Origin of the sequence: Acinetobacter sp. NIPH 542 (assembly GCF_000369825.1) — a bacterium.
GTDB lineage: Bacteria > Pseudomonadota > Gammaproteobacteria > Pseudomonadales > Moraxellaceae > Acinetobacter > Acinetobacter oleivorans.
Genome location: NZ_KB850206.1, coordinates 2,194,159 through 2,424,844 on the forward strand (window position 1 = coordinate 2,194,159; position 230,686 = coordinate 2,424,844).

A 230,686-nucleotide genomic window follows, 5' to 3' on the forward strand; every position below is an offset into this window, starting at 1 on the left:
GAGTCATTCATGACATTAATCGACAACAATTCATGATCTCTTAAATCATTAGGATGCACAATTGGACTAGACTGATTCAGATAACTAGGAGAAGCAATCAAAATTTGATCTACAAAAGCCATCGGAATGATCGAGCTGCTCTCTTCTACAGGAGTAGAGCTCATGCGAACCGCAATATCAATTCGCTCTTCAATTAAATCGATATAACGATGTCCAACTTCGAAATGCACAGATAAACCGCGATGAGCCGACATCCAGTGAGATAATGCAGGAATGAGGTGTTGAACTGCCAAATCAGGAGTTGTCGCAATACGCAAATCCCCGATTAAGTCATCCCTCAATTCATTAATTCTGATTTTTCCCCTTTCAGCCGCCGCCAACATCTCTTGACAGCTTGAAAAAAAAGCCTGTCCGGCTTCTGTCAAACTAAGTTTACGAGTGGAGCGATGTAATAGAGTTACATCCATTTCATGCTCAAGCGAGCGTATCTGCTGACTCACCGCACTTGTTGTAATTCCTAATTCACGTGCCGCACCACTAAATGAACTTTTTTCAACCACACAAGCGAAAACACCCATCGCACGAAGCTGATCTAACATAGGTTTCCTCGAATCTAATTTTAAATTTATAAAAAATGCTTATTGTTGTAATGAAAGCAACCAATTACATTATACGAGGAAACCTAAGTTTTTTGCATTAGCTATTTTGGTAAAAGATTTATAGGATTAATCGGTTTTCCATCCAAACGAATCTGGAACTCGAGCATGACTTGAGATGCACCAGTAGAGCCCATTTCGGCAATTTTTTGTCCAGCAGTTATATTGTCACCGCTTTTTACAAACATCTTGCTATTGTGGGCATACGCACTGATATATCCGTCAATATGCTTAATTAAAACCAGATTTCCGTATTCTTTTAAGCCATCAGCTGCATAGACAACTTGACCATCAGCTGCGGCATAAATAGGGTCACCCTGATTTCCACCATAACGGATTCCTTTGACATTATTTGCCAAATTAAACCCTTGAATCACTGGTCCATTGGTCGGTTTTATCCAACGTAAGCTCGAATTTGGTGCAACTGATGCCACTGTCGTATTCGTTGACGGTACAGTAGACGGCTGAGTTACCGGTGTAACTGGTTGTGTGGTTGGTAGAGCAATGGTTTGACGTTTGATTTGCTCAGGTTGTGCCATGACTTGCGTAGATACTGTTCTTGGTGAAGAACCTTTCTTCAAACGTAATGATTGATTGACATAAATACGATATGGCGCAGGAATATCATTCATTTCGGCAATACTGATATAGTCCAGACCATAACGCATTGCGATACCACTTAAAGTATCACCTGAACGAACTGTGTAATAGTTAGGAGCCATTGCATAGCGAGAACTATTATTAATTTGTGGTTTAGAAGCACAGCCTGCCATAGCTACGGTAAAACCTACAGCCACAGACAACAACATAATTTTCATTATTTTGTCTTTTTGGATATGCACTCTGTTTTGTTGCCCAATTAAATGCATTGATCTCCCTCACTAAATGCTACAAATCATTTCGGCTAAGAGTACCAAAAAAGTAAGAGGAAACACGTTCCTCTTTTTCTTTATTCACAAAGTTATAACATTCGAGCTCAATTATTGACTCAAACTGACCTGAAGGTCTTCTAAAACGGCGTAATTTGTAGCATCCATTTGAATAGGTGTAACACTGACATAACCGTTTGCTACCGCAAAGAAATCCGATTGAATCTGGCTTGAAACACGCTCCGGATCTGTAACCGCCTCGCCTGCTAATCCAATCCAGTAAACTTGGCGTCCTCTTGGGTCGACATGGCTGGTAATAGGTTTAGATTGAGCACGGCGTCCCTGATACGTAATTTGTGCTCCTTTTAACTTCGGTACATCAGGAATATTGATATTAAAGATGTGTCGCGGAGGCAAAGCTGGCAATCCGCTTGCAATAAAATCATGTACCCACTGTGCAGCCTGAGCATAATCTTCTTTAACATTATAAGCGCGTACATCAGGACCAGCTAAAGAAACAGCAATTGCAGGTTGCTTCATTAAACGTCCTTCAAATGCAGCACCGACTGTTCCAGAATATAAAACATCATCACCTAAATTAGCGCCACTATTGATTCCACTTACGACTAAGTCAAATTCGAAATCAAACAAACCATTCATAGACAAATACACACAATCTGCTGGCGTACCATTCACAGCCCATACATCTTCGGCAATTTGAATTGGGCGCAATGGTCGATCTAGTGTTAATGCACTTGAAAAACCACTTCTTTCACTTTCTGGTGCAACCACAACCACACGTCCAAGCGGTTTTAATGCTTCAGCTAAAGCCTGTATACCTGGCGCAAAAACACCGTCATCATTCGCTATCAAAATATTCACTAAAATCTTTCTCTACAAATAAACCTAAAGGTTTTCACAATTGAATTATTTGTTGAATTATATATATTTATGCCTCCATAGCATTATAAAATTGTGAAAAAATGAAAACTTTTGCTCCTTTTTTTCAGGTATTGGGGATCAGTATCACATTGTGTACGCAAGCGGTTTTTGCAGATGAGGATATCTCAACACAAGAAGCTGATAGCTTAATTAAAGATGATATTGCGGCAACGCAAGTCTTACAGGAAATTTGTCCAGCATTCGTAGGGACAAATAAAAAACTTGAGTCAAATACTCAAAAAATTATCACAACGTATCTTCAAGGGTATTCGAATAAATCAATTACCCTCTCTGCTCTACAAAATGATGCAGAGTTTAAAACCCTGTTAAATGAAGCACGTCAAGCTTCAAAACAAATGGACCATCATGAGCAACACGAACTCTGTGAAGAGATCGTCAACTATAAAGAATAGGTTTTTACTCGTTTAGGGTAGAAGTTTATTTACTGAGGTTTTCTGCTTGGTATTAAGCAGAAAACCAACATAACAATACATTTTTTCCATTTTTTTAACCTGTAAATTGGTTAAGCTATCGACATATTTAAAAATTTTATTTTGGGTTATCGATGTTTATGAAGAAAAGCTTAGTTCAATCGCTCTCTTTGGTTTTACTTATGAGCATGGCAACAGTTGGTTTTGCTGCTGATAAGAAGAAAACAGCTGAAAAGAAAACCGAAAATGAAAATGTTGTTGAAGTAACTCCACAGCAAACTATAACTCCTGAAGAATTAGCTGCAATTCAAGTACTTTCTGAAATTTGCCCAAGCCTTATTGGGAAAAAAGATGCTGATTTTGCTCAAGGTTATGAACGTTTAGTAAAAGACTATTTACCAAATGAAGCCGACCCAGTTGCAGCTTTAGAGAAACGTGCTAAAGACAAAAGCTTCAAGAAAGTCTTAAAAGAAGCGCGTAATGATGCAAAAGCTGCTGGTAACGAGCAAAACACATTAGTTTGTCAAGACGTGAAAGCTTATCAATCGCAAAACTAAATTAGTAAAAAACTCTTGAGTTACAATACTGTTTGAAAAAGCCGACTTCCCCCATAGAAGTCGGCTTTGCTTTATCCTAAAATGCTAGGTTCTTCTGCTTCATACAAGATATTGGAATTACCTAGAATGACTCGAAAAAGCGCTATTGCTGCACTCCTCCTCTTACCAAGTTTTTCTTATGCAGCAACTGTCTTATCAGCTCCGCCAGAATTAAATAATAAGTCTTATGTATTAATGGATTATGAGACAGGACAAATTCTCGCTTCTAAAAATGAAAACGAAAAGCTTGCACCTGCTTCAATGACAAAAATGATGACAAGCTACATCATTGAACAAAAATTATTAAAAGGTGAACTGACTGAAAATGAGCAGGTTCGTATGAACGAGTCTGCATGGTGTAAAGGAAGCAGCTCTGAATCATGTATGTATGTTCCTTTAAATGGCACAGCAACTGTTCTAGAAATGCTGCGCGGTATCATTATCCAGTCAGGTAATGATGCATCAAAAGCAATGGCTGAACATATTGCCGGAAATGAAGGCACGTTTGCTCACATGATGAATCAGGAAGCAAAACGTATCGGTATGACAAATACCCAGTTCATTAACTCAACTGGTTTACCGGCAGAAGGTCATTATTCAACAGCTAAAGATATGGCTGTTTTAGCGCAACATATTATTAAAGACAGCTCAAGATATTACCCAATCTACTCTGAAAAAGAATTTACGTTTAACGGCATTAAACAAGGTAACCGTAATGCCTTGCTTTACACAGACCCAAGCGTAGATGGTTTAAAAACAGGTCATACAGATGAAGCGGGTTACTGCTTAACAACTTCAAGCAAACGTGGTCCGATGCGTCTCATTTCCGTTATTTTCGGAACGGATAGCGTTAATGAACGTGCTAACCAAACGCGTACATTATTGTCTTGGGGCTTTGCAAACTTTGAAACTGCAAATATTCAACCAGCCAATCAAGTTCTTGCAAAAGCAAAAGTGTGGTTTGGTAAAGAAGACGAAGTTCAAATTGGTCTGGCTGAAAACTTTAGTGTGACTATGCCTAAAGGCAAAGCTAACGGCATTAAAACACAGTTAGTTGTTCAACCTAACTTAAATGCACCGCTTCAAAAAGGCCAAGTTGTGGGCAAACTTGTTGCTAGCCTTGACGGCAAAGTAATTGCTGAAAAGCCATTAGTTGCATTAAAACCAGTTGAAGAAGCAGGATTCTTTGCACGCTTAATCGACCACGTTAAACAATTCTTCAGCAACTTATTCTAATTTTTGAATAGTTGAATTAAGCACTCATGCTATTTAGCCTGAGTGCTTTTTTATTTTATAATTCATCTAAATTTTATTTTGATACTACTCATGGCAAAGAACATACGTCCTTATCTTGAACACCGTCCTCAAGTTGATCCAACATGTTATGTTGATGACATGGCCGTTGTAGTCGGTGAAGTCAGCTTAGCCGAAAATGTTTCTGTCTGGCCTTTTGCCGTCATTCGTGGTGACGTAAATAGTATTCAAATTGGTAAAAACAGTAATGTACAAGACCATTGTATGTTGCACGTTAGCCATAAAAATGATGCAAAACCTAATGGCTCACCTCTTATTATTGGTGAAGATGTGACGGTTGGACATCATGTGACTTTGCATGGCTGCACCATCGGCAACCGAGTTTTAATCGGAATCAATACTGTTATTTTAGATGATGTGATTATTGAAGATGATGTAATGATTGGTGCTGGAAGTTTGGTTCCACCGCGTAAAGTCTTAAAAAGTGGTTACCTATATGTAGGAAGCCCTGTACAACAAGTGCGACCACTAACCGAAAAAGAATTAGCATTTCTTCCTTATTCGGCAAGACATTATGTAAAAGTACAAAATAATCATAAAGCGGCTCAAGCCGAGCAAGATTAATTAGCTCTATGAAATATCAGCAATAAAATTCTGATTTTTTAAACGATATGGTTTTGTAGTATTGCTCATATCGTTTAGCAGATCACCATAGCCAAAAACCCCTAAATTTCGTATCATACGTCTTTTAAATCATGGTGCTTTTTTATGGCCGCATGGACTCCTCATGTCACTGTTGCTACAGTCGTAGAAAAAGACGGACGCTATCTTTTTGTAGAAGAACATAGCGAAGGTTTTGTACACACAGTATTTAACCAACCTGCTGGTCATGTGGAATGCGGTGAGTCATTAACTCAAGCAGCCATTCGAGAAACACTTGAAGAAACAGGTCATCATGTTGAAATTGATGCCTTGCTTGGTATTTATACTTATACCCCGCCTATGTTTCCGGATCGTACCTATTACCGCTTCTGTTTTCTAGCACATGTGACTCAAGTTGAAAATAATCCTCAACTCGATACAGGTATTGTAGCTGCTGTGTGGATGACACCAGATGAGCTCAAAGAATCTGCTCGTGCCCGTAGTCCACTCGTACTCAAAGCAGTTGAAGATGCCATGAAAGGTCACCATTATCCTTTATCGCTTATTTATGAGCACCCTTTCTCTCCCTCATTAACTTCTCATTTGGATGCCTAGTCCTATGCAACAACGTGTCATCGTCGGTATGTCTGGTGGTGTAGACTCTTCTGTTTCTGCAGCACTTTTACTTCAACAAGGATATCAAGTTGAAGGTCTTTTCATGAAGAACTGGGAGGAAGACGACGGCACGGAATACTGTACGGCAATGGAAGATTTAGCCGATGCTCAAGCAGTAGCAGATAAAATCGGCATTAAACTCCACACAGCAAACTTTGCTATGGAATATTGGGACCGCGTATTTGAACTTTTCTTAGCTGAATATGCAGCTGGACGCACCCCAAACCCTGACATTTTATGTAATAAAGAAATTAAGTTCCGTGCATTTTTAGATCATGCCATGACTTTAGGTGCAGACTTTATCGCGACTGGTCATTATGCTCGCCGTGGTGAAACTGCTTACAACTCGAAAGGCGAAGCATACGCACCGTTATTACGTGGTGTAGACAATAACAAAGACCAAACTTATTTCTTGCATGCTGTTCATGGTAAAGAAATTAACAAAACCCTATTTCCAGTAGGTGAGATTGAAAAGCCAGAAGTCCGCAGAATTGCTGAAGAACTTGATCTTGCTACAGCCAAGAAAAAAGACTCTACAGGAATCTGTTTTATTGGCGAACGTCGATTTAATGACTTCCTTAAACAATATTTGCCCGCTCAACCTGGAAAAATTGTGCTTGATACAGGTAAAGAAGTTGGTGAACATCACGGTCTGATGTACTATACGCTCGGTCAACGTGGCGGAATTGGTCTAGGTGGTTTGAAAGGTGCAGCTGAAGGTGCATGGTTCGTACTACATAAAGATATTGCCAATAATCGCCTCGTTATTGGTCAGGGACATGAACACCCTCTCATGCAAAGCACGCAGCTTTGGAGTGAGTCAATTGACTGGGTGGCTGGTGAACAGAATATTCCTGTTGAAGGTTTACGCTGTACAGCTAAAACACGCTATCGCCAACCTGATCAGGCATGTACAGTTTTTATTGATGAAAATAGTGAACACGGTGTACGAGTTGAGTTTGATGAACCTCAACGCGCTGTTACACCGGGTCAAAGCGTTGTATTTTATTCAGATGAAGTTTGCTTAGGCGGGGGTGTCATTCACCATACAAATGCCCCTACACCAAATTTTATTTAAGGGAATGAATGACATGGTGGAGTTACCATTTCAACAATCACAAGCCTTGAATGTTCGCCAAAACCGTGCCCTTGCCTTGGCTGGGGTATTTCAGGCTACCCAGCTCACACACATGACAGCTTTAACTGGTCAGCAGAGTATTGGTGAAAGTGGTAACTTCTATTTTGAGCTGTTAATCAAAGCGAGTTTAAATATTCGCCCTACAGTCAACAATGGTGTCCAAACATTAGATTTTTTTAATCAGTTGGCAGATATTTCTTTGGGGCTTAAAACCCTCGAAAATTGTATTACTCAACCTTTTACAAATATGCCCAAATCTCGCCTTCCAAAAATGGGCACTGCCAAGCTTCCAATGTCATATGCGATGTCCCTTTTGCAATTAGAAAAGAAGGTCTATAGCAACCCTGAATACGTCGCAATCATTGAAAAAGCTCAGCAAAAGATTTTAAAACAGCTTTCTTTTTTTGATAATAACTACTTACACCCAAGCATTTTAGCCAATTTGGCCCAAACTTATGTTGATACTGCTGGGCAGATTAACCCTCGCATTCTCGTTCGTGGTAATGCAGAAGCATTTAAAGATACCAACCATACTAACCGCATCCGTGCTTGTCTGTTTACTGGCTTGCAAATGGCCCATTTATGGCGACAACTCGGTGGTAGTTCGTGGAACATGATTTTTAGCAAACGTAAATTGCTACAGGATATTCAGGCACTTGCTCGTTTACAGTACCAAGTCATCTAAGGCTGTAAAGAGATTATTTTTTGTTTTATGTTTATTCCAACATTAAGGAATCGTTATGAACGCTTTAACCGCACTATCACCATTAGATGGACGTTATGCCAGCAAATGTGATGCGCTACGCCCTTTTCTTTCTGAGTTTGGTTTAATTCATGCTCGTGTCACTGTAGAAGTGCGTTGGTTACAAGCACTTTCTAACCGTCCAGAAATTGTTGAAGTTGCTCCTTTTTCAAATGAAACAAATGCAGCTTTAGATGCAATTGTTAGCAACTTTTCTGAAGAAGATGCTAACCGCATTAAAGAAATTGAGCGTACAACTAACCATGATGTAAAAGCTGTTGAATATTTCTTAAAAGAGAAAATCGCAGGTATCGCTGAATTACAAAATGCAGGTGAATTTATTCACTTTGCATGTACTTCAGAAGACATCAATAACTTGTCTCATGCACTTATGCTTAAAAACGGCCGCGAAGTTTTAGTATCAAGCATGAAGCAAATTTTAAATGCGATCTCTACTTTAGCAACAGCTCACGCTGAACAACCAATGTTGTCTCGTACACACGGTCAAACTGCAAGCCCAACAACTTTGGGTAAAGAAATGGCGAACGTTGCATACCGTTTAGCTCGCCAAATTAAACAATTTGAAAATGTTGAGCTACTAGGCAAAATCAATGGTGCTGTAGGTAACTACAATGCTCACCTTTCTGCTTACCCAGATGTTGACTGGGCTGCACATGCTCAAGCATTTGTTGAATCTTTAGGTTTAGCATTCAACCCGTACACGACACAAATCGAACCACATGACTACATGGCAGAGTTGTTTGATGCGTTACGTCGCTTTAATACGATTTTAATCGACTTTAACCGTGACGTATGGGGTTACATTTCTTTAGGTTACTTCAAACAAAGATTGAAAGATGGTGAAGTTGGTTCTTCAACTATGCCACACAAAGTTAACCCAATTGACTTTGAAAACTCTGAAGGTAACTTAGGTATTGCGAATGCTGTATTGGCACACTTAGGCGAAAAATTACCAATTTCTCGCTGGCAGCGTGACTTAACTGACTCAACTGTACTTCGTAATATGGGTGTTGGTTTTGCACAAAGTTTAATTGCTTTTGATGCGTGTTTAAAAGGTGTTGGTAAACTTGAGCTCAATGCAAACCGCTTACTTGAAGATCTTGATCAAGCTCAAGAAGTTTTAGCAGAGCCAATTCAAACTGTTATGCGTCGTTATAACGTTGAAAAACCATATGAAAAGTTAAAAGCATTAACTCGTGGTCAAGCAATGACTCGCGACATGATGGTTAACTTCGTAAATGGCGATGAACTTTCTCAAGTACCAAGCGAAGAGCGCGCACGTTTAGCTGAACTTACTCCTGCAACTTACACAGGTAATGCAGCTGAACAAGCTAAACAAATTAACGATTTAATTAGCAAAATCTAATTAAAAACTTCATAAAAAGCGGAGCTTCGGCTTCGCTTTTTTATTACACTAATATAAAGCACAATAAAGTTATATTTCTAAAATGATCGAAAAACAATTCAAACTTAAACACTATATTGCTCTTGGCATTATTTTTATTGCCATCATATTGTCTGGCATTCAGCCCCTTGAATTTGAAGCTTATTTACTTCATCAGGTGGGTACAATTTTTATGTTAGTCCTCTTATTTATTATTTTTAAAAAGATTGGTCTCGATTATTTAAGTTTTACTTTCTATTTAGGTTTTTTGCTCATCCATATTATCGGTGCACACTACCTGTACTCATATGTTCCGTACAATGACTGGATTCAACACATATTCAATTTTAATCTAGATCAATACATGGGGTGGTCCCGTAACATGTATGATCGTTTAGTTCATCTTGCCTATGGTGTTTTACTCTACCCCCTTATTTATCGAGTTTTTCAGGTTTGGTTACCGACAGCTCGACCTTTTACTCTGTTTTTACTTGTGATCCAATTCGTCATGGCCTCTAGTGTTTTTTATGAACTCATTGAATGGGTAATTGCGATTGGCTTATCGCCAGAGCAAGCTGAGAATTATAATGGTCAACAAGGCGACATGTGGGATGCCCATAAAGATATGTTATTAGCAACGATCGGTGCAATTCTCTATGGACTGGCAGCTCTTATAAAAACACCTAAAATAAATAATTCATAAATAAAAAAAGCGCTCAATGAGCGCTTTTTTAAGAGTTCTTTAGACGACTGAATAAGTTTGATCTAACAGATTTGATAAAGCCGAAGAAGTCGTATTTGGTAGAAGCTGTTCTAGATTCGTTGTGACATCACTCGCTGTATTATTTACTTCGCTCTGCTCATTCACTACAGGTTTAGAATCTGTTGCAGATAAAATTTTTGCGATTGGGTCAGAAGCATCCGTTGAAGAACTTTTCAATAAATCATCTAATGACACAGATTTTTGCTGCTGACTAGTCGTTTCATTGGTTGTAGTTTGCGCTAACTTTAATGTATTTAACCCAACGCTATCCGCAACCGAAGGAACAACTTCATTTACATCACTACTGACAACTTCACTCGTACTCGCCACTTTTGGTGCGACGACATAAAAGGTAAATGGTGAACTCACTTCACTCGTCAGCCCAGCTACATCTGTTTGCACGAAAGTAATCGTATGTTTACCAACGGCTAAATCTTTATCAAGCATAAATGACCAATATTTATTTGCATCTACTTGACCAACTTTAAGAATGGAAATTGCGACTCCATTATCATAAATAGTTAAGGTTGCGTTAGCTTCAACTTGAACAGTAAATTTTGGTTTAGCATCATCGGTTTCAGAACCTGCTGTAATTGCTCCTTTTAGAGGCCCTACATCATCATCTAAACCTCTTAACACAGGCTTAGCAGGTGGAATCGTATCTTTATCACTCCCAACAATTTCCAGCGCAGTAGATTTATTTCCAGAACTATCGGTTGCTATTACTGAACCTTTTAAGCTATCGGTTAAAGCAGGAGAAATCGCGATTGTAAATTTTCCATTCGCATCTGCTGTTCCAGTACCAATAACCTTATCTGCTGAGTTTTTGATTTCTATTTTTGCATTGGGTTCAGCTGTACCAGTAACTGAAGTTCCGTCTGCATTCACTTGAGCTGTAGGTTTATCTGGCGCTATGGTGTCATAGCCAGAAGTGACTTCTAAAGGCTTAGATTTATTCCCTGCTGCATCTTCAACAATGATTGTCGCCTTTTGTGATTCTTTTAAGGCAGAAGAAAGCGTAATTTGAAACTCACCTTGCGCATTTGCCGTACCAGTTCCAATGACTTTACCATCAGCATCTTTTATCTGAACTTTTGCATTAGCCTCTGTTTTTCCTTCAACCACTGTTCCTTCTTTATTTACTTCAATTAAAGGAGCTGCTGGCGGAATAGTATCTTTACCTGCAAAAATGGGTGTTGCTTCAGATTTATTTCCGGCAGCATCCTGAGCAATCACTTTACCACCAGCTTCACTCGTCAAAGGTGGAGTTAGCTTTAAAGAAAAGATTCCTTCTGAGTTTGCTTTTACAGTTCCTAATAATGTTCCGCTAGCATCATAGACATTTACAGTAGCATTCGCCTCAGTTTTACCATCTAAGATCGAACCATCTTCATTTAATTGAGCCTGAGGAGCATCTGGCGCAATTGTGTCTTTAGTACCAGTTACAAGACCTGGTTTAGAAATATTACCCGCAGCATCTTCAGCTAAAATATTTAATTTATTTCCATTTGCTAAAGGCTTATCGAGTTTAATTGTAAAATTACCACTTGCATCTGCAACACCCGTTGCGACCGTATTACCAGCAGCATCTTTAATATAAATTTTTGCATTTGCTTCTGCTTTACCAGTAACCGTAACGGTATCATCGGCAACAGTAGCAGTCGGTGCAGCAGGTGCCAAGATATCTACAGGTCCTGAAGAATCATCTTTGTCATCTTTATCAAAAGCCCACAAATATAAACCTTCAGCAGCTAAAACTGCTAAACCTGCTTTTAAAACATTGCCCATTGAAAAAGTTGGAGAATCATCAACCGCTATTGTTGAAGCTGGTTGACTAGTACTTGTATAGGCTAAATCTGTGACATGGTTTAGACCGGTGTAGTCGATCACCTTACCTTGTGCGTCGAATTGGGCTTCAACAAATTTTCCGTGTTCAGTCGGAAAAACAAGTGAATGGTCTGTTGTATTTGTTGCTTCATTAAAGAAATTTTCTAAAACAAGGGTTTCACCATTTTTTAAATGGATGATAAGACTTCCACCTTGCTTTTCCATCGATGCTATATCTTTTTGACTTACACCAATTTGAATGATTGCTGGTTGGTTTAAAACCACTTTATTGAGCTGACCATCTTGTAGAACGTCCAAACCCTCTTTGGATGCCACAATTATTCTTGTCATTATTTCCTATCCTGAATTTCAGTTATATTTTTAAATGTCTAACTTTTTAAATGATTCATCTAAAAGCTATTTTATTGCTGTTTAAAATATCAAAACCATGTGTTTATCACAATTCAAAAAGCATGTTTATCAATAATTATTTTTGACTTTTAATTAAAATATCTTTTTCTCATAAAACTCATATCAACCTTAAATATCGCCCTGTTCGAGTATTTACTAAAATTCTCATATATTAATTCCATCATTTACATTCGTAAGTAAAAGAAGCTAAAAGTGCCTATTACAATCAAAAGACATAAAGCAGCGAATTTAGTTATTTTCGCATCTGACAAGGTCATTTTTAGCATACTCCAGCCCTGAAAACGTTTTGCAAAAAAGCTATTTAGAATAAGAGTTGAAACATGCAATAAAACCAAAGCTAAAAATAAGTTTGCAAAAAATTCGTGTAGGTCTTTCAAAGAAAAATTAACATGCTCAGTCGCATACCCTAACCCCACCACAATTGGAATCACAAGAAATATAAGTACAATTGAAGTTTGAAAAAGTGCAATGCTGATTGAATGAATTGAATTTTTAGAAAAAATACTCTTAAAGTTTGAATGACTGAAGGATTTTTTGACCGCATTTATTGCTATGTTACTTCGCTTTTTAATACCGAACGGTGTTGTACTTGAAATACGTGGACTCAAAAAATGCCAGATCACTCGCGCAGTAATACTAATAAGAAGTACGTAACCAAACATCATATGGACTTGGTGTAGATCTTCATTATCTCCTGTGAAATAAGCACCAATAAAGCCAAGTATAATAAAGATATGTAAAATACGTATGAGAATATCAATGTGTGGCCATGTTTTTGACATCACAAAAACTCAGAAGTGAAAAGTTAACTATAACTTTTACAATTGAAACTTAAACAAATATTAATCAAATTTCTTTCATCACTCACATAAAAAAAGAGCACCCTTACAAGCACTCTCTATTTCAAAATTTAGCTTAATTAAAATCTAGTATCACGCATTTGTACTAAGGTTGAATTGGCTTTGGCCAACGTGTCTGCAACTTTATTCATTACAGCCGGAATCAAGCTATCTGCCATTTGAGCCGCTTGCAAACCTAACTTTTCACCTAATGTCGCTTTCTTACGTGTATTAATCACATAAACATCATGTTGTGGTAATAACGCCAATAGATACTCATCAGATGTTTGTAATTTATCAACAAGGTTTAGCTCTAGCGCATCTTCACCATACCAATGCTCACCTGTAGCGACTTTATCAACATTAAGTTGTGGACGGTACTTTTCTACAAAGTGTTTAAATAACACATGCGTTTGTTGAAGCTCTTCTTCGAACTTCGCTTTACCTTCTGGGGTATTTTCACCAAACATCGTGACAGTACGCTTATATTGCCCTGCTGTGTATAGCTCGAAATCCACATTGTGTTGTTTTAAAAGACGGTTAAAGTTTGGAACTTGAGCAACCACACCAATTGAACCAACAATAGCAAACGGCGCTGCAATAATTTCATTTGCAATACATGCCATCATATAGCCGCCACTTGCTGCTACTTTGTCTACGCAAATCGTCAAATGGAAGCCTGCATCGCGTAAGCGTACCAATTGAGCTGCTGCTAGACCATAACCATGTACCATGCCTCCTGGGCTTTCAAGGCGAACCACAACACGGTCACGACCTGCTTTAGCAGTTGCTAAAATGAGGGTTATTTCTTCTCGTATATTTTCAACTGCTGAAGCTTGAATATCACCTTTAAAATCTAAAACAAAGATTTTCTGGTTATTTTTGCGGCGAATTTTAGCTTCTTTAGCAAGTTGTTGAGCCAATTGTAAAAGTTCTAAACGGCTTGCAGTTGTTTGTGCAATTTTTTTTCGCTGTTCATTTACACGTGCATTTAAGTGACTCACACGTATTTCTGCAGGGAGTTTAGGCAAATGGAATAACATAAAATTCTAAGCTCATAAGTTATCTTTTATAGCCTTAAGATGTGGTCGTTTTGATTAAAATTCAATAGCGTTTTTGCAAAATAGAGTCATTTTCATTTATAAAATAAAAAAAGAGCACATGGCTCTTTTTTTATATGGATGACTAACTAACCGAATCGTCCAGTAATATAAGCTTCCGTCAACTGGTGGTCAGGTTGAGTAAAGACTTTTTCAGTTGAGTTAACTTCAATCAAATCACCTAAATGGAAATAAGCAGTACGATCAGACACGCGTGCCGCCTGTTGCATTGAGTGAGTCACAATAACAATTGTATATTGCGTTGATAATTCAGAAATTAATTCTTCGATTTTTGCTGTTGCGATTGGGTCAAGCGCAGAACATGGCTCATCCATCAAAATCACTTCAGGACTTACTGCAATCGTACGAGCAATACATAAACGTTGTTGCTGACCACCCGATAAACCAGTACCCGGTTGATTCAAACGGTCTTTCACTTCGTCCCATAGACCCGCTTTACGTAAGCTATTTTCAACAATTTCTTCAAGATCATATTTATCGCGCGCTAGACCGTGAAGTTTAGGGCCGTAAGCCACGTTATCAAAAATAGTTTTAGGGAACGGGTTTGGCTTTTGGAATACCATACCAACCTGAGCACGTAATAATACGACATCAAGGTTTGGATCATAAATATTGTGGTTATCGAGTGTAATTTTACCTGTCACACGGCAACCATCAATGGTGTCATTCATACGATTTATCGTACGAAGAAAGGTAGATTTACCACAACCTGACGGTCCAATAAAAGCAATAACTTCGTTCTTGTAAATATCGAGGTCAATACCTTTAATCGCTTCAAAATCACCATAATAAACATGGGCATCTTGTGCACTAATTTTGATTTCGGTTGAGTTCTGCTTTTTTGAAGTTTGTGGTTCAAAATGCGAAACATACGAAGTGCCATGATTCTGCGATTTATCTGTAAATTGAGATTGTTCAGTGTTCACTAACTTATCCTTTTCTAAGGAATTCGTAATATCAATAGTATTCATTATTTATCCTCTATTACCAACGCACTTCGAACTTTTTACGTAACCAAATTGCAAGACTGTTTAGACCAATCATTAATGCAAGTAGTACGATAATCGCAGCGGCAGTACGGCCTTCGAAGAAGTTACGCAACTCATTACCTTGCCATAAGTAAACTTGAACAGGTAATGCAGTTGATTGATCAAATGGTGTTGCTGGAATACTTGCAACGAATGCACTCATTCCAATTAAAAGTAAAGGTGCAGTTTCACCAAGCGCATGAGCAACACCAATAATTGAGCCGGTCATAATGCCTGGTAAAGCTAATGGTAAAACGTGGTGGAAAATGGTCTGGAACTTAGAAGCTCCTAACCCAAGTGCGGCTTGTCGAATAGAAGGTGGCACTGCTTTTAATGAAGCACGTGTAGTAATAATGACTGTTGGTAATGTCATCAAACTTAAAACTAAACCACCGACTAACGGAGCTGATAAAGGTAAATGCATCCAGCCAATAAAAATTGCTGCACCGAGTAAACCAAACACAATTGAAGGAACAGCAGCAAGGTTATTGATGTTAACTTCAATAATGTCTGTAACAATATTCTTTGGAGCAAATTCTTCAAGATAGATTGCGCTGGCAACACCAATTGGAATCGCAATAATGATTACAATCAGCATCATGAATAATGAACCCATAAATGCGCCAGCAAGACCACTAATTGCTGGTGAACTACGAGAGTCCGGATTCTTAAACAAGTTCAAATTGAACGTATTTTCAAGAACACCTTTTGCTTTTAGTTCATCCGCAAGTTTACGTACTTCTGGTTCAAGTTGTTGCTGATCATCTGGCAATGAACGGTCAATATTACCTTTTAACCAGACATCAACATTGGCATCGCCCAAGAAATTAATATTTTCTTTTTTACCAATGAGTGATGGGTCTGCAAAAACCATGTCACGTAAACGATAAGCCTCTGAACTTGCATAAAGACTACTTAAGTAATCACGTTCACTAGCAAGTGCAGGATCTTTGGCAATCATTCCATTTACAATAATGCCATCCCAATCCACCATACCCATTTTAGTTTGCCAATCGACATAACGCTCTTGGTAATGAGCAGGTGTTTCACCTTGAGTACGTACAGGTACTGGACCTGCATCAATTACTTTCGGATCGAAGTAAATTGGAACATTCATGCTCGTTTGCCAAAAAGCAGGTAAACCTTTTGCCAAAATACTGCTGAACAATAGCGCTACGAATGCAAGACCAATAACAACTGCCGATAAACCAGCAAAACGGAAAGCTTTTTCTTTACGGTGACGTTTAGCCAATGACTTTTCAATCACTTTTTTACGGCGATCACGTGCTTGAGCAGCAGCTTGTGGATCAAATACGTTCTGATCCATAGGAGACGATGTATTTGATGTACTCATTCGTATTGCTCACGGTATTTACGCACAATGTACAGTGCAACAATGTTTAAACATAAGGTAATCACAAAGAGTGTCAGACCTAACGCGAATGCAACCAAAGCTTGTGGGCTGGCAAAGTCAGTATCACCAGTTAACTGTTTTACGATCGTAACGGTCACTGTCGAAACAGCTTCAAATGGATTTGCATGTAAAAGTGGACTGTTCCCTGCTGCCAAAACCACAATCATGGTTTCCCCTACGGCACGAGAGACAGCTAATAAAAAGGCGCCAGTAATACCCGGTAACGCAGCAGGTAAAACGACTTGGCGAATTGTTTCTGACTTAGTTGCTCCAAGTCCTAAAGAACCGTCACGTAGTGCACGAGGTACTTGGGTAATAATGTCGTCTGATAAAGAAGAAACAAACGGAATAATCATAATCCCCATCACGAAACCAGCAGTTAAAGCACTGGTCGCGTTAATTTCAAGACCAACGTAAGCACCAGCTGTCTTGAAAAATGGTCCAATAATCATCATGGCAAACACACCATAAACAATTGTTGGAATACCCGCTAAAACTTCAATTGTTGGTTTTGCCCACGAGCGTAACCAAGGAGAAGCATATTCAGCTAAATAAATGGCAATCATTAATCCAATGGGTACGGCAACTAATAAAGCAATGCCGCTGACCATGAGTGTGCCCCAGAGTAACGGCAATAAACCATAACTACCTTCTGCATTACCCGAAGTACTAAAGCCTGGATTCCACTCTGTTCCGAAGAAGAAATCAAGCGGGCTTACAAAACGGAAGAAGTGCATTGCTTCGCCAAACATCGACATCACAATACCGATGGTTGTTAAAATCGCAACACCCGAACATAAAATCAAAGCAACATTAATGGCACGTTCAACTTGGTTACGTGCACGATATTGTTGATTAATCTTTTTCTTTGCCCACACTAAACCTAATAAAGCTGCACAAACTACAACAGCAAATTTGGCAAAAGAGCCAATGGTTTGAAATTTTGCAAACTGTTGTGCAGCAGCTAATTCATAAGCTGCTGGCTTATCACTTACCCCAAAACCTGAAGCAATCGCTTGAACACGATCAATCAAGACACTTCTGCCAGCTTCATCAAGTGATGCACTTACAGATGCAGGAATATTATTAAAGATAATGTGATTTAAAATACTTGGTTCAACCAAGCTCCAAATGATCAAAATTAAAAAAGCAGGGATACCGCACCAAAGACCAACCAGTGCACCATAATAACCAGGACGAGAATGTAATGTCGCCGAGTTGCTTCCCTTACCTGCTAGGCTACGGCTCTTTCTCAGCCCAAGTTGATATGCGATTGCCACAAGGGCTAACAACACACCGATAAGTAGCAGATTCATGTACTCTCCACTGTTTTCTCAATTGTCATAATTTGGAAAAACAAGTTAGACAAAAAGGCTGATGAACTCTCAAGATCACCAGCCCCTATTCAAACTAACTTATTTAACAGTTTTACCTGCTTTAAAGTCAGCCAATACTTTTGCACGTTCAGCATCAGACATTGCGATTAAGCCATCACGTTCAGCTTTAGAGCCTTTACCTGTTGCTTTTTTGCTTACGAAATATTCTACATATTGTGGTAAGCCTTTAACTGATTTTAAATGTTCGCCTTTCACGTAGAAGAATAATGGACGAGACACAGGATATGTACCGTTCAATACAGTTTTCTCAGATGGAAGAACGTTATTTACAGTTGCTACACGTAACTTGTCACGGTTCATATCATAGAAACTTAAACCAAACACGCCTACTGCACTTGGAGAAGTCTTTAAGCGAGCTAGAGTTTCTGTATAGTCACCAGCAATTTCAATTACACGGCCATCTTTACGGAAAGTAGAACATGCTTTCTTCTGAGCATCTTTATCTAAGCTCTTGAAGTATTCATACGCTTCACAACCAGCATCAACCATTTTCTCTTGGAAAACTTCACGAGTACCGTGGTTAGATGCAGGAATTACAAGAGTAATTGGTTCATTTGGAAGTGATTTATCAATCTGGTTCCAGTTTGTATATGGGTTTGGAACCAATTTACCATTTGAAGGTAATTGTGCAGCTAAAGCAGCAAACACATGGTAAGGTTTTAATTTATAAGCTGCTTTGTGTGAGTTAGACGCAAATACGATACCGTCGTAACCAATTTTGATTTCTTGAATTTGTTTTACACCAGCTTTGTTACAAGCTTCAATTTCAGTGCTTTTAATTTTACGAGAAGCATTAGCAACGTCGATTGTGTTATCGCCAACACCTTGACAGAATTGTTTCAAACCAGCAGAAGAACCGCCAGAACCAACTACAGGAGTTTTAAATTGAGGAAATGTATTACCAAACTCTTCAGCTACAACGCTGGCAAATGGTAGTACAGTTGAAGAACCAGCAATTTGAATCGTATCACGAGCTGCATTTGCAGTCGTTGTTACAGCTGCCCCAGTTACTGCTAACGCAATTGCGATTTGACGTGGATTTAAGCGCATTCTGTTCTCTCTCATTAATGCAATAGGTTGTACGTCACTTTTTGTTGAGTGCTTGTACGCTCTTCGATAGCTGCATTGTGAATAGAAAATATGACAATTAAGTTACAGTATGATGACGCTTTAATGATTTCGATATTGTTAATTGTCACATTATTATTTTTTATCTGTTATCAAATATTTAATTCAACTTAAGCAGATATTTTACTCTGTATATTCGTCTCTATTATGACACTGATTAAAAATATAGATTTTAAGTATTCATAAAATATAAAACCAAAAGATATTATAATTATTTTAAAAATCGATAATTTAACTGTATTTTTACTTTTACTACTAAAAATAATTTTATTACTAAAATTCTGATCAAAAATTGCGGTAGATAATAATTTCTTTGTAACATGAAAATAATATGACAAAAGATAAAGGGTTACCTACCGTATGTAAGGTAACCGCAATATCATTGTAAATTTAGTGGATTAATTCGATTGCACTTCTGGCATTGCGACCATTTTTCTGCGGTATTTGAAGAAATACATCAGCGCTAAAACAGCAAGCCAGATTGGACCCAAAATAACGGCCAATCTCATATCAGGCGTCATTGCCATAATAATAAGAATAAAGCATACAAAGCTAATGGTTAAGTAATTACTCCATGGACTCATAATACTTTGGAACTTAGTTTGACGCTTTTGCAATTTCATTGCTTTGGTAAATTTCAAATGCGTGACTGAAATCATAAGCCAGTTAATAACAAGTGCAGCCACAACAAGCATCATAAAGAGCTGAAAGGCTTGTCCAGGAATTAGGTAATTTACGACCACACATATTGCTGTGATTGATGCAGAAACAACCGCTGCTGGAACTGGAATACCACGGCTGTTTACTTTTTTCAAAATTGCAGGAGCATTGCCCTGCTCTGCTAAACCATGCAACATACGGCTATTACAATAGATACAGCTGTTATAAACCGAAATAGCAGCAATTAAAACTACAAAGTTAAGAACATTCGCAACGCCATTACTGTTTAATGACTGGAAAATCATAACAAATGGGCTACCGCCTTCTGCCACCATATTCCAAGGGTAAAGGCACAGTAAGATCCCAATAGCACCGATGTAAAAAATTAAAATACGATAAACAATTTGGTTCACTGCTTTTGGAATAGTGGTTTCAGGTTTTTTCGTTTCAGCAGCAGCAATACCAATAAGTTCTAGACCACCAAATGCAAACATAATAACGGCTAAAGCCATGACAAAACCGTGAATCCCATGCGGGAAGAAACCACCGTGTTGCCATAAATTTGCAATACCTGCTTGCGGACCAGCCGAACCTGTAAATAAGAGATAAGTACCAAAACCAATCATGCTTAAAATTGCAACAATCTTAATGCAGGAAAATAAGAATTCGGATTCCCCAAAAAAGCGGACATTCACCAAGTTAATGCCGTTAATTAAAATAAAGAAAAATAAAGCAGTCAGCCATGTCGGAATTTCAGGCCACCAAAACTGAATGAAGGTTCCAATTGCACTGAGTTCAGCCATACTTACCAGCACATACAACACCCAGTAATTCCAGCCAGACATAAAACCAGCCATTTTGCCCCAATACTTGTTCGCAAAATAACTAAAAGAACCACTTACTGGTTCCTCAACAACCATTTCACCTAAATGACGCATAATTAAGAAAGCGATAATTCCAGCAATTGCATATCCTAATAAAATTGAAGGACCTGCCAGTTTAATCGTTTGAGAAAGACCTAAGAATAACCCTGTTCCGATCGCACCTCCTAACGCGATGAGTTGAATATGCCGATTGGATAAGCCTTGTTTTAACTCGTGCTTATTGTTTGCATCCATAACATTATCTCCAATGTTGGTGTCACTTCCTGTACACCTTTATTCAGCACCATATCCGAAGGCCAGAAACCGACCTTCGGAAATACGTTTGCTTTAATATGAGTCCATTTAATTTTAAGAAGACTTGTCCTATCTTCTATTTAAAACGAGCTTGCATCCTTACATTTAATAGGCTGGGAACGCTCCTTTAAAATTTCGTAGCCACGATCGCCGTAATCAAAACGCGCGATGACTGAAGCAAATTTTTTCAAACTTACTGGCGCATCCATTGCTGGTAGTTTTAATTCAATAAAAGTTAACTGATCATTTAAATGAACATTCTCTAAAACACTTCTAAGCTGTCCGGCAGTTTCAACCACATAGGTGGTATGGCCTTTTTTACCGTTAAATACCGCAGGAATTTCGGTGTATTTCCAGTTTTGCACGTCGTTATAGGTTGCGTTTTCACCCATAATTAAGCGCTCAATGGTGTAGCCGCCATTGTTCAGTAAGAAAATAATAGGTTTTAAACCGTGACGAATAATTGTAGAAAGCTCTTGTACCGTAAGCTGGAAAGAACCATCGCCAATAAACAAAATTTGACGGCGTTCTGGAGCAGCCAACAAGCTACCAAGTAAAGCTGGCAAGGTATAACCGATTGAACCCCAAAGCGGCTGAGCAATATATTTAGCTGTAGCAGGAAGTTTTAAACCGGACAAAGCTGAGTTTGAAGTTCCTACCTCACCAATAATCACATCATCTTCTTTTAAGAAACCTGCAATATAGTTCCAAAGCACATCTTGGCTTAGCTTTTGTTGAGCTGGGGCTTCAATTATTTTCTGTGGCTGTTTTTCAAGAAGAGGCATTGACGATTTACGTGGTGCAACTTTTTTATTTAGCTCAACAAGTAACTGTCCAATTTCAATACCCGGAAAATCTTGCCCGAAAATGTTCAAACCATAAGATTTAATTTCGATGTAATTCTTGGTCTCAATTTGATGAGTAAATACAGCTGAACCAACATCTGTAAAACGTGCGCCAATACCAATCAGGCAGTCAGATTGCTCAATAATATTTTTCACATGCGGTTGGCTTGCCCCACCTACATAAGTTCCAATATAACGAGGTGAGCCTTCATCCATAATATTTTTTGCAGTATTCATACCCGCAAATGGAATTGAGCATTTTTGAGATAAATCATTTAAAAGCGAAGTTACACCAAAAACTGAAGCTTCATTATCAATAAGAAGTGCTGGGCTTTTTGCATTGTTCAAAATATCGCAAAGTTTGCTTACCACACTTTGCAATAAGTCTGGTTCAACAGATGGATAACTTAAATCAAGTGGGCGGTCAGTAACTTCAATTTTAACGTGAGTAATATCTCCCGCTAACTGGATGTGCACAGGACGGCGTTCAAGAAAACACTGACGTAATACACGATCAATTTCAAAAGCTGCATTTGCAGGAGTTAAACGTGTTTGAGCAACTGTGAACTCTTTCATACAGTTCATAATATTGTCGTAGTTACCATCGACAAGCGTATGGTGAATTAAAGTGCCCTTTTGAACTGCATGTAAAGGTGGAATACCTGAGATATGAATAAGAGGTACATTTTCTGCATATGCACCTGCAATGCCATTAATCGCGCTTAAATCACCTACACCATAAGTGGTTGCCAAGGCAGAAAAACCGTTAATTCGTGCATAACCATCAGCTGCATAGGCAGCATTTAATTCATTACAATTTCCGATAAATTCGAGTTCCGGATCTGCTTCAACTTGTTCGAGATATGAGAGGTTAAAATCACCAGGTACACCAAACAGATGTTGGATACCCATTTGTTTTAAACGAAGATTTAAAAAGTCACCGATTTCTATGAACATTGCTCTATATCCTTTGAGACCAATTTTTATTCCATAGAAAAATAATATTTCATCTACCTTTTAGATTTCGTGCATAATGAAAACGCATTTTAATAAAAATACATGATTTGTGTATCATAAAAGGATTTTATGCAATGGATAAGTTCGACTGGCAAATCATTCAGGCACTACAAAAGAATGGACGGCTCACCAATCAGGAAGTTGGAGATTTAATCGGTTTATCTGCTTCTCAATGTTCTAGAAGAAGACAGCTACTTGAGCAAAAAGGCATAATTTTAGGTTACACGGCCCGTATCCAGCAACAAGCGCTAGGACTGGAAGTTACAGCGATGATTCACATTAATTTAAGAACACATGAGGCAAAATCTCAGCAGGCTTTTCAAGAGTTAATTGAAGCAGAAGATAACATTCAAGATGCATTTTCAATTAGTGGCGATGCGGATTTTATTTTAAAAGTCGTTGCGGAAAACTTAGAACAGCTTTCTCAATTTGTAACCGAAAGATTGCTTTCTTATAATTTTATTGGCCACATAAAGTCTTACATTGTTCTGAAAAAAATTAAAGAACAGAATCATTTTTTAATCAAACCTAAAGGTCACGGTTACCATCACACGACTTAAGCAGGTTAGTATTTAATAAGATAATTTAAAATAAAAAGGCGGATCTATGATCCGCCTTAGAATTAATATTTAGACTTTACTGATATGAACCGTTTGCCCAATCGTATTTTCAAGTAAACCTTCTAAACCAAACTCTGCACCTAAGCCTGACATTTTCCAGCCACCAAAAGGGGCATGAGGTAGTACTTCTGCATGGGTATTAATCCAAACAGTACCGCATTGCAGCTGAGTCGCATAAGTTTGAGCAGCTTGAATATCAGAAGACCAGATTGAACCACCTAAACCAAATTCACTGTCATTGGCACGAGCAATTGCATCATTGATATCTGTGTATTTTAAAACAGGCAACACTGGACCAAATTGCTCTTCTTGAACCACGCGGCAAGAGTCAGAAACTTCAGTCAAAATAGTTGGCGCAATAAAGTAGCCTTGCTCTGGTAACGGCTGCTGACCAGAAAGCGCTTTTGCACCCTGCTCTATGGCTTCAGCAATAAGAGTTTTCACTTTGTTATATTGCATTTGGTTTTGTACCGGACCAAACGTTGTAGAAGACTCCATTCCACCACCCACAACTTGAGCGTTGGCAATGTCAGCTAACTTTTGAGATAAAGCCTCATATTGGCTTTCATGCACGTATAGACGCTTTAAGGCTGCACATGTTTGACCAGCGTTTAAGAACGCCATATTAAAAATCTTAGCTGCAATTTCATCTATATTTGCATCTGGCAATACAATACCCGCGTCATTACCGCCGAGCTCTAATGTTAAATGTTTTAATTGTTGAGCTGCACCAGCCATAATATGTTGACCAGTTCGAGTTGAACCCGTAAACACGACTTTTTGCACATCTGGATGAGAAGAGAGTGCTTCGCCAATCTCACCAGCACCTACCACAATTGAAATAACACCTGCTGGAACTTCTTGCTGAATGATTTCACATAGACGCAAAGTTGATAGCGGTGTGTATTCAGAAGGTTTACTAATCACAACGTTACCCGCGCGTAAAGCAGGCATGATATGCCAAACAGCAATCATGAGAGGCCAGTTCCACGGAGTAATTGAAGCCACTACACCTAATGGCTGACGATGACGCTCAATACGCTTGGTTTCACTGTCTTCAATCACTTCAACAGGTAAATCCATAGCAGCGGCATAGCGAGTCCAACCAATTGCACCCTGCACTTCCATTTGCGCAAGTGCTAGTGGTTTACCTTGTTCAAGCACAACCAGCTCTGCAAGCATTTCAGCGTGCTTTTCAATACCATCTGCAATTTTGTTTAAAATTGATTTACGTTCATCATGTGAAACTTGTTGCCAAGCTTTAGAGGCTTGTTTAGCTGCACTCACTGCTTGATTTACTTGCTCAACCGATGCTTTTGCACAACGCGCAGCTGTTAAACCTGTAGCAGGGTTAATAACTTCTAGTTCACCTTGTTCACCTGAACAAGATTGACCGTTAATAATCAGTTTAAATTCATTAAGCACATTAACTTGTTGCATTTCTTCTTCCTTGTCTTAATTGTAATTACAGCCACTTACTTTTTTCAGTTAAAACGGGATTATTTAAAGTAAGTACGATATTGATATATCAATGTGACCAAAAATATTGGGGACATACCAATACAATAAGAAATTTGCATAAGATAGATCATGCATAATTATTTTTGTTTTTGAAAAATATGCATGGTTTGTGCATATTTCTATTTACTCATACACATTTTGAATAAAAGAATCTGTAATAAAAAAGCCCAGCAAGAAGCCAGGCTTTTTTTGTTATCAACTCAATTAGTCGATTGGTGGTACATAGTTACCAGAAGCAATCGCATCTTTAATACGTTCAGCTTCAGCCAATACTTGACCTAAAAGGTTTTTAACATTTTCGAATGTCACAACAGGGCTTAATGTTGTCATCTTCAATGACTGTACATTACCAACTTTTGTTACACCGATATTTGCTTCACCACGTGCAAACAATTCGTCCGCTACGTTTTGGTTCAAGCTGTCGATAAACTCAACTGGGTAGCCTTGTGGCACAACACGGAACAATACTGAAGCAAATTGTGGTTCAACTAAAAGCTCTAGACCATCAGTTGCCTTGATGTAATCTGCAACTTCACGAGTAAGTTTTACACCATGGTCAATCATTGAACCGTAAAGATCTTCACCAAGCGACTCAATTGTCATCCACAATTTCAATGCATCAAAACGACGAGTCGTTTGTAATGACTTAGAAACAAGGTTTGGTACACCATGTTCTTCGTCATAAGCAGAGTTCAAGTATTCAGCTTCGTAGTGCATGAAACGGTAGTTCGCTTCGTCTTTTAACAAGAACGCGCCACAGCTAATGCTTTGGAAGTAATGCTTATGGAAGTCGAGGGTAATCGAGTCAGACAACTCAATACCATCAAGCATTGCACGGTAGTCATTTGACAGAATTAATGCACCGCCCCATGCCGCATCAATGTGCATCCATGAACCATATTTCGTCGTGATTTCACGAATTTTCTTCAATGGATCAATTGCACCAGCATCAGTTGTACCTGCTGTCGCAACAACACAAGCAACCACTTTGCCTTCTGATTGCAAATGCGCCATCGTTTTTTCGAGAGCATCTACATCCATCTGTGCATTTTCATTCACAGGAACAGTCACAACTGACTGGAAGCCCATGCCCATCATTGCCATGTTCTTTTGCACAGAGAAATGTGCATTTTCAGAACAAATAACTTTGACGTTTTTCATTGCTTCAGCTGGAATACCATCACGCTGTACAGACCACGGATTACCGTTTTCGTCTTTCCAGTTTTTCGAAATGCACCAGTCACGAGCAAGTAACACACCCATTAAGTTAGATTGAGTACCGCCAGAAGTGAAAACACCTGCCTGACCAGAACCATAACCAACTTTTTGACGCAACCAATCAATGAGCTGAACTTCCATTAATGAACCGGCTGGGCTTTGATCCCATGAGTCCATAGACTGGTTAGTTGCATTGATTAACACTTCCGCAATCTGGCTCATCACCATGGTTGGGCAGTGTAAATGTGCTAATGAATGTGGATGATGTACTTTTAAGCTTTTATTTAAGAAAAGCTCAATCATACGTTGAAGTGATTCTTGTACACCCATACCTTCTTTTGAAGGTTGGAAAGAAATTGCTGAACGCAATTCTTTAATGCTACCGCCTGTGTACATCTTTTCATTTTGCAACCATGCTGAAACGGCTTTTACCGCTTCGCCCATTGCTGACTCATAGTCAGCAATGGATTGTGCATCATTGCAGAGTAACGCTTTACGATGTTCTGCAAAATCCACCATACTTATGCGCCTCGTACTGCAACCAATGCTTCTGCAATTGCTTTCTTAAAGCGAGCAACTACTTCAACACACTCTTCTTGAGTGATGATAAGCGGGCAAAGTAAACGAATTACTGTACCGTTACGGCCGCCTTTTTCAAGCAATAGTTTATTGTTGAAACAAGCAGTTTGAATCGCAGCAGCTAATTGTGAATCAGCAGGATGTGAACCAATACGATCAGCTGGTTTACGCTCGTCAACAATCTCAACACCGATCATTAAACCGCGACCACGTACGTTACCGATACATGGGAATTCTTGAGCTAATTTTTTAAATTCAGCTTGTAGATAATCACCACGTTCTTGCGCATTTTGAGCAAGATTTTGTTCAGTAATCGTTTTTAATACGACAAGGCCTGTACCCATAGCAAGTTGGTTACCACGGAAAGTACCAGTGTGACCAGCAGGCTGCCAAGCATCAAATTTACGTTTAATACCTAATACTGCAAGTGGTAAACCACCACCTACTGCTTTAGACATTACAACAACATCAGGTTCAATACCTGCATGTTCAAATGCAAACATTTTGCCTGAACGTGCAAAGCCAGCTTGAACTTCGTCTAAAATTAAAACGATGTTGTGCTTTTCAGTCACTTCACGGATTTTTTGCAACCATTTTACTGGAGCTGTAACTACGCCGCCTTCACCTTGAATTGCTTCAAGAATAACAGCAGCCGGTTTTGTTACACCGCTTTCAACATCTTCGATAAAGTTTTCAAAGAAGTAAGTTAAAGCGTCAACACCAGCTTCACCACCTAAACCAAGTGGGCAGCGGTATTCATGCGGATATGGCATGAATTGCACGCCTGGCATTAAACCGTTAACTGCATTTTTTGCACTTAAGTTACCAGTCATAGCAAGTGCACCATGGGTCATACCATGATAACCGCCAGAGAAACTGATCACTGAACTACGGCCAGTGTAAGTCTTAGCAAGTTTAATTGCTGCTTCAGTTGCGTCTGCACCAGCAGGACCACAGAACTGCAAGCAGTATTCTTCTTTACCACCAGGTAAATATGCTAACAATGCTTCAGTGAATGCATCTTTTAAAGGTGTGGTTAAGTCTAAAGTATGCAATGGCAAACCACTTGCCAATGTATCTTGAATACTTTGAATCACCGCAGGATGATTATGACCTAAAGCCAATGTACCTGCCCCAGCTAAACAATCAAGGTACTCTGTACCTTCAACATCAGTAACCCAGCATCCTTGTGCTTTCGCTATCGCTAACGGTAATTTACGTGGATAGCTACGAACATTTGATTCCATTTGACTTTGGCGAGTCAAATAATATTCGTTAGTAGCATTAGTGGCAGGGTTAACGGAAGTAACGCTCATATCGGATTACCATCTCTGATAGGGGTAGAAAGAAATAAGTCTGGTGACTTTTGGTCCTTTGACTCGGTGCTTTATAGAACTAGTAAAGACACTTATTTTATATCTTGTAACTAGGAGCGCGATGATACCTAATTTTACAAGAAAAAAAACGTCTTTTATGTACTTTACTCATCTAATCTTATTGAAAAAATGTATCATCCCAATAGTTAAGATGAATTATCATCATACTATGTGACAACCTAAAGAAAATATTCTTTTTTTATATTACTTTGATTTTTTAAGTTACATTGACATACTTTATTTTTAAGTATTTATTTTTTAAAGATTTTATATTTACCAAAATTTAAAAAAACTGATCTAAATATTACAAATACGCCACAAAATCTGCAAAAGTTATGCATAACTTATGTTTAACATTTCTTAATGAAAAAAATTAAATTTATATTAATTTTTAAAGGAAAAAATTATGCGTACTTTAGCTGTCTCAACCTTTCTTTTAGGTTCTCTCCTCAGCCCTTTAGTTTTTGCTCAGGATGATAATGCTTTGAACTATAATATTGTGAATGTACAAGCTGAAGCTTCTCGTCAAGTTTCTAATGATGAAATGCATGCAACTTTATATATTGAAAAAAGTAACAAACAACCAGCCGAACTTTCAAATCAGATTAATCAATTGATGAATCAGGCACTCGCTGTTTCTCGTAAATATCCGCAAGTAAAAGTGGAAACTGGTGCTCAAAGCACTTACCCAATTTACGATAACGACAGTAATAAGCTAAAAGAATGGCGTGGCCGCGCTGAAATTCGTCTTGAAAGTAAAGACTTTAAAGCAGCAAGCCAGTTAGTCAATGAATTGCAACAAAGCTTCCAAACTCAATCGATTAATTTTACAGTTTCAGATGAGCAACGTAAAAAAGTTGAAAATGATTTGATGGTCGAAGCTTCTAAAAACTTTCAACAACGTGCTCAAATGTTGACTCAAGCGTGGAATAAAAGCCAATACACGCTCGTTAACTTAAACTTAAATACCAACAACTATTTCCCTCAGCCTGTAATGCGAGCGAGTATGGCTAAGTTTGCTATGGCCGAAGCTGCACCAGCTCAAGACATGGCGGCTGGTGAATCTAAAATTACTGTAAATGCAAACGGTTCAATTCAATTTAAATAATTTCTTGATCTAAAAAAGCCGCATGAAATATGCGGCTTTTTTTATTACTGATCAAAATATTCAACTCAAATTTTGCAAAGAATCCCAAGCAGCTTTCGCCAAAATATCTTTATAAATTTTAGGGTTGGAAGAAACACGTTGTGATAACCATGCACGGCAGTAATTTTCTGTAGATCCAATCACTAATGAGAGTAATAGCTCATGAGGTATAGATTTTAAAAACTCAGAATCTGCATAATTTGAAATTTCATTAAAGATCTTTTGATTTCTTAATTTATTTTTCTGAACAAGACGTTCTTGGTCTTCACCTTGCATCACATTAAAACGAGCAGATATTAAAAATTTAGCAAACTCTGGCTGTTCACTTACCCAATCAATGTAACTATGAATGAAAGCATATAAAACCTCTTGAAGGGATTCTGTGCCCTCCAGATAGTCATCTCTTCTTGCCGCTTGGTCATCTAAAGCTGCAAAAAATAAAGTCGCGACAATCCCTTCTTTATTTTTAAAGTGGTGATAAATAGCCCCTACACTGCTGTCCGATTTCGAACGAATCATTTCAATGCTTGTGGTTTCAATTCCATTTTCTAAGAAACAAGACAAGGCATCTAATAAAATTTGTCTTTTTAAAACGGCTCTTCTGCCTGGATATAAACGTTCTAATAGTTCTTGTGCAGACTTCATCGTTTGTTCCCTAACCAGTTATCGGAGATATTCTGAATGACTTGACTCACTTTTGTAAACAGAATTATATTCCTTAACAGAATAATATTCTGTTTTATTAATAATGGAGCTTTAAACTATGGCAACCACTTTAGAACTTTGGAACAAAATATCTGCTTTTCCTAAAGGAAAATGGACTTTCTCACGCATGCTATGTTTAAAAGCACCTTATTTCGGCAGTATTTCACCGCTCTTTATCGATTTAAAACCTAATTATTGTGAAATAGCGATTAAGAAAAAGCGTTCTGTTCTCAACCATATTGGAACAGTTCATGCGATTGCGATGTGTAATATGGCTGAACTCGCAGGTGGCACAATGACAGAAGTTACAGTGCCTTCCACACATCGCTGGATTCCCAAAGGTATGACTGTCGAATATTTAAAAAAGGCAGCAACAGACTTAATTGCAGTTGCAACGCCTGTAGAAAAAAATTATGACTGGGATAAAGCTGGCGAATATTTGGTAAATGTAGAAGTCTATGATTCTCAGAAAGAGAAAGTCTTCCAAGCTACGATTACCATGTGGATTTCTAAAAAGAAGTAATAAAAAAGCCCTGAACTGATCAGGGCTTTTTTTATTTATTTTTTAAATGGTAAGGCATATTTCAAGATACGACCTACCACCTGACCAAACTGTTTGGTCAAACTCGCGTTGTTATAGTTCAGACCATATTTTTTACATACAGCTTCAACTTTTGGAGCCATTTGGCGATAACGGCGCGCTGGAACATCAGGATATAAATGATGCTCAATCTGATGGCTCAAATGTCCACTTAAGATATGTAGTGCTTCTGAACCTTTTAAGTTTGAAGAACCACGAATCTGGCGCATATACCAGTGGCCACGGCTTTCGTCCTGTAAAACAGACTTTGGAAATACTTCTGCATCTTTTGTAAAGTGACCACAGAAAATAATCGTAAATGTCCAAATATTACGAAGACCATTCGCAACCAGATTTCCCGTAAATACAGGCAAAGCTGCTGGGCCTGCAATTAATGGGAAAAAAACGTAATCTTTGAAGAGCTGAGTACCAATCTTTTTATTCACTGGTTTTAACTCTTCCAAGAATTTTGCCATGCTTTTACGTTTATAAAGGACACGTCCAATTTCAAGGTTCTGAATGGCTACGCCCCATTGGAACAATAAGCAAAATGGAATGCTATAAACCGGTTGAAGCAAGAAACCTGGTTTCCAACGTTGCTCTGGGAATAAGCGAAGCAAACCATAACCAATATCATCATCTATACCTTTAATGTTGGTATAAGTGTGATGTTTATAGTTATGAGTTTGACGCCAGTTATCAGAAGTACCAACGGTATCCCATTCGTAAGTTTGACCATTAAATTTAGGGTCGTTCATCCAGTCGTATTGGCCATGCATAACGTTATGACCAAGTTCCATGTTTTCCATAATTTTAGAAAAGCCTAACAGACCTGTTCCTAAAACCCATGCTGGTGGGAACCAACCTGCAAACAAACATGCTCGGCCTAAAAAGCTACTGTAACGAATTGCAGCATAGACACGGCGGATATATTTAGCATCTTTCTCACCCAAATCATCCAATACTTCTTGCTTGATCTGATCGAGCTCTTTTGCAAATGCGTCAAGTTCTGCAGGCGTCAAATCTCGATTTTTAGGATTTTTAAAATATTCGACTTTCACTGGCATATTCATAAGAGTTCTCTCTTAAAGATCAATAACTAGATCGGATTGTGCTGAGTTCACACAAATTTTGAGTAATTGGCTTGGCTCTGTATTTTCACTACCATTGAGTAAGTTACGAGTAAAACCTTGAGCTTTGCTACAAACACACTTATTACAAATTCCCATACGGCAGCCATGTGTTGGCTTAAGGCCTTCATGTTCAAGACTGACCAAAATTGATTGGCCTTTTGGAATTGCAATGACCTTATTAGACTGGGTTAATGTGACATTTACATAACCAACTTCAGCCGTACTATCTTGAGTTAAGCTAAAAGCTTCTGTTAATACAGCGGGCGCTTTTTCAAAAAGTTGTTCCACTGTCGAAACAAAACCTGAAGGCCCACAAGCATATACGGTGCTGTTTTCTAAATCATCTACTAATGCCAAATGCTCTGCATTTAAACGCTCATCATTTGGTGTTTCTTGTGTATAAAAAATCTGATAACTAAAATTTGAAAATTGCTGTGCAACTTGTTCAAAATATTCAATAAAAGCTGCATCTGAGCGTTGCTTTACCCAATATAAAAGTTGTACTTGAACTTTATCTAACTGCTGGCTTTGTTTAATTGCAGTGATTAAGCTCAACATTGGGGTAATACCACTACCCGCAGCCAGCATAATTAATTTTGGCGTATTGATATTTTGTTGCATGTCTCCATAAGGTTGACCAAGCTCAAAAACATCGCCAATTTGGCTTTCAGTCATAAACCAGTTACTGACGATACCATCAGCCACTTTTTTAATCGTTAAACGTAAATGTTGTTCGTCAATTTGCGTCAAGCTATACGTACGTTCATAACGACGACCAGCAATTTCAACAATGACAGGATGATGCTGACCAGCAACACCTATTTTCACTAAACGGTTACATTTTAGTGTAAGACTCACCATGTCATGAGCGACAAATTCTTTTTTTACAATTTGAACAAGCCCATGTTTTACAGACCATAAAGGATTAACTTTTTGTAGCCAGAAGTTAGCCGTATCTCTATCAAAGATGGCTTGTGTCAATGAATTGAATAGAGAATTTCTCTTTTCGATTACTTGCATAGCTGGAGGCTCTGTCGCTCTTTTTTAATTATTATACACATGTATATATATTTGTATATACACCTGTACTTTTAATTACAATTTCACAAGTTCAGCTTCTAAGGCTATAATCCTGACAGTTTACAAATATATTGAACAGCATGACCCAATCTTCACTTTCTCAGAACCTGAATGACACGCCTCGACAACAAGATGTCATTGAAATTAAAACAGCTACGCGTTCTGTGGGAAGAAAAGCGACAATTACTAAAGAAGAACTTTTTCAGGCTGCTCTAAATCTGATTGGCCCACAAAAGAGTATTGCTTCATTAAGTTTACGTGAAGTAGCAAGAGAAGCTGGTATTGCGCCAAACAGTTTCTATCGACATTTTAAAGATATTGATGAGTTAGCGATTTCTTTAATTGACCGTGCTGGTATTGTCTTACGTAAAATTATTCGCCACGCTCGCCTACGCGCATCCTTACAAGAAAGTATTATTCGTAGTTCTGTCGATATTTTTCTTCAGCAGCTCGATGCTGATGAGGGTAACTTAAGTTTATTACTACGTGAAGGCTTTACAGGCTCTGCCTCTTATAAAGCCGCAGTTGAACGTCAATTAAATTTCTTTCAACAAGAGCTACAAGAAGATTTAATTCGGCTGGAGCGCTTAAATAACAATCACCTCTACCACCCTGAACTTGTTGCAAAAGCAATTACTCAACTTGTGTTTCACATGGGGGCAAAAGCGATTGACCTTCCTATTGAGCAAAGGTCAGAACTTGCCGAACAGACCATGATCATGATTCGAATGATTTTAGAGGGTGCACGTCATTTGGATGAAGCAAAAATTCGTTAAAATTATCTAAAGAATGGCTTGTTGATGAACAGGCCATTTTTACATCTAACTCCTCTATTTTCCAATAAAAATATAATTCATCGATTGAAGCGAATAGCTTGCGAGAGTATAAATAATTATTCCATTTGCTCTTTCTCCTATATTCCCAACGATCTCAGGGATCAACATGCAAAATTTGAATAATCGTCAAAGTCTGATTGCAAGCTACATTCTTATGGGCATCTTTTTGCTTTCGGTTATCCCATTACACCTATTAGCAAGTTTTTTTGCAGGCTTTCTTATTTATGAAATTATTATTAGCTTAAGCTCGGTTGTAGAACGTTATATTGATGGTCAAAGAGCCCGTATTTTTATTAGTATTTTACTAAGTATTGTCACTATTTCACTTATTGGTTTTTTCATTACGAGTCTGATTAGCTTTGTTGTATATGATTTAAAAGGCGTCGGATTACATAGTATTAATACAAAAGTTGATCAAACCCTACTGCATTTACAAGCTGAAATTAGCAAATATCTTCCAGGTTATATTCCCGATAGCGTGACAGATTTAAAAGACGAAATCTTTGCATTTATGAAGAACAACGTGACCACATTAAAAAATGCCAGTTCAGATATTTTGCATAACTTCGTGACTATGGTTATGGGCCTCATTATCGGTATTTTGGTCGCTATACATGGTTTTCACCACCGTAGGCCCCAGCCTGTTTTTAAATCTCTTCTGATTCAACGCATTCAAAAATTATCAATTTCATTTAAAAACGTTGTTTTTGCACAAATACAAATTTCAGCCATTAATACCCTGCTCTTTATTTTATTCGCTTTTATTTTATTACCGCTTTGGGGAGTCCATCTTCCTTTTGCCAAAACTCTCACTATTTTGACCTTTATGTTTGGACTGATTCCAATTTTAGGTAATCTTATTTCCAACACATTAACGTTCATTGCCGCTCTTACTGTTTCACTCGGACTAGCAGGAGCAGCATTACTTTATCTCGTTCTGGTTCATAAACTTGAATATTTTGTTAACGCTAAAATTATTGGCCATAAAATCAATGCAAATGCATGGGAAATTTTATTGGCAATGCTAGTATTTGAGTCAATTTTTGGCTTAGGTGGTTTAATCGCGGCTCCAATTTTTTATGCATATTTAAAATTAGAACTAAAAGATGCTGGTCTGATCTAATTCAAAATCGATCTATAAAAAAAGCGCCCTCTAGGCGCTTTTTTTACTTTGAGTTAATTATGGCTTAACCACAACTAATACTTGAATTGCTTCTGGTGTAACAGTTAAACCATCAAGCAAGCTCAAGCCTTCTTTTTGCAACTTTTGTAAGCGTTCAATTTCATCTTGACGAATACTTGGGTTGAACTGTTTTAAATAGGTTAAACGGTCAATTTCATATTGCCATTTATTACCATAGTGTTCTTTTGCTTGCTGCTGAAGCTGTGGCAAATCAACTTTCGCGATATCTAACGCTTGTTTATAACGTTCCTCAATGATATCACGGCGAGCTTTAACCACCTGACGACAGCTATTGCCATCTAAATGGTGTAAATATGGTTTTAAGATAGTCGGATCAATTTTCTCAGACAAATCTTGACCATTTTCGCTTAATAGCACACGAATTAATTGCTTAGGTAAGCTCGATGGTAGATTTAATGCCTTAGGTGCCACCACATCGACTTTAAACCACACTTCGATTAATACTGAACCCTGCTTTAACGCATTAGATTTGAGTACAGCAACATTAGTACTACCAAATGATTGTGTACGGATCATTTCCATTACACTTTCAATGAATGGATGCTCTAAAGTTAAATATTGGGCATCTTCACGAAGCTGTGCTTGATCGCGATAGAACGTTGCCGTCATGCCTTCTTCGTCTAACGCCAAACCTTGCACTTGCATCTGATCTGTTGGACGAATAATTACCGTACCGTTACTTTGCTCATCAAAGTCGATATTGGTTGATGACATGAAACGCTTCACAAACATTGGGAGCGTTGTGTTGTCATCATAATCTTCTAAGGCCTGAACAATCTCTTGCGCCACGATTGGACGACATGAGTTATATTCAAGTAAACGATCTCGGCCTGCTTGAAGTTCAGCTTCTAAAGCTTGACGTTGAACATTCACTTCTTCAAGCAAATCTTCAAATGTTTGACCTTGGTCTGCAAGCAAACAGTCTTTCAATTCAACAATAAAATTCTCTTGCAGCGTTTGCGCTGTTGGCGAAATATTGCTGAAAATATTAAGTGCTTCATTGTACCAACGGAACATACGCTCTTGAGCTGTTCCCACAAGATATGGCACATGAATCTGAATACGGTTTTCTTGGCCAATACGGTCTAGACGTCCGATACGTTGCTCTAAAACATCTGGATTAGCTGGCAGATCAAATAAAATTAGATCACTGGCAAATTGGAAGTTACGGCCTTCCGAACCAATTTCCGAACACAGTAAAATTTGTGCACCATAGCTTTCTTCAGCAAAATAAGCAGCCGCTTGGTCACGTTCAAGTAAGCTCATGCCTTCATGGAACATGGCAGTACGGATGCCTGCATGCAAACGCAACACATTTTCTAAAGCTTCAACAACTGGCCCACTACGCGCAATTAAAAGCACTTTTTTATGCTTGAGATCTTTGCGTAGAACTTCCATTACCCATAACACACGTGGGTCATTTTGCATCCATGAACCATCAATTTGTGCTTCTTCAGGCCACATCTGCTCACGCAGTTTTCCATCTTTTGACCAATCTTCTGGTGCTGGTAATGGTGCTGGCTGACAATCACGCCCAGGGAAGCCTTGAATTGCTTCACGTGTATTACGGAATAAAATACGACCTGTACCGTGACGGTCTAATAATTCGTGAATTGCTCTAAAGCGCTGTTCAGGCTGGTCTTCAATACTATGCCCTAACAAGCCCTCTAAAGCAGATAAATGCTCAGGAGCTAAAGGTTGATCAGACATCAGCACTTCAGCAATTTTTGCAGTCTGCTGGTACTGAGTTTCTTCATCTAAGAAGCGCTCTAAACTGCTAAAACGCTGCGGATCAAGTAAACGTAAACGTGCGAAATGACTTTCCACACCAAGCTGTTCAGGTGTTGCAGTAAGCAACAATACCCCAGCCGTATTTTCAGCTAGCTCTTCAATTAAATCGTAGCGATCATTACCGCCTTCTTCTTCGCTCCACATCAAATGATGTGCTTCATCGACCACGAGCAAATCAAACCCAGCTTCGATGGCTTGCTCACGCAAATCATCATGGTCAACCATTAAGTCAACACTCGCAATAATACATTGCTCAGTTAAGAATGGATTGAGTTCTGGGTCATGTTCTTTAATAGATGCGGTACGTGTTAAATCAAACAGAGAGAATTGCAAGTTAAAACGACGGCGCATTTCAATCATCCACTGATACTGTAGAGAATCAGGGACTAAAATAAGAATTCGTTCTGAGCGACCGGTTTTAAGCTGTTGGTGGATAATTAAGCCAGCTTCAATTGTTTTACCCAAGCCCACTTCATCGGCAAGTAAAACACGAGGTGCAAAACGCTTACCAACTTCGTGTGCAATATAAAGCTGATGCGGAATTAAACCAACTCGCGCACCAATCATACCGCGTAGAGGACTATTCTGCATTTGTGCTTGCATAAGCATCGCTTCAATACGCAGGTCATACCACTCTTTATAGTCGACCTGACTTGCAAGCAAACGATCTAAAGGTTTCGACAACTGAATTTGCGCACCGATACGTGTTTCGTTCAACGCTTTACGATCTTGCTCGCCATTTTCTAATGTACGAACAACGTTGTAACGCAAAACACCATGTCGGTCTTCAACAGATTCAACAATCCACTTCTTGCCTTCTTGATCTTGAACTTCATCATTTGTGTTAAAGATGATACGAGATAGTGGAGCGTTATTACGTGCATATACACGTGTCTCATCACTTTTGGGGAATAAAATGCTGACAGATCTTTCATCTACATCAATAAGTACACCTAAACCGAGCTCAGTCTCTGTGTCTGATAGCCAACGTTGACCAATAGCATACTGCTGCAATTTTTCCACCTTTCTCTCAAGTTCGCACTACATATTGTACGATGCAAATTAGCTTATTTTTGCATCTTTTTATGTAGTCTTTAAAGCAAAATTTTGAAGCAAAAACCAATTAAATCGTTTTGCTACAAAAAATCACGCATTAAAATTTTTACATTAAAACGGTACAGGACAGTCAAAAGTTAATGTTTCTGCTGTGACAGGATGATTAAAACTTAACTGTTTGGCATGCAAACACAAACGCGGAACAAGTTGCTGCTCCGGTGTTGCATACAGCGTGTCACCTACAATTGGATGCCCAAGATATTGCATGTGTACACGGAGTTGATGGGATCGACCCGTAATTGGTGTTAATTTCACACGCGTTACAGGCTGTCCCTGAATCTGAAAATGTTCTATTGCCTGCCAATGTGTTAAGGCAGGTTTGTTGTGAGAAGCGTCGACAATATGTAAAGGTGGTCGGCTTGGATCATAGATGACAGGAATATCTACAGTCCCTTCACCCTCTAAATGACCTGCGACAAGCGCTTCATATATTTTTGAAGTCTGACGATCTTGAAATTGACGCGCAATCGCACTTTGACCGCGCTTAGATAAACCAAATACCAAAATACCTGAAGTGTCTCGATCTAGACGGTGAATAAGCAAAGTTTTAGGCTCAATCGCAACCAACCTTGTCAAAACGCTATCATGTAAATCACCCTTACCCGGAACACTCAAGATGTCCGAAGGTTTATGAATCACCATAAAATCATCATCACGATAGATCAGATGTTCACTTAGAAAATCACTCAAAGTTGTATTCCCAAGGTAAGATGAAAAACAAGCGGGCAATAATAAAAAGCTTACGTCCGAATTACAATGCCGTTCGGGTAAATTAACAGCATAATTTGCAAATATTATGGCGCACGTTGGGTCTATGGTGAGTCAATGCTTCAATAACTGCATAATATGTTGCAAGGTAGGTGCTTGCATCACCTCTTCAGCGCTCAGGCTTGCACCGTTCGCACGCCAGAGGTCGACTAGATAATTCACAGCAGATTGATTTAATCCGTAGTTTCTTAGATCAATTTCAGGGTGAACTTCCATAGGATGTCGCCCAACCTGTTCAGCAATCGCCAATAAAATTCCTTTATCCGACAAGATATATTCAGACGGTGCACTTAAAGACCATAGGCGCATTAAGGTCTGTGTATTTAAATGTTTTATATGGTCAAAACTGAGCTTTTCAACCCATTGAATATGCTGCTCTAGATTAGCCGCCAAGATCGCATCATTTACAATAGCTACATAATCGGTAATAGATAAAACAAGCTGCATGACCTGTTTAAAAAGAGGTGATAAATCACCAGCCATCACAACTTGGGCTTTACTATTTGATGACAGTCGCTGACCAAGCTGCAACATGGTTTGCTGAAGCTGAGATGCATCAATAAAAATGACTGGAATTTCGAGCGCCTGCGCTCTTTTACTTAGCAATTCTAAATGATCGGCTAATGGTTGGTGCGCCCAGTCAGGTGCATTTTCCAGTTCATTTAGTCCAATCATGAGCAAAATACTTTGTGTAGACTCAATCGGCCAATTTGAAGTATTTGCTGCTAATTGGATTTTTCGAGGTAAAGGATAAAACATTGTTCTCTACAAATAAAAAAATAGCTCAAATTAAAAAGCCCGTTTTAAACGGGCCTTTTGCTTACTTCATTTCAGCGAATGTTTCTTTTGCAGCCTGAATCGTATATTCGATATCTTCATCAGAATGAGCAGATGAAATAAAGCCTGCTTCAAATGCTGACGGTGCCAAGTTTACCCCGCGCTTTAGCATGCCATGGAAGAACTTTTTGAAAGCTTCAATATCACATGCCAGCATAGAGTCGAAACTTGTAATGTCTTCTTGATCGGTAAAGTAAAGACCGAACATTGCACCAGCTTGCTGAGTTTTAAATGGAATCCCCGCTTCATCAGCCGCCGCTTGTAAACCTGCAAGTAACTTTTCAAGTTGAGCTGATAAGTTGCTGTAAAAGTCTGGTTGACGTAAATGTTTGAACATCTCGATACCAGCACGCATAGCGAGTGGATTCCCAGATAAAGTACCTGCTTGGTATACGCCACCTAAAGGTGCGATACATTCCATGATTTCACGCTTACCACCAAACGCACCAACGGGTAAGCCCGCACCAATAATTTTACCTAAGGTCGTTAAGTCTGGTTTAACGTTATAAACTGATTGAGCGCCACCTAATGCAACACGGAAACCTGTCATGACTTCATCAATAATAAAGACAGATTTATATTCATCACACACATCACGAATGGCTTGTAAGAAACCATCAATTGGTTTCACCATATTCATGTTACCTGCGACAGGTTCAATGATTACACCCGCAATCTCATGACCAAATTTAGCAAAACATTCTTTTAGTGCGGCAATATCGTTGTAAGGCAGCGTTAAAGTGTGTTTAGCAAAGTCAACTGGAACACCTTTTGAAGTTGGTTCACCTTCACCTAAAGTGAGTAAGCCCGAACCTGCTTTTACTAACAGCGAGTCAGAATGCCCATGGTAGCAACCTTCAAACTTCACAATTTTGTCACGGCCAGTATAACCACGCGCTAAACGAATAGCCGTCATGGTCGCTTCTGTGCCAGAGTTAGTCATACGTACCAATTCAATTGATGGCATGATTTCACAGATAATATCTGCCAAAGTCGTTTCGTGTACGGTTGGTGCACCAAAACTTAAACCATCTTCTGCTGCTGTTTGTACCGCTTTAATAATTTCTGGATGAGCATGACCCAAAATCATTGGTCCCCAAGAACCAACGTAGTCAACATAGCGCTTGCCATCGACATCCCACAAATAAGCACCTTTAGCTTTCTCAATGAAAACTGGTGTTCCTCCAACGCCATTAAAGGCACGTACCGGAGAGTTCACACCACCAGGAATGTGTTTGCTGGCTTGTTTAAATAACTGTTCTTGCTTTGGAGATAAACTCATGGAAATGCTCGTCTTAAATATCTAAAAAATAATTTTGAAAGCTTAAGAAAATAATTGTGCCCAGGCCTTTACACGGGCAGGAATTTCAGCAGTTGATCGGCCTAATATATCACTAATGACTGCACAGAGGTCAGCCCCAGCCTCAATCACAGGTTTTGAGTTTTCAACAGTTAAACCACCAATCGCACAAATGGGTAAATCATATTGAGCTGCTGCTTGCTTAATCACTTCGATGCCCACATTACCTGCTTCAGGTTTTGTAGAGGTCGCGTAGACTGCACCAAATGCAATATAAGTCGCGCCATCTGCAATTGCTTTTTGTGCAAGCTCTAATGAGTTTAGGCAAGTACGACCAATAATTACATTTTCTGGTAATTGCGATTTTGCATCGGTAATTTCACCGTCACTTTGCCCTAAATGCACACCTAATCCAAATTGAGCGGCCAGTTTTAGGTCATCATTAATTACAAATGGAACTTGATATTTTTCACACAATAGTTTGATTTGTTCGACTTCTGCGGGTTGGTCGACTTTTTCTACTTTCTTACGGCGGTACTGTAAAATTGCGACCTGACGAGTTGCGAGTGCGGCGTCTAGTTTTTCTAATAATAATTGGATTGGGTCATCATTGGTAATGAGATATAAACCGCGCATACTCTACTCTCGCTTTAAAAAACTTCGCTAGTATAACGGATTTATAGGACATCATAAGTACCGATTGATATAGGCTTACCAGTACCAATCGGTATATTTAGAATAGAAAGTAAAAATTAACTTGGTATTTTATCAAACTTGCGATCAGTCAAACTCAAACGACCACGTGCAACATCAGATAGCATTCGCCAATCAGAAATAAAGCTATAGAAAGGTTGTTTAAAACTGGCAGGCTTATTTTTTTCAAACACAAAATGTCCAACCCATGCGTTTGCGTAACCCACTACCAAACCATAAAGCACATATTTGGCTTGTTTCTTACGAATTGCTTTTGAAAAAAAGTATATGCCAATACTGCTACCCACCACATGCAAGCGTCTGCTCATGATGTTACGGTGTTCGGTTAAATAAAAACGATAAAATTCCTGATAGTTTTTAATCGGCAATTCAAACTCTGGCTGAGCTTCATGGCTAAAGTTTACTGGTGCATTCACGATCATCTTCCTGATTTTTATTTGATCAAAACGTCACCTGATTGTACACCTAAATAAAAGCCTAGCGTCATATGTTTGATTGTAACTTTCTCTATCAAAAGCATTACTTTTAGGACTAAGCTATTATACTTATTCAAGATAGTTTAAATACCTGATTCAGGGAGATATATTATGGTCGAAGTCGAACTAAAGTTTCAGTTACCTGAATCGAAGAAAAAAACTGTCCAGCAATACTTAAAAAAACATAAAGCGAAATATATTCACTTACAGGCAAAATATTACGATACCCCTGATCGATTACTCGCAAAAAATGGCATGGCCCTACGTTTACGTAAAGAAGATGATCAATGGGTACAAACATTTAAAGCCGCAGGTCAAAGCCACCTGCACCGTGTTGAAGAAGAAATTCATTTAGGTGCTTGTGACCAAGAACCGGACTTAAACCTTGAGTTATATCAAAATAATAAAGTCGTAACTGATTTAATTAACGCAGTTTTAGGAACGCAAGCTGAAAAACTAAGTTTGCAGTTTGAGACTGATGTACAGCGCACCTATCATGTGTTTGAAGCAGATAATACGGCTATTGAAGTTTGCTTAGATGATGGGGTCGTAAAAACAGCAGATACACAAAGTATAATTTGTGAAGTCGAATTTGAACTTAAGCAAGGCGCAGTAAAAACGCTAATTCAATTTGCACAGCAATGGATTAATCGTTATGCCCTTTGGCTTGATGTCAGAAGTAAAGCCGAGCGTGGGAATTTATTAGCACTGGGGCAAGCAGCCTCACCCGCTGTACATGCCAAAGCGCTGACATTAAATAAAGATATTACTGCTGAACAGGCTCTAAAAAAGATTATCGAAAACTGTTTAGGACAATTCTTACCCAATATGGCTGTAATTGCCGATGGAGTTGCCGAACCTGAGCATATTCATCAGGCACGTGTAAGTTTACGTCGTTTACGCAGTGCACTAAAACACTTCTCTGGCTGGTCAAGCGAGCTAAACCCTGTTTGGGAAGAACAAATTGCCGAGCTTTTCCGTAAGCTTGGAGACACTCGTGATGAAGATGCTATCCGTACCGAGGTGTTACCTGTCATTCAACAACATGGCTCACCAGAACTTTTACTACCTGTTTCAGTTCAGCCCTCAAAAGAACTCTCAACAATCTTTACCTCTGCGGACACGATTAAGCTATTACTCGATTTATTAGCATTTGCGTATTCAGAAGAAGATTCAAAGAACAAAACAGGTGGATTAAAAAAACATATTAAAAAGAGTTTAGATAAATTACATCATAAAGTGATTAGCAATGCTGAACACTTCTCTGAGCTTGAAGTTTCTGAACAGCACAAAATACGAAAGACAGCTAAGCAGTTACGTTATTGTGTTGAGTTTATTTCAAGTCTTTATCCTGACAAGAAAGTACAGCAATATTTAAAACATCTACAACCTGTACAAAACACCTTAGGTCAATATAACGACTTATTTATTGCGGAAGGTATTTTCAATAAAGTTGTCGAAAATGACTCATCTTTCTGGTTTGCCTTAGGCTGGGTAAAAGCCAAACAACCGCACCTACAAAAGCGCTCAGCAAAAACTTTACAAACTTTTAGCCAAGCTGAAACTTTCTGGTAATTTATAAAAAGTCGCTGTAAACAGGCAGCGACTTTTTATCGGTATTTACCAAATACTTTCCACACACCGTTATCTGCTAACGGGTCATTATAGCTATCACTACGTTGCTTTCTTGGCTTATCACGGGCATCGACCAATTTAAAATGTGGTTCTACCCCTAACACAATACCATTGGTATAAAACCGTGAACGGGTATATTCACTTTGTCCATGTTGAAATACATACGTTCTTAAATCGATAAATTCACGGTGAGCAACTAGAGCCGCAGTATCATCGCTTTGCAACCATTCTTGCATTGTAAAAATCTGATCAGTTTCGAACTGCCCGCATTTTTCAATAAGACTTGCCACACCACGGAAAGTTTTCGATTCTTTTGCGCGTGTTTTATTAATCCGAATTCGATCTACATGAAAAAAGAATAGCGGTAAATTTAAATGACTTGGCAAATGAATGGCATCTGGTAATTCATCTTCCATAAATGGCTGAAAAAGTTCTTGTGCCCTTTCAATTAGGTCCTGCCATTGGTGATAATAATTTTCGACTTCTTCTTGCAAGCCATAATAAATCGGCAGCCCTTCGACATGCTCTAAATATTGAGGTGGGAAAACATGCTGGCGCAATAAAGCAATATCTGTTTTTAAACTTTGAATAGCAATCGCATCTTGCATATTAAACTCTCCAACCAATACTTAGGCTATTTACAGACTAAGTCAAAGGTTTTGTTTCCGCAAGCGTTTGCCTATAATAAGCAGCTCTATTTTTGCGGGAATAAGTCATGTCTCAAAAGATTAATGCAACAGATATTACTGAAGAAGAAGCATTAAATGCTGTTTTCTTTGAGCGTGCGGATGAATTCATTAAACAAGCTAATGATTTTTGTCGCCCGCCAAAAGGTGAAAAGCCAGATCCAGCTGAACTACGTGGTCAAGTAAGTGCAGCAATGTTGTTTGCTAGTGCCCGTTTTAACACGTGGGTAGCAGCAAATAATTTTAAAGATGGCGAAGAAATGCGCGCTGCTAAAGATCAAGTGATGTCTTATCTTGTGCAACAATTTCAAATGATGCTTGAAGATAACTTTGATGAGTACTGCGAACAGTTCGAAAATTATTTACGTTTCCGTAAAAATGAAGATTTTCATGCGCATAAACATGACCATTAAGATGATTTAAACATCCAAATAAAAAGCCACAATTTAGTGGCTTTTTATTTGCGATAAGACTTTATTTTTTTGCTGCCTGTCCATATTGATCAGCCATTACTTCGACCAAATGCTCAGGTTTAATATACTTTTTAATTACTGCATTTACGTCTGCAACAGTCAGTTTAGTCAAGTTTTGATCATGTCGAATACGGTCTTGTAATGTTTTATCTGTTTCAAGCTGTAGATTTAACATCCCATGAATATTACGTTCATCTTCTAAGGCCGTAACGCGTTTCTTCATGATATCTGCTTTAGCAGCTTCAAGCTCTTGCTCAGTCACACCATTTTTCAACAAGTCATTCAACACTTTATGTATTGATGCAGACACTTGTGCTGAGCGACCAGAAGTATAATTTGCACTAATGCTTAAGGCCCCTACATTCGTATCACGGTCAAGTTGCAGCCCACTTCCAAAACCATAGACTAGCGCATTTTTCTCACGAAGCTCTTGAGCCAAACGTGATGAAATTTGAGACTCACCTAAAATATAGTTAAGTAAAATTAATGCAGATGCATCTGGATGGTTTTTCCCAACTGGAATTGAAAGCACACTTTGGTAACTACCAAATTCGCGCTGCTCAGATAAAACATGAACTTGCTGAGCTGGAAAATCAACATGATTAATCAAGATTTTTTGATAAGGCTGTTTACCATTCCAACGACCAAATTCCTGATTAAGTAATTTCTGCATTTTTTTCGCATCAAATTTACCCGTAATGGCAATTTGAGCATGGTTCATTGCAAAGAAACGCTCATACAACTCTTTCACTTGCTCTTGAGTTGCATTTTTCAATTGCTGTTTTGCCAGTTCAGGTTCAAAGTGATAACGCAAATCACCCGGTTGATATTCTTCGAGTAAACGTGAAAGTGTTAAGCCAGCTACTACATCTGGCTCGGTATAAGGACGATCAAGACTTGATAAACTTTGCGATTTAATTAAATCAAATTGAGATTGCTCAAATTTTGGATTTTTCATCACATCAAGAACAAACTCGAAAAACTCATCAAATTTTTCTGATTTAGACTGAATATTAATAGTCATGCCATTGCCGTCAGCACTTGCATAAGCCGCGCCGCCCGCATCAATCGATTTATCGGCAATATCTTGCAAACTGTATTTATCAGAACCACGAAGCAATAAGTATGAAGTTAAATCAACGACCGTACCTTTATTAAATAAAGATTTTTCTGTTCCGAAGTCCATCGTAATCGTTGCATAAGTACGATCATCACGTGTTTCAACTGGGAATAAAGCGTACTTCATTCCATTTTTCAGTTTTCCACGGATAATCTTTTTCTCATTGCTTTCAACATATTGCTTAGAAGTTTTTAAAAACTCCGCGACTTCTTGTTGATATACCTTCGGATCTTTTAAAGGCTCTGCCTTTGCTTCTACCTGATCTAGAGTTTTAGGTGCGTCTTTTGCATTTTGCTGTTGAGCTTTTTTCTGATCTTCAGGTGTTGGCAAAATATCACCGTCAATACGATGCTCTGCAACAAGGAATTGTTTTAAAGTTTGATTCACTTGGTCTAACTTAACGTTTTCTACTGAATCTAAATCTTTAAAATATTGATCCCATTGACCGCCAGCAACCGTGTAATCACTCAAACGTGACCCAAGTGCTACCGCATCTTTAGTAATTAAATCACCTTGAGTTTTCATTAAACTCTTAACACGATTTAATTCAACTTCAGTAAAAGGCTTTCCTTTCTCGATACCCGCTAGCAAAGAGCTTTCAACTTTTTTAGGGTCATTACTTGGTGCATAAATGGCACCCAGAAACACCACATTAAAATCTTGGTCTAACCACGTACTCGCATCAACATTTGTGGTAATGCCTGTTTCAACCATGTTCTGGTATAGGTGACCACTTGGCTGCATGGTATACAACAACGGCGCTAAAGCGAGCGTTGGCTGAATTTTGGTATTTTTACCATTCATATAGATATGGAATTTAGCGAGATCGCTCCCCTTTTTCACCACAAACTGACGATTTTTTATTTTTGTAGAGTCGAGCACAGGAATCTGTACAGGTTTAGGAACATCACGCGCCGCAATTGGGCTAAAGTATTGATCAATGGTTTTTAAGACATCTGTCTTATCGAACTTACCTGAAATTACCATGACTGCATTATTAGGCGCATACCAGCTACGATAGAACTGATTCAGTTCAGGCATTTTAATCGATTTAAGCTCAGGTAAATCGCCAATCGGTAAACGACCTAAATATTGGTTACCATAAGCTGACTTCCACATTTGATCCATCAGGACAGCAAAAGGCTGATCCATACGGACTTCACGTTCGCGTTTTACGATTTCAATTTCAGAAGGAACAAATTTTTCTTGTAGAACTAATTTATCCATACGTTCCGATTCAAGATATAGCACTTCATTGAGTGCAGTCTTTTCCGGACGAACGATATTGGTATATTTGGTCGAGTAATAATCTGTGCTGGCGTTCGTCATCAATGTATATTGATCTAGACGACGCTGGAATTCTTCCCCTTTAACATTTTTTGTCCCCTTAAAAGCCAAGTGTTCAAGCAAATGAGCTAAACCGCTTTTACCTTGCGGGTCGTTTAATGAACCAGTTAAATAAATGGTATTAATAAAGATTTTATTTTCTTTGTCGTTCGGTGCAAGTACAACCCGAAAACCATTATCTAATTTATATTCCTCAATATTTTGCTTGCTTTTTACTAGTGTGGTTTGTGCAAAAGACGCAGCACTTAAACCAAGAATACATAGGGAGAGAGTCAGTTGTTTAAACTGCATAAACATATAAATACCAATTAATTTGAATAATAAAAAATCAATAGTTCTGGGACTATAGTAGGAAATTTAAGCTGACATTAATAGTAAAGATTTGAAAAAAAAGCCGTTTATTTAAACGGCCTTATATTTTAAAGAAAAATTTCAGCTTGCATATAAAGTTTTCCATACCCTGAAATTTCAATACGCTCTTCAGACAGGATATTGCAATATAAAACGCCTCCACGGCTAGAAGCCTGATAAGCCAAAATATTATTTTTGCCCAGCTTTTCTGCCCATAACGGCGCTATTGCGGTGTGAACTGAACCTGTAACAGGGTCCTCATTAATACCCGCGACAGGTGCAAAATAACGCGATACACAATCGTATTGCTGGTCTGCTTTTGAGGTTATTGCAACATCCATGTCTTTTGCTGTAATAGCAGTACGTAACTTACCTAAAGTTTTGAGCAAACTCATATCAGGCTGCTCATCCAATACATCTTGCACTGACTCATATTCTACAATGTAAGCTTGAACATTTTGATAAACCGCTTTAAAGGGTTTGGTTAATGCCTCACGTAAAACCACTGGGTAATCTTCGACTTGATGAGCTTTACGAATTGGAAAATTCATTCTGATTTTACCATCATCATCTTGATGAACGATAAAAAGCCCTAAGTTTCGGACATGAAAATTAATGGTCTTCTTGTCAGTAAAATCTTTAAATAATACAAAAGCACTGGCAAGAGTGGCATGCCCACAAAAATCAGCTTCAACTGTTGGCGTAAACCAACGGATTTCATAATTTTCAGCGTCTATGATTTTTACAAAAGCAGTCTCAGATAAGTTATTTTCGAGTGCTATCTTTTGCATTAAATCTGCATCTAGCCATTCTTTTTCAACAATCACAGCAGCTGGATTGCCACGAAATAACTCTTTTGTAAAAGCATCGACTTGATACATTTTCATGATAGTGCTCTCTTTTGTAATAGGTTCATTTTCGAAAATTATTTAAAAGAAAAACAGATACAGTTTTTTAAAAATTAACATCACAGTGGCAATTTAAGCATATAAAAAAACGGCTCATCCAAAGTGGATGAGCCGTTTAATACTCATTCTTAATGATGTTGAGTTAACTCAATTTCATCTTCACTATTTAATATGTCTTTATCAGTCTGACCCATAAATTGGCTCGTAACTACACCCGCAGTCATTGAACCATTTACGTTTAATGCAGTACGTCCCATATCAATGAGTGGTTCAATTGAAATAAGAAGTGCAACTAAAGTCACAGGTAAACCCATAGCTGGAAGAACAATCAGTGCAGCAAAAGTCGCACCACCACCTACTCCGGCAACCCCAATTGAACTTAAAGTCACAATACCCACTAACGATGCAATCCACATTGGATCTAGCGTGTTAATTCCCATGGTTGGCGCAACCATGACTGCCAACATTGCTGGGTACAAACCCGCGCAACCATTTTGACCAATGGTCGCACCAAAAGAAGCAGAAAAACTTGCAATAGATTCAGGAATACCTAAACGGCGAGTTTGCGTCTCAATGCTCAGTGGAATACTGGCAGCACTTGAACGGCTGGTAAATGCGAAAGTCAGAACAGGAGCAACTTTTTTGAAGAACTTAACTGGAGAAACACCTGTCAGGGTCAAAATAATGGCATGCACGACAAACATGATGGCTAAACCTAAATAAGATGCCACCAAGAAACCGCCTAGATTTAAGATATCTGCCACATTCGAACTTGCCACAACTTTGGTCATGAGGGCAAAAACACCATACGGTGTAAGTGTCATCACTAAACGAACCAACTTCATTACCCAAGACTGTAAAGTCTGAATTGCAGTCAGAATACGCTGGCCTTTCTCTGCATCATCTTTCATTAGGTTAAGCGCAGCTATACCTAAAAAGACAGCAAAAATAACCACACTAATAATTGAAGTTGGGTTTGCACCAGTTAATTCAGCAAATGGATTACTTGGAATAAAGGAAAGAATAAATTGCGGTACACTTAAATCAGTAACTTTGCCTACATAATCTGTATTAATGGCAGTTAAGCGTGCAGTTTCAGCAGCACCTTGCACTAAACCTTTCGCCGTTAAGCCAAATAGGTTAGTAACAAATACACCTACGAGTGCAGCAATCAGCGTTGTAAAAAGTAAAGTGCCGATCGTATAAAAACTGATTTTGCCTAAAGATGAGGCTTGGTGTAATTTTGCAACCGCTCCCAAAATAGACACAAATACCAAAGGCATAACGACCATTTGTAAAAGTTTTACATAACCGTTTCCAACGATATTAAACCAGCTAATAGATTCAGCAAGAATCGGATGGCCACCGCCATAAATCAAATGTAGTCCTAAACCAAACACAACACCTAGAACTAAGCCAGCCAGAACTTTTTTCGATAAGCTCCAGTCTGTTTTACGTGTTTGGGCGAGTAAAAATATTAACCCGACAAAAACCACAATATTGATGATTAAGGGTATATTCATTCCCAAACTCCAAATTATTGCTTGTGTCATCTTTCAAGGGGGCATATTTGACCATAGCCGGCCTATATAAACTACCCTTTTCAACAATTTTATAGCATCAAGATGATTACAAACTTGCGTGAGAATATAAAATGACTTTTAAATACATATATATCACTTTTAATTTATAAATTAAGTGAGATATTTATGTATAAAAACCAGCCTCTACTTAAGCAACCTTTAATTCAAATTGCTGCTCAATAAAATGAATAAATTGCTTTAAATTGGTCCCCCATGTTTCCGGTAACTGGGCAACTAAATAGGTAGTGAAAAAAGCAGATTCTGTATTTAGTCCAAAACAATTAACTGAAACTTTATCTGCAACTTTTGTGAGATATGATTTCGGTAATAAAGCAAAACCAACACCCAACTCTACACAGCTCACGATTCCGTCAAGACTACCCATTTCCATAATTTGCGAAGGCGGAATACTAAAGTCATTCAAGAAAAGCTCTATGGCATGTCGATATGAACAACCTTGCCGAAATGCAATAAATCTGGTCTTTGCAAGGGTTGCCTTGTCTGGAAAACTCTGTTGTTGCTTAGGGCAAACCAAAACCAGCTCTTCATGCCACACAGGAAAACTATATAACTCAGGAATCGAATGTTTAGATGCCACAAAAGCACAGTCCAATTCCCCCTGATGTACCGCATTTAATAAATAACGGGTCGGATGAGTTTGAAGCTCAATAGGCAAAGTAGGATATTGCTGCATAGATTGATTGAGCAACTGTGGCAAACGTATTGCTGCGGTTGTTTCCATGCTGCCCAAGCGAATAGTTTCATTCGGGTCAATATCACCTTCTTGAAAGATCTTTTTAGCTTTATCGTGCAATGCAATCATTTGAACAGCGTAACTATGTAGCTGTTGTCCTGCATTCGTTAAAGTCACAGGATTATTACGATTGAATAAAATAACCCCTAACTCTTCTTCAAGTTTTTTTATATGGCTCGTGATATTCGATTGAACCGTATACATTTTTTGTGCAGCCAATGAAAAACTTCCACTCTCTGCAACCGCTAAAAAAAACTCTAAAGACTTAAGTAACATTTCACTATCTCAAAATAAGATAACTTCCATCATATTAAATCATTTTTAATGATTGATAAACTCGCTTTTAATAATAAAAAAATTGAGCGTCTTCTCATGTCTACATTTTATCGAATGAGCTTAATTGTCTTTTTGGCAACTTGTTTAGGAATTGGTGTTTTTAGATTTTCCTATACCGCACTCATGCCCATCATGATCGAGCAGTACCACTGGACTCATGATTTTGCCAGTTACCTAGGCAGCGCAAATTTATTGGGATATCTCATAGGTGCCTTATTAGCACTATTGAGTATTAAAGAAAAGTACGTCCCATCCATGATCGTACTTTCGACTATAGCTGGTAGCGTTAGCCTACTATGCTGTTCATTCATCGATATGCCTTTGGTGTGGTTCATTTTCTGGCGCACAATTTCAGGTATTGCTGGCGGCTTACTTATGATTTTGGCACCTAGCTTTGCAATGAAATACATTCCCACCACGCAAAGATTAAAAGTTAACTTTTTAGGATTTAGCGGGATTGGTGTAGGGGTTTTATCTGCCACGATTATTATTCCCCTACTTAAAAATATGCCCGTGCATTATGTTTGGGATATTTTTGCAGGTATTTCTTTATTAGGAAGCTTAACTCTTTATTGCTTATTAAGTAGCAATACTGCCCAGATGATTAAACCGCAATCTACTACTTTACAAGCCTCACAAAAATCACGTTTGGGTCTGGTCATTATTATTGCCTATATGTGTAGTGCCTTTGCCTATATTCCACATTCTTTGTTTTGGATGGATTATTTATCTGGAACTCTGCATTTTCCCCTACAGCAAAGGAATTTATTTTGGGTTCTCTATGGATTGGGAAGCTGCATTGGCGCATTTGTCGCTTATTGCTTAAGCCGACTGGTGGGATATATACAGGCCATTAAATGGCTCTATGGCATTTACTGCCTAGCCGTTGTTTTGCCTTTCCTTTCACAGACCACTTCTTTACTAGCTTTGTCTTCACTTCTTACAGGCTTATTGACTCCTGCAACCGTATTTATTAGTTCTTATAGTCTGCTACAGATTTATGAGCAACGTTATCAAAAACTTTGGAGCCTTGCCACTATTGGGTTTGCTAGCACTCAGCTTTTAGGTGGAGTTGTCATTAGTACTTTGCATCATTTGCATTGGTCTTATGCCCATCTCTTTCTTTTGGGTGGAATCGTTCTTCTTTTTGCGGTTTGCCTTTTATTTCCTATACGCCCTTCTTTCACCTCAACTCTCGGAGAAACAAAATCGTGAAAACTCTGCTCTTTCCTTTATTTCTAGTTGCTTTCGTTCTTGTTATCCAGGCCCTAGACCAGAGTTATCAAAAGAAAACTGGTTTTATTAAAACTCCGAAGCATCCCGAATTTATGCAATAAAAAAAGCCCTCAATCGAGGGCTTTCTTATGCAAAACTTATTTAATCTTCCATGTGTTTGATAATCGCATCACCAAATTCAGAACAACGTAATAAGGTTGCACCCGGCATTAGGCGTTCAAAATCGTAAGTTACGGTTTTAGCAGCAATCGCTCCAGCAATTCCTTTAATGATCAGGTCAGCTGCTTCTGTCCAGCCCATATCACGTAGCATCATTTCCGCGGAAAGAATAATAGAACCAGGGTTTACTTTATCCTGACCTGCATATTTAGGTGCAGTACCATGAGTTGCTTCATAAACTGCAATTGCACCACCAATATTCGCACCAGGTGCAATACCAATACCGCCTACTTCTGCTGCCAAAGCATCAGAAATATAATCACCATTTAAATTTAAAGTAGCAATAACAGAGTAATCTGCTGGACGCATGAGGATCTGTTGTAAAAATGCATCTGCAATGACATCTTTAATAATGATGTCTTTACCAGTTCTAGGATTTTTAATTTTAACCCATGGACCGCCATCAATTAGTTCTCCACCGAAACGATCTAGAGCCAATTCATAGCCCCACTCTTTAAATGCCCCTTCGGTGTATTTCATAATATTACCCTTGTGAACAAGGGTCACAGAAGGCTTGTCATTTTCAATTGCAAACTGAATGGCTTTACGGACTAAACGCTGTGAACCTTCTTTCGATACAGGTTTAATTCCAATCCCACATCCTTCAGGGAAACGGATTTTTGTGACACCCATTTCTTCTTGAAGAAACCTAATCACTTTTTTAGCTTCTTCAGAATCAGCTTTCCATTCAATACCTGCGTAAATATCTTCCGAGTTCTCACGGAAAATCACCATATCTGTTAATTCTGGGTGCTGAACAGGTGAAGGAACGCCTTCAAACCAACGTACTGGACGTACGCAAACATATAAATCCAATTCTTGGCGTAAGGCAACGTTGAGTGAACGAATACCACCACCCACCGGAGTCGTTAACGGACCTTTGATTGATACAACGAATTCTCGAAGTGCTTCAAAAGTTTCTTCTGGCATGTAGTTGCCATAAATTTTATTGGCTTTTTCACCGCAATACACTTCCATCCATTCGATTGAGCGCTTGCCACCGTAAGCTTTTAAAATAGCAGCATCTACAACTGTTTTCATGGTTGGCGTAATATCCACACCAATACCATCACCTTCAATGAAAGGAATAATTGGATGGTTTGGTACGTTCAGTGACAGGTCTGCATTTACTTTAATTTTGTCGCCGTCAGCAGGAACTACGATCTTCTGATAACCCATTGTGTAAATTCTCCCTTTTATAATACTTAATTAACTAAAAATAATTATCGATAAACAATACTTTCAACTTTTATTAACGCATAATAGCTTAATCGAATTTAATTCTTTTTGAGATTTATGTGGGAAATAAGCAAATTTCACACTTAAATATAGCTCAATGTTTTCTCTAGTTATTTGAAAGAAGAAGCCATTTTTTATGAAAATTGTCATTCTCAACAAGCCTTATGACGTTCTCTCCCAGTTTCGTAAAGACGAAGCGCATATGACCGTCTCGGACTTTGTTGATGACCCGACTTTGCGCTTGGCAGGCCGTCTTGACATGGACTCTGAGGGTTTAGTCTTTTTAACCGATCATGGTGGTCTTAACCAGTTCATTACCAATCCTGCAAATAAAAAATACAAAACGTATTTAGTTCAAGTTGATGGCGATGTAACTGAAGAAGCGCTTGAGCAGCTTCGTAAAGGTGTAGAACTTAATGATGGTATGACGCTTCCGGCTACTGCCATTAAAATAAGTGAACCTGAGTGGTTATGGGAGCGTAACCCACCTGTACGCTATCGTGCAAATATTCCAACATCTTGGATTGAAATCTCTATTTGTGAAGGTCGTAACCGTCAAGTTCGTCGTATGACTTCTGCGGTAGGTTTTCCAACTTTACGTTTAATTCGTACTAAAATTGGTTCAATTGATTTAGTTCAACTCGGTTTAAGACCTGGGGATGTGAAAGAAATCGAACCTTTGCTTTATCCTGACTTTAAAGATGTTCCTGCGGAAGAGCCTTATCGTTCACGTTCATATGTGAAAAAACCAGGTGGTACTGGCGGCAAACCGATGGTTCGTAAAAACAAAGATGGTTCTGCGAAAAAATCAGGTACAAAACGTATCTGGCAAATGGATGAAAGTGAAAAGCCACGTCGTAAGACCAATGGTACAACTCGTCCAAATACAAAAGCACCACGTGGTCGTGGACGTAATAGTCGTTAAGATCTAAATTTTCAAAGCTCACTTCGGTGGGCTTTTTTAATACCATTTATTTTTATAAAAATAAAAAAGCCGGTGTTTATCACCGGCTTTTGAGCTATTCACTAACGAGTTAGTAATTAAGCACCAACAGTTGCAAGAGCTGCATTAAATGTAGCACTTGGACGCATTACAGCATCTACTTTTGCTTTATCAATTGCATAGTAACCACCGATATCAGCTGGCTTACCTTGTACTTGAGCAAGTTCAGCAACAATCTTCGGTTCTTCTTCAGCTAATGTTTTTGCAAGTGAAGCAAATTTAGCTTTTAACTCAGCATCTTCGTTCTGTGCAGCAAGTGCTTCTGCCCAGTAAAGTGACAAGTAGAAATGGCTACCACGGTTGTCAATCTCACCTGTACGGCGTGATGGAGACTTACCATTATCAAGTAACTTGTCAGTCGCTTCATCAAGCGTCTTCGCAAGTAACTTAGCACGAGCATTATTTTCTTTAATGCCCATTTCTTCTAAAGAAGCTGCTAAAGCAAGGAACTCACCAAGCGAATCCCAACGTAAGTGGTTTTCTTCAACAAGCTGTTGTACGTGTTTTGGCGCTGAACCACCCGCACCAGTCTCGTACATACCACCACCCGCCATAAGCGGAACGATAGATAACATTTTCGCAGACGTACCAAGTTCCATAATTGGGAACAAGTCAGTTAAGTAGTCACGTAAGATGTTACCAGTCACAGAAATAGTATCTAGACCACGTACTACACGCTCAAGTGTGTAACGCATTGCACGAACTTGAGACATAATCTGGATATCAAGGCCAGTCGTGTCATGATCTTTTAAATACGTTTGTACTTTCTTGATCAATTCATTTTCGTGTGGACGGTACGGGTCAAGCCAGAAGATCGCAGGCATGCCTGAGTTACGTGCACGAGTTACTGCAAGTTTTACCCAGTCACGAATCGGAGCGTCTTTAACCTGACACATACGCCAGATATCGCCTTCTTCAACATTTTGAGTCAATAACACTTCACCAGTGTCAAGATCGGTAATGTTTGCAATACCAGCTTCTGAAATTTCAAAAGTCTTGTCGTGAGAACCGTATTCTTCAGCTTTTTGAGCCATCAAGCCAACGTTCGGAACAGTACCCATAGTCTTCGGATCGAAGTTACCATGCCACTTACAGAAGTTGATCATTTCTTGGTAAATACGGGCAAATGTTGATTCTGGCATAACAGCTTTAGCATCATATTGCTTACCATCAGCACCCCACATTTTACCACCGGCACGGATCATTGCTGGCATAGAAGCATCAACGATAATGTCGTTTGGTGAATGGAAGTTTGTGATGCCTTTTGCTGAGTCAACCATTGCAAGTGCAGGACGGTGTTCTTGACAAGCATGTAAGTCTTCAATGATTTCTTCACGTAATGAAGTAGGAAGAGTTTCGATTTTCTCGTATAACCCAGCCATACCGTTATTAACGTTAATGCCTAATTCGTCAAATAACTTACCGTGTTTTTCGAAAGCTTCTTTGTAATAAATTTTCACACAGTGACCGAAAACGATCGGGTGTGAAACTTTCATCATTGTCGCTTTTACGTGTAGAGAGAATAAAATTCCCGCTTCTTTACAATCATCAAGTTCTTTTTCATAGAAATCACAAAGTGCTTTCTTGCTCATGAACATTGAGTCAATGATTTCGCCTTCTTGAAGCGCAACTTTTGGCTTAAGAACAATGCTCTTACCACTGGTCGTGATAAGTTCCATTTTCACATTACGTGCGCGATCAAGTGTCATTGATTTTTCACCATGGTAGAAGTCACCTTCTTCCATATGTGAAACGTGAGTTTGTGACCACTGTTTCCACTCGCTCATTGAATGAGGGTGTTTTTTCGCATAGTTTTTAACTGCTGCTGGAGCACGGCGGTCAGAGTTACCTTCACGAAGGACAGGGTTTACTGCTGAACCAAGGCACTTACCATAACGAGCTTTGATTGATTTTTCTTCTTCGGTTGCAGGATTTTCCGGATAATCAGGAATTGCATAACCTTTTGATTGAAGCTCTTTGATACATGCAGTTAATTGCGCAACAGACGCACTAATGTTCGGGAGTTTGATAATGTTAGTATCTGGATCTTGTGTAAGACGACCAAGCTCTGCAAGGTTGTCGGATACCTTTTGCTCTTCACTTAGGTAATCAGCGAATTCTGCGAGCACACGTGCAGCTACAGAGATGTCACTTTTAATAATCTCGATGCCAGCTGGCTTAGTAAAGGTCTCAATGATCGGCAGTAGCGAATAGGTCGCCAATAGTGGCGCCTCGTCAGTCAGTGTGTAAATAATAGTTGACTTTTCACCAGCCATATATAGCCCCTTCCGTTTGATTGAGTGTTGAGGACCGAGCTTTTGGCCCAGTGCCTACGAACCGATATGCTTAAATAAAACCCTGAGAGTATCGGCTCTCATTGCCTTCCAGTCAACGAAATATCCAGTGATAACGACATTTCGCAGCGAAATAATACATAATTCAAATATATAGATAATTTTCTGATATCTAAGTCATTGCAATACGCACATTCAGATCACTTTTCAGGCATTAAACATCATTAAATTACATGAGATATCTTTCAGTGTTCTGACAATTATTATACTTTTCATTCAAAATAAACTCAAAGGTAAAACGGATTTCACCATTTGGGCGTACTTAAAAGTAAAAACCGATGTGCAAAACATCGGTTTTTTATAAACTATTTAGCTTTAATCTAAGCTTTTAACCATTTTTCAGCTTTAGCTTGATCTTCAACGATGAGTTCAACTTCGGTTAATTCAGATGTAGTGCAATCGACTTCAAAAGATATTAACTCATCACGACGGAAAGCAAAGACTCTATAAGCACCACCCTGCTTTGCATACTTCTCGACAAGCTTAGTGGAGGCTTTTAAACCGTCAATTGCAATAATCACATCATTGGCAGAAATACCTGCTTTCGCTGCTGCACTATCACGACGGGCACTTTGCACAAGCACACCTTCTGGCTTATCGACAAGTTTTAAGCCTAATGGCAAAGATTTATCGGTTTTAACTCTATAGCTTAAGCCAAACTCAGGAAACAATTGATCAAGCGGTAATTCATCAGTCGTGTTAATCAGATGATTAATTTGTTCAATCCAATTATCACCCGTCAGTTCTTTACATAAATCAAAAATGGTTCTTTCGTTTACTTGTATACCATTTTGAGTATTTTCATATAATCGACGCATTAAAGCATCAAGACTAGAACCACGTAGACGTAAACCTAAATCTAGGCACAACGCAACTAAAGCACCCTTATTGTAGTAACTAGTACCCGCGTTATTTGAGTTTTCATCTTGACGATAAAATTTAATCCACGCATCAAAACTTGATTCGGCCACTGTTTGAACAAAACGGCCTGGGTTTTGTAAATAGCGATCAATTTGTGCTTTGAGTAAATCAAGATAAGACTTCTGAGAAATTACGCCACTACGCAGTAAAATCAGATCGTCGTAATATGAAGTAAAGCCTTCAAATATCCAAAGTAAAGAGGTATAGCCTTCTTGGTGCAAATTATAATTTGCAAAGTTTTCTGGACGGATGAACTTTACTAACCATGAATGAAAATATTCGTGACTACATAAGCCTAAAAAGCGTTGATAGTCTTTAGAAGGTTCAGCAGGTTCATTTGATTTTGGCAAATCGTCACGCGGTGTAATCAAACTTGTGCTATTGCAATGTTCTAATCCGCCATAACTATTCCCTGTTGCCATCGTCATAAAGGTATAGTTTTTAAATGGCGCTGAACCGAACATATTTATTTCAGTTGCACAAATCTTTTCAATGTCAGCTTTTAAGCGATCAACATTGGCATTATGTGGGCCAGAAATTACAAACTCATGTTCAATATCATGTGTTTCAAAACTAAAACGTGTTTGATCAGCCAATTCAAACGGGCTATCAATCAATTGATCATAATGATCGGCTTTTAAAGTAAAGCGGCCTTTGACTAGACTTTTTGAAGCTAAGCCCGTTGCTAACTGAAAATGTTTTAACTCATCGGGTAAGAACACTTCGACTTCACAAGCAGACTGTTCTTGGCCTTCTAAAGCTAAACATACGCATGCTGGATTAATATATAAGCGTGTCTGATCGACATATGCACCACGTACAGACAAATCATATGCATAAACATCATATTCAATCGTCATTAACTCATGATCGGTATTAAATAAACGCCAACGATTCTTGCTCGTTTTTTTAATATCCAACAGACGTCCAGCTTCATCATAAGCTTTAACGGCTTCAATATGTTTTGAGAACTCTCGAATTAAATAACTACCTGGAATCCACGTTGGCAGCCAAAGTTCCTGATTCGGATTGGCTAAAAAACGAATTGTCACGTGAACAAGGTGTTGTTTGTAATCATCGAACTCAATTTGATAATGCAACATAAATTCTTCAATTTAAAAATAAGAACGGCTTCGCATTAGATTATCACTTTTTTGTATCGTCTTGCGTACATGTATTTTTTGGCAACAATTTCCACTAGCCTTCCATTAAAAAAAGGCATAGCATGCTGTGCATCTGTGTCCCGTATTTGCCAGTAAAAGTTAAGGTCATCCGTGAAATTTTTTCTATCTCTTTTTACCCTATTCAGTCTTTTCTGCACCACCCTAACCAATGCTGCGCTACTCAATATTGCACCTGAAAGTGTTGAAGCCGCCGCATGGACTATTGTAGATACTCAATCGGGTCAAATCATTGCCGAGCATAATAGCCACGTGCAACGTGCGCCAGCATCTTTAACCAAAATGATGGTTGCCTATATTGCTTTAAAAGAGATTAAAGCCGGAAAGCTGAAAAAAGAAGAAATCATTACTGCAACACCAGTGGTTGGTGTCGTGCAGTGGGATGAATCACAAATGTATCTTAAAGCTGGTGAACAAATTTCTGTTGATCAGTTATTGGCAGGTTTAATTGTTATGTCTGCGAATGATGCAGCCGTGACTCTAGCTGAAAAAATTTCTGGTGATGTTCCCCATTTTGTACAACGTATGAATCAGGAAGCTCAAGCTTTGGGTATGAAAGATACCCATTTCAGCAACCCTCCTGGAATTACGATGCCGGATCATTACACTACGGCACATGATTTAAGCTTATTAGGTCAGGCCGTAATTAAAGAAACGCCTGAATATTTGCATTATTCAAAAATGCCAAGCTTTAGCTTCAATCAACGTTTTCATCATGCGACTAACCTTGCTTTGAAATATGACCCATCTGTTGATGGTCTGAAAACTGGTTACACTAAAGCAGCGGGTTATAATTTGGCATTAACAGCTTCACGTCCTTCATTTTCATCAGACTTAGCTCAAAGACGTTTATTGGTCATCGTTTTAGGTACACCGAGTGCGGTGAAACGTGCTGAGATTGCAGATAAATTAATGAATCTTGCTTATACGTATACACGTGATGAAGTCATTATTCCTGAGCAAAAATTAATCGCAGAGCTACCTGTTGTAAAATCGACTTTAAAAATGTTTAAGGTAGCGACAAAGCAACCTACGATTGTAACGACTTCTTTATATGCTGACCCAGCACCAATTGACTTAAATAATTTTGATAATATCACTCAGCGCGTTCAAGTACTTGATAGTAACCTTCAGCCAAAGGTTATTGCTCCTCTCGAAACGACTCAAACACATGTAAACATTGAACTCAATGAAAAAAAATTAACTGCGCCTTTAATGAAAGTCATGAGTTTGGCAACAGTATCGATTTATCAAAATAATCAACTGATCCGTAGTCTTCAAATCGAAGATAATGTACATATTGAAGAAGCTAATATTTTCCAAAAAATTGCAATGTGGTTTTCTAGCCTCTTCTCTATTTTTTCATCAAGTGAACATAGTGCTGCAAAACTCTACCCTGTAGATTCGCACTAAAAACATCAAATTGTGCACAGACGCACAATAAATTTTATAAATAAAAGATGGCATAATTTAGCCATCTTTTTTTATAGAAAAATAATTAGGTGAAAAAAATGGCCCAAAATTTACATCATATTGTAATTGTTGGTGGTGGTGCTGGTGGCTTAGAACTGGCAACACAACTCGGTGAAACTTTTGGGAAAAATCGTAAAGCAAAGATTACATTGGTTGATCAAAACCTCACCCATATTTGGAAACCCCTGCTTCACGAAATCGCTGCTGGCTCTTTAAATCCACACGAAGAACAAACTAACTATTTCGCACACTCAGAAAAACATCATTATGAATTTGTGCTTGGAACATTAGTTGGGGTCAATAAAGATAAAAAATTAATTGAACTAATGCCCCCTCAAATGTCTAAGGATCAACAGAATCATCCGCAAGAGCTCAGTTATGACACACTTATTTTAGCGCTTGGCTCAGTATCAAATGACTTTAATACCACGGGTGTACGTGAAAACTGCCATTTCCTCGACAGCAGAAAACAAGCCGATGTTTTCCAGCAAGATTTATTACATCTTTATATTGAAGCTCAAAATCAACCTAATCAGCGAACTTTAAACATCGGAATCGTTGGTGCGGGGGCAACAGGTGTAGAGCTTGCAGCCGAGTTAATTGAAACAACCAAAAACTTTTATCGATATGGCTTAAAGAAAATTCACCCCAACCAAGTCAAAATTACACTCATTGAAGCCTCTGAGCGCATTTTACCTGCTCTGACGGATAAAACTGCTGAACACAGTGCCGAGCAACTCAGAAAAATGGGTGTTGAAATTTTAACTCAACACCGCGTTGAAAAAATTGATAAGCATTGCATCTACTTTAGTAATGGCAACCAACTCAAAAGTGATATTACCGTTTGGGCAGCAGGCGTAAAAGCACCTAAGGTATTAGAAAGTTTTACAGACTTTAAACGCGATAACATTAACCGCTTAATGGTCTATGCAACGTTGCAAACCTATTCTGACCCAAATGTATTTGCGTTTGGTGATTGTGCCCATTGCCAACTTGATGCACGAAACCCTCCTCTTGGACCACGTGCTCAAGTTGCCAGCCAGCAAGCAAGCTTTTTAGTCGATGCTATGGCTGCCAGACTTAATGGCCGTTCACAGCCAATGTTCACGTTTAACGACAAAGGTTCACTTGTGTCTTTAAGTCGTAATAAAGCCGTTGGAGAATTACTTGGCGATGTAAGTGTGCAAGGTTATATTGCAAAAACCATGTACGTATCTTTGTATCGTTTACATCAAGCAACGATTCATGGATACACTCAAGCTGGACTACTCACAATGAAAGATTTACTTACAAGACGTGTACGTCCAAAAATTAAGCTGTATTAAGTTGAATTTTTTAAGTTCGTCCCTATTTATATAAAAACGCATTAGAAAAAGTGCCAAAGATTAAGATTTTGTAGTCTACAAAATTTATTTTTCACTTTATGATGTACGCTTTAATTGATTGAATGGATCAAAAACATGACTGCTATTGCAAATAACCACGTGGTTTCATTCCACTACAAATTAACAAACGCTGAGGGTGAAACACTTGATCAATCTCAAGGCGAACCACTTGCCTATTTGCACGGTGCAGGCAATATCATTCCTGGTCTTGAAAATGCATTAGAAGGTAAAACTGTTGGTGACAAATTTACTGTTAATGTACCAGCAGCTGAAGGTTATGGCGAATACAACCCAGACCTAGTACAAGAAGTTCCAGCTCAAATGTTCCAAGGTGTTGAAAACATTCAACCTGGTATGCAGTTCCAAGCACAAACAGATGACGGCGTTCAGATCGTAACTGTTAAAGCTGTTGAAGGCGACAACGTTGTTGTAGATGCTAACTTCCCACTTGCTGGTCAAGATTTAACTTTTGAAGTTGAAATCGTAGAAATCCGTGAAGCTTCTGAAGAAGAATTAGATCACGGTCACGTACACGGTGCAGGTGGTCACCACCACTAATTCATCTTTAGATGAAGATAAAAGCAAAGCTTCGGCTTTGCTTTTTTTATGTATTTATTTTTATATAATATCTTGATAATAAACCTCTAACTCACTCAACTTTATAAGGGTATCTTTCATGTCAAACGTAAATCAGCTGATTTGGTTTCGTCAGGATTTGAGAGTTCGAGACCATGCTGCTTTATGGCATGCTTGCCAGCAAGGACCTTCAATTGGGTTAGTTATTTTGTCGCCTGAACAATGGAAAATACATCACGATGCACCTATAAAAATTAATTTCTATTTACGTCAGCTTCAACAACTTAAAAAAGAATTAGAGAAGCTTAATATCCCACTGATTATTCAAGTCATTCCCTACTGGAAAGATATTGCAGATTATATTTGCGAACTCACACATCAACTTCATATCGAAAATGTTTACTCAAATATAGAAGTAGGTGTGAATGAGTTAAAAAGAGATAAAACTGTACAGCAGGCTTTAAATCAACAAGGTAAAGAACTTTTTTTATTTCATGACCGTACGATTTTTCCTTTACGTTCTATTCGCAACCAGTCACAGCAACCATATCAAGTTTTCGGCGCATTTAAAAAAGCATGTTATTCGAAACTAGATATCAGTGGTTTGCCTCAGTGCTATCCAATTCCTGAAAAGCAAAAATCTATCCCAGAGTCTGATTCAAATATAAAAAGTTTAAGTCTAGAAGATATCGAAGCTTTTTTTGACTCATCTATTTCTAAAGACCAACAAAACTTGTGGCCGACTGGAGAAGATTTTGCTCTGGAGCAGCTCGACATATTTATTGAAGATCATTTATCTGATTATAAATTAGAACGTGACTTTCCAAATGTAAAAGGAACTAGCCAACTTTCCCCCTATTTAAATCTTGGAATTTTGTCTATTCGTCAATGTTTACAAACCCTTTTCCGAACTGAACATGGCAACTTCCATATTGCAAATGAAGGTCAGCAGACTTGGTTAGATGAACTGCTTTGGCGAGAGTTTTATCAGCATATTTTATTTGATTTTCCACATGTGTCTAAACATATTCCGTTTAAAAAAGATACTCAGAAAATTAAGTGGAATCATAATCCAGAGCACCTAACCGCATGGCAAACTGGCCAAACAGGTATACCAATTATTGATGCGGGCATGCGTCAACTTCTAAAAACGGGCTGGATGCATAATCGAGTCCGTATGATTACCGCTATGTTTTTATGTAAAAACCTACTCATCGATTGGCGAATCGGTGAACAATGGTTTATGGAACACTTAATTGATGGTGATTTAGCAGCGAATAATGGTGGTTGGCAATGGTGTGCATCAACCGGAACTGATGCAGTACCCTATTTCCGAATTTTTAACCCTATTGCTCAGTCTAAGAAGTTTGATCCAAACGGAGACTATATTCGTCAATGGGTGGATGAGTTAGCCCATCTAGACAATAAAGTGATTCATGAACCCTACTCAAGTAAGACTCCACTTCAATTGAATTATCCGAAACCAATTGTTGATTTGAAAGAAACTCGTATGAAAGCAATTGAAACTTTCAAGAGTATTTAGATAAGACTTGCGTCTTATCTGTTTATTTTTGATTAAAAAAATACGAGAAATTTGACTATATTGTGACTTTACTCTAAAAATAATACTAAAAGGATTTATAAAAGGACAAACACAACAATAAATTCAAAAAGCATCACAGCTCATTATAAAAGTATAAAAATTAACATTACAAAAAAGGTAGCCAGAGGTCGCATGCAGCAAAAGAACCCAGGAAGAACACTCGTCTTATGGATTATCGCAGCTCATCTATTTATGGGGATGGTGGCATATGAGTGGCTGCCTGTAAGTTTTAGAGGAAGTTGGATTTTTATTCTTATTCTTTTAATTTCTGGGGCTTTTTTAGAAGTCGGCGCATCTCTAATTGTTGGTTTACTCGCTTTTATTGGTGTTGCAGTATATTTTCTGCTTGACCTAGGCGCGCAAACACATATTGAACGTCAGCTCCTTTTACTTTTTATTATCCCTCTCATTCCTCTTTTTCTTAGTGCTGTACGCCATAATATTGAAATTAACGTCCAAAAATACCGTGATATACAAAGTTATGACCGAAATTATCGCCGTGATATTTTTCCGCTTAGCGCACTTAAATATTTTCAACGTAGTTTCTTTAAACTTCTTGATCATCACCACATACAAGATTATGAAGTCTTTGAAATCAGGATTCTCAACCGAAGCTTAATTAAAGAAATGTTAGGTGATGATGTATGGAAAACAACTCAAAATGAAATGATTAAAATTTTGAGCCAGCATCACCCACAAGAAATTGTTTTCCAGTTTGCTGATGATGATCTAGAAACGATATACAGTATTGTTATTCGTAAACAAAAAACAGAAGAAGAACCTGAATTTATTAAAAAGCTAAGAGAAATTATGACTTTGCGGCTTGAAGTCGAATATAAAGTTATTCAGATTCCACCTGAAGAGGAGATTACTTAATGTCTAATCTTCTTAATATTTGTGGAATTATTATCGCCTCTAGTCAATATCCAGATGGCACTTTGCAGCAGTTCTATCGTCAATATTATCATTGTGAGATTAAATCTGAACAAACAAAAACTGAAGTTCAGAGCATGAATGACCTTTCCATGTTTTTCCCATCACAGGACACATGGTGGCCTATTTTTACAATTGACCAAATCAGTTCCGATAGCTTTCAAGGTCTTATTCATAAAGGAATAAAGCCAGGCATCATATTACCAGATGAGGTTTTTAGCTTTTCTCACTACTTCTTATTAAAAGAAGCAGTGAGCCAAGGTGCTATTCCGATTGTACTTTTTAAATCTGAACAACCCCAATATTTTGCCGCCAAAGCTACATTTTCAACTGCAATTGGTTTACGGCCTATGGCTGCTTTTGTTTCAACAGGTTGGGATGAAAATTTAATTTCCCAGACGGCTGGCAGCTATATTGTTCAGTTTAATCCAAAGGAACTTCCGCTACCCTCCAGAGAGATTAAACAAAAGCAGCACTTATTTTATTCAGCCAAAAATTTTAATGGTCATGTTTCTGGTTATGAAATTATTATTAATCCTCCTGCCGATCTACCGACCACAAATATTCGATATCCTCAACTCGGCATTTCATGGAAATTTAATAATATTAAATACATAAGCACCCCAGAACATGTAAACACTAGTTTTATTGGGTATATTTTTATTGGTTTAAGCACAGTCGTAGTTCCACTCGATCTTATTTTAACCACAACCTATCCTGACCTACTTGGTACTTTCGGCAGCTATATTTCTTGGATCTCCTTGGTCGTCGGGGTGGTTTTATTGTTATTGCTGATCTCATCTATTATTAGGAGGGTTAAATCAAATGGCTCCCATTGATATTCTCTTCCTATTTGGTTTTTTAGGCATCTGGATTCCTCAAGCTTTTTGGGCATGGCTAAGTTATCAGGCTTGGAAATACTCAAAAACAGCAGAAAAAGAATTGCAGAACTTACCCGTACCCGATAGATGGCCCGTTTTGAGTGTTTTGATTCCTGCCTATAATGAAGGCGTAGTCATTGAAGATACTTTACATGCAATCGCGCAACAGGATTATCCAGCCGAAGCATACGAAGTTTTGCTGATTAATGACGGTTCTAAAGATAACACCCTAGAAATCGCCGAAAATCTAGCACAGATTTATCCTTGCATAAAAATTGTCAACGTTCCTAAAGGGATGGGAGGCAAAGGTAAATCTAGAACACTAAATAATGGCCTACCCCATGCCAAAGGTGAACTCATTGTTGTTTATGACGCAGATAGTACACCTGAACCTGACTGCGTAAGGTTATTAGCTCAAACACTACTTGCAGATAAAAAATTAGTAGCTGTAAATGGCAAAGTAAGAACCCGTAATTGGCAAGATAGTATTTTGACTCGATTTATTGCCATTGAATTCATCTTTTTCCAATGGATTTTCCAAGGCGGTCGTTGGCAACGTTTTGAGCTATCGACATTAATGGGTACCAACTACGTCATTTGGCGTGATGCATTAGAAACCTTAGGTGGTTTTGATGAGAAGTCATTGGTCGATGACACTGAAATGAGCTTCCGAATTTTTATCGGTCAAAAACGAATTAAATGGGTTCCCTACGCAATTGGTTGGCAACAAGATCCGCCATCATTAAGTGTGTTTGTTAAGCAGCGCTCACGTTGGACTCAGGGTAATTTTTATGTGACTCGTAAATATTTACCCGTAGCGTTAAGAACCCCATTTCCTATTGGAATTGAAATTCTAAATAACATTATGTGCTACATACTTTTCGTACCTGCTTTATTCTGGAGTCATATTACCTTGACGCTTGGGTTACTAGGTATCGCAGGCATTTCAGTTCCAGGCCCCTTTACATTACTGTGGGGCCTCTCGTTTTGCCTATATGTCGCACAAATGTGGTTTACCCTTTCACTCGAAAAAGTTAAACCAGAACTCTATTTTTACTCTGTTTTATCTTATGTAAGTTACTCACAAATATTTCTATTTATTGTTTTTAAAGCCGCATATGACATGCTTAAAAATAAAATACAGGGCAACTCCCTTCAATGGTACAAAACGGAACGTAGCAAGGAGAAAAAATAAATGAAAAAGACTTTTGATCTCTACAAAACAGCTCAAGTGCTCCTTGCCAGCACCAGTCTTATGCTCGCCATGTCTGCTCATGCGTACATATGGAAACTCGACGATATTAGTACTTCAACTAAATATACGGTCGAGCCTCATTTTTTCTATATTGGAAAAGGTGCCCAGTGGCAAAACATTCAATTTTCAAGTGATTATTCCACTGAAAGTGATACAACTTTACTCGTAAAATATGATGATAAACTCATTTATAACACTACGCTGAGTGGTGATGGTCAATTCAAATTTGATATCCCAGCAAGTCAGAGTGGCTTTCATCGTTTAGATTTTATTATTCAACAATATGCTAAGCCGACTACGTTGAATCAAACCAAAGAAACATTCTGTACAGAAGATATTGATCACTTAACTTATTTAAGCAATTCCCAACTCGACTTTACGCCTATCCGTAATATATACCGTTTAAAAGACTTGCCAGATGCTTTGGCTAATCCACAAGCGAGACGGCCTACTCCGTTTGTTGGTATTTTAAAATATAACCGTAAAGAGATTATAGAAGCTTCTATGCTCGCTAGATTAGCAAGCTCATGGACTTCAATCACACCAATTGAATGGGTTGATTCAGGACAAACTAACTTAAATGATGAAACAAATTTCATTATTGAAGTGATTCGCTCAGCTACGCCACTCAAAGGGGGTGCTTTAGTACAAATTGCAAAACCAGCAGATGGAGTGGCCACTCTTTCAATTACTTATCACACACCACAAGAACTTACTGCTGCCATAAATGGACTAATCAATCCCTCGTATGTAGAGCAACTTGATACAGGAAGCGCAGTTTTCCCTACAACGATCTCTACCCCAACTTGGGCACAGTTTAAAAAAATCAATACACTTGCAGACTTAGGCATTGAGGACTTCAGATTAAATCACGCGGAAAAGAACTTATTCCTTGATTTCCCAGCAGTATGGCAACCAACCGATATCTTGCAAGGGCAAATTGCACTACGTATTCAAAGTGGTTTATTGCAAGGTTCAAATATTACGGCTTGGATTGATGGTGGACTTGCAGGCAGCATGAAAACAGCCGACCTTGCTTCCGATCCCGTCAACCGACAATTTAACATTTTTGCAAAAGCTATTTCTAATACCACCAATTTTAATTTAAAGCTAGAAAACTCAGTCATTGCTAATTCACAGTGTCTACCCACTGCACATGGTTCGCTCTGGATTGATACAGCCAAATCTACCCTAAAGCTACCCCATAAACTCAAAAATGGTGTAGCCGCAATTTCAATGACTTTAGCAACGACTCCAACAATTGCAATTGATGACCAATCTGGTGCCTTAAATATCGCGATTGTATTAGGCCAAACTGCGAAAAAAATGCTTTTAACACAAGGACCAATGCCACTTAACCTAGTCCGTTATTCGCCAAGTGCTCCACAAGCAATAAATGTTCGTGTGAATAAAGATATTTATCAACAACAGGTATTAATGCATCAAGATATTATTTATGCGCCTGCTGCTGTTAATGGTTTTATTGTGAGTTATAACAATAATCGCTTTGATGTGATTACCGACTCACAAGGCGGTGCACAAGCTTTCATGCACCTTTGGGAAAAAATACAACATAAAATTCCAAATAACGTGACAAAAATGCTCGTTTCAGAAAATGGAAATATTTATGTTTTACAAAAACTTATTGTCGGAAATCAAAAAGCACCTTTAGTTCAACAATCTTCTTTCTTCTTATTAGTTGTGATTATCTCTGCAATCATGATAATAATTATCTTCTTGTGGTACTGGTTAAGACGAAATAATGAAAAAACAGATACCAATTAAAATAGCTGCTTTTATTATTTTAATTATTTGTAGTGTTATCGCTTATGCGGGGTTGTTCAAACATCAAGGACAAGCCCCACATATTGAAGGAATTTTCTGGCAGCCCGACAATAACACGACTCCACCAGAGGGAAACTGGCACTATTTAGGTGTTGATACATTTGTTCCCCAATGGTCTGTTGTTGAGTCTAAATCATGGTGGAAAGAATCAAATTTTCCTCAATGGGAAAAAGCAATTAATTTAGAAAAAATTAAACAAGAGCCTTGGGCTAAAAATCTAATATTGGGTTTAGCCGGCGAATATAATGAACCTAAAGCTCGGGCAAATGTCACTGAGTTAGGGGAAAAATCTGCTGAAATTATAAAAGAGCAAAAAACTGCACCTAAAGGTTATTATTTCCCAGTGGAAGCAGATCCGACTTGGTTAAGAGTAAGTGCTTTAGGTCAGGTTTTAACTAAACTTCCAGTACCAGTTTGGGTGAGTATTTATAGTGGTGAAACCGAACCCGAACATTACGATTTATGGGTTAAAAGCTGGTTACCAGAACATAACGGCGTTTTCTTCCAAGACGGAGTTGGCGTAGGTGTACGTTCTCCTCAGCAAGCTAAACATATTTTAGATCAACTTGAACAAAAGCTTGGAAAAGATAAAGTAATTATAGTACTCGAAGCCTTTAGAGTTAAAAAGAATGGGCAATTTAGAGCCGCATATCCTTGGGAAATTATTTCTCAGCTAAAAGCATATGAAGGAAAAACTGTCTATATTTTTGATGGTCCTCATTACATGAGCCGCTGGTGCGTCAATATAGTGAGCTTGTGGTATCGCCTCACTTATGGTGGTGTTAATAAAGCCATAAGTGAGAAGAAATTCTTAACTCATCATTATGCCAATTCATAAGATTTAGCAATTTGATCTAGAATACGTTGAGCTGCTTGCCCGTCACCAAATGGGTTTTCTACATGTGCCATTTTTTCATAGTGCTGTCGGTCGGTGAGTAACTTTTCAGCTTCTTCAATAATTTTTTGTTGATTCGTTCCCACCAAAACGCCTGCTCCCACTTCAACAACTTCAGGTCGTTCTGTGGTATCTCGTAAGATTAAAACTGGCTTATTAAATGATGGACTCTCTTCTTGTAAACCACCTGAGTCCGTCAAAATAAAAGTAGATCGGTCTATGACTGCCAATAAACTAGGATAGTCTAATGGTTTAACTAGATGGATTTGCGGATGGTCTTTAAACTTATCATGAACCACATCATGTACTGCTGGGTTTAAATGGACTGGCCAAATAAAATGTAAATCAGGATGGTCATGGGCTAAGTGCTCAACGGCATTACAAATATTTTGAATTCCCCCGCCAAAGTTTTCACGACGATGCGCAGTAATAAGCACAACTTTATCATCTTGCTTTAATTGAATTCCATAAGGTTCAAGCTGGTTCTTCAAATCAGATTTTTCAGAAATTAATTTACGTCCTAAATACACTGCATCAACAACTGTATTACCTGTAACTGTAATGAGTTCTAATGGAATTTGCTCATTGAGTAAATTTCTTTTTGATTGTTCTGTCGGAGCAAAATGCCATTTGGTAATACGTGACACTAACTGACGATTTCCCTCTTCTGGAAAAGGATGATCCAAATCATAAGAACGTAAACCAGCTTCGACATGTGCCACAGGAACTTTCATTGAAAACGCGACTAAGCCAGCTGCTAAAACAGTTGTTGTATCTCCTTGAATAACAATTGCATCTCTTTTTTGCCCATCAGTGTATACATTCTCGATTTGGCTCAAACCGTGTATGAGTAGCTGATTTAAACTTTGTCCCGCATTCATAATTTTAAGACGATGGTCAATTTCAACCCCAAAGAAATCTATCGCATCTCTTACTAATTCATCGTGTTGTCCAGTAAAAATCACCTCAACTTGAAAACGAGGATCTTGCTTTGCCAATAAAATAACAGGGGCAAGTTTGATTAATTCAGGACGAGTTCCAAATACAATAGATATAAAAATTTTCTTCATTTTAGAAATCCTTATAAAAGACGAGTTCCACTCGGGTATTGTTGTAATGATCTTTTGTATTTACTGGCACATCTTTAAAGTAATTGCCATATAGTCGTTCAACACGTAGTTTTATTGGTTGATAATTAAAAGGCTGCCATGAAATGCCGGGGCCATATTCAAATAAATTATTGTAATACTCATCTTTACTGTCAGCTAAGCCATGCAATTTCAAATAAGCTTGTACAGTTCCGTTTTCGTCTTTATAGACATTCAAACCCGTACGTAAGCGTAAATCGCCAATAACGTTATAATCTTCTCTAGAATAAGTCGCTGCATTGCCATATAAGTCAGTGAAGTAATCATTAAAGCAAAGTGAATGATTACAATTATTTTGAGAATACCATTCTTGATAACCTGTCACCCCACCGACAACACTTTCACGAAATTTATCTCTATTTCGATCAATCAGATCATAACTTCCCCCCACTTCTAAATACATGCGCACAGGTATAGATGTCCAAGGTTGGTAATTAGCGCCAACACCTAGAGTTACTGCATTTTCGTCAATAATTTCAGGTCGTACCCCGCCCTGAGATTGGGTATCACGGTTTAGGTTTAAAAAGCCATACACTTGTGCTCGACCATTATCAAGATTCTTACCATAGCGAGCTTTAAGTGGAAAAATCACATCGTCGTAACGTGACTCATATGAAGGTGCAAAATACACATCACGGAAATAAGTTTTGACTTCCCCTCCACTTAAATTCTTTACGGCCTGTGTCGCTTTATTGGCAATATCGGCATCTTTAGATTGTGTAAGCTCCTTAAAAACTACCAAAGCTTCTTTATTATTTTTTTGAGAGTTAAGCAGATAGGCTTCTTGGAGTTTTAAATTATCGTCTGCTGGATCTAATGCCTCTGCTTTTCTTAAACTTTGCAAAGCTGCTTCTTGTTTGCCTATTCTAATCTGCAAATAAGTTAAACTTTTCCATACTTTAATATCTTGAGGTGTCATTTCGCCGAGCTCTAATAATAACTTCTCGGCATTTTCAGGTTGAGTTTTCTCAATTTTATAAAATTGGTCCCATTTATCATAAATCGGATTACCTGGTTTATATTCTTGATTCACAATCTCTTGGGCGAATGTAGTCTCCATGCTTAAGAGGCCTAAAGCTGGACAGATCGAACCAATAACGATAAGGGAACGGGTTAGAGATTTTATTGTTTTGTTATTCATTGAGACCTCTAGAGTAAAGTGGATAGAATGTTTGCGTAGAAGTAAGATTAAAATTTAATCAATAAATATTATAATTAAACTTATAAATTACACTATTTGGTAAGTAGGCTAGGTTCCATAAATCGTTCATTTTATCTCCTTTTATATTATGTTTTGAAAAGTAGTTATCTGATTGTTTTTCCTATAATGACACATTTTTTAATCGTATTATTGTAAATAATCTTATAGGATAAGATAAAAATTTATAACTAAAAAAGGTAAAGTCATGTCCTTTTCCCAACATCCAGAACATCATTTTATTCACCGCTCAGGTTGGTTAAGGGCAGCCGTTTTAGGCGCTAATGACGGAATTATTTCTGTTACTAGTCTAATCATGGGAATGGCTGCAAGTGGAGCCACTGCTCATACGCTTCTTATTACCTGTATTGCTGGTTTAATTTCTGGCGCAACCTCTATGGCGGCCGGAGAGTATATTTCTGTAAAATCACAAGAAGATATTGAAAAAGCTGACTTAAAATTTGAAGCACAAGAACTCAAAAAGCATCCGCAACGTGAATTGGATGAGCTCACCCAAATTTATATAGCCAGAGGCTTAGCACCAGATTTAGCTCGACAAGTTGCGACTGAACTTACAAATCATGATGCCTTGGGTGCTCACGCACGTGATGAAATTGGTATTCATGAAAATACAGCAGCAAATCCTGTTCAAGCCGCATTAGCTTCAGCTGGCTCATTTTCATTTGGGGCATTGTTTCCTATGCTCGCTATTTTACTCAGTCCTGATATATGGATCGAAAAAACAGTTCTAATATTTGGCATTATTTCATTAGCTTTTTTAGGGGCACTATCAAGTCATTTCGCAGGTACTTCTAAGTTGAAAGGAAGTTTACGCATTACCTTGTGGGGAATTTTAGCGATGGCTTTTTCAAGCTGGATCGGATCTTTGTTTCATGTTACTCCACTTTAAAAAACCAGAACTTTTAACTATTTAAGAAATAAATATTTAAAAACTAAATGCCCAATATTATTTGCTCTTGGTTCTGATTTCACGTTATGGTGAAGAGAAAGAAATGAGGTGAATAAAATGACCCTGTTACAACAACTTGAAATTAAACATCCGATTTTTCTTGCCCCTATGGCGGGTGTGTCTACCCCTGAACTTGCTGCAGAAGTTTCTAATCAAGGGGGTCTTGGGTCATTAGGGCTCGGAGCAAATACGGCACAAAGTGCTCGAGAACAAATTTTAAAAACCCAAACACTTACAGAAAAATCATTTCAGGTTAATTTTTTCTGCCATCAGCCCGAACAACTTAATCCTCAAACCTCAGCACAATGGATTGAATATTTACGACCACAGTTTGAAAAGTTCGGAGAACAGCCTCCTCAAAACTTAAACTGTATTTATCCAAGTTTTCTTGATAACGATGATTTTCTAAATGTCGTATTAGAAACTAAACCTAAAGCTGTAAGTTTTCATTTTGGCATTCCCCATCCCCATCAAATTCAGGCATTAAAAGATGCCGGAATTATCACTATGGTTTCTGCTACTAATTTAGTTGAAGCACAAGCCATTGAAGCGGCTGGTATTGATATTATTATTGCTCAAGGGATTGAAGCAGGCGGACACCGAGGAATCTTTAATAAGACTTTTGATGCAGCAATTAAAACAAGTGATTTAGTACATCTTATTGTCAAACATTGCAAACGACCTGTGGTAGCCGCTGGTGGTATTATGAACGGTGCACAAGCACGACATATGTTGAGCTTGGGAGCTACAGCTGTTCAACTCGGAACTGCTTTCGTTCAATGTCCATCTTCAAATGCATCTGCCGAGTACCGTAAAGCTTTATTTAATGAGCCTGTGACGCAAATTAGTGCCAGTCTTTCTGGACGTCCGGCCCGTGGATTGCTCAACCATTGGCATACACAAATTGATTTACCTAATCGCCCTCCTCAACCAGAATATCCATATACTTATGATTTGGCTAAGCAACTCAATGCAATTGCAAGCAAAAATAAAGACTATGGCTTCGGTGCTTTTTGGGCGGGTAGTAATGTCTCACAAATACGTGAATTAGCTGCTGCCGATTTAGTTAATCAGTTAGTGGTAGAAATGCTAGAAGATGAGTAAATTTAAAAAAGCCAGTAAACATTTACTGGCTTTTTCTTTAATGAGTTTCTAATAAGTTAACCTGTTCAACTTGCACATCACTCATCAAATTGCCTTCAGCTAATAACTGATTAAAATAGTTTTCGACCACTAATGCTTGTTCAGCAGTACTTTCAACTTTATACATATTTTGGCGAAATTCGTTACTTGAGCGTAATCCTTTTGTGTACCAAGCAATATGTTTACGGGCAATACGACATCCAGAATATTCACCATAAAATTGATAAAGTTCTGATAAATGCCCAAGTAGCACATGCTGCACCTCTTCAATATTAGGTGCAGCTAAGTGCTCTCCAGTTTTTAAATAATGAGCAATTTCACGGAAAATCCATGGTCGACCTTGAGCAGCACGACCAATCATGATTGCATCAGCACCTGTATAATCGAGCACATATTTTGCCTTTTCAGGACTATCAATATCACCGTTTGCAATAAGTGGAATATTGATTAACTCTTTGACATGTTTGATCAAATCATAACGTGCTGTATTTAAATACATGTCTTCACGGGTGCGACCATGTAAAGCCAATGCAGCAATTCCCGCTTCTTCTGCTCTTTTTGCGACTCTTAAAATATTTTCTTGACCATTTAAAAAGCCCAAACGGGTTTTTAATGTCACAGGAACCTCAACAGCAGTAACCACTGCATCAAGAATTCGTGCCACTAAATCTTCATCTTGTAATAATGCTGAACCAGCAAGTTTGTTACATACTTTTTTGGCAGGACATCCCATATTGATATCAACAATTTGTGCGCCATTTGCCACTTGATAACGTGCAGCTTCTGCTAATTGCTCAGGATCAGAACCTGCAATTTGAGCAGAAATTGGAGCGAGTTCACCATCAAAATTTGCACGGTAGAGGCTCTTTTTGCTCATCCGCAAAGTCTTATCGGCAGTCATCATTTCACTGACTGCATGGCCTGCGCCAAAATACTTGCAGAGCGTTCTAAATGGACGGTCAGTGACCCCAGCCATAGGAGCAACGATTAAATTATTTGACAGTTGATAGGGACCAATATACATATATATTCATACAATTGATGATCAACATAGTATACTTCATCCGCTTAATCGGCTCATCTTTTTATGCAGGTGCTTTCCTCGCCATGAACAAACCGTTGTCTTCCCGTTTTTTATTAAAATCATTCGGTATGGTTGCCGTGTGCATGAGTTTAGCTGCTTGTGGTGATAAAGCTTGGTGGTCAAATAATGATGAGCCTGAATTAGAAAGCCAGCAAATTAAAAAGTTAATTCCATCGCGTGTGCATGATCGTGAATCATGGGCTAAAGATATTGACGACATTATGAAAGACTTGGATATTCCTAAAACCAAGAAAAATGTCTGTAGTATTGTAGCTGTAGTAGATCAAGAATCTAACTTTGTTGCCAACCCTCAAGTACCGGGATTAGGCCAAAAAGCAGTTGAAGAAGTTAGCACACGTTTAAATGAAAAGTTTGAAGATAAGCTTGGCAAAACCATTGGTGGAACAATTGCCGGTTATTTTGAAGAAGTGCTAAGAACTCAGCCTTCTCCCGATAACAACTATATGAGCCAAATGCGTAAGGTTAAAACCGAGAAAGACCTCGATTTACTTTACCGAGAAATTTTCGATTTTATGGCTAAGCATTACCATGTGAGTGCATTAACAGGTGCGGCCAAATTAGTTGGACAAGATATTGGTGAGAAAATGAACCCTATTACGACTTTGGGTTCTATGCAAGTTCATATTAACTATGCGAAAGCTAATAAACGCTCAAGCATGAATACTGCTGCACTTCGTGATGACTTATATACTGAATATGGCGGTTTATATTATGGTATTCATCGTTTAATGGTTTATCCAGCAAACTATGATAAAGCCATTTATCGATTTGCAGACTATAACTCAGGTATGTATTCTAGCCGTAATGCTGCTTTTCAAAGCATGTTAAATGACCTAACAGATACTGAAATCAGTCTTGATGGAGATCTGCTTCTTTACACAAAAGATGGTGATCCACGCCCGACTCAAAGCCAGTCAGAAAAAGAACTGATTACTGTATTTGCAAAAAATAATGTATTGGTTACCCCACGACAAATTCGTGATGATCTTAAATTAGAAAAAGAGAAAAAGTTTGAAAGTACTCAAACCTATATTGCTCTGACGAAACTTTATAAAGCAAAGACAGGTAAAGAACCTATCTATGCAATGATGCCACAAGTGGTCATTTCTGGGCCAAAATTAAGTCGTGACTATAATACCAACTGGTATGCAACCCGCGTAAACGGACGATATGAATCATGTATGCAACGAGCGAAACGCATAAGACTATAAAAAGTCTCGCCCTGTTCGATTTTGATGGAACCTTGTGTAGTAAAGATAGTTTTACAGGGTTCATCTTTTATGCTTTGTCTAAGCGCCATATTGTTAAACAAGGTTTGAAAATCCTGCCATGGATTCAAGCCTACTATCTTAACTTTTATCCAGCCCATGCTATGCGTGCCAAGTTATTTCGTAGCATGTTCAAAAATACCCCTGCAATTGAGCTGCAAAGATTAGGTGAAGAATATGCCCAAGAGTTAGTCTCTTCGCTTTCACCTGAACTTTTCGCACAGTTACAACATCATCAGTTACGTGGTGATCGAGTGGTACTGGTTTCCGCTTCAATTGATGTCTACCTTGCCCCACTTTGCAAACTACTGAATATCGAATTAATTTGTACTGAAACTCAAATTAAAAACGGCATGATGACAGGTTACTACTCCACCCCAGATTGTAGTAGTGAACAAAAGAAGTTAAGAATACATCAGCAATATACGCTCCAGCATTACCATCAAGTTTATGCGTATGGTAATAGCTCAGAAGACCTAGATATGCTCAGTCTCGCGACACATCCCTATATGGTGGGTGAAGACCGTGTACTACCTAATTTAACACCAGAAAAAAAGCTCGCATAAAGCGAGCTTTTTTATTTAGACATAACTTAATAAATTGCCATATGATCACGATGAATCATTTCAAGTGAACGAGCTTCACCTAACACTTGATAAACCTTATCTGAGGCTAAGCCTTTAATAATTTCAGCAGATCGTGAACTGAAATTCACTCGACCCACTGCAATACGTTTACCTTGTTTATCTACACATTCAACCACATCACCACGATCAAAATGTCCTTCAACAGTTTTAACCCCAACTGGGAGCAAACTGCGATGTTTTAATTTAATCGCTTCAACAGCACCATCATCAATTACAAGACGGCCTGCCGTTTGTAAATGAGCAGCGAGCCATTGTTGATGAGCAGTCATACGGTCTTTATCTGTAGTAAACAGCGTACCTAGCATTTCACCTGCCATGGCACGTGACAAGACATTATCACTTTCACCACTCGCAATGAGCGTTGGACAGCCCGACTTAGCAGCTAAACGTGCGGCACGAACCTTAGTCACCATACCACCTCTGCCGAGCACACCACCACCGCCAGCCATTTCGAATAAAACATCATCCATGGCACGAACAGTAGATAGTAATTTCGCATCGGGGTTGTGACGCGGATCTGAGTCAAACATACCCTGCTGATCAGTTAAAATGATCAACAATTCTGCATGAACCTGACCTGCAACCATCGCGGCTAAAGTATCGTTATCACCAAAGCGAATCTCGTCGGTAGATACCGTGTCATTTTCATTAATAACCGGAATCACACGCCAATCAATCAAGTTTTGCAAAGCATCACATGAATTTAAATAACGACGGCGGTCCGCTAGATCATCATGAGTGAGTAAAACCTGAGCAGTACGAATGCCATGTTCTTCAAGCACACTAGACCAAGTATGAATTAAACCCATCTGCCCAATCGCAGCACAGGCTTGTAGACTGGGTAGATCGGTGGGTCGACTTGCAAGCTTCATACGAACCATACCTTCAGCCACAGCTCCAGAAGACACTAAAATAATTTCGTGTCCGGCATTGTGTAGATCTGCAATCTGTTTCGCCCAATGCGAAATAGCATTCAAATCTAAACCTTGCCCATTGGCTGTGAGTAAAGATGATCCGATTTTAACAACGATTCGTTTACACTCACTGAGCTGACGTTGCCCATCGACCACTTCTATCATGTTTTCCTCGGTTTTTTAGTCACGAACGTAGATGCTTTCTACATCATTGTCGTCTTCATCATCGTCAAAATCATCGTCATCGCCCAACATGCCTTCAAGACGTTGTGCTCGACGCATAGCGCGATATGCTTCTTTTGCCGCAATGGTTTGTTCACGTGTTTCAACTTCTAGTTGTTCACGGAAAGCTCTTACTTCTGCTGCATATTCAGGATCTTCAACTTCGCGTTCACGTTGTTGTTCAATCTGATCCATGAGGTAATACACAACGTCTTTTGTACCTTCACTTAATAGACCTGATGTCTTAAAGACAGGCCCAGTCCACTCTAGTTCATCTAGAATATGCTGACACCACTCTTCACGACTTTCTTCAGCAATCTGATCAAGTTTATTCAGCACTAAAACAATCGGAAGTTTAGCCAAAGTAGGAGAAAACTTAGCTAACTCATTCATAATTGCTTTTGCATTATGCGCAGGATCCGAACCGTCAATTGGTTGCACATCAATAATGTGTAAAAGTATACGCGTACGTGCCAAATGTTTAAGGAAACGAATTCCCAAACCAGCACCTTCCGCTGCACCTTCAATCAAACCAGGAATATCGGCCATTACAAATGAACGATGACGGTCAGCATCTACAACGCCAAGGTTTGGAACCATGGTTGTAAATGGATAATCTGCTACTTTTGGTTTTGCAGCACTTACAGCACGAATAAAGGTTGATTTACCAGCATTTGGCATACCCAATAAACCAACATCTGCCAATACTTTTAATTCAAGACGAATTTCACGAAATTCACCTTTGATGCCTGTCGTACATTTACGCGGAGCACGGTTAGTTGACGATTTAAAGTGGGTATTCCCCAAACCACCGTCACCACCACCTGCAACCAGAATTCTTTGGCCATCTTCAACCAAATCGCCAATAATATCGCCTGAATCTGTATCAACAATTGTTGTACCAACGGGTACTTTTAAAACCACATCTTCACCACCACGTCCGGTACAGTTAGCGCCTGCACCATTCTTTCCGCGCTCAGCACGGAACTTACGTGTGTAACGGTAATCGACTAGCGTACTTGTATCATCATCAGCTTGAATATAGATACTTCCACCACGTCCGCCATCACCACCATCTGGGCCACCAAATGGTACAAATTTTTCACGGCGAAAACTGGCTACGCCATTGCCACCGTCGCCAGCCTCTACGGTAATGACTGCTTCATCAACAAAGCGCATCTGCCAATCCTCTAAAAACTCTAAAACCGCCTATTCTGCCATATTTTCATAAAATTCTCGAATAGAAAATGGGACAATTCCCATTTATAACGATCTGTTTTTATCTTTAAGTCATCAAAAGCAATTTAGATTTACAAATGCGGGCTTTACCCAACATAAAATGCAAAATGACTATTTAATTTTTAAGGATGCACATTGCGAAGCGGTAAGGTCATTTGCATATCAAGATTTGCTTTTGTTTTTGGAACCGAATTATACATGATGGCATTAAATGAAGAGACATTCCCCATTTCCATAGGGTCATTCACTTGTAGACTTGGGTTAAACCGATGCTTAACCGATAAATTTACTGGCTCATCAAATTCAAAATAAACAGGACCATCAAAAACAATTTTAACTGGAATGGTATAACTACGTTTTAAATTAAAAGGAACATCCAGCTTGATGGGAATATCGAGTTTAAGTGGAAATTTTGGCAAAAATTTACTTTGATAGACGAGGTCTGTCGTAGTTTCAAGAGGCATAACCTGATCAATTTTTAAAGTTGTCGAATAGTCAACGCTCACTGTAATTGGCGTCTCTACAGCAAAACTTAAATCTGCCAGATATTTCCCTTTTAAAGGTAAAGTTAGTTGGCGGTCTATATCTAATGTTGTATCAAGTTTACCAATAGATTGAACCTGTAAAGTATTGCCAACCTGAATCTTTGTTTCTAAAGAGTCAGGCAAACTAATATCGGCATTATGAGCCGAAACAACTAAATTAGCTTGAATATTGAGATATACCCAAAACATAACAGCAGCAAGGATCATCATTAAGAAAAAACTGATCAACATACTCTTGAGTGAACGAAACATTACTATTCACCCTATTGCTCAGTTGTTGTCTGCGATGTTTCTGAACCCACTACCCGATTTAATCGCATAGTGGACAGAGGAATTTTTAACTCACCATTTGCAATCTTCACAGGCAATGTGTTTTTCACATCGACCGAAGCATTTAGTGCTGTTTTAACAGGGACATTCAAATTACCCTCAATTGGAATATTAGTATCCAATCTTGCTTTTAGAGGAATATGTAAATTTTCTTTTAATACGGTCCGTACAGGCGCATCAAATTTCAAATGAACCTTTTGCTCAAGCGGAACATTAATATCAATCGGAACATCAAGTTTTAATGGAATTGTTCCTTTTAATGGTAACGTAATATCACGTCCCAAAACCCTCACCTGAACCTTCGTATCGATTGGTAAATTCTGCTCAACTTTTAATGTTTCTTTGACAGGAATTGTAGTGCTAATCGGCACCATATTATCGAAGTAAACACGTGGAGTTAATGTCTGTGTTAATGGAATATTCAGTTTCTCATCAATTGGAATACTGGCATTTACCCGCCCTTTTACATCCACGTTTAAAGCATCTTGTACTTTAACCTTAACTTGTAGAGGTTCTTGCAAGTCAATAGCAACTGCTTGATTCTTCAAAGGAATGTAAATATTAAAATGCTTAAACACCCATATTGCAATGAGTACACCACATAAATTGGCAATAATGATGAATATAAAAACGACCAACAAACGTTTAAACTGCGACAATTCCTATCCCTTACTATTTTCTTTTTTTCCTTAATTCCTATTCTCATTTATTTACAAAAAATAGTCAGCATATATTTTGTACGGTTGTAAAAAAACCCAGCCTAAACTGGGTCTTTTTGTGAAAATCTTTTATAGATCGTTAAATGATCTTAAGCATTCAATTCTGCTGGAATTTTTTTGTAGCTTACGCCGCACATTTGTTCAGCGATACGTAATACCTGACAGCTATAACCAACTTCGTTATCGTACCAAACATAAGCAGTTAAACGGTTACCAGAAGTAATCGTTGCTTGAGCATCATATACACCAGCAGTACGAGAACCGATAAAGTCACTCGATACAACTTCAGTCGAGTTGGTATAACCAATTTGACCTTGAAGACTAGAGTTAATCGAAATTTGACGAATGTATTCGTTCACTTCTTCACGATCAACTTCTTTATCAAGCGTCAAGTTCAAGATAGCAAGAGATACGTTTGGCGTAGGAACACGTACAGAGTTACCAGTTAACTTACCTTTCAATGCAGGTAATGCTTTAGCAACAGCTTTAGCAGCACCAGTTTCAGTAATAACCATGTTCAATGTAGCTGCACGACCACGACGATCTGCTTTATGGTAGTTATCAATTAAGTTCTGGTCATTTGTAAATGAGTGAACAGTTTCAACGTGACCGTTAAGAACTTTATATTTGTCATCCAATACTTTAAGAATTGGAGTAATTGCATTTGTTGTACAACTTGCAGCAGAGATGATTTTGTCTTCATCTAAGATGTCTGTGTTGTTTACACCAAATACAACGTTTTTCATTTCGCCTTTACTTGGTGCAGTCAATACAACACGTGCAACGCCTGGGCATTTCAAGTGTTGGCTTAGACCTTCAGCATCACGCCATTTACCAGTGTTATCGATTAAAAGCGCGTTTTGAATACCGTATTCAGTATAGTCAACTTCACTTGGGCTTGATGCATAAATCACTTTAATGAAGTTACCATTCGCAATGATTGCTTCGTTTTCTTCATCAACAGCGATTGTACCAGCGAAAGTGCCATGAATAGAGTCACGACGAAGTAAAGAAGCACGTTTTGCTAAATCGCCATCAGAAGATTTACGCACAACAATTGCTTTAAGGCTTAAGCCACGACCTAAACCTGATTGGCTAATGATTAAACGAGCTAAGATACGGCCAATACGACCAAAACCATAAAGAACTACATCTTTAGGTTGTTCAGAAGTTGCACTACCTTTAATTGACTCAACTGCTTGAGCAACAAAAGCGTCAACATCACCGCCTTTTTCTTTATATTCAACTGCAAGTTTACCGATATCAACTTCTGCAGAACCAATGTTTTCAACTTTTGCTAAAGCTTCTAAAATTGGAAATGTATTTACAACAGAAAGCTCAACATCTACAACACGTGTACGACGGTGAGTTTTCAAGATTTGAATAACAGAACGGTTAATTAAAGAGCGACCGTAAACAGATACGACAATATTTTTTTCACGGTATAATTGACCGATTACGGCAATCATACGTTCCGCGATTTCTTCACGGTTTTTCCAACGGCCTTGGTGTTCAGCATGCAGGGCGATGATAGTGTCTTTGCTCACAGATACGTCCTCTAATTAATTATATCTAGGCGTGATTTTTTAAACCCCGTAATTGTAATGGAATTATCGACAAGAATGAATCAAAAGCTGACGTTAGTGGCTAGATTTTCCTAAAATTCATCATAAATTCATAAAATACCTATAATTATTTTTTATTATCTTATTGTTTAAAGCAGCTAAATTTTTGCTTTTTCTTACTTTTTAGATTCTGATGCTCTAATCGTGAGCATCATTTTTTAATCTTTTTTGATATTTTGCGACGTTTAGCTGCAAATTTTTGGCTTTTTGACGTTGCTGATAAAGGTGAACCGCACCTTCTAAAACGAGTACAAATACTGCACACCAGATCGGAATATAAGTAAACCATTCTTCTTGGCCAATGCTCTCCCCTAAAACTAGAGAAGCTAAAGCAAGCAAAACTGGTTCCAAATACCCTAAAAGTCCAAACACAACTAAGGGTAAAAAGCGACTTGCCAGAATATAACTTCCTAAACCAATAGCACTTAAAATTCCAAGCCCAATAATGATCAAAGCAAGGCTCGGTTGATCTATAAATTTACTATAAGGGAGTAAACCTGTATGGGTTAAATAAATCGCAATCGGCAAAATAATGACTAAGTCCCACCAAAAGCCGCCTAAATTGTCTGTTTTAATTTTTTTACGCAATAAAAAGTAGGCAGAATAACCAACCGCAACTAATGCAGTTTCCCAAGCAATACTTCCTAAACGCCAGATTTCATGGCCCACGCCAATGACAGCAAGAATAATTGCGACCCATTGAAATTTTGATATTTTTTCGCCATATAGCACACTTCCAGCCAATACTAAAACAAGTGGCAACAGAAAATATCCTAAAGATACTTGTAGACCCCGCCCATGCATAGGTCCCCATAAAAACAGCCAAAGTTGGACTGAAGTTAAAACGGAGGTTGTGATTAACAACAATAATAAAGATGGCTTAGCCAAAATACGCTGGTAGATATTTTTGATATACGCTAAATCGCCACTCCACCACATAAACAAAGTTAGAAATGGGATTGTTGCAATAATCCGCCATCCGAAAGTTTGTTCACTATCAAGCTGGCCTAACAATTGAGTATAAAAATAAAGTACACCAAAAGTGACAGATGCCATGACAGACAAGCTCACGCCCTTAAACATCACCACCCTCTTAGACTTTAGTAAAAACAGCTCACCACAATACTTGATTTATCCACTATAAAAAAGAAAAAACCATGTGAAAACATGGTTTTTTCTTAATCAGACATTTACATTTATTCTTTATGTTCTGTACGGATAATATCGCGAATATCAAAACCCAATGTTTTTGCATAATTTAGATATTCATCCACCACTTCTTGTTCAGGATGAGGAGTTCTTGATAATACCCAAAGATATTTACGAGAAGGTTCTCCTACTAAAACAGTTTGATAGTCTTCATCTATTTTTAAAATCCAGTAATCTCCGCGAATAACTGGAATCCATCGCACAGCTTCCGGTAAGAAACTCACCTTCAATTTGCTGTTATATGGCGGGTTAACCACGAAGGCTTCACCAATAGATTGCTGTAATTGTTTTCTATTATCATAGCAACGATTATCTACAACCACATTTCCATTTTCATTTAAGGTGTAAGTTGCAGATACGTTATAAGCACATTTTTTTTGGAAAAATGCAGGCTTACGGGCGACTTCATACCAAACACCTAAATATCGGTCCAGTTCAACTTTATAAACAGTTTGCAAGGGTTTCGGCTGAGCATAGACATAGGTTCCAACAGCTAAACCAGCCAAAACGACACCGCCTAACGCAATTTTAGCCAAACGCCAACTGGCTTGCGGAACATTATTTCGAAATGCCATTGTTGCCCTCAACGATTAGTTGTGAATACAAAAGAACTCAAATATCTACAGTAGCTTGTTTTTTAAACACATTATGTAGCGTTATGTATTCATTTATTGCAACATCTGCGCTTTTAATCGAAGAATTTCATCACGTATCCGCGCTGCTTGCTCGAACTGTAAATCTTTCGAGGCCTTTAACATGTCTTTTTCAAGCTTAGTAATATGTTTACTAAACAATTTAGGGTCTGAAAGAATATGTCTTTCATCGGCACTCAATGCTTGTGCTTGTTCAAGTACTTTTTCATCAATCTCGTCGTCTGAAAGTACCTCACCCGAGTCAATTTCTTTGACAGCCTGACGAACCGCACTCCGTGGCGTAATACCATGCAACTCATTAAATTCAATTTGCTTGGCTCTACGACGATCAGTTTCATCTATTGCTTTTTGCATAGAGTCAGTAATTCGGTCAGCATATAAAATTGCTTTACCTTTTACATTACGCGCAGCACGACCAATTGTCTGAATAAGTGAACGTTCCGAACGTAAAAAGCCCTCTTTATCTGCATCTAAAATGGCAACCAAAGAAACTTCTGGCATATCCAGACCTTCACGTAACAGGTTGATACCAACTAAAACATCGAATACGCCTGTACGTAATTCATGAATAATTTTGACACGTTCAACCGTATCAATATCTGAGTGGAGATAAGCCACCTTAACACCATATTCTTTTAAGTAAGAAGTTAGGTCTTCTGCCATACGCTTTGTTAAAGTCGTAATTAATACCCTTTCATTCAAAGTCTTACGAATATTAATTTCAGAAAGAACATCATCCACTTGGGTTAAGACAGGACGAATCTCAATTTCAGGGTCGATGAGACCTGTTGGACGTACCACCTGTTCAACGATTTGGTCTGACTTTTCTAATTCATATTTAGCAGGTGTTGCACTTACAAAAATGGTGGTCGGTACAATACGTTCCCACTCTTCAAATTTCATAGGACGGTTATCAAGCGCACTTGGTAAACGGAAGCCATAGTTTACTAAGTTTTCTTTACGCGATCGGTCACCTTTATACATCGCTCCAATTTGTGGAACGGTAACGTGTGATTCATCAATAATCAGCAAAGCATCTTCTGGAATATAGTCGAATAAAGTCGGCGGAGCTTCACCAGATGGTCGGCCAGACAAATGACGTGAATAGTTTTCGATACCATTGGTATAACCCAACTGCTGCATCATTTCTAGATCGTAACGTGTCCGTTGCTCAATACGCTGTGCTTCGAGCAATTTGTCATGTTCACGGAAGAATTTAAGTTGATCTTGTAATTCATCCTTAATTGTATCGATAGCACGGGTTAAATGATCTTTTGGTGTTACATAGTGGCTTTTCGGATAGATCGTTACTCGAGAAACTTTACGAACCATTTTACCTGTTAGCGGGTCAAACCAACGGATTGAGTCGACCTCATCATCAAATAGTTCAATGCGAATAGCATGTTGATCAGATTCTGCTGGGAAAATATCAATAATTTCACCGCGAATTCGATATGTACCACGTAAAAATTCAAGTTCATTACGCGTATATTGCATTTCAACCAAACGACGGATGATTTCATCACGGCTTACTCGGTCACCCTCGACCACATGCAGCAACATTTGCATATAAGCATTTGGGTCGCCCAAACCATAAATTGCAGACACCGATGCCACAATAATTGCATCACGGCGTTCTAATAAAGCTCGTGTTGCAGATAATCGCATCTGGTCAATGTGATCATTAATGGCTGCATCTTTTTCGATGAACGTATCCGAAGATGGAACGTAAGCCTCTGGCTGGTAGTAATCGTAATAGCTTACAAAATATTCAACCGCATTATTAGGGAAGAAAGACTTAAACTCACCATAAAGTTGGGCTGCCAAAGTTTTGTTATGGGCCATCACAATTGTAGGGCGCTGTGTTTGAGCGATCACATTTGCCATGGTATAGGTCTTACCTGAGCCAGTTACCCCTAGCAATAACTGATTACGAAAACCATGCTCGATACCATTGACCAGCTTTTCAATTGCCTGTGGCTGATCACCTGCTGGCTGATAATGAGTGACCAAATCAAAAGGTTGATTTTCGTTCAAAGTTATCTCTCTTTATGAAAAAATTGAATTTAACGTCTCCCCTTTTAATGGGGATTTTTATCTTAATTTAAAGTGCAAATTGAGTTGGAAATTCAATGTAAAAGATTAAGCATCTTAACACTTGACCAATACTATAATCAGTTGCAACATGAAGCTATCCATTAAATAAAAAGCATAACCATGACCTATCAATATCATGATGAAAGTATTGTAACCGAACTTCCAGAAGATACAGTTTTTGTATTTGGTAGTAACCTTGCTGGACAGCATGGTAGCGGCGCAGCACGCGTTGCCAGTCAACACTTCGGAGCAGTTGAAGGTGTGGGGCGCGGCTGGGCTGGTCAAAGCTTTGCAATTCCAACTTTAAATGAACATATCCAACAAATGCCTCTTTCCCAAATTGAGCACTACGTTGAAGATTTTAAGATATATGCAAAAAATCATCCTAAAATGAAATATTTTGTCACTGCTTTAGGTTGTGGCATTGCAGGTTATAAAGTCTCTGAAATTGCACCACTCTTTAAAGATATTGATCACAACGTTATCTTTCCAGAATCTTTTAAACCCTATGTTGAAGATAATGCAGTTTCACAATTTCCAACATTAACTCAAAAGATGGTAAAAAGTTTCATTAATGATGAAGTAATTTTTTACTTTAATCATGGAAGTGAATCTTTTGAAGAAGCCTTAGATAAAACAGATTTATCAGCTGCTGAAAAAGCGATTGCTCTTATTGTTTTAAATGAAGAGCTCTACCCTCGGGATCGTTATGGCCGAGGCCGCGATCATGAGCTTAGTGATATTTTAGGTAAGCTCAATGGTAAAATTTTTGACCTGCACGGCAACTCTGAGGGTGCCATGATTTTTGTGAGCGCAGTCGTTGCACTCATGGAACTTTATGATTTTGACGAGCAAGACTTTATCAAATTATGGCGTGGTGAAAAGAATATTGACCACCCTATTAATCGTTAATTTCTCTAATAAACTTATGAGCTAAGCAGATAATATCTGCTTTCTCATTATTTTATTTTTACTTACATTTAATTTTCTTATTTTTAATTATTCTAATAAATTTAAGTCCTTTATATTCCCAAATCTTAATTTTTCTCATTATACTTTAAGGCGAACTGAATACTTAAAGAAACATATGGAAACTTTAGATTCTTCAATTTTTGACCTTAGCCCAATTCCAATGTGGATTGAGGATTTCAGTGAAGTTAAACAACAATTTGATCTATGGAGAAATCAAGGTATTGAAAACCTCCATGAATTTTTAAGCCAAAATAAAAATTTAATTATTGAATGTGCCCATAAAATTAAAATTGTTCGTGTGAATCAAAAAACCTTAGAACTTTTTGAAGCAAAAACTCACGAAGAGCTATATTCGAGTTTAAATCTCATTTTTAAAAAAGAGATGTTTGAATCACATATTAATGAATTGGAGGAACTATGGAATGGTAAAACCCATTTTTCAAGCACGACTGTAAATTACACTTTATCGGGCAAACGTATTGATGTTCAGTTAAGAGGATCAATTTTACCCGGTTCTGAATCGACTTTTGAACGTGTATTAATTACCACCGAAGACGTAACGCCTTATCAAAATGCGCTTCGTGAAGAAGAAAAAAATCGTCGCTTGGCTGAATCCATGTTTATCTACTCACCCACGTCTCTTTGGGTCGAAGATTTCAGCCGTATAAAAAATAGAATTGATCAACTTAGGCTATTGGGAATTGAAGATTTTAGAACTTTTCTAGATGTTCATCCTGAATTTGTCCGTCAGTGTGTAGAAGATATTCTGATTCTAGATGTCAATCAGGCAACTCTCGATTTATTTAAGGCTCCTGATAAATCCACACTTTTCAGAAATACACATAAGGTTTTTGCTGAAGAGATGATTGAAACCTTTCGGGAACAACTCATCGAATTATGGCAAGGTAATATTCATCATAAACGTGAAGCCATTAACTACGCTTTAGATGGCCAAATAAGAAATGTCTTGCTTCAATTTACCGTTTTTCCCGGATACGAAGAGACTTGGGGACTAGTACAGGTTGCACTTACCGATATTACCGCGCGAAAAAAAGCGGAAAACTACCTTGAATATTTAGGACAACATGATGTTCTTACCAAACTATATAACCGCGCTTTTTTTACAGAAGAACTGAATCGTTTAAACCGAAGCATTATTCGCCCTGTTTCTTCAATTTTCTTAGATATGAATGGATTAAAAGAAACCAATGATCAGTTTGGTCATGATATTGGGGATGGTTTATTGCGTCGCGTTGGAAATATTTTAAGTCAGGCCATTTTAAATACGCACTATACGGCTTCTAGAATAGGTGGCGATGAATTCGTAATTTTAATGCCGGGGGCAGATGAGGCGAATGTTCTTATTATGCTTCAAACCATTCAGGAGCTTTTTAATATCGACAATCAATATTATTCAAGTCACCCAATTAGCATCGCAATTGGACATGCAACCACTCAAACAAATGAACAAATTGAGGACATGTTAAAGCGAGCGGACCATCACATGTATCAAAAGAAAAAAAGTTATTATCAGGAAATTTTACTCAATCAATAAAAAACAGGCATATTGCCTGTTTTTCAAAATTAACGTTTTCCCATAGAACGACGCGTACCACGTGGAGGCATCCATGTTCTATCTGCGTATTGCTCTGGTTTCGGACGCACTTGGTTGTGTACCGCGTCGTCGGCTTGATTGCTTTCATTCGGCATTGGGAATGGCAATTTCACCAAAGCCTTTTTCTGTTTTGGCTGTTGCTCAGTCATGATTCATTCTCGAAATTTCGATTGCGACTTATTATAAATGATTTTTATCACTTCTTTCCAAAAAAGCTTCAATTGAATAAAACAGCGACAAGATCTTTCTTAAATCAAACTTTTTTACATCTAAAAATACCCACATCCGCAAATTACTTAATTTTTGCGATAAGATAGTATGCTTTTTATTTTTTAATCCCATAAGAGGAATATTGCCGTGGACGTACGTCTTTCTGATCGTGTCAATGCTATCAAACCGTCCCCTACACTTGCTGTAACCAACAAAGCTGCTGAACTTAAAGCTGCTGGCAAGAACGTGATTGGTTTAGGTGCTGGCGAACCAGACTTTGATACCCCGCAACACATCAAAGATGCTGCAATTGAAGCGATTAATAATGGTTTCACCAAATATACGGCTGTAGATGGTACTCCTGGATTAAAAAAAGCAATTATTGCTAAATTTAAGCGTGATAATAATCTTGATTATCAAGCAAATCAGATTTTGGTTTCATGTGGTGGTAAGCAAAGCTTCTTTAACTTGGCACTTGCTCTATTAAACAAAGGCGATGAAGTTATCATTCCAGCACCTTTCTGGGTAAGCTATCCAGATATGGTCATTATTGCTGAAGGTACTCCAGTCATTGTGAAATGTGGCGAAGACCAACGTTTCAAAATCACTCCTGAACAATTAGAAGCTGCTATTACACCTAACACTCGTTTAGTTGTATTAAACAGCCCATCTAACCCAACTGGTATGATTTATAGCAAAGCTGAATTAGAAGCTTTAGCTGAAGTTCTACGTCGCCACCCACAAGTATTTGTTGCATCTGATGATATGTATGAACCAATTCGTTGGGAAGATGAGTTCTACAACATCGCAACTGTTGCTCCAGATTTATATGACCGCACGATTGTTTTAAATGGTGTTTCTAAAGCATATGCAATGACTGGTTGGCGTATTGGCTATGCAGCCGGTCCAGCAAAAATCATTGGTGCAATGAAAAAGATCCAATCACAGTCAACTTCTAACCCAACTTCTATTTCGCAAGTTGCTGCTGAAGCTGCATTGAATGGTCCACAAGACGTTTTACAACCGATGATTGAAGCGTTTAAACGCCGTCATGACTTAGTTGTAAACGGCTTAAATGACATCAAAGGTATCTCTTGCTTACCTGCTGATGGCGCTTTCTATGCCTATGCAAACATTCGTCCTCTTATTCGTGCAAAAGGCTTAAAATCTTGCACAGAGTTCTCTGAATGGTTATTAGAAGAAACTGGCGTAGCAGTAGTACCTGGTGATGCATTTGGTTTAGGCGGTTTTATGCGTATTTCATATGCAACAGCTGACGAAGTACTTGTTGATGCGTTAGCACGTATCAAAAAAGCTGCTGACTCAATTGAAGGTGTAGATGCTGCTATCGCTTCAATCGAAGCTGAAAAAGCTGCGAAATAATCTGTAAAAATTAAAAGGGCCTCAAAATTGAGGCCCTTTTTTATAATTAAAATTATTATAGGTTAAATAACGCAGCAACCTGAGCCTCGGTCAATTTCTTTGTATCATTTTGAAAAGTATAAAAATCGGGTTTTGAATCAATAAAAATTTCCATATCCAAATTCAAGTCTTCTACTGGCTCATTTAAAGAAAATGCATTGATGTTGCAGTAGCTTTGATCTTTCGTTCTCCAAAAAATTGTTGTTCCACAAGCATTACAAAAACCTCGTTCTCCCCAGTCAGAAGAGTTAAATACACTAAGATGCTTTTGCTGAATAAACTTTAAACTACCTTTGACCACATCAATTGTCATAATGACACCACTGGTTTGTCTACGACACATCGAGCAATGGCAAGCATGTACATCATGATTTTTTAATTCAACTTCAAAAGTTGTTTCACCACATAAACACTGACCGTTCATTATTATTTTCCACACTAAGTTTATATTTTTAGAGTTATAAAATATTCTGCTCAACCAAAATTTACAAGTTTATAAACTATAAAGTGGCCTATATTTCTTGTACTTGACAATATGTATTTTAACGCCTAATTTAACATCAAGTTCTATTTTGGAACTTAAAGAATTAAAGGACTCAAAAAATGAAAAATCCGATGGAAATGACTGGTCTTGAATTTTTACAAGCCATGATAGAAGGCCATATTCCTCCTGCAAGCATTAGTAAAACGATACCTATGCAACCTACTGAAATCTCAGAAGGATCTGTTACTTTTAAAGCCCAAGCGGATCATAACCATCTAAATCCACTCGGTGGCGTGCATGGTGGTTTTGCTGCCACAGTCCTAGATTCGGTGACTGGCTGTGCAGTACATACGATGTTACCCGCGAGTGTAGGCTATGGCACAATCGACCTTAATGTAAAAATGTGCCGCCCGATTCCAAAGAACCATCCTTTAATTGCGACAGGCAAAGTCATTAATTTAAGTAAAAATTTAGGTATTTCCGAAGGAAAGATTATTGATGAGGAAGGTAAACTGTATGCCTATGCAACAGCAACCTGCATGATTATTCGTCCCTAATGATTAAAGGCAGCCTTAAACCGCTGCCTTTTTTATTGAGTAATCTTGATTATTTGGACGCTCACAAGTTTGCGCAATCACATAAGGTGCCCAAATATTTTTAAGTTGAAGTTCTATAATTTCTTGATGCTCAGTAGACCAAGCTAACACTTTATTTTTACCCAACAATAACTCCCCTTCTAATTGAAAAATATATAGAGATTTAGAGGAGTTTAACAATTTCGAGCTTTTTAAAATTTTAAGTGAATTATGCACATTCCATTTAGAGCTAAACCAAAGTTGCAGTAAATCACCTAAATATAAGTTCTGTTTTTTGAAAGGATAACCATCAATCCATGCATCTTCTACAGGTGTGTAATAAGATTCTGATTGAGTTAAGACATTAAGATAATTTTGTTGATAAAAATCAAAATTAGAAAAAATAGAAGCAATCGTAAGCGTTTTCATACTTATCTCCGATTTAGCCATTTTAGTGCTGGCAAGTTGGTTTAAATCCACACTGTTTGGATTTCTCCAAACGCTTGTTCTTTCTTGAATCTAGCAACTGACTTTTTAAAGTGCAAGTAATTTCTTAACGCAGCACCCAACTGATCAAATAAAAAGCATACAACACAAAAATGAAGTAAACATGACAATTTAGACTTGACCCTTCTCAAAATCTCCTTATAATCGCATGCAGATTCTCCCATAGCTCAGTCGGTAGAGCGACGGACTGTTAATCCGCAGGTCCCTGGTTCGAGCCCAGGTGGGAGAGCCAAATACTAAAAAGCCCGCAGCATTAAAGCGGGCTTTTTTTTGCCCTAATTTTATTAATAGCTATAAAAAATCCCCTATCAATATAGAGGATTTAATTTTCATGCTTAAACCATTTACTTAGCTTAATGATCTAATCTAAGTTTGAAAAAATATTCTTTTCTTAAATCATTATTCCATTTCAACCACTTTTAAAGGATTAAAAGACTGAGTGGTCGGCATCATTTCAATACGATTAATATTAATGTGCGGAGGTTGTGAAGCAACCCAAGCTACCGTATTTGCAATATCTTCAGGCAAGATTGGATTCTTTTTATCATAAAGACTGTTCACTTTCTCTTGGTCACCTTTAAAACGTACCAAAGAAAACTCTGTACCCCCACAAAGCCCCGGCTCAATGTTAGTTACTCGAATGCCGGTACCTGATAGATCAGCTCGAAGGTTTAAACTAAATTGCTCCACGAATGCTTTGGTGGCACCGTAAACATTACCACCCGGATATGGGTATGTACCTGCAATTGACCCCATATTAATAATTAAGCCGGACTTTTTCTTTACCATGCTTGGTAAAATTAGTCGGGTAACAGTAATAAGCCCCTTAACATTGGTATCAATCATAGTGTACCAATCATCTAAATCTGATTTATCTGCTGACTCCAACCCTAAGGCCAATCCAGCATTATTTACCAATAAATCAATTTGACTGATTTGAAATTCGGCTGGTAAATCAACTAGGGCCTTATTTATATTTTCTACGGTATCTGTCATGTCAAATACTAAGGGATAGAACTTTTCACCAAGTTCTTGCTGTAATTCTTTTAATTTTTCTGCCCGTCTTCCACAGCCAATAACTTTGTAACCTAACTCAATCAGTTTTTTTGAAATACTATAACCAAAGCCCGCAGAGGCACCTGTAACTAATGCTAACATTCTTATATCCTTAAAATATTCGACTAATTTAGTTGAACCGATTATGAACAAAACTATCTTTATATTTACATAATATTCGTTATTACTTTAAAAAATAAAAGTTTTTTAAAAAAATTTAAGAGAAATTAAAATTTATAAAAAATATATTTATTAAATAATTATATGCATAAAAAAACTAAAAGCAGAACATACCGACCGCCGAAGAAATAAAGCTCACCTAATAAAAAGTTTACCTTTTACGGTAAACTTTTTATTTAAAACTTCTAATATTATACAGGCACACCGCTATGAAAACGGAAGGTATCATCAGGCGTTAAAATCAGATTCTTTTCAACCTCACGAATATGCTCAATACGCTGCTGAATATCCTCTTTAGGATTTTTCATTTTTGCAGTTTTTGCAACATCAAGTGCAAGCGCCAAATAGTCTTCAAAATGACGAGACTCCGACTTAAGCAAATAGCGATAATAGCGTCCTAACTCATCATCTACACGTGGGGCAAGAGCATGAAAGCGTTCGCATGAGCGCGCCTCAACAAAAGCACCTACCACAAGTACATCAATTAAAGCCTCTGGCTCATAAGTACGAATCTCTTTACGGAGCCCACCAGCATAGCGCCCTGCACTTAAGCCATCCCATTTTTGGCCACGCTTGGCCATAAGCTCAAGCACTTGTTCATAATGAAGCATTTCTTCCCGTACCAGCTGTGCAAGCTTTACTTGCAAATCTGGGAAGAAGCTATAACGAAACATTAAGTTCATTGCTGTACTAGCTGCTTTTTTTTCACAATTAGCATGATCTTGCATCAAAATATCTAGATTATTGATTGCCTCATCTAACCATGCTTTTGGCGTTTGACAGCCTAAAAAAGCTAAAACAGGTTGCATTAATTCATCGTAATTGATACTCGACATAACCAATTAACCCGCCACCTGAATTGCTGCTTTCATATCTTTAACAGCTTGAACCAGACCTACAAAAACACTATCTGCAATAATTGAGTGCCCAATATTTAACTCGTGAATTTGTGAGATAGCAGCAATTGGAGCAATATTTTTAAGGTTAAGGCCATGACCAGCATTTACAACTAAACCTTTTGAAGCTGCATATTCAACACCTTTGATAATACGCGCCAGCTCAGCCTGTTGATCTTGCTCTGTTGCCGCATCTGCATATGCACCCGTGTGTAACTCAATCGTAGGTGCACCACATGCAACTGCTGCATCAATTTGAGCTAAATCAGCATCAATAAATAATGATACGTCGCAGCCAATAGCAGCTAAAGTCTGAGTTGCAGCTTTAACTTTTTCAAAGTTGCCTACTACATCTAAACCACCTTCGGTAGTTACTTCTTGGCGTCTTTCAGGAACAAAACAAACATGCTGTGGCTGAATTTCTTTCGCAAACTCGACCATTTCATCAGTAACAGCCAACTCAAGATTCATACGTGTTTTTAATAATGGACGCATGCGACGTACGTCATCATCTTGAATATGGCGACGGTCTTCACGCAAATGCAAAGTAATGCCCTCTGCACCAGCTTGTTCACAAATAAGAGCAGCTTCTACAGGATCTGGGTAAGTAGTACCGCGCGCCTGTCTCAAAGTAGCAACATGGTCTATGTTTACACCAAGCAATGCAGCCATAAATAAATCCTAATTACGATTGAGTTTGAGTGTTTTGAATCCACAATTGTCGACTTTTTAGGGGACGATCACCTAAAAGCGATGTAATCATTTGACGGTATAGTTTACCTAATAATTGCAGTTGTTCGAGAGAAAAATCCTGCCCTTGCTCATAATCCAACATAGACAAAATCGCTTTCCCTGACAAAGAAGAACGACTCGCCTGCACAACAGGAGCAAAACCCTCTGTCACTTGAAATTGATAAAACTGATGAGTCTGAATCGGCTGTTGTTGGGTATCGACTGAGAAATCAATCGCGTATCCAAGTTCAGGAAGTAAAATATGCTCGAACTGGCGCAAAATCTGCCGAAGAAAAAGGTCAGGATTTTCGTGGGATGATAATTGTTGTAATTGAAGTAACGTTAACTGATATTGCTCAAACGTTTGTGGCATTGTCTCTTCTAAGGGACAAAGTCTAAGAACAACTTCATTTAAATAAAATCCGGCAAAAAAAGCATCACCAAAAAAGAATACAGGCTGATTTAAGATTTCAAGCTTTGTAAAGTTTTTCAGCTCACTTTTACCCGTGGCTTGCAATCGAATAGGCTGATATTGAGGGGGCGGAGTCTGTCTTAAAATACCATCGACTCGCCCATACTCCTGAGTAAAAAGATGCACAATATGACTTTTTTCACGGTACTTACGGTGATGAATCATATATCCATGGAGGACTTCATTGCGCATCATAAAAAGAAACTATTCCTCAGATTCTTTTTCTTTTTTGTCATCCTCATCATCACCATCAGGAATTACCGCCCCTACAACAGCTGCTGTACCTTTAACAACACCTTTTGTAGTTTTATAGGCGATACCTACTGGTACGGTTACAAGCTTATATACACAACCTTGTAACATCAATGTACATCCAATTATAGCGACCAATGATGTAATTGTTTTCATACCAGCATCCTTATCCTTTAGATATCACTATATCCTAAACTTTTTAAAGCACGCTCATCATCAGACCAACCACCTTTAACTTTAACCCACAAGGTAAGCATGATCTTTTGCTCGAACATTTTTTCCATGTCTTTACGAGCATCCATACCGATTGTTTTAAGCTTGGCACCTTTTTCACCAATCACAATCGCTTTTTGGCCTGCACGATCTACAAAAATCGTTGCATCAATATAAGTACAGGCTGGCTTTAAACGACCAGTTTTTTCATTAACAGTCTCTTCTTCCGTTTTGAAAGATTCAATTTGTACTGTTAAATCATAAGGTAATTCTTCACCTAACTGACGCATGATTTTTTCGCGAATAATTTCGCTAGCTAAAAAGCGTTCAGAACGGTCAGTAATCTGATCAAATGAATACAAAGGCGCTTGGTAAGGAAGATACTTCTCAATCGTTTCGCTCAAGTGTTCCAAATTTGCTCCGCGTAATGCAGATACAGGAACGATCTCGGCAAAATTCATAAGTTTAGCGCGCTCTTGAATCAAAGGCAGAATATCTCTTTTATCTTCAAAAGTATCAGCTTTGTTAATCACCAAAATAACTGGCATTTCAGCATTCTTGAGTTTTTCAAGCACTAAGTCGTCATTTTGCGTCCACTTATAAGCATCAATAACAAATAAGACCAAATTGACGTCGCGCAATGCAGAATGAGCTGCACGATTCATCATTTTATTAATAGCGCGCACTTCTTTTTTATGCATACCTGGGGTATCTACATATACCGCCTGCATTTTTTCACGCGAATCAATACCAATAATTTTATGACGTGTTGTTTGAGGTTTACGCGAAGTAATAGAAAGCTTTTGACCTAACAAATGGTTCATGAGGGTAGATTTACCCACATTTGGACGTCCCACAATCGCCACAAATCCGCTCTTAAAATCCGAAGGAATTGTTACGCCTTTGGAACTAAAAAATTGATCAATCAGATTATTAGGATCTTGGTTCTCATTTGAATCTGGATTGATTTGATCAGAATGCATCGACATGCAGGTTATTGCTCCAATAACTTTAAAATTTCCGCCGCTGCTGCCTGCTCGGCAAAACGACGACTTGAACCCTCACCATGAATCTTTGATAAGCCATCTATCAAACATTCAACTTTAAAGTGCTGGTGAGGTGCATCACCCTGAATATCTACAACCTCGTAAACAGGGAGAGGTTTTTTACGTGCTTGTAGATACTCTTGTAAACGTGATTTAGGGTCTTTAAGTTGATCCGTAGGCTCAATATGGTCTAAATACGGTACATACCATTTTAGCACAATATCTGTAAGTAAGTTGAGATCACCACTATCAATATAAATTGCACCAATAATGGCTTCTACCGTGTCAGCCAATATTGACTCACGATGATGACCACCAGATTTCAATTCACCCGTACTTAATATTAAACACCGACTAAGTTGCAAATCGGTTGCAATCTTACCTAACGCTTCCTGACGTACTAAAGTCGCTCGCATACGCGTTAGGCGACCTTCGTTTTCATTTGGATAGGCATGATATAGATAATTGGCAATAATCATGCCTAATAATGAATCGCCTAAAAACTCCAAGCGCTCGTAATTGTATTTATGACTCACCGAACGATGAGTCAAAGCTAACTGTAACAATTCAAGCTGCTTGAATTGATATCCGATTCGACTCAATAAGCGAGGATCACTTAGTTTGAACTGATGTTTTATCAAAACTCTTCTCAAATGTTAAAACTAAATCAATATTTGATAAGAAGGGTTTTCTTACCTCATATTTCTTTTGGACTTTTAGACCAGACTCATTAAACACTTGCGCAATCTCTTTAAAATGAAGATCACGAATATTGTTCATTTCCAGTCGCTGATCCATTTGTGTCATAAACTTCTGTGGAGTGATGTCAGAAGAGCTTTCTTGTAAAAGCTCTTCTATTTGATTATTAATCAATCGATCATCCCAATATGCTGGCCAAACTGCAAGTACAGCTTTTACTGCAACCGCAAATATAACCACCCCAAATAAAATTGCTAAATACGAAGTACCTTGTTGTGCCTTACGCATTTCTTTTTTTCCTAATGGTTGTTTTTAATCTATTTTTCCATTTCGGCCAAAGTTAGGAAGATGTAAGCCCGGTTCTTTATGCATCCAGACATAGAATGCTCGTCCTGTTAAATTTTCTTCAGGAACAAAGCCCCAGAAACGACTGTCTGCACTTTGATCACGGTTATCCCCCATTGCAAAGTAATGTCCTTTTGGAACAGTCACTTCCCAATATAAACCGTCTTGGTTTGCATATTTACCATTTTCAACATAGTTGATAAACGGTGCTTGACGCGCCACATTTACGCCTTCAAGTTCACGCATTGTAAAGGTGTGCGTACCAATCGTCTCTTTATGATAAATAGACGTTGGTGTATCTAATACATCTTTTTCACGGCTAAACTGTGTTAATACTTTCGGTACTTTTTGTCCGTTAATAATCAATTGTCCATGATCATAAACAAGATGATCGCCTGGTAAACCGATTACACGTTTAATATAACTAATGGTAGGTTGAGGTGGATAACGGAATACAATCACATCACCACGCTTTGGTTCTCCCACATCAATAATTTTCTTATTAACGATAGGTAAACGCACACCATAATCAAATTTATTAACCAGAATAAAATCACCAGTTTCTAAAGTAGGTACCATAGAGTCTGATGGGATATTAAATGGTTCGTAAAGGAATGAACGAAGTACAAGTACTACAGCTAAAACTGGCCAAAAGTCATAAGCCCATGTAATAACAAAATTTTCGTTCCCGCGCCCTTTATTTGCACGCTGTTTGAATACAAGTTTATCTAACAACCACACTGCAAATAGAATCAGCGTAACTGGAACAAGAATTAAATTAAAATCAAAATCCACACGACCTCACTCGCAGCCTAGCTGCTTGTCTTAAAATAGGGAAAAGTGATGTCTTACTTCCCCTACCTTCATTTCTTATCTTTCTACTTTCAATACAGCCAAGAACGCTTCTTGTGGAATTTCAACACTTCCCACTTGTTTCATACGTTTCTTACCTTCTTTTTGTTTAGAAAGTAGTTTTTTCTTACGTGAAACGTCACCACCATAACATTTTGCCAATACGTTTTTACGCATCGCTTTTACAGTAGAACGGGCAATAATTTGCGCACCGATTGCTGCCTGAATAGCAACATCGAACATTTGGCGAGGAATCAAGTCTTTCATTTTCTCAACCAATGCAATACCACGATGGCGTGCATCATTACGGTGACAAATCATAGCCAAGGCATCAACCTTTTCGCTATTAATTAACACATCAACCTTAACTAAAGCTGAACTTTCAAAACGTACAAAGTTATAGTCTAGCGATGCAAAGCCACGAGAGCATGACTTTAATCTGTCAAAGAAATCCATAACGACTTCAGCCATCGGGATTTCAAAAGTAATAGAAACTTGGTTACCCAAGAATTTCATATCTTTTTGTACACCACGGCGTTCAATACAAAGGGTCATTACGTTCCCTAAGTATTCTTGAGGAACAAGGATATGACATTCAGCAATTGGTTCACGCAAATCTTCTACAGTCGATCCGTCTGGCATTTTTGATGGACTGTCGATATAAATCGTTTCGCCCTTCTTGGTTAATGCTTCATAAATTACGGTAGGCGCAGAACTGATGAGATCAAGATCGTACTCACGCTCTAAACGCTCTTGTACAATCTCCATGTGTAGCATCCCTAAGAAGCCACAACGGAAACCAAAACCCAATGCATCAGAGCTTTCTGGTTCAAAGAATAAAGCTGAGTCGTTAATTTGTAATTTTTGTAGCGCTTCACGGAATGGCTCAAAATCACTCGCATCAATCGGGAAAAGACCAGCATAAACCTGTGGTTTAACCTTTTTGAAACCCGGTAAAATCGCAACATCCGGGGTAGATGTAAGAGTAATCGTGTCACCTACTGGTGCACCAAAAATATCTTTAATACCCGCAATTACAAAACCTACTTCGCCAGCTTCAAGAATATCTGTTTCAGTATGCTTCGGATTAAATACACCCACTGAAGTTACTGGATGAGTTTGACCTGTCGATTTAACCAACATTTTGTCGCCCTTACGGATACGACCTTGTTTAATACGTACAAGAGAAACTACACCTAGGTAGTTATCAAACCATGAGTCGATAATTAATGCTTGTAAAGGTGCTTCACGATCGCCTTCAGGCGCTGGAATAACATCGACTAAACGCTCTAAAACACCTTCAACACCTAAACCAGTTTTTGCTGAACAGGTTGGTGCATCTGTCGCTTCAATCCCGATAATTTCTTCAATTTCATGAATTACACGTTCAGGTTCAGCCTGCGGTAAATCAATTTTATTTAAAATAGGAAGAACTTCGAGACCTTGTTCAATCGCGGTATAACAGTTTGCAACTGATTGTGCTTCTACACCTTGTGCAGCATCTACAACCAATAGTGCACCTTCACATGCAGCTAATGAACGAGAAACTTCATAAGAGAAGTCTACGTGTCCAGGAGTATCAATAAAGTTAAGTTGATATTCTTGACCATTAGGATGAGTATAATATAGCGTGACTGAAGCGGCTTTAATGGTAATCCCACGTTCGCGCTCAAGCTCCATTGAGTCCAAGACTTGAGCTTGCATTTCACGATCTTGTAGACCACCACACATCTGAATAAAACGGTCAGCCAATGTAGACTTACCATGGTCAATGTGGGCAATAATCGAGAAATTTCGTATATTTTTGATATCGACGGATTTTTTAGCTTGCGCCATGGGTTACCTTGAGAAAATATAGAGTGCTATGTAGCTTGTTTTAATACACAGCCAAAGCAGTTAAATAAATTGCGTGAGATTATAACAGATGGATATTTTAAAGTATCCAAAATAATCATGAGCTTTGTACTTATGTTTTAAAAATGACAATCAAAGTGAGCCCACTACTTCAGGTTATTGAGCATACGAAATAGTAAAATCATAAGGGTTTATGCTTGAATCAAGCGGCTTATATGCATGGGTAAAAGTTGGTGACATTCGTTTTGGACGTCCTGTAGCAATTTCAATACATGCCCATTTAGTATTTCCAACAAATAATACGGCCTGATCTGATGGACGGAAAAATACATATTGGCGGAACGAATAAAGAGCATTGATATCATCTAACCATGTGCGTAATACAATTTGTTCGCCTTCAAATGCAGCTTTACGATATTGCACATGATGTTCAACCGCGACCATTGCATGTTTTAGTTCAAGATATTTAGTTACCCCGACTCCTAAGGTCTCAACATGAGCAGCAGCTACATCTTGCATCCACTGTACATACATCACATTATTCACATGTCCTAAGGCATCAATATGATGTGGCTGCACCTGAATATGTAAATCAAAAATACTACTCACAAATGTTCACTCTTATTTATTAAATTTCAAACTGAAATAAGTGTAGGTAGATATCACTATACGCTCAAGATAAATAACAAAAAACCACCCATGTTTAGGGTGGTTCATTGTTTCTTTTTTAAGTTTACTGGATACGTAAACCAAGCATTGCGCGTTGTCCCTGGCGAATAATTGCAACACGCGCTACCGTATTTTTTTGCAAGTTAGAAACGACTTTTGCAAAATCCTGACTATTTAAAATCTGGTTATTGTTGACTTGAACAATCACATCACCCGGAATGATATTTGACAATGATGCTAGGCCACCACGGCGAACATCTTGTACATAGATACCACCTTTTACACTCAAAGCACTTTTTTCTGGCTCAGCTAAATCACGAATGCTCATTCCTAAAACTGGTCCTTTAGATACAGTACTTTGTGCACCTGTGGCAGGCGTTTCATCTGGAGCAGTCGTTAAAGTTGCTGAAATATTACGGGTTTTGTCATCACGTAATACTTCAAACTGGACAGTTTGATTCGGCTGTACTTTGTTTAATGCATAGAGTAATTCACTCGTGCGCGATACCGGATTACCGTTATATTTCAAAATCACGTCACCAGCTCGCAAGCCTGCTTTTTGTGCAGGTGAGTTCGGAGAAATTTGAGTAATTAAAGCACCTTCAGGTTTTGGTAACTTGTAAGCATCAGCAAGGTTGCGGTCAATGTCTTGCATCATCACACCAAGATAAGAGCGTGTTACCTTACCTTTAGTTTTAAGCTGTTCGGCTACATCCATCGCTACGTCAATCGGGATAGAGAAAGACAAGCCCATATAGCCGCCAGTACCACTAAATATTCGAGAGTTTACCCCGACTACTTCACCATTTTGGTTAAATAGTGGACCACCAGAGTTACCTGGGTTTAGCGCAACGTCAGTTTGAATAAATGGTACCGAAGTTTCACCACTCATATTTCGTGATTTAGCACTCACAATACCTGCCGACGCAGAGTAGTCAAAACCGAAAGGCGAACCAATTGCTAAAACTGGCTCTCCCACTCGCAAACGGTCAACATTTCCTACGCGTAAAGCTGGATAGCTATTTCCAGTCACCTTTAACAATGCAACGTCTGTACGCTCATCACTCCCAACCACAGTTGCATCAATTTCACGGCGGTCATTTAAAGTAATACTAATGCGTGAGGCATTTTCAATCACATGGTGGTTGGTGAGTAGGTAACCATCTTTACTAATAAAAAATGCACTACCGTATGCAGTTTTTTCTTGTGGACCCTGTTGCTGTGGAATGATGACCTGATTTCCAAAGAAACGTTTCAAAATTTCAGGGACTTGCTGCTGCAATAGTTCATCCTGAGTCATTTTTTTTACGACGTTTACACTCACCACTGCTGGACTAACTTGTTCAACGAGGTTTGAAAAATCAACAGCAGCATTTGCCTGAACAGCAGCAACTGTAAATACCGCTGCATACATTCCTTGTTGTAAATAGCGAGTTTTCATTCGGTGCTCACCCACAATTGGTCTACGAGAATAAGAATAAAAATGTTGTATCACAACGCTTTGGGGTTGTGCGTAACAATATGTTTATTTGTAAGGCATCCTTACATTCATTATTTTACGCATTGCAACTTTTTAAGCCAATTGCAATTTTTCTCTGAGTTAGAGCGCTTAAGCTCTTGCCTTTTTAGATAAAAAGGGGTGTCATTAGCGGACGTTTTAGATTGTTGCGAATGGACATGCCTAATTTACAGACAATTCACCACTTTGACGTGATTATTGTGGGCAGCGGCGGTGCTGGTTTAAGTCTGGCTTTATCGTTACCAAATCATTTTAATATTGCAGTTTTAGCCAAAGCTGCTTTAACCGAAGCAAGTACCTTCTATGCTCAAGGTGGTGTTGCTGCTGTTCTTGATGAGACTGACTCTATTCAACAGCACATTAATGACACTATGATTGCAGGCGCTCATTTATGTGAAATGGATGCGGTACAACATACCGTAGAAGGTGGTCGCCCTTCTGTTGATTTTCTTTTAAAGCAAGGCGTGCAATTTACTTTAGATGAAGATGAACAACTTCATTTAACGCGCGAAGGTGGTCATTCACAACGCCGTATTATCCATTCAGCTGATGCAACAGGTAAAGCTATTTCAACCACCTTGGTTGAACGTGCCCAAGAACGTAAAAATATTACTATTTTTGAAAACTACATTGCGATTGATTTAATTACATCGCATAAATTAGGTCATACCGATCAAGCGAATCGCGCTATTGGTTTGTATGCCTTAGATGAAAATACGGAAAAAGTTCATACCTTCCTTGCACCATTCACCGCACTGGCTTGCGGCGGTGCGATGAAAGCTTATCTGTACACATCTAATCCAGATATTGCTACAGGTGATGGTATTGCAATGGCCTTCCGTGCAGGTTGCCGTGTAGCCAATATGGAATTTAACCAATTCCACCCAACTTGCCTGTATCACCCTCAAGCTCGCTCTTTTTTAATTACCGAAGCCATGCGTGGTGAAGGTGCTTATTTGCGCTTACCTGATGGCGAGCGTTTTATGCTACGTTTTGATGATCGTGCAGAACTGGCTCCTCGCGATATTGTGGCACGTACCATTGACCATGAAATTAAACGCCTCGGTATTCGTCATGTGTGGTTGGACATTACACACAAATCACCAGAGTTTATCAAAGAGCACTTCCCTACACTTTATGCACGATTGCTTGAGTTAGGTATCGACATTACCAAAGACATGATTCCAGTGGTGCCAGCAGCTCACTATACATGTGGTGGTGTCGTGGTTGACTCAAATAGCCAAACGGATATTGAAGGTCTATATGCGATTGGTGAGACGTCTTATACGGGCTTACATGGTGCAAACCGTATGGCAAGTAACTCATTACTTGAGTGCTTCGTTTACGGAATGAGTGCAGCAAAAGATATCGAAAATAAATTTGATGAAAACTTCAAATTACCTGAAGTACCAACTTGGGATGACTCACAAGTAACCAATCCTGATGAAGATGTGGTGATTTTACAAAACTGGGATGAGTTACGTTCGACCATGTGGAACTATGTTGGTATTGTAAGAACTACAAAACGTTTAGAACGTGCTTTACACCGTATTGAAATGTTAAAGCGTGAAATCACTGAGTATTATCAAGACTACCGTGTTAGCAAAAACCTAATTGAGCTACGTAACCTTGTTTTAGTATCTGAGATGATCGTGCGCTGTGCTATGCAACGTAAAGAATCACGTGGTCTGCATTACACGCTTGATTATCCAAAAACTTCGAGTGAGATTCGTAAAACAGTTTTAACTCCTCCAAATTTTGCAGTAGAACAGCCATTAGTTAATACTGATATTTAAGCTGTTCTTCTACAAAAAAGCACAGTTCAGACTGTGCTTTTTATTTGGTTTAATATTTATGATCTAGGTGGAATTGAATAAGTCGCAGTCACATGTGCAACGGGTTCATCCAAACCGACCGAATAAATCCAGACCTCACCCACAACTAAACTCTTTCCTACTTTCATGAGCTTACACTCACTGCGTAAGTCTTGATCACCTGCGGGTTTTCTTAGAAAATTAATATTAAAATTGGTCGTTACAGCTAAACCGATAATTCCGATTTCACCTAATATTGCAATATATAAAGCAAAATCAGCCAAAGTCATCATGGTTGGGCCAGATATGGTGCCACCGGGCCGTTGATGTCTTTGATCGACATGATAATAAACGACAGCAGCTTTAGGCGTGACTGATTCAATCGTGCAATGTTCAAGACTTGGTGGAAATTCCTTTTCAAGAAATGCCACTATTTCTTCTTTTGAGCTTTTCATCCTTGTTATTCTTCAATCTATAAATCATATGTAAGATAGCATAAGAAAATAGCAGATATTTTCTATGACGTTTTAAATCAGAATTAACGTCATTTTTCACCACTCCCATAGTCTATAAGAGTGGCTCATCCAATTGCTTATCCTAAATATTGCAATGCCTGTTCGAATACCTGATCAGGACTTTGGGTTGCATCTATTCGCTTAATACGTTCAGGTTCAGCTTTCCATAAGGTTTCATAGCCTTCACGAACGTTAGTAAAGAAGCTTAACTTTTCTTGTTCAAAACGGTCTAAAGCTCCGCGTTCGCGTGCACGGTTCATACCGAGTTCAATCGGTGCATCTAACCAGAAAGTCACCTCAGGCATGCGTGAAACAAAGTTCTGATTTAAAAGCTGTAGTTTATCTTGGCTTAAACCACGACCAGAACATTGATAAGCAAAGCTTGCATCGGTAAAACGATCACTTAAAACAATTTTATTAGACTCTAGAGCCGGCAAAATAACTTGTTGTAAGTGTTGAGCACGTGCCGCATAAATGAGTAATAACTCGGTATCATGACTCATATTTTCATCATGATTCACCGCCAAAAGCATTGAACGTATTTGTTCTGCTAACGGCGTACCACCCGGTTCACGAGTTAAAACAACTTGTTTACCTTGCTCTTCAAAATGCTGATGAATTTTTCGAATGAGTGTAGTTTTACCTACCCCCTCCGTGCCTTCAAAGCTAATAAACATCTCTTTTCCTTATTTCTTCGATCTCAACACGGATAAGTACTCTTGCACCGCTTGATTATGCGCTTGCAAGCTTGCCGTAAATTTATGCCCACCATTGCCAGTCGCTACAAAATAGATGTTATTTGAATCATCTGGATGCAATGCAGCTTCAATTGCTTTTTGGCTTGGTAAAGCAATCGGCGTTGGCGGTAAGCCATTAATAGTATAAGTATTATATGCTGTTGGGGTACGGAGGTCTTCTCGAGTAATATTGCCTTTATAATTATTACCCATACCGTAAATAACGGTTGGATCCGTTTGTAAACGCATACCAATTTTTAAACGGCGAACAAAAACTCCTGAAACTTGTGTAAGTTCACTGTCTAAACTTGTTTCTTTCTCAACAATAGAAGCCATAATTAATGCTTCATATTTATCTTTATAAGGTAAATTCGGTGCACGATTTGCCCAAGCTGCATCTAGAGCTTTCATTTGACGGTGGTATAAATCGGTCAGAATTTTCTTATCTGTTTCACCTTTGGCAAAGAAATAAGTATTAGGTGCGAACAAGCCTTCAGGATGTCCGTAAGGAATCCCAAGCGCCTTCATCAGCTGATCATCTGGTAAATCTAATATTGTATTTTTTACATTTTTATCATTTTTGAGTGCAGTAATAAGCTGTTTAAAAGTTGTACCTTCAATGACCAAGACACGGTTCATCTGAGCATTATCTGCATCAGATAGCATTTCTAATACTTCTCTTACACTCATTCCCTGTTCAATTTCATACACGCCAGCTTTCATGCTGTCATGAATCATAAATTTCTGATAAAGCTTCAATACCACAGGAAAGCTAATTTTGCCTTCTTTCGCCAAACGATCAATAAAACCAGAATAGGTTTCACCAGATGTAATAGATAACATCTGTTTTTTGCCTTCAATAGGATAAGCTTTAAATAGACTCGACCATAAAATGGCAAAAGTAGAAATTAAAACAATAAAAAGGCCAATTAGAACCAATCGCTTAGAAAATTTTGGAGCTTGTTTTTTGTTATTTTTCTTGGCGTTTTTTGCTTTCGCATTCACAGGTGGCTTCGGCATATTAATGAATCTGATTTAAGTTAAGGATATGAAATAAATCTATGCATGCCTGTGTTTCTAGCGTTTTCTCACCTAAATGAGTGACCACTCGCATAGGGTTTAAAGCATTACAAAAGAATAGACTTTGTATTTCAGATACTTCATCTAACTCAATTACACGTACTTCACAGGCAATACCATGGTGCTGCATACGCGCCAGAATTTCTGCCCGCATTACACCGTGGACGCCATTATAACGAAGTTCCGGAGTAATCCATCTATCATTTAAGCGAATAAAACAATTACTACTAACCCCTTCAACAATATAACCTTGTACATCAGTAACTAATGCTTCAGCCCACCCTAGTTGATCTGCTTCTTTTTTTAGCAATACTTGTTCAAGACGGTTTAAAGATTTAAGCCCGACCAAGCTTGGCATGGTTAAACCTAAGGCCTGATTTAAAACACCACACTGCATAAAGTCTAGTTGAAATGGTTCTAAAGCTTTCGGATAAAACCAGATATAAATATCGGCGTCATGCTTTGGCAAACTATAGCCACGGTCGCCTATCCCACGACTAATCACAATTTTTAAAGTGCCGTTGAGTACAAGATTTTGCTTTTGTAATTGCTGTAAGCTCTGTTCGATGAGTTCAAAATCCGCAGTTAAAGACAGTTTTTGACATGCAAGTTTTAGTCGATTCCAATGCCTTTCTTTAAGTTCAATCTGATTTTGAAAAACACGAATTGTGGTAAAGCATCCATCTCCATAATGAAATGCTCGATCCAGTAAAGGAATGGTTTCAATAGGTTGCCCATTTTTAAAACACCACATGTTTAACCCATCCTATGTTTAAAACGACCCGACAATACAACACCTTTCATTTAAATATTAAATGACTGATTTTAAAAAATTATACCGATTTCGTATCTACTTTTGAAACTTGTTCTATATCAAGATTTAAGAATAACTTATCTATTTTTACTATTTCTATTTTTTTCATATTAAATTCGTTTTTTATTATTTTTTTAGAATAAAGACTAGCGCTATTCTGCGTTCATGTTTTGAACATTTCATATTTTTTGAGGACTTATCTCATGCGTTTTTCACAATTAAAAGTCGGGGTTATCGCTGCACTTCTGTCTGTTTCATCATTTGCAGCGCAAGAATTTTTAAACGTCTCTTACGATCCTACTCGTGAGTTATATACAGATTTCAATAAACAGTTCGGTACTTACTGGAAACAACGTACTGGTCAAGATATTGAGTTCAAACAATCACACGGCGGCTCTGGTAAACAGGCGCGTGCAGTGATTGATGGCTTAAATGCAGATGTAGTGACATTAGCACTTGCGGCAGATATCGATGAAATTGCGGAAAAAGCAAAATTACTTCCAGCTGACTGGCAGAAAAAGTTACCGCAGAACTCTACCCCATACACTTCAACAATTGTGTTTTTAGTGCGTAAAGGTAATCCAAAACAAATCAAAGACTGGGGTGATTTAATCAAACCAGGTGTAGAAATTATTACGCCAAACCCGAAAACTTCAGGTGGTGCTCGTTGGAATTATCTTGCAGCTTGGGCTTGGGCAAAACATCAACCAGGTGGTAACGATGCTAAAGCACAAGAGTATGTTCGCCAAATTTATAAACACACTAAAGTTCTAGATTCAGGTGCACGCGGTGCAACCACAACTTTTGCTGAACGTGGTATTGGTGATGTGTTACTCGCTTGGGAAAACGAAGCATATTTAGCTACTCGTGAACAGCCGGGCAAATTTGAAATTATTACCCCGTCTCTTTCGATTTTAGCTGAACCTCCAGTTGCTGTTGTTGAGAAAAATGCTGCGAAAAAAGGCAACTTAACGATTGCTAAGGGTTATCTCAACTACTTGTATTCGCCAGCCGGCCAAGAAATTGCAGCACGTAACTTCTACCGTCCACGCAACGCAGCCGTTCTTAAGAAATACAGCAACGTATTTAAGCCATTGAAGCTTGTAACCATCGATAAAGAGTTTGGTGGTTGGACGAAGGTACAAAAGAAACACTTCGACAATGGTGGTGTTTTCGATCAAATCGTGAAAATCAATAGTACAGAGAAGTAATTCTTTGTACTAAAGATAAGGAGAACAGACATGATTCATACTGTAATTGTTCCAGGTGTAGGTGGAAGTGAACATCAGCATTGGCAATCTTGGTTGCAGCGTAAACTCGTGTCTAGTTCTCGTGTTGAGCAAAAAAACTGGGATAGACCTGTACTAAGTGAATGGGTTGAGCAATTCGTTAAAACGGTTCAAGCAGCACCAGCTCCTGTACAAATTGTTGCTCATAGCTTTGGTTGCTTAACAAGTGTTGCTGCTTTAGCTGAGCATCCAGAGTTAAAAAACCGAGTTAAGAAACTTATTTTAGTCGCTCCGGCAAATCCAGCACGCTTTGGGGAAGCAGGGTTTGCTCGACATAGTTTGACCGACTACAAAGATTATTTTCATCAATTAAAAATTGATGTGCCTACAACACTACTCATTAGTGAAAATGATCCATGGCTTGGTTTTTTTGATGCATTACAACTTGCGAAATCATGGAAATTAAACCCGGTTAATCTTGGTGAAGTCGGCCATATTAATGTTGCTTCAGGTTTTGGCCCGTTTCCAGATTTGCTGAATTATTTGATTCCAGAAGATTCGATGTGTAGTCACTCATCTATCGACCCGGTAAAAACTCATTTCTCTTTGAAATTTGCTTAATACCCAGCTTTATATCGCACCGTTTATCTTTATTTATTCGCTTACTGGTTTCAGCAGGCTTTTCTCTTTGAGGAAATATCATGTCGCAGCGATCCCGAGTGCTGCCTGGGTTTGGTCTATCTTTGGGCTTCACCCTCGCCTACGTTTCTTTTATTGTGCTTATTCCATTAGCCGCAGTCTTTATCAAATCATTTGGAATTGGATGGGACGGATTATGGGAAATTTTAACCTCTGAGCGTATTTTAAAATCGCTTCAGCTCAGCTTTAGTTCAGCTTTAATCGCAGCCTTTATTAATGTTGTGTTTGGCTTACTTTTAGCTTGGTGCCTTGTCCGTTATAACTTTCCTGGGAAACGCTTGGTTGATGCATTAGTCGATTTACCTTTTGCTCTTCCAACTGCAGTTGCAGGTATTGCGCTTACCTCACTCTATGCACCCACTGGTTGGATCGGTCAGTATTTAGAACCACTCGGTATTCAAGTTGCATATACGCCAATCGGTATTACGTTGGCATTAATATTCATTGGTATTCCATTCATTGTAAGAACAGTTCAACCTGTACTCAGTGATATCGAAACTGAACTTGAAGAAGCAGCTTCGGCACTCGGCGCAAATCGCTGGCAGACAATTACTAAGATTATTTTACCGATATTACTACCAGCTCTATTCACAGGCTTTGCTTTAGCATTTGCTCGCGGTGTCGGTGAATATGGTTCAGTTATTTTTATTGCAGGTAACCAGCCGTTTAAAACAGAAATTGCTCCGCTCATGATCATTTCACGCCTTGAAGAATATGATTATGCAGGTGCAACAACAATTGCTGCGGTCATGTTAGTTCTCTCTTTCATCATCTTATTTGCCATTAATTTACTTCAAGCATGGGCAAACCGTCGTACAGGGAGAAATATCACATGAACCTACATACTGACAGCAATGCACTTGCGCTTAAATTGCAATCACGAGATGCAACACGCGAACCAACTTGGGTACGTTATACCTTAATTACAATTGCGCTGATTTTTTTCCTCAGTTGCCTCATGTTGCCACTCATTCTAGTTTTTGTAGAAGCATTTAAACAAGGACTTGAAGTCTATGTTCAGGCTTTGATTGATCCAGATACGTTATCAGCAGTGAAATTAACTTTATTAACCGCAGCAATTGCAGTGCCGATTAACGTGATATTTGGTGTTGCCGCAGCATGGGCTGTCTCTAAGTTCCAATTTAGAGGTAAGGCCGTTTTAACAACCATCATTGATATGCCTTTTTCGGTTTCACCTGTTATTGCAGGTTTAATGATTGTACTTATTTTTGGTGCTCAAGGTTGGTTTGGCGGCTGGTTAATGGACCATGACATTAAGATCTTGTATGCAGTACCTGGAATTGTTTTAGCAACCATCTTTATTACAGTACCTTTTGTAGCGCGTGAGTTAATTCCACTCATGGAGGCTCAAGGAACAGAGGAAGAAGAAGCAGCGATTGTATTGGGTGCTTCAGGCTGGCAAACCTTTTGGAAAGTGACATTACCTAACATTAAATGGGGTTTGATTTACGGCGTGATTCTGTGTAATGCCCGTGCAATGGGTGAGTTTGGTGCAGTATCGGTAGTTTCTGGCCATATTCGTGGTGAAACCAATACCCTGCCACTTCATGTCGAAATTTTATATAACGAGTACACCTTTAGCGCAGCATTTGCCGTGTCCTCATTGCTTGCTTTTTTAGCCCTATTAACGCTGGTATTGAAAACGTGGTTAGAACTACATCAAGACAAACCAGAACCACATTCAACTGATTCGTAAGGAATGAAATCATGAGTATTCAAGTTAAAAATATTGAAAAACACTTTGGTGCATTCCATGCGCTTAAAAATATTTCTCTAGATTTTCCGGAAGGTGAACTGGTTGCCCTACTCGGCCCATCTGGTTGCGGTAAAACAACCCTCCTTCGGATTATTGCAGGATTAGAATCAGCTGATGGTGGTCAAGTGCTACTTGAAGGTGAAGACGCGACCAATGTACACGTGCGTGAGCGTCAGGTTGGCTTTGTATTTCAGCACTATGCTTTATTCCGTCACATGACAGTATTTGACAATATTGCTTTTGGTTTACGTGTTCGTCCTCGTGCAACCCGTCCTTCGGAAGCTGAAATTAAAAAACGTGTTACTCGTTTACTTGATCTAGTTCAACTTGGATTTTTAGCAGATCGCTACCCTGCTCAGCTTTCTGGTGGACAACGTCAGCGTATTGCTTTAGCCCGTGCTTTGGCAGTAGAGCCACGAGTCTTACTGCTTGATGAACCATTTGGTGCTTTAGATGCTAAAGTCCGTAAGGAGTTACGTCGCTGGTTACGTAACTTGCATGATGAATTGCATATTACGTCAATCTTTGTAACCCACGATCAGGAAGAAGCACTCGAGGTTGCAGACCAAATTATTGTAATGAATAAGGGGAATGTCGAGCAGATCGGCTCACCTCGTGAAGTTTATGAAAAACCAGCAACGCCATTTGTATTTGATTTCTTGGGTCAAGCAAATCGTTTTGAAGGTGAACATGCCGGCGGTATTATTCGTATTGGCAATGACCGTATTGAATTACCAACGGCAGTTGAGGCACCTCAAGGAAAAGTGATTGCTTTTGCCCGTCCAGATGAGTTACATATTCACTCGCAACCGCAAGCGAATACGATTGAAGCGACTTTTGTACGTGAAATCTGGATTGCCGGAAAAGTTGTGGCGGAATTACAAGACCGTAATGGACGTTTAATTGAAATTGCTCTGAGCAGTGAAGCTGCAAAATTACATGCATTTAAACCAAATCAAACTGTTTGGGTGAGTGCATCTCAATTGCACTTATTTGCAGATCAAGTTGCTTAAGAAATATATTTGGTGAGGAAATATCTTGCGGAACTAAAGCAATTCCTCACCTCTTTTGAGGAAAAGTGTGAATGAACTTTCAACAATTAAGAATTATCCGAGAAACTGTACGCCAAAACTTTAACTTAACCGAAGCATCGGCTGCACTCTACACGTCTCAATCGGGTGTAAGTAAACATATTAAAGATCTAGAAGATGAGCTAGGTGTACAGCTTTTTATACGAAAAGGTAAACGTCTTCTAGGTTTAACAGAACCAGGACAATCTCTTCTTGGCATCGTTGAACGCATGTTGGTTGATGCTGAAAATATTAAACGCCTTGCAGAAGATTTTAATAAAGTTGATGAAGGCACATTAACGATCGCAACAACCCATACTCAAGCACGTTATGTGCTACCTCCAATCGTAAACCAATTTAAGAAGTTATTTCCTAAAGTTCATTTGATTTTACAACAAGCCAGCCCTGTTGAAATTTCAGAAATGCTCTTACAAGGTGAAGCGGATATTGGAATTGCTACAGAGTCTTTAACAACAGAAGAAAATCTGGCTAGTATTCCTTACTACCAATGGCAACACAGCATTATCACACCGCAAAATCATCCTTTAGTAAAGGCAGACAAGATTACGCTTGAACTTTTAGCGGACTACCCACTCATTACTTATCATGGCGGTTTTACAGGTCGCTCTAAAATTGACAAAGCTTTTGAAGAAGCTCACCTTGATGCAGATATCGTAATGTCTGCTCTTGATGCAGACGTTATTAAGACTTATGTCGAATTGGGCATGGGAGTCGGAATTGTCAATGACGTGGCCTATGACACAGAACGTGATCATCGCTTAAAACAAACTAAAACTGATATTTTTGGTGTCAATACGACATGGATTGCAGTTCGTAAAGGTCATCTACTACGCGGTTATGGTTACGAGTTTATTTCCTTATGCTCACCTGATGCAGATATTAAAGCACTTAAGAAAATTGCTTACCCAGATGAATAAAGATTCAAAAATAAATAAAAGAGCTTTTTAGCTCTTTTATTTTATTAGATGCAAAAAAAACGAGCCGTAGCTCGTTTTTTCTTTTAGATCTTACCAGTAGAAGTTCACACCAACTTTACCAACTGGTAACCATTGGTATTTATCGTCATTCGCGATTTTACGAGCTTCCGCATTTACTGCTTCTTCAAGTGATTGATCACCAGTAGTAGTCGCTGAACCTGTTGAAACAAGTTTAACTGTTGGGTTACCAGTGTAGTAAGCACCTACTTCACCAAATACGCCCCAGTTTTTATTAATTTTAGGTGCAAAACCAAAACCTAAATATGGAGCAATGTCATTTTTATAAGACATTTTACCATTAATTTTCACTCCGCCTTCATTAGCAAGGAAGTCTTGATTATTGACACGGAATGAACGAGTCGCATCAACATTACGAGATAAATCGTAATCATTATCAAGATATGCTGCACCAGCCGCTACATATAGACCTTGAGCCCAACGGTTAGTACTTGCACCCCATGGACGAATCTCGGCATTTAAATAGACATTGTTGTTGTCCATATCTAGATCATAAGTTGAGCCGTTGACTTTTACATCATCAGACCAAGAAATGTCACCACCGTTATAACCGAGTGCCAAACCTACATATGGGTTTGCTTGCCACAATAAAGCACCACCGTAACCAGTTGTACCTACCTCAGCACGCGCCCCCACAGGAATTAATTGGTTTTTGTCAAATGCGTAGCTGTCATGAACAACTGCCTCATCTGCCATTACAGCACCAGCAGCGAATAAAGCTGTTGTTGTTACTAAAACACGTAATGCTTTCATAGTTTTCTCCTCAAAAAGGCTCTGTTTTTAATTTATTCATCTTGTGACTGAAATCATAATAAAGAGAGCTTAGAGTCTTTTTTATACAAAAAGTGGTAGATTTCTGTTATTTTTTGATACAAATTGAGTTAAATTTTTATTTTCAAATCATTTTTGTGTAAAAAACACTTGATTATCTAATAAGCTTATTTTCATTTACCTCATTTATATCCTCGATTAAACGTAACACGTTTTTTCAAAGATTCTTGTCACAAATTAGTGTAAAATCTTTAAAATTTTTTATGGAAGGAAGATCATGTCTCAGCTTTCTACGATCATTGAGCAAGCATTTGAAGACCGCGCAAACTTTACTGCAGCAGATTGCTCAAGCGAAATCCGCCAAGCTGTTGAAGAAGCAATTGCTGGTTTAGATAACGGTACACTTCGAGTTGCTGAAAAGATCAATGGTGAATGGGTTGTTCACCAATGGTTAAAAAAAGCTGTTTTATTATCATTTAAATTAAATGACAATAAACCAATCGAGTCATGTGATCTTCGTTTCTACGACAAAGTTGAAACTAAATTCTCTGGTTGGACTGAAGAACAATTTAAAGCAGCAGGTGTTCGTGTTGTTCCTCCTGCTGTAGCACGTCGTGGTAGCTTCCAAGCTAAAAACGTAGTGTTAATGCCTTCTTATGTAAACATTGGTGCTTATGTAGATGAAGGCACAATGGTTGATACATGGGCAACTGTAGGTTCATGTGCTCAAATCGGTAAAAATGTTCACTTGTCTGGTGGTGTAGGTATCGGTGGTGTTTTAGAACCATTACAAGCTAACCCAACCATTATTGAAGACAACTGCTTTATCGGTGCGCGTTCAGAAATCGTTGAAGGCGTTATCGTTGAAGAAGGCTCAGTTATTTCAATGGGCGTTTTCATTGGTCAATCAACTAAAATTTATGACCGTGCAACTGGCGAAGTCCATTATGGTCGCGTTCCAGCAGGTTCAGTTGTTGTAGCAGGTAGCCTGCCGTCAGCTGATGGTAAATACAGCTTATATGCTGCAATTATTGTGAAAAAAGTTGATGCGCAAACACGTGCAAAAACAAGTTTGAACGATTTGTTACGCGCTGACTAATTTCAGTTTGATCAAACATCTCTACGGTCAACACTGATCGTAGAGATTTTATTTTTTATATAGTGTGGTATTTCTAGAATGGCTTCCTTACGTTCCTCTGCAATTCCTGTCTCAGACCCTGCGTCCGGTTTACGCATTACCGAGATTTTTTACTCGTTGCAGGGTGAAGCAAACGCCTCTGGCCTACCGACTGTATTTATCCGTCTAACGGGCTGTCCATTACGTTGTAGTTATTGTGATACCACTTATTCTTTTGAAGGCGGTGAACGTTTTTCACTTGAACATATCATTGAAACAGCTACCCAATATCAAACTCCTTATATTTGTGTAACTGGTGGTGAACCACTTGCACAGCCAAACTGTTTAATTTTATTACAACGTCTATGTGAAGCTGGCTTTGATGTTTCTTTAGAAACCAGTGGCGCGCTCGATGTCTCAAAAGTAGATTCGCGTGTTTCTAAAGTTCTTGATTTAAAAACTCCAACTTCTGGTGAGGAACATCGTAATCTCATCAGCAATCTTGATCATTTGACTGCGCACGATCAAATTAAATTCGTCATTTGTAATCGCGAAGATTATGAATGGTCAAAGCAGCAAGTTGAAAAATATCAACTGCATAAAAAAGTCAGTACCGTTTGGTTCTCCCCTGCCTTTGCAGTTGAAAAAGGTGCTGTTGGCCTGCCACGTCTAGCACGTGATCTGGCACAGTGGATACTTGATGATAAACTCCTCGTTCGCTTCCAACTTCAGTTACATAAACTGCTTTGGAACGATGAATCAGGCCGTTAATCACTCAACAAAATAAATCATTCCGAATATGGAGAAAAATATGCGCCCTCGTGCCATTGTTTTGCTTTCAGGCGGCTTAGACTCAACCACTTGCCTAGCTTGGGCACAAGCACGCTATGAATGTATTGCTATTAGTTTTATGTATGGCCAACGCTCAACGACTGAACTAGATGCAGCAAAAGCATTAGCTCAACGGGCAGGCGTTGAACATCGTGTAATTAATATCGATTTGGCTAATTTAGGTGGATCTGCACTTACAGACCACAACATTGCCGTACCAGAACAGTTACAAGAAGGTATTCCTGTAACTTATGTACCAGCGCGTAACACTATTTTCCTCTCTTATGCTCTAGCCGCAGCTGAAGTATTTAATGCTGAAGCGATTGTTATTGGTATCAATGCTGTTGATTATTCAGGATATCCTGATTGTCGTCCTGAATTTATTGATGCTTTTGCGAATATGGCACGCTTAGCAACTAAAGCTGGCGTAGAAGGAAAACCACTTAAGTTTGAAACACCACTGTTACATTTATCCAAAGCGAATATTATACGTTTAGGGATTGAACATGGCGTAGACTATAGTCAAACGGTATCTTGCTACCAAGCAGATGCTCAAGGACGTGCGTGTGGCAAATGTGACAGTTGCCGTTTGCGTAAAGAAGGCTTTATCGAGGCTGGTGTTGCCGACCCAACACGCTATATACCGTAATAAGTAGGTAAAATTTATGAAGTTGTTAAAATCAAATCTTATTCTTTCATCTTTGTTTTCAACAGTTGCTCTTATGGCTGGTGCAGCACATGCTGCCGAAAACCCAGTTCAAGCAGCATATAAAAGTACCAACGTTAAAGGTGCATTAGTTAACGTTTGTAAAGATCAAACAGCTAAAGGCGGCAAACTAAGTTCATCTGAAGTTAGCAAATTCTGTAGCTGCCAAGTTGAAGCACAAGGTAAAGTGACTGAAGCACAAAAATGGGAAATCCAAAGTGCAATCAATGCGAAGAAAAGCCCAAGCTCTCTAGGATTTGTACAACAACAAAACCGTGATCTTAAAGCATGTTTCGGTCCTCAGTTAACAACTAAACTTGAAAAATTAACTGAAGATGCAATGAAAGCTGCTCAACAACAAGCTCCTAAAAAATAAGCTTTTGTTATTCCAAATTAAGCCTGCATTTATGCAGGCTTTTTTGTAGCTCTGTTAAAATGACCTTATCGAACTTGAACAATTCATCTGAAATAAACCATGCAAGAACAATGGAAAACCAACGCAATAAATAAGACCTCTATTGTCTCATTCAGTGGTGGCAAAGACAGCTCCCTTGCACTCTACCATGCAATGCAAACTGGTACAGTTAATGGACTCATTGTCATGCTAGAAGAGCAAGGTCAGCGCTCTCGTTCGCATGCTATGCCACTTGATATTATTCAAGCTCAAGCTGAAGCAATTGGCCTACCCGTATTTATGGCTTCTTCAAGCTGGAATGACTATGAAGCTAAATTTATTGAATTACTCATTCAGGCAAAACAACAAGGTGCCGAGGTACTTGTTACAGGTGATCTAGATATGCCTGAACATGGCTGTTGGCATGATCGAATAACTCAACAGGTGGGACTTAAATTAGGAATGCCTCTTTGGCTTCGCCCACATCGTGAAGTTGTTGAAGAATTTATTAATCTTGGTTTCCGTAGTGTTCTTGTGACAGTGAACTTAAAACTAGGAATGACAATTGAAGATTTAGGAAAAACTTTAAACTTAGAATATATAAAAGAACTTGAAAACCGCGGTATTGATCCATGTGGTGAAGGTGGTGAATTTCATACGACTGTGATTGATGGCCCAATTTTTAACAAACCAATTCCTGTAAGAAAGCTCGATATTGTTTATCATGAAGAATATGCTTTTTTACCACTTGAATTAGATCAAATTTAGCTTTTTTGAAGGATGAGAAATGACTGACAATATCCAATTACCAAATCAGGTATTCCCAACAACACAAGGTGAAGTGAACTTGACTGAGGTCGAAAATGAATGGTTAATCATTTACTTCTACCCTAAAGATTCAACTCCAGGATGTACAACACAAGCAGTTGGTTTTTCTTGTTTAAAAGATCAGTTTGATGCTTTAGGTGCCAGTATTTTTGGTGTTTCGCGCGACTCAGTAAAAGCCCACCAAAATTTTACAGAAAAGCAGGCACTGACTATTGATCTGATTAGTGATAAAGAAGAAGTACTGTGTAAGCACTTCGATGTGATTAAAGAAAAAAATATGTATGGCAAAAAAGTAATGGGTATTGAACGCTCTACTTTCATTTTCCATAACAAAACTTTAGTTAAAAGCTACCGTAAAGTTAAAGCTGCTGGGCATGCGGAACAAGTTCTAGAAGACTTAAAAGCCCTTCAAACAGCTTAATAAAATTAACTAACAAAAAGCGAGTTTCACACTCGCTTTTTGTTTGCAAAGCATTACCCAATACTTTGACTTTGGCGTATCATAAAATATTAGAATAATTATTTTAAGGCAATGATATGAGTCTACTCAAAACCTGCTCTTTGCTGCCTATTACTCTTTTTATCGGTGCATGTAGTGCAAATACATTAGCAATACCCACTGACACGCCCACATCAATTGCTCAAATTCAAAACAATTCCAATGAAATAAGCTGCCAAGATTTACAAAACCCAGCCTACCAACAAGCTGTACTTAACACAATTAATCAGATCCGACAGCAATCACGTCAATGTGGTCAGCAGTATTTCCCAGCAACCAGACCTTTGAACTGGAGTAATAATTTATATAAAGGTGCACTTTCTCATAGTGAAGATATGGCTGCACACAACTTTCTCGGGCATGTTGGCTCAACGGGTCTGGACTTAAAATCACGTTTGAAAATTTACAATACCCTTGGTAAAGCCAATGGTGAAAATGTCGCTAGTGGCCAAAAAACTTTAGGGCAAGTTATGTCTAAATGGCTAACAAGTCCCTTGCATTGTAGTAATCTAATGAATCCGAAATTCACAACTTACGCAATCGCGTGTGCTTCTGATCAGTCTGTGAAGCAAAAGAGTTATTGGACTCAACAATTTGGTACGCGTTAAAAGGAAAAATGATGCAATCTGGTTCAATCACTCCAATTTTAAGAATTTTTGATGTTGATTTAGCTCAATCATTTTATCTTGAGTTCTTAGGTTTTCAACTTGATTGGCAACATCAATTTGAAGATAACTTTCCGTTATATTTACAAATTTCTAAAGATGATTGCGTTATTCATTTATCCGAGCATTTTGGTGATGCAAGTCCACATAGTGCAATCCGTATTTATTGGGAACATATTTATGAGCTGCACAGTGAACTAAGCAAAAAAGATTATAAATTTTCTAAGCCTCAGGTTGAAAAAACAGATTGGGAAACACTTGAACTCAGCATCACCGATCCTTTTTCCAACCGAATTATCTTTTGGGCAGATGCTTAATCATTCAGTCCGCTAAAATTTGATAATGGAATACTTTCGATATAATCCTCCATTTATCATCTTCAAACACAAATGTAAGTGCATCATAAAAATATTTAGGGTGGATAACGCATTCAACATGTACTAGCGCCAACCGTTCATTAATCAAATTGATTGAACTGATTTTATCCTGTCGTGTTTGTCGCATTGAAGCTGGAGAAATCCGACTCGCAACAATCGGAAAATATTCAGCCATGTTAATTCGTAGTACGGGCTGCTCGGTTACATTGATATATATAGCATCAGGATGAAAAACATTATTTAGAAGTTGCACATCACAAAAATACAAACCATCAAAATATTGCTCTAGTTGTTTCTGAATCTCAGTAATAGGATTATTTTGCATTTTAAGTACTCAAACTTTGTCTTTTTCGTATCGAAGAAATAGTTTCACCTGCAACACCCCAGTTATCAGTTTCAACTTCATCAATGACTACAAATGTAGTGGCAGGATCTTTATCAAGCAGACGAACCACAAGCTGAATTAATTTAGATTGGTTTTATCATCGATAAGATATTTGCGCTGGAGTTCAGCATAAACTTCAGTATTTTTAAATTCATCTAAAAATCGAATGGTTCCTACAGGGAAAAATTCCGTTTGGATTTCACCACGGTAATAAGCTTCACGCATTGGTGTTGCCGAAATTGAATCTTTTAAGCTATCAAGCTCAACCATAATCCATTCAGGAAACAGTCTCAAATAATAGGAAGACTCGTCTTTAAAATGTCCAATCAAACCAACTTTTGAGTTCGGTTCAATTACGCTATTCACTAAAGATTTGACTTGTTTTACCCACTTTTCGTCATTATAAACATCTACCACATGTACAAAACGGATACGTTTTTGTTCTTCTAGAGAAAAATTTGACAAGATCATTTGCTCACGCTCTATTGCTAAGAACGGATTTTTAATATTACGTTCCATTTGAGCAGAGCCTAGCGCCAAAACCACATAATGGCTTTGCTGTAAGGCAATTTCAATTGTCTGCATATGAGCCAAATGAAATGGTTGAAAACGCCCTATAAAAACGAGATAGTCAAATTTATACATAATTAGATTTTCACTTTTTATGAACTCATCAGTAACGCTCATTACAAAAAATATGCGCCATAATGAGAACCTAAAAATTAACAACGTGGTTTAAAGCAAGGATAGTACGATGACACTTAGCTGTATTCAACAACCTCATCAACATTTAAACGCAAATTTAGAAGGTGGCGTACTCACCTTAGCCATAAATCGCCCAGATGCAAAAAATGCACTCTATGGCGAACTTTATTTATGGATTGCCAAAGCATTGAATGAAGCCGACCTTAATAAAGATGTTCGAGTAGTTATTCTACGTGGTGTCGAGCAAGATTTTACCGCTGGCAATGACATGAAAGATTTTATGGGTTTTGTACAAAATCCAAACATGGGGCCAGCTGGAGAAGTTCCACCATTCGTTCTACTTAAAGCGGCTGCCAAATTATCAAAACCACTTCTTATTGCAGTAAAAGGTGTGGCAATTGGAATTGGCGTTACGATTTTATTACACGCAGATTTAGTTTTTGCTGACAACACGTCCCTATTCCAGATTCCATTTGTAAGTCTTGGCCTTTCTCCAGAAGGTGGTGCAAGTCAGTTACTCATTCAACAAGCGGGTTATCACAAAGCAGCTGAGCTTCTACTTACTGCAAAAAAATTCAATGCTGAAACTGCTGTACAAGCAGGCTTAGTTAATGAAGTAGTTGAAGATTCTTACGCATCTGCTCAGGCAACAGCTCAGCATTTAGCAGCTTTGCCTCTTGCATCATTAAAGCAGACAAAAGCGCTTATGAAGCATAATTTAGAGCAAATTATTGAATGTATTGATCATGAAGCCGAAATCTTTATGCAACGCGTTCACTCACCTGAAATGCTAGAAGCAGTACAAGCATTTATGCAAAAACGTAAACCAGATTTCTCTCAGTTTAATTAAAATCAACTTCTATGATTTGAATAAACTCAAAGGCAGGCTCTTCATAAGGATGGCTTGCCTTTAATGCTTTCGCTACGGTCTTGGCATTTTCTTCAATTACGATTGTTTCTACACGCCACTCATCAACTTGTTCGAGTTCACCTAGCTCTCCGATATAAGGATCGGCGCCTTTAACTGGCTTAAACTGCCCTATTCCTTTCACTTGCCATGCGCAGTGTTCATAATTACCGATACCACCTGCACCAGCAGAGAAAATGGCTTGTTTAGTCGACTCAAGATGTGACTCAGGTACGTAATAAATCAGCTTTAACATGGGCAAAATGACTCAAAACTAGCGAACTTGAAATCATACCGTTAAAAAAGCCTCAGAATAAAAGTCAGCTCATCATTACCAAATAATTTGCTCCAATAAAGAGTATTTGAATCGCAAGCGCTAAGCCAAATAAACGCCAGCCCATATCTTTTTTATAAAACGTTTTTATGTGATTTTCATTTTTCATCATTTTGATCTCCGATTTTTTATCGTTGTTACAGAGAAAGCAAAAATTGAACCAACCTCAAATAAAGCATAAGGGGTTAAATAGTAAGCTGTCTATACTCTTATACATTTTTTTTAAAATGCTTCAAGAGCTTCAACAATCCATATGCAGCTATTAGTTTGAAGAAATTTGAAAATTCAGTGATTTATCGTCATCCCTATAATTTTAAGCATCCGATTTCTTTAAATATCTATTCTCATATATTGTCATAGCGAAAGCCAAACCACACAAAATGACAAAACCACAAGTCATTGGAATTAATGTACCGTTATATAATTGCCCAATAATAGAGGCAAGAATAAGTGACAAGATAGAGGAAGCTGCACCAATAATAGCCGATGCCATTCCAGCGACATGCCCCATTGGTTCCATCGCAATCGCGTTTAAATTACCAAATAGAGTTCCGAATAATAAAAATAAAATGCAGGCATAAAGCATAAACATCCAGAATGATACAGCCACGCCTAAAAGCTGAATTCCCAAGAAAATTAAAGAAATTAAGCACAAGCCTAAAAAGCCATAAATACAGATTGGACGCATACCAAACTTCATAACAATTTTAGAGTTTGTAAATGAGGCGATTCCCATCACACCAGCAAGTACAGCAAAATAAGCACTAAATTCTTGTCCTGTTTTACCAAACTGTTGCATAAAAATTTGTTGAGAAGTTCCCAAATAACCAATGAAACCACCAAAGCAAAAGCCTGCACATAGCAAATAACTCATGGTAGTTTTATTACTTACAACTTCTTTAAAGCCCTCTTGAAATGCTTGCAACCGCATAGGTAAACGATTTTCAGGAAGTAATGTTTCTTCTAATCGTAAAGCAACCCATGCTCCAATCACTGTGGCATAGACCATATATAAAACAAAGATCTCACGCCAACCAAAGAAATGAATAATGAGTTGCCCTAAACTCGGTGCAACTGCTGGAGCCACCATAAATACCATCATGATTAAAGACATGATGCGAGCCATTTGAGCTCCGCTGTATTTATCTCTAACAATTGAAATCGTAGCAACATAAGGCCCTGAAACACCAATACCTTGAATAAAGCGCCCAACTAAAAACCACTCAAAACTTTGTGTTGTAAAGCACAATAAACTTCCCAGAAAATAAATAATAATTCCTGTGAATAAAATGCGTTTACGCCCAATCGCATCGGATAGAGGCCCCGCAATGAGCTGCCCAATGGTCATGCCAGAAAAGATACCAATGATGACCCATTGCGACTGATTATTATTTTTTAATTCAAAAACACGTCCAATCTCACCTAAAGCAGGTAAAACTGCATCTATCGAAAAAGAAACAATCGACATGAGCAATGCCATGAGCAATGCAAATTCACGGAAATGGATTTTTGATTTCATTTTTCTTCCAATTGCAGGGCAACATAAATTAAAGCAAAAAAGTTACATAGATCATTATGTATCATTTTTCATTTTTTTAGATAAGTACTTATCCAAGTAGTTTCGAGAAACAAACGATCGAGCTGACATTTCATCTGTCTGATGGCTATAGGGTTCTGGCATACGCATTTATAACAGCATTAAGTATAAAAAATAGTAGGCTAATATAAAAATAATTTAAGTTTAAAAAGTTATTTCTTTGTCTTTTATATACATAGACTGGGAACAATACAAACCACTCCCATGCAGGACAAAAGGCCTGCTTTTTCTTCAAAAACTGCCTATCTCGTATAAAAATAAAGATCTGTAAGAGAATCAATACCAGATTAAAAATATAAATCACTTCAAAGCCGAATTCTATCTTCACCAATACAAGGCTTCCAATAAAATTGATTAGTGGTAAGGAAATTAACAACTTGAAACTTAGGTTATTTAATTTCTCTAATTCTTTAAGATTATTCATTTTCATCTATTTCCTATCTACTTTTTCTTTTAATGAGTACTATGATTTTAGTCATATATGCAGATAAAGAAAATGCCACTCGAGAGTGGCATTTTCAACAATTTATATTTTAATTAACCAATAAACTTACGAGCATTACGGAACATACGTAACCATGCACCATCTTCAGTCCATTCTTCTGGACTCCAAGAGTGTTGAATTGCACGGAAAGTACGCTCAGGGTGCGGCATCATAATCGTTGCACGACCATCTTTAGAAGTAACACCAGTAATCGCTTCAGGTGAGCCGTTCGGGTTCAATGGATAATGTTGAGTCGGGTTACCGTGACTATCAACATAACGCAATGCAACTTGGTTAGCTGCGTTCAAGCTTGCAATGTTAGCTTCACTTGCAACAGTACGACCTTCACCATGTGCAACAGCAATCGGTAAGATTGAACCTTCCATACCATCAAGCAATACAGAAACAGATTTTTCAACACGAACGTTTACGCTACGAGCTTCAAAAACTTCTGACATATTGCGGTGGAAACGTGGCCAGTGCTCAGCACCCGGGATAAGCGGTGCCAATTGTGACAACATTTGGCAACCATTACAGATACCTAAACTGAATGTTTCTTCACGATGGAAGAACTGTTCAAACTGATCACGTAATTTAGCATTGAACAATACTGATTTTGCCCAACCACCACCTGCGCCCATTACGTCGCCGTAAGAGAAACCACCACAAGTCACTAAACCTTCGAAATCACTTAGGCTTACACGACCAGCAAGTAAATCGCTCATGTGTACATCAATCGTATTAAAGCCAACTTTGTCAAAAGCTGCTGCCATTTCAATATGACCATTTACACCTTGCTCACGCAAGATTGCCATATTAGGACGACGTGTATTAATGAACGGCGCTTCAATAGGTTCATTCAAGTCGAATGTTGGTTTAGCAATCAAACCTTGATGCGTATTGTCAGTAATTAATGAAAATTCCTGATCAGCAGTTTCTATGTTATCACGTAAACGTTGGATCTGATGAGATACCTCAGACCAAGCTTGTTGTAATTCAGCACGATCTAAAGTTAAACCATTTACAGATAATTGATCTGAATTATTTACACGACCAACTACAGCAATTGCATCTTTTAAGCTAGAAGCTGCGATTTCTGCTTGTAAAGCTTCCCAATCAGTTGCTTTAATTTGAAGTACTGCACCAATTTCTTCTGCAAATAAGCCCGCAGTAGTCTGGTTTTCTAACGCAACACCTAAACGTGCAGCAAACATCATTTCAGCTACAGAAGCTAATAAACCACCATCACCGATGTCATGGTAAGCTTGAATCAAACCACGATTGTTCCAGTCTTGGATTAAAGCGAAGAACGCTTTGAAATCATCAAAACTATCAACATCTGGAGTGATTGAACCGATTGCTTTATATACTTGAGCAAGAATCGAACCACCTAAACGGAACTGACCTTTAGACAAATCAATACGTACAAGTACTGAATCTTCTAAATTTTTAAGTTCAGGTGTTAAGGTCTTACGAACATCAGTTACTGGAGCAAATGCAGTAATTACACCCGTCATTGGAGAAGTTACAGCTTTATCTTCGCCGTTGTCATTCCAAGTCGTACGCATTGAAAGTGAGTCTTTACCTACAGGAATCGCAATTCCTAAAGCAGGACACATTTCCATACCAATTGCTTTCACGCCTTCAAACAATGCTTGATCTTCACCTTTTTGACCAGCAGCAGCCATCCAGTTTGCAGAAAGTTTGATATCACTAATTTGTTCAATGTTTGCACATGCAATATTGGTAATTGCTTCCGCAACTGCCAAACGAGCAGATGCGGCTGGGTTTAACAATGCAACTGGTGGACGTTCACCCATTGCCATTGCTTCACCAGTGAAACCTTGCAAACTTGTTGTTGTTACTGCGGCATCTGCAACAGGAACCTGCCAACGACCAACCATTTGATCACGTGCAACCATACCTGTAATTGAACGGTCACCAATGGTGATCAAGAATGACTTAGACGCAACTGTAGGGTTTTTCAATACGCGGAAAATCGCATCTTTCAAATCAACTTTTGAAGCGTCAAAATCATCGCCACTACGTTCAATAGTTTCATAAGAACGCTGCATGCGTGGCGTACCACCAAGCATCACCTGCATTGGCATATCAACAGCATCATTTTGGAATAATGGATCTTCAACTGTTAAGTGACGCGCTTCAGTTGCTTCACCCAACACAGCAAACGGACAACGCTCACGTGCACAGATTGCTTCGAACTGCTCTAAAGATTCTGGACGAATAGCAAGAACATAACGCTCTTGTGCTTCATTTGACCAGATTTCCATTGGACTCATGCCCGGCTCTAATGAAGGAATCTTACGAAGGTTAAGAACTGCACCTAACTCATGATCATTCACAAGTTCAGGCATAGCATTTGATAAACCACCCGCGCCAACGTCATGTACAGAAACGATTGGGTTGAAGTCTTCTAAACGCCAGCAAGTATCGATTACTTCTTGACAACGGCGCTCCATTTCTGGGTTTTCACGTTGTACAGAAGCGAAATCAAGGCTTTCACCCATTGTACCGCTATCTACAGAAGATGCTGCACCGCCACCAAGACCGATTAACATTGCAGGGCCACCCAATACAATGAGTAAATCACCTGGTTGAATCGCATCTTTTTCTACATGGTCAGGACGGATATTACCGTAACCACCAGCAATCATGATTGGCTTGTGGAAGCCTTTCACTTCACCATTTACATTCTGTTCGAAAGTACGGAAATAACCATTTAACGCAGGACGACCGAATTCATTGTTGAATGCCGCGCCGCCTAATGGACCTTCAATCATGATTTGTAATGGCGAAGCCATACGTGAAGGTTTACCGTAGTTTTCTTCCCAAGGTTGTTCAAAACCAGGAATGTTTAAGTTCGAAACTGTGAAACCTGTTAAACCAGCTTTTGGTTTACCACCACGACCTGTTGCACCTTCATCACGGATTTCACCGCCTGAACCAGTTGCAGCACCAGCAAATGGAGAAATTGCTGTTGGGTGGTTATGAGTTTCAACCTTCATTAAAATATGAGCAGCTTGGCTCTTATATTTATAAACAAAGTGACCATTTTCATCCGCTTTCGGATAAAAACGCATCGTGTCATAGCCCACAATTACTGAAGCATTATCTTTATATGCAGATAACACATCTGTTGGAGATTCTTTATAAGTGTTTTTAATCATCTGGAACAATGACAATGGTTGTTTTTCGCCATCAATTGTCCATTCTGATCCAAAGATTTTATGACGACAGTGCTCAGAGTTTGCCTGTGCAAACATCATCAACTCGATGTCATTTGGATTACGACCAAGCTTACCGAATGCTTCAGTTAAGTAATCAATTTCTTGTTCAGATAACGCAAAACCAAACTCATTGTTAGCTTTAACCAAAGCTTCTTTGCCTTGACCCAAGATATCAATTGAATTTAATGGTTTTGGAGCAGTTTCTGAAAATAATGCTTTTGCATCATCAATTTGAGCAAAAACTGTTTCTGTCATACGGTCATGAAGTACTTGTTTAACTTCATTCGTAATTTCAGTAACACCTTTTAGCGTGAATAAAAGACCACGTTCTAAACGGTGTACTGGTGTATTACAGTTTTTGAAAATATCAGTTGCTTTAGAAGACCAAGGTGAAATAGTACCCACACGTGGTGTAACTAAAATCTGAATCTCATCACTTGCAGATTGACGAAGTTCAAAAGACTCACCGTCATTCAATAATTGCAAAGCAGATTGATGTTGCTGCTCGTTGAGCGCTTGATCAAACAAATAGACCCATTGGCTGTCAAAAGATTGAACAGAACTAATTGACGATAAACGTGTTAATAGTTGAGCTTTCTTAAAAGAAGAATGTGCTGCTGCACCGGCCACGATAAACATGTTGATTTTGGCTCCACGGGCAGGTCTTGTGAACCTTACCGCAATGTGACTTTAGAGAGAGCGCATATTCTACTGCTTCTTGCTAAAATCAGCTAGATGTAGAATCAGTATTCTGTAACCTAATTCTGCAAGAAGTGAGTAGTTTTTTGTTCAAAATCATTTTTTTAGGCATTCTAGCTAAAAATAAATTGTTTCATGTTTATTCAATAACATAATAAAACCTGAACTAAGACAAACTATGTCGCACCAAGCTAGTGCTTTTAACTTTTTTTTGGCATGATCAGGTTTTACAGTTTTGAATAATGATAAATGGAACAAATGCGTTGGTTAGAGCTGCTTTCTGCAGTTCGTTTAGGTAGTAAAAAAAGCAGTACAGAACTGGCTCGTAGCCCATTCCATAAAGATTATGACCGTATTATATTTTCTCAAAGTTTTCGTCAGCTAAACCGTAAGACGCAAGTTCACCCACTCGCACAGCATGATGGCATTCATACCCGTTTAACTCACTCACTTGAAGTTTCCTGTATTGGCCGCTCAATGGGTATGCTTGCCGCAGAAAAAATAAAAAATGAATTACCCGTCTGGATTTCTCCTGCTGATGTCGGCGCAATTATTCAAGCAGCCTGTCTTGCCCACGACATTGGCAACCCACCTTTCGGACATGCAGGTGAATACGCGATTCGCGAATGGTTTGACGATGCTTCACATGATGATTTTTTGAAGAAATTAAGTCCCGAAGAAGAAGCCGATGTTCGCCAGTTTGAGGGTAATGCTCAAGGATTACGTTTATTAAGTCGCATTGACTATCATCCAAATGATGGAGGTATGCGCTTAACCTATGCAACTTTAGGGGCTTATTTAAAGTATCCATGGCTTTCAAAAACTATTGCGTCACAAGGTGATCGCCCTTCTCATCAACGAGCAAAGTTTGGTTGTTATCAATCTGAAAAAGAAATTTTAAAACAGATTGCCGAACAGCTCGGCCTTATTCAGTTAGGTGAATATCATTATTGCCGTCACCCACTGACTTATTTGTTAGAAGCTGCAGATGACATTTGCTATGCCTTAATTGACTTAGAAGATGGCATTATCTTAAATATGCTGAGTTACCAAGAAGTTGAGCCAATTTTCTTAAACCTTATTGCCGACTATGGTCAGCCTGAAGAATTGTCACATCCAAATAGTACTTGGCAACAAAAGATTTCGGCATTACGTGGTCGTGTTATGAAACGGCTTGTAGATGAAGTCACTACAGCCTTTGCTAAACATCATTATGAAATCATTACAGGTCAGCTTAAAGGTAACCTTTTACAATATTGCTCACCTGATATTGCAATTGGTATCGAAACAGCCAAAAATCTGGCACGTGATAAGATTTTTGAGCATCCACAAAAGTCTGGCTTAGAAATTATTGCGCATCAAAGTTTGCAAACAATTTTGGATGCATTTGTACCGCTGACCACACCACATAAATCTTTAAGCTTTAAAGAACAACGTTTAATGTCTATCCTTAATCTGTATGGTGCTAACTTTAGCAATAATCATTACAGCAATATTATGCAAGTACTCGATATTATCAGTAAGTTTTCAGATCATCAGGCTTATAGCTTGGCTCAAGAGCTACAAGGTAATAAAATTGGCTTGTTTTAAGCTGGCTTAATATAGAAAGAAATAAAACCAGTATCGTTTTTAATTAGTGTTAAAACGACCAGATTTACAGTTATGAATAAGTGAAACTAATCTATGATCGGATGTTTAATTGGCGAAGTGTTTGCCCTAGAAGCCCCTACTGTCTTACTGAATGTAAATGGTGTGGGTTATGAAATTGATACGCCACTTTCAACATTTTGCCAATTACAAAAAGGCCAAAAAGTTACGTTATGGACCCATTTAGTTGTTCGTGAAGATGCTCAACAACTCTACGGTTTTAGCGATGCTCAAGAGAAAACAATTTTCCGCACCTTATTAAAAGTAAATGGTGTCGGTCCGAAAATGGCTTTAGGTATTCTATCGACACTAAGCGTTGAGCTATTGGTTCACACAATTGAGCATGACGACATTAACACGTTAGTAAAAGTTCCGGGTGTTGGCAAAAAAACAGCTGAACGTTTAATGATTGAGCTTCGTGACCGTTTCAAAACATTAGCCCAAGGTACTTCTACTTCAGCTAGCCTGCCTCAAATTCAGTTTGCTGCAAACTCGCCTGTGGCAGAAGCAGAAGCCGCTTTGCAATCTTTAGGTTATAAGCCACTTGAAGCGCAAAAAGCTGTTGCTGCGGTTAAAGCCGATTACACAGAATCAGCCGATATTATTCGTGCTGCTCTTAAATCAATGATGAAGTAAAACAATTATGCAAGACCGTCTAATCAGTGGAGCGGAAAAGCCTGAAGATCATTTTGATCGGGCTATTCGACCAACTTCTCTTGCCGACTACATCGGACAGCCTGTAGTACGCGAGCAAATGGAAATTTTCATTGGCGCAGCTCGCGGTCGTGGTGAAGCACTCGACCACACGCTGATTTTTGGTCCACCGGGCTTAGGTAAAACCACCCTTGCCAACATTATTGCGCGTGAAATGGGCGGTAATCTTAAATCTACTTCAGGGCCAGTTTTAGAGCGTGCGGGCGACTTAGCTGCAATGCTGACCAACCTTGAAGAAGGCGACGTCTTGTTCATTGATGAAATTCACCGCCTTTCTCCAGTGATTGAAGAAATTCTTTATCCAGCGATGGAAGACTACCAATTAGATATTATGATTGGTGAAGGGCCTGCTGCTCGTTCAATTAAACTCGATTTACCCCCGTTTACACTGGTCGCGGCTACAACACGTGCAGGTTTGCTCACCTCACCTCTACGTGACCGTTTCGGTATTGTGCAACGTCTTGAGTTTTACTCTGTAGAAGACCTCACTCATATTGTGTCACGCTCTGCAAACTTGATGAATGTACCCATTACTGTTGAGGGCGCAGAAGAAGTTGCACGCCGTGCACGTGGTACACCACGTATTGCCAATCGTTTATTACGACGTGTTCGTGACTATGCCCAAGTAAAAGGCACAGGCGAAGTGACCCATGAAATGGCACAGCGTGCGCTTGATATGCTCAATGTTGATAAAGCTGGCTTAGACACCCTAGATCGCCGTTATTTGAGCATGCTGCTAGAGCGTTTTGATGGCGGCCCTGCTGGAGTCGAAGCGCTTGCAGCAGCAATGGCTGAAGATAGCGGCACACTTGAAGATGTGATTGAACCGTATTTAATTCAACAAGGTTATGTGATGCGTACCGCGCGAGGTCGCATTGCAACGAACCAATCTTATTTACAGTTTGGAATGACACCACCTGAGCCTAAAAACTAATCAAAGGAAGAGAATTTTCTCTTCCTTTTTTAAGTCCTCTATTCTTACAACTCAAATAAAAATTGTTTTATTAATAATTTAGCCACTCGATACCTTTTAAGTCTTTCTTTATACCTTATTGATTTTTTAATATTTTCAAAAACTGAATTATAAGAAATCTAGATATTAAATCTTATGAACAATAATATTTTTAGGATAAGGACATGTATAAGAAAGCCGCTTTACTTTTGCCACTCATCTTAATGAGTCAACTGAGCCTAGCAGATTGGGTTAACGATGCCGCTCAACAAAATGAAAATCAAGTCATTCAGCTAAGACAAAACATTCACCAACACCCTGAACTCGGCAATATGGAATTTAAAACGTCTGCCCTTGTTCAAAAAGAATTAAAATCTTATGGCATTCAAGTCAAAACAGGCTATGCGAAAACAGGTGTAATTGGCATCTTAAAAGGTAATAAACCCGGCCCTATTATTGCGCTTAGAGCGGATATGGATGCTTTACCTATGGAAGAAAAGAGTGGTGTTTCATTTGCCAGTAAACAAAAAGCAATTTATCAAGGTAAGGAAACCTATGTAATGCATGCATGTGGACATGATGCACACACTGCAATGTTATTAGGCGCAGCAAAAATTTTAGCTGCGAATAAAGATAAAATATCGGGCACAGTTATTTTTGTTTTCCAACCTGCTGAAGAAGGTGGTGCAGATATAGATAACTTTACTCAGGGTGATCAAATCGGTTCACGAAAAATGATTGCTGATGGTGCTTTTAAAGACTATAAACCAGAAGCTATTTTTGGAATGCATGTCATTGCAGGTATGAAAAGTGGTCATCTTTATTATAAAGATGGTGCCATTTTAAATAGTGCAGACCACTTACGTATTCAGGTCAACGGCAAGCAGGTTCATGGTTCGACGCCATGGTTAGGGAGAGATCCGATTTATGCATCGGCACAAATGATTAATAATTTACAAAGTCTTATTAGCCGAAGAACAGATCTAACCCAAGGTATGGGCGTAGTCAGTATTGGCAATATTCAAGGTGGTGTAGCAGGAAATGTGATTCCCGAACAGGTCAATATGATTGGTACTATTCGCTCTAATAACGAAGAAATAAGAAATAACATCTTAAAAAGTTTACCAGTCATGATAGAGCGCAATGCTCAAGCCAATGATGTAACAGCTAAAGTTGAAATTGCACCTTATGCACCAGTAACCATGAATGATAAAAACCTTACTCAACTTATTCAGCCAACATTAGCCAAAGTTGTAGGAGATTCAAAACTACATGTGCTTGATCACAATGCAAGCGCTAGTGAAGATTTTGCCTATTATGGCAAGTTAATGCCCTCATTTTTTGTTTTTTTAGGGGCGACACCAGAAAATCAAGACTTAACTCAGGCTGCACCGAATCATAATCCCTATTTTATTGTAGATGACAAAGCTCTAAAAACTGGAACCGAGCTACATGTAAGGTTCGTATTAGATTATCCGAATATATCAAAACAAGTCCAAACTTCATGGAAGCCCTCTTAACTTAAAAAGCTTGCTAGCCATAAGATGTAGCGTTTTTAGATTAGAAATTCAGCAATCGCAATTGAAAGGTTGTGCCATAGGACTTAGTATGCAATCTGCTAAACTGCCCCGTATTTAAAAGCAGATGTATGGCTTTTGAATGGAACTAATGTTTTATTCAAAGCCATATTTTAAATATAAAGCTCTATAGTGAACTAAAACGGAATCCTCTCATGGCGAATCATTTTGAATTCAACATTCGTGTTTATATTGAAGATACGGACGCAGGCGGTATTGTTTACCATGCCAACCACATTCGCTATATGGAACGTACCCGTACTGAATGGCTCCGTGCTTCTGGCGTTGATCATTACTGGCATCAAAAAGACTACAACTTTGTCGTACACAAAATTGACGTAAAATACATGCGTCCTATTTTAATGGATGATTTAATTACTGTTACAGCACGTGTAGTTTCATGTAAAGCTGCGTCATTTGTGTTGCAACAAAATATTTATCGTGGTGAAATCTTGCTTGCTTCTGGCGAGGTTGAGTTGGCATGTTTAAGCAAAGAACTTGTAGCTCGTCGTCTTCCAGAAGAAATACGTGATCTTATTCGTAAAGAATTGGAACAAGACTAAAAAAACAACCGGCATATGTAACTATGGCAACAAACATTGAATCAACCCTGCATATTTCTGACCTTATTTTACAGGCAAGTCCAGTCGTTCAGTTGGTCATGCTAATTTTATTGTTAGCATCAATCTTTAGTTGGTATCTGATTGCCAAGTTACATATGAGTTATAAAAAAGCACATCAAGAAGATGAACATTTCCAGAAAATGTTCTGGTCGGGTGCTGAACTCAATACGCTTTACAACAATGCTCAGCTCAACTCAAAACGCTCAGGTCTTGAAGATATTTTTTATCAAGGGTTGAGTGAATTTTTTAAACTTAAAAAACGTCAGGCCCCTGTTTCACAAACAATTGAAGGGACTGAACGTATTTTACGTGTAGGTTTGAGTCGTGATCAGAGCCATCTAGAATACGGCTTAGGTACTTTAGCAAGTATTGGCTCTGTAGCTCCTTACATCGGTCTATTCGGTACCGTTTGGGGGATTATGAATGCATTTATCGGTTTAGCTGCTGTTGATCAAGTCACTTTGGCAACTGTTGCACCTGGTATTGCCGAAGCACTTATTGCAACCGCAATTGGTTTATTTGCTGCAATTCCTGCTGTATTGGCTTTTAACCACTTCACTTCTAAAAGTGAAAGTGTTTACTCTGATCGTGCTTTATTTGCTGAAGAGATGATTGCCTTATTGCAACGTCAGTCTGTGGGTTCATCACAGGAAGATGCATAATGGCAATTCAGCGTTCAGGGCGCTTTGAGCGCATAAAAAAACCACTAAAAAGTGATATGAACGTCGTACCCTATATTGACGTTATGCTCGTACTTTTGGTTATTTTCATGGTGACTGCTCCCATGATTACTAGTGGTATTAAAGTCGATTTACCTCAAGCAAATAACCATCCAATCGAATCAAAAGATATGCCAGCCATGGTCACTATTGGTAAAGATGGCAATATTTATCTTCAGTATGAAGATTACAAAGATAGTGAACCATTGTCTCGTGAAAAACTTGAAGAAGTTTTAAGCGGTGCTCAAAAGCAAGCTGAACAAGAAAATAAACAACTCACAGTTTTAGTCAATGGTGATAAGTCTCGTCCTTATGGAGAAGTCGTATCATTGATGGCAAGTTTACAAGAAGCAGGTTTAACTCAAGTTGGCCTTCTGACAGAGCCTTTAAAATAAGCTATGAATAAAAATCAAAAGCCACACTTTAAACAAAATGCGATTGCATTGAGCTTCACACTAGGAGTTCATGCAATTGCCATTGTTGGCTTGCTTTTTTTAGGCTTGAGTAAACCACCTGAACAGCCAAAAAAGCTAACAACTATTTTAGTTAAGCCAGAAGATTTACCTCCTCCGTTAGCCAAAGAAGTTGAACAAGAGACTACAGCTACAAATGAAGCAAAAGAGGTGTTAACCCCTATTGTGGATGAAACGCTTCCTGAAAATCTTCCGGCTACGCCCCCTCCTCCGACCGCTCAACAACTTGCTGCTCAAAAGCAAAAGGTCGAACAGGCACAGCAAGCAAAATTAGCTGAACAAAAGCGTAAAGCTGAAGAAGCTGCAAAAGCTAAACAAGCAGCAGAACAGCAACGTATAGAGGAAATACAAAAGCAGCAAGCTGAAGCTAAACGCCAAGCTGAGGCTAAAATAAAATCCGAAGCCGAACAAAAACGTAAGGCTGAACAAAGTGCAAAAGCTGAAGCAGATGCCAAGGCAAGACAAAAAGTTGCTGAAGAAGCTAAACAAAAAGCAGAGACCGATGCAAAGCTAAAACGTGAGGCTCAAAAAGCCGAAAACGCTAAACTTCGAGCACAGCAAGAAGCTAAGCAAAAAGCTGAAGCAGATGCTAAAGCTAAACAGCAAAAAGCTAATGACGACGCTAAACGCAAAGCTGAAGCAGATGCTAAAGCTAAGCAGCAAAAAGCCAATGACGATGCTAAACGTAAAGCTGAAGCAGACGCTAAAGCTAAACAGCAAAAAGCTAATGATGATGCTAAACGTAAAGCTGAAGCAGATGCTAAAGCTAAGCAGCAAAAAGCCAATGACGATGCTAAACGTAAAGCTGAAGCAGACGCAAAAGCTAAACAGCAAAAAGCCAATGACGATGCTAAACGCAAAGCTGAAGCAGACGCAAAAGCTAAACAGCAAAAAGCCAATGACGATGCTAAACGCAAAGCTGAAGCAGACGCAAAAGCTAAACAGCAAAAAGCTGACGACGCTAAACGCAAAGCTGAAGCTGATGCAAAAGCTAAGCAGCAAAAAGCTGCTGATGATGCTAAACGTAAAGCTGAAGCTGAGGCCGAAGCAAAAGCTGCATCTGCTCAAAAAGCGCAAGAAGAAGCAGCTCAGAAGAAAGCTGAAGCCAAAAAAATTGCTTCTTCAGCTAGACGTGATTTTGAGCAAAAAATTCGACGCTCTTGGGATGTTCCGACTGGCAGTAGCGGTAAAACAGTTGGTGTCCGTTTTACCCTTTCAGACTCAGGTAGCGTTAATTCTATTGTGATCACACGTTCAAGTGGCGATGATGCTTTAGATGCAAGTATTAAGGCCGCAATTCAAGCATCTGCACCATATCCTATGCCATCAGACCCTGATGCAAGACGCGAAGCAAGAAGTGTTAACTCTACATTTAGAGCGCAATAATTTTGAAAGAGTTACATGCTTTAAATAGTTTAAGGCATGTAACTATGCTACAAAATCAACAGTCACAAAAATACCTGCTATGACTTTAAACTTATGAATACGAGCCGCAAACACCTGCTATCTTTAGCATTGATCACCGCCTTAAGCCCTATTGCTTCTACAACTGCTTTTGCCCAGTTATATCTGGAAATTGCCAAAGCACCAGATCAGGCACCAAAAATTGCTATTGTCCCGTTTAACAATGACAATGGGCTTTCTCCTATTGTTGAAACTGACTTAAACCGTTCTGGACGCTTTACAAGCTCATCTAAAAATTTGCCTGTCAATGCTGCAATTAATCAGATCCAAGCTTCTGACTGGCAAGCTGCCGGAATTCCATATGTAGTTACTGGACAAATTAAACAAACAGCTACAGGTTTTGAAGTTCATTACCAACTTTATGATGTACAAAAGCAACAATACATTTTAAATGAACTTTTAAATGTACCCGCTTCACGCATACGTCAAGCTGGCCATATGGTGAGTGATGCTATTTATCAGGCACTTACTGGTATTCCAGGTGATTTTAGCGGCCGTATTGCATATGTACTCAGAAACCCTGCCACCCCTGCAGAGCGTTATACTCTACAAATTGCAGATACCGATGGTGAACAGCCAAAAACTGTTTTGTCATCTCGTGACCCAATTCTTTCTCCGGCATGGACACCCGATGCCAAGAAAATTGCTTACGTTTCTTTTGAAACCAAACGTCCAGCAATTTATCTACAAGATTTATCTACTGGAACACGTGAAGTACTCACTAGCTTTAAAGGCCTAAATGGCGCACCGAGTTTTTCACCTGATGGTCAATCAATGCTATTTACAGCATCTATGAATGGCAATCCAGAAATCTATCAAATGGATTTATCAACTCGCCAAGTTAAACGTATGACAAACGACTCGGCAATTGATACAGAAGCACGTTATACACCAGATGGAAAATCGTTTATTTTCACTTCTGACCGTGGTGGTTCAGCCCAAATCTATCGTTATACCTTTGCTGATGGTTCTGTAAAACGTCTAACGTTTAAAGGTTCATTTAATGCACGCGGAACTTTGAGTGCAGATGGCAAAAAGATTGCTCTTGTTCATCGCCCAAGTGGCAGCAGTTATAAAGTTGCAATTCAGGACATTAATACTGGCATCACCAATATTCTTACTCCAACCAGTTTAGACGAATCACCAAGTTTCTCACCGAATGGGCAAATGGTGGTCTACGCGACTCGTGAAGGTAACCGTGGCTTGTTATCTATCATGTCTACTGATGGACGTTTCCGTATGAATTTACCAAGTGAACAAGGTGAAGTACGTGAACCAGCTTGGGCACCAAAATAACTTTTAATTCCATTGATGGAGAAGATCATGAAATCAATCAAATATTTAGCTTTACCCTTTCTTAGCGTAGCACTTGTAATGACGGGTTGTGCTAGCCGCAAACCAGCAGCAACTACTGCAACTGGCACGAATCCAAGTACAGTTAACACTTCTGGTTTAAGTGAAGATGCGGCATTAAATGCTCAAAATTTGGCTGGTGCTTCATCGAAAGGTGTAACTGAAGCAAATAAAGCTGCTTTGGCTAAACGCGTTGTTCATTTTGATTATGACAGCAGTGATTTATCTACTGAAGACTATCAAACGCTTCAAGCTCACGCTCAATTCCTTATGGCAAATGCAAATTCAAAAGTTGCATTAACTGGTCATACAGATGAACGTGGTACGCGTGAGTACAATATGGCTTTAGGTGAACGTCGTGCTAAAGCTGTACAAAGCTACTTAATTACCAATGGTGTGAACCCACAGCAACTTGAAGCTGTAAGTTATGGTAAAGAAGCTCCTGTGAATGCAGGACATGACGAATCTGCGTGGAAAGAAAATCGCCGCGTTGAAATTAATTACGAAGCAGTGCCTCCTTTATTAAAATAAGGCATATGCAAAAAAACGCTCATATTTTATGAGCGTTTTTTTATAACAACAAAACTTAAGAAGATTTCTTTTCTTCTTCAGAATGTTGCATAGATTCAATCAAATCATGCTTATTAAAATCTTTATATTCAGGCTTAGCCTCGTAGTCTTTCCAAGCTTCCTGAACATTTTCTTTCGAAATTTCATCTAGATTGATTGGTTCACCTGCTGTTGGGGTCGCATCAAACTTCTTTGTTGTCATTTCGATTCTCCTAAAAATATACAGTCCCTTGTCATATAATCAACATACCATTTAAAATGGGTGTTGTAAGCATAAATCCAACACAAATAAAGTAAGATAATTTTTATTTTGTGACATTCTCATCTAGAATATGCCACGTATTTATCTGACTCATTTTGATGCTTGAAGCACAGGAGCTTTTTTTATGTCCAACCTCACATTGTCCCAATTTTTACAACAACAAAAAGGGAATCTAACACCTGAGTTGGCTCAAGTCATCGACACTATCGCCACCACCTGTAAAACGATCGATCAAGCCTTACAAAAAGGTGCACTCGCTGGTATTTTGGGTAGTGCTGGTAATGAAAATGTTCAAGGTGAAACACAGAAAAAACTTGATGTGATTTCTAATGACTATTTAATTGATGCTTTAAAAGTTCATCCACAAGTGGGTGGCCTCGCTTCTGAAGAGCTTGATGAGTTCACACCTGCACAAGAAAATGGTAAATATCTGGTTTTATTTGATCCATTAGACGGCTCAAGTAACATCGACATCAATATGTGTGTAGGCACAATTTTCTCTATTCTGCCTGCAAAAAATGCGGTAACCCAAGCAGAAGATTTCATGCAAGCAGGTACACAGCAAGTTGCTGCTGGTTACGTACTTTATGGCCCATCAACCATGATGGCCTTAACTGTAGGAAATGGCGTAGTATTCTTTACTTTAGACCCAGAAACTCAAACATTCTTGCTTACTACTGACAATGTTCAAGTTTCAGCAGATACTCAAGAGTTTGCAATTAACGCATCTAACCAACGTCATTGGGAAGAACCTGTAAAACAATATATTGATGAATTACTTGCAGGTAAAACATCTGTACGTGAAAAAGATTTCAATATGCGCTGGGTAGCATGTATGGTGGGTGATATTCACCGTATTTTATGCCGCGGCGGTATTTTCCTTTATCCGTACGACTTAAAAGATCCGAAAAAAGCAGGTCGCTTACGTTTAATGTATGAAGCAAACCCAATGAGTATGCTGATTGAACAAGCTGGTGGCGCATCAACTACAGGTCGTGTTCGCATCTTAGATATTGAACCGACAGAACTTCACCAACGTGTTCCTGTAATTATTGGTTCTAAAAATGAAGTTGAGCGTGTAACAAGCTATCATTAATAATTTTAATTATTTAGGGCATCATAGTATCATGATGCCCTTTTGTTGGATATTTTCTCATGGCGGTTATTTTTTTAGAATCAAAAGACAATGCAAAAATTAAACATTTGCGTGGATTAATCGAACTTAATAGCGCCCGAAAAAAGCACCAACAAACAGTCCTTGAAGGTACCCATCTCTGCTTGACGTGGCTACAACAGCAAAAGAAGATTTTTTCTTTATTTACGACCGAACAAGCATTAGAACATACTGATTTAAAAAAAATAATTGAACTGCATCAAGGTCATATCTTTGTTATTAGTGAAGTTTTATATAGAGATTTGAGTACATTAGGTACAAGCTTACCTTGCTTAGCTATTATTGATTTACCTAAAACTGCATCAACAATTGACTATAAAGTAGATACTTTAATTCTGGAAAATATACAAGATCCAGGTAACGTAGGCACATTGTTACGTTCAGCAGCAGCGGCAAATATTAAACAAATTATTTGCACTCAAGGATCTGCATCACTTTGGTCACCACGAGTTTTAAGAGCAGGCATGGGAGCTCATTTTAGCTTACATTGTTTTGAAAACTTTCAACTCACAGATATTCTTCCAAAATTTCAAATTCCAGTTTTTGTTACAAGCTCTCATCGCTCAACCAGTCTTTATTCAAAAGATCTTTCAAAACCATGTGTCTGGATTTTAGGAAATGAAGGCCAAGGTGCAAGTGATTACGCCTTAGATCATGCAGAATCTGTAACTATTCCTCAGCCTGGTGGACAAGAGTCTTTAAATGTAGCAATTGCAGGATCAATTTGTTTTTTTGAGATGGTTCGTCAACGCCAATAAAACGTTAATTTATTTTACATCTCACATATTTGTGAAAAAAATCAATTACACTAGTAAAAAATAACCGATTGTTGTCAACCTCCCACCTCTTTTCAACGTTATATAAGAGATATATTGAAGATAAGGTGGGTATGTCCAATGACAGGATTTTCCATCTCCATGGATTTAGCACCGAAAAAGTCTCGATCGGAAACATCTAGTGCTCATGCAAGCACGGCTGAACAACGCCTGAAAGTTTTCATGCAAGATGTTACTGGTCGTGCTTTGGTGATGATGGAGAGTGCTACCCAAGGTCAACAAGGTATTGCAATGGATTTGGTTCAAGAAGCATTTATTGCTTTACACAAATCTTATGCCGATAAAAGTACTGAAGAATGGTATCCCCTGTTTTATACTATTTTAAACAACAAACTTCAGGACTGGCGCCGCAAAGAATCTCGTAGAGCAAACCCATTTTCATTCTTCAAAAAAGTTAGTCTAGATAGTGACGACGATGAAGTTATTGATGTAGTTGATGAAAAAGCCATTAATCCTGCGGATTTTCTTGATCAAGCAGTGACTATCGAAGAAATTCGAGAAGCAATTTCAAAGCTACCTGTTCGTCAACAACAGGCATTTATGTTACGTGCGTGGGAAGGTTTTGACACACACACAACAGCTCAGATCATGAACTGTACTGAAGGTAGTGTAAAAACCCATTATCACCGAGCAATTCAGGGACTTAGAGAGTACTTAGCCCATTTAAATCCCTTGGGAGGTTCTGATGAATCATGATGATTTCACTAAAAAGGTGACGTCTAAACTTGATAGTTTGGCACATCACCATAAAAATAAAACAGTGGTCATGAATCATGTGCTTGACCATATTCAACAAAAACCAGCCTCTTTTTATAGTGTCTGGAAAATGTCTGGTTTTGCACTTGCAGCTGCGATCACAGGTTTTGTAATTTTACCTAATTCAGCAGATATTGTTGATAAGCCGCAAAATCAAGTGATTGTAAATCCTAAATTATCTCCACAAATGGTGGAAGATTTAGAAATGCTAATGGTCTTGGGTGAGGATAAAGTACAACATGGCAGCTAAAAAATTAGCACTTATCCTTTGTTCATTAAGTTTCCTGCAAACGAGTTTTGCAGGTTTTGAACGATTTTGGATTTTTTCTAAGGATGCCAATACACAAGTTGATGACACATGGAATGCTCTTTCTGAAGAAGAACAACGTGCAGTTATTAAACGCTACCAGAGCTTAAAAGAGTTACCAGCAAATCAAAGTACGAACCTACAGCAACGTATGGACTGGTTTACTCAACTCCCCGATGCTGAAAAAGAAAAAATGCGTGAAGCGTGGCAAAAAATGAGTACACAAGAGCGTAATGATTTACGCCAGCGTATGCTTAAAGCGAATGGCGAAGAAAGAACAGCTATTCGTGAAGAGTATATGAACAAGTATTTAGAACATTAAATATAACTCAGTAAAATTCGTACACTGTGAATTTAATGTCTTAAATAATTTTCTATAAAAAAGCCTCCAATTGGAGGCTTTTTTATTTTATATCGTTTATTTACGGTAGCGTCTATAGACCACTAAACCAAGTAAAGATGCTAAAGATAAAATTCCGATGCTACCACCTCCGCCTCCACTACTATTTCCACCGGCAGCAGTATTACTGCTAACTAAACTCAGAGTACCAGCATTTGAAATTTTATTATCAGCGTCATATACGTAATAAGTTAACGTATCATTGAAGTTATTAAAACTGTTCTTAGCCTGAATATAAATATTGCCGCCATAACAAGTATTATCCTTATCATCGCCTGGGCAAGGGCCTTCTCTATCTGCCTTAACTACTGTAAAAATTCCATCTTTTGAGCTTTTACTTGGTAAATAGATAGGCAAGTCTGCAAACTGAGGTTTATTTGGCTTTGTAATAAGTGTATTAGCTGGACCATCCCCATCATCATTTGCATATTTAAGTAAATTCAAAGGAATCATTTCATTTGCTAAATATTGAAATACGACCTTATTATCACTTACTACTGGTGCAATGTTATCAAACTTGGCTTCTATCAAACCTGTTGACTGGATAGTTCCATCCTTAGTACTTACGGTATACTTACAATAATTATTGTCACCAGCTGTTGTAATTAAATCATCTAATCTATAAAAAATAATTTGTTGTAAAGCCGCATTCCACTCACATTTAAGTACTTTTTCTTCCTTATCTTTAATATTATATACTTTATCATCGATTAGCCCGGTCCCAATTGTCTCGACTTTAATATTGTAGTCTGTGCTATTAAAAAACTTTAGAAGATGGCTACTATCTTCATTTGGCAAAGGTAAACCATTTGCCTTCAAATCAACATAAATAGCTCGATATTTTGCATTTGCTTTAGTTTGATCAAGAAGATTTTTATAATTTGCCAAATCTTTTTTTAGAGCATCCCACAAATATGAATAAAGTGGGTTAGTGAGATTTTTTTCTGCAGTATCATATTGTGTTTGATAGCCCTCAAGTAAAGTCTTAAGAGATGTGTTACCTAATCCTCTTAAATCACCAGCAGTCAGCGTCATTAACTCTACTGAACCTATATCACAGCTATTACGAGGAATGTTACTTGGCTGATAATATAGCTTATTAGTTGCAAGTCGAGCTAAACCACGCTGATCTATCTTAGCACATTCAGTTTTACCCTCAGAATCTACATCTATCAGATCCTCTTTTTTAGATGGCAATAAAGGAGAATTATTCAATGGAAAATAAAGCGGTAAGAAGCCTGTTACTGCTGTAGCGTCATGACGCTCAAGTAAAGAATTAAATGGAACACCTGAAATATCAATTGTCTTATTGGCTGAAGAAAGTACTTCTGTTGGTAAATCACATTTATCAGTATTATTACTTAAATTTAGTGCATTAAAAGATAATCTAAGACCCGAGTTCTTCAAATCAGCTGCTGAGCCTGCCAAATATCGACATGCATAACCACTTGGATTATATCCAATTATATTAAATGTTAATTCTTTTCCACCTAAACTATCATAGAGAAAAGTAGTATTGGCACTGTTTTGGACAATAGTATTATTTTGTAATTTTAAACTACTCCCCCCACTTAAAATGGTTGACGGATTCGTTGTAGTACCAGGAATCGCATCTCCTGTAAACTTCAAAATCACCCCATTTACAGTACTTGCCATGTTTTGAGCAATCGTGTTAATAGTAAACTTAGCATTCGGTTCGCCACAAAATTCAAATGTACTCGTAGAATTATTTGCACCATTATTGATAATACTTGAAGATGTAAAAGTAACATCTCGTTTCGCATATTCAGTACCATTAAAACAACTCATTGCTAGCACACTACCAGTTGCTGCCTGATTGCCTTGTACCAAGGAATGACTTATCGATAGGTCTACCTCATTGCCACCAAGAAAGATCGCTCCACCTTTCGGTGCTTGCGAATTCAAAATTTGAGTATTTAATAAGGTAACATCACCACCCGCATAAATAGCTCCACCTTGATTTGAAGCTATACCATTTTCTAAAATAATATTTTGCAAAAATAATGCTTTTTGATTTTCTGCTGTATTAAATATACGTGACTTGCCTGCTGCATTAATACGAGTTTGAAGCTCACGTAAAGCAGGATAATCATTTGTTAATACATTCTTTTCTGACCAGTTCTTATCTTCATTACGTTCACCATACCCATAAATAGAAATATTAGCATTTGGGACTAATTCTTTATTTAAAGTATAAGTTCCTGCTTTTAGTTGAATTACTTGATCTGTGTTAAGATTATAAACAGTACATCCATATGCTGATTTACGGGTTTCAGCAACTTTAATAGCTTCTCTTAATGAACATGCATTTGCATTTTCACCATCTTCATCAGCAAAAGTTGTAACCTCAATTCTTTGATTTGTGGTATCAGCAAAAAGTGGCATATTTGCAAGCACAGCTAATGCTAAGAATGCTTTTTTATAATTTTTCATAGTCCTCATCCCTGATTATGACTTGAAACGGCGCAAAGCAATTAAACCTAATAAACTTAAAATAAAGCCGCCACCAACACTACCTCCTCCCCCAGTACTGACAGATTTGTCTTCAATTCCAGATACAGGGTCCTGAACAATTCTTGTTGGAATAGTAATATATTGAAACTCTACGCCTTCATTAAAACGAGAAACGCTCGTAACAACCTGTATGCTAAAAATATCTGCACCATGCCAATTACCGTTTGGCGTATAAATTACATTCCCATTTTGATCTAGACTTATAGTGCCTTTAGAGATTGGAGTATCCAAACTTTGTTTAATTCGAAGACATCCGGGTTGCCATTCTTTTCCATCAGCCCGCTCGCCGAACAACCGCTTACACGTAGCTGGAGTCACCAGATCTGCTTCACTTAGAGATCCCAGAATATTAAATTTTGCAATTTGACCATATCTAATATCTTGACCTACTGATGATATTTCTGTATCTAAAATATATTCGATTGCACCAAGATCACACAGTTCATCATAACCGCTACGTTTTTTCCCACGTTGATCAACGGTTTCACAGCTCGCTAATCCGACTGAAGTGCCGTCACTATATAAACGACCTTTATTAATAATTAAGGAGTCAGCTAAAGTTTTATAACTTTCTAATAGTCGAGGTTTAAAAAAACCTAAGAAGCTATCTTTAGGAATATTAAAAGGACAAAACAAACCTTCTTTTGCTGTTACATCACAGACACCTTCATCTGCGCTACCTGCTATTAATTTTTCATTAGCCGGATAAAGAATATTAGGGAGCTTAGATGTCGCATTCCTATTACATTCTGTTGTCACTAAATTACTTTGTATAATTGCTTTATCAGTAGTACTAGCCTGACAGTTGATCGTATTTCCAACTAAAACACTATTTGAGATAGAAGCGTTACCTTGTGGGGCATCAAGAAATAGCCCTTTATCATTTTTGATCATCGTAATGTTATTAACAAACATTCCATCTTGAACATTTGCAATAAAGCCTACTTTATTGTGGAAAAAAGTACTGTTACTCAGTCCAGTAGCGCGCTGAGTTAAGTATCCACCTGTACTTGCATCATCAAATTTACTTGCACTGAAGAAAAGTGATCCAGCAGCAGAACTAACCTCATTGTCTCGAATTACAGACTGCGTGACCAAATACAAAGGCTGTTCGCTATAAATTACTCCACCTTGTGTTGCTTTATTATTTTGTATAAGAGTATTGGTAATAGTGACGAAACCATAAGTCTGGCCACTTTTCGTGACCAATCCTCTATTATAAATTGCTCCCCCTTGAGCTGCATATCCATCGATTAAACGAGAGTTTTGGATCTTTAATATTTCATGATTATCGATCAACCCACCAGTGACAGCTTTAGATTTTAAACCTGCACCTTGTAAATTAAGATCAGTTAGAGAAACAGAGAGTGATGCTTTTTCAATACTTTCATCATCAATTATAAATAACTGATCAGTACCAACCATTTTTATTGTAGCGTTATGCGAACCTGGTTGATCGGTATCAACTAGCGTAGAATCATTTTTAATAGTACTAATCGTTAAAGGGGCTGTAATCTTTATTTTTTCATTAAGTGTGTACTCTTTATCTCTTTGCAAAATAATATTGCTTGAGTCACTACTAGCACAGCCCCGATAACCATCTTTTACAGAAGCAACAACAGTAGAATCACTTGAATTACGCTTATTTATCAGCTCTACAGCTTCACGTAATGAACAGACTGTATTATCAACGTCTTCATCAGTTGTAGTTGTGACTTGAATATCGGCAGAATAAGCGTGTCCAGCAGCAGCCAATAAAGCAAAAGCAATGCTCCGTTTGAGCATACCCATCTCCTTACATCTTTTTTCATTTTTCTTTGTCAATATTGCAAAATTTCCGCTTTTGCAATCGCATCCTTTGTGCGTACTTTGTCACAGCAAGTAGAATTTCTCAAGACATTTTGGTCGGTCTGTAGAGTCATTTTTGAACCAGCTTACAAAAAGCTTCATACATTTAAAAAACTTTTTTAAATACAAAAATGTGAATGCTTAAAAATTAGAAAGAGCTTTAAAAAGATATAGAGGTAAGTGCTCTTAAATTAGAAATCTTGTGTCCGAGACACTATTTTTAATAGTTTTTTATGTGCGCAGGTGAGGCAATAAGACAAGATTAAAGAATATCTATGGTTGATATTCATCAATCAAAGCATAAATTTGTCTTAAAGTTGCATTAGAAAGTTTTGTCTTTTCGCCTTTGAGAAGTTTTTCTAATTGAGCAACTGTCTGTAGTAAAAGAGAAGCTTGATGAGGGCCATGTAATAATAAGTAGTCAACAATTTGCTGATCAAAATGGATACCACGTCTAGACATTACAGATGTAACTAAAGAGTAGCGGTCCGCATATAAGCTTCCACTTGGCACTTTAACACTAACGGCTTGCGTAAGTCGTGACTGTAAGTCTGGCAATTCTAACTTTAATTCGATAGGCGCTACACGTGAAGAGAATACTAGCTGTCCTTCGTGATTATTCATTAAATGGAAGACAGCTTTTTGCCAATGAGGCACACCACTAATTGATTCAATATCATCCAAAGCGACAAGATCATAATGCTCTAAAGAAGTAATTGCTTCGATAGGAGCATCGAGGAGTTCAAGCAAAGAAACTTTAATTGCAGATTTGCCTATTTCTAAATAGGAGTCACAAATTGCGGAAAGTAAGTGACTCTTTCCTGTCCCTGCTCCACCGTAGATATAAAACCTACTCACCAGACCAGCATGTAGTTGACGCACAGCATCGACTACATTCCCCCAACTCGGTCCCGAAAAATCACTGATTCGGGCATCAAGTTGAGGTTCTATATCCAGTTGGAGTTGACGCATATATTGAATTAACCTTGAAATTATTTCTGGTTAGGGGATTTCAGTTCATCTGTATCTTGCTGTGTTTTAACTTCAAGATCAAGCTTAGTGCTTTCGGTTTCTACATGAATTTGCTCAATATCGCCATGTTGGATCACTAATGTAGAAGGTGGGGCATAAAGTGAGCTTCTTTCATAATTCTCTCTTAAATGCTTCAACAACACTACAATAACAGCAGCAACAGGCAATGCAATTAACATTCCCAAGAAACCTGCAAGCTGTGCACCTGCCAATACGGCAAAAACAACTGCCACAGGAGATAAACCAATTTTATCACCCAGTAGGAATGGCTGAAGAATATAGCCCTCTACCGCTTGGCCAATCATAAAAACTACACCAACCAGTAATAAATGCATCCAATCCAAACCGAACTGGAATAAGCTGGCAATAACAGCTGCAATAATACCTACGGCAAATCCTAAATAAGGAATAATACTGGCAAGACCAGCTACCATACCAATAATAAGACCAACTTCCAAACCAATGAGCTGTAAACCAACTGCATATACGACGCCTAGTAAGAGCATGACGAGAAACTGACCTTTAACAAACGCTCCTAAAACGCTATGGCATTCACCAACGATCTGTAAAGTAGTTGCTTCATATGGGCGTGGAATGAGACGGCGTAAGTTTTGTAGCATACGGTCCCAGTCTAATAAAAAATAAAAAGCAATAATTGGAATTAGAACAACTGTTCCACCAATTTGAATAAAATTGAGACCTGATTGTGCAAGCTTTAATAAGACAGCTTGAATACTATCGGCACTGTAATTTGTCTGAACATAATCCATGACAGCTTTGGACATTTGGTCAGTATCAATTTCCATTTGCTGAACATTAAATGTCGAAGAAACCCATGGTAATAGTTCTGCATTAATCCAGTGAATGCCTGCTGGAATGCTATCTCGGGCGTAAACCAATTGTTTCCAGATCAGAGGAACCAAATACCATAATGCAATGGTTAGTGTTACACCGATTCCTATAAACACCACGCTAATTGCTAACCAGCGAGGCAATTTGATTTTTACCAGAACATCAACGAGTGGGCTGAATAAATAAGCCAGGAAAAAAGCACCGATAAAAGGAATGACTACAGGCTTGAGTAAGTACAATACCCATACCAGCAATACAATACCTGCGAGTAAAAGAATACGGCGCAGTATACGATCTTGCATAAAATCTAGCCTTTTTTGATTTAATCGTTATAAATGAAAAAATATTTTTATTAAAGATAGCATTTTCGAGCATAAATAACATAAGAGTTTCGTATATTCAGGTTATAATCTGCCGCCAATGCGGAGACTTCATTTATGAGCAACTCAACTTCTACCCCAAATACCGGTTTAAGCTACAAAGATGCGGGTGTCGACATTGAAGCGGGCGACGCACTGGTCGATCGTATCAAGTCAGTCGCTAAACGTACAAGTCGTCCTGAAGTAATGGGCGGTCTTGGTGGCTTTGGTGCACTATGCAAAATTCCTAAAGGTTATGAAGAGCCTGTTTTAGTTTCTGGAACCGATGGTGTAGGAACTAAATTACGTTTGGCACTTAATCTTAATCGTCATGACACAATCGGCCAAGATCTTGTGGCTATGTGTGTAAATGACCTTTTAGTTTGTGGTGCAGAACCATTATTCTTCCTTGATTATTACGCGACTGGTCACTTAAATGTTGACGTTGCTGCAAATGTTGTTACTGGTATTGGTAAAGGTTGTGAGCTTGCAGGTTGCGCACTTGTAGGTGGTGAAACCGCAGAAATGCCAGGCATGTATGAAGGCGAAGATTACGATCTTGCTGGTTTTGCTGTTGGTGTTGTTGAGCAAAGCAAAATTATTGATGGCTCTAAAGTAAAGTCTGGTGACGTACTTATCGGTGTTGCATCAAGTGGTGCTCACTCGAATGGTTACTCATTACTACGTAAAATCTTAGACGTTAAAAACGTTGATTTAACTCAAGTGATTGATGGTCGTCCTCTTGCAGATGTTGCAATGGAACCAACACGTATCTATGTAAAACCAGTTCTTGAACTTTGCAAACAAGTTGATGTGCATGCTATGGCACACATCACTGGCGGCGGTTTACCTGGTAACTTACCACGTGTATTACCAAATGGTGCTCAAGCGGTCATTGATGAAGCATCTTGGGAATGGTCTGAGTTATTCCAACTTCTACAACGCGAAGGCAATGTAGAGCGCTTTGAAATGTACCGTACGTTTAACTGTGGCGTAGGTATGGTCATTGCTGTTGATGCAAATGATGCTGAAAAAGCAATTGAAGTGCTTAATGCTCAAGGCGAAAAAGCTTGGAAAATTGGACACATCCAAGAAAATGCTGAATCAGTGGAAGGTGCAGACGAAAAAATTCGTGTGATCTTTGCATGATAAAAATTGCTGTTCTAGTCTCTGGGAACGGCAGTAATTTACAAGCCTTGATAGATGCAAATCTATCAGGGCAAATTGTAGGTGTACTGTCTAATAAAGCAGATGCTTATGCCCTAGAGCGTGCTCAAAAAGCCAATATTGCTACGGCCGTTATTTCTCATAAAGACTTTCCAACTCGTGAAGTGTTTGATGAAGCAATGCATCAACAGCTCTTAGCTTGGCAAGTAGATGTGGTTATTTTAGCCGGTTTCATGCGCATTTTAACTCCCACCTTTGTCAACAAATGGCAAGGGAAAATGCTGAACATACATCCTTCACTTCTTCCAGCTTATAAAGGTGTGAACACTCATCAACGTGTCTTAAACACAGGTGATCGTTTACATGGTTGTACCGTACACTTTGTAACGGCTGAACTGGATTCTGGTCAATCAATTGCCCAATCCGCTATTTCAGTTAAAGAACATGATACTGCCGCTTCATTAGCAAATCGAGTGCATGCACTTGAGCACTTTATCTACCCACAAGTAGCAGAGTGGTTATGTAACGGTCAACTTACATGGAAAAATGGGCAAGCCTATTTCCGTAATCAAATTCTTGAACATCCCATACGTTTTGCATCTTGGTAAAAGCTTGCTTAACGTAAATTAAAAAAGGACATGCATGCATGTCCTTTTTTATAAGTCTAAAAATTAATTTGGCTGATGATGAATCAATTTCTTTATAGAATTCACTGTATCAATAGGATGTTCTAGAGGAAACATATGCCCACCCTCAACCACAGTAAACGGAATTCCCATTTTTCGCTTTGCCATTTGAGGAAAGCCTCTTTTTAAGAAATCACTTCCTTTACCCACAACTAAATGCACAGGCATCTTAGGTTTTGGCATAGGTAGCCACCACCAAGAAGGGTTTTTACGGAAAATTGCAACTTCATCCTCACGAGAAATCGTTAAAGTTACTCCACCGCGAACCGAATCTTCTTTCAAAGCATAATTTATATAAGCCTGAAAACAATCTTCATCAAAATCTTTATAAAATCCTTTAGGACGTAGTAACTCAGCAGCCTGTTCTCTCGAGTCCCAATGTTCACGACGGCGTGCAGATAAACCTGCAGGAGTCATCGCATCAACCAATTTAGGACGAAATAATTTTGCCATGTGAAATGCAAATGAATATCGTCCTAAAATAAGAGGCGGATCTAACATAATGACTTGAGAAAAGAGTTCAGGACGCTGAAAAGATGCCATCAACGTTAAAACCGAACCAAGAGAATGGCCAAGTCCAATCACTTTACGTCCTTTCGCCTGTCGCACAATACTGTCAATTACCTGATCAACCAAAGCAGGCCAATGGTTAGTCACAGGATAACGTTTATCAGGACCAATCAGAGGAACATAAATAATGTCATATTCCCCTTTCAACTGGTCAAACAGTTTTTGATACACTTTTGATGGCACGCCATTCGCATGAGCAAAGTGTATAACTGGTTTCATTGACATACCGCTATCCTAAAACAGATTTTATTGTAATTTTGCGCTTTGACGAGTCTGCACTTCTTGAGCAATAGATTCACTTACCCCTTGCCCGATTTGTGCACCCATACGACCTAAAATGGATTGTAATGGGTTGCGCTCAATTGTGTAGTCAACTTTATTATCAAGGTTTAGTTCACGCATCAAGCTCGTAATGTTACCTGAACGGTCAGCAACGCCCAATTGGATTGCTTGTTCGCCAGTCCAGAATAAACCAGAAAAAATAGCTGGATCGTTCGATTTCAAACGCTTTCCACGCCCTTCTTTAACTGCAGTGATAAAGTGAGTGTGAACATTATCAAGAACAGATTGAATATGTTGCTTTTGCACAGGATCAATCGGTTTTGTCATACTTAAAATGTCTTTATTGGTTCCTGCAGTTAAAGTGCGATCTTCAATACCAAGTTTCTGAGCTAAACCAGTAATCCCATAGTTAGGCATGATCACACCAATTGAGCCGACTAGACTTGATGGATTGACAATAATCTCATCCGCAGCAGACGCAATATAATACGCACCTGATGCGCCCATATCACCAATTACAGCGTAAACCTTTTTATCTGGATGCTGTTTTTTCAAATAACGAATTTCCTGCCAGATTTCATCAGACTGAACTGGGGAACCGCCAGGCGAGTTAATATTAAGTGCAATAGCTTTACTATTTGAAGCTTCAAAAGCACGTTTAAGCGCTTTATTGGTATCTTCACTATTTACTGATTGATTACTCGAAGCATCAATAGTTCCAATAATATCCACTACTGCCAAATGAGCACTACTGCTACTTACAGCAGAGCCTTCTTTGCTGGTTGAACAGCCTTTACCCATGAGTACAATAATGAATAATAAATAAATAAAAGTTAATGTTTTAAAGAAGATTCCCCAACGGCGACTACGGCGCTGTTCCTCTACTGAAGCAAGTACAGCCTTCTCAAGAATTTGCCATTCTGGTCCATTTTGTTTAGGGATTATAGGTTCATTTTGTGGTTTTGGTGGCCAATCGGACATAAAATTCCAATCCAAATTAATCTAAAATGATGTCATTATATACGTTGATTTGATAAAAACTGTCTAAATAATATGATTTCATTTATAATAATTTTATCTTTTTTTAATTATTGCTTCCTTTTTACCGCGATAGATGACCAAATTAGATACAAAAAGCATGAACTACTACCTACTCAAAACTTTTAGCCGCCAGCCAATTCAATTTGGACGTTTTCTTGCTCGTATGTTGGCAGGGTTAATCAATACTTTAAAAATTACTAAAACATCAAAAAGTATAGAACTAAATCTACAAATCGCCCTTCCACATTTAACGCCACAGCAGCGAATAGAAATTACGCAGCAAGCTATTCGTAATGAAGTCACCTCATACTTTGAATTTTTAAGTATTTGGGGCTCATCAAATAGTAAGAATATTTCACGTATTCACCATATTGAAGGTGAACACTACTTTCACGAAGCACTTGCAGCAAAAAAAGGTGTGGTTTTGATTGTTCCACATTTTGGTACATGGGAAGTCCTGAATGCTTGGTGTTCACAATTCACTTCAATGACAATTTTATACAAGCCTGTAAAAAATGAAGATGCAGACCGCTTTGTTCGAGAAGCACGTAGTCGTGAACAAGCTCACTTGGTTCCTACTGACGAAACTGGTGTAAGACAAATTTTCAAAGCCTTAAAACAAGGTGAAACTACCGTAATTTTGCCTGACCATACGCCTAATGTCGGCGGCAGTATGATCAATTATTTTGGTGTTCCCCTAGCCTCAAGTAATTTAAGTACCAAGCTTATTCAAAAAACTAAAGCAAAAGCTTTATTCCTTTACGCGATTCGTAACGAAAATGACGGTTTCACGATGCACGTTGAACCTATGGATGAGAAAATCTACGAAGGTAGTGCAGATGATGGAACTTATGTCATTCATCAGGCTATTGAACAACTCATCCATCGTTATCCAGAACATTACCACTGGAGTTATAAACGTTTTAAAGCAAACCCTGCTTTAGATAATATTTATAATATTGATCCAGCTGAAGCTCTTCAAATTGTGGATAAGCTTAAAGCAGAAGCTTCACAAATTTCTGTGAAGCCAAGTACGCTCGAAACGTCGAGTGTATAAAATCATTTGATGATTCTCAGATACAAAACTTAATGTTCCTTGCTCAACTGTGCTTTTAAATGGAATATTAAGTTCTTGTATTCTCGCTAAAACTTCTTTGCTTGGATGACCATATCGGTTATTAAAGCCGGCAGACGCAATAACAAGCTTGGGGTTTAACGTCGCCAAGAAGTCATAGGCTGAACTATGCTTACTACCATGATGACCTAAGACCAAAACATCTACTTTTAAATCAGGATATTCTTTTATCAATTGATATTCTGCTTCCCATCCCGCATCCCCCATAATTAAATAATTTTGATAACCCCTTACTTGTTTTAAATGAATATAAACAACACAAGAATATTCATTTTGGTTAGTAGGAACTAAATTTAAATCATTTTCTTTAGGCCAAAGTATCTCAATATCTAACTGTGGATATTGCCATTTTTGCCCTTGATGACAATAGGTAAATGGTTCTTTCACCTTCTCTGCCCATAGCTGATTTGATATGACTTGTTTGATAGGAAATGCTTGAGCGATAGAAGGAAATGCCCCACTATGATCTTGGTCAAGATGAGATAACACCACATGATCTAGTTGCTTAATACCTTTCTGACGTAAATATGGAATTACTATATTTTGACCAATACTGAAAGCCTTCTCATCATAAGAACCACCCGTATCAATTAACCATGTCTGCTCTGGATGTTGTAGAAGAACCGCTTGTCCTTGGCCTACGTCTATAATATTTAATTGAATTTGCTGTGAGGTTTTATTCGGAATGACTAAGGCTAAACAACATATAAGACTCCATGATTTTGGTAAAATACCACGCGGTAAAAATAAAATAACAATGGCACAGCTTAAGCCTATCAAAGCCAGTGGTGTCAGACTAAAACCTTGCAACGGTAGAGATAATTTCTCTAAAAGACTAAAACATGTCAGCACCATACTGAGCAAAATATCATTAATCTGAAAAAGCGCATTTCCAACTGAATTAAAAATAAGCCACACACAAGCAGCGAAAATATTTAAAGGAACAATAACTCCTCCTAACAGAGGAACAGCAATAATATTTGTAAGAGGTGCTACCCATGAAATCTGTCGGAAGAAAATCAGCATTAGAGGACATAGAGCAATAAATATTTTGCCCTGAGATTCAATTAGGGTTTTAGCTAAAAGAATTATTCTAGATAGCAAACTCAATGAGGCAAGATTTGGTGCCTGTACTATGGTTTGATAAATGCGTAATAAAATAAAGCAAGAACCATAAGAGAGCCAAAAACCTGCTGACAAAACACTAAATGGATCAAAAAGTAAAAGTAGACTTGCGCTATAAACCAATAGCGAAAATGGCTTAACTGGCAGTTTGACCAACAATAAAAAGGCAAATAAAAATACTGAGAGTAAAGTTCTTAAGGCTGGAATTTCAAAGCCGACAAAAGCTGTATAAATCAAAACTCCAAAACATAACGGAATCATTGCTAAAAGTTGCTTGGGTTGCCACAAATAAAGCTGGAGATAATAACGTCGTACTAATTGATGTAATCCCCAAGATAACAAGATTGCAAAAATGAGGACATGAGGCCCTGAAATGGCCAACAAATGAGAGATTCCTAACTGTTTAAATTGATTTTTAATGTCTTCATTTAAAAGACTTTCATCCCCGGTTAAAAGCGCTAATAACAATCCTTTATTCTGAAATGAAGATTTTTTTAGCATTAATCTAAATTTTAGACGGAGTTTTTCTATATTTAATTGTTGTCTAGTCAAAAAATTTTGTTGCTGTTTTAAGTGATTTTGATAACCCAACCGATAAATTTCATTAGAGTTTAAAGGCTCAATATGCTGAATACTGAAACCTGACATTATGTTTCGTTGAATGAACCATTGTTCTTGATCAAAAACACCTGATACTGCATAACTATGGGCTGGTCTGGTTTTACCCGAAATCAGATAGTAGTGGCCTAATTGTAATTTTGGCTCCTCGATTAATGCACTCTCATTTTCATTTTTTAAATATAGCAACCAATTCACCGCATGGGATGACCGCCCTAGAACTTGAGAGAGTTGCTGTGTCTTATTATCTTTTTCTTCGCTTATTCGATCTATATAAACCACAATCTCTAAAGACTCAGGTTGCATCTCTCGTAGTTGTAGTCTTTCATTTAAGGCATGCTGAGCATACTGATGGCCTATAATAAAAAGGCTAAGACCACAGATTAAATAATAAACTCCTTTTAATATGGGACGATTTACAACAAGATGCCGCTTAAAAATATAAAACATTAAGCAGATAAAGAGCAAAACTTTACCTATCCAACCATATTGCATTATGAGAGGAAGATCTATTCCCATAAATGCAATACCTACAATCCACCCCAATAAAATAAGCTTTAACATTTAAAATCATATCGTTATCTTTTTAGGGGCAAAATTAAAGCCCAACTGAGTGGGCTTTAACAATGTGATTTAATGACAATTTTTTAAGAACCGCTTACCCAAAGACCATCTTCCATATGCAAGATTGAATCTGCTGCCTGAGCCAACTGCTCATCATGGGTCACAATAAGCATAGCCATATTGAGCTCTTTCTTAAGGTCAGTCAGTAATTCGAAAATACCAACAGCTGTTTTACGGTCCAAATTACCCGTTGGCTCATCTGCTAAAACTACGGCAGGTTTAGTGACTAAAGCACGCGCCAAAGCCACACGTTGGCGCTCACCACCTGACAGTTCACCAGGTTTATGATCCATACGGTGAGATAATCCCACTCGATCTAGTAAATATTCAGCTTGTGCCTTTACCGATTTGTATTGGCTGTCTGCTCGAAGCATTAAAGGCATTGCCACATTTTCAAGTGCAGAAAACTCAGGTAATAAGTGATGGAACTGATAAACAAAACCAAGGTATTTGTTACGTTGAAAACCACGTTCGGCTTCACCTAAATTATCAAAACGTTGACCATTTAAAAATACTTGCCCTTGTGTTGGTTGTTCTAGACCACCTAACGCATGAAGCAAAGTACTTTTACCTGAGCCACTCGCACCAACAATCGAAACAAACTGCCCTGCTTCAACTTGTAAAGAAAGACCTTTAATGACTTCAACCTTAGATTTACCATCATCAAAATGTTTATATATTTCTTTCGCTTCTAAAACAATTTTACTCATAGCGCAGTGCCTCGGCAGGTTGAACTTTGGCAGCACGAAGCGCCGGATAGATAGTCGCCAAGAAGCTTAAAAGTAAAGAAACAATCACGATAATCGTCACATCTTGCCATCTTAAATAAGAAGGAAGGTAATGCACGAAATAAGCATCGAATAGATTTAAGCCCAATACATTGTTAAACCATGAAATGATATCACTAATGGTTAAAGCTAAAATTACACCTAAAACTGTACCAGCAACTGTACCAATCACACCAATCACTGTGCCTTGCACCATAAAGATTTTAGTAATCATTGATGGCGACGCGCCTAATGTACGTAAAATGGCAATATCTGATTTTTTATCAGTCACAACCATGACTAACGACGAAACAATATTAAATGCTGCAACTACAATAATAAGTACAAGCAATAAACCAACTAGTGTTTTTTCCATTTGAATGGCATTAAACAGATTGCCATGCGTATAGGTCCAGTTCGTTGCATAGAAATTGCTTGGTAAACTTTTTACCAAGTCATCTGCAACTTGTGGCGCGGCAAAAATATCATCTAGTTTTAAACGAACACCTTGAGCACCATCAGGTAGGCGTAATAAGGTTGACGCATCATATAGGGCGATATAACCCACCATAGAGTCGACTTCAGCGCCTACACTAAAAATACCCACCACTTTAAAACGCTTGAAACGAGGTACAACACCGGCTGGAGATGGCGTTGCTTCAGGTAAAACCAATGTCACACTGTCATTTAGACGTAAGCCCAATGAATCAGCCATATCTTTACCAAGCACAATACCAAACTCACCCTTTTTAAGTGAATCTAGACTCCCGGCAACAATATGATTTTGAATGATAGAGACATTTTTTTCATATTTTGGGTCAATACCCGTCACCATAATACCAGCGACTTGCCCTTGCGCGGTTAACATACCTTGCAATTGGGTAAAAGGTGCAACCCCAGTTACATGTGGATGATGTTCAACTCGCTTTACCAGTTCAGGCCAATCCGTAAGGATTTGTGTAGATGAAACTGTCGCTTGCGGCACCATTCCCAAAACACGGTTTTTCAATTCGCGATCGAAACCGTTCATTACAGAAAGTACCGTAATCAGCACTGCGACACCTAGTGTCAAACCGACCATCGAAACCAATGCAATAAAAGAAATAAAATGATTACTGCGTCTTGCGCGAGTATATCTCAACCCTATATACAGTGAGATTGGTTTAAACATACCTTCTAAATCCAAGGTGATTGATGGGAAATAGCAGATGCTAATGTCAAATTACATTCACATTTACTATTTGGCCATATCGTTAGATGCTGTATTAAGGTTTAAAAATCAGTAAGTTCTGATCTTCCCTTAACAATCCTAATATTATATTGCTGCGCTATTTTCTACTACTTAAGTTAGGAGATCAATTTGATCATGCATTTCGCTACGAATTAGAACAATTTAATGAATAAGCTCAACAAATTACCCAAATCTTCTCCTATTTAGACTTCATATGTTGAGCAAAGTTCCGGTTTGCCTGAATGTCTTTATAGAAATATAAAAAGAGTCCAGACAAGATAATTAAAGCCCCTACAAAAACCATAATCGAAAGTTGTTCATGATTTAAGGCAGCTCCAATCATCATCGCTAACATTGGTGTAATTACTGTCGTTAAAGATAAAGTCGTTGGCTGAATATTTTGTATAAGTTTGAAATAACAAAACATGGCGACTAATGAAGCCATGAGTACCGTATAAATTAAGGCAAATAAAGATTTAGCTTCTGGCAAATGTGTCGGTGCATATTGCCAAATAAATGGAATAAAACAACTAGCAAAAATAGAAGACACTAAAATAGAACCTGTTGCCTGAGCCATCGGCTGGATCTGCGCATTAACTTTCTTAACCCAGAAAATTGAAAAAGAATAAACAAACACACTAATCAGCATAAGGACAATACCAAACGGATGCACGTGCTGATTTGCACCGCTCAGACAAATAATGGCTAACCCACTGACAGCAATTGCCATGCCCAGCCATTGCAACTTATAAAGTTGCTGACCAAATGCAAACCGACCAATAAGCCCTGCCATAATAGGTGCTAAGCCAAACATAAGTGCAATCATGCCGGAACTTAAATATTGGGTTGCGGCATAAGTAAAAATTTGGGAGCCAATTAAGCTAAAAGATCCGGCAATGTAGCTATGAACTGCTTGTCGATGAGTCGGAAAAGGTGTTCTTAAAATCAGTAATATGATTACTGCCAAAGGCAATGCAATAAAAAAGCGTAACAACAATGCCCACATCAGATGTAAATCAGACACACTCCAAACAATGGCTAATGGAGTGGTTGCCCAAATGAACACTAACAAGGCATAAGTTAAAGCCAAATTGGTTTGCGATGGCATGTGATGCTCACTTAGCTGTTTTACGTTTTTGCTTTAAAATTGTTTGATCTAATGAACTTGAAAATTCACGCTTATCTCGCTCAGAAATAGGCGGTGGTCCACCAGTTTGCACACCCGCACCACGAAGCGTATCCATAAAATCACGCAGATGTAAACGTGCTTTAACATTCGCCGTTGTATAGACTTCACCACGTGGATGAATAGCAACACCTCCTTTCTCGATCACTTGAGCTGCCAGTGGAATATCTTGCGTAATGACAATGTCATTTTCAGTCATACGATCAACTATTTCTTTATCGGCCTGATCAGCACCACTTAAAACCTGTATTGACTTAATACGAACAGAAGGTGTAATCCCAACATTCTGATTGGCAACAAAAATAACTTCTAATTGATAACGATCTGATGCACGCAAAATTACTTCACGTAAAATTTTTGGTAAGGCGTCTGCGTCTACCCATAGCTTAAATGGCAGCACGTTATTCTCTATTTCCACTAAAAATCTAAGTCTAACAGATGCTTTTCGAAGGTGAGTAGAAATAAACATTAAACTTATTTTTAATTTCAACATTAAAGTTTTTATAGATGAAGCTTACTTTTAATTTATAAATAGAAGCCACATTTCTCTTTAAATGACTAAATATGTGCTTTTACAAGAGAATTTACACATGATGACTTGAAAAATAGTAAACACCCTCGATTTAATATAACAAGTAATGTGAACCCAACAGCATCGTGCTTATGAAAAATCAAAACAGTCCAGAAGTAATTAAAGTAAATGACCAAAATTTTGGTAGTCATGGCGAACATTGGAATCTATTGACGTCCCATCCTGAAACAGATGTACCAAAATGGTTAGGACTAGCACTTGATGCACCTGTAATGCCAATGGGCTTATGCGAACATGAAGAAGATATGGATCAATCTTTTTGGTTGATTCAAGGCCCACAAAACCAAAAAGTTACAATCAACCAGATTATTGCTGTTGAAAACCAAAAGCCTCGAGCACTCAAAACAGCCTTTCCAAGTTTTGAAAGCCCATATCAATATAATGCAAAAATTGAACGTATCATTACTTGTGACTCTGCAACGCAAGCCGTGTTAAGTTTAAGACTAAATAAAAATACAACTGTTTATGCATTTGATAATTTATTTAGCGTTAACGCTTGTCAATATGACAAAAATCAAAACTATCAAGTTCAATTTAATGCATGGGCTTATGAATTAGAACCAGTTCCAGCAGGTGAGAAAATTGTTGTTGATGACCCAGCTTCAATTAAACATCATCGTGCATTAAATGCAATTTTGACTGAACATAATGGTATTGCTCCTGAAAATTTGCAGGAACTCATTAATGAATGGCAGCCAAAAACCCCAGAAGATCAAGAACCTGTAACTGTTGATTTTTCTAAAATGGTCGCATATTTATATGGCGAAAATCTTGGTCAAGAAGATGAAGCATGGTTCCAAGGTAATATTGTTGGCAAAACTTCTATGACATTTATGGGGGCAGAATATACCCTTTATGATGTCACTTTGGTTTTAGAAGATGATCTTCCTGCCATATTAGTGCGCATTGCGACCAAAAACGATTTGTATAAAAACTTTAATATTGGCGAATATATTCGCGGTAATATCTGGATTCAGGCGACTATTTGTGCTAAAAAGGGTGAAACTAATTGAATTTCACTAATATTTTAATAATTAGGTTATTGAATGAAGATTATACCCGAACAAACTACCAGCCTCATTCAATCTAGTAGCCTGCGCGTAAAGGTCGATACTGGTGCGTTTTGCTTTTTTGTATTGGGTATGTTTTTAGCTGCCATATTCATGCACCAACTTGGTTTAGTGCCTTTTTAGTTTATAAAATTTATTCAAAAATAAAGCCCTCATTTGAGGGCTTTATTTATTTGATTTGCTTAACCATTACGTTTTGCAAAATCATCCATAAAGCTAATTAAAGCCTGTACACCTTCTAATGGTACAGCATTATAAATACTTGCACGCATACCACCTACAGAACGGTGTCCAGCTAAATTCAACAAATGGTTTGCTTCCGCTTCTTTTAAGAATTGCTTGTCTAAAGCTTCATCTGCCAAGGTAAACGGTACATTCATAATTGAGCGGTTCGGAATTGCAATCGGGTTATTGTAGAAATCGCTTGAGTCGATATAACCATATAACAACTGAGCTTTTTCAAGGTTAACTTTATGGATAGCATCTACCCCACCCTGCTCTAGCAACCATTCAAATACCAAACCAGACAAGTACCAAGCGTAAGTCGATGGTGTATTTACCATAGAACCATTTTTCGCTTGGTCACCATATTTTAAAATGCTTGGAATTTCTGGTTTCGCTTGATCAAGTAAGTCATCACGAATAATCACAATTGTTAAACCAGCAGGACCAATATTTTTTTGTGCGCCAGCATAGATTAAACCAAACTTGGTCACATCTAATGGAGCAGATAAAATACTTGATGAATAGTCACAAACAAGTGGAGCTTTTACATCAGGAATTCCTGCGAACTGTAAGCCACCAATCGTTTCATTATCCGCATAATGTACATAGGCTGCATCGTCAGATAAATTCCATTCGCTTTGTTCAGAAATTGCGAACTTGCCATCTACTTTAATACCAGCATTTACAACATTAATGTCGCCATAACGTTTTGCTTCTTTTAACGCTTTTTCAGACCAGATGCCTGTGTCAATATAATCAGCTTTACTGTTCTTACCTAAAAGGTTTAAAGGAATCGCAGAAAATTGTAATGACGCACCGCCTTGTAAAAACAGTACTTTATAGTTTTCTGGAATATTCATTAACTTGCGTAAATCTGCTTCAGCTTTTTCAGCCACAGCAACATAGTCAGCACTACGGTGACTCATTTCCATGATGGATAGACCTTTACCTTGCCAATCCAACAATTCTTGTTGAGCTTTTTCTAAAACGGCAGTAGGTAATGCAGCAGGACCAGCACAGAAATTGTACGCGCGCATGATTTTTCCCTTGTATAAAGTCAAACACAATAAAAATGGCATTTAACCACAGATTGCTTAAGCTTGCAGCAGCTTCTCAAGTAAATATTTCAATGCTGGACTGTATTTAAGTTTATTTTTTCAATTATTGTTGTCGTTATTTCTATACTTTTAATTACTGCCTTCCAAATTTAAAAAGATTTTTAAGCAAAAAGATCAACTTGACTTGTGATTATAATTTCACATACCTTGATAGATATTAGAAAAAATATTGGCTTAGTAAATTCAATAATTAAAGGAGCTAAAATCAAAATGTTTTTATACAAATGTATAATAAACAATATGATAATTGAATTTAATAACAAGAAATTTAAACTATAAGGGATGCCAGAAATTGTTATTTAAAATGCCAGCACATCGATATAGACAGTCTATTTTTCCCTTTTCATTTAAACCTAAACATATTGCTTTGGCTTTAGGCTTTTTTTTCACTAATCATTTATATGCCCAAAGCTTAAGTTATGCAGAAGCAGAACAACAAGCTTTGAAAAGTTCATATAGTACTCAAGCCAACCAAGCATTACAGCAAGCATCTCAATTAGAAGCTGAAGCAGTAAAGGGCCTCGGATTACCTCGAGTTGATTTAAATGTGAGAGCATATGCTTTTCACAGTGAAACCGATGTACCTCTTGGTTCTTTTAAACAAAAACTTGAGAATGATTTAAGCCAAGGGCTGAATGATAAACTTTCACAGTGGAACAATGTCATTCCATCGGATGTGCTGGGACAAGTTCAAGAAGGCGCTAATCAAACCATACATGACGGTATAAACCGATTTCCAGATTATGCGAATCTGACCATTGAAGATCAGGTTGTACGCCCTTCTATTTCGGTCGTTATGCCACTCTATACAGGCGGCTTAACCAGTAGTGCAAAAAAACTAGCAAATATTCAAGCACAGCGTTCAGAGCTTTCAAGCCAGCAACAACAAGATATACAGCGGTTTGAAGTGGTACAAAGTTACTTTAATGTACAATTACAGCAGCAACTGGTAGCGAGTAGCTTATTTAACTTTAATGCAATGCAAAAACATTACAGCAATGCCCTAAAGCTCGAACAACAGGGTTTTATTAGTAAAGGGCAACGCATGCAATTTGAAGTCGCCCGTAATAATGCGGAACGTACTTTACAAAATACTCAAGCCAACTTAAATGCCAGTCGCTTTAGTCTTAATAATCTTTTACATCAACAAAACAATATAGATTTAAGTACGCCACTATTTGTAAATAACACCCCAAGCCAAAATCTAGAATCACTTTTAACCAGTTATTCACAAAAATCTAGCCTTGTACAAAAAATGCAGATGGATACTCAACTGGCTAATGTAAATATTCAAGCTCAGGAAGCTGCAAAAAAACCAAGTCTTTTTGCCTTTGGTGAATATGCTCTCGATAAAAATGAAAACTGGATTGTCGGTGTAATGGCAAAATACAACCTATTTTCAGGTGTAGATAAAAATAAGAATATTCACGCTGCCGAATTGAAGCGCTATGCCTCTGAACTCATGACTGAACGAACTAAACAAGAGATCGAAGCTCTTTTGAATAAGTCATATAACGAACTTAACTCTGCTCAGCAAAGCCATCAACTCTTACAAAGAAACGTAAATGCCGCTCAAGAGAACTTACGTATTCAAGAGCTTTCTTTCCGTGAAGGAATGGGTACAGCAACCCAAGTGATTGATGCGCAAAATGCATTAAGTGCGTTAAAAACTGAAATGGCTTTAAATGCTTATAAATATGTCATGTCACTCGCGACTTTACTTCAAAGTCACGGTTCAATTGATGAGTTTAAAGCATACGTTAATCAACCACATACCGACTATATTCGTTAAGGGGAGTATAAAATGAATCAAGACTCAGCTCATTCAGAACAAGATGCTCCTGTTGCGGATACGGCAGAAACCAGCCAAGTTCAAAAAGATGATCAAGTGAGTGATCAGCAAGAATCAAGCACAAATAAGAGTGAATCCAAACCACCTAAAAATTCAAAAATTAAACTGATTATTGGTGTAATCATTATTGCCCTATTGGGTTTAATTATTTTTGGTTTGTGGAAAAGTTATCAGCCAAAGCCTATTGAACTACAAGGCCGAGTTGAAGCCGAAACAATTCACGTAAGCACAAAAGTTCCGAGTCGTATTGAAGAAATTTATGTACAAGAAGGTCAGAAAATTTCCAAAGGCCAGCCACTTGTCCGTTTAGTTAGCCCGGAAATAGAAGCTAAAAAGCAACAGGCTTTGGCTACCTTACAATCGGCTTTAGCATTTCAATCTACGGTAGATCGTGGTTCTCAACAAGAGAATATCGATACACTTTATGCCAACTGGCAAAGCACAAAAGCACAAGCAAACCTTGCAAAAATCACTTACCAACGTGGTGAAAATTTATATAGACAAGGTGTCATTTCACGTCAAAGACGAGATGAAATGCTTGCAGCACAAACTTCTGCTCAAGAATTAAGTGAAGCCTCTTATCAACAATATGCTCGTGCAAAACGTGGCAGTACGAGCCAACAAAAATCTACAGCAGATGCGCAGGTTGAAATTGCAAAAGCAGCTGTAGGTGAAGCAAAAGCGTTAGAGGAAGAAACACGTTTACTCTCTCCTATTTCAGGTACGGTTTCAAAAACTTATGGTAAACCTTCTGAATTAGTCGCTATGGGTGTACCTGTTGTCAGCATTTTAGAAGATGATGATTTATGGGTAAGTTTAAACGTGGGTGAAAATCAATATGCCTCTGTTTATAAAAATAAAACCCTTGAAGGATTCATTCCAGCACTTAATCAGAATGTGAATTTTAAAATTAAGAATATAGATGCTGAAGGTGAATTTGCCACCATAAAAACGACTCGCCAAACTGGTGGGTACGATATTCGCAGCTTTAAATTGCATCTTGTGCCTGAGCGTCCAGTGCAAGATTTAAAAGTTGGGATGAGTGTTCTATTTAAAATTAAAGAAGAAAAATAAAGCATGTTTTCCAGTATATTACGTGAACTAAACTATCTAAAAAGCAACAAATGGGATTTGTGTATGGTGACACTCATCCCCGCTTTTATCATTTTTATGTTTAGCAGCATGTTTTACGCAGGTAAAGCTGAACACTTACCAATTGCGATTATTGATCAGGACCAAAGTGAACTCAGCCGTAATATTGAAAAGTATCTTTCTTTAAATCATACGGTAGATATTAAAACAATTACGGCGAGCTCCACAGAAGCGGAACAACTACTCAATGAAACCCAAATATGGGGATATGTTTTCATTCCAGACGGTGCTGAAAAACGCTTTGTGAAAGCGCAAGATGCTCAAATCAGCATTGCATTTAACCAGTCTTTTTTTAGTGTCGGGAACACGATTTCCTCCGCAATGTTGATCAGTACCCTCAATGCTTTAGCAGACTACGCAGGCCAGAGTTATCTAGCAAATAATATCCCCTATTTAGATGTTCCTACCGCTCATGTCAAAATCTCAACGCTTTATAATCCAAGCATGAGCTATGAGTTTTATTTAGAACCCTTCATGGTTCCAGCCGTATTGCATTTGTTGCTATGCTGCTGTGTTGCCTTTGCTATTGGACAAGAACTTAAACGTGGCACATTAACCACTTGGGTAAACCGAGAAAGTTTTATTCAAGGCTTATTGGCTAAAAATTTGCTCTATAGCCTTATTTTTTGTTTCTGGACATGGTTATGGATGTTTTGGCTAGTCGAAATCCGTGGCTGGTTTGTAGCGGGTTCTCTTAGTTTATTGCTATGCGCACAGTTCCTACTTTATTTTGCCTACGCTTTGATTAGCAGCACAGTTATTTTAGCAACCAAAAATTTAAGCAAAACTTTTGGCTTTATTGCCGTTTATGGTGGGTCATCTTTGAGTTTCGCAGGCGTTACCCTGCCTTTAAATAATGCACCGATTTTCACTAAGTTTTGGTCACTTATTATTCCCTATACCCCTTATGCCAAACTGCAAACTGAACAATGGGTCATTGGAAGTCCAATTTTCATTTCAATCACTCCATTTTTAATACTTCTGGGTTACTGCCTTATTTACTTCTTTTTAAGTTCTTTGCTGCTTAAAAAATTAATTCGGGGAGCAATTTAATGAAAGATTTTTTTCAGGCATATTTGCAGACTTTTAAAGATATTGTAGGGAATAGTTCAGTTTTCACGACTCTGATTTTATCGGTCATTCTTTATAGTTTTTTTTACCCGACCGCCTATAAAGCTGAGCGGGCAGAATCAATTCCTATTGTCATTGTTGATGAAGAGCAAAGTCTCTTAACTTCTCAATTAATCGGTCAAAGTGCAAATAGTCCGCATGTTCATATTGTTACTGTTACAAGCAATTTCTTACAAGCAGAACAAATGGTTCGTGAACAAAAAGCCGATGGTATTTTACTTTTACCAAGCAACCTAACGCAAAGCTTACGCCGTGGAGAAGCTGGCGGAATTGGCTTATATTTAAGTACAACCAACTTTTTAAAAACTAAAGAAATTGGTTTAGGCTTAGCTACATCCATCGAAGCAACCTTAAAAGAATATGTCGAAAAATTTGGAGAGCGCACACATTTCCAACCCGCGCTTTCTATTCATCAAGTCCCTTTATTTAACCCCCTTTCAGGCTATGGAAGTTACATTTTTCCGGCTGTTGCATCTTTAATTATCCATCAAACCATTGTGTTAGGTTTAGCGATGCTGATTGCAAGCTACCGTGAGCAACACCAAAAAATTACAGCTGTTCGCTTCGCTGGAATTTTCGCAAGTATATTTACCATTGGTTGTTTAAGTAGTTTTTATCTTTTTGGTTTTACGTTGTGGTTCAACGACTATCCACACGGTGGAAACTTCATAGGTTTACTCGTTGCTGTTCCTATTTTTATTAGTTGTGTGATTGGATTAGGCATGTTGATTGGCTCACTTTTAGATATGCCAGAACGTGCCGGACATATTATTGTGTTTAGCTCTGTACCCTTATTCTTATTAACTGGCGCTGCATGGCCACATCAAGCAATGCCCGAATGGTTACAATGGTTTGCGTGGTGTTTACCATCAACACATGGGGTACAAATGTTTGTGCAACTTAACCAGATGGGTGTTCCTTTAGCCACAGTTGTACCAAAACTGATTTTTCTTGCGACAATCGGTCTTATTTTTTTAATCTGGGCATATTCACGTTTAAAAACCTCCAAGTGAAGAGTTTTCTGAACTTGGAGCATAAATTATATTTTTATTTACTATAAAATCTGATAGTTAAAAGTCATTCCTTAAAAACCATTGACCATAAAAATATAAAAAAACCAATAAATTCAAATTATTAATTAGTAACAATTGTCATAAAACCTTAAAAAAACTTTAAGTTGAAATTAAGAAAATTTCTCCATAGTAAAACTGTTTAGTTTTTCAGCAGCCTAAAAGGGTAACTCTGCTACCCTGCTCTATGACGGAATTTGATATGGCAAAGGTATGTTATTGCGCAGATGACTTTGCAATGAATGCAGAGATATCTAATGCAATTATTCAGTTAATTGAAAGAGGAGCACTTCAAGCGACCTCATGTATGACCCAATCTGAACTCTGGGAAACAGCTGCTGCCAAACTTAAACCTTTCTCGAATCAAATTGATATTGGCTTACATTTAAATTTCACTCATGCGTTTACTTCAGGTAATACTGTCTTCTCATTACCTGTACTTATGTTTCGTGCATGGTCATCAAATCTTAACCGTGAATTAATTACCCAGTGTATTGAAGAACAATGGGATGCATTTGTTTCAGTCATGGGAAAACAACCCGATTTTATTGATGGACACCAACATGTTCATCAATTTCCGTTTATACGGGATATTTTGCTACAGCTTTTAAAAGAGAAAAATTTCACTGGTTGGATACGTAATTTACAACATCCAATTTATCTACCCCATTATCGTTTTAAAACGCATATGCTTTCTGCACTTGGCTCAAATGCCTTAGCAAAGGCGTGCCAAAGTTACCAGTTTAGCCAAAATGAATATTTCGCTGGTATCTACGACTTTAAACAAACTGATTATGCCGAACTGAATCAATATTGGCTTGCTCAAGCAAAAGATCACTTACTGATTATGTGCCATCCCTCACTTTCTACACCAAGTGAGCAAGACCCAATCCAGCATGCACGTATCCAAGAATACCAATATTTTTGTTCTGATCAGTTCCCTCTTGATTGCCAGAAAAATGGCATCCAACTTACCAGACTAGGGGCAATGCAATGAGCACAAAACCTTTTTTATCCTGCGTTGTTCCCGCTTATAACGAAGCAGAGAATTTAAAGACATTTATTCCAGCTTTAGCAAACAGCTTAAAGCAACAAAATCTTAGCTATGAAATTATTGTGGTCGATGATGGCAGTAAGGACGATACTATTCCGATCTTGCAAACGATGATCGAAGATTATCCTTTAGTGGTGCTGGAATTATCACGAAATTTTGGTAAGGAAGCTGCTTTGAGCGCAGGTTTAGACCATGTAAATGGTGAAGTTGCGCTATTGATTGATGCTGACTTTCAACATCCTTTTGAAGCAATTCCGACCATGATTAACCTTTGGAAAAATGGTTATGACATGGTTTATGGCATTCGTAATCGTACTACTGAATCATGGCTAAAACGGACTTTAACCCAAGGTTACTACCGTATTTTAAACTTAAGCTCTCCTATTGATATTCCTGAAAATGCTGGTGATTTCAGACTTCTTGACGCAAAAGTTGTTGAAGCGATTAAACAACTACCAGAAAAAAATCGCTACATGAAAGGCCTTTATGCATGGGTCGGTTTTAAAAGTATCGGAATCAATTTCTCCGAGCAAGATCGTCAACATGGTCGTTCTAGTTTTAACGTAAAGTCATTATTCAATCTGGCAATGTCTGGTTTAACTGGGTTTTCAGATTTACCTTTACGCATTTGTATTTATCTAGGCGCCCTATTGGCTTTAGGCGCTATGAGTTACGGTGTCTGGATCATTATTAAAACCTTAATTGAAGGAATTTCTGTACCAGGTTGGGCAACTCTTGCGGCAGGCATGACGCTATTAGGTGGCATTCAATTGTTATTCATTGGAATTTTAGGTGAATACATTGGCCGAATTTATGCAGAAGTTAAAAATCGACCAAAATATATTGTTTCAACCGAACATTCTCGTATTAAGCAAGAACACCCAATCACTCACTCCGAAAATACGTTCTCTAGTTTCTAATGTTTGCACATATTTTTCAGCTCGCGCGGTTTACCACGACTGGGGCCGCGGCGGCACTTACGCACTACAGTATTGTCATGCTCTTGTTTAAACGAAACATTGCATTGCAGTATGCTAATTTAGTCGCCTTTCTACTTGCCTATTGGGTGAGCTATTTTGGGCATCGTATTTTTACTTTTAAAGCCCAGCATATTTCTCATCGACACACACTACCCAAATTTACCTTAGTCGCTGGATTAGGTTTTTTATTCAATGAGAGTTTTCTCTTACTTTCTAATCTTTACTTCAGTGCCCCTGTTTCAACATTGGTTTGTGTAGCTATTGTCCTGACTTCAATTGTGACTTTCTTGCTTAACCGTTTTTTTGCATTTCAACATTAAGGATTATGTATGCAGCAATGGCTTCGTAGTTCCAAATTCTTATTAATATTTTTACCGATTTGGTTGTTTGTTTTGTCTTGGATAAGACCCCTCTCTGTGCCAGATGAAGGACGCTACGGAGATATTAGTCGATCTATGTTTGAGTCGGGAGATTGGTTGATTCCCCGTATCAATAGCTTGCCATTTATGCATAAGCCTCCTCTATTACACTGGTTAAGTTCTATATTTATGGAACTGTTCGGTATGCATATTTGGGTATTGAGATTAGTTCCAGTGCTAGCAGCTACACTCATGCTCGTCAGTCTATTCTTATTCGTTAGAAAGCACATTTCAGAACGTGTAGCACAACTTACTGCCATTATTTTAGGCACCAATTTACTGTTTTTTGGCAGTAGTGAATATATTAACCATGACCTACTGCTTGCTTCATGGATTACCGTCAGTGTTTTATGTTTTGTTGATTTCACAATTTCAGCACGTAAATCTATTTTATTTTTAGGATATTTTGCAGGTGCGGCTGCGTTCTTAAGTAAAGGCCTGATTGGTGTGTTAATTCCCGGCATGATTCTCTTACCGTGGTTGCTCTATACCAAACAATGGAAAAAAATCCCTTCATTGCTTAACCCTTTGGGGATTCTGTTATTTATATTATTGGTTAGTCCATGGCTCTATGCAGTTCAACTGAAATATCCTCAATTTTTGCATTATTTCTTTATCGACCAACAATTTAGTCGATTTAGCTCAAAAGAGTTTAATAATAAGCAACCATGGTGTTTCTATCTCGTTATTTTAATGTTCAGCTTTTTACCATGGATTCTGTCGAGTAGATTTGGATCTATTAAAGCCGTATTTCAAAATTACAAGAAGTCCGCTTTACTAGCCCTGCTTATATGGTGGTTTATTTCTGTTACGGTTTTCTTCTCTATTCCGCCTTCTAAGCTAGCTGGCTATATTTTACCAGCTGTGCCCCCACTTGCTGTTTTCTTGGCTCTTGTTATCAACCAAGTACTTGAAAGTGAATATAAAACCAAATTACAGGTTTGGGGTTTACCTATATTTATTATGCTTGTCGGAATAGGTATTACTGCTACACCGCATTTCATGCGTGCACATCAACCTTTTTTCCAAAACCAAGCGGTATTTATTTATATCATTGGCGCGCTATTAGTTATGCTTCCACTGGCTTTAGTCTGGTTATATAAAAAGCAGAAATTAAACTATTTGAACTATATTTTTATCAGTTTAATTGTTCTATGTAGTTCAGTCCCCTTCGCCGTTCGTATTTTAGATACCAAAAATAATGTGGGACAAACGAGTTTTTCTGAATATATGACACCATCAACAAAAATAGTTTTCTACAATTACTATTTCTATGATGTGCCTTTCCTTTTACAGCTAAAACAGCCTCTATATATTGTAAATCAATGGGATACAGTACATTCAGATAGTGCTTCTTTAGAAATTAAAGATGGTTTATTGTTTGAACCACAACGCAAAAAATACTTATGGAGTGAGCAACAGCTTCAAGATGCTTTAACGCAAAAGCAAGATTTGATTGTCGTAAGTCAACCTCATAATTTTGCGACTAAAGATCCATCTGTTAAAACACTCCATTATCGAAATTATGATGTATTTATCTTCCACTCAAACAAATAAATAACCCAATAAAAAAGGAAGCTTACGCTTCCTTTTTTTATTTAATTAAGACTTACTCTTCTGACACATCGTCATTCGTAGAAACTGCATCTTCGCCATCTACTTCTGAAGTATCAACTTCTCCTTCGAGAAACTCTTCTTCATCTTCGACAGCTTCAATAGACACAACGCCCACTAAAGTTTCTTCTTCGCTTAAACGAATCAGACGAACACCTTGTGCATTACGACCAGTCATTGCAACTTCAGCAGCACGCGTACGAACTAATGTACCACCATCAGAAATAAGCAACAGTTCTTTGCTTTCATCAATAGATACTGCACCTACAAGCTCACCATTACGTTCACTTGTCTTAATCGCAATAACACCCTTACCACCACGTTTTTTGGTTGGGAAGTCATTTACAGGAGTACGTTTACCATAACCATTGGCACTCGCACACAGCACTTCGCCCGTTTCAGGAACAACAACAAGCGATACGATGCGACTTACAACATTTAAATCTGCTGAATCTTCATTGTCATCAGATTCATCATTTTCAACTTCAGCATCTTCTTCACTTAAAGTGCTGCTCGCAAAGCTAACACGCATACCACGGACGCCTTTAGCAGTACGACCCATTGAACGCACGTCAGTTTCTGCAAAACGAATTGCCTTACCTTCATTCGAGAACAACATGATTTGCTGATTACCATCAGTAATCGCAACACCAATCAAGGTATCTTCTTCATTCAGTTCAATTGCACGTAAACCATTTGAACGAATGTTAGCAAACTGCTCCAAATCAACACGTTTAACCGTACCAGAAGCTGTCGCCATAAATACATAATGGTTTTCTGGGAACTCAGTTAACGGCAAGATAGCAGTTACTGTTTCATTCGCATCTAAAGGTAACAAGTTTACAATCGGGCGGCCTTTAGCACCACGTGATGCTTGAGGTACTTCAAATACGCGAAGACGATACACTTTACCTACGTTAGTAAAGCAGAGTACAGTCGCATGGTTTGAAGCCACAATGAGATGTTGAATAAAGTCATCATCTTTCATTGAGGTTGCAGACTTACCACGTCCACCACGGCGCTGAGCCTGATAGTCTGAAAGTGGTTGAGTTTTTGCATAACCTGTTTGTGAAACCGTTAATACAACTTGTTCTTCAGGAATTAAATCTTCACGGCTAAAATCAATACGTGATTCAATAATTTCTGTACGACGACCATCACCATACTGTTGTAGTACTTGCGCTAATTCTTCACGAATTACAGCCATCAATAAATTGAAATCATTAAGAATTGCCGTAAGTTCAGCAATTTGACCTAAAATTTCAGTATATTCTGCATGTAATTTGTCTTGCTCAAGACCCGTTAAACGATGTAAACGCAATTCTAAAATTGCACCCACTTGCGTTGGTGATAAACGGTAAATTGATTCAGTTAGACCAAATGGACGATCTGGATTTTCACCTTCGATTTCATCTGGGCGAACAGAAATAGCGCCAGCTTTTTCAAGTAAAGAAATAACGCCACCACCAGCCCACTCACCAGCTAGTAAACGCTCGCGCGCTTCAGCTGGGTTAGCAGAAGTTTTGATGGTTTCAATAATTTCATCAATATTGGCTAAAGCAACAGTTAAGCCTTCTAAGATATGACCACGTTCACGTGCTTTACGTAATTCGAACATGGTACGGCGTGTCACTACTTCTTGGCGGTGACGAATAAATGCCGCAATAATATCTTTCAGATTCATCAATTTTGGTTGTCCGTTATCAAGACAAACCATGTTGATGCTGAATGAGTTTTCAAGCTGTGTATTTAAGAATAAGTTATTTACAACGACTTCTGCGTTTTCACCACGTTTCAAGTCAATCGCAATACGCATACCGTCTTTGTCAGACTCATCACGAAGCTCTGAAATACCTTCAAGTTTTTTCTCTTTAACTAACTCGGCAATACGTTCAATAACTCTTGCCTTGTTGACTTGATATGGAATTTCAGTAAAGACAATGGTTGTACGGCCTGTCTTTTCATCTTCTTCGAAATGGTACTTACCACGAATATGTAGTCGGCCTTTACCTGTACGGTAAGCATCAACAATGCCTGATTTACCGTAAATAATACCGCCAGTAGGAAAATCAGGACCAGTAATGTATTCCATCAATCCTTCAATCGAGATATTCGGATTGTCAGCATAGGCTAAGCATGCATTCACAACTTCTGTCATGTTATGCGGTGCCATGTTGGTTGCCATACCTACGGCAATACCAGCAGCGCCATTAATTAACAAGTTAGGAACACGTGTTGGAAGCACCTGAGGAATACGCTCAGATCCGTCGTAGTTATCTTCCCAGTCAACTGTGTCTTTTTCTAGATCTGCAAGAAGCTCGTGCGCTAACTTAGTCATACGGACTTCGGTATAACGCATTGCAGCCGCGCTATCACCATCGATTGAACCGAAGTTACCCTGACCATCTACCAATAAATAACGTAAGCTAAAATCCTGAGCCATACGTACAATAGTTTCATAAACAGCTGAGTCACCATGAGGGTGATATTTACCGATTACGTCCCCAACAACACGTGCAGATTTCTTGTAGGCTTTGTTATAGTCATTGCCCAATTCGTGCATGGCAAATAGCACACGACGGTGAACAGGTTTCAGACCGTCTCTCACATCCGGCAATGCACGAGATACGATTACACTCATTGCGTAATCTAAATATGAATGCTTGAGTTCATCCTCAATGGCAATCGGTCGGATTTCCGATACGCTCATGCATACTCCTTCTTACAGATAGAAATTTCCATCTGCTAATATGTCTTGATCTTGCAAAAAATTTAGTTCTGAAAACTGAACTAAAATCGAAAAAAATATAGCTGTATAGTATAGCACAAACTGCTCGTTAACTGGGAGTTTAGCAATCTGAAAATAGCATTTTTTTACAATAAAAATTTCATTAGAATTAATAAGTTAAAATTAGAGAATTCTAGTTTTAAATGTATTTCTTAAAACTCAACAGTTCGACCAAAATATAGACAACACAAAAGTGCTCTCTTTAGAGCACTTTTCATCTAATCTTAAAAACAAAACTTAGTTTATTAGCCAAAATAAATAATATTTAGCTTCAACATACTTGTCTTGTTGTAAACCCATTATTCTTTTAATAATAGGTTTGAAATATCATTTTGTAGGCCGATATTGAGCAGGAATCCACTGATATCCTTTTGAATTTTTACTAATATGCCCAATACCAGGAAAAGCAACATGCGCAGCTCCCACCCACCATTGGTTTTTATAGGCTTGTTCAAAAATACTTTTACGAACAGCTATAGCCTGATTCGAGTGAGTATCAGGTTTGTAGCTTGCTTCAGGATAAGGAAATTGTACTGCACCATAGTGTACAACATCGCCAAGACCTAAAAACTTTTGACCGTTTTGTCCATCTACTAAATATGAAGAATGACCTTCAGTATGACCATGAGTAACGATGAGTTGAACATTCGGTACGTTAAAAGAGGTTTTGGTAAAAGCGACGAGTTGCCCTGCCTTTTGGTATGGCTGTAAGGCATCTCTCGTCATTTTAAATATTGGCTTAAAAAAATCATTAGCTTTTGCTTCATTTGCAGATGATGTCCAAAAATCGACATCTTCTTTAGCTAGATAAACCTTCGCATTTGGATAAGCCATTTTGCCATCGAGTGTAATACCGCATAAATGATCAGGATGGGCATGTGTAATCAAGATGGTATCTATTTGTTCAGGCTGTACGCCTGCTTTCTTTAAATTTTCACGCACATGGCCCAAGGTTGGACCAAAACATTTTGCAGTGCCAGCATCAATTAAAATATTTTGTGTGGGTGTTTGAACAAGATAGGCAGAGAAATCTGTGACAATCTGATTATGCTCATCTACAGGAACAAAGTTTTCTGCAAACAGTCGATTGGCTTTTTCAGCTGAAATACCTAGTAAATCACTACGAGGCAGTCCCAGTTCCCCATCAAACAATGCTGTTACCTTAAGGTTGCCTACTGGTTGTAAAAAGTAACCATCGACTTGATGTACACTTGGCGTTTGTTCTGCATGTATAACTGTACTGGCACTCAGTAGCAATAATATCGTAAGTGATTTTAATGAATTCATCATAGAGTCCTTCGTATTTTCATACTTTAACTCTATTGGTTTTTATCTATTTAAATCGCTCAATAAGCGATAAGAAACGCTCAAATTGACTTATTCGGCAGCTAGCACAGCAGGATCTATACCATAACGCTCTACAAAGCGATCACGAAAAATAGCAACAGACTGGTACCCAGATTTTGCTGCAATAGTTTTCATAGGTAACTTTTTCGAATACAACAGCTCAAGTGCAAAAGTAAGCCGTGCATGCGTAATCGTTTCTCTTAAGGTTGTGTCTTCATGGCTAAGCTTGCGGCGAAGTGTGGCACTGCTCAAACCTAGTCTCATTTCAAACTCACTAGACTGCCAATGGTGCTGTGGATTTTCTATGACCCAATCATGAATGATTTTTGTCAATTTAGGTGGAGGTACAATTAAAACATCAGAACAATGCTGTTGGCATAGCTGTACAAGTATAGCGGTAATACATAAACGTGCTTTCACTACATCATGATTAAATAAAGCCGTTTGCCACTCAGCTAAAGAGGTAGCAAAATCATCAATTGAAAACTTTAATATTGCTTCAGTTCTGTCTACAACTGGCTTAGCCCAAATCATTTGTGCAGCTTGAATGACTTCTTCACACATAGGCACAAGAATAGTGAGATATTCACCCGTTATAGGGTCAGGCAGATTAACTGCATCGATAACCGTATCGGGTTTTATAATATAGAGATCGCCAGCGCTAAAATTGATTTGTTTTGTTTGAAGATTTAATTGTTGTTGCCCATATAAAATAAATCCCATGTGCAACTGACTAACTTTAATATTGGACAGTCCATGCTGATTTTTCGAACGAATACATAAATAATCTCGTGCCATATCTGCCCGTGCCAATCTCACAAGTGATTGATGCAATTGGTGGGCCTCTAGCGAAGCGGAATAATTAATATTCATAATGATGATCTAAATAAAAAAACGCCCTTGGCTATTTATAGCACAAGGGCGTTTTTCGAATAAGTGACAAGCTGTAAATTACAACTTGCTTACTAACTCTGGTACTACAGTGTTCAAATCACCAACTAACCAGTAGTCAGCAACACTGTTGATTGGCGCTTCTTCGTCTTTGTTGATTGCAACAATAACTTTAGAATCTTTCATACCAGCTAAATGCTGGATCGCACCAGAAATACCTACAGCAACGTAAAGGTCAGGCGCAACGATTTTACCAGTTTGACCCACTTGGAAGTCGTTAGGTACGAAGCCTGCATCAACTGCCGCACGTGAAGCACCTTGTGCTGCACCAAGCTTGTCAGCTAATGGATCAAGTACTTTATGGTAGTTCTCACCAGAACCTACACCACGACCACCAGAAACTACGATGCGAGCCGCAGTTAATTCTGGACGATCAAGCTTAACGATTTCTTCAGATACAAAATGAGAAATACCTGCATCTTTCGCTTCACTTACCGCTTCAACCGCAGCAGAACCACCTTCAGCAGCTACTGGATCAAATGCTGTACCACGAACTGTACCCACAATGATTGCTTCGTCAGATTGAACAGTCGCAATCGCGTTACCTGCATAAATCGGACGCTTGAATGTATTTGCAGATTCAACAGAAATAATGTCTGTGATCATGCTTACATCAAGAAGAGCAGCAACACGTGGAAGAATGTTCTTACCAGTTGTTGTAGAAGCAGCTAATACGTATTTGTAACCTTTAGCTAAATCGGCAACTAGGGCAGCTACGTTTTCAGCTAACTGGTTTGCATAAGCAGCATTGTCAGCAAGTAAAACCTTGCTTACACCAGCAACTTTAGCAGCAGCATCAGCAACTGCCTGAGCACCAGAACCAGCAACTAATACAGTAATATCACCACCGATTTTTTGTGCTGCAGCAACAACGTTTAAAGTAGCACCGTTAAGTGCTTGGTTGTTGTGATCAGCGATAACTAAAATACTCATGATTTTATCCTTCCGTATTAGATCACTTTCGCTTCATTTTTCAATTTTTCAACAAGCTCATCTACAGATTTCACTTGTACGCCAGCTTTACGTTCTGCTGGAGCTTCAACTTTAACAGTTTTAAGCTTAGTACCAGCTGCAACGCCATAATCAGCAGGAGATTTAGTATCAAGTGGCTTCTTACGAGCTTTCATGATGTTAGGCAATGCTGCATAACGTGGCTCATTCAAACGCAAGTCAGTTGTAATGATTGCTGGAAGTGCCAGTTCAACAGTTTGTAAACCACCGTCAACTTCACGAGTTACTTGTACTTTGCCACCATCAACTTTCACTTCAGAAGCGAATGTACCTTGGCCCGCACCTAATAATGCACCAAGCATTTGTCCTACTTGGTTAGAGTCATCATCAATTGCTTGTTTACCAAGAAGGATAAGTTCTGGTTTTTCAGCGTCAACAACACCTTTTAAAATTTTAGCAACTTCTAAAGCGCCAATTTCATCAGTGGTTTCAACTAAAATACCGCGGTCTGCACCCAAAGCCATTGCAGAACGGATTTGTTCTTGAGCTTCTTTAGGACCCACAGAAACAACAACGATTTCTGTTACTGTTCCTTTTTCTTTTAAGCGAACCGCTTCTTCCACTGCGATTTCACAAAATGGGTTAATTGACATTTTAACGTTAGTTAGGTCAACCCCACTATTGTCCGGCTTAACACGAACTTTGACGTTGGCATCAACCACGCGTTTTACAGCAACAAGAGCCTTCATGTAATCCTCGGCTGTTCTAGCAAAAGTAAATGTTGAGAAAAGTATATTAACTCTTCAATTAAAATTTTTTAGGTACCCTATCTTGCAATGTGTTTGGCATTTCGGTCAAGTCACAATTTTCCAGAACAGCACAAAAAAAATGAAACCATCAGTTCATAAAAAAAATATTATGCCTTATTAGGCGCTATTTCGTTCTTTTTACACTCTATTTTATATATTGATTTTTATTATCTTTTTATCTTATTTAGCTTATTAGTCAGAAACATAAGATCGCCTTAAAATAATCGAGATGAGATGTTTTTGACTCAGGGGTACCGACAAAATATCCCAAGATCAAAATGGTCAATTTGACTATTTCCCCTATTTCTCTTAAACAAATTTCTAAAAAAATACAAATGATGTCTACATTCGTATAAGACTAGCCATTTTAATCAACTTTTTTATTAAGATCGTTCTTAAATCTATTCATTCTTTTGTGCTCTCGGATGAGCTCGATCATAGACTTGTGCCAAATGATCAAAATCAATATGTGTATAAATTTGTGTCGTAGATAAATTACTGTGGCCTAACATTTCTTGTACTGATCGCAAATCACCACTGCTTGATAACATATGGCTAGCAAAACAATGCCGTAATAAATGAGGATGCAAATCTACATTCACACCTGCTCTTTGCGCTTGAAGCTTTACACGCTTTTCAATTTGCCGTGGGGTTAACACACCGCCTCTTTGAGAAATAAAAACAAAAGCATTTTGATCAAAATGGCCTTTCCAGATTTTATAAATTTTCAGCCAATTCAATAGACTTTCTTTCGCCTTTTTTCCAAACGGTACAATACGGGTTTTGTTTCCTTTACCCGTAATACGTACCAGTTGACGGTTAAAATCGATATCTTTAATTGTTAAGCCTTGCAGTTCAGCCAGACGCAAACCACTTGAGTAAAGTAACTCGAGCATGGCTTTATCACGTAACCACAATTGCTGATCAATTGGTTTTTCAGGCACAGGCTGATCTAAAATTTGATTAACCGTTTCTATGTCGATCATACCTGGCAAGGGTCTAGGCTGACGTTTTAACTTAAAATCATCAGTAGGGTTAATTTCTAGATATTTCCCTTGTTCAGCCCATTTCATAAACTGGCGAATTGAAGTGAGATGACGCTGCATACTGCTTGAACTTAACTGGTCCTGCTCAACACGCTGGGCCAAATATTCACGTAAATCTGAAGCTTCAATATTTCTTAAATCAATTTGTTTGAGCTCGCAGAACTCAAGAAAGCTTTTAACATCTCTTTCATAAGCTGTAATCGTGTGCTCAGACTGGTTCTGAATTTTTCTTTCTTTTAACCACATTGAGAGCAGCTGTAATGCAAAATCCAAATTGCTCTCCATTTATTTGCTCATTTTATTTTTTCAGTGTATCAAAAAGTAGTTGTTCAGGAAATTTAAGATCGTACAGCATAACAACTCACTACCTTATATATTACACTTCATTTTAAGTATTCGTCGGAACCCTGCTGTCATGACTACCATACTCATTCCCTACTTAATTGCCATTACTTTACTTACGCTTACACCTGGTCTGGATACGACTTTAATTATTCGTACCGCTACTCTTGAAGGCAAGTCGAAAGCATTTCAAGCAGCAGTGGGTATTAGCCTTGGCTGTATTGCATGGGGAATTGTGGTTGCTTGTGGTCTAGGCGCTTTGCTCATGGCTTCTGATCTAGCCTTTAATATTCTGAAATGGATGGGGGCTGCTTATTTAGCTTGGCTAGGTTTGAATATGATTTTAAAACCGCGTAGCCAACTTGCAGACATGCAAGAAACCAACTCCAATGTCCCTGCTTCACAGAATTGGTTTATTAAAGGTTTTTTGGGTAACTTACTTAATCCCAAAGTTGGTATTTTTTATATTTCATTTCTGCCACAATTTATTCCACCACAAGCATCGGCTGTTACTTGGATTATAGGGCTTGTGATGATTCATGTGGTGATTGGAACCTTATGGTCAATTTTATTAATTTTGGCTATGCAACCACTATCACGTTATCTTAAGCAACCCAAATTTGTGAAATATATGGACCGGATTACGGGCAGTATTTTTGTGTTGTTTGCTTTAAAATTGGCTTTGAGTAAAAGATAAATTTTAAAAAGCGTGCTAACGCATAGCACGCTAAATAATAGTTAAAGATTTACATTATTTTTTTAAGTAGTTTTCTATTTGGACTGAAACTTCATCGGCATGTTTTTCTGCTAGTTGATGGTCCCCACCTTTCACAACATATAACGTCGAATTTTCAAACTTTCGATTTAAATATTGCCCCACCTGAACGGGGCTCACTGGATCGTTATCGCCCCAGATTAATAAAGTTTCAATGTTTATATCTGATAAAAACCCTTCGTAGTTAGCATTGGTAGTAATAAACCAATCTGGATATCTTAAAAATGCTTGATGGTATGCTTCTCGCCAGTCTTGCACATTAAATCTTTCAAGGTCGATTCCACCAGAAGTTGCAATCAAAACCAGCCCTTTCACCAGCTGAGGTTTTTGCAACGCTGCCGCAACAGCAAAAATGCCACCCATAGATTGCGCGACAATTACAGATTCTTCATTAATTTGATCGACCACATGATTTGTTAGGTCTTCAAAACTTTTGACCTCAAAGGATTCTGGTGTATCTCCAAAACCGGGGTAACCAATAATTTTTGTCTGGTAATGCTGAGGTAATTTTTCAATTAATGGATGCCAAAATGCTGTACTACCTGATGCGCCAGGTAAGAAAATTAGATTATTCATATTTTTATAAAGTAATAAAATTAAAAAATTATTGTATATAAAAGAAAGCCTCTTTTATCATTTTAGTTAATAAAAGAGGCCTCTATTTAGGTAATGCTATTAGCCTTGGAAATAACGTAAATCCAAACGCCCATCATATACATGAGTTGTTGGACCCGTCATCCAGACCACATCACCTTCTTGCCATTCGATTTGTAGCTTACCACCAGCAAGTTCAACTTCAACTGAATTACCCAATAAGCCACGGCGCATACCACTTACCGCAGCAGCACAAGCCCCTGTACCACATGCAAGAGTTTCACCTACACCACGTTCAAATACACGTAAACGCACATGCTTTTCATCAATGATTTGCATAAAGCCAGCATTCACACGTTCAGGGAAACGTTTATGTGATTCAACTTGCGGACCAATACCAGCAACATCTGCTGTGAGTACATCAGGAACAATCGTTACGGCGTGAGGATTGCCCATATTGACCACATCAATACTAATGTTTTGGTCATTGGCTAACTCAAGTGTATATAAAGCTTCTGGTTGTTCAGCAATGAATGGAATTTCATTCGGCAAAAATTTCGGGTAGCCCATATTCACGCGAACCCAACCATTTTGCCCCAGTTCAGGTTTGACAATCCCTGCTTTGGTTTGAACAGTAATACTAGTTTTCGTTGTTAAATGACGCTCATGTACAAAGCGAGCAAAACAGCGCACACCGTTACCACATTGTTCAACTTCAGAACCATCAGCATTAAAAATACGATATTTAAAATCTGCTTCCGGTAAATCAGGCGGTTCAACAATTAAAAGTTGATCAAAACCAATACCGAAATGGCGGTCGGCTAAGCGTTGGATTGTTTCTGTATCCAAATAGGCACGTTGGCTGATCAGATCAACCACCATAAAGTCATTGCCTAGGCCATGCATTTTAGTAAATTCTAATAACATTTCATTTACTCCTCAGGCAATAAACTTTCTTTTTCCCAAAGGGATTCAACTGTTTCACGCTCACGAATCAAATGGGCTTTGTCGCCAGACACCATTACTTCTGCGGCACGTCCACGTGTATTGTAATTTGAACTCATTACAAAACCATAAGCACCAGCACCGAGAACAGCTAACAAGTCATTTTCTTTTAAAGCCAATGAACGATCTTTACCAATGAAATCACCTGTCTCACAGATTGCACCCACGAGATCCCAAGTTTTTTCTTCAGTATCTGAACTTGGTACCACAGGTTGGATATCCATCCAAGCTTCATATAATGCAGGGCGAATTAAATCATTCATTGCTGCATCAATAATGGCAAAGTTACGGTGGCTCGTTGGTTTGAGCAAATCAACTTTGGTTAAAAGCACACCTGCATTTGCACTAATGCTACGACCCGGTTCCATGTAAACCTTGAGACCTAACTTTTCTAAAGCAGGTTTCATTGAGTTGGCATATTCTTCAACACTTGGTGGTGTTTCATCTTTATAGCAAACACCTAAACCACCACCGATATCAATGTGTTTAAGATTGATACCAAGCTTTTTCAACTCTTCAATCATCAACATCACACGATCTAAAGCATCAACGAATGGTTTAGTCTCGGTTAATTGCGAACCAATGTGGCAGTCAATTCCAATAATCTCAAGGTTTGGTAAAGATGCAGCATATTGATAGGTTTCATAAACGGTATCACTTGGAATACCAAATTTATTTTCTTTTAAACCTGTTGAAATATAAGGATGTGTTTTTGCATCTACGTCTGGATTTACACGTAAGGAAATCGGCGCTTTTTTGCCTAGACGAGCTGCAACTTTTTGAAGACGATCTAGTTCGGCATACGACTCTACATTAAAGCAAGCAATGCCTACATTTAACGATGTTTCAATATCAGCTTCAGTTTTACCCAAGCCAGAAAAAACAACTTTAGATGCATCTCCACCCGCTTTTAAAACACGTGCAAGCTCACCACCTGATACGATATCAAAACCAGCACCAAGTTTTGCCAATACATTAAGAACAGCTAAATTTGAGTTAGATTTCACCGCAAAACAGATTTGATGATCAATAAAATCAAAAGCACGATCCATATCTAAGTAATGTTTTTCAAAAGCTGCTTTTGAATAAACATACAAAGGTGTGCCAAATTGCTGCGCAAGCTGCTCCATAGAACATTGCTCTGCGTGCAATACTCCATTAATGCGAGTGAAACTCATGAATGTGTCCTTATTTCAAAGCTTAAGGTGAAGTTGTTTGGGTTGGGGCTGATGATTCAACTGGCTGATCAGCTTGTTCATCCTGTTGTACAACTTGTTTCTGTTCTTTATTACGATAGAGCAAGTATTTCGCGCGTTTGTCATAATTCGGATCAGAAGGTAGCTGTAATGCTCCTGACTGACCACAAGCGCTTAGCAAAATACTGCTGCTCAATAAACTGATGAGGCAAATGACACGACGCATCTGAGCACCTGATTTAAACAATTCGATGCAGTATACCGTGATCATGCAGGCGGCTAAAGAGTAAACTTAAAGAGAAAAACAATATGCATAAAAAACGCCAGCTTTTCAGCTGGCGTTTGATCATAACTAAATAAATTTAATTACTTTTTATGACGCGGTTTATAGAAGAAGAAATAACCAATGATCAAGATAATAAACCAGATTGGGCTGACTTTAAGCGCTTTAAACGTATCTGGCTCTAAAGACAACACGTAAATCATACCAATAAAGAAAATAATCGTGATCCAACATGTAAATAGGCCGCCCGGCAATTTAAATGTTGATTTTGCATGCAGCTCAGGACGTGTAGTGTAGTAACGGATATAACTCCAGATAATCAGTAACCACACGCAAATGAACAGAATCGTTGAAAGTGTTGTTGCAAGCGTAAACGCTTCAACGGTATTTGGTACAAAATACTGTAATGCTGCACCTAACAATAAACACGCAGCAGAGAAATACAATGCATTTGCAGGTACCGCACGTCTGTTCAATTTACCAAAAGCTTTTGGTCCCTGATCTTCACGAGATAGACCAAACAACATGCGGCTTGTTGAAAACACGCCACTGTTCATTGATGACATCACTGATGACAACACAACCAAGTTCATTAAGATTGCTGCTGCCGCAACGCCTGCTTGACTAAACAAGTTTACAAACGGGCTGATCGCTGGATCAATTTTATTCCATGGTGTTACTGACATGACAATAATTAATGCGAACACATAGAAAATAATGATACGAATTGGAATTGAGTTAATTGCTTTAGGCAAATTACGTTCAGGATCTTTAGTTTCCGCAGCTGTTGTTCCGACAAGCTCTACACCAACGAAAGCAAAAATCGCAATCTGGAAACCTGCCAAGAAGCCATGCACACCCGTCGGGAAGAAACCGCCATTTGCCCACAAATGAGTAAAGGATGCCACTTCACCAGTAGTCGAGGTAAAGCCCGTAAAGATCATCCATAAACCCACTGCAATTAAAATAATAATTGCTAGAATTTTGATAAGTGCAAACCAAAACTCCAACTCACCAAACAGGCGAACTGTTAACAAGTTCAAGCCCATAATGAATACAATGGCTGCTACACTGATCATGGCGCCTTCGACCGGCGAGAAAGGTAGACCATTATTAAAGAATTGCAAGTAATAGATAATTGCAGAAAGATCGGCAATACCAATGGTGATCCAACACAGCCAATAGGTCCAACCTACAAAATAACCTGCCCATGGGCCAATTAAATCCGTTGTGAAATCAATAAATGATTTATAGGCAAGATTTGAAAGAAGTAATTCGCCAAGCGCACGCATGACAAAAAACACCATCACACCAATAATCAGGTAAATGAATAAGATTGAAGGGCCAGCAAGACTAATCGTTTTGCCTGATCCCATAAACAATCCCGTACCAATTGCACCGCCAATCGCGATCAGCTGTAAATGCCGATTTGAGAGGCTACGATGGAGCTCACCTTGTTCATGAGGCTCATTCAGATTTTGATTCGACATCTTATCAATACACTCCAGTAATTTTTTTTAGTCCGTTAGCTAAAATCAAAAAGACGATATCGCACCATTTGCAGGTATCTTTTAAATGTATATTTTTTGATAATTTTTCAGCTAACCGATTTTTATCTGTATTGCTGATGATTTCAAGCTACATACAATTAAATCTGATAATACGCACAAGCCCATAGCAATACAACGCACTTTACGGTCTAAAAACATGACTTGAACTTGTCTGATTTTTAAATTAAAAAGACGATTCAATTGACCATTTTCTAATCTTCAATTTCATTTCAGTCCTTCATCTGTTTATTAAAAATACCCCTGCTCGACCTTAATCTTTTAAATTAACTAATACATGACAATGACCTAATATTTTCGTTGTTTTAAATTAAGCAAAATGTATTCCACTTCAAAACTGATTCTCTATTTTGGTTTTGTTATACTCCGTTTCTACTATTAATTAAGAAGTTTTTAACTGAAGTCGAATATGAGCAAAGTCAAAACTGTTTACCGTTGCGAACAATGTGGTGCCGATCATCTTAAATGGGCAGGTCAATGTTCAGAGTGTGGTGAATGGAATTCTTTGACTGAAGTCAAACTTGAGCCAACTACCGCTCACCGCGCACGTCCAAAAGTTGGGGGCTATGCTGGTCAAGCTGCCAATATTACAACTCTAAATAAAGTCACTTTTTCCCATGAAACACGCTTACCGACAGGCATCAGCGAATTTGATCGTGTACTTGGCGGAGGCTTAGTTACGGGTTCAGTCGTATTGATTGGTGGTGACCCCGGTATTGGTAAATCGACTATTCTTTTGCAAACAGCAACCTATATGGCAAGTGCAAAAAGCTCTGCACTTTATATTACCGGTGAAGAATCTTTATCTCAGGTTGCACTTCGCGCTCAACGTCTTGACCTACCTACTGACCAGTTAAAAGTCATGGCAGAAACCTGTGTTGAACGTATTTGCGAAGTCTTAGAACAAGAAAAACCTGTCGTGGCGATCTTAGATTCGATCCAAACGCTTTATACAGAAACACTTCAATCGGCACCGGGTGGTGTTTCGCAAATTCGTGAATCTGCTGCTTTATTAACTCGCTATGCAAAAAATAGTGGCACTGCACTCTTCATTGTTGGTCACGTGACCAAAGAAGGTGCACTGGCTGGTCCACGTGTTTTAGAACACATGGTGGATTGTGTACTTTATTTTGAAGGCCAATCAGACTCACGCTATCGAATGATTCGTGCTGTTAAAAACCGTTTTGGTGCGGTGAACGAGCTTGGCGTATTTGGCATGACAGATAAAGGCTTACGTGAAGTTGCCAACCCTTCTGCCATTTTCTTAAGCCGTTATGATGAAGCGATTCCGGGTTCAATTGTAATGATTAGCCGTGAAGGAACTCGCCCTCTTTTGGTCGAAGTCCAAGCTTTAGTTGATGATGCTCAAGGACAACCTCGTCGCGTAGCATTGGGTCTGGAACAAAACCGTTTGAACATGCTGCTTGCTGTAATGCATCGCCATGGTGGTGTTCAAACCACCGGACAAGACGTCTATGTCAACATTGTCGGTGGTTTAAAGATTACCGAAACAGGTTCAGACTTAGCAGTTTTATTAGCATGTGCTTCAAGTTTACGAACCAAAGCATTGCCTCAGCAACTTGCCGTTTTTGGAGAAGTTGGCCTTTCTGGTGAAATTCGTCCTGTACCAAATGGCCAAGAGCGTTTAAAAGAAGCTGCAAAACATGGCTTTAAGTATGTCATTTTGCCTAGAGGTAATGCGCCGCAAAAAGCAATTCTAGGCGTACAAGTCATTGCGGTTGCCCGTCTGCATGAAGCATTGACTGAGGCAATGCAACTCAGTGATGAATTGACATAAAAAAACATACTTTTATGGTTGAAATTTAGCGTAAATACCTTCATAAATACTATTACAATTTAATTTTAGACAGGAATTTCCTATGGAAGTACACCAGCGTGGCTTGATTACCGGTATTTTAATGGCTGCTTTAGCAATTTCGCCTCTTGCTGAAGCTAAACGTGCAGGTGGTGGTAAAAGCCACGGTATGGCACGCTCTACTACTTCAAGCCAGTCTTATCAACAACCTCGTCAAGTGACTCCTGCTCAACAACCTGCTACTGCACCTCAACGATCAGGTCCGGGTGTTGGTTCAATGGTTGCAGCTGGTGTGGCTGGTGCTGCCGTAGGTGCTGTTGCAGCAAATGCTTTAGCTGATGACAAACCAACATCAACTGAACATCAAGCAACTCAAGCTGGAACAGAACAAGCTGCTCAAGCGCAACAAGAAGAGAAAAAAGGTGGAATTCCTAGCTGGCTTTGGGTATTACTTGCAGCAGCTTTAGCCTTTTTTGTTTTCCGCAAATTGGGCGCAAAAAAAAAATTAGCAGGTAATAATCCTTACGCACCAAATAACGACGGTCAAAACCCATTTGGTCGTTCTGCTGCACCACAAGCAACACCACGTAATGCTGGAGATAATACAAATATCTTTGGTCAATCTGTTGGTGGCGGTGCAGCAACCCAAGCTCCTTTTGGCGGTGCAACAACGAGCAATGGCAATCAACTTCCAGATGGTAGTGAACCTGCTGCTTTCTTACGTATTGCACGTCAACGTTTTAATCACATCCAGTCGATGAATACTGCAAGTAACATTGAAGAAATTCGCCGTTACTTAACACCAGAACTTTATAGTTCTATGTATAACGACATCATGGAAAACCAAGATCAAGACGTTGCTGAATTTAGCAATCTGAATGCGATGGTTGTAGATAGTGCGACTGAAAATGGTCAATACGTTGTAAGCGTACGCTTTACAGGTACAGTAAGTGAAGATTTAAACAGCTTGCCACAACCATTTACTGAAATCTGGCACTTTGTTAAACCTGCTGGTTCTCAGCAAGATTGGGTTGTTGCAGGTATTCAACAAGCTTAAGCTAAATAAACCCTCAATAAAAAAGCCACAATATTGTGGCTTTTTTATTTGTCAGTTTTTAAGCAATTTCAGCTGGGAATGTAATGACTTTTTCAATTTTGACCTGATCCATTGCAACCATGAGTAAACGGTCTATACCTAAAGCAATTCCTGAACATTCTGGCATATGAGGCAGTGCTGCTAACAAGTGTTCATCTAAAGGCATAACATGAAGGCCTTGCTTAGCACGCTCTGCATTGTCTGCTTCAAAACGTGAACGTAACACCTCTGCGTCGAGCAATTCATCGTAAGCATTGGCAAGCTCTAAACCTTCAATATAAACCTCAAAACGTGCTGCGACCTCTTCCCCATCTTCATCTACTTTCACTTTTGCCAAAGATGCCATTTCTGGTGGAAAGTCAGTTAAAAAGACTGGCGCATCAAATCCTAAACTTGGTTCAACAAAATGAGAAAATAATAAATCCATGTAAGCTAGACGATCATCGCCTAAATCAAGATTTAATCCCACACGATTTGCAGTATCTTTGAGTTGCTTCAACGTTGCTTGCAATGGGTTAATATCAAGACGATCTTGAAAGGCATGTTTATAACTTAAAATAAACGGACGAACTTCCCCAAAACGATGTTGCAAACAAGTCTGCAATAAATCGGCAGTTTCATGCATTAATGCTTTTAAGTCTAGACCCGGGCGGTACCATTCGAGCATGGTAAATTCACTATTGTGTTTACGTCCGTGTTCATCGTCTCGAAAAACCTTACAGATTTGGTAAATCGGCCCGCTACCACTCGCTAGTAAACGCTTCATGGCAAACTCTGGAGATGTCTGTAAATATTGAGTCTGCAATTTGCCATTAATATGACGTAAAGTCTGAACAGAAGCTAAATGCACATCGGTGACACCTGCTTGTGAAACAATCGGTGTTTCGACTTCCATGACATCACGTTCAGCAAAAAACTGACGAATCTGGTTATAGAGCTTAGCACGTGCTTTTAAGGCATCAATTGAACAAGTTGGTTGATAACTTAAGCTCATGCCTGCGGCCCTCCATGTGCTGCCCATTCACGGCGCAGCGGATAATTCTTACGTAATAAATCAAATGCTTTTTGCTCTACTTTGCCCTCTTTAATACAGGCACGGATGTTGGCATCATCTTGAGCAATATCATAAATATGAGCTAATTTTTGCTTTAACACTGCTTTTAAATCATTTCCTGAAAAATAGTCTTCGCATGCAGGCAATTGGGTCTCGAAACGTTTATTTATATCAAACCCAAACTTTTGGCAGAACGCCTCATAAATCATTTGGGTGCCGCGAGCCTTCCCTTCAAGGCTATAACCAGCAATATGCGGTGTTGCTAAAGCCAACATGTCTATAAGTTCTTCAGATATGACTGGTTCATGTTCAAATACATCGAGCACAACTTTACGCTGGGTGCGCTGAATATCTTCGATTAAAGGAGCTTCTTTCACGACTGGACCACGCGCACTATTAATTAAAATCGTGTTCGGTTGAAGTGCAGCAAACGCTTGCTCATTAAACAGATGATACGTTGCATGTTTACCATTTTTAGTAAGTGGCACATGAATTGAAATTGCATTCGCTTGTTGCAAAAGAGTTTCTAAACTCACATTTTTAATTGAATCTAACTGCACAAATGGGTCAAAGCCTATTACATTCCAACCAAGCAACTGGGCCATATATGCCAAACGCTTACCGACGTTTCCAAGCCCCACAATGCCTAGGGTAAATTTTTCTTGTTGTTCTAAAAGGTTGACATCTAAATGAAGTAAAGCAGTAATGACATATTCAGCAACTGCCTGCGCATTACAACCTGCTGCATTGGCCCATGTAATTCCTTGTTTTTCTAAAGCAGAAATATCTAAATGATCGGTGCCGATTGTGGCACTACCCACATATTTTAAAGCTGTGTTTTGAATTAAACTTTCGTTTACTGCGGTGACTGAGCGAACCAATAAAGCTTCAGCATCTTTTACATCTGCGTGCGTTAAGGTGCGTCCTGCACGGTGTTGAATATCGCCAAATTCTGAAAAAAAGTAATCGGTAAATGCCAAGTTTTCATCTGCGACGATTTTCATTATCTGCAACTCAAAGCTTATAAAAACGTTATTATCCTTTGAGTTGTAGCAAAGCACAATGTTCAGGGTGTTAAATTACGATAAGGCTTCTAAGCGTAGTTCACCTACAAACCACCACCAAAATAAAAATAAGCCATCACCGCAAGAGTAAGCCACATTAAAATAATAAGTACAGCAACCAAATAATTTCGTGGCCCTTTTTCATGTTCTTCTAGCCATTGGTTAGCTTGCTGTTCTGCATCGAAAATGACTTGCTTAGGCGTAAAACGAAGCGCTAACCAAATGAGTATCGGCAAAATGATGGCCTCATCTAAAAGGCCTAAAATAGGAATAAAATCTGGAATTAAATCGATGGGACTAAAGGCATAAGCCACAGCCACCACAGCAATAACTTTTGGGAACCATGGCATTTGAGGATGCTTTGATGCAAACCAAAGCATAATAATTTGTTTTTTTAGACGTTTTGCCCATTCTTTTAGTGATTGTAACCAAGACATTTGGACAGACTCTGAACTACATAACTCTGATCATAAAGTATAAAGTTCGTGCTTAACTTAAAATTAGGCAAAATAGAAATGTATATTTCCATTATGTTTGATCATTCTTAGCATTTGAACTGATCTGATCAATATTTCAATGCATGATCTTTATGTGTATAAAACGAAATCATCTCCACGACAAAAGCTTGCTAAAGTTAGGCCAGAAGTTTTTGCGAGCCGAATAGCCATACTGGTTGGGGCAGAAATTGAAGCCAATAAACCAATATTAAGCTGAGCACATTTACGGATTAATTCGTAGCTTGCACGACTGGTCATGACCACAAAACCCAAATTGGTGTCGTAGTTTTCTTGAGCTAAATAACCCAGTAGTTTATCTAAGGCATTGTGACGGCCAACATCTTCAAATAAAGCTATGATTTTGCCTTGAACCACCCAAGCAGCGGCATGAGCTCCACCCGTTAAGGCAGTAATTTTTTGTTGATCTTTTAATTGAGAAATCGCGACTGGAATTTGTTCAAGCCATTCTTTGGAAGGTTCGATCGTAATTTTAGGAATATCGAGCTGAAGCTGCTCCAAACTTTCAATGCCACATAAACCACAGCCTGTACGCCCCACCAACATACGTCGTCTTTCTTTTAATGCAGCAAATGCTCGAGATGAAATGGTCATATTCACTTCAATTCCCAGTTCACTTTCATGAACCTCAATGGCATACAATTCTTTTAAGCTCGTTAAAATTCCTTCGGAGAGACTAAAACCTTTAGCGAACACACTCACATCGGTAGGTGTTGCCATCATCACTGCATGAGAAATGCCGTTATATACCAAAGCAATCGGATGCTCTTGAACAATATTATCTAAAACACTTTCAGATTCGGTTTTCTTAAACCGCTTTACTTGTAATGTTTCAACCCCATAAGAATGTGGTGTCAAAATAATTTCCTTTATCTTGAAATGGCGCTTGTTTAGAGCGCCATTTGTTTGAATTACACTTTTATATCACTGTTAATTTAAAGGTTACTTACTTTCTTATCAGCATCTTCAGGATCAACTGCTGTTGCCAAATTAAAGTGTGCAGGTGCATCACCGGGATGCAAAATCACAGGAACACTTTTTGAAGCTGGAATTTTGGCGTATTTATCATGACTGCTTAACGCCACCAAGGGATTGGTCTCTGGATAGTACGCAGCTAAACTGCCACGTGGAATGTTGTACGGCACAATACGGAAACTATGCACAATACGTTTAACACCATCTGAGAAAACACTTTCAATATCAACCCACTGATTTGCTTCAAAGCCCGCTTCATCAATATCGGCTTGGTTCATAAATAACACACGGCGCTGTCCGAAGACCCCACGGTAGCGGTCGTCGAGACCATATAGCGTCGTGTTGTATTGGTCATGAGATCGAGTGGTCATTAAGGTATAAACTTTGCTCTCGGTATAAGCGGCAGCATATTGATTTTCTTTATCACCATAGACTTCACTCAGAGGTGTAATCATAAACTGAGCTTTACCACTTTTTGTGTTCCAGATGTGCTGATTGGCTGGATGCTCTAGATGGAAACCACCTGGGTTATAGACCCGTAAATTAAAGTCATGGAACTCATCAAAAACCTCAGCAATTGAGTCACGAATACGATCATAACTTTCAATGTACCATTTCCATTTAATCTTGCTGTCTGGTAGAACCGCTTCAGCCATTCTTGCCACGATGTCGGGTTCAGATAAAATATTTTCAGAAATTGGGGTATTACGCCCAGCCGACAAATGAATATTACTCATCGAATCTTCGACTGAAATGGCTTGTGGGCCATGAAGCTGCTCATCAATTTCGGTACGGCCCAAACAAGGTAAAATCAGTGCCTCTTTACCACAAACCAAATGGCTACGGTTTAATTTGGTTGCAACATGAACGGTTAAATTACACTTTCTAAGTGCTTCTTGGGTATACGGTGTATCTGGCGTCGCAACTGCAAAGTTTCCGCCTAGACCAATAAAGACTTTAACCTCACCTTCAGCCATAGCTTTAATGGTTTCAACCACACCATGCCCATTTTTTCTAGGAGATTTAATCCCAAACACGCGGTCAATATTGTCGAGTAATTTCGGGCTAGGTAACTCATTAATGCCCATAGTTCGGTCACCTTGCACATTACTGTGCCCACGAACTGGACAAAGCCCTGCACCCGGTCGACCAATTTGCCCACGAGCCAATAATAAATTCGCTAACATATGCACATTAGCTGTTCCATGGCGATGTTGAGTAATGCCCATTCCCCAACAGAAAATTGAGCGCTCAGACTCTAAAAAGAGCTTGGCTAATTTTTCTAAATGCTCTGGTGATAGCCCCGAGTGTTTATAAATATCTTCCCACTCAGTTTTTTCGACCTCGGCAATCATCTCGTCGAAACCGATTGTATTCACCGCAATAAAATTTCGGTCAAAAACGCTTGGTTTGCCTGAAGTAAGTGCTTTTTTATCCCACTCATTTAGGTGCTTTAAAATTCCTAGCATCAGTGCATAGTCACCACCAATTTTAGGTTGGAAATAATAACGACTAATTGGGGTACTGCCGTTAGTCATCATTTCAAGTGGTGCTTGTGGGTCTTGGAAACGTTCTAAGCCCCGCTCTTTAATCGGGTTAATCGCAATAATGTTACCGCCACGTTTAGACACTTCACGTAAAGTACCTAACATACGCGGGTGATTGGTTCCCGGGTTATGCCCAAAACTGAAAATTGCATCGGCTAAATCAAAGTCTTCTAGCGTGACTGTACCCTTTCCTAAACCAATCGAATCAAGCAGTCCAACGCTTGTCGTTTCATGGCACATGTTCGAACAATCTGGGAAGTTATTTGTTCCAAAGCTTCGTACAAACAATTGATATAAAAATGCCGCTTCATTACTGGCACGGCCAGAGGTATAGAATGCAGCTTGGTCTGGGTTGTCTAGCGCATGAAGATGTTTAGCAATAATCTGAAATGCTTCATCCCATGAAATTGCGACATATTTATCTGTTGCAGCATCATAGCGAACTGGGTCAGTTAAGCGACCTAGGTCTTCTAGAAAGAAATCACTTTGTTCTGATAACCAACTGACGGTATGGCCTGCAAAATATTCGGGAGTCACTGTTTTACTGGTTGCTTCAAATGCAACTGCTTTTGCACCGTTTTCACAGAAGTTAAAAGCATGGGCATTTTTCTTTTCTGGCCATGCACAACCGGGACAATCGAACCCCGTAGGCTGGTTAATATTGAGTAAGGTAATCGAACCTTTTTTTAAAATATCTTGCCGCTTTAAGTTTCGAGCGACACTAAGAAGTGCTCCCCATCCGCCCGCAGGATGAGTATAGGGTTCAATTCGTGCAAAGCCGTTATTTTCCTGAATATGCTTTTGTTCTTCTGAATTATCCACTTTGTCATCCTCTTATCACTTTTTACACATTCTATAGGTGCAATAAATTCACAAGTTAATTATGGTTATATCTACGCTATTTGCTGTTTATCTTAATAAGTAAAAGTTCACTTTTATTTACTCATGATATTTAGAGGCAGCCTCAACGCTAGTTATAATATGTGCCATATTTTTTATAATTACAATCATTCAGCCAAAACCAAAAAATTATTTAAATTAAATAATAACAACATCTTAAAAACACAACGACCTGTTTTTTACAGATAAAAACATAATTCACTTTATATTTTTAAAAAATAGAAATGATGTAATGAGCTGAAATTTACGTCATTTTAAGTAGGCTTTTATGGGTTTAAGCAGTATAAATTAATTGAAAAAAACAGATTCAGAAAACTTATGAAGGTTGTGATTGCGCCAGACTCTTTTAAAGACAGCCTATCGGCTTTGGGCGTCGCTCAAGCCATTGCCAAAGGATGGCACGAGGTTTTCCCAAATGCTGCAACGCTGATATGTCCAATGGCAGATGGCGGTGAAGGAACCATAGAAGCTGTGTTAGAGGTCTGTGAAGGTGAATGGCGTGAAAAAACCGTAATGGGGCCATTAGGTCAGCCTATTCAAGCAAAATGGGGATGGTTAGAAAAACAAAAAATCGCCATTATTGAAATGGCTCAAGCGAGTGGCATACAGTTAGTTCCACCGTCTGAGCGTGATGCCTGCCGAAGCACAACGTTTGGCACAGGCCAACTCATTTTGGATGCTTTAGACGCAGGTGCAAAAGACATTATTTTAACTGTAGGTGGCAGTGCAACCAATGATGGCGGTACAGGACTACTCAGTGCTTTGGGCGCGGTTTTGTTCGATGCTAACCACAACGTTTTACCCCTTGGTGGACTCGCGCTCAAAAACCTATCAAAAATTGATTTAACCCATTTCGACCCACGTATTCAGCACATACGGTTTTTACTGGCTGCCGATGTGACCAATCCACTTTGTGGTCCAAACGGCGCATCTCATATTTTTGGTCCACAAAAAGGTGCTTCCCCTGCTCAAGTAGAGTTACTTGACCAAGCTCTTGCCCATTTTGCCGATGTCTCGCTTAAGCTTTTAGGTTTCGATAAACGAGATGAAGCGGGTTCTGGTGCTGCGGGAGGTTTAGGTTTTGCAGCTAAAAGTTATTTAAATGCTGAGTTTAAGGCTGGAGTTAAGGTTGTGGCCGAACTCAATCAGCTTACCCATAAGGTATCTAACGCGGATTGGGTCATTACAGGTGAAGGTAAATTTGACCAACAAACCTTAAGTGGTAAAACAGTTTTTGGGGTGAGCCAAATTGCTAAAGCTCACAACGTACCTGTGATTGTGATTGCTGGGACTTTAGGCGAAGGCTATCAAGCGCTTTATGAGCACGGCGTTACAGCTGCATTTTCGCTAACTAATGGCCCTATTACCTTAGAACAAGCCTGCGAACATGCGGCCAAACTTATTTATGAAAGAACTGTCGATATTGCGAGGTTAATTCAATTTAGCCAAACCAGTTTGAGAGATAAAAAAGTTTAATCGGCTAACTTTAAAAGGCTTTCTTTACAGCTTTCCAATATTTCATCGCTAAGGTTTGATTGGTCTGGGCATGCGCGAGACAATGCAATTGCCCCTACAGATTGGGCAAGAATATTAATGGCTTGCTTTCTCAACTCTGGCGCTTCCAAAGAAACTTGTTTTGCACGTTCATTCATAATGAACTGAATAAGTTGCTCAATACCCTCTTCAAATTCGACTTTTACTTCGTCTGGCTGTCTTGCAGCATCACAAGATAGTGCAGTTAAGGTACAGCCCAAATCTCGGTTGTCTCGATGAGTGCGGGACACATAAAGCTGAATAAATTGAGTTAAGTTTAAGCCTTCTATTCTTTTTAAAACCTGCTCAAGCCCGTGCTTAACGGTAATTGAGACAAGGTCTGTTTTCGAAGTGAAATGTTTATAAAAGCCGCCGTGAGTAAACCCTGCGCTAGACATTAACTCGGCAATGCCAACTCCGTCATAGCCTTTGTTACGAAAGAGTTGAGTCGCCTTTTCAACAATTTTTTCTCGGTTTTCTTTTACCTGAGTTTTACTGACTTTCATGTTGGCCTACTCACTTTTTATTCACCCTACTGGTCATAATTATACATTGATTATGGTTGACATCAAAACTTGCATATTTTAGATTATAGTCATCATCTAAAAATTAAAGCGTGGAGACATCACATGTCATCTCAATCAAAAGTACTTATTACAGGAGCTTCGTCAGGAATTGGTTCTGTCTATGCAGACCGATTTGCTCAACGTGGCCATAACTTAATCTTGGTTGCACGAGACACCAATCGCTTAGATAAAATCTCAAAAGATCTTCAAGAAAAATACGGTGTACAGGTCGAGTTCATTCAAGCCGATCTATCAAAAGATCAAGACATCACTAAAATTGAAGATGTACTCAAAAACGATGCTGATATTGAAATCTTGGTCAATAACGCTGGGATTGCACTGAACGGAAACTTTTTAACTCAAGATATTAAAGACATTGAAAAACTTATAACTTTAAATATGACCGCAGTTGTTCGGTTGTCTCATGCAATTTCGCAACCTCTTCTACGCAAAGGTAAAGGCGCGATTATTAATTTAGGTTCAGTGCTTGGATTAGCTCCTGAACTTGGTTCGACCATTTATGGCGCAAGTAAATCTTTCATCCAATTTTTTAGCCAAGGTTTATATTTAGAATTAAAAGATCATGGCGTGCATGTTCAAGCCGTATTGCCATCTGCAACTAAAACCGAAATTTGGGAACGTTCAGGCATCGACTTAAGCCAAGTCCCACCATTAATGGAAGTGAATGATTTGGTCGATGCGGCTCTGATTGGTTTTGACCGCAAAGAAACGATTACAATTCCTGTGCTGAAAGACGAAAATCAATGGAATAATTTTGAAAAATCACGTATCACATTACTACCAAACTTTTCTTCGGCTGATGTAGCCCAACGTTATAAAAACTAACGAGTACCGCTACCCAATTCTCAAGTAGGAAAATCTTATGAATGTTATAGATGCCATCCGTAACCGCCGTGCAGTTAAACGCTTTGACCCTGCATTTCAACTTTCTGAAGATAACAAAAAGCAGTTATTACAAGAAGTTTTAGCAAATGCTCCAAGTGCGTTTAATTTGCAGCACTGGCGCCCTGTTGTGATTGAAGACGCTGAGTTAAGACAAAAAATTCGCACCATTGCATGGGATCAACCACAAGTTACCGAGGCTTCTTTACTGATTGTGTTATGCGCAAAAGTAAGCTCGTGGGAAGCCGATGCTAAACGCGTGTGGGATGGCGCGACTCCAGAAGTGCAAAATATTATGGTAGGTGCGATTGACCAATATTACCGTGACCGCCCGCAAACTCAACGTGATGAAGTGATGCGTAGTGCGGGTATTTTTGCTCAAACCTTGATGCTTCTTGCTCAAGAGCATGGTTTAGACAGTTGCCCAATGGATGGTTTTGACTTTGACGCAATGGCAAAGCTCATTAACTTACCTGAAGATCATGTGGTGTGTTTGATGATTGCAGTTGGTAAGTCAGCCTCTCAGCCTTACCCGCGTGTGGGCAAACTTCCTTACGATGATGTCATTATTCAAAATACATTCTAAGTTTTTAGTCGGAGTTAGGCCCTCATGCTATTTATCGCATGAGGGCCTAACTGTTAATGACATTCTGTTTTGTAAAATCATTTTGCCTTTTGGGCATTTAACTTATTGGTTAAACGACGAACTAAAAGAAAAAATAAAGGCACAAAGAAAATAGAAAGTAGAGTTCCCGAAATCATTCCACCAGTGACGGCGATACCAATTTCTTTTCGACTCACAGCTCCTGCTCCTGTAGATACAGCCAATGGTAGAACACCTGCAACAAAAGCCAGAGATGTCATAATAATTGGCCGTAATCGCTGACCCGCACCTTCAATAATGGCGTCCATTAATGCCTGACCAGCTTCCAATTTGGCTGCTGCAAATTCAACAATCAAAATAGCATTTTTGGCAGAAAGCCCAATGGTGGTAAGCATAGCGACCTGAAAGTAAATATCATTCACAAAACCTGCCAGACTTGCAGCAACTACAGCGCCAATAAGACCTAAAGGAATAACCAACATGACAGAAACAGGAATAGACCAGCTTTCATAAAGTGCTGCCAAACATAAAAAGATAAAGATGATTGAAGCCAAATATAACCAGATCGTTTGGCCACCCGCTAACTTCTCTTGATAAGACAATCCACTCCACTGAAGATTAAAGCCTTGTTGCTGGTCAACTAACTGCTGCATTTTATCCATAGCCCCGCCAGAACTTTCACCCGTTGCAGCAGAACCTTGAAGTTGTACGGCTGAAAGACCATTAAAGCGTTGCAGCATTTGAGGCCCCATTTGCCACTTTACAGAAGAGAAACTAGAAAATGGTGTCATTTGACCAGTAGCGCCACGAACATACCACTGCCCAATATCTTGAGGTAAAGAACGATAGTTCGCTTCGCCTTGTAAATAAACTCGCTTAACACGTCCCCTATCAATAAAGTCATTAATATAAGATCCGCCCCAAGCAGAAGATAAGGTATTACTGATATCAGCTTGGGCTAAACCAAGAGCGCTGGCTTTTCTTTGATCGATATCGACTTGTAACTGGGCTTTATCTTCTAAGCTATTCAAACGTACTGCTGCTAGGCCAGAATCAGCATTTGCTGCTTTTAACACATTATTTTGTGCAGCGATTAAAGCATCTCGTCCTTTATTTTCAGCATCTTGCAACCAAAGTTCAAAACCACTTGATTGCCCAAGCCCTCTTACAGCAGCGGGTGAAAGTACCTGAACACGTGCGTTACGTAGTGACTTAAAATATGAATTTGCCCGAGCAATCACTGCTTCTGCTGTGTTTTCACTCCCTTCTCGGTCATCCCAATGTTTGAGTCCGGCAAATGCCATTCCCACATTTTGACCACTGCCCGCATTATTTCTACCCATCACCATAAAAATCACATTGAGATTATCCTTTTCTTTCGTCAAGAAATAATCTGCGATCTGATTACCAACCCTTTCTGTTTCAGCTAGTGTCGTGCCTACAGGCGTACTAAATTGAACCATAACCGAGCCTTGGTCTTCTTGGGGTAAAAACCCCGTATTCATACGCGTATATTGCCAACCTAACAAAGCTGTAATACCCACGAATATAATCATAAATATTTTGGGTTTACCTAAAACAGCAACTAGCTTTGTACGGTAGCCTGATTGACCTTGCTCTACTTTACGGTTGAACCAAGTAAAAAATTTTCTCTGTTTATGCTTTTCATTTGCAGGTTTGAGTAAGGTTGCACATAGCGCAGGTGAAAGTGTTAAAGCAACAATTGCAGAAAGTACCATAGCCGATACGAGCGTTACCGAGAACTGTCGATAAATAATCCCGACTGAGCCACCAAAAAAAGCCATCGGTAAAAATACCGCAGCAAGTACCATCGCAATACCGACCAACGCACCCGATATTTCTTGCATTGAAATTAGGGTAGCTTGCCGAGCATCAAGATTTTGCTCATGCATAACCCGCTCAACATTTTCAACAACGACAATCGCATCATCTACCAGCAAACCAATTGCCAAAACCATCGCAAATAAAGTCAGCGTATTAATGCTATAGCCCAATATACTGAGTACGCCAAATGTTCCTAACAATACGACAGGAACCGCAATAGCCGGAATTAAAGTCGCACGCCAGCTCTGCAAAAATAAGAACATAACAATAATGACGAGAACAATTGCCTCAGCTAAAGTTTTAATCACTCCTTTTACAGATGCTTCAACAAATGGCGTACTGTCACGTGGATATGCAACTTTTAACCCCGATGGCATAGAGCCAGTTAAACGTGTAACCTCAGCTTTCACTCTTTCAGCTGTTTCTAAAGCATTAGCACCAGATGCAAGCTGAATAGACATACCCGAAGCTGGCTTTCCATTCAGACGTGTAGAAGTCTGATAACTCTCTGCACCCCGCTCGACTCGGGCAACATCTTTAAGTAATACAACCGCACCATTTGTTTGTGTCCGCAAAATAATATTTTCAAATTGGCTCACGGTTTGTAGCCGAGATAATGCTGTTACTGTTGCATTTAGAGCCTGCCCATCACGCGTGGGTAATGCGCCCAATTCTCCTGCTGTAATTTGAGTGTTTTGTGCTTCAATTGCGGTTCTAACATCTGATGGCATTAATCCATAACTGTTTAATTTATGAGGATCAAGCCAGATACGCATTGCATATTGAGCACCAAATACAGTGATTTCACCCACTCCATCGACCCGACTTAATGGGTCTTGAAGTGTGCTCACCATATAGTCAGATATGTCGACAGAAGATCTAGTCCCACTTTCATCGTAAAGCGCAAAGACCAGTAAACTATCACCCTGTGATTTTGTTACAGTGATCCCTTGCTGCTGAACCTCTTGAGGCAATCGACTCAGTGCCTGATTCACAGCATTTTGCACCTGTACCTGCGCAGTATCGGGATTGGTATTTTGATCGAAACTCAGACTTATCCGTGCTTGTCCTGCCGAACTACTACTCGATGAAAAATAAAGAAGACCATCAATACCCTTAATTTGTTGCTCCAAAATCTGGGTCACACTATCTTCAACAGTTTTGGCCGATGCGCCCGGATAATTTGCAGTAACATTTACACCCGGTGGTGCAATGTCAGGATATTGTTCAATGGGTAACGTTAAAATCGAAATCGTCCCCAATGCCATAATACAAATAGAGAGGACCCAAGCAAAAATAGGTCGTGCAATAAAAAAACTCGACAACATACGCAATCCTCAGCTCATTGGGGTAGGATCAATCGTCATGCCGGCACTTAAACCTTGCAGACCATCAACAATGACTTGATCTCCCGCTTTCAAGCCAGAGGTCACTAACCAACGATTATCAATCGCACTCCCTAAAGTAATTTTTCGTTGTTCGGCTTTATTATCTTTTCCAACAACCCAAACAAGCGCATTTCCTTCTGCATCTCGGAACAGCGCACCTTGAGGAATTAAGATACTGTTAGGACGTGTGCCCGTTCCAAGTTCCGCCCGTACATATATTCCCGGTAATAAAGCATTATTCGAGTTAGAAAACGCAGCACGTAACGTGACACTTCCAGTGGCTTCATCTACTGCAATATCACTAAATTTAAACGTTCCTTGTTCCACATAGTTCGTGCCATTTTCAAGCCGTAAACGTACTGAAAGCTCAGTCGGTTTTATTCCATTTTCAGTAAGCTGTTTGCGCAGCGCCATGTATTCATCACTCGACTGAGTCAAATCAACATACATGGGATCTAGTTTTTGAATCGTTGCTAAAGGATCTGTTTGGGCCGAGGTAACTAAAGCTCCACGTGTAATTGAAGAGCGCCCTATCCGTCCTGAAATAGGCGCAGTAACTTGTGTATAACGTAAATTGGTTCGTGCCGTTTTCAGTAGGGCTTCATTTACTGTCACGGTGGCTTTTGCTTGTTCATATGCACTTCGAGCATTATCAAGCTCTTGCTGACTCACGCCATTTACCTTAATTAATTCTTTATAGCGCTCGGCTTGCAAACGAGTCGAATTGACTGTTGCTTTAGCGAGTGCAAGGTTACCCGCGGCCTCGTCAACGCTATCCCGATAAAGTGAAGAATCAATTTTATAAAGGGGTTGCCCCTTATTCACCTGAGTGCCTTCTTTAAACAATTGCTCGACAACCACGCCATTTACTTGTGGCCGCACTTGAGAAATTTCAGAGGCAACTGTTCTTCCAGCCAATTGATAGGTAGATTCAATCGTCTCTGGTTTTATAGTGATAATGCCCACCTGTTGAATATTTTTGGTCGCAGGCTGGTCAGCATCACAGCCATTCAAGAAAAGCAACAAAGGCAATAAACACAAAGTATTACGATGAAAAAAATTAAAAACAAGCATATCTGGGACCCCAGACTTATAGACAATTTATTTACTTTACTGTAAAGTAAATAAATAAGATGTGCAAGAAATCCTCATATGTTAAAAAAATCTCCAGGTCGCCCTTCTCGAATTCGCCCTACTATCCTTGCAGCAGCACGCGCACTATTTCTTGAGCATGGATTAGAAGTTCGTTTAGAAGCTATTGCAGCTAAAGCCGGAACAAATCGACAAACTTTATATAACCATTTCCCAACTAAGACGGCTCTACTTATTGAAGTTTTTGATCATTTAAAAACAGAAATGGAAGTGCCTTTTGTTGAACAACATGAATTAAAAAATAAGCGCCTAGATCAATTACTCTTAGAAATTGGGCAGGCTGTACAAAATCATTTTTATAATATTGACGTCATTCGTCTGCAAAGATTGCTGATTATTGCATTAGTTGAAATGAAGGAAATTCTTCCAAAAATTCAACAGCGTACTCAAGGAAATATTAAAAGATCGTTAACCGATATTCTTGCAACAGCACACAATGCAGGCATTGTTAAAATTGATCAGCCAGAGGAAGCAACAAAAGCATTCCTCGGTGCTGTAATGGGATATGCATATCCTGCTACGCTGATTAGCGGAAACATTCCGACTCCTCAAGAGCTACAGCAGTTAAATGAAGAAGTTTGCCGGACCTTTTTAAAAGCATGGCAATATAAAGAATAGATTTTATAAAAAGCCCTTTGATAAGAAGGGCTTTTTTTATGAAATAGCTAAACTTGAAAACGATGAATGATACATATTACGCCGCTTTAAACTGCTTCAAAAAACATTCTAATATCATCTCTCTATTCCCTACTTGACCCGAGCTTAAAAGCTGAATAATCACACCTTCAATCATATATAAAAATAGTTTGGCATCCTGAAAGGAAACATCGGTTTTTAGTTTTATAAGTTGGCTATAGATTTCATTCAGTAACCACGTTCTATACCTCACTGCGATTTGATAGGCTTTGGGATAGGTCAGTTTCGTTTCAAAAATGGCTTTAAATAATAAGTAGTACAGCCCTTCTAAATCGGTATGTAAAAGATAAAGTGTTTTAAGTTTATCCATCACATCTGCACCTTGGTCGTAGTCAGCAATTGATACTACTTTTTCTTTTAAGCGCTCTTTTTGAACGTTCAAACAGATTTCGATAAACCGCTCTTTAGAATGAAAATAATGATAAAAAGTCGCTTTGGGAATTTGAGATTCTTTCACGATTCTATCGATTCCAACCGTATGAAACCCGTGGTGGTGAAACAGATCAATTGATTTATTTACGACTTGTATGGCACGTGGTGAGATCACTAAATGTCGCATAGTTTTACCGTTATAAAATTCTTGTTGTATGTAAACGAGATACTTTTTTGGGAGAAAAAAAGGCACAGCAAAGCCGTAAAGACTGTGCTTGGCACATCTCAAGTTTTATTGTTGATTAAGTTTTTTGATCGTGACGATTTAAAGCCTGAAAAGCCCAATGGCCATCAAACTGCTTTAAAAGTTTAAGTTGTGTCGATATAGACTTTGGCAAAGGCTGCCAAGAAATTAAGAATGTGCAAAGCCAACTCCTTTTTATTGGGAGTTCCGCCAGACATGAATAGGAATTATGGTGGCAGAACGAAAGGGGGTTAGCAGACTGGCTCAAGACCCAGCACACCCGAAGGTGTCCCCCTTCCGTCCTACCGCAACAAAAGGGAGACGAACGAGTTCACATTAAAAAAACGAGTTTTTTCAATGCTCTTGAGTACGGTCTGCTAAAACCGACTGGCAATGTGGCCAGCAGGCAAAGGATAGTGCTCCGCCCTATTGCAGTCAAGCACACAAAATGACATTTGCTTTAATTTAGATCATTAAAAAGTAAGGATAAATAATGAGATGATTATTGTTAAAGTGGGGTTTATAAAGGGGAAGATAATTGGCTTGGAAGGCTGTTTTATTTGAGCTAGAAAGATTTTCTATAAGCTGTATTACTTTAATTTTAAATAATCTTCATAACTCATTTTCTCTAAAACGTGTAATTTACTTATTTCTAGTTTTTTCATAATATCCGGAATCAAAGATGCATTAGCTAAAAAGAGCTGATCAGTTCTATCAAATCCACCTTGTAACCTTATTTTTCGATTTTGAACATAAATATCCATCAACCGCTGCTCTCTTAGACTTTGTATAATGATGGCTTTATATTCATCAAAATCTATTTTTTTATTATCTTTAAAAGAATACTCATCAAAAAGTTGATAGTAAAAGTTTAAGAATTTTTCTTCCCCATTTAAATATTCATCCAAGCTATTATTTTTCAATGAGATGTCGTAGCAAATGATATTCGATTGATCAGCTTCTACTTCTGAAAGCCAATGATCAAAAATAGAAATAGAAATGACCGTGTCCCACATAAATTTACTCAAATTACTAGAATTTTATAAGGATACATTAAGAGCTTTTCCTCGTATAACATATTTAATTCAACACTAAATAATTTATAAACCTGTTTTTACAGCTTTTGACGATGGAGCTACAGCAGCCTCAGCCACCTTCAAAAGAATTGATGAGCAGTTTAGATACAACTTGGTTAATCAGCCGATTAGAAATACTGAGTTTTTTACCTATTAAGCTGGTAAATTTCATATAAGCTGTATTGTGTATTTTAGGAAATTTTTAAAGAATAAAATTTATGGATGCAAAAGAAATTATCCTACGTAATTTTCCACATAATAACTTATATGATGACTTATCATTCTTAGGAAAATTAAACGAAGAACAGTCATGGGATATCGAAGAATATTGGCTTTTAGAATGGGGAGTTTATAAACTTGAAAAAAACTCACCAGAAAAATTAGATTGGGAAATTTTTAGGATTTTTAGCGTGATTATGCTTTGTATTAGCTCTCATTTAGATCAAAATGACTATTTTAAAATAAAGAATTTGAAAAGCTCTGAACTTTATGAGATGAGAGAAAGAGTGCTATTAGTATTTGAAGGGTATTTCTCTAGCTCAATGCCTGAACAAAACATTTTTGAAAAAGTAAATCCCTTATTAGCACTGTCCTCTATTTAAATATAAGTAGTTAATAAAAACTGCCTAACCGAAGCAGTAAGGCAGCATATTTAATATGTAATTTATTTTAAAGAGGTGTGCCACAAATATCTGTGGTGCCTACTGGATAGGTAAATTGTAGTTTCGAATGATCAGATACTATTTCATATGATATTTCTTTACCTAAAGCACTAGAGTTGGAAGTATAAAATCCCTCTTCAATTGCAATAGCAAACTTCATTTTGCTTAACGGAGTTGTATAACTCCATGTGTATCCCCTATCTACTCCGTTTACAATATAACCAATTTTCTTGCTGATTTGATTGTAATAAATCCCAACTCTAACTGTTTCATTTGCTAAAACTTCATTTTGTGTCTGAGTTGGGGTTATATTTCCAGAAATAGAACTCATAAATAAATTTTGCTGTGAACCATATGCACTTCCAAAACTTGGAGCTGCAAAAACAATACCATCAAAATTACTTGTTCCTGTGATAAACCCTGAAGCTAGTTCATTTGAATTTAGATTTATTGGTTTCTTGAAAATATATTCAAAAGCAATCACATTAGACTGAGCAATATTGGTATCAGATTTAGTTTTTATCAGTGTTCCTATGTTTATATTAGCCAAAGCCTTGGTTAACACTTTCTGCCCAGTTATTGTTATATAGTTGCTTGGATTTGGTGTCCCTTCTGGTGTTTGTGAAGCGCTTGGATCAATCTCTAGATCACCAATTTTACATTCAGCCCAGCTCTGTACACTGACAATTAATAAGCTAAGAATCAATATATTTTTTTTCATTATTTCACCTTAATTTTATTGTGATTTTTGATTGTATGGTAAAAATTTAAGGTTTAAAAATTTTTCAGATAAAGAGACTATAGATTAAACTCTATAGTAATTTATTAGATAGATGTTTTTCTAAAATTAATATAAAACTAGGTCAGATAACCCTGAATTGTCTTTAAAAATAAATAAAATAATCAGAGGACAACAAACTTTTTAAGTTGGTTCCACACAGATATTTCATATAAACTGTATGTGTATTTCAGGAAAATTTTAAATTATAAAGACAAGGTCAAAGTAGGTGAAGATAATCTTATTAGTATTGAGTAGTTTACTTGTAGCACTTACAGCTATTTATTTTTTTAATAAAAAAGAATCTGAGATATCTCCAAAAGAATTTGTTCTCAATTGGGGAGAAAGAATGAAAAACTCACCCAATGGTGGCCCAGGAAGAAATTGCTTCCCTACCGCTTACTCAGCAATTCGATACCCTGAATTAAAAGAAGAATTATTAGAAGCTAGAAAACTTAATATGTTTCATCCAGATCAATCAGGATATGGACTTTTACAGATTCCTTTAAAAAATTGTTTTAGTGAAGCAAAGCTTGTTGAACTAAAATTTGATAAATCTAGAAATATGGCTTGGGCTGTCTATCGCTGTGAGAAAGATGGAAGGGGGCTAGAAGTAAAATTATCTAGCTTTGAGGAATGGTGCAGCTATACCACATATCTAAAAAAATGGAACTTTCCAATAGGAAAATATACTCCTATTTCTATGCCTTAGAGTTTTTTATCCAACCATCTGTTATATATTCCGCCACTGGTACAAGATAAAATATAACGATATCTAGGAAAGTGTTCTCTCGTACACGCTATATATAAACAATAAAATTTAATGAGAAGTTATGGATAACTGGAAACATATAATTACCGCGTTTGTTGTGACTATTATTGCAACAATATTAATCCCTTTACTTTCAAGGTTTAACTCCCTAAAACTTTCTTTAGCTTGTTTCTTGTTTTCCACTTTAGGTTTTGGTGTAGCAGCTACCTATGGCCGTAAATCTAATAATCGAGGAATAGATGGTGATTGGGGAGCACATGGCTTATGGAAAGAGATATTTAATTTAGAACTAGTAACTATCAGCGTAGGCGTAGGCGTTTTAATTACTCTTATGCTTATGTTAGCAGTTTATTTTTCTAGAGAATAATATTCTTAAACTAATAAATAAAAAAGCTAAACCCCGATTACCGAGGCTTAGCTTTAAAATAATTTTAAATTAAAAATTACTTATTTGATGTCAGTAAACTCAGAAACAGGTTTATTAACTTCAACTTTTGTACCAGCAAATTTTTCGCTCACAAACTTTTGTACTTTAGGTAAGTGGTAAAGTTCACCCAATTTCGTATAGATCGGGTCATTTTTATTCGCTTCAGCCACACCTAATAAGTTCACATAAAGCTTTGTAGACTGGTCAATAGGTTCACGGAAGATAGAATCTTTCAGAACGTTTAAACCGCCTTCAAGTGCCAATGTATTACCCAATACAATTGCATCAACGTCGTTTTTAACACGAACTGCTGTTGTCATTTGAATTGGTTTTAATTTTAAACCTTTAGGGTTTTCAGCGATGTCATTTGTTGTCCCTTTTACAGGGTCAAAGTCTGGTTTAAGTTTAATAAGTTTAGCAGACTGTAATAATGTTAATGCACGCGCTTCGTTAGCAGTATCATTTGGAATTGCGATTGTAGCGCCTTGTGGGAACTCATCAACAGTTTTAACTTTATTTGCATAAAGACCCATTGGTTCCAAGTAAGTCGTCGCAACAGCCGCAACTTTAGCTGTATTTGAAGCATTGTAAGCTGCTAAATAGTTAAATGACTGGAACGCGTTTACATCTTGTTCGCCACTTGCTACAGATGTATTCAACACAACGTAGTCAGTCAAGTTAGTCACTTCGAGTTTAATGCCCGCTTCTTTAGTTTCAGGAAGCGTTGCAACATATTTCCATACGTCAGTGTCTGAACCTGTTGAAACAAGTTTAATTGTGCGTACTGACTCAGTTTTGTCTTTAGCTGGTGCTGAATTTTCAGTTTGTGCAGGTTGTTTATTACATGCAGTCAGTGTGAGTACAGATGCACTGAACAGGACACTAAATAATTTTTTCATAGATACATCCTAAAATAGGAAATGCCTACTCTACAAAAGAGCGAGGCATTCCCAACCATTGGGTCGAAATGCAATATTTGGCTGGAAGTAATTCCAGATATATAAGGGTTTAGAAGCCTGAATTCAGCCTTATTTCTTCCTTGATCTTGCTCGCTGAACAACAGAATTATGTTTTGAATCAGTTTCTAAATATTGGATCATCATATATCAATAAGTGAATATTCTACAAATAACTTGTTCAATTTTGATATATAGACGTGCTCTTGGTAAAGTACTGATAATAAAAAACATATTATATAAATAAAACAGTTTTGATTAAAATACGTACTTATTTGATTTATATGAAATTTTCAGGATTTGTTAGCAATATTTAAGCTAACCATGACTGTAATTTATGCCGTATGCATAAAAAAAGCCCCTGTTTTCACAAAGGCTTTTTAAATTAGTTAGTTAAGCTCAGTTTCAATTACTTATGAACCCAAGGCACGGCTGGTGAACCAATCCACGCAGATTTGGCAGGAATATTTTCACCTTTCATAACCAAAGTTAATGGTCCTAACACTGCATGATGGCTAACATTGGCGTTATATAAAATAATACTACGTGAATTTACGACTACATCATTTCCAATATTCACTTGTCCAATTTTCATAATACGATCTTCAAACAAGTGGGTTTGTGGGCCTGAGAAGCTATTAAACTCAGCGCGGTCACCAATGCTTACACAGTCAAACTCAGTGATATCAGCCGTATCCATGTAAACATCTTTACCAATTTGAACACCTAAAATACGCAAGAAGAATGGCAGCATTGGCGTTCCTCTTAAGTAGTTTAGGAAGTTTGGAATCGCAACTGATTCATATAAGCTGGTAATCCCTTCACTTAACCACACAAACATGGTCCACATTGGCGCTGAACGCGGTTGATAACGTCCAATTAAAGTCCACTTCATCAATGCAACAATAATGAAACAGCCAACACCATAGAGCAAACCAGCAAGCGTTAAAGCCAATAAACCAGTTGGGATGTTGTATTTATTAATAACATCAATTACTTCAAGCACAATCATATAACCCACGCCAATTGCGAGCGCGGCTGGCAATACAACGCGAAGGCCTTCAATAAAACCACGCATGAAACGGCGCTTGAAGCTTGGTTTAAACGTTAAGTGGTCAGGATATTTTTCGGCAGCTTCACGTGCAGGCAATAATAATGGCGGCGAACCAAACCAAGTTTGACCATCATACATTTCAAGGTTATCTGGTGTTTTTGACTGTACGCCAATTAAAACGTTATCTGGTAAAACAGTTCCATCAGCAATATAAGCACTATTTCCGACAAAGCTACGGTTACCGATTTTGGTCGATTTTAATGTCATCCAACCGCCTTTGATCTCTTCATCACCTAACATTACCGCATCGGCAATAAAGCTTTCTTCGCCCAAAGTCAGCATTTCAGGAATAACACCATTTGCGGTAGAAATTTCGGTATTTTTACCTACTTTCGCCCCTAACATACGGAACCATGTAGGTGCATAAATCGTAGCAAACAGGCCGTGCAATGTTTGTAAGCTTGTTTCTAAAATTTGAGATGCAAACCATTTACGATAATACGTGCTGCCATGAACAGCGTACGTTCCAGTCTCAAGACGAGGCAATGCAATTTTGCGTATTGCTGAAGAAATAACAGCGGTAATCATCATCATCATTGCACTAGCTGGAATCGCTAAAGCAAAATAATAAAGTGCGATTTGCAGGTGGTTATTCGGATTGATATTAAATACGTTTACATCTAACCAATCGACCAAAAGGAAACTTGGGAAAATTGGAATAAAGAACAGACAAGCAATGATTAACGCACTAACCCCATAATATCCATATTCAGCAATCTTACGAATGAACGATAATTTAGGACGTTCTGGCATTTTAGCGTGTTCATCTACATGCCCTATTTTCTTAGCTGGCGTACCATCCCAAACTTCTCCGGCTGGTACAACCGTGTCATATTCAATTGAAGTTAAGGCATTTACATGGGCTTGTTTTTCTAACACTGTATTTTCTTCTAATACAGCATATGAACCCACATAACTATCTTGTTTAAGATGAATTGAACCCAACACCAAATGTCCATGTTCGACTTTGGCATTTTCTAAATTCACTTGAGAGCCAATACTCACACCATCTTCAACAGTTAATAAAGATGGCATGCGAATATGAACTGAACTAATGGTGACATCATGTCCAATTTTTGCGCCGAGTGCTTTTAAATAGAGGTTAAGTAAAGTTGAACCTGACAATAAATAAACTGGTGAAATATTACTAATACGGTCTGCTAACCACCAACGGAAATACGTCATTCCCCAAAGTGGATAACGTCCTGCACCAATGCCCAGCATTAATAATCGTTTCACCGTAATTGAAAGTACAAAACTACTAATAATAACGCTGATATAAACCAATAGAGACAATGCGATTGCATATGGAATGCTGTCTCGGGTTCCACCTGTAAAATAGTGATAGGTAAAGAATGGTGCTAACCACTGCAAAATATTAATCGAAATTAAAACTGGAATAGTCGCAAGCTGTGCAATACCACATAACCATTTATAAGTTTGATTACGCGGGTTGTCTTGCCCAATTTGGCTATCAAATAATGTAGGTTCTGGCTGTTCCAACATTAAAGCAGCAATTGCCCCCACTCTTCTCGCTTGATATAAGCTTTGAATTGTAAGATGGCTATATTCTTGATGTTCACGCAGGTTTGAAATTAAAACGGCTGCTAACAGCGAATGCCCACCTAAATCATCAAAGAAATCCGAATCTAGTTTAATCGGCATGTTCGGAAACAGACGGTTCAAAATTTCAAATAAAATTTCTTCGGCTGGATTTTGCGGCTGATCAGATTCACTGCGGTCAATCACACTCGTAAGCGGTCTTACTTTTAACGCTTTACGGTCAATTTTTCCAGATAATAAACGCGGTACTTCTTCAATAATCTCAAAACGATTCGGCACCATATAAGGTGGTAAACGTTGAGCTAGAGTATGACGAAGTTGCTTAATTTCTATGGGCTGTTTGGCATCAAGCTCAGCTGCAATAAAAGCAATAAGCTGATCAATTCCGTCTTCTTGACGTAGAATTACAGCTGCTGTGCCAATCCCGTCAATATCACACAGTGCCGCTTCAATTTCACCGAGTTCAACACGGAAACCACGAATTTTTACCTGATCATCAGCACGCCCTAAGCAATGGACTTGACCAAATTCATCAATTTTTGCCAAATCACCAGTACGGTAAAGCAACTCTTCATCCGCACTCATTGCCCACGGGTTTTCAATAAACTTATCAGCCGTTAAGTCAGGTCGCCCTAAATAGCCGGGTGCCACACTTGGACCGAAAATACACAGCTCGCCTGTTTCACCTTGAGGCAGTAATTCTCGTTCTGCGTTAATCACCAACATGCCATAGTTTGGTAAAGGTTTACCAATCGTGACGGGTTTACCACGTTCTAATGACTCAAGGCTTGCAGTAACCGTGGTCTCAGTTGGGCCATAGGTATTAAACATTTGATGGTGAGGTAATGCCCAACGGTCCACGAGTGAGTCTGGACACATTTCCCCACCTAAATTAATAATTCTTAGGTTAGGTACATCTTCAGGGAACAAAGCCAGTAAGGTTGGAACCGCATGTAAAACAGTAATTTGTTCCTGCTTTAATGTTTGGCATAAACGTTCAGGGTCACTGACAAGCGACTTAGGTGCAATCCACAAAGTTGCACCAACCAAATAAGACAGCCAGATTTCTTCAAACGACATATCAAAAGCGACAGAAAAGCCTTGATAGACTTTATCTTGCTCTTGAATATCTAAAATATTATTTTCACTACGTAGAAAGTGACAAATATTTTTTTGAGTAATTACAATCCCTTTCGGCTTACCCGTTGAGCCTGACGTATAAATAATATACGCAGGTTGATCGGAGGTCGTTCTAGCTAAAGGAATATTTTCACTGAGTGGTTTTTGAAGTTCAGTATTTGTCCATTTTGTTTGTGGCACTTCAGCTAAGTGTTCATACCATTCATCGGTAGTAATCATCCCGACAGCTTCGGCATCTTCAAGACAAACCGCAATACGGTCGGCTGGCGTATCCATATCAAAAGGAAGCCACGCTGCGCCACTCAAACAAATCGCCAATTGGGCTTTTAAAAGCTCAATACCACGAGGTACCCATAACCCAACAATATGACCTGGCTTTACCCCTCTTATCGTCAAATGTTGAGCCATAATTAAGGCTTGCTGATATAACTCCCCATACGTCAACGTTTTATTTGCTTCAATTAAAGCTGTTTTATCTGAGAGATTTTGAGCAGTTTGAATAAAAATATCGGCGAGTACTTCATCTTGCAAAAATTCGGGGTGAAATTTACCACGAATAATATTCTTCGAACTTGTTACGAATTGGTTCATTTTTTATAACTCACTTTAATTTTTTGATTTAGCTAAAATAAAGTCATGTTTGAGTTTTTCTGACCTATTAAAGAAATCAATTGCTATGTAATAAATTAAAGAGTTGAACTTAAATGAAGATTAAAGTTTTTATTTTAAGAATGGAGAGTGAACTATTAAATGAGAAGAACAAACGATTTTTATTACTTATAAATCAAACTAAGATGACAATAAGGAAAAATATAAGCACATATTTTTATAAAAATTAAATAGCGTTATTCAAAATTGATATATAACGAATTACTCATTGCACAACGCTACTTCACGAACTAGGGCAAGGAAGGCTTTCAAACCAGCAGATTGATTGCGTCTTCCTGAATAATATAAACAGAGACCAGACATACAAGGCATCCAATCGTCCAAAACAGAAATAAGTTGACCTGACTCAATTTCAGCACGAACATCCTGTTCCATAAAGTATCCTAAGCCAATGTTCTCTAATACTGTAGCTCTTGATAAGCTTGCTTCATCAAGGGTAATCGGTCCTTGCACATCAATTTGAATAATTTCTCCATTTTTTTCAAACTTCCAGCTAAATAGTGCACCATCAGGAAGACGTACTCGAATACATTTATGTCTAAAAAGATCTGTTGGTATTTTTGGCTTTCCGTAACGCTCCAAATACTCAGGTGAACCAACAACAACATATCTTTGAAGTTTACCAAGAGACACTGCAATCATGTCACTTGGAACAAGATGGGCAACTCGAATACCTAAATCAAAACCATCAGCAATAATGTCAACAAGTTTACCCTCAGTCACCAAATCAATATTCATTTCTGGATAACGTCGAAGAAATTCGATAATCACAGGAGAAATAATTTCTCTCGCTGCAAATGCGGCCGCATTGATTCTTAATGTACCTGAGGGTATTTCTCTCTGCGAACGTACAATATCTAAGGCACTATGAATATCCTGAAGAGCAGGCCCGACTTGTTCTACAAAAAGTCTGCCTGCTTCTGTCAATGAGACACTACGTGTTGTCCGATTAAACAGACGTACACCCAAATTTTCCTCTAATTTACTAATTGCATGACTTAAAGCTGTTGTAGATATCCCAAGTTCAATCGCAGCGCCACGAAAAGTTCCTCGCTTAGCGATTGCCATTACTGCTTTTAGATCATTTAAATTTGCTCGTTCCATTATCCTGATTTATTCAACTAAACATCCCATTTTATACGGATTGTTAGAACAATCGTCAAATTATAAAATTTAAAACATCAATTTAGATCATTGAAAAAGAGCGACTCATGAAAGATATACCAGAAGTTGTTAGCGCATACTTTGATGCTGATCAAGCGAACGACTTAGATGCTTTAAACCAAATTTTTTCTGACTCTGCCATTGTTGAAGACGATGGCAGTCTATACAGAGGAATTGTGGAAATTCGTACATGGTTGCTGGCAATGAAAGAAAAATACCAGTACTCACTTGAAATTATTGAGGTTTCTAATACTAACCATATCAGCACGGTTTTAACACAAGGGAGTGGCAACTTTCCAAATAGCCCTGTGAAACTTACGTTCCAGTTCACACTTGAAAATGGCAAAGTTGTTAAATTGAGGATTTATTAATGGAAGATTTTATTACTTTAAAAGGAAAACGTGCCTTAATCACTGCGGGCACAAAAGGTACTGGCGCTGCCACAGTTCAATTATTCCATGAACTCGGCGCAACAGTACTAACTACTGCTAGAACTCAACCAGATTATTTACCGAATAATGCACATTTTGTTTCTGCTGATCTCACAACTCGAGAAGGTTGTGAAGCTATCGTCCAAGCAGTACAAGAGATATTAGGTGGTGTGGACATAATTATACACATGCTTGGTGGTTCATCTGCACCAGCAGGTGGATTCGCAGCATTAACCGATGAAGAGTGGTATAAAGAACTTCACCTAAATCTGATGCCTGCAATACGTATTGATCGTCAACTAATTCCCAATATGATTCAGCAAGGCCAAGGTGTTGTAATCCACGTTACGTCAATACAACGTTCACTTCCATTACCAGAAGCTACGACAGCTTATGCTGCTGCAAAAGCAGCGCTAGCGACTTATAGTAAAAGCCTGTCAAAAGAAATATCTCCCAAAGGTATTCGAGTTATTCAAGTCTCTCCAGGATGGATTGAAACAGAGGCATCTATTGCTCTTGCAGAGCGACTGGCTTTACAAGCTGGTACAGATTACGAGGGTGGTAAAAAGATAGTTATGGATTCAATCGGAGGAATTCCTATTGGACGACCAGCTAAACCTGATGAAATAGCAAATCTTATCGCCTTTTTGGCATCATCCCGTGCGTCTGCAATTACAGGTACTGAATATGTGATTGATGGTGGGACGATTCCTACAATTTAATAGTCATATTGAATCACACCTATACTGTATTTTCTCTTCACTTGAGCAGTTTTAAATTACAGGTAAAAAAAAAGCCCTCGTCATTAACAAGGGCTTTTTAAGAATTTGGCGGAAGCGGTGTCAGTCAAATTAAAGAAGCAACCATATGATTTATAAAGAATTATATATTAAAATTTAATTTTTTACTGCAATTTTTACTGCAATGGATTTCTTTCTAACGATCGTACATTTATCGAGCTTCTTGCTGTAACAGCACCATTTTCGAGGATATCCCATACTCTCCGTCATGGCAAACTATCACAGAACTTAACGACTCTTTGTACAATCTCTGGAATGATACGATCAATGACTTCATTCTTAAACTTGTGTTGAGAGTGTGGTCTAGAAATTACAATTTCTCGAAGCTCTTTTAAGGTAAGAACAGAACTAGGAAAGTGGATCATCGAACGCTTTCCGCTTAACTCCAACACTTCCCGCCCAAAATTTAATGCCATATCGATACAATCAACGCACATTGGAGCAGGGTTGGAATCGAAATTCATCTCTTCGATTGAAAATAGATAAGCTGTTTTAACCTCAAATATCCATGAATTTTTCTTTGAAGGCCTCACACAATCATATTTATCCCTAGAACAACAAGGACAGAACCAATCCTCTTCATATCTGGTCCAATACTTCCCTCGTGTAGCAACTAGATGAGCCAGCTCATTGTTTGAAGGCTTCTTTTTAACTATAGGGTTATCTTTTAACCGCCATGAACTGTTCGCACCTTTAAATGGTACTGGATTATAAAGCAGCCTCTCCGGCTCATATCTATCAAATTGGTGTAATCCATGACGTTCAAAATGCCACTTAGCAAGTCGTTCAATTTGCTTAGCAGTTCTTTCTGATGGTTGATACCAATCTTGATTTTCAGCCGCAATTTTTGCGAATTTTTCAGCAAACTCCATTCTCATTTCAAAAATGGGTTTAGCCCTTTCCCACACTTGTTGCGCAAGTAGCGGGTCAATTTCATGTTCTTGATTTGGTGTGGGTTTGACGAACTCTGCGATCTCACGTGGCGAGAAAGAAAAATACTTGTGCGCTTTTACTATCTTTTTTCCATTGGCATCTGCTTTATTACAATCAAAGTAGACAATCTTTTTGTTATAAGCAGCAGATAAAGAGAGTGCAACCTTGATAGTAAATTTTCAGAAAGTTCATCAGCTATGATGTGATTTTCTTGAAGCGAATACTTTTCATAAAGTGCATTCCCCCCAAATTTCATCTGATTATAGCGCTCATGTAATTAGCAGGTCAGATAGATATTTTTTAACCTTACTATTTCTACCCTAACCCATTTACAGCATGGAGAAGACCAATTCATTGAGAGTCCTTATTTTATATGTTGAGATTTCTTTTCTAACGTAATAATGTTCAAAACCATGATACCCACTTGTCTACTATTTTTTTTATTTATATATGATAAATTTCTCTCTACCTCTGCTTCAGCACCAGTAATGGCATAAAAATTTACACTTCACAGTACTTTCCTTTAGACAATAAACATTATTCCACTGAAAAACTCCATTTACAGCTGGTAAATTTAATAAATTAATACTTAACGGATCGATTTATATAATATTCACAAAAATCGATCCATATTTCTTCAATATATTTCTAGCATTTTAATAAAATTATTTATTAAAAATACTTCAAGTCACATTGGGAATACAGATATCACTCTGTCCATCTAAATCAAACAATCGATTTATTTGTCCACTTTCCAACTGACCTACTAAAAAGGCATCGACTATCTCTGCTAAATATTCACGCTCTCGTGGAACTGCCATCGCTTGCTTAATTTGAGTAAAACTATCATTCAACACCCTAAAGCCTGAATAAGTATTGCTAGTTCTAAACAAAGGCTGGCGTATACCCGCTGCTGCATTGACATTTCCTTCTACAAAATAGTTAATTGCACTTTCAGATGTATCAGTTCGAATTAATTCCGCATGCTCTAAAGTTCTACTGAGGAATAAATCATAAGCAGCGCCTTTACCCACACTAATTTTAATACCTGCCCTATCTAAATCAGATACTGTATTAAAATTTGAATCTTTTTTTACCAAATAGGTTCCTTCAATAATTACGTATGGTCGCGAAAACGCAATTTTTTCAGCTCTTTTAGGCTCATTAGCTAGAAAAGCTAAATCCCATAGATTTTCCTCCAAACTTTCAAAAACTTTTCCTGCTGCATTAAATGGAATCAATGTATATGGCAAACTCACATATTCAGCAAATAATTTAGCTAATTCAACGGATACACCGCTTAGTTTATCTTGACCATCTTTCCTTGCTAGAACAGGATTACCTAAATTAATTGCAATTCTTAATATCCCGGTTGGAGCTATCAATAATTTATTAAATTTTTCCATGAGAGGCTCTTGAGTCATTTCTATATCCTGTACTTAAAATGAAAAAGAATTTAGAGAATTAGGAATATGTACATACCCATCCATAATAACTCTCGCGCTTCGGCTCATAATTGCCTTTTCTACGATCCATTGATCATTAATAAATTGTGTCTGCGCCCCAACATTTACAGTCCCAGCAGTGTGACCTATTTGAACTTGTCTATTTCCAATTTCTCCCACAATTTTATTAACTAAAGTTCCTTTTAAACATGCAGCGACTGCAACAGCGATAGCCCCCGTTCCAGTAATTGCATGGTGCAGCTTACCCATTGAAATGATTCGTGCAATTACATCAATTTGATCTTTAACAACTAACTTTCCTCCAGCAGCTTTATAGTCAGCAGGTTCTGCAACTAAACATAGCTTAGGAGTATGGGGGCGAAGTCTAGTTGCTTCTTCAGGAGTTTTCGCTAGGCCCATTACCACTGTGCAATTTGCTCTGATTGTCTCCATTAGGTTCAATAGTTTTAAATTATTATTGATATCAGACTGTGTTTCAGTCCCATCAAGCCCTAACTGCTTTGCATTAATGAAAATTGTGGGATTACCCGCATTTAATAAAGTGACTTCAACTTCTTTAAACTCTGGAATATCAACAAAATCTATTACATTTCCAGTTGGTAGAATTCCTTCATCTGTACCACCTGGTTGGAGAAATTCAAGAACTACTTCTGCCCCAGGAAAAGTGACTCCATCTAGAACAAAATCACCTTCTTCTTGAACTTCTCCATCTTTCACAGGCACATAGGCAATAATCTGCTTTTGTATATTTTCCTGCCAAATTCGTACAGTAGCCACTCCATCTCTAGGAGCATTAACTAAACCATTTCGTATAGCAAAAGGTCCGACAGCAGAACTGAGATTGCCACAATTTCCAGACCAATCAACCACTGGATCCTCGATAGCTGGAGCACCAAACAAATAATCTACGTCACAATCCTTTCTAGTAGATTTTTTAATTATGACTACTTTACTTGTACTGGAGGTTGCGCCTCCCATACCATCAATTTGTTTTCCATACGGATCTGGACTGCCAACAACTCTAAGTATGAATGCATCTCGCTCAGGTCCCTGCGGTGGAACATCTTCATCTAGAAAAAAAACGCCTTTACTACTACCACCACGCATATAGATGGCAGGAATTCTCTTCTGTGTCATGATTAATTACTCAATTTTGTAAATTTCTGATTTGCAAGTATTTCATTCAACAATTGCGGCAATAGTCCACCTTGACGAAAGAATTTCACATCTTCATATGTATCAAGACGACTGGTTACCTCTATAGAAATTATTGAGTTGTCTTCCCTCTGAATAACTAAATTTAATTTATCTTGTGGTTTAAAATGATCAGTAATACCTTCAACTGAAAATGTTTCATAACCTGTAAGATTAAGAGTTTCTCTTGTTACTCCTTCAGGGAACTGAAGTGGTAAAATTCCTAAACCAGCTAGATTAGTTCGATGGATACGTTCAAAACTTTCAGCAACTACAACACGAACACCTAGTAATCTTGGACCTTTAGCTGCCCAATCTCGAGAGGAACCGCTACCATACTCTTTACCTGCAATAACAATCAGTGGTTGATTTCGATTAGCGTATACACGTGCGGCTTCAAAAATAGTAGTTTCAGTTTTTTCAGGTAAAAGCATTGTCCAAGGACCTTCTCGGCCGTCTTGCATTAACTCATTTTTTAAACGAGGGCTAGCAAATGTTGCTCTCTGTGCAGCCTCATGATTTCCTCGTCTAGTTCCATAAGAGTTGAACTCAGCTTTTTCAATCCCTAAGCTTTTTAAATAAATGCCAGCATCGCTATCTGGTAAAATTGCACCCGATGGAGAAATATGATCTGTTGTGATGTTATCCGATAACATTACTAAGGCACGCATACCTTTTAAATCCTTTTCAGGATTAATGGCAGCCAAATCATCATTCCAATATGGCGGTTTTCTGATATAAGTACTTTCCGCTTCCCATTGGTATTGAGCTGAAGTAGAAGCCCGAACATCAGACAAGATCAAGCCAGCTTCACGAGGAACATTTTTATATGCTTGATCAAATAAATCAGCCGATAATGCACTACGCTCAATAGCATCTAGCTCATCGTCAGAAGGCCATAATTCATCGAGATAAACTGGTTTTCCGTCTTGATCGACCCCCAATGAATCTGTCTCAGGATTAATTAAATAGCTTCCTGCTATTGCATACGCAACAATTAATGGAGGTGACATAATGAAAACTTCTCGAGCTAGAGGATGGACCCTGCCTTCAAAATTACGATTACCAGACGTTACTGCTACAGTTTCAAGCTTCTTATCACGAATTTCATCTTCAATTTCTGGTGAAAGTAATGGACCAGACATACCATTACAAGTTGTACATCCAAAACCAACCACGTTAAAACCTAATTTATCTAAATCTTTATTTAGACCAACTCGCTCTAGATAGTCTGAAACCACTTTAGAACCAGGAGCAAATGAGGTTTTAACCCAAGGAGCACGTTTTAGATTTCTTTTATGAGCATTTCTAGCAATTAGTGCTGCTGCGATAACGGCTCTCGGATTAGATGTATTTGTACAACTAGTAATTGCAGCTAAAACGATAGAACCATTTCCTAAATTTTCAGATGGCTTATTACTTATCTGCTGTTTGTTTTTCAAAATAATTCTTTGGTGAGGTTGCTTTGGACCCGATATTGATCGTGAAACTTCACCTAAATCTAAGCTAACTGTATAGTCATACTCAACATTATTAAGCATTGAATGCCATAATCCTTGTTGCTTTGCGTATTCTTCAGTTAATTGTGCAATGTGACCACCACGCCCGCTCAATTCTAAATATTCAATTGTTCGGTCATCTATTGCAAACATAGCCGAAGTTGCACCAAATTCAGGTGCCATATTTGAAATCGTGCCTCGATCTGCTAGAGAAAGCTGAGCAACGCCTGGTCCATAAAATTCTAAAATTTTACCAATTACACCAACTTTCCTTAACATTTCGGTCAATGCCAATGCGATATCTGTAGCAATATAACCTTGGGGTGGCTTACCCTCTAACTTAACGCCAACCACTTGTGGAATTCTCATTTTTAATGATTTTCCAAGCATAGCAGCTTCGGCTTCAATTCCACCAACTCCCCATCCTAATACGCCAATTGCATTAATCATTGTCGTATGACTATCAGTACCTACTAATGTATCTGGGAACGCCCACAACTCTTTATTGATTTTTTTTGTACCAATAACTGTTGTTAAGCGTTCAAGATTAATCTGATGTAAAATTCCATTTCCAGAGGGAATAATTGAAAGATTATCAAAAGCTTTATTACACCAATCTAAAAATGCGAATCTCTCACTATTCCTTTTAAATTCAATTTTTTCGTTTTGAGATAATGCCTCCGCAGTTCCCCAATGTTCAACATTTAACGAGTGATCTACAACCAAATGGGTTGGGGTCATTGGATTCACTGATTTAGGATTACCACCTTTTTCAGCTACCGCATCTCTTAAACCTGCAAGATCTACAAGCGCAGGAGTTCCTAATAAATCTTGTAAAACAACTCGAGCTGGTCTAAATGAAATATCGCTATCCTTCGTCCTTAATAAAATAGCTTCTAAGGCCACCATAGGAGATTCTTCTGTTCTCAATATATTTTCAGCCATAATTCGATGGCTCAGTGGTAATTTTTCATAATTTCCACCGATACTTTTAACAGCACTTTCAATATCAATAATTTTGTATTCGATATCACAAATTTTAATTTTTTTTGACCAACTTATACTCATATCAGGCTCCTTAATAATAACAAATTATTGCTCTTTTTTTTAAAAAAATACAATACATATTTTTTCAACAAAATAATTACTCTTTATTTTTCAATAAAATGCATTTAAAACAATAATCAAATAAATAAAACAGTTTTTAAAATTGTATTTTTTTATAAAAAAGTTCAATATTAGCAAGTGTAATTTTTAAGCTGAGGATTGCAACCATGCTCACTCTTTTAGGTGTAAGCATGATTATTTGCTTTATGTATTTGATCATGTCAAAAAAATTAAGTGCTTTAGTTGCTCTTACCCTCATTCCATTTATTTTTTCAATTATTGCTTGGCTATTAGGTTTTCATTTCGAAAGCTTAAGTCATATTGAATTAATAAAGCTTGGTGAAATGATGCTTGAGGGTATTAAGAAGGTAGCGCCGATAGGAATTATGCTGCTTTTTGCCATTATGTATTTTGCGTTAATGATTGATTCAGGCCTATTTGATCCTTTCGTTAATTGGATCGTGCAATGTGTAAAAGGTGATCCTGTAAGAATTGCTATTGGTACAGTTATTTTAACAATGCTTATTTCCCTAGATGGTGATGGTTCTACTACTTATATGATTTGTGTAACCGCAATGCTTCCACTTTATAAGCGCATTGGTATGAATCCTCTTATCATGACTGCACTAATGATTCTAGCTAATGGGACAATGAATATAGTACCTTGGGGAGGACCAACAGCTCGTGTTGCGAGTGCATTAAATATAGATCCAAGACATATTTTTGTTCCTATGTTACCTGCTTTAGTCATTGCGTGCTTATGGTTGATTTTTATTGCCTATTTATATGGAAAATTTGAAAAGAAGCGTCTTGGGATAATTCATGAAATTAATATTAAAAGAAACTTTAATATTTCGATTTCCAAACATCCAGATGCACATCGACCAGATTTAAGAAAGTTCAATGCAGCATTAACCTTTATTTTGATGGTTTGCCTAATCATAGGCATATTACCAATGCCTATTTTATTTATGCTTGGTTTTTGCTTGGCATTAGCTGTAAATTATCCTTGTCTAGAAAAGCAAAAGCAACGTATCGCAATACATGCAAATACTGCTCTAAGTGTAGTTGGTGTAATTTTCGCAGCAGGTGTCTTTACAGGAATTCTAACTGGCACAGGCATGGTAGACGCGATGTCTCATGAATTTACAGCAATAATTCCACCAGTGATGGGGCCATATATGGCACCTATAACTGCTCTAATTAGTATTCCTCTTACTTTTTTTATGTCAAATGACGCATTTTATTATGGAGTCGTACCAATTTTGTCAGAAGCTGCATCTAACTATGGCATTACACCATTTGAAATTGCTAGAGCATCTTTAATTGGCCAACCAGTTCATGTTTTATCGCCATTAGTTCCTTCAACTTATTTATTGTGTGGACTAGCAAGTGTTGAGTTTAACGAACATCAAAAATTCACAATCTGGTGGGCAATTTTGACATGTCTAATTTTTTTAATTACAGCCCTTTTATTTGGAATATTTCCACTACTTAAAATTTAACTTACTAAATATCTTAGGACGAGTATTTTTTAAATAGGGCTAACGTAAATACATAGACAATAGTATTATATTCACTTAATTTTTCTATTGGGCAAAATTTTTAATATATCTATGAACTTAACTCCTTTACAAAACAAAGCGGTGAAAGATATTGTTTATTTTGTACGCCAAAACCAACTGCAACCCGGTCAACATTTAACCGAACTAGAACTTAGCAAAGTACTACATATCTCCCGTACTCCTATTAAATTTGCTTTGCAATATTTGGCTAGTAAAGGAATGTTTATTCACGATAAAAATAGAGGTTTCTTTTTAGCCGAGTCTGATAATTATTATGCTGATCTCGCAAATGAAATTGATAAGTCTGTAGATGACCCGCTCTACATTGAAATTGCAAGACGTCGATTAAGAAAAGAATTACCTGATAAATTTACTGAAACTGATTTTATTCGTCTATTTAATACTTCTCGGAGTACATTAAAAAATGTATTAATCCGAATTCAGCAAGAAGGTTGGATTGAACAATGTGCTGGACAAGGTTGGTGTTTTTTACCTCTTATTGATTCAGTACAAGCTTATGAAGAAAGTTATGCGTACCGAGCGATAACTGAACCAGCTGGCATACTAATGCCAACATTTATGATCGATTACGAAGTATTAGAATTATGCAAGCAAAAACAATTATTTATTATTGATGGAAATTATCTAACAATGACACCATCAGAGTTATTTGAAAATAATGCTCAATTTCATGAAATGCTTGCTGAATTTTCAGGCAATCGATTTCATTATCAAAATATTAAAAGAATTAATCAATTACGTCGTTTAGTTGAATATCATCAGGTAATCGATCGTCATCCAAGAAAAGCGCAAGCAGAAGAACACTTACAAATTATTCAATACTTAGAAAAAGGTGATCGACTTAAAGCTGCAGATATACTGAGACAACATCTTGAGCAAGCTCGACGTGTAAAAATAAATGAAAAAAACTTTAATAATAAATAACTTAATTTAAAACTCTCCCAAAGAATATAAAATGGCTTATATGTTGCCTTTTATATATTTAAGGCTTATTCAAAGTATGTATTCCACTCTCTTCTGAACATGATAAGGCGGTCGATCACAGGAGCCTTTAATGGATAAAAACCTCCAATATATAAATACGTAGCCTAATAAATAGGCTCTATTTACTCGCTCTTTTACCTCTGTAATCTATCTAGATTTAATATCATTATTCGTAAATATTGAATTATGAAAACGCATTAAGCACCTTTTTCAAGTTAATTAAGTGACATATCGTTTTGTTATAGATTAGAGAAAGGCTTTTTGAATGACCGATTATATTAGAAATATTGTTAATAACCAGACTGTAAATCCACCAATGACGCTGATTCGTGGTGCAACCATCTTAAGCATGGATGAGAATGTAGGCAACATTGAACACGGCGATATTCTTATCACAGGATCTACCATTACTGCCGTCGGTCAGGATCTGAATGCACAAAATGCTCACATCATAGACGCAAAAAACATGATTGTGATGCCAGGAATGGTTGATTCTCATCGTCACTCATGGGAAGGGCAACTACGCCGCATCAATCCTAATGCCACATGTTTGGATGACTACAGCAATGCTACACACTTCTCTTTTGCCAAATACTATCGTCCTGTCGATATCTATGTTGGTAATCTGCTGACAGCTCTTGGAGCTATTGATGCGGGAATAACAACAATCATCGATAATTCTCATAACAGCCGTACCGCTGCACATTCGGACGCTGCTGTAGAGGCCTTATTTGACTCTGGCATTCGTGCCATCCATGCCTCTGGTGCACCTGTATCAGGAGAATGGGATAGAGCACACTGGCCTGGGAACTGGCAGCGCCTTCAAGAAAAGTATTTTACAAACACCCCTGACAGTCTTGTTTCTCTTGGTGTTATGGCCCAACTGGAACCAGAATTGTGGGCTGAGGCCCGTAGACTCGGGCTACCAATCGTGACTGAGTTCTTTGGTGCCGAGATGGCTTCTGAACTTGAATCATTGCATCAGCAAGGTCTTCTTGGCCCTGACAATATTTTCAATCATTGTACGGCGCTCCCCGATGAAGGATGGAGGATCCTACGTGAAGCTGGGGTTCGGGTGAATGTATGCCCGCGCTCTGATGCACATTATGGCATCGAAGATGGTATGTTTGCCATTGAGGCTGCTCAGCGCCATGGTATCAACCCTGGTCTAAGCGTGGATAATGAAACGTCTTATAGTACCGATATGTTTATGGAAATGCGCGTTGCATTTTATCTACAGCGGGTGATGGGTATGCACAAGCAACAGAACTGTTGTGATTCCTCACATTCACTAACAACGCTTCCAGCAGCAAATCTCCTTAAAGCAGCTACCGTTGATGGTGCTAGCTGTGCTGGACTGCAGGATAAAGTTGGTAGCCTAACACCAGGCAAACAGGCCGACTTGATCCTAATCAATGCTGGTGACATCAACCTTTACCCATCTGGGAATGCCTTTGGTACGGTTGTACATGCTACAGAACGCAGCAACATTGATACCGTTATGATCGGCGGACGTATCGTCAAGCAGAACGGTAAAGTTCTAGGTGTCGATAGCAAGCTCCTTCATGCAGCGATTGATGAATCGCGTCAGCATCTGTTTGCTGCCGCTGGGTATGAACCTGACATTTTTGCAGAAAAGTTCCTCCCATTGGAGCAGACAAACTAACGGGTATGAAACGTATGAATATGATTTATTACGTAATTGCTTTTGCCGCAGGTCTCGGTATCACCTTGCAAACAACCCTAAATAGCCAACTGGCCCGAGGACTTGGAGGTGATTCGGTAACTGCAGCTTTATTTTCCTTCTCTGCTGGGGCTTTCAGCCTTGGAATTTACTCACTGCTGCGTGGTGGATTATTCACCTCGCTTGCAGCCATTCCTTCTCAACCTCTGTGGAGTCTAGCAGGTGGACTGATCGGTGCATGCGCTCTATTCAGCTATGTAGTACTCGCACCGAAAATCGGTTTTTCGGCCTTACTGGGACTCGCAATTGTTGGACAATTACTTTCATCACAGATGATTGACCATTTTGGTCTGCTGGGCGCCGTAAGAAGACCAGTTTCATTAATCAAACTGGGTGGAATGCTGGTCATGTTGGCTGGTTTAGTTGTCATGCTTTTCGGTGATCGACTGTCTGAGCGCTTCCTTCACTAACAAAATAAAATACTAAGCGCCGATCATTACGGACGTTTGCCTCAGTGCAGATGCCCGTAATCATTTATTTAAGCGCAATGCTTATTTTTATCTCTGGAGAAATAACATGTTTTCAGTTGCAGCAGATGTGAGAAATTTGCTGGGAGAGTGTCCCCTGTGGTGTGAAAGAACACGCAGAATATACTGGACAGATATTGAGGGTAGTGAATTGCTTGCATTAGAAGAAGGCAATGATATCGTAATGAGATGGTCTCTGCCTGAAAGACTAGGATCATTTGCCCTTACCGAAAATGCTGATGTACTGTTAATGGGAATGGCATCTGGACTCAGGTTTTATGATCTGAGCACCTGTAGTTTTACCTCCATAGTGGTATCACCGGGTAGAGTAGGTACCCGTATAGGAGATGGTCGATGCGATCGCTCTGGTAATTTTGTCTTTGGAACCATGGATGACGGTTATCCAGTTAAGGCTATCGGTAAATTTCACAGGCTGAATGCAGCGACACTGACAATAGAGACGCTTCCCCTGCCTGAAGTCGCTATACCGAATAGCATCTGCTTCAGTCCAGATGGAAGCACAATGTATTACTGTGACTCGATGCAAGGTCGTATTTTCTGCTGTGATTATCCTTCTCTAAAAAATCAACGTACATTTGTCGAAATAGAAGGTAAAGGTGCACCTGATGGCTCATGCGTGGATGCAAGGGGTTATTTATGGAATGCTGAATGGGGAGGAAATCGTATTGTACGTTATAACCCAGACGGAATAACAGACTGCATTATACCCTCTCCTGGTATTCAGAGCACTTGCCCGACACTAGCAGGTGAGGAATTCACTATGCTTTATTGCACTACTGCCAGTGTTGGTATCTCTGCACTATCAAAGTATGATGGAGCATTGTTAAGAGCAGAATCAAAAGTATTCGCTGGTTTACCAGAAAACCGTTTCGCTACTGCAGTAATTTAATTCGTTCACTACTCAGAAAGACGAATATATTTGCCGAATAAACTTTTGAGGAGCTAGATTCACCACCCTAGCTCTTTTTTATTTGGTATCAGAACAGCAATAATGGATCTAACGTATATGCTCTGGTTTATAGTTCCAAGCTTATTTCTGGTGATGTGAGTAGAGAACTTAATACAATATTTGGCCTAATCTTTTCCTGGGCCATGATTAAATTTGGTTCCTTTCCCGATAGCATAAAACTGGCCACCAGCCACGTAATGTATTGTTCGTAATTCATCAGGTGCTTCATCAAAAATCCAGTGGCCATTACGGAAAACACGGTCATCACTCCATGCGCCAACAATTTCTCCCATAAAAAGATTGTGTTGCTTCTCATAGTCAACATTTGATATTACCTTACACACTAACCAGCCAGCGCACCCTTCCACTAAAGGTATATCAAATCCTTCCTGATAAAATGCCGCTATTTTATTATTCTTTTCATGATTATCTTTATAACTATGTTCGCCAGCATATAGAACTGTTTCCATTTGACTTACAACAGGAATTTGAACGGCAAATAATCCACTTTTTTCAATTAACTCACGGGTGTATGCCTGAGGCCCTATAAAAGCCATCACTTTATTACTTCCAACAAGGCCAACCCAAGCTGCAGCCATGACATTCCATTTACTATTGTGTTTCGCGGAAATCATAGTAGTAGGCCCAACCTGTAATAAACGATAGGCCTTTCTCAACTCAACAGTCTGTACCGACATTTGATTTTCTCCTATCCATAAAAATGTGTGTGCCGTTCATGAACGGCACACACAATCTTACTTTTGTATCCAAAAGACTTTATCAAATAATAATCATGCTAATACAGCTTTATAACTTTCAGCCTGTACCGCAATTTCTTGATCGGTAATAGTTACACTTCCACCAGTAATAAAAGGCTTAATATATTGCATACCTAAATATTGAGCGATGGTTTCAAAAGACAGTAAGTATTCTCCTACAGTATGTCCAGCAGCACCATCAGGTTGATAAGCCGATTCTGGACCACCGAGTGAAACAGCTAGCATAAGTTTTTTATTGAGTAACGCCTGCTTTTCGCCACCATGTGACCAGCCGAATGTTAAAACGTCATCAAGCCATTGTTTAAGTAATGGTGGAGTGCTGTACCACTGCATTGGGAACTGAAGTACGATACGATCAGTACTTTCGAGTTCTGCTTGTTCAGCGGTTACATCAATTTTACCTTCAGGATATAAGTCATAAAGATAACGTACATTAACATTTGACAAAGATTCAACATTTTTAGCTAATGCTGAATTTATACGAGATTGATTAATATTAGGGTGAACAACTATTAAAGTAGTTTTCATTTCGGTCTCTATTTTATTTAAAAGAATGTTTCGTCAATATCAAGTTTAGATAATGCTTCATTGATATCGCTTAATTCATTTGGATTAAGTTGAATGTTGGTGGCTTGGAAGTTTTCTTCCAGACGATGTAATTTTGTCGTGCCAGGGATAGGTACAATATATGGCTTCTGAGCCAGTTCCCATGCAAGAACAACCTGCGCTGACGTAGCATTTTTTCTTTCAGCAATTTCAGCAATTAAATCTAGAAGTGCTTGGTTATTTTCAACAACTTCTGGTTTAAAACGACCCATCATGCCTCTGTAATCACCTTCCCCATATTGAGTATTTTTGGTTACCTGACCACTCAAAAATCCATTACCCAGCGGACTGTAAGCCATAAAACCAATATCTAGTTCATCGCAAACTTCAAACAGATCCTGTTCAGGTTTACGCCACATCATTGAATATTGATCTTCAATAGCTGTAACTGGACACACAGCATGAGCACGCCTTATATAGGAGGCTGATGCATTTGATAACCCCCAGTATTTTATTTTCCCTTCGGATATCAAATCCTTCATTAAGCCCGCTACCACTTCTGGCTCGACGTTAGGATCAATACGATGTTGATAAAATAGGTCAATATGATCTGTCTGCAATCGTTTCAGAGAACCCTCTAATTGTTCTCTAACAGAGTCTGGATGACTGTCTAATACTGGAATTAACTGTCCATTAATATTTTCCATTCCAGTCACGCCAAATTTAGTAGCAATGACGACGTTATCCCTGTGTTTTTTAAGTGCAATACCTAACAACTCTTCGTTTTCAAAGCCATAAATAGGGGCTGTATCGAAAAGGCTGCAGCCCAGTTCAATAGCCTTGTCTATAAGCTTAGTCCTTTCATTTATTTCAACTGAATAGCCATACCCATGGTCCATACCCATGCAACCCAGTCCCATTTCAGATACTCGAAGGCCCTGACTACCTAGGCTTCTCATTTTCATGATCAATTCTTACCCTTCTTTAATCATTACTGATTTTGACGAGTTAAGTATACGACTGGATTTATTGCTAAAAAATTGCTAAATTAGCAAATTAGAATTGCTAAAAACACAACTATCATGAACAAGCTTGAGGCGCTTAAATTTTTTGTTACGGCTGCTGAAACACTTAATTTTCGGGAAACAGCGGTCAAGCTTGCAATTTCTCCCTCTGTAGTTACACGTACCATTTCTGAGCTCGAAAATCAGCTCGGTGAACCACTATTTAAGCGAAATACTAGATCAATTTTACTTACAAGTTTTGGAGAGCTTTTTTTACCCAGAGCTAAGCGTCTTCTGGAAGACTCAGAAACATTATTTCAGACGCCTAAAGATAATAATGATATGAAAGGGATTGTGAGAATTACGCTGTTTCGTTTTCCCGGCCATGAACAGGTTTTATATAAGTTGTTGACAGCCCTTCATCCTTATCCTGAGCTGTTTATAGATTGGCGATTAGATATGTTGAAACTAGATACAGTTCAACATCGTATTGATATCGGTATTCGTATCGAACGTGAACCTAATCCAAATTTTATAATAAAACCCATTGCTATGGTAAAGCATGCCCTACTAGCTTCACCCGATTTAGTTGAAAAATTAGGTGCACCGATAGACTTTGAAGATCTGCGTCAACGCTATCCTTTCAGTGGCTTGCTTAATCCAGAAACTGGTAAGG

At 38.4% G+C, this 230,686-nt stretch carries 213 protein-coding genes, 1 tRNA gene and 2 pseudogenes (2 of these 216 running past the window's edge); 100 read left to right on the top strand and 116 right to left on the bottom strand.

Translation table 11 applies throughout. The features are described 5' to 3' along the window. The 3 genes from F886_RS15715 to surE form a co-directional block, all read right to left on the bottom strand. A protein-coding gene (locus F886_RS15715) for a LysR family transcriptional regulator (RefSeq protein ID WP_005307284.1) crosses the window boundary here: on the bottom strand, positions 1–599 show its 5' portion. It extends 331 nt beyond the left edge of the window; the window shows 599 of its 930 coding nt (coding positions 1–599); it begins with the start codon at positions 597–599; the stop codon falls past the left edge of the window. Between the two features lie 101 nt (positions 600–700). After that, complete coding sequence (locus F886_RS15720) at positions 701–1,525, bottom strand: peptidoglycan DD-metalloendopeptidase family protein (protein WP_005307286.1); 825 nt, start codon at positions 1,523–1,525, stop codon at positions 701–703. Between the two features lie 111 nt (positions 1,526–1,636). Beyond that, positions 1,637–2,407: a 5'/3'-nucleotidase SurE gene (gene surE, locus F886_RS15725; protein WP_005307288.1), complete on the bottom strand. Its 771-nt coding sequence runs from the start codon at positions 2,405–2,407 to the stop codon at positions 1,637–1,639. Between the two features lie 101 nt (positions 2,408–2,508). On the opposite strand from surE, the gene F886_RS15730 reads away from it, so the two are divergent. The 9 genes from F886_RS15730 to F886_RS15770 all read left to right on the top strand — a co-directional run bounded on the left by F886_RS15730 (position 2,509) and on the right by F886_RS15770 (position 10,053). Continuing rightward, a complete protein-coding gene (locus F886_RS15730; RefSeq protein WP_005307290.1) occupies positions 2,509–2,880 on the top strand; it encodes an MCR_0457 family protein in 372 nt (123 codons plus the stop codon). A 152-nt stretch (positions 2,881–3,032) separates the two neighbouring features. Then, the gene (locus tag F886_RS15735; RefSeq protein WP_004790891.1) at positions 3,033–3,455 is read left to right on the top strand and encodes an MCR_0457 family protein; all 423 of its coding nucleotides are present in this window, start codon (positions 3,033–3,035) and stop codon (positions 3,453–3,455) included. A 126-nt stretch (positions 3,456–3,581) separates the two neighbouring features. After that, positions 3,582–4,730: a D-alanyl-D-alanine carboxypeptidase PBP5/6 gene (gene dacC, locus F886_RS15740; RefSeq protein ID WP_005307294.1), complete on the top strand. Its 1,149-nt coding sequence runs from the start codon at positions 3,582–3,584 to the stop codon at positions 4,728–4,730. A gap of 90 nt (positions 4,731–4,820) precedes the next feature. Further along, positions 4,821–5,372: a gamma carbonic anhydrase family protein gene (locus tag F886_RS15745; RefSeq protein WP_005307296.1), complete on the top strand. Its 552-nt coding sequence runs from the start codon at positions 4,821–4,823 to the stop codon at positions 5,370–5,372. Between the two features lie 144 nt (positions 5,373–5,516). Continuing rightward, a complete protein-coding gene (locus F886_RS15750) occupies positions 5,517–6,005 on the top strand; it encodes an NUDIX hydrolase (protein WP_005307298.1) in 489 nt (162 codons plus the stop codon). Between the two features lie 4 nt (positions 6,006–6,009). After that, on the top strand, positions 6,010–7,143 hold the full coding sequence (gene mnmA / locus F886_RS15755; protein WP_005307300.1) for a tRNA 2-thiouridine(34) synthase MnmA: 1,134 nt from the start codon (positions 6,010–6,012) through the stop codon (positions 7,141–7,143). Positions 7,144–7,156: 13 nt separating this feature from the next. Beyond that, positions 7,157–7,888 (top strand): high frequency lysogenization protein HflD, encoded by a 732-nt coding sequence (gene hflD / locus F886_RS15760; protein WP_004643577.1) that lies wholly within the window; start codon positions 7,157–7,159, stop codon positions 7,886–7,888. Between the two features lie 55 nt (positions 7,889–7,943). After that, entirely contained in the window at positions 7,944–9,332 is a 1,389-nt protein-coding gene (gene purB / locus F886_RS15765) for an adenylosuccinate lyase (RefSeq protein ID WP_005307301.1), read from the top strand. An 82-nt stretch (positions 9,333–9,414) separates the two neighbouring features. Further along, complete coding sequence (locus F886_RS15770; protein ID WP_005307302.1) at positions 9,415–10,053, top strand: DUF2238 domain-containing protein; 639 nt, start codon at positions 9,415–9,417, stop codon at positions 10,051–10,053. Positions 10,054–10,092: 39 nt separating this feature from the next. Here the strand turns inward: F886_RS15770 and blp2 are convergent, their stop codons facing one another. From blp2 to F886_RS15815, 9 genes are all read right to left on the bottom strand, one after another. After that, positions 10,093–12,291, bottom strand: a complete 2,199-nt coding sequence (blp2, locus tag F886_RS15775) for an Ig-like repeat protein Blp2 (RefSeq protein ID WP_005307303.1) — start codon at positions 12,289–12,291, stop codon at positions 10,093–10,095. A 245-nt stretch (positions 12,292–12,536) separates the two neighbouring features. After that, on the bottom strand, positions 12,537–13,154 hold the full coding sequence (locus F886_RS15780) for a cytochrome b/b6 domain-containing protein (RefSeq protein WP_005307304.1): 618 nt from the start codon (positions 13,152–13,154) through the stop codon (positions 12,537–12,539). A 137-nt stretch (positions 13,155–13,291) separates the two neighbouring features. Continuing rightward, the gene (gene sohB, locus F886_RS15785) at positions 13,292–14,254 is read right to left on the bottom strand and encodes a protease SohB (RefSeq protein ID WP_005307305.1); all 963 of its coding nucleotides are present in this window, start codon (positions 14,252–14,254) and stop codon (positions 13,292–13,294) included. Between the two features lie 146 nt (positions 14,255–14,400). Next, positions 14,401–15,303 (bottom strand): phosphate ABC transporter ATP-binding protein PstB, encoded by a 903-nt coding sequence (gene pstB, locus F886_RS15790; protein WP_005307307.1) that lies wholly within the window; start codon positions 15,301–15,303, stop codon positions 14,401–14,403. Between the two features lie 13 nt (positions 15,304–15,316). Beyond that, positions 15,317–16,714: a phosphate ABC transporter permease PstA gene (gene pstA, locus F886_RS15795; RefSeq protein ID WP_004790867.1), complete on the bottom strand. Its 1,398-nt coding sequence runs from the start codon at positions 16,712–16,714 to the stop codon at positions 15,317–15,319. Continuing rightward, the gene (pstC, locus tag F886_RS15800; protein ID WP_005307309.1) at positions 16,711–18,090 is read right to left on the bottom strand and encodes a phosphate ABC transporter permease subunit PstC; all 1,380 of its coding nucleotides are present in this window, start codon (positions 18,088–18,090) and stop codon (positions 16,711–16,713) included. Before pstC ends, pstA begins: the two co-directional genes overlap by 4 nt. Before the next feature lie 99 nt (positions 18,091–18,189). Further along, positions 18,190–19,221: a substrate-binding domain-containing protein gene (locus F886_RS15805; RefSeq protein WP_005307311.1), complete on the bottom strand. Its 1,032-nt coding sequence runs from the start codon at positions 19,219–19,221 to the stop codon at positions 18,190–18,192. A 476-nt stretch (positions 19,222–19,697) separates the two neighbouring features. After that, on the bottom strand, positions 19,698–21,077 hold the full coding sequence (locus F886_RS15810; protein ID WP_005307314.1) for an amino acid permease: 1,380 nt from the start codon (positions 21,075–21,077) through the stop codon (positions 19,698–19,700). Positions 21,078–21,217: 140 nt separating this feature from the next. Further along, positions 21,218–22,939 carry an alpha-keto acid decarboxylase family protein gene (locus F886_RS15815; protein ID WP_005307316.1) on the bottom strand — a complete coding sequence of 574 codons (1,722 nt, stop codon included), beginning with the start codon at positions 22,937–22,939 and terminating at the stop codon, positions 21,218–21,220. A 134-nt stretch (positions 22,940–23,073) separates the two neighbouring features. Here F886_RS15815 and F886_RS15820 point away from each other — a divergent pair, with 134 nt between their 5' ends. Further along, on the top strand, positions 23,074–23,559 hold the full coding sequence (locus tag F886_RS15820; RefSeq protein ID WP_004643588.1) for an Lrp/AsnC family transcriptional regulator: 486 nt from the start codon (positions 23,074–23,076) through the stop codon (positions 23,557–23,559). A gap of 69 nt (positions 23,560–23,628) precedes the next feature. Here the strand turns inward: F886_RS15820 and F886_RS15825 are convergent, their stop codons facing one another. The 3 genes from F886_RS15825 to F886_RS15835 form a co-directional block, all read right to left on the bottom strand. After that, positions 23,629–25,059 carry an aldehyde dehydrogenase family protein gene (locus F886_RS15825; protein WP_005307319.1) on the bottom strand — a complete coding sequence of 477 codons (1,431 nt, stop codon included), beginning with the start codon at positions 25,057–25,059 and terminating at the stop codon, positions 23,629–23,631. Positions 25,060–25,344: 285 nt separating this feature from the next. Beyond that, the gene (locus F886_RS15830; RefSeq protein WP_005307321.1) at positions 25,345–26,877 is read right to left on the bottom strand and encodes a pyridoxal phosphate-dependent decarboxylase family protein; all 1,533 of its coding nucleotides are present in this window, start codon (positions 26,875–26,877) and stop codon (positions 25,345–25,347) included. A 2-nt stretch (positions 26,878–26,879) separates the two neighbouring features. Next, complete coding sequence (locus F886_RS15835; RefSeq protein ID WP_004790853.1) at positions 26,880–28,253, bottom strand: diaminobutyrate--2-oxoglutarate transaminase; 1,374 nt, start codon at positions 28,251–28,253, stop codon at positions 26,880–26,882. A gap of 466 nt (positions 28,254–28,719) precedes the next feature. On the opposite strand from F886_RS15835, the gene F886_RS15840 reads away from it, so the two are divergent. After that, positions 28,720–29,421 carry an SIMPL domain-containing protein gene (locus tag F886_RS15840; RefSeq protein ID WP_004790852.1) on the top strand — a complete coding sequence of 234 codons (702 nt, stop codon included), beginning with the start codon at positions 28,720–28,722 and terminating at the stop codon, positions 29,419–29,421. A gap of 60 nt (positions 29,422–29,481) precedes the next feature. Here the strand turns inward: F886_RS15840 and F886_RS15845 are convergent, their stop codons facing one another. Then, the gene (locus F886_RS15845; protein WP_005307324.1) at positions 29,482–30,105 is read right to left on the bottom strand and encodes a TetR/AcrR family transcriptional regulator; all 624 of its coding nucleotides are present in this window, start codon (positions 30,103–30,105) and stop codon (positions 29,482–29,484) included. Between the two features lie 118 nt (positions 30,106–30,223). Here F886_RS15845 and F886_RS15850 point away from each other — a divergent pair, with 118 nt between their 5' ends. Next, positions 30,224–30,688, top strand: a complete 465-nt coding sequence (locus F886_RS15850) for a hotdog fold domain-containing protein (RefSeq protein WP_005307330.1) — start codon at positions 30,224–30,226, stop codon at positions 30,686–30,688. Positions 30,689–30,723: 35 nt separating this feature from the next. On the opposite strand, the gene F886_RS15855 is transcribed toward F886_RS15850, so the two are convergent. Beyond that, positions 30,724–31,818, bottom strand: a complete 1,095-nt coding sequence (locus F886_RS15855; protein WP_005307332.1) for a fatty acid desaturase family protein — start codon at positions 31,816–31,818, stop codon at positions 30,724–30,726. Between the two features lie 12 nt (positions 31,819–31,830). Continuing rightward, positions 31,831–32,898: a ferredoxin reductase gene (locus F886_RS15860; RefSeq protein WP_005307335.1), complete on the bottom strand. Its 1,068-nt coding sequence runs from the start codon at positions 32,896–32,898 to the stop codon at positions 31,831–31,833. Between the two features lie 140 nt (positions 32,899–33,038). On the opposite strand from F886_RS15860, the gene fabR reads away from it, so the two are divergent. Both fabR and F886_RS15870 read left to right on the top strand, forming a co-directional pair. Then, positions 33,039–33,734 carry an HTH-type transcriptional repressor FabR gene (fabR, locus tag F886_RS15865; protein ID WP_003650423.1) on the top strand — a complete coding sequence of 232 codons (696 nt, stop codon included), beginning with the start codon at positions 33,039–33,041 and terminating at the stop codon, positions 33,732–33,734. Positions 33,735–33,900: 166 nt separating this feature from the next. Further along, positions 33,901–34,917, top strand: a complete 1,017-nt coding sequence (locus F886_RS15870; protein WP_005038990.1) for an AI-2E family transporter — start codon at positions 33,901–33,903, stop codon at positions 34,915–34,917. 57 nt (positions 34,918–34,974) lie between these two features. Here the strand turns inward: F886_RS15870 and rapA are convergent, their stop codons facing one another. The 6 genes from rapA to F886_RS15900 form a co-directional block, all read right to left on the bottom strand. Continuing rightward, positions 34,975–37,812 carry an RNA polymerase-associated protein RapA gene (gene rapA / locus F886_RS15875; protein ID WP_005307339.1) on the bottom strand — a complete coding sequence of 946 codons (2,838 nt, stop codon included), beginning with the start codon at positions 37,810–37,812 and terminating at the stop codon, positions 34,975–34,977. 144 nt (positions 37,813–37,956) lie between these two features. After that, positions 37,957–38,595, bottom strand: a complete 639-nt coding sequence (locus F886_RS15880) for an RluA family pseudouridine synthase (RefSeq protein ID WP_005307342.1) — start codon at positions 38,593–38,595, stop codon at positions 37,957–37,959. 132 nt (positions 38,596–38,727) lie between these two features. Then, a complete protein-coding gene (locus F886_RS15885) occupies positions 38,728–39,432 on the bottom strand; it encodes a hypothetical protein (RefSeq protein ID WP_005307345.1) in 705 nt (234 codons plus the stop codon). 61 nt (positions 39,433–39,493) lie between these two features. Beyond that, positions 39,494–40,792 (bottom strand): glutamate-1-semialdehyde 2,1-aminomutase, encoded by a 1,299-nt coding sequence (gene hemL, locus F886_RS15890; RefSeq protein ID WP_004643606.1) that lies wholly within the window; start codon positions 40,790–40,792, stop codon positions 39,494–39,496. A 42-nt stretch (positions 40,793–40,834) separates the two neighbouring features. After that, the gene (gene thiE / locus F886_RS15895; protein ID WP_005307348.1) at positions 40,835–41,446 is read right to left on the bottom strand and encodes a thiamine phosphate synthase; all 612 of its coding nucleotides are present in this window, start codon (positions 41,444–41,446) and stop codon (positions 40,835–40,837) included. A gap of 116 nt (positions 41,447–41,562) precedes the next feature. Then, positions 41,563–41,946 (bottom strand): Mpo1-like protein, encoded by a 384-nt coding sequence (locus F886_RS15900; RefSeq protein WP_081402199.1) that lies wholly within the window; start codon positions 41,944–41,946, stop codon positions 41,563–41,565. Positions 41,947–42,111: 165 nt separating this feature from the next. On the opposite strand from F886_RS15900, the gene F886_RS20690 reads away from it, so the two are divergent. Further along, positions 42,112–43,575 carry a CYTH and CHAD domain-containing protein gene (locus F886_RS20690; RefSeq protein WP_005307355.1) on the top strand — a complete coding sequence of 488 codons (1,464 nt, stop codon included), beginning with the start codon at positions 42,112–42,114 and terminating at the stop codon, positions 43,573–43,575. Between the two features lie 35 nt (positions 43,576–43,610). Here the strand turns inward: F886_RS20690 and F886_RS15910 are convergent, their stop codons facing one another. Then, on the bottom strand, positions 43,611–44,243 hold the full coding sequence (locus F886_RS15910; RefSeq protein ID WP_005307359.1) for a hypothetical protein: 633 nt from the start codon (positions 44,241–44,243) through the stop codon (positions 43,611–43,613). A gap of 107 nt (positions 44,244–44,350) precedes the next feature. On the opposite strand from F886_RS15910, the gene F886_RS15915 reads away from it, so the two are divergent. After that, on the top strand, positions 44,351–44,734 hold the full coding sequence (locus F886_RS15915) for a DUF3144 domain-containing protein (RefSeq protein ID WP_004790823.1): 384 nt from the start codon (positions 44,351–44,353) through the stop codon (positions 44,732–44,734). A 61-nt stretch (positions 44,735–44,795) separates the two neighbouring features. Here the strand turns inward: F886_RS15915 and F886_RS15920 are convergent, their stop codons facing one another. The 4 genes from F886_RS15920 to F886_RS15935 form a co-directional block, all read right to left on the bottom strand. Further along, on the bottom strand, positions 44,796–47,558 hold the full coding sequence (locus tag F886_RS15920) for a M16 family metallopeptidase (RefSeq protein WP_005307361.1): 2,763 nt from the start codon (positions 47,556–47,558) through the stop codon (positions 44,796–44,798). A 122-nt stretch (positions 47,559–47,680) separates the two neighbouring features. Beyond that, on the bottom strand, positions 47,681–48,499 hold the full coding sequence (locus F886_RS15925) for a PhzF family phenazine biosynthesis protein (protein ID WP_005307364.1): 819 nt from the start codon (positions 48,497–48,499) through the stop codon (positions 47,681–47,683). A 149-nt stretch (positions 48,500–48,648) separates the two neighbouring features. Continuing rightward, positions 48,649–50,043 carry an L-cystine transporter gene (locus tag F886_RS15930; RefSeq protein WP_005307367.1) on the bottom strand — a complete coding sequence of 465 codons (1,395 nt, stop codon included), beginning with the start codon at positions 50,041–50,043 and terminating at the stop codon, positions 48,649–48,651. A gap of 208 nt (positions 50,044–50,251) precedes the next feature. Then, positions 50,252–51,133: a LysR family transcriptional regulator gene (locus tag F886_RS15935; RefSeq protein WP_005307370.1), complete on the bottom strand. Its 882-nt coding sequence runs from the start codon at positions 51,131–51,133 to the stop codon at positions 50,252–50,254. A 48-nt stretch (positions 51,134–51,181) separates the two neighbouring features. Between F886_RS15935 and F886_RS15940 the strand changes: the two genes are divergently transcribed. Next, positions 51,182–52,408, top strand: coding sequence for a YbfB/YjiJ family MFS transporter (locus F886_RS15940; protein ID WP_005307372.1), 1,227 nt, complete (start codon positions 51,182–51,184; stop codon positions 52,406–52,408). Then, the gene (locus F886_RS20025; RefSeq protein WP_013197121.1) at positions 52,405–52,530 is read left to right on the top strand and encodes a hypothetical protein; all 126 of its coding nucleotides are present in this window, start codon (positions 52,405–52,407) and stop codon (positions 52,528–52,530) included. The genes F886_RS15940 and F886_RS20025 overlap by 4 nt, the downstream gene beginning before the upstream one ends. A 40-nt stretch (positions 52,531–52,570) precedes the next feature. Here the strand turns inward: F886_RS20025 and icd are convergent, their stop codons facing one another. Further along, positions 52,571–53,827, bottom strand: a complete 1,257-nt coding sequence (icd, locus tag F886_RS15945) for an NADP-dependent isocitrate dehydrogenase (RefSeq protein ID WP_005307374.1) — start codon at positions 53,825–53,827, stop codon at positions 52,571–52,573. A 196-nt stretch (positions 53,828–54,023) separates the two neighbouring features. On the opposite strand from icd, the gene F886_RS15950 reads away from it, so the two are divergent. After that, the gene (locus F886_RS15950; protein ID WP_005307377.1) at positions 54,024–54,812 is read left to right on the top strand and encodes an rRNA large subunit pseudouridine synthase E; all 789 of its coding nucleotides are present in this window, start codon (positions 54,024–54,026) and stop codon (positions 54,810–54,812) included. 116 nt (positions 54,813–54,928) lie between these two features. Here the strand turns inward: F886_RS15950 and F886_RS15955 are convergent, their stop codons facing one another. Together F886_RS15955 and F886_RS15960 are read right to left on the bottom strand one after the other, a co-directional pair. Then, positions 54,929–57,166 (bottom strand): NADP-dependent isocitrate dehydrogenase, encoded by a 2,238-nt coding sequence (locus F886_RS15955; protein ID WP_005307379.1) that lies wholly within the window; start codon positions 57,164–57,166, stop codon positions 54,929–54,931. A gap of 398 nt (positions 57,167–57,564) precedes the next feature. Then, complete coding sequence (locus F886_RS15960) at positions 57,565–59,268, bottom strand: M61 family metallopeptidase (RefSeq protein ID WP_005307382.1); 1,704 nt, start codon at positions 59,266–59,268, stop codon at positions 57,565–57,567. Positions 59,269–59,439: 171 nt separating this feature from the next. On the opposite strand from F886_RS15960, the gene F886_RS15965 reads away from it, so the two are divergent. The 9 genes from F886_RS15965 to F886_RS16005 all read left to right on the top strand — a co-directional run bounded on the left by F886_RS15965 (position 59,440) and on the right by F886_RS16005 (position 70,135). Next, positions 59,440–60,759: a D-alanyl-D-alanine carboxypeptidase PBP6B gene (locus F886_RS15965; RefSeq protein WP_005307384.1), complete on the top strand. Its 1,320-nt coding sequence runs from the start codon at positions 59,440–59,442 to the stop codon at positions 60,757–60,759. A gap of 98 nt (positions 60,760–60,857) precedes the next feature. Continuing rightward, a complete protein-coding gene (locus tag F886_RS15970) occupies positions 60,858–62,144 on the top strand; it encodes an NAD(P)/FAD-dependent oxidoreductase (RefSeq protein WP_005307388.1) in 1,287 nt (428 codons plus the stop codon). A 135-nt stretch (positions 62,145–62,279) separates the two neighbouring features. Next, positions 62,280–62,762 carry a peptidylprolyl isomerase gene (slyD, locus tag F886_RS15975; RefSeq protein ID WP_005307390.1) on the top strand — a complete coding sequence of 161 codons (483 nt, stop codon included), beginning with the start codon at positions 62,280–62,282 and terminating at the stop codon, positions 62,760–62,762. A 118-nt stretch (positions 62,763–62,880) separates the two neighbouring features. After that, complete coding sequence (locus F886_RS15980) at positions 62,881–64,323, top strand: cryptochrome/photolyase family protein (RefSeq protein ID WP_005307393.1); 1,443 nt, start codon at positions 62,881–62,883, stop codon at positions 64,321–64,323. A gap of 192 nt (positions 64,324–64,515) precedes the next feature. Beyond that, the gene (locus F886_RS15985; RefSeq protein WP_005307396.1) at positions 64,516–65,259 is read left to right on the top strand and encodes a hypothetical protein; all 744 of its coding nucleotides are present in this window, start codon (positions 64,516–64,518) and stop codon (positions 65,257–65,259) included. Continuing rightward, complete coding sequence (locus tag F886_RS15990; protein ID WP_005307399.1) at positions 65,259–66,155, top strand: hypothetical protein; 897 nt, start codon at positions 65,259–65,261, stop codon at positions 66,153–66,155. Before F886_RS15985 ends, F886_RS15990 begins: the two co-directional genes overlap by 1 nt. Further along, positions 66,142–67,392, top strand: coding sequence for a glycosyltransferase family 2 protein (locus tag F886_RS15995; RefSeq protein WP_005307402.1), 1,251 nt, complete (start codon positions 66,142–66,144; stop codon positions 67,390–67,392). The genes F886_RS15990 and F886_RS15995 overlap by 14 nt, the downstream gene beginning before the upstream one ends. Then, on the top strand, positions 67,393–69,237 hold the full coding sequence (locus F886_RS16000; protein WP_005307406.1) for a hypothetical protein: 1,845 nt from the start codon (positions 67,393–67,395) through the stop codon (positions 69,235–69,237). After that, positions 69,215–70,135 (top strand): alpha-amylase family protein, encoded by a 921-nt coding sequence (locus F886_RS16005; protein ID WP_005307408.1) that lies wholly within the window; start codon positions 69,215–69,217, stop codon positions 70,133–70,135. The genes F886_RS16000 and F886_RS16005 overlap by 23 nt, the downstream gene beginning before the upstream one ends. On the opposite strand, the gene wecB is transcribed toward F886_RS16005, so the two are convergent. Next, positions 70,120–71,262 (bottom strand): non-hydrolyzing UDP-N-acetylglucosamine 2-epimerase, encoded by a 1,143-nt coding sequence (wecB, locus tag F886_RS16010; protein WP_005307411.1) that lies wholly within the window; start codon positions 71,260–71,262, stop codon positions 70,120–70,122. The genes F886_RS16005 and wecB overlap by 16 nt on opposite strands. Position 71,263: 1 nt before the next feature. After that, on the bottom strand, positions 71,264–72,481 hold the full coding sequence (locus tag F886_RS16015) for a tetratricopeptide repeat protein (protein ID WP_005307414.1): 1,218 nt from the start codon (positions 72,479–72,481) through the stop codon (positions 71,264–71,266). Between the two features lie 265 nt (positions 72,482–72,746). On the opposite strand from F886_RS16015, the gene F886_RS16020 reads away from it, so the two are divergent. Together F886_RS16020 and F886_RS16025 are read left to right on the top strand one after the other, a co-directional pair. Next, positions 72,747–73,448 carry a VIT1/CCC1 transporter family protein gene (locus tag F886_RS16020; protein WP_005307417.1) on the top strand — a complete coding sequence of 234 codons (702 nt, stop codon included), beginning with the start codon at positions 72,747–72,749 and terminating at the stop codon, positions 73,446–73,448. A 117-nt stretch (positions 73,449–73,565) separates the two neighbouring features. Continuing rightward, a complete protein-coding gene (locus tag F886_RS16025; RefSeq protein ID WP_005307419.1) occupies positions 73,566–74,612 on the top strand; it encodes an NAD(P)H-dependent flavin oxidoreductase in 1,047 nt (348 codons plus the stop codon). A gap of 37 nt (positions 74,613–74,649) precedes the next feature. Here the strand turns inward: F886_RS16025 and dusB are convergent, their stop codons facing one another. Beyond that, positions 74,650–75,675: a tRNA dihydrouridine synthase DusB gene (gene dusB, locus F886_RS16030; protein ID WP_005307422.1), complete on the bottom strand. Its 1,026-nt coding sequence runs from the start codon at positions 75,673–75,675 to the stop codon at positions 74,650–74,652. A gap of 83 nt (positions 75,676–75,758) precedes the next feature. Between dusB and F886_RS16035 the strand changes: the two genes are divergently transcribed. Both F886_RS16035 and F886_RS16040 read left to right on the top strand, forming a co-directional pair. Next, positions 75,759–76,967 carry a DUF1615 domain-containing protein gene (locus F886_RS16035; protein ID WP_034591365.1) on the top strand — a complete coding sequence of 403 codons (1,209 nt, stop codon included), beginning with the start codon at positions 75,759–75,761 and terminating at the stop codon, positions 76,965–76,967. Further along, entirely contained in the window at positions 76,934–77,590 is a 657-nt protein-coding gene (locus F886_RS16040; RefSeq protein WP_005307428.1) for an HAD-IB family hydrolase, read from the top strand. The genes F886_RS16035 and F886_RS16040 overlap by 34 nt, the downstream gene beginning before the upstream one ends. Before the next feature lie 26 nt (positions 77,591–77,616). Here the strand turns inward: F886_RS16040 and proB are convergent, their stop codons facing one another. The 8 genes from proB to uvrB all read right to left on the bottom strand — a co-directional run bounded on the left by proB (position 77,617) and on the right by uvrB (position 87,164). Further along, complete coding sequence (gene proB, locus F886_RS16045) at positions 77,617–78,750, bottom strand: glutamate 5-kinase (RefSeq protein WP_004790764.1); 1,134 nt, start codon at positions 78,748–78,750, stop codon at positions 77,617–77,619. Positions 78,751–78,765: 15 nt separating this feature from the next. Beyond that, positions 78,766–79,986: an Obg family GTPase CgtA gene (gene cgtA / locus F886_RS16050; protein ID WP_004790763.1), complete on the bottom strand. Its 1,221-nt coding sequence runs from the start codon at positions 79,984–79,986 to the stop codon at positions 78,766–78,768. A gap of 182 nt (positions 79,987–80,168) precedes the next feature. After that, entirely contained in the window at positions 80,169–80,843 is a 675-nt protein-coding gene (locus F886_RS16055; protein WP_005307432.1) for a hypothetical protein, read from the bottom strand. An 11-nt stretch (positions 80,844–80,854) separates the two neighbouring features. After that, a complete protein-coding gene (locus tag F886_RS16060; RefSeq protein ID WP_005307436.1) occupies positions 80,855–81,580 on the bottom strand; it encodes a hypothetical protein in 726 nt (241 codons plus the stop codon). 149 nt (positions 81,581–81,729) lie between these two features. Next, positions 81,730–83,187 carry a glyceraldehyde-3-phosphate dehydrogenase gene (locus tag F886_RS16065; RefSeq protein WP_004790760.1) on the bottom strand — a complete coding sequence of 486 codons (1,458 nt, stop codon included), beginning with the start codon at positions 83,185–83,187 and terminating at the stop codon, positions 81,730–81,732. 216 nt (positions 83,188–83,403) lie between these two features. Continuing rightward, entirely contained in the window at positions 83,404–84,351 is a 948-nt protein-coding gene (gene rarD, locus F886_RS16070; RefSeq protein ID WP_081402201.1) for an EamA family transporter RarD, read from the bottom strand. A 110-nt stretch (positions 84,352–84,461) separates the two neighbouring features. Next, positions 84,462–85,049: a lipocalin family protein gene (locus F886_RS16075; RefSeq protein WP_005307444.1), complete on the bottom strand. Its 588-nt coding sequence runs from the start codon at positions 85,047–85,049 to the stop codon at positions 84,462–84,464. A gap of 93 nt (positions 85,050–85,142) precedes the next feature. Then, the gene (gene uvrB, locus F886_RS16080; RefSeq protein WP_005307447.1) at positions 85,143–87,164 is read right to left on the bottom strand and encodes an excinuclease ABC subunit UvrB; all 2,022 of its coding nucleotides are present in this window, start codon (positions 87,162–87,164) and stop codon (positions 85,143–85,145) included. 180 nt (positions 87,165–87,344) lie between these two features. Here uvrB and F886_RS16085 point away from each other — a divergent pair, with 180 nt between their 5' ends. Then, complete coding sequence (locus F886_RS16085; RefSeq protein ID WP_004790757.1) at positions 87,345–88,136, top strand: A1S_2505 family phage non-structural protein; 792 nt, start codon at positions 87,345–87,347, stop codon at positions 88,134–88,136. 175 nt (positions 88,137–88,311) lie between these two features. Then, positions 88,312–89,751: a sensor domain-containing diguanylate cyclase gene (locus F886_RS16090; RefSeq protein WP_005307450.1), complete on the top strand. Its 1,440-nt coding sequence runs from the start codon at positions 88,312–88,314 to the stop codon at positions 89,749–89,751. A gap of 29 nt (positions 89,752–89,780) precedes the next feature. Here the strand turns inward: F886_RS16090 and F886_RS16095 are convergent, their stop codons facing one another. Beyond that, on the bottom strand, positions 89,781–89,960 hold the full coding sequence (locus F886_RS16095; RefSeq protein ID WP_002118942.1) for a hypothetical protein: 180 nt from the start codon (positions 89,958–89,960) through the stop codon (positions 89,781–89,783). A 208-nt stretch (positions 89,961–90,168) separates the two neighbouring features. Between F886_RS16095 and F886_RS16100 the strand changes: the two genes are divergently transcribed. Next, a complete protein-coding gene (locus F886_RS16100) occupies positions 90,169–91,404 on the top strand; it encodes a pyridoxal phosphate-dependent aminotransferase (protein WP_002118408.1) in 1,236 nt (411 codons plus the stop codon). Between the two features lie 55 nt (positions 91,405–91,459). Here the strand turns inward: F886_RS16100 and F886_RS16105 are convergent, their stop codons facing one another. Then, positions 91,460–91,867 carry a GFA family protein gene (locus F886_RS16105; protein ID WP_005307454.1) on the bottom strand — a complete coding sequence of 136 codons (408 nt, stop codon included), beginning with the start codon at positions 91,865–91,867 and terminating at the stop codon, positions 91,460–91,462. 179 nt (positions 91,868–92,046) lie between these two features. Between F886_RS16105 and F886_RS16110 the strand changes: the two genes are divergently transcribed. After that, complete coding sequence (locus F886_RS16110) at positions 92,047–92,484, top strand: PaaI family thioesterase (protein WP_005307459.1); 438 nt, start codon at positions 92,047–92,049, stop codon at positions 92,482–92,484. Positions 92,485–92,499: 15 nt separating this feature from the next. Here F886_RS16110 and F886_RS16115 read toward each other — a convergent pair whose 3' ends face one another. Further along, positions 92,500–92,931 carry a hypothetical protein gene (locus F886_RS16115; protein ID WP_005307462.1) on the bottom strand — a complete coding sequence of 144 codons (432 nt, stop codon included), beginning with the start codon at positions 92,929–92,931 and terminating at the stop codon, positions 92,500–92,502. A 41-nt stretch (positions 92,932–92,972) separates the two neighbouring features. Then, positions 92,973–93,119: a hypothetical protein gene (locus tag F886_RS20030; RefSeq protein WP_081402294.1), complete on the bottom strand. Its 147-nt coding sequence runs from the start codon at positions 93,117–93,119 to the stop codon at positions 92,973–92,975. 46 nt (positions 93,120–93,165) lie between these two features. On the opposite strand from F886_RS20030, the gene F886_RS16120 reads away from it, so the two are divergent. Further along, positions 93,166–93,241, top strand: a tRNA-Asn gene (locus F886_RS16120). A 167-nt stretch (positions 93,242–93,408) separates the two neighbouring features. Here F886_RS16120 and F886_RS16125 read toward each other — a convergent pair. The 12 genes from F886_RS16125 to F886_RS16180 all read right to left on the bottom strand — a co-directional run bounded on the left by F886_RS16125 (position 93,409) and on the right by F886_RS16180 (position 103,716). Then, on the bottom strand, positions 93,409–94,167 hold the full coding sequence (locus F886_RS16125) for an SDR family oxidoreductase (protein ID WP_005307465.1): 759 nt from the start codon (positions 94,165–94,167) through the stop codon (positions 93,409–93,411). Positions 94,168–94,436: 269 nt separating this feature from the next. After that, complete coding sequence (locus tag F886_RS16130; RefSeq protein WP_005307468.1) at positions 94,437–95,081, bottom strand: MiaE family protein; 645 nt, start codon at positions 95,079–95,081, stop codon at positions 94,437–94,439. 6 nt (positions 95,082–95,087) lie between these two features. Next, positions 95,088–95,813 carry a pyridoxine 5'-phosphate synthase gene (gene pdxJ, locus F886_RS16135; RefSeq protein WP_004790748.1) on the bottom strand — a complete coding sequence of 242 codons (726 nt, stop codon included), beginning with the start codon at positions 95,811–95,813 and terminating at the stop codon, positions 95,088–95,090. Positions 95,814–95,826: 13 nt separating this feature from the next. Then, complete coding sequence (recO, locus tag F886_RS16140; RefSeq protein WP_005307471.1) at positions 95,827–96,540, bottom strand: DNA repair protein RecO; 714 nt, start codon at positions 96,538–96,540, stop codon at positions 95,827–95,829. 9 nt (positions 96,541–96,549) lie between these two features. Beyond that, positions 96,550–96,753, bottom strand: coding sequence for an NF038104 family lipoprotein (locus F886_RS16145; RefSeq protein WP_004790744.1), 204 nt, complete (start codon positions 96,751–96,753; stop codon positions 96,550–96,552). 17 nt (positions 96,754–96,770) lie between these two features. Then, positions 96,771–97,793, bottom strand: coding sequence for a GTPase Era (era, locus tag F886_RS16150; RefSeq protein ID WP_081399272.1), 1,023 nt, complete (start codon positions 97,791–97,793; stop codon positions 96,771–96,773). Between the two features lie 11 nt (positions 97,794–97,804). Further along, on the bottom strand, positions 97,805–98,497 hold the full coding sequence (gene rnc, locus F886_RS16155) for a ribonuclease III (RefSeq protein WP_004790741.1): 693 nt from the start codon (positions 98,495–98,497) through the stop codon (positions 97,805–97,807). Beyond that, entirely contained in the window at positions 98,469–98,843 is a 375-nt protein-coding gene (locus F886_RS16160) for a DUF4845 domain-containing protein (RefSeq protein WP_005307477.1), read from the bottom strand. Before F886_RS16160 ends, rnc begins: the two co-directional genes overlap by 29 nt. 24 nt (positions 98,844–98,867) lie before the next feature. Continuing rightward, positions 98,868–99,695 (bottom strand): signal peptidase I, encoded by an 828-nt coding sequence (gene lepB / locus F886_RS16165; RefSeq protein ID WP_004790734.1) that lies wholly within the window; start codon positions 99,693–99,695, stop codon positions 98,868–98,870. Positions 99,696–99,770: 75 nt separating this feature from the next. Next, a complete protein-coding gene (gene lepA, locus F886_RS16170; RefSeq protein WP_005307480.1) occupies positions 99,771–101,588 on the bottom strand; it encodes a translation elongation factor 4 in 1,818 nt (605 codons plus the stop codon). A gap of 174 nt (positions 101,589–101,762) precedes the next feature. Beyond that, a complete protein-coding gene (locus F886_RS16175) occupies positions 101,763–102,215 on the bottom strand; it encodes an acyl-CoA thioesterase (protein ID WP_004790729.1) in 453 nt (150 codons plus the stop codon). A 124-nt stretch (positions 102,216–102,339) separates the two neighbouring features. Further along, positions 102,340–103,716, bottom strand: coding sequence for a Do family serine endopeptidase (locus F886_RS16180; protein ID WP_005307484.1), 1,377 nt, complete (start codon positions 103,714–103,716; stop codon positions 102,340–102,342). A 230-nt stretch (positions 103,717–103,946) separates the two neighbouring features. Here F886_RS16180 and nadB point away from each other — a divergent pair, with 230 nt between their 5' ends. Then, entirely contained in the window at positions 103,947–105,590 is a 1,644-nt protein-coding gene (nadB, locus tag F886_RS16185; protein WP_034591248.1) for an L-aspartate oxidase, read from the top strand. Between the two features lie 56 nt (positions 105,591–105,646). On the opposite strand, the gene F886_RS16190 is transcribed toward nadB, so the two are convergent. From F886_RS16190 to pabC, 4 genes are all read right to left on the bottom strand, one after another. Continuing rightward, entirely contained in the window at positions 105,647–106,063 is a 417-nt protein-coding gene (locus F886_RS16190) for a PaaI family thioesterase (RefSeq protein ID WP_005307487.1), read from the bottom strand. A 137-nt stretch (positions 106,064–106,200) separates the two neighbouring features. Then, complete coding sequence (gene tmk / locus F886_RS16195) at positions 106,201–106,800, bottom strand: dTMP kinase (RefSeq protein ID WP_005307489.1); 600 nt, start codon at positions 106,798–106,800, stop codon at positions 106,201–106,203. A 9-nt stretch (positions 106,801–106,809) separates the two neighbouring features. Beyond that, positions 106,810–107,880 (bottom strand): endolytic transglycosylase MltG, encoded by a 1,071-nt coding sequence (mltG, locus tag F886_RS16200; protein ID WP_005307490.1) that lies wholly within the window; start codon positions 107,878–107,880, stop codon positions 106,810–106,812. Position 107,881: 1 nt separating this feature from the next. After that, complete coding sequence (gene pabC, locus F886_RS16205; protein ID WP_005307493.1) at positions 107,882–108,694, bottom strand: aminodeoxychorismate lyase; 813 nt, start codon at positions 108,692–108,694, stop codon at positions 107,882–107,884. 263 nt (positions 108,695–108,957) lie between these two features. Here pabC and F886_RS16210 point away from each other — a divergent pair, with 263 nt between their 5' ends. The 6 genes from F886_RS16210 to F886_RS16235 all read left to right on the top strand — a co-directional run bounded on the left by F886_RS16210 (position 108,958) and on the right by F886_RS16235 (position 114,467). After that, positions 108,958–109,965: a sulfate ABC transporter substrate-binding protein gene (locus F886_RS16210; protein ID WP_005307495.1), complete on the top strand. Its 1,008-nt coding sequence runs from the start codon at positions 108,958–108,960 to the stop codon at positions 109,963–109,965. A gap of 30 nt (positions 109,966–109,995) precedes the next feature. After that, positions 109,996–110,604, top strand: coding sequence for an RBBP9/YdeN family alpha/beta hydrolase (locus tag F886_RS16215; RefSeq protein WP_005307497.1), 609 nt, complete (start codon positions 109,996–109,998; stop codon positions 110,602–110,604). An 80-nt stretch (positions 110,605–110,684) separates the two neighbouring features. Then, positions 110,685–111,518, top strand: coding sequence for a sulfate ABC transporter permease subunit CysT (gene cysT, locus F886_RS16220; protein ID WP_005307499.1), 834 nt, complete (start codon positions 110,685–110,687; stop codon positions 111,516–111,518). Continuing rightward, positions 111,515–112,399, top strand: coding sequence for a sulfate ABC transporter permease subunit CysW (cysW, locus tag F886_RS16225; RefSeq protein WP_005307502.1), 885 nt, complete (start codon positions 111,515–111,517; stop codon positions 112,397–112,399). Before cysT ends, cysW begins: the two co-directional genes overlap by 4 nt. 11 nt (positions 112,400–112,410) lie before the next feature. Next, the gene (locus F886_RS16230; protein ID WP_005307505.1) at positions 112,411–113,472 is read left to right on the top strand and encodes a sulfate/molybdate ABC transporter ATP-binding protein; all 1,062 of its coding nucleotides are present in this window, start codon (positions 112,411–112,413) and stop codon (positions 113,470–113,472) included. Between the two features lie 71 nt (positions 113,473–113,543). Then, positions 113,544–114,467 carry a CysB family HTH-type transcriptional regulator gene (locus F886_RS16235; protein ID WP_004790709.1) on the top strand — a complete coding sequence of 308 codons (924 nt, stop codon included), beginning with the start codon at positions 113,544–113,546 and terminating at the stop codon, positions 114,465–114,467. Positions 114,468–114,557: 90 nt separating this feature from the next. On the opposite strand, the gene carO is transcribed toward F886_RS16235, so the two are convergent. Beyond that, positions 114,558–115,298: an ornithine uptake porin CarO type 3 gene (carO, locus tag F886_RS16240; protein ID WP_005307508.1), complete on the bottom strand. Its 741-nt coding sequence runs from the start codon at positions 115,296–115,298 to the stop codon at positions 114,558–114,560. 295 nt (positions 115,299–115,593) lie between these two features. On the opposite strand from carO, the gene dapD reads away from it, so the two are divergent. The 8 genes from dapD (at position 115,594) to F886_RS16280 (ending at position 120,673) form a co-directional block, all read left to right on the top strand. After that, a complete protein-coding gene (dapD, locus tag F886_RS16245; protein ID WP_005307511.1) occupies positions 115,594–116,415 on the top strand; it encodes a 2,3,4,5-tetrahydropyridine-2,6-dicarboxylate N-succinyltransferase in 822 nt (273 codons plus the stop codon). Positions 116,416–116,493: 78 nt separating this feature from the next. Then, entirely contained in the window at positions 116,494–117,204 is a 711-nt protein-coding gene (gene queE / locus F886_RS16250) for a 7-carboxy-7-deazaguanine synthase QueE (RefSeq protein WP_005307514.1), read from the top strand. Between the two features lie 40 nt (positions 117,205–117,244). Beyond that, a complete protein-coding gene (gene queC / locus F886_RS16255; protein WP_004790702.1) occupies positions 117,245–117,913 on the top strand; it encodes a 7-cyano-7-deazaguanine synthase QueC in 669 nt (222 codons plus the stop codon). 16 nt (positions 117,914–117,929) lie between these two features. Next, positions 117,930–118,346 carry a hypothetical protein gene (locus F886_RS16260; protein WP_003650267.1) on the top strand — a complete coding sequence of 139 codons (417 nt, stop codon included), beginning with the start codon at positions 117,930–117,932 and terminating at the stop codon, positions 118,344–118,346. Between the two features lie 99 nt (positions 118,347–118,445). Continuing rightward, a complete protein-coding gene (locus F886_RS16265) occupies positions 118,446–119,132 on the top strand; it encodes a Dph6-related ATP pyrophosphatase (protein ID WP_005307517.1) in 687 nt (228 codons plus the stop codon). 19 nt (positions 119,133–119,151) lie between these two features. After that, positions 119,152–119,613 carry a peroxiredoxin gene (locus F886_RS16270; protein WP_004790699.1) on the top strand — a complete coding sequence of 154 codons (462 nt, stop codon included), beginning with the start codon at positions 119,152–119,154 and terminating at the stop codon, positions 119,611–119,613. A gap of 116 nt (positions 119,614–119,729) precedes the next feature. Then, positions 119,730–120,299: a CAP domain-containing protein gene (locus F886_RS16275; protein ID WP_005307520.1), complete on the top strand. Its 570-nt coding sequence runs from the start codon at positions 119,730–119,732 to the stop codon at positions 120,297–120,299. An 11-nt stretch (positions 120,300–120,310) separates the two neighbouring features. After that, positions 120,311–120,673: a glyoxalase superfamily protein gene (locus F886_RS16280; RefSeq protein WP_004790695.1), complete on the top strand. Its 363-nt coding sequence runs from the start codon at positions 120,311–120,313 to the stop codon at positions 120,671–120,673. A 4-nt stretch (positions 120,674–120,677) separates the two neighbouring features. Here F886_RS16280 and F886_RS16285 read toward each other — a convergent pair whose 3' ends face one another. The 3 genes and pseudogenes from F886_RS16285 to F886_RS16290 form a co-directional block, all read right to left on the bottom strand. Further along, positions 120,678–121,058 (bottom strand): nuclear transport factor 2 family protein, encoded by a 381-nt coding sequence (locus F886_RS16285; RefSeq protein WP_005307523.1) that lies wholly within the window; start codon positions 121,056–121,058, stop codon positions 120,678–120,680. A gap of 1 nt (position 121,059) precedes the next feature. Further along, positions 121,060–121,191, bottom strand: a pseudogene (locus tag F886_RS20035) (tautomerase family protein); the annotation flags it as partial. A gap of 5 nt (positions 121,192–121,196) precedes the next feature. Continuing rightward, positions 121,197–121,763 carry a nicotinate-nicotinamide nucleotide adenylyltransferase gene (locus F886_RS16290; RefSeq protein WP_081402296.1) on the bottom strand — a complete coding sequence of 189 codons (567 nt, stop codon included), beginning with the start codon at positions 121,761–121,763 and terminating at the stop codon, positions 121,197–121,199. A gap of 109 nt (positions 121,764–121,872) precedes the next feature. Between F886_RS16290 and F886_RS16295 the strand changes: the two genes are divergently transcribed. After that, on the top strand, positions 121,873–122,673 hold the full coding sequence (locus F886_RS16295; protein ID WP_005307529.1) for an enoyl-CoA hydratase-related protein: 801 nt from the start codon (positions 121,873–121,875) through the stop codon (positions 122,671–122,673). Here F886_RS16295 and F886_RS16300 read toward each other — a convergent pair. From F886_RS16300 to purL, 4 genes are all read right to left on the bottom strand, one after another. After that, positions 122,666–122,986 (bottom strand): YqfO family protein, encoded by a 321-nt coding sequence (locus F886_RS16300; protein WP_005307532.1) that lies wholly within the window; start codon positions 122,984–122,986, stop codon positions 122,666–122,668. The genes F886_RS16295 and F886_RS16300 overlap by 8 nt on opposite strands. A gap of 64 nt (positions 122,987–123,050) precedes the next feature. Further along, on the bottom strand, positions 123,051–123,176 hold the full coding sequence (locus F886_RS20655) for a KGW motif small protein (protein ID WP_005307535.1): 126 nt from the start codon (positions 123,174–123,176) through the stop codon (positions 123,051–123,053). Positions 123,177–123,377: 201 nt separating this feature from the next. Continuing rightward, positions 123,378–124,583, bottom strand: coding sequence for a multidrug effflux MFS transporter (locus tag F886_RS16305; protein WP_005307538.1), 1,206 nt, complete (start codon positions 124,581–124,583; stop codon positions 123,378–123,380). 615 nt (positions 124,584–125,198) lie between these two features. Next, positions 125,199–129,032 carry a phosphoribosylformylglycinamidine synthase gene (purL, locus tag F886_RS16315; protein ID WP_005307543.1) on the bottom strand — a complete coding sequence of 1,278 codons (3,834 nt, stop codon included), beginning with the start codon at positions 129,030–129,032 and terminating at the stop codon, positions 125,199–125,201. Positions 129,033–129,341: 309 nt separating this feature from the next. Between purL and F886_RS16320 the strand changes: the two genes are divergently transcribed. The 10 genes from F886_RS16320 (at position 129,342) to pal (ending at position 139,145) form a co-directional block, all read left to right on the top strand. Then, entirely contained in the window at positions 129,342–130,682 is a 1,341-nt protein-coding gene (locus tag F886_RS16320) for a deoxyguanosinetriphosphate triphosphohydrolase (RefSeq protein WP_004790671.1), read from the top strand. Between the two features lie 93 nt (positions 130,683–130,775). Then, positions 130,776–131,375, top strand: a complete 600-nt coding sequence (gene ruvA / locus F886_RS16325; protein ID WP_005307546.1) for a Holliday junction branch migration protein RuvA — start codon at positions 130,776–130,778, stop codon at positions 131,373–131,375. 7 nt (positions 131,376–131,382) lie between these two features. Beyond that, positions 131,383–132,387 carry a Holliday junction branch migration DNA helicase RuvB gene (gene ruvB / locus F886_RS16330; protein ID WP_004790665.1) on the top strand — a complete coding sequence of 335 codons (1,005 nt, stop codon included), beginning with the start codon at positions 131,383–131,385 and terminating at the stop codon, positions 132,385–132,387. A 203-nt stretch (positions 132,388–132,590) separates the two neighbouring features. After that, a complete protein-coding gene (locus F886_RS16335) occupies positions 132,591–133,925 on the top strand; it encodes a M20 family metallopeptidase (RefSeq protein WP_005307549.1) in 1,335 nt (444 codons plus the stop codon). 212 nt (positions 133,926–134,137) lie between these two features. Continuing rightward, on the top strand, positions 134,138–134,545 hold the full coding sequence (gene ybgC / locus F886_RS16340; RefSeq protein ID WP_004699892.1) for a tol-pal system-associated acyl-CoA thioesterase: 408 nt from the start codon (positions 134,138–134,140) through the stop codon (positions 134,543–134,545). A 23-nt stretch (positions 134,546–134,568) separates the two neighbouring features. Beyond that, positions 134,569–135,267, top strand: coding sequence for a protein TolQ (tolQ, locus tag F886_RS16345; protein ID WP_004790660.1), 699 nt, complete (start codon positions 134,569–134,571; stop codon positions 135,265–135,267). Next, a complete protein-coding gene (gene tolR / locus F886_RS16350; protein ID WP_004790658.1) occupies positions 135,267–135,719 on the top strand; it encodes a protein TolR in 453 nt (150 codons plus the stop codon). Before tolQ ends, tolR begins: the two co-directional genes overlap by 1 nt. 3 nt (positions 135,720–135,722) lie before the next feature. After that, entirely contained in the window at positions 135,723–137,183 is a 1,461-nt protein-coding gene (tolA, locus tag F886_RS16355; RefSeq protein WP_005307554.1) for a cell envelope integrity protein TolA, read from the top strand. A gap of 93 nt (positions 137,184–137,276) precedes the next feature. Next, entirely contained in the window at positions 137,277–138,557 is a 1,281-nt protein-coding gene (tolB, locus tag F886_RS16360) for a Tol-Pal system beta propeller repeat protein TolB (protein ID WP_005307557.1), read from the top strand. Between the two features lie 27 nt (positions 138,558–138,584). Continuing rightward, entirely contained in the window at positions 138,585–139,145 is a 561-nt protein-coding gene (pal, locus tag F886_RS16365; RefSeq protein ID WP_004643699.1) for a peptidoglycan-associated lipoprotein Pal, read from the top strand. 55 nt (positions 139,146–139,200) lie between these two features. On the opposite strand, the gene F886_RS16370 is transcribed toward pal, so the two are convergent. After that, positions 139,201–139,386 (bottom strand): NF038105 family protein, encoded by a 186-nt coding sequence (locus F886_RS16370; RefSeq protein ID WP_004790651.1) that lies wholly within the window; start codon positions 139,384–139,386, stop codon positions 139,201–139,203. A 184-nt stretch (positions 139,387–139,570) separates the two neighbouring features. Here F886_RS16370 and F886_RS16375 point away from each other — a divergent pair, with 184 nt between their 5' ends. The 5 genes from F886_RS16375 to F886_RS16395 all read left to right on the top strand — a co-directional run bounded on the left by F886_RS16375 (position 139,571) and on the right by F886_RS16395 (position 142,841). Next, positions 139,571–140,542 carry a class 1 fructose-bisphosphatase gene (locus F886_RS16375; RefSeq protein WP_004790649.1) on the top strand — a complete coding sequence of 324 codons (972 nt, stop codon included), beginning with the start codon at positions 139,571–139,573 and terminating at the stop codon, positions 140,540–140,542. Between the two features lie 59 nt (positions 140,543–140,601). Next, entirely contained in the window at positions 140,602–141,378 is a 777-nt protein-coding gene (locus tag F886_RS16380; RefSeq protein ID WP_005307562.1) for a TrmH family RNA methyltransferase, read from the top strand. A 159-nt stretch (positions 141,379–141,537) separates the two neighbouring features. Beyond that, positions 141,538–142,152: an RNA polymerase sigma factor gene (locus F886_RS16385; RefSeq protein ID WP_005307565.1), complete on the top strand. Its 615-nt coding sequence runs from the start codon at positions 141,538–141,540 to the stop codon at positions 142,150–142,152. After that, complete coding sequence (locus F886_RS16390) at positions 142,142–142,462, top strand: hypothetical protein (protein WP_004643705.1); 321 nt, start codon at positions 142,142–142,144, stop codon at positions 142,460–142,462. The genes F886_RS16385 and F886_RS16390 overlap by 11 nt, the downstream gene beginning before the upstream one ends. Next, entirely contained in the window at positions 142,452–142,841 is a 390-nt protein-coding gene (locus F886_RS16395) for a DUF3106 domain-containing protein (protein ID WP_004790640.1), read from the top strand. Before F886_RS16390 ends, F886_RS16395 begins: the two co-directional genes overlap by 11 nt. Positions 142,842–142,937: 96 nt before the next feature. On the opposite strand, the gene F886_RS16400 is transcribed toward F886_RS16395, so the two are convergent. The 4 genes from F886_RS16400 to cxpE form a co-directional block, all read right to left on the bottom strand. Further along, entirely contained in the window at positions 142,938–145,373 is a 2,436-nt protein-coding gene (locus F886_RS16400; protein ID WP_005307568.1) for a CSLREA domain-containing protein, read from the bottom strand. Positions 145,374–145,388: 15 nt separating this feature from the next. Next, positions 145,389–147,239 carry a rhombotarget A gene (gene rbtA / locus F886_RS16405; protein ID WP_005307571.1) on the bottom strand — a complete coding sequence of 617 codons (1,851 nt, stop codon included), beginning with the start codon at positions 147,237–147,239 and terminating at the stop codon, positions 145,389–145,391. Between the two features lie 336 nt (positions 147,240–147,575). Further along, complete coding sequence (hda, locus tag F886_RS16410) at positions 147,576–148,274, bottom strand: DnaA regulatory inactivator Hda (protein ID WP_004790634.1); 699 nt, start codon at positions 148,272–148,274, stop codon at positions 147,576–147,578. A gap of 20 nt (positions 148,275–148,294) precedes the next feature. Further along, positions 148,295–149,488, bottom strand: coding sequence for a chloramphenicol efflux transporter CxpE (cxpE, locus tag F886_RS16415; RefSeq protein ID WP_004790632.1), 1,194 nt, complete (start codon positions 149,486–149,488; stop codon positions 148,295–148,297). A gap of 135 nt (positions 149,489–149,623) precedes the next feature. Between cxpE and purM the strand changes: the two genes are divergently transcribed. Both purM and purN read left to right on the top strand, forming a co-directional pair. Continuing rightward, complete coding sequence (purM, locus tag F886_RS16420; RefSeq protein ID WP_005307576.1) at positions 149,624–150,694, top strand: phosphoribosylformylglycinamidine cyclo-ligase; 1,071 nt, start codon at positions 149,624–149,626, stop codon at positions 150,692–150,694. Beyond that, a complete protein-coding gene (gene purN, locus F886_RS16425; RefSeq protein WP_005307579.1) occupies positions 150,691–151,320 on the top strand; it encodes a phosphoribosylglycinamide formyltransferase in 630 nt (209 codons plus the stop codon). The genes purM and purN overlap by 4 nt, the downstream gene beginning before the upstream one ends. 63 nt (positions 151,321–151,383) lie before the next feature. Here the strand turns inward: purN and F886_RS16430 are convergent, their stop codons facing one another. Beyond that, positions 151,384–152,193 carry an alpha/beta fold hydrolase gene (locus F886_RS16430; protein WP_005307582.1) on the bottom strand — a complete coding sequence of 270 codons (810 nt, stop codon included), beginning with the start codon at positions 152,191–152,193 and terminating at the stop codon, positions 151,384–151,386. Positions 152,194–152,214: 21 nt separating this feature from the next. Further along, positions 152,215–153,231: a signal peptide peptidase SppA gene (gene sppA, locus F886_RS16435; RefSeq protein ID WP_004790623.1), complete on the bottom strand. Its 1,017-nt coding sequence runs from the start codon at positions 153,229–153,231 to the stop codon at positions 152,215–152,217. A gap of 133 nt (positions 153,232–153,364) precedes the next feature. Between sppA and F886_RS16440 the strand changes: the two genes are divergently transcribed. Beyond that, positions 153,365–154,348, top strand: a complete 984-nt coding sequence (locus tag F886_RS16440; protein ID WP_005307585.1) for a lysophospholipid acyltransferase family protein — start codon at positions 153,365–153,367, stop codon at positions 154,346–154,348. On the opposite strand, the gene F886_RS16445 is transcribed toward F886_RS16440, so the two are convergent. From F886_RS16445 to F886_RS16455, 3 genes are all read right to left on the bottom strand, one after another. After that, a complete protein-coding gene (locus tag F886_RS16445) occupies positions 154,301–156,733 on the bottom strand; it encodes a DNA internalization-related competence protein ComEC/Rec2 (RefSeq protein WP_005307588.1) in 2,433 nt (810 codons plus the stop codon). The two genes, F886_RS16440 and F886_RS16445, sit on opposite strands and share 48 nt — an antisense overlap. 83 nt (positions 156,734–156,816) lie before the next feature. After that, positions 156,817–157,503, bottom strand: coding sequence for a lipoprotein-releasing ABC transporter ATP-binding protein LolD (gene lolD / locus F886_RS16450; RefSeq protein WP_005307591.1), 687 nt, complete (start codon positions 157,501–157,503; stop codon positions 156,817–156,819). Next, a complete protein-coding gene (locus tag F886_RS16455; RefSeq protein WP_004790618.1) occupies positions 157,496–158,731 on the bottom strand; it encodes a lipoprotein-releasing ABC transporter permease subunit in 1,236 nt (411 codons plus the stop codon). Before F886_RS16455 ends, lolD begins: the two co-directional genes overlap by 8 nt. 149 nt (positions 158,732–158,880) lie before the next feature. Here F886_RS16455 and F886_RS20695 point away from each other — a divergent pair. After that, a pseudogene (locus F886_RS20695) lies at positions 158,881–158,961 on the top strand (PilZ domain-containing protein); the annotation flags it as partial. 29 nt (positions 158,962–158,990) lie between these two features. On the opposite strand, the gene F886_RS16460 reads toward F886_RS20695, so the two are convergent. Together F886_RS16460 and F886_RS16465 are read right to left on the bottom strand one after the other, a co-directional pair. After that, a complete protein-coding gene (locus F886_RS16460) occupies positions 158,991–159,899 on the bottom strand; it encodes a DMT family transporter (RefSeq protein WP_005307596.1) in 909 nt (302 codons plus the stop codon). 7 nt (positions 159,900–159,906) lie between these two features. Next, entirely contained in the window at positions 159,907–160,395 is a 489-nt protein-coding gene (locus tag F886_RS16465; protein ID WP_014207405.1) for a YaiI/YqxD family protein, read from the bottom strand. 245 nt (positions 160,396–160,640) lie between these two features. Between F886_RS16465 and F886_RS16470 the strand changes: the two genes are divergently transcribed. Together F886_RS16470 and F886_RS20395 are read left to right on the top strand one after the other, a co-directional pair. After that, on the top strand, positions 160,641–161,582 hold the full coding sequence (locus F886_RS16470) for a hypothetical protein (RefSeq protein WP_004790613.1): 942 nt from the start codon (positions 160,641–160,643) through the stop codon (positions 161,580–161,582). A gap of 33 nt (positions 161,583–161,615) precedes the next feature. Next, positions 161,616–161,762, top strand: coding sequence for a hypothetical protein (locus F886_RS20395; RefSeq protein WP_004790612.1), 147 nt, complete (start codon positions 161,616–161,618; stop codon positions 161,760–161,762). Positions 161,763–161,821: 59 nt separating this feature from the next. Here F886_RS20395 and serC read toward each other — a convergent pair whose 3' ends face one another. Further along, positions 161,822–162,901 (bottom strand): 3-phosphoserine/phosphohydroxythreonine transaminase, encoded by a 1,080-nt coding sequence (gene serC, locus F886_RS16475; RefSeq protein ID WP_005307603.1) that lies wholly within the window; start codon positions 162,899–162,901, stop codon positions 161,822–161,824. 385 nt (positions 162,902–163,286) lie between these two features. Between serC and F886_RS16480 the strand changes: the two genes are divergently transcribed. The 8 genes from F886_RS16480 (at position 163,287) to F886_RS16515 (ending at position 172,197) form a co-directional block, all read left to right on the top strand. Next, positions 163,287–164,774 (top strand): TolC family protein, encoded by a 1,488-nt coding sequence (locus F886_RS16480; protein WP_005307605.1) that lies wholly within the window; start codon positions 163,287–163,289, stop codon positions 164,772–164,774. 12 nt (positions 164,775–164,786) lie between these two features. Next, positions 164,787–165,908 (top strand): HlyD family secretion protein, encoded by a 1,122-nt coding sequence (locus F886_RS16485; RefSeq protein WP_005307608.1) that lies wholly within the window; start codon positions 164,787–164,789, stop codon positions 165,906–165,908. 3 nt (positions 165,909–165,911) lie between these two features. Further along, positions 165,912–167,039, top strand: a complete 1,128-nt coding sequence (locus F886_RS16490; protein ID WP_212749665.1) for an ABC transporter permease — start codon at positions 165,912–165,914, stop codon at positions 167,037–167,039. Next, complete coding sequence (locus F886_RS16495) at positions 167,039–168,130, top strand: A1S_2622 family ABC transporter permease subunit (protein WP_005307614.1); 1,092 nt, start codon at positions 167,039–167,041, stop codon at positions 168,128–168,130. The genes F886_RS16490 and F886_RS16495 overlap by 1 nt, the downstream gene beginning before the upstream one ends. A gap of 259 nt (positions 168,131–168,389) precedes the next feature. Further along, positions 168,390–169,184 carry a ChbG/HpnK family deacetylase gene (locus tag F886_RS16500; RefSeq protein WP_005307617.1) on the top strand — a complete coding sequence of 265 codons (795 nt, stop codon included), beginning with the start codon at positions 168,390–168,392 and terminating at the stop codon, positions 169,182–169,184. Then, on the top strand, positions 169,181–170,161 hold the full coding sequence (locus F886_RS16505) for a glycosyltransferase family 2 protein (RefSeq protein WP_005307620.1): 981 nt from the start codon (positions 169,181–169,183) through the stop codon (positions 170,159–170,161). Before F886_RS16500 ends, F886_RS16505 begins: the two co-directional genes overlap by 4 nt. Continuing rightward, entirely contained in the window at positions 170,161–170,541 is a 381-nt protein-coding gene (locus F886_RS16510) for a GtrA family protein (RefSeq protein WP_005307623.1), read from the top strand. Before F886_RS16505 ends, F886_RS16510 begins: the two co-directional genes overlap by 1 nt. A gap of 9 nt (positions 170,542–170,550) precedes the next feature. Continuing rightward, entirely contained in the window at positions 170,551–172,197 is a 1,647-nt protein-coding gene (locus F886_RS16515) for an ArnT family glycosyltransferase (protein WP_005307626.1), read from the top strand. 52 nt (positions 172,198–172,249) lie between these two features. On the opposite strand, the gene gyrA is transcribed toward F886_RS16515, so the two are convergent. The 6 genes from gyrA to xerA all read right to left on the bottom strand — a co-directional run bounded on the left by gyrA (position 172,250) and on the right by xerA (position 180,392). Further along, on the bottom strand, positions 172,250–174,964 hold the full coding sequence (gyrA, locus tag F886_RS16520) for a DNA gyrase subunit A (protein WP_004790593.1): 2,715 nt from the start codon (positions 174,962–174,964) through the stop codon (positions 172,250–172,252). 405 nt (positions 174,965–175,369) lie between these two features. Beyond that, positions 175,370–176,329, bottom strand: a complete 960-nt coding sequence (locus F886_RS16525) for an MBL fold metallo-hydrolase (RefSeq protein ID WP_005307629.1) — start codon at positions 176,327–176,329, stop codon at positions 175,370–175,372. Between the two features lie 90 nt (positions 176,330–176,419). Continuing rightward, positions 176,420–177,262, bottom strand: coding sequence for a helix-turn-helix domain-containing protein (locus F886_RS16530; RefSeq protein WP_005307632.1), 843 nt, complete (start codon positions 177,260–177,262; stop codon positions 176,420–176,422). Between the two features lie 78 nt (positions 177,263–177,340). Beyond that, a complete protein-coding gene (locus F886_RS16535) occupies positions 177,341–178,273 on the bottom strand; it encodes an electron transfer flavoprotein subunit alpha/FixB family protein (protein ID WP_005307634.1) in 933 nt (310 codons plus the stop codon). A gap of 17 nt (positions 178,274–178,290) precedes the next feature. Next, positions 178,291–179,040, bottom strand: a complete 750-nt coding sequence (locus F886_RS16540) for an electron transfer flavoprotein subunit beta/FixA family protein (RefSeq protein WP_005307637.1) — start codon at positions 179,038–179,040, stop codon at positions 178,291–178,293. Positions 179,041–179,501: 461 nt separating this feature from the next. Next, a complete protein-coding gene (xerA, locus tag F886_RS16545; protein ID WP_081402298.1) occupies positions 179,502–180,392 on the bottom strand; it encodes a site-specific tyrosine recombinase/integron integrase in 891 nt (296 codons plus the stop codon). Between the two features lie 169 nt (positions 180,393–180,561). On the opposite strand from xerA, the gene F886_RS16550 reads away from it, so the two are divergent. Beyond that, the gene (locus F886_RS16550) at positions 180,562–181,185 is read left to right on the top strand and encodes a LysE family translocator (RefSeq protein WP_005307643.1); all 624 of its coding nucleotides are present in this window, start codon (positions 180,562–180,564) and stop codon (positions 181,183–181,185) included. Positions 181,186–181,239: 54 nt separating this feature from the next. Here the strand turns inward: F886_RS16550 and F886_RS16555 are convergent, their stop codons facing one another. The 5 genes from F886_RS16555 to F886_RS16575 all read right to left on the bottom strand — a co-directional run bounded on the left by F886_RS16555 (position 181,240) and on the right by F886_RS16575 (position 185,831). Beyond that, positions 181,240–181,839, bottom strand: coding sequence for an alpha/beta fold hydrolase (locus F886_RS16555; RefSeq protein ID WP_005307646.1), 600 nt, complete (start codon positions 181,837–181,839; stop codon positions 181,240–181,242). 99 nt (positions 181,840–181,938) lie between these two features. Beyond that, complete coding sequence (gene dapF / locus F886_RS16560; protein ID WP_005307649.1) at positions 181,939–182,784, bottom strand: diaminopimelate epimerase; 846 nt, start codon at positions 182,782–182,784, stop codon at positions 181,939–181,941. 5 nt (positions 182,785–182,789) lie between these two features. Next, positions 182,790–184,040, bottom strand: coding sequence for a diaminopimelate decarboxylase (gene lysA / locus F886_RS16565; RefSeq protein WP_005307652.1), 1,251 nt, complete (start codon positions 184,038–184,040; stop codon positions 182,790–182,792). Positions 184,041–184,062: 22 nt separating this feature from the next. Then, positions 184,063–184,284 carry an LPS translocon maturation chaperone LptM gene (gene lptM, locus F886_RS16570; protein WP_004790575.1) on the bottom strand — a complete coding sequence of 74 codons (222 nt, stop codon included), beginning with the start codon at positions 184,282–184,284 and terminating at the stop codon, positions 184,063–184,065. 140 nt (positions 184,285–184,424) lie between these two features. Further along, positions 184,425–185,831, bottom strand: coding sequence for an amino acid permease (locus tag F886_RS16575; RefSeq protein WP_005307657.1), 1,407 nt, complete (start codon positions 185,829–185,831; stop codon positions 184,425–184,427). Between the two features lie 487 nt (positions 185,832–186,318). On the opposite strand from F886_RS16575, the gene radA reads away from it, so the two are divergent. Together radA and F886_RS16585 are read left to right on the top strand one after the other, a co-directional pair. Beyond that, entirely contained in the window at positions 186,319–187,707 is a 1,389-nt protein-coding gene (gene radA / locus F886_RS16580; protein WP_005307660.1) for a DNA repair protein RadA, read from the top strand. 82 nt (positions 187,708–187,789) lie between these two features. Further along, a complete protein-coding gene (locus tag F886_RS16585; protein ID WP_005307663.1) occupies positions 187,790–188,782 on the top strand; it encodes a Tim44 domain-containing protein in 993 nt (330 codons plus the stop codon). 58 nt (positions 188,783–188,840) lie between these two features. On the opposite strand, the gene epmA is transcribed toward F886_RS16585, so the two are convergent. The 5 genes from epmA to F886_RS16610 all read right to left on the bottom strand — a co-directional run bounded on the left by epmA (position 188,841) and on the right by F886_RS16610 (position 194,798). Continuing rightward, positions 188,841–189,815 carry an EF-P lysine aminoacylase EpmA gene (epmA, locus tag F886_RS16590; protein WP_005307666.1) on the bottom strand — a complete coding sequence of 325 codons (975 nt, stop codon included), beginning with the start codon at positions 189,813–189,815 and terminating at the stop codon, positions 188,841–188,843. Then, positions 189,812–190,879, bottom strand: coding sequence for a 4-phosphoerythronate dehydrogenase (locus tag F886_RS16595; RefSeq protein WP_005307670.1), 1,068 nt, complete (start codon positions 190,877–190,879; stop codon positions 189,812–189,814). The genes epmA and F886_RS16595 overlap by 4 nt, the downstream gene beginning before the upstream one ends. Positions 190,880–190,983: 104 nt before the next feature. Next, entirely contained in the window at positions 190,984–191,376 is a 393-nt protein-coding gene (locus F886_RS16600; protein WP_005307672.1) for a YkvA family protein, read from the bottom strand. A 150-nt stretch (positions 191,377–191,526) separates the two neighbouring features. Beyond that, on the bottom strand, positions 191,527–192,312 hold the full coding sequence (fdhD, locus tag F886_RS16605) for a formate dehydrogenase accessory sulfurtransferase FdhD (protein ID WP_005307675.1): 786 nt from the start codon (positions 192,310–192,312) through the stop codon (positions 191,527–191,529). A 77-nt stretch (positions 192,313–192,389) separates the two neighbouring features. After that, entirely contained in the window at positions 192,390–194,798 is a 2,409-nt protein-coding gene (locus F886_RS16610) for an FdhF/YdeP family oxidoreductase (protein WP_005307677.1), read from the bottom strand. Between the two features lie 396 nt (positions 194,799–195,194). Between F886_RS16610 and F886_RS16615 the strand changes: the two genes are divergently transcribed. Continuing rightward, positions 195,195–196,352, top strand: coding sequence for a glycerate kinase (locus tag F886_RS16615; RefSeq protein WP_005307680.1), 1,158 nt, complete (start codon positions 195,195–195,197; stop codon positions 196,350–196,352). Here the strand turns inward: F886_RS16615 and F886_RS16620 are convergent. Continuing rightward, complete coding sequence (locus tag F886_RS16620) at positions 196,349–196,915, bottom strand: TetR/AcrR family transcriptional regulator (RefSeq protein ID WP_005307683.1); 567 nt, start codon at positions 196,913–196,915, stop codon at positions 196,349–196,351. The genes F886_RS16615 and F886_RS16620 overlap by 4 nt on opposite strands. A 123-nt stretch (positions 196,916–197,038) precedes the next feature. On the opposite strand from F886_RS16620, the gene F886_RS16625 reads away from it, so the two are divergent. Then, complete coding sequence (locus F886_RS16625; RefSeq protein WP_005307687.1) at positions 197,039–197,821, top strand: SDR family NAD(P)-dependent oxidoreductase; 783 nt, start codon at positions 197,039–197,041, stop codon at positions 197,819–197,821. Positions 197,822–197,858: 37 nt separating this feature from the next. After that, the gene (locus F886_RS16630) at positions 197,859–198,464 is read left to right on the top strand and encodes a nitroreductase family protein (RefSeq protein ID WP_005307690.1); all 606 of its coding nucleotides are present in this window, start codon (positions 197,859–197,861) and stop codon (positions 198,462–198,464) included. A gap of 77 nt (positions 198,465–198,541) precedes the next feature. On the opposite strand, the gene adeE is transcribed toward F886_RS16630, so the two are convergent. Further along, positions 198,542–201,655, bottom strand: coding sequence for a multidrug efflux RND transporter permease subunit AdeE (gene adeE / locus F886_RS16635; RefSeq protein WP_005307693.1), 3,114 nt, complete (start codon positions 201,653–201,655; stop codon positions 198,542–198,544). A 9-nt stretch (positions 201,656–201,664) separates the two neighbouring features. Further along, positions 201,665–202,789, bottom strand: coding sequence for a multidrug efflux RND transporter periplasmic adaptor subunit AdeD (gene adeD / locus F886_RS16640; RefSeq protein WP_005307698.1), 1,125 nt, complete (start codon positions 202,787–202,789; stop codon positions 201,665–201,667). A 78-nt stretch (positions 202,790–202,867) separates the two neighbouring features. Here adeD and F886_RS16645 point away from each other — a divergent pair, with 78 nt between their 5' ends. After that, positions 202,868–203,485, top strand: coding sequence for a TetR/AcrR family transcriptional regulator (locus F886_RS16645; protein WP_005307701.1), 618 nt, complete (start codon positions 202,868–202,870; stop codon positions 203,483–203,485). Positions 203,486–203,561: 76 nt separating this feature from the next. On the opposite strand, the gene F886_RS16650 is transcribed toward F886_RS16645, so the two are convergent. Both F886_RS16650 and F886_RS16660 read right to left on the bottom strand, forming a co-directional pair. After that, positions 203,562–204,122, bottom strand: coding sequence for a TetR/AcrR family transcriptional regulator (locus F886_RS16650; protein ID WP_005307703.1), 561 nt, complete (start codon positions 204,120–204,122; stop codon positions 203,562–203,564). Between the two features lie 647 nt (positions 204,123–204,769). Then, complete coding sequence (locus F886_RS16660; protein ID WP_005307706.1) at positions 204,770–205,195, bottom strand: hypothetical protein; 426 nt, start codon at positions 205,193–205,195, stop codon at positions 204,770–204,772. Positions 205,196–205,473: 278 nt separating this feature from the next. Between F886_RS16660 and F886_RS16665 the strand changes: the two genes are divergently transcribed. After that, positions 205,474–205,857, top strand: a complete 384-nt coding sequence (locus F886_RS16665; RefSeq protein ID WP_005307709.1) for an Imm41 family immunity protein — start codon at positions 205,474–205,476, stop codon at positions 205,855–205,857. 67 nt (positions 205,858–205,924) lie between these two features. Here F886_RS16665 and F886_RS16670 read toward each other — a convergent pair whose 3' ends face one another. Next, positions 205,925–206,638 carry a DUF4882 family protein gene (locus F886_RS16670; RefSeq protein WP_005307713.1) on the bottom strand — a complete coding sequence of 238 codons (714 nt, stop codon included), beginning with the start codon at positions 206,636–206,638 and terminating at the stop codon, positions 205,925–205,927. Between the two features lie 286 nt (positions 206,639–206,924). On the opposite strand from F886_RS16670, the gene F886_RS16675 reads away from it, so the two are divergent. Together F886_RS16675 and F886_RS16680 are read left to right on the top strand one after the other, a co-directional pair. Continuing rightward, positions 206,925–207,407 carry a hypothetical protein gene (locus F886_RS16675; RefSeq protein ID WP_005307717.1) on the top strand — a complete coding sequence of 161 codons (483 nt, stop codon included), beginning with the start codon at positions 206,925–206,927 and terminating at the stop codon, positions 207,405–207,407. Between the two features lie 121 nt (positions 207,408–207,528). Further along, complete coding sequence (locus F886_RS16680; RefSeq protein ID WP_005307720.1) at positions 207,529–207,834, top strand: hypothetical protein; 306 nt, start codon at positions 207,529–207,531, stop codon at positions 207,832–207,834. Positions 207,835–207,914: 80 nt separating this feature from the next. Here the strand turns inward: F886_RS16680 and F886_RS16685 are convergent, their stop codons facing one another. From F886_RS16685 to F886_RS16695, 3 genes are all read right to left on the bottom strand, one after another. Beyond that, positions 207,915–208,793: a MetQ/NlpA family ABC transporter substrate-binding protein gene (locus F886_RS16685; protein WP_005307722.1), complete on the bottom strand. Its 879-nt coding sequence runs from the start codon at positions 208,791–208,793 to the stop codon at positions 207,915–207,917. Between the two features lie 466 nt (positions 208,794–209,259). Beyond that, complete coding sequence (gene posA, locus F886_RS16690) at positions 209,260–213,258, bottom strand: delta-poly-L-ornithine synthetase PosA (protein ID WP_005307725.1); 3,999 nt, start codon at positions 213,256–213,258, stop codon at positions 209,260–209,262. A gap of 279 nt (positions 213,259–213,537) precedes the next feature. Then, positions 213,538–214,440, bottom strand: a complete 903-nt coding sequence (locus F886_RS16695; protein ID WP_005307728.1) for a LysR family transcriptional regulator — start codon at positions 214,438–214,440, stop codon at positions 213,538–213,540. A 107-nt stretch (positions 214,441–214,547) separates the two neighbouring features. Here F886_RS16695 and F886_RS16700 point away from each other — a divergent pair, with 107 nt between their 5' ends. Further along, positions 214,548–214,871, top strand: a complete 324-nt coding sequence (locus tag F886_RS16700; protein ID WP_005307732.1) for a nuclear transport factor 2 family protein — start codon at positions 214,548–214,550, stop codon at positions 214,869–214,871. Beyond that, a complete protein-coding gene (locus F886_RS16705; RefSeq protein ID WP_005307735.1) occupies positions 214,871–215,653 on the top strand; it encodes an SDR family oxidoreductase in 783 nt (260 codons plus the stop codon). Before F886_RS16700 ends, F886_RS16705 begins: the two co-directional genes overlap by 1 nt. A 284-nt stretch (positions 215,654–215,937) precedes the next feature. On the opposite strand, the gene F886_RS20045 is transcribed toward F886_RS16705, so the two are convergent. The 4 genes from F886_RS20045 to F886_RS16725 form a co-directional block, all read right to left on the bottom strand. Then, positions 215,938–216,603: a hypothetical protein gene (locus tag F886_RS20045; protein ID WP_051080045.1), complete on the bottom strand. Its 666-nt coding sequence runs from the start codon at positions 216,601–216,603 to the stop codon at positions 215,938–215,940. A gap of 744 nt (positions 216,604–217,347) precedes the next feature. After that, positions 217,348–218,088 (bottom strand): transporter substrate-binding domain-containing protein, encoded by a 741-nt coding sequence (locus F886_RS16715; protein WP_005307742.1) that lies wholly within the window; start codon positions 218,086–218,088, stop codon positions 217,348–217,350. Positions 218,089–218,103: 15 nt separating this feature from the next. Next, positions 218,104–219,267, bottom strand: coding sequence for a 2-methylaconitate cis-trans isomerase PrpF (prpF, locus tag F886_RS16720; RefSeq protein WP_005307745.1), 1,164 nt, complete (start codon positions 219,265–219,267; stop codon positions 218,104–218,106). A gap of 2 nt (positions 219,268–219,269) precedes the next feature. Beyond that, complete coding sequence (locus F886_RS16725) at positions 219,270–221,891, bottom strand: aconitate hydratase (protein WP_005307748.1); 2,622 nt, start codon at positions 221,889–221,891, stop codon at positions 219,270–219,272. Positions 221,892–222,097: 206 nt separating this feature from the next. Here F886_RS16725 and F886_RS16730 point away from each other — a divergent pair, with 206 nt between their 5' ends. The 5 genes from F886_RS16730 to F886_RS16750 all read left to right on the top strand — a co-directional run bounded on the left by F886_RS16730 (position 222,098) and on the right by F886_RS16750 (position 227,621). Next, the gene (locus F886_RS16730; RefSeq protein ID WP_005307751.1) at positions 222,098–223,435 is read left to right on the top strand and encodes a CitMHS family transporter; all 1,338 of its coding nucleotides are present in this window, start codon (positions 222,098–222,100) and stop codon (positions 223,433–223,435) included. 111 nt (positions 223,436–223,546) lie between these two features. Further along, complete coding sequence (locus tag F886_RS16735; RefSeq protein ID WP_005307754.1) at positions 223,547–224,440, top strand: GntR family transcriptional regulator; 894 nt, start codon at positions 223,547–223,549, stop codon at positions 224,438–224,440. 325 nt (positions 224,441–224,765) lie between these two features. Continuing rightward, a complete protein-coding gene (locus tag F886_RS16740; RefSeq protein ID WP_005307758.1) occupies positions 224,766–226,166 on the top strand; it encodes an amidohydrolase family protein in 1,401 nt (466 codons plus the stop codon). A gap of 14 nt (positions 226,167–226,180) precedes the next feature. After that, complete coding sequence (locus F886_RS16745; RefSeq protein ID WP_034591368.1) at positions 226,181–226,654, top strand: DMT family transporter; 474 nt, start codon at positions 226,181–226,183, stop codon at positions 226,652–226,654. Between the two features lie 106 nt (positions 226,655–226,760). Then, positions 226,761–227,621 (top strand): SMP-30/gluconolactonase/LRE family protein, encoded by an 861-nt coding sequence (locus tag F886_RS16750; protein ID WP_005307763.1) that lies wholly within the window; start codon positions 226,761–226,763, stop codon positions 227,619–227,621. A gap of 185 nt (positions 227,622–227,806) precedes the next feature. On the opposite strand, the gene F886_RS16755 is transcribed toward F886_RS16750, so the two are convergent. The 3 genes from F886_RS16755 to F886_RS16765 all read right to left on the bottom strand — a co-directional run bounded on the left by F886_RS16755 (position 227,807) and on the right by F886_RS16765 (position 229,971). Beyond that, the gene (locus F886_RS16755) at positions 227,807–228,379 is read right to left on the bottom strand and encodes a flavin reductase family protein (RefSeq protein WP_005307766.1); all 573 of its coding nucleotides are present in this window, start codon (positions 228,377–228,379) and stop codon (positions 227,807–227,809) included. A gap of 93 nt (positions 228,380–228,472) precedes the next feature. After that, entirely contained in the window at positions 228,473–228,988 is a 516-nt protein-coding gene (locus F886_RS16760) for an NAD(P)H-dependent oxidoreductase (protein ID WP_005307769.1), read from the bottom strand. Between the two features lie 17 nt (positions 228,989–229,005). Continuing rightward, the gene (locus F886_RS16765) at positions 229,006–229,971 is read right to left on the bottom strand and encodes an aldo/keto reductase (RefSeq protein WP_005307772.1); all 966 of its coding nucleotides are present in this window, start codon (positions 229,969–229,971) and stop codon (positions 229,006–229,008) included. 117 nt (positions 229,972–230,088) lie between these two features. Here F886_RS16765 and F886_RS16770 point away from each other — a divergent pair, with 117 nt between their 5' ends. Further along, positions 230,089–230,686, top strand: the 5' portion of a protein-coding gene (locus F886_RS16770; RefSeq protein WP_005307775.1) for a LysR family transcriptional regulator. It continues 296 nt past the right edge of the window; only the first 598 of its 894 coding nucleotides appear in the window; it begins with the start codon at positions 230,089–230,091; its stop codon lies off the right edge, out of view.

Bases quoted from the DNA above. Each gene is read 5' to 3' on its own strand.
- F886_RS16285 (WP_005307523.1), bottom strand. From the start codon at position 121,058: ATGCAAAATAATCCTATTACTGAGATTCAGAAACAACTAGAGCAATAT.
- F886_RS16740 (WP_005307758.1), top strand. From the start codon at position 224,766: ATGACCGATTATATTAGAAATATTGTTAATAACCAGACTGTAAATCCA.
- F886_RS20690 (WP_005307355.1), top strand. From the start codon at position 42,112: ATGGTCGAAGTCGAACTAAAGTTTCAGTTACCTGAATCGAAGAAAAAA.
- F886_RS16275 (WP_005307520.1), top strand. From the start codon at position 119,730: ATGAGTCTACTCAAAACCTGCTCTTTGCTGCCTATTACTCTTTTTATC.
- F886_RS16670 (WP_005307713.1), bottom strand. From the start codon at position 206,638: ATGAAAAAAAATATATTGATTCTTAGCTTATTAATTGTCAGTGTACAG.
- F886_RS15970 (WP_005307388.1), top strand. From the start codon at position 60,858: ATGGCCCAAAATTTACATCATATTGTAATTGTTGGTGGTGGTGCTGGT.
- F886_RS16160 (WP_005307477.1), bottom strand. From the start codon at position 98,843: ATGCGTAAGGCACAACAAGGTACTTCGTATTTAGCAATTTTATTTGGG.
- pstC (WP_005307309.1), bottom strand. From the start codon at position 18,090: ATGAATCTGCTACTTATCGGTGTGTTGTTAGCCCTTGTGGCAATCGCA.
- F886_RS16505 (WP_005307620.1), top strand. From the start codon at position 169,181: ATGAGCACAAAACCTTTTTTATCCTGCGTTGTTCCCGCTTATAACGAA.
- F886_RS16390 (WP_004643705.1), top strand. From the start codon at position 142,142: ATGAATCATGATGATTTCACTAAAAAGGTGACGTCTAAACTTGATAGT.
- cysT (WP_005307499.1), top strand. From the start codon at position 110,685: ATGTCGCAGCGATCCCGAGTGCTGCCTGGGTTTGGTCTATCTTTGGGC.
- F886_RS16705 (WP_005307735.1), top strand. From the start codon at position 214,871: ATGGAAGATTTTATTACTTTAAAAGGAAAACGTGCCTTAATCACTGCG.
- radA (WP_005307660.1), top strand. From the start codon at position 186,319: ATGAGCAAAGTCAAAACTGTTTACCGTTGCGAACAATGTGGTGCCGAT.
- icd (WP_005307374.1), bottom strand. From the start codon at position 53,827: ATGGGTTATCAGAAGATCGTAGTTCCTGCTGACGGCGACAAAATTAAA.
- fabR (WP_003650423.1), top strand. From the start codon at position 33,039: ATGACCCAATCTTCACTTTCTCAGAACCTGAATGACACGCCTCGACAA.
- ybgC (WP_004699892.1), top strand. From the start codon at position 134,138: ATGGCGAATCATTTTGAATTCAACATTCGTGTTTATATTGAAGATACG.
- pstB (WP_005307307.1), bottom strand. From the start codon at position 15,303: ATGAATACTATTGATATTACGAATTCCTTAGAAAAGGATAAGTTAGTG.
- F886_RS16595 (WP_005307670.1), bottom strand. From the start codon at position 190,879: ATGAAAATCGTCGCAGATGAAAACTTGGCATTTACCGATTACTTTTTT.
- F886_RS16660 (WP_005307706.1), bottom strand. From the start codon at position 205,195: ATGTGGGACACGGTCATTTCTATTTCTATTTTTGATCATTGGCTTTCA.
- carO (WP_005307508.1), bottom strand. From the start codon at position 115,298: ATGAAAGCATTACGTGTTTTAGTAACAACAACAGCTTTATTCGCTGCT.
- F886_RS15995 (WP_005307402.1), top strand. From the start codon at position 66,142: ATGGCTCCCATTGATATTCTCTTCCTATTTGGTTTTTTAGGCATCTGG.
- F886_RS16540 (WP_005307637.1), bottom strand. From the start codon at position 179,040: ATGAAGGCTCTTGTTGCTGTAAAACGCGTGGTTGATGCCAACGTCAAA.
- sohB (WP_005307305.1), bottom strand. From the start codon at position 14,254: ATGTTATTCCATTTGCCTAAACTCCCTGCAGAAATACGTGTGAGTCAC.
- F886_RS16395 (WP_004790640.1), top strand. From the start codon at position 142,452: ATGGCAGCTAAAAAATTAGCACTTATCCTTTGTTCATTAAGTTTCCTG.
- F886_RS16230 (WP_005307505.1), top strand. From the start codon at position 112,411: ATGAGTATTCAAGTTAAAAATATTGAAAAACACTTTGGTGCATTCCAT.
- F886_RS16090 (WP_005307450.1), top strand. From the start codon at position 88,312: ATGGAAACTTTAGATTCTTCAATTTTTGACCTTAGCCCAATTCCAATG.
- F886_RS16430 (WP_005307582.1), bottom strand. From the start codon at position 152,193: ATGTCAATGAAACCAGTTATACACTTTGCTCATGCGAATGGCGTGCCA.
- F886_RS16105 (WP_005307454.1), bottom strand. From the start codon at position 91,867: ATGAACGGTCAGTGTTTATGTGGTGAAACAACTTTTGAAGTTGAATTA.
- pabC (WP_005307493.1), bottom strand. From the start codon at position 108,694: ATGTGGTGTTTTAAAAATGGGCAACCTATTGAAACCATTCCTTTACTG.
- F886_RS16000 (WP_005307406.1), top strand. From the start codon at position 67,393: ATGAAAAAGACTTTTGATCTCTACAAAACAGCTCAAGTGCTCCTTGCC.
- F886_RS15920 (WP_005307361.1), bottom strand. From the start codon at position 47,558: ATGTTTATGCAGTTTAAACAACTGACTCTCTCCCTATGTATTCTTGGT.
- F886_RS15840 (WP_004790852.1), top strand. From the start codon at position 28,720: ATGCGTACTTTAGCTGTCTCAACCTTTCTTTTAGGTTCTCTCCTCAGC.
- F886_RS15925 (WP_005307364.1), bottom strand. From the start codon at position 48,499: ATGAAAATGTATCAAGTCGATGCTTTTACAAAAGAGTTATTTCGTGGC.
- F886_RS15850 (WP_005307330.1), top strand. From the start codon at position 30,224: ATGGCAACCACTTTAGAACTTTGGAACAAAATATCTGCTTTTCCTAAA.
- F886_RS16295 (WP_005307529.1), top strand. From the start codon at position 121,873: ATGACACTTAGCTGTATTCAACAACCTCATCAACATTTAAACGCAAAT.
- hflD (WP_004643577.1), top strand. From the start codon at position 7,157: ATGGTGGAGTTACCATTTCAACAATCACAAGCCTTGAATGTTCGCCAA.
- F886_RS16095 (WP_002118942.1), bottom strand. From the start codon at position 89,960: ATGACTGAGCAACAGCCAAAACAGAAAAAGGCTTTGGTGAAATTGCCA.
- gyrA (WP_004790593.1), bottom strand. From the start codon at position 174,964: ATGAGCGTATCGGAAATCCGACCGATTGCCATTGAGGATGAACTCAAG.
- F886_RS15870 (WP_005038990.1), top strand. From the start codon at position 33,901: ATGCAAAATTTGAATAATCGTCAAAGTCTGATTGCAAGCTACATTCTT.
- F886_RS16725 (WP_005307748.1), bottom strand. From the start codon at position 221,891: ATGAGTATAAGTTGGTCAAAAAAAATTAAAATTTGTGATATCGAATAC.
- blp2 (WP_005307303.1), bottom strand. From the start codon at position 12,291: ATGACAAGAATAATTGTGGCATCCAAAGAGGGTTTGGACGTTCTACAA.
- F886_RS16515 (WP_005307626.1), top strand. From the start codon at position 170,551: ATGCAGCAATGGCTTCGTAGTTCCAAATTCTTATTAATATTTTTACCG.
- F886_RS16440 (WP_005307585.1), top strand. From the start codon at position 153,365: ATGACCAAATTAGATACAAAAAGCATGAACTACTACCTACTCAAAACT.
- serC (WP_005307603.1), bottom strand. From the start codon at position 162,901: ATGCGCGCGTACAATTTCTGTGCTGGTCCTGCTGCATTACCTACTGCC.
- F886_RS16380 (WP_005307562.1), top strand. From the start codon at position 140,602: ATGGCGGTTATTTTTTTAGAATCAAAAGACAATGCAAAAATTAAACAT.
- xerA (WP_081402298.1), bottom strand. From the start codon at position 180,392: ATGTGGTTAAAAGAAAGAAAAATTCAGAACCAGTCTGAGCACACGATT.
- F886_RS15750 (WP_005307298.1), top strand. From the start codon at position 5,517: ATGGCCGCATGGACTCCTCATGTCACTGTTGCTACAGTCGTAGAAAAA.
- F886_RS15745 (WP_005307296.1), top strand. From the start codon at position 4,821: ATGGCAAAGAACATACGTCCTTATCTTGAACACCGTCCTCAAGTTGAT.
- F886_RS16455 (WP_004790618.1), bottom strand. From the start codon at position 158,731: ATGTTTAAACCAATCTCACTGTATATAGGGTTGAGATATACTCGCGCA.
- F886_RS16630 (WP_005307690.1), top strand. From the start codon at position 197,859: ATGAATGTTATAGATGCCATCCGTAACCGCCGTGCAGTTAAACGCTTT.
- F886_RS16130 (WP_005307468.1), bottom strand. From the start codon at position 95,081: ATGTCGAGTATCAATTACGATGAATTAATGCAACCTGTTTTAGCTTTT.
- F886_RS16305 (WP_005307538.1), bottom strand. From the start codon at position 124,583: ATGAAATCAAAAATCCATTTCCGTGAATTTGCATTGCTCATGGCATTG.
- F886_RS16125 (WP_005307465.1), bottom strand. From the start codon at position 94,167: ATGTTAGCATTAGTTACAGGTGCCTCTGCGGGCTTTGGTTATAGTATT.
- F886_RS16530 (WP_005307632.1), bottom strand. From the start codon at position 177,262: ATGAATATTAATTATTCCGCTTCGCTAGAGGCCCACCAATTGCATCAA.
- F886_RS15855 (WP_005307332.1), bottom strand. From the start codon at position 31,818: ATGAATATGCCAGTGAAAGTCGAATATTTTAAAAATCCTAAAAATCGA.
- F886_RS16400 (WP_005307568.1), bottom strand. From the start codon at position 145,373: ATGAAAAATTATAAAAAAGCATTCTTAGCATTAGCTGTGCTTGCAAAT.
- lepA (WP_005307480.1), bottom strand. From the start codon at position 101,588: ATGGCGCAAGCTAAAAAATCCGTCGATATCAAAAATATACGAAATTTC.
- dapF (WP_005307649.1), bottom strand. From the start codon at position 182,784: ATGTTATTAGAATTTACTAAAATGCATGGCCTAGGCAATGACTTTATG.
- F886_RS16055 (WP_005307432.1), bottom strand. From the start codon at position 80,843: ATGTTTCGTTCACTCAAGAGTATGTTGATCAGTTTTTTCTTAATGATG.
- F886_RS16600 (WP_005307672.1), bottom strand. From the start codon at position 191,376: ATGTCTTGGTTACAATCACTAAAAGAATGGGCAAAACGTCTAAAAAAA.
- hemL (WP_004643606.1), bottom strand. From the start codon at position 40,792: ATGAGTTTATCTCCAAAGCAAGAACAGTTATTTAAACAAGCCAGCAAA.
- hda (WP_004790634.1), bottom strand. From the start codon at position 148,274: ATGCGTCAACTCCAACTGGATATAGAACCTCAACTTGATGCCCGAATC.
- F886_RS16115 (WP_005307462.1), bottom strand. From the start codon at position 92,931: ATGAAAACGCTTACGATTGCTTCTATTTTTTCTAATTTTGATTTTTAT.
- F886_RS15930 (WP_005307367.1), bottom strand. From the start codon at position 50,043: ATGAATATACCCTTAATCATCAATATTGTGGTTTTTGTCGGGTTAATA.
- F886_RS16685 (WP_005307722.1), bottom strand. From the start codon at position 208,793: ATGAAAAAATTATTTAGTGTCCTGTTCAGTGCATCTGTACTCACACTG.
- tolR (WP_004790658.1), top strand. From the start codon at position 135,267: ATGGCAATTCAGCGTTCAGGGCGCTTTGAGCGCATAAAAAAACCACTA.
- F886_RS15955 (WP_005307379.1), bottom strand. From the start codon at position 57,166: ATGGCTGGTGAAAAGTCAACTATTATTTACACACTGACTGACGAGGCG.
- F886_RS16235 (WP_004790709.1), top strand. From the start codon at position 113,544: ATGAACTTTCAACAATTAAGAATTATCCGAGAAACTGTACGCCAAAAC.
- F886_RS20045 (WP_051080045.1), bottom strand. From the start codon at position 216,603: ATGGAGTTTGCTGAAAAATTCGCAAAAATTGCGGCTGAAAATCAAGAT.
- F886_RS16680 (WP_005307720.1), top strand. From the start codon at position 207,529: ATGGATAACTGGAAACATATAATTACCGCGTTTGTTGTGACTATTATT.
- F886_RS16180 (WP_005307484.1), bottom strand. From the start codon at position 103,716: ATGAAAACTCGCTATTTACAACAAGGAATGTATGCAGCGGTATTTACA.
- F886_RS15900 (WP_081402199.1), bottom strand. From the start codon at position 41,946: ATGATCGTGAATGCACCAGTAAACTTTAGCCATGAAGCTCAGCCAGAG.
- F886_RS15915 (WP_004790823.1), top strand. From the start codon at position 44,351: ATGTCTCAAAAGATTAATGCAACAGATATTACTGAAGAAGAAGCATTA.
- F886_RS16535 (WP_005307634.1), bottom strand. From the start codon at position 178,273: ATGAGTATTTTAGTTATCGCTGATCACAACAACCAAGCACTTAACGGT.
- F886_RS16695 (WP_005307728.1), bottom strand. From the start codon at position 214,440: ATGGAACGAGCAAATTTAAATGATCTAAAAGCAGTAATGGCAATCGCT.
- F886_RS16025 (WP_005307419.1), top strand. From the start codon at position 73,566: ATGACCCTGTTACAACAACTTGAAATTAAACATCCGATTTTTCTTGCC.
- F886_RS16215 (WP_005307497.1), top strand. From the start codon at position 109,996: ATGATTCATACTGTAATTGTTCCAGGTGTAGGTGGAAGTGAACATCAG.
- F886_RS16335 (WP_005307549.1), top strand. From the start codon at position 132,591: ATGTATAAGAAAGCCGCTTTACTTTTGCCACTCATCTTAATGAGTCAA.
- dacC (WP_005307294.1), top strand. From the start codon at position 3,582: ATGACTCGAAAAAGCGCTATTGCTGCACTCCTCCTCTTACCAAGTTTT.
- F886_RS16490 (WP_212749665.1), top strand. From the start codon at position 165,912: ATGTTTTCCAGTATATTACGTGAACTAAACTATCTAAAAAGCAACAAA.
- F886_RS16735 (WP_005307754.1), top strand. From the start codon at position 223,547: ATGAACTTAACTCCTTTACAAAACAAAGCGGTGAAAGATATTGTTTAT.
- wecB (WP_005307411.1), bottom strand. From the start codon at position 71,262: ATGAAGAAAATTTTTATATCTATTGTATTTGGAACTCGTCCTGAATTA.
- F886_RS16015 (WP_005307414.1), bottom strand. From the start codon at position 72,481: ATGAATAACAAAACAATAAAATCTCTAACCCGTTCCCTTATCGTTATT.
- F886_RS16210 (WP_005307495.1), top strand. From the start codon at position 108,958: ATGCGTTTTTCACAATTAAAAGTCGGGGTTATCGCTGCACTTCTGTCT.
- prpF (WP_005307745.1), bottom strand. From the start codon at position 219,267: ATGACACAGAAGAGAATTCCTGCCATCTATATGCGTGGTGGTAGTAGT.
- queE (WP_005307514.1), top strand. From the start codon at position 116,494: ATGGCTTCCTTACGTTCCTCTGCAATTCCTGTCTCAGACCCTGCGTCC.
- F886_RS16370 (WP_004790651.1), bottom strand. From the start codon at position 139,386: ATGACAACAAAGAAGTTTGATGCGACCCCAACAGCAGGTGAACCAATC.
- F886_RS15810 (WP_005307314.1), bottom strand. From the start codon at position 21,077: ATGGATGCAAACAATAAGCACGAGTTAAAACAAGGCTTATCCAATCGG.
- F886_RS16760 (WP_005307769.1), bottom strand. From the start codon at position 228,988: ATGAAAACTACTTTAATAGTTGTTCACCCTAATATTAATCAATCTCGT.
- F886_RS16270 (WP_004790699.1), top strand. From the start codon at position 119,152: ATGACTGACAATATCCAATTACCAAATCAGGTATTCCCAACAACACAA.
- tolA (WP_005307554.1), top strand. From the start codon at position 135,723: ATGAATAAAAATCAAAAGCCACACTTTAAACAAAATGCGATTGCATTG.
- F886_RS15780 (WP_005307304.1), bottom strand. From the start codon at position 13,154: ATGTCAAAAACATGGCCACACATTGATATTCTCATACGTATTTTACAT.
- proB (WP_004790764.1), bottom strand. From the start codon at position 78,750: ATGATAGAAGTGGTCGATGGGCAACGTCAGCTCAGTGAGTGTAAACGA.
- cgtA (WP_004790763.1), bottom strand. From the start codon at position 79,986: ATGCGCTTTGTTGATGAAGCAGTCATTACCGTAGAGGCTGGCGACGGT.
- F886_RS16550 (WP_005307643.1), top strand. From the start codon at position 180,562: ATGACTACCATACTCATTCCCTACTTAATTGCCATTACTTTACTTACG.
- F886_RS15805 (WP_005307311.1), bottom strand. From the start codon at position 19,221: ATGCGCTTAAATCCACGTCAAATCGCAATTGCGTTAGCAGTAACTGGG.
- mnmA (WP_005307300.1), top strand. From the start codon at position 6,010: ATGCAACAACGTGTCATCGTCGGTATGTCTGGTGGTGTAGACTCTTCT.
- mltG (WP_005307490.1), bottom strand. From the start codon at position 107,880: ATGCCGAAGCCACCTGTGAATGCGAAAGCAAAAAACGCCAAGAAAAAT.
- ruvA (WP_005307546.1), top strand. From the start codon at position 130,776: ATGATCGGATGTTTAATTGGCGAAGTGTTTGCCCTAGAAGCCCCTACT.
- F886_RS16555 (WP_005307646.1), bottom strand. From the start codon at position 181,839: ATGAATAATCTAATTTTCTTACCTGGCGCATCAGGTAGTACAGCATTT.
- nadB (WP_034591248.1), top strand. From the start codon at position 103,947: ATGGACATGCCTAATTTACAGACAATTCACCACTTTGACGTGATTATT.
- tmk (WP_005307489.1), bottom strand. From the start codon at position 106,800: ATGTTTATTAGCTTTGAAGGCACGGAGGGGGTAGGTAAAACTACACTC.
- thiE (WP_005307348.1), bottom strand. From the start codon at position 41,446: ATGCGCGGTTTATATCTCATTACCAATGATGACCCAATCCAATTATTA.
- purN (WP_005307579.1), top strand. From the start codon at position 150,691: ATGATAAAAATTGCTGTTCTAGTCTCTGGGAACGGCAGTAATTTACAA.
- F886_RS16665 (WP_005307709.1), top strand. From the start codon at position 205,474: ATGGATGCAAAAGAAATTATCCTACGTAATTTTCCACATAATAACTTA.
- F886_RS16035 (WP_034591365.1), top strand. From the start codon at position 75,759: ATGAACAAACCGTTGTCTTCCCGTTTTTTATTAAAATCATTCGGTATG.
- F886_RS16585 (WP_005307663.1), top strand. From the start codon at position 187,790: ATGGAAGTACACCAGCGTGGCTTGATTACCGGTATTTTAATGGCTGCT.
- era (WP_081399272.1), bottom strand. From the start codon at position 97,793: ATGCATTCTGATCAAATCAATCCAGATTCAAATGAGAACCAAGATCCT.
- slyD (WP_005307390.1), top strand. From the start codon at position 62,280: ATGACTGCTATTGCAAATAACCACGTGGTTTCATTCCACTACAAATTA.
- F886_RS16650 (WP_005307703.1), bottom strand. From the start codon at position 204,122: ATGCGACATTTAGTGATCTCACCACGTGCCATACAAGTCGTAAATAAA.
- F886_RS16300 (WP_005307532.1), bottom strand. From the start codon at position 122,986: ATGTTAAAGCTGATTTATTACGTACCTGAGTCACATCTTGAGTCGACT.
- F886_RS16020 (WP_005307417.1), top strand. From the start codon at position 72,747: ATGTCCTTTTCCCAACATCCAGAACATCATTTTATTCACCGCTCAGGT.
- F886_RS20395 (WP_004790612.1), top strand. From the start codon at position 161,616: ATGAAGATTATACCCGAACAAACTACCAGCCTCATTCAATCTAGTAGC.
- F886_RS15940 (WP_005307372.1), top strand. From the start codon at position 51,182: ATGATTGATAAACTCGCTTTTAATAATAAAAAAATTGAGCGTCTTCTC.
- F886_RS15730 (WP_005307290.1), top strand. From the start codon at position 2,509: ATGAAAACTTTTGCTCCTTTTTTTCAGGTATTGGGGATCAGTATCACA.
- F886_RS16480 (WP_005307605.1), top strand. From the start codon at position 163,287: ATGCCAGCACATCGATATAGACAGTCTATTTTTCCCTTTTCATTTAAA.
- queC (WP_004790702.1), top strand. From the start codon at position 117,245: ATGCGCCCTCGTGCCATTGTTTTGCTTTCAGGCGGCTTAGACTCAACC.
- F886_RS16575 (WP_005307657.1), bottom strand. From the start codon at position 185,831: ATGTCGAATCAAAATCTGAATGAGCCTCATGAACAAGGTGAGCTCCAT.
- F886_RS16615 (WP_005307680.1), top strand. From the start codon at position 195,195: ATGAAGGTTGTGATTGCGCCAGACTCTTTTAAAGACAGCCTATCGGCT.
- pdxJ (WP_004790748.1), bottom strand. From the start codon at position 95,813: ATGGCTGCATTGCTTGGTGTAAACATAGACCATGTTGCTACTTTGAGA.
- F886_RS15845 (WP_005307324.1), bottom strand. From the start codon at position 30,105: ATGAAGTCTGCACAAGAACTATTAGAACGTTTATATCCAGGCAGAAGA.
- F886_RS16385 (WP_005307565.1), top strand. From the start codon at position 141,538: ATGGATTTAGCACCGAAAAAGTCTCGATCGGAAACATCTAGTGCTCAT.
- F886_RS15885 (WP_005307345.1), bottom strand. From the start codon at position 39,432: ATGTTTTATCCTTTACCTCGAAAAATCCAATTAGCAGCAAATACTTCA.
- cysW (WP_005307502.1), top strand. From the start codon at position 111,515: ATGAACCTACATACTGACAGCAATGCACTTGCGCTTAAATTGCAATCA.
- lysA (WP_005307652.1), bottom strand. From the start codon at position 184,040: ATGAGTTTCACTCGCATTAATGGAGTATTGCACGCAGAGCAATGTTCT.
- F886_RS16700 (WP_005307732.1), top strand. From the start codon at position 214,548: ATGAAAGATATACCAGAAGTTGTTAGCGCATACTTTGATGCTGATCAA.
- F886_RS15935 (WP_005307370.1), bottom strand. From the start codon at position 51,133: ATGTTACTTAAGTCTTTAGAGTTTTTTTTAGCGGTTGCAGAGAGTGGA.
- tolB (WP_005307557.1), top strand. From the start codon at position 137,277: ATGAATACGAGCCGCAAACACCTGCTATCTTTAGCATTGATCACCGCC.
- F886_RS16110 (WP_005307459.1), top strand. From the start codon at position 92,047: ATGAAAAATCCGATGGAAATGACTGGTCTTGAATTTTTACAAGCCATG.
- F886_RS16625 (WP_005307687.1), top strand. From the start codon at position 197,039: ATGTCATCTCAATCAAAAGTACTTATTACAGGAGCTTCGTCAGGAATT.
- rbtA (WP_005307571.1), bottom strand. From the start codon at position 147,239: ATGCTCAAACGGAGCATTGCTTTTGCTTTATTGGCTGCTGCTGGACAC.
- F886_RS16730 (WP_005307751.1), top strand. From the start codon at position 222,098: ATGCTCACTCTTTTAGGTGTAAGCATGATTATTTGCTTTATGTATTTG.
- cxpE (WP_004790632.1), bottom strand. From the start codon at position 149,488: ATGCAAGATCGTATACTGCGCCGTATTCTTTTACTCGCAGGTATTGTA.
- sppA (WP_004790623.1), bottom strand. From the start codon at position 153,231: ATGTCCGATTGGCCACCAAAACCACAAAATGAACCTATAATCCCTAAA.
- F886_RS16320 (WP_004790671.1), top strand. From the start codon at position 129,342: ATGGAACAAATGCGTTGGTTAGAGCTGCTTTCTGCAGTTCGTTTAGGT.
- purL (WP_005307543.1), bottom strand. From the start codon at position 129,032: ATGTTTATCGTGGCCGGTGCAGCAGCACATTCTTCTTTTAAGAAAGCT.
- F886_RS16265 (WP_005307517.1), top strand. From the start codon at position 118,446: ATGCAAGAACAATGGAAAACCAACGCAATAAATAAGACCTCTATTGTC.
- F886_RS16190 (WP_005307487.1), bottom strand. From the start codon at position 106,063: ATGAAAAGCTCAAAAGAAGAAATAGTGGCATTTCTTGAAAAGGAATTT.
- F886_RS16500 (WP_005307617.1), top strand. From the start codon at position 168,390: ATGGCAAAGGTATGTTATTGCGCAGATGACTTTGCAATGAATGCAGAG.
- purM (WP_005307576.1), top strand. From the start codon at position 149,624: ATGAGCAACTCAACTTCTACCCCAAATACCGGTTTAAGCTACAAAGAT.
- F886_RS16470 (WP_004790613.1), top strand. From the start codon at position 160,641: ATGAAAAATCAAAACAGTCCAGAAGTAATTAAAGTAAATGACCAAAAT.
- F886_RS16715 (WP_005307742.1), bottom strand. From the start codon at position 218,088: ATGACTCAAGAGCCTCTCATGGAAAAATTTAATAAATTATTGATAGCT.
- F886_RS15770 (WP_005307302.1), top strand. From the start codon at position 9,415: ATGATCGAAAAACAATTCAAACTTAAACACTATATTGCTCTTGGCATT.
- F886_RS16755 (WP_005307766.1), bottom strand. From the start codon at position 228,379: ATGTCGGTACAGACTGTTGAGTTGAGAAAGGCCTATCGTTTATTACAG.
- F886_RS15815 (WP_005307316.1), bottom strand. From the start codon at position 22,939: ATGTTCATAGAAATCGGTGACTTTTTAAATCTTCGTTTAAAACAAATG.
- F886_RS15825 (WP_005307319.1), bottom strand. From the start codon at position 25,059: ATGCAACAAGTTAATGTGCTTAATGAATTTAAACTGATTATTAACGGT.
- F886_RS16375 (WP_004790649.1), top strand. From the start codon at position 139,571: ATGTCCAACCTCACATTGTCCCAATTTTTACAACAACAAAAAGGGAAT.
- F886_RS15910 (WP_005307359.1), bottom strand. From the start codon at position 44,243: ATGCAAGATGCGATTGCTATTCAAAGTTTAAAAACAGATATTGCTTTA.
- F886_RS16075 (WP_005307444.1), bottom strand. From the start codon at position 85,049: ATGGCATTTCGAAATAATGTTCCGCAAGCCAGTTGGCGTTTGGCTAAA.
- F886_RS15990 (WP_005307399.1), top strand. From the start codon at position 65,259: ATGTCTAATCTTCTTAATATTTGTGGAATTATTATCGCCTCTAGTCAA.
- F886_RS16765 (WP_005307772.1), bottom strand. From the start codon at position 229,971: ATGAAAATGAGAAGCCTAGGTAGTCAGGGCCTTCGAGTATCTGAAATG.
- F886_RS16510 (WP_005307623.1), top strand. From the start codon at position 170,161: ATGTTTGCACATATTTTTCAGCTCGCGCGGTTTACCACGACTGGGGCC.
- F886_RS15835 (WP_004790853.1), bottom strand. From the start codon at position 28,253: ATGAGCGTTACTTCCGTTAACCCTGCCACTAATGCTACTAACGAATAT.
- F886_RS16145 (WP_004790744.1), bottom strand. From the start codon at position 96,753: ATGAAAACAATTACATCATTGGTCGCTATAATTGGATGTACATTGATG.
- F886_RS16620 (WP_005307683.1), bottom strand. From the start codon at position 196,915: ATGAAAGTCAGTAAAACTCAGGTAAAAGAAAACCGAGAAAAAATTGTT.
- adeE (WP_005307693.1), bottom strand. From the start codon at position 201,655: ATGTTGTCGAGTTTTTTTATTGCACGACCTATTTTTGCTTGGGTCCTC.
- F886_RS15830 (WP_005307321.1), bottom strand. From the start codon at position 26,877: ATGGTGGATTTTGCAGAACATCGTAAAGCGTTACTCTGCAATGATGCA.
- posA (WP_005307725.1), bottom strand. From the start codon at position 213,258: ATGAACCAATTCGTAACAAGTTCGAAGAATATTATTCGTGGTAAATTT.
- dusB (WP_005307422.1), bottom strand. From the start codon at position 75,675: ATGTATATTGGTCCCTATCAACTGTCAAATAATTTAATCGTTGCTCCT.
- ruvB (WP_004790665.1), top strand. From the start codon at position 131,383: ATGCAAGACCGTCTAATCAGTGGAGCGGAAAAGCCTGAAGATCATTTT.
- dapD (WP_005307511.1), top strand. From the start codon at position 115,594: ATGTCTCAGCTTTCTACGATCATTGAGCAAGCATTTGAAGACCGCGCA.
- lolD (WP_005307591.1), bottom strand. From the start codon at position 157,503: ATGAGTAAAATTGTTTTAGAAGCGAAAGAAATATATAAACATTTTGAT.
- F886_RS15860 (WP_005307335.1), bottom strand. From the start codon at position 32,898: ATGCAAGTAATCGAAAAGAGAAATTCTCTATTCAATTCATTGACACAA.
- F886_RS16750 (WP_005307763.1), top strand. From the start codon at position 226,761: ATGTTTTCAGTTGCAGCAGATGTGAGAAATTTGCTGGGAGAGTGTCCC.
- purB (WP_005307301.1), top strand. From the start codon at position 7,944: ATGAACGCTTTAACCGCACTATCACCATTAGATGGACGTTATGCCAGC.
- F886_RS20655 (WP_005307535.1), bottom strand. From the start codon at position 123,176: ATGATGAAAAATGAAAATCACATAAAAACGTTTTATAAAAAAGATATG.
- epmA (WP_005307666.1), bottom strand. From the start codon at position 189,815: ATGAGCTTAAGTTATCAACCAACTTGTTCAATTGATGCCTTAAAAGCA.
- F886_RS15950 (WP_005307377.1), top strand. From the start codon at position 54,024: ATGAAAATTGTCATTCTCAACAAGCCTTATGACGTTCTCTCCCAGTTT.
- F886_RS16290 (WP_081402296.1), bottom strand. From the start codon at position 121,763: ATGTATAAATTTGACTATCTCGTTTTTATAGGGCGTTTTCAACCATTT.
- lptM (WP_004790575.1), bottom strand. From the start codon at position 184,284: ATGCGTCGTGTCATTTGCCTCATCAGTTTATTGAGCAGCAGTATTTTG.
- F886_RS16485 (WP_005307608.1), top strand. From the start codon at position 164,787: ATGAATCAAGACTCAGCTCATTCAGAACAAGATGCTCCTGTTGCGGAT.
- F886_RS16085 (WP_004790757.1), top strand. From the start codon at position 87,345: ATGACCTATCAATATCATGATGAAAGTATTGTAACCGAACTTCCAGAA.
- F886_RS16495 (WP_005307614.1), top strand. From the start codon at position 167,039: ATGAAAGATTTTTTTCAGGCATATTTGCAGACTTTTAAAGATATTGTA.
- F886_RS16005 (WP_005307408.1), top strand. From the start codon at position 69,215: ATGAAAAAACAGATACCAATTAAAATAGCTGCTTTTATTATTTTAATT.
- F886_RS16745 (WP_034591368.1), top strand. From the start codon at position 226,181: ATGAATATGATTTATTACGTAATTGCTTTTGCCGCAGGTCTCGGTATC.
- recO (WP_005307471.1), bottom strand. From the start codon at position 96,540: ATGATGCGCAATGAAGTCCTCCATGGATATATGATTCATCACCGTAAG.
- F886_RS15985 (WP_005307396.1), top strand. From the start codon at position 64,516: ATGCAGCAAAAGAACCCAGGAAGAACACTCGTCTTATGGATTATCGCA.
- F886_RS16040 (WP_005307428.1), top strand. From the start codon at position 76,934: ATGTATGCAACGAGCGAAACGCATAAGACTATAAAAAGTCTCGCCCTG.
- adeD (WP_005307698.1), bottom strand. From the start codon at position 202,789: ATGCTTGTTTTTAATTTTTTTCATCGTAATACTTTGTGTTTATTGCCT.
- F886_RS15980 (WP_005307393.1), top strand. From the start codon at position 62,881: ATGTCAAACGTAAATCAGCTGATTTGGTTTCGTCAGGATTTGAGAGTT.
- F886_RS15960 (WP_005307382.1), bottom strand. From the start codon at position 59,268: ATGTTGCATTATCAAATTGAGTTCGATGATTACAAACAACACCTTGTT.
- tolQ (WP_004790660.1), top strand. From the start codon at position 134,569: ATGGCAACAAACATTGAATCAACCCTGCATATTTCTGACCTTATTTTA.
- F886_RS15720 (WP_005307286.1), bottom strand. From the start codon at position 1,525: ATGCATTTAATTGGGCAACAAAACAGAGTGCATATCCAAAAAGACAAA.
- F886_RS16460 (WP_005307596.1), bottom strand. From the start codon at position 159,899: ATGCCATCGCAAACCAATTTGGCTTTAACTTATGCCTTGTTAGTGTTC.
- F886_RS16525 (WP_005307629.1), bottom strand. From the start codon at position 176,329: ATGAATTCATTAAAATCACTTACGATATTATTGCTACTGAGTGCCAGT.
- F886_RS16645 (WP_005307701.1), top strand. From the start codon at position 202,868: ATGTTAAAAAAATCTCCAGGTCGCCCTTCTCGAATTCGCCCTACTATC.
- F886_RS16260 (WP_003650267.1), top strand. From the start codon at position 117,930: ATGAAGTTGTTAAAATCAAATCTTATTCTTTCATCTTTGTTTTCAACA.
- F886_RS16280 (WP_004790695.1), top strand. From the start codon at position 120,311: ATGCAATCTGGTTCAATCACTCCAATTTTAAGAATTTTTGATGTTGAT.
- pal (WP_004643699.1), top strand. From the start codon at position 138,585: ATGAAATCAATCAAATATTTAGCTTTACCCTTTCTTAGCGTAGCACTT.
- F886_RS15820 (WP_004643588.1), top strand. From the start codon at position 23,074: ATGGATAAGTTCGACTGGCAAATCATTCAGGCACTACAAAAGAATGGA.
- F886_RS15735 (WP_004790891.1), top strand. From the start codon at position 3,033: ATGTTTATGAAGAAAAGCTTAGTTCAATCGCTCTCTTTGGTTTTACTT.
- pstA (WP_004790867.1), bottom strand. From the start codon at position 16,714: ATGAGTACATCAAATACATCGTCTCCTATGGATCAGAACGTATTTGAT.
- F886_RS16445 (WP_005307588.1), bottom strand. From the start codon at position 156,733: ATGTTAAAGCTTATTTTATTGGGGTGGATTGTAGGTATTGCATTTATG.